Raw genomic sequence first — 178,682 nt, 5'->3', positions numbered from 1 at the left:
GGGCTCGGTCACGAAAGTGCGCCCATAAGTTGCTCCAAGGCTATTCGAGGCTTCGCTACTCCCTCAGGGGCAGCGCGATGCGCTGGAGTCCGCTTTGGGCCACTAGCGGTCCTCGACTGGCCGCGCTCCGTAGGTCAGCTACGGACCAATCGCGTCGATTTGGCGCTGCGGCGCTCAACGCAGGAACGTCCTCGTAGCTGCCAAGTTAAGCCGCCAAAATCACCTGTGAGGGAGACAAAGTCATGGCCCGCGCAACAGCCCACCCGGATCATCACTGCATCTCGAGCGAAGACATTCAGGGAACCGAGGTGTATGGAGCAGATGGAAAGAATATCGGTGAGATTGATCACCTCATCATCGACAAGGTGTCAGGCCGCGTAGCTTATGCAGTCATGAGCTTCGGCGGATTTGTTGGCTTGGGTCAAAGCCACTACCCCATTCCATGGAGCGCTCTGACATATGATGCGTCGATCCAGGGCTTCCGAACCAATATCACAGAGCAACAGCTCAGGGATGCGCCGGAGTTCAGCGATGACTCCTGGCAGGATCGAGATTGGGAAACGCGAACCCACCGGTATTATGGGACACCCACTTACTGGGAAGGGCGAGGTGGCCTATAACGCCAGACGACGCGCCGGAATTTTCCAATCGTGAGTGTCAGCTGAATTGATCGGCCACCCTCGTTGGATGCTGTCGGATCGATCTTCCGACCAATACTAGCATTGAGCTTCGCTGGAAACTGTCCAGCGAAGTTCAGGCGGTTTTGATTGATGAGCCTTGCAGCGAACAACGCCTGCCGCCCGCATCGGAGGCGGAGGATGCCGCTCATTGGTTTTGCTCAGCTTCTCTCTAGAGTCAGCAATGGGCCCAAGCGGCCCCAGCGGGCATTACCGTGAAGGTCCGCTGCGGACCAATTACGGAAGTCCCCAAATTGGGCGCGGCGCTGGGCACTGATCAGGGCGCAGCGGTACCACTCCGTTTGATGATGCCGCGCTCCACGAAGTTCGCTGCATCCTCAGAAGTCATGTTCTGACTATCGAGTCGCCGCACTGCGGGGCTTAGCCGCTCGGCAAAGATAACAACTATCATGTTATCCCCGGTGACCTCCCGTTGGCCCATTTGCTCCGCGTGCGACACAGCACGTTGCTCAACCCGCTGGACGCCCCGCTACGCCGTCCGCAACACGGGCGCCGGCGGCTGCGACGGCCGGATCAGCGCGAATGCAACCTGGATGATGCCGCCGGCCAGCCCCAGCGCGACGCCGATGCGCCAGGCCATGGTGTAGGAGCCGAGCGCGTCGTAGAGCACCCCTCCTCCGTAGGCGCCGAGGAAGCTGCCGATCTGGTGGCTCATGAATGCAAGGCCCTGGATCATCGCCTGCCAGCGCAGGCCGAACATCTCGGCGACCGCGCCCGCGACCAGCGGTCCCACACCCATCCACAGGAAGCCCATGATCGCGCCGAACAGCAAGGTCGAGGCCGGTGTGGCCGGCAGCATGAAGTACCAGGCCAGCGCGAGTGAGCGGAAGATGTAGATTCCGCCGAGCAGCGCGAGCTTGTTCCAGCGCTGGCCGGCCCAGCCGAAGAACAGCGAGCCGAGCACGTTGAAGCCGCCGATCATGCCGAGCGTCTGCGCGCTCAGCATCGGATCGAGGCCGCAGATCGCGAGATAGGACGGCAGATGCGTCGTGAGGAACACGAGCTGCATGCCGCAGACGAGATAGGCGCAGGTCATGACCACGAACGACGCGTTGCCGAACGCGGTCTTCGCCGCGATCAGGGCCGTGGCATCGACGATCTCATCAGTCGCGGGCTTCGGCAGCGGGACCGCGTCGACGCGCCCGGCATACCAGGCCGCCGGGATCATCAGCACCGACATCACCACGAAGCCGGCGAGCCCGACGCGCCAGCCAAAGCCCTCGTTGAGCATCTGCCCGATCGGCGCCGACAGCAGCGCGCCGAGCGAGCCCGCACCGGAGACGATGCCGAGCACGGTGGAGCGCACCGTTGCGGGCACCGCGCGCGCCGCCACCGACATCGCGATCGCCGCCGCGGTGCAGGCCAGCGAGGTGCCGATCAGCACGCCGGCGCCGATCATGATGGCGACGAGACCGTTCGCGGTTGCCATCAGCACCAAGCCCGCGATGTACATGAAGGAGCCAGCGATCATGATGGGACGGAAGCCGTAGCGCGTGGTCATCGCGCCGGCGAGCGGCTGGAGAAAGCCCCAGGCGAGGTTCTGCACGGCCAGCGCCAGCGTGAAATCGGAGATCGACAGATGGATGTCGTGGGTCAGCGGCTGCATGAAGATGCCGAGGCTCTGCCGCAGCCCCATGCTCAGCGTCAGCATGATCGAGGCGCCGATCAGGATGGGCAATGTCGGGCGCAGGACCTGCAACAGGGGCATTTTTGTCTCCCTCGTGGGCGCGGCGCGCGCGCCGTCGTCTGCAATATCGATTGATTTTGGTTACACAGACCTGTGTACTTAGGCTATGAATAGGGTGCACTGTCAAGCGAACAGGACATTCACCGCCGCATGGCTCCCCCGCCCGCCCCACAGACGATGAAAGAGCGGATCCTCGAGACCGCCGACAAGCTGTTCTATCTGCAGGGCATTCGCGCCATCGGCGTCGACACCATCGCGGCCGAGATCGGTATCTCCAAGCGCACGCTCTACAACCACTTCCCCTCCAAGGACGCGCTGATCGCCGCCTATCTGGAGCGCCGCTTCGTGCAGCCCCGCCCCTCCGACAAGCCCCCGGCCGAGCAGATCCTCGCCACCTTCGATTCGCTGGAGCGCCGCTTCGCCGCAAAAGATTTTCGCGGCTGCCCGTTCGTGAATGCCGTCGCCGAACTTGGCCCGGCGGACCGCGCCGTAAAGAAGATTGCCATCGCCTTCAAGGAAAGCCGCCGCACCTGGTTTCGCGATCGCCTCAATGAGCTCGGCGTTGCGAACGCGGAGGCACTCGCAACGCAGCTTGTGCTGCTGGTCGACGGCTCGATCGCGCAGGACCTCGTCCGCGACGACCCCGCAATGGCCCGCGCCGCGAAGGAAGCGGCGACGGTGCTGCTGCGGAATGCGGGGGTGACGGTGGGAGATCAGACTACGGTGAAGCGAGGCAAGCGGCCGGCCCGGCATCCCTGAAGCAGCTGCAACATCAGAACCCGCCGCTCGCCGCAAGAAGTCCGGATCGGAAAGCACGCACCGCAAGGTCCGTTTGCCGTGCTTCACCCTTCGATCTCTTGAAGCGAGTGGACTGAGAGGAACCATCGTCATTTCGGCGTAGTTGACCTTCTTTACACCGGAGAAGGTCATGAATCGAAAATCGCTTCTTCTTACAGCCGCACTGTCCTTCGCTGTTGCCGCTCCCGTCTTCGCACAAGGCGGCGGCGGAGGTGGTGGCGGCGGAGGCGCGGGTGGCGCAGCTGCGAGCGGCGGCGCGTCCGGATCATCCGCCAGCTCAGGCGCAGGCACTGGCACGTCTGGCGCCGCCAATGGAGGCCACTCGGCGCCATCCGGCATGGGCACAAACGGAACCTCAACCGGCGCTCACACCAACAACTCTCCAACCAACCCGAACGTTCAGCCCCCGACGCCGAACGGGAATACCGCGAGCACACCGACCACCACCGGCGCGGGCAACACCGCGTCAGGATCGACACAGGCGGGCACGCCAAACGGGACCGACAGGTCCGGTATCACGTCCACCAACGGCGCCAACAGCGACAACAAGAACCAGATGAGCCCCGCGGAGCAGGCAAGAACGGGGATCAAGACGCTTCCACAGGATCAAACTCCAGGAGCCGTCAGTGCGCCGGGTGTTGGCGTCGGTCATGCGGCGAACGGCTTGCCGATCGGTACGCCCGGTTCAGGGACCAGCAACGTCGATCAGAAGTGACCCGGACTTTCTCCATCTCCACAGGGCCCGCTACGGCGGGCCCTTTCTGTGACGTCCTGAAGGGAGTGGACGAGGCCTAGGGCTGCGAGGGCGAGACATGGAGTAAGCTTGGCATCAGGCGGCCCTGCCGATACACTGGTTTTTTTTGGGGCGTGCCCATGATTAGATTTTCGTCGTTGCTGCCAATTTCATTTCTGATCATCTGCACCCCGGCCTGGGCCGACGAGATGAAGATCCAATTCACGTTTGGACCTCCACGGCCCTGCACCACCGTCTTTCCCAATCCCGAAATCAAGATGAAGAGTGTTCCGCCCGGCACGCGCACGATCGTCGTCAAGTTTCGCAGAGAGAAGAACTACGAGATGGGCGGCCAGGAGATCCCATTTCCCTCAGATAACATCGTGAAGCCGGAGAGCTTGCGAACCTGGGGCCCCTGCAATTCCGGCCTGTACACTTACGAGATCATCGCAAAGTCCAGCACCGGCGCGGCCCTGGCCAAGGCAGAATGGTCGGAACCGTATCCTCCCTGACGCGAAGGTGGACGCCCGCTTGTCCGTCGTGGCGTGCGGATTCCTCGCTTGCGGGATGACAGCAGAGTTTGTGGATATTCGGGATGCTAGCAGGATGCTCCTGTTTTGCCCGACGAGTCAAAGGGCAATGCTGTGCGCATCAGCCGTTTTGCAACCGCGTAAGTCATTGATCCGACTAGTGTCGGCTACTGTGCATGGGGTTGTTTTCGCGTTTTTTTTGCGTCGGCCGGTGCGAGCGGCCTCACGCCGCGTGCGACACCACGCGATTGCGGCCGTCGTGCTTGGCGCGGTAGAGCGCGGTATCGGCGCGCTTGAGCACGTCGCCAACCGCCTCGCCCTTCTGCTCCAGCGTGGTCAGGCCGATCGAGATCGTGACCTCGATGCGCTTGGCGCCCTTGTGGATCGCAAAGGGCTCGCCGGCGATCGAGCGGCGCAGGCGCTCGGCGACCATGCCCGCGACGTGGAGATCGGTCTCCGGCATCACGATGACGAATTCCTCGCCGCCGTAGCGACAGGCAAGGTCAATGCCGCGGATCGACTTGCGGACCCGCACGGCGAATTCGCGCAGCACGTCGTCGCCGGCGTCGTGGCCGTAATTGTCGTTGATCGACTTGAAGTAGTCGATGTCCAGGATCATCAGCGCCAGCGGCTTGCCGCGGGTCGCGGCCTGCTCGGCCAGCGTCGCGAGATGGCTCTCCATGTAGCGGCGATTGTGCAGCCCCGTGAGCGCGTCGGTGATCGCCATCTCGATCGAATTCTGCACGTTGTCGCGCAAATGGTCGGTGTAGCGGCGGCGGCGGATCTGGGTGCGGGCACGTGCCAGCAGCTCGATCTTGTCGATCGGACGCAGCAGATAGTCGTTGACGCCGATCTCGAGCCCGCGCAGCAGCCGCGTCGCGTTCTCGGGGTCGGCGATCGCCAGGATCGGCACATGCCGCGTGCGCTCCAGCGAGCGCGCCTGGCTGCACAGCCGCAGGCCGTCGAAATTGTTGAGGTCGAGCGAGACGATCAGCAGATCGTAATTGCCCTCGGCGGCGTGGAACAGCGCCTCCGTCGGGTTCGGCTCGACGTCGATGGTGTGCTCGGCGGCGAGGATCGTCGCCAGCCGCTCATAGGAGGACTGGCGGTCGTCGACCAGCAGGATACGGCCGCCCTTGCCGGTGTCGGAGATCGCACTGCGCTCGGGCGCCTGCATGCCGATCTCGAGCGAGGTGATGGCGCGCATGCGCAGCTCGTCCGTCATCATCTTCAGCCGGGTCAGCGAGCGCACGCGCGCGATCAGCACGACATCGGAGACGGGTTTTGTCAGGAAATCGTCGGCGCCCGCTTCCAGCCCGCGGTTGCGGTCGGACGGGCTGTCGAGCGCGGTGACCATCACGACGGGAATGTGATGCGTGGCCGGATCGGTCTTGAGCCGGCGGCAGACCTCGAAACCGTCCATGTCCGGCATCATGACGTCGAGCAGGATGATGTCGCATTCGGCGCGGGCGCAGATCGCCAGCGCCTCGGTGCCGTTCGCGGCGGTCATCACGTCGAAATATTCGGCGGACAGGCGGGCTTCGAGCAGCTTGACGTTGGCGGGGACGTCATCGACGACGAGAATACGCGCGGACACTGTGAACTCACTTCCTATCCGATGAAACGTCGGACCGTCTCAATGAATTTGCCGACCGAGATCGGCTTGGACAAATAGGCCTCGCAGCCGCCCTCGCGGATGCGCTCTTCGTCGCCCTTCATCGCGAACGCCGTGACGGCGACGACGGGAATGCTGCGCAGCTCCGGATCGTCCTTGATCCAGCGCGTCACCTCCAGGCCCGAGACCTGCGGCAATTGGATATCCATCAGCACGAGGTCGGGCCGCATCTTGCGAACGAGGTCGAGCGCCTCGTAGCCGTTGCTGGTGCCGGTGGTCTGGTAGCCGTGCGCCTCCAACAGGTCGCGGAAGAGCTTCATGTTGAGCTCGTTGTCTTCCACGATGAGGACGGTCTTAGCCATCCCGCCCTCCTGATTGGTCCGCAGACCGATGCATGTGACGCCTCAGGCGCCGGTCGCCGGCGCTTCGAAAACTGGATTCAAACTAGCCTCGAATTCGCTTGAGTTTCGTTAAACCCGAGGGCCGACTTTCTGCGATGTGGTTTCCAGTTGCTTGTCGGGGGTCGCAAGACTTGGGTAAGAGACTGGGCAAGAGACTTGGAAACGAGACTCGGGCATGGTGGCCCCAAAGTAGACACCGAAAGTTAACGGAAAGGCAAACCGGCCACGTGAAAAAGCCTGTTCACAACCCGCGCGAAGTCGCTGAAATCGTTGCGCTTCAGGCGCTGTCTTTCGTTGCGGGCGAACCCGAGCGGCTGGGCCTGTTCCTGGCCGAGACAGGGGTCGGCCCGGAGATGCTGCGCAATGCCGCCTCGGACCCCAATTTCCTGCTGAGCGTGCTGGATTTCGTGATGCGCGACGACGCCACCGTGAAGGCTTTTGCCAGCACGGCGGAACTGCATCCGACCAACGTTGCCGCAGCGCGGCAGGTTCTCGGCGACGCGCTCGGCGACCCCAATTGGGAGCGCGACGTGCCGTGACCTCCTTGGAGACGGCCGGGCCCCGCTGCTTCTGCCGGGATTGTTCGGCCGATCTGGATATGGGCGTGCGGCGCTGTTCCGCCTGCGGTTCCCCCCGCCTCGCCCGCCACCGCGCGCTCGCAAGCCTGACCATCGCCCATATCGACTGCGACGCCTTCTACGCGACCGTCGAGAAGCGCGACAATCCCGACATCGCCGACAAGCCCGTGATCATCGGCGGGGGCAAGCGCGGCGTGGTGTCGGCCGCCTGCTACATCGCCCGCACCTACGGCGTGCGGTCGGCCATGCCGATGTACAAGGCGTTGGAAGCCTGCCCGCATGCAGCCGTGATCCCGCCGAACATGGCGAAATATGTCCGGGTCGGGCGCGAGGTGCGCCAGGCCATGCAAGCGCTGACGCCGCTGGTCGAGCCGCTTTCGATCGACGAGGCGTTCCTCGATCTCTCCGGCACCGAGCGGGTGCACGGCATGATCCCGGCCAAGGTGCTGGCGCGGTTCGCACGCAACATCGAGCGCGACATCGGCATCAGCGTCTCGGTCGGCCTCTCCTGCAACAAGTTCCTGGCGAAGATCGCCTCCGACCTGGACAAGCCGCGCGGGTTTGCTGCGCTCGACCAGGACGAAGCGCGCCTGATGCTGGCGGAGAAGCCGGTCGGTTTCATTTTCGGCGTTGGACCCGCGACGCAGGAGCGTCTGGTGCAACGCGGCTTCCGCATCATCGCGGACCTGCAGAAGGCCGACGAGATCGAGGTGATGCGGCAGTTTCCGAGTGACGGCCGCAGGCTGTGGCGACTCGCGCGCGGCATCGACGACCGCCGCGTCGAGCCCGATCGGGGCGCCAAGACGATTTCGAGCGAGACGACGTTCGAGACCGACATCCGGGACTTCGCGACGCTGGAGAAGATTTTGTGGCGGCTGTGCGAAAAGACGTCGTCTCGCCTTAAGAGCAGCGAGCTCGCCGGCCTGACCGTCACGTTGAAGCTGAAGACCGCCGATTTCCGCCAGCGCACCCGCTCGCAGTCGATCACGGCCCCGACGCAGCTTGCCGCGAAGATCTTCTCGATCTGCCGCGAGATGCTGGCGAAAGAGATCGACGGCACCGCCTTCCGCCTGATGGGCGCCGGCGTCAGCGCCCTGCGCGAGGGTTCAGTCGCCGACGACACCGACATGCTCGACCGCCGCGCCGCCCATGCCGAGCGCGCGGTGGACAGCTTGCGCAAGAAATTCGGCAGCGCCGCAGTGATCCGCGGCATCGCGTATGAGGGGCCGGAAAAGGCGCAGGAGTGATGACAGGCGAACGCGACCTCCACGCACTGCTGAGACACATGAAGCCGGAGATGCGGCCGGGCATCTTCGTGTTCTGCACGATCCCGACGAACGAGCCAGTTCCCGCAGCGCTCAGTCCACTGCTGACGTTTTGCGAGCAGGAAGGAACGACGCTGGTGCTCCTGCGCGAAGAGGCCGAAGCGGCAGGACTACGCCACGCATTTGCATCGTGCCTGATCACCCTGACGGTTCACTCCGCGCTCGATGCGGTCGGCTTCCTGGCGGCGATCACGGCACGTCTCGCCGCAGCCGGCATCAGCGTGAACGCCGTTTCGGCGTTCCACCACGATCATTTGTTTGTGCCGGCAGACAGGGCTGACGACGCGATGGTTCTTCTGCGAGAGATGTCCAACGCAACACACTTGTAGCGAAAGATCTCAATCCGCGACAGCCACCGCCTCGATCTCGATCATCCATTCCGGCGCGGCGAGCGCCGAGACGCCGACCAGCGTGCTCGCCGGCGGCTCCATGCCTTCGAAGAAGGCCGAGCGGGCCTTGCCGATGATCGGGCGCAGCTCCGGCTTGTAGTTCACGACGAAGGTCGTGATCTTCACGATATTGGCGTAGCTCGCGCCGGCTGCTTTCAGCGCGTGCCCGAGATTCTGCATCACCTGCGTGGTCTGCGCGGCGATGTCGCCCTCGCCGACGATCCGCCCCTCCTCATCCACCGACACCTGGCCGGAGATGTAAATCGTCCGCGCCCCCGTGGCGGTGACGACATGCGAATAGGCGGGATTGTGATGCAGGCCGCTGGGACGGAGATGATCGAGCTTGGGCATGACGAGCCTCCCGGATGTTTGTGGTTGGGAGGAGCGTAGCCAGAGACCGCGTTGCAGGCCAGCCCTCAATTGCAGGGCTTGCTGTCCTTCGCGTCGAACTTGCCCATCGCGCCCGAAATCACAAAATCGTTGTAATCGAGCACAAGCTGGCGCGAGACGCCGTTCTCGTAGAGCTCGAACGCCATCGCATAGACCGGCGTCTGCTCGCCTTCCTTCTGCTGGGCCTCACGATCGAAATAGCTGACGGTGACGGGCCAGCGCTTGAGGGACTTCATGTGCTCGTCGGACGTCGAGGGATCGGGCGAGCCTTCGCGTTCGGCGGGGATCGGCTGGCCGATCACGGTCAGCGTGTTGTAGACCTTTTGGCCATCGTCGGAGCCGTCATAGACGGAGAGTTCGAGCAGCGACTTGCCGTCCTTGGCGGCGGCAATGATGCGCTGGATCTGTTCGGTCGGGAATACGATCTTGCCGTCGAGCGTAAAGCTCTTCGGGGCCGGCAGCTTCAGCTTGACGTTGATGTGGTCGCCGTCGCGCTCAGCCGAGCCGTCGACCCGGCCGGCATCCGCCTCGTTCATCCGCGTCTCGATCTTGAAGCGGTAGCTTTTGCCGCCGGCGTCCTCCCAGGAATTGGAGCGGAGGTCGCTGAGCGTGACCTTGCCCTCGCCGCTGTCGAGCTCGGAAACCTGGCGGAATTCGGAGGTGTAGCCCTCGCACGAACTTCCGGTGAAATTGTAGAGGATGCGGCCGCGCGCGCTGTTGATCGAATTCGAGCGCGATTTCACCAGGCTCAGATCATAGAGCGCCTGATGCGCGAGAAACGGACCGTTCGCGGCCAACGCCCCGCCTCCGGGGCCGAGAGCGGCCGCCGCGAGCGCCGTCACACCGAGCGAAGTCCGGAAAAGGTGCAGCATGTCTGGTTCCTGAGGAAAGCGCAGATTCGACATTTTAATGACCGTTCCATTGCGTCGCAACTGAGGCCGTTTCACGTAAAGTTGCGGCCTTTGCATTGAACCTCCTGCCCTGCCTCAACAAAATGCCACCCCGACGGTTGCTTGCATGTGGCGGCACGATGGGCGAAACAGGGCCCGCCCGGCCTGCAAGGGATGCGCCGGGGCGGATGGATTTTTGGACAACGAGGTCGGACATGGCGGGCACGGTCGAGCAGAAGCTGGCGGAACAGGGCATCAAGCTGCACGAGGCCCCCACCCCCGTGGCAAACTACGTGCCGTTCGTGCGCACCGGTAATCTGCTGTTCGTCTCCGGCCAGGTTTGCTTCGATCCCGCCGGCAAGCTGATCGCCAAGGGCAAGCTCGGCGCCGGCGTGACCATCGAAGACGGCGCCGCGGCCGCCCGCGGCTGCGCCGTCAATCTGCTGGCCCAGGTCAAGGCGGCGCTGGGCGACCTCGACAAGGTCGTGCGCGTGGTGCGCCTCGGCGGCTTCATCAACTCCGCGCCGGACTTCCTGGACGGGCCGAAGGTCCTCAACGGCGCCTCCGACCTGATGGTCGCCGCCTTCGGTGACAAGGGCCGTCATGCCCGCACCACTGTCGGCGTCGCCTCCCTGCCCGCGGATGCGGCGGTCGAGGTCGAAGGCGTGTTTGAGGTCGCCTGAGGCGAATGCGCGCTCCTGATTGGCTGACAGCCCGCCCGGTCGCCCATCGTGGCCTGCACGACATTTCCCGCGGCATCGTCGAGAACATGCCGGGCGCGGTGCAGGCTGCAATTGCGGGCAATTTCTCCATCGAGGTCGACATCCAGCTCTCCGCCGACGGCGAGGCCATGGTGCATCACGACCATGCGCTCGGCCGCCTGACCGAGGCCACCGGCCCGCTGGTCGAGAAAACCGCCACTGAACTGAAGGCGCTCACGTTCAAGGACACGGCCGAGCGGATGATGTCGCTCAGCGACCTCTGCGCCCTTGTTGGCGGCCGCGTGCCGCTGGTGATCGAGGTTAAGAGCCGTTTTGACCGCGACCGCAAGCTGGTGAAGCGGATGGCCGAGGTGCTCGCGTCCTATGATGGCCCAGCGGTCGGCATGTCGTTCGACCCGGACCAGGTGCTGGCGCTGCGCGAGCTGCTGCCATCCCGCCCCCGCGGCATCGTCGCGCAACGGAGCTATCAGGACGACTACTGGGCTCACCTGACGCAGCAGCAGCGCGACAGCATGCTGTACCTGCGCCATGGCTTTCAGACCCAGCCGCAGTTCGTCGCCTTTAGGGTCGACGACCTGCCCGCCCCCGCCCCCTGGATCGCCCGCAATGTGTTCGGCTGCGCTCTACTGGGCTGGACCGTGCGTACGACCGAGCAGCGGACGCGGGTCGCGCAATATGCGGATCAGATGATCTTCGAGGGCTTCGTACCCTAGGCTTGATGTTTCCCACTCTTGAAGTCGCTGCTGCAATGCACGATCTTGGGCACGATGGCACCATCCGAAATCACCCTTGAGGCCGTACCTTCCATTGGCGAAGTATCGCCGGACGACTGGGACGCCTGCGCCAATCCCGGCGGCAAGTCTTGTAATGGGCATGGCAAGGGAACCTCATCCGGACTTCCAGGGGATTCCCTCGGCCTCTCAAAGCCCGGCTATAACCCCTTCGTCTCCCACGCGTTTTTATCGGCCGTTGAGAAATCGGGTTCGGCCACGATCCGCACCGGCTGGGGACCGCGGCATCTCGTGGCCAAGGTCGACGGTCGCGTCGCCGGCGTCGTGCCCTGCTATCTGAAATCGCACTCGCAAGGCGAATATGTCTTCGACCGCGGCTGGGCCGATGCCTATGAGCGCGCCGGCGGGCGGTACTATCCGAAGCTGCAGGTTTCGGTTCCGTTCACGCCGGCGACGGGACCGCGGCTGCTGGTCCGCGACGGCGTTGACCGCGAGCACATCATGGAAGCGCTGGCGAGCGGGCTGGTGGCGCTGTGCGGTGTCAGCAAGGCTTCCTCGGTGCACGTCACTTTCGCCCGCGAGGCGGAGTGGAAGCTGCTCGCCGAGCACGGCTTCCTCCAGCGCACCGACCAGCAGTTCCATTGGCACAACGAAGGCTTTGCGAGTTTCGACGATTTCCTGGCGACGCTGAACTCCCGCCACCGCAAATCGATCAAGCGCGAACGGCGCGATGCGCTGGCTGCCGGGGTAACCATCCACTGCCTCACGGGCAAGGAGATCACCGAAGATGCCTGGGAGGCCTTCTTTCAATTCTACATGGAGACCGGCTCGCGCAAATGGGGCCGGCCTTATCTGACGCGAGAATTCTTCTCGCTGATCGGCGAAACCATGAGCCAGGACGTGCTGCTGGTCATGGCACGCCGCAACGATCGCTGGATCGCGGGCGCGATCAACTTCATCGGCTCGGACACGCTGTTCGGCCGCAACTGGGGTGCGGTCGAGCATCATCCCTTCCTGCATTTCGAGGTCTGCTATTACCAGGCGATCGACTTCGCCATCAAACGCGGTTTGGCGAATGTCGAAGCCGGCGCGCAGGGCGAGCACAAGATCGCACGCGGCTACCTGCCGCGGACCACCCACTCCGCTCACTTCATCGCTGATCCGGGCTTGCGCCGCGCCATCGACGATTACCTCAAGCGCGAGCGCGCCTATGTTGCAGAAGCCGGACGGGAGCTGGCCGAGCTCGGCCCGTTCCGCAAAGGCGCCGACGAGGCGCCTTGACGGTTCGTTGCGGCTGGTGACAGTAAGCGCAAAATTCCAGGGAGCCGCCGCCATGACCGCCTACGACCCCGACAACATCTTCGCGAAGATCCTCCGCGGTGAATTCCCCTGCCACAAGGTTTACGAGGATGAGCACGTGCTCGCCTTTCTCGACATCATGCCGCGGGTACCGGGCCACACGCTGGTGATTCCAAAAGCTCCTGCCCGCAACATCCTCGACATCAAGCCGGACGACTACGCCCACGTCGCCCGCGGCGCACACAAAATCGCTGCCGCAGCGATGACGGCGTTCAAGGCCGACGGCATCACCGTGCAGCAGTTCAACGAGGCGGCCGGCGGACAGGTGGTGTTTCATCTCCACATGCACGTGATGCCGCGCCACGACGGCGTGGCGATGCTTCCGCCCGCCAGCCGCAAGGAAGACGTCAAGGTGCTGGAAGAGAACGCGACCAAGCTGATCGCGGCGTTGAAGGCGGGCTGACGCTCTCCACTGGTCATTCCGAGCGCAGCGAAGCAATCCAGACTGCCTCCGCGGCTACAGTCTGGATTGCTTCGTCGCAAGAGCTCCTCGAAATGACGGAGGAGACACTTCACTCCGTCTGAAAATCTCCAGGCTGCGGGGCGGCCAGCGGCGTGAACTCGCAACGATCTGGTTTGATGTCGATCAGCGGCGTGTTGTCGAGGCAATCGAGCCCGCGCACCAGAATCGCGTTGCCCTCGATGCCGACCAGCTTCACGATCGACGTGCCGATCGGATTAGGGCGCACCGGCGAGCGCAGCGAAAACGTGCCGCGGGTCTTCTCGTTGTTCTTAGGGCTTTGCAGGACGATGTCGCGGCGCGACTTGTCGAGCCAGTAAAGCACTTCGAGATTGCTGTAGAAATCGACGCCCTTGATCGCCGGCACGAATGGCTCGAAGATCTCGAGCCGACATATCGGGCCGTCTGTCCGGCCCTGCCGCGGGGTCTCCATCCGCGAGCTCCAGGGCGTGCGGATGCGGCCGATGAAGACGAGGCCGGCATCTTGCGTCGGCGGCAGCTCGATGGAGACTTCACCCTCGCGGAGCTGGTTTTCGCGAACCATATGTCCAATTCCCTGCTGTTCGCCGGCGGTTTTAGCCCAACCACCACTTGCCGGCCAGCATGAAGACTTCGCCCGCGACCACGCCCGCGAAGATCGAGCGGCGGGCCAGCAGGAAGACGACGAGGCCGGCGCCGACCGCACCGTAGCGCAGGGCGTCCGGCACGCTCGCAAGCGCCCCAGGGGGCTCGACCACGATCTGGGCGATGACGCCGGCCAGGATCGCCGTGGCGACCGCCCGTACCCAGACCAGAAGCTCGGAGCCCTCGTCGATGCCGCCGCCGAACCACAGGCCCAGCATGCGCCATATCTGGTTGGGAACAACGCCGGCGACGAACAGCACCGCCAGGGCGTGCCAGTCGCCAATGAGCTGCGCAAAGCTCATGCGCGCACCTCCCGCCACCAATGCACGCCATAAGCAATCGTGCCAGCCGCGAGGCCGCTGACGAGGATGTCGAGGCCGGAGTTCATCTTCGCGGCCAGCGGATACAGCAATATGCCCAGCGCGAGGGCGACGACATCGGCGACCTCGCGGCTGTTGCGTGCGGTCGAGAACAGGAAGGACAGCGGCGTCAGCAAAAGGATCGCCGCGCCAAGCGTCTGAGTCAGATTGGCGGCAAGGAAATAGCCGACCGCATTGGCGGTGAGACACACCGAGACAAGACCGAAGCCAAGTCCGTTGACGAAGGCGATCCGGCGTTCACGCGGTACCTGCGGCAGGAAGCGATGGCATTCGACCCACAGTGTCACCGCGGTGAGATGCGCCGCGAAAAACAGCTCGCGCCGTTTCGTCGTCGGCGTGCGCATCAACGGCAGCACCGAGACCACCATCGGAAACAGCCGGATCGCACTGACGGTGACCGCGATCGCGGACTGGACGATCGTCGCGCCGGAGCCAAGCGTGGTGATCAGGATGATCTGCGCCGGACCTGCCCAGACGAACAGCGTCGAGCAGAGCGCCCAGAGCAGGCTGAAATGTGTGTCGTGGGCGAGCGCGCCGATGCCGAGATAGGTCACGAACAGCACGAGCGTGAGGATGGTCTGCGTGATCGAGCGCAGCCCCCACGCAAAGGCGCGCCAGGGACTTTGCCATTGAGGTGAATCGAGCGGAGGAAGCGCCACGGGGAGTCTTGGCCGGATGAGGAATCGTGCCCGCATAACGGGCAATGCGGCGCCTCGCGTCAAGAAAGCGCACGGCGGGGCTGGCATGCACGCTGGGACAGATGCCCTACCCGCTCACACCGCGATTCTTCAGCACGAAGCACGCCCCGCCGGCCTTGCGAATGCGACCGCAGAGTTCATCCGCCTCGCTCCGCGTATCGGCGCCGATGCGCACCTGGTAGAAGGCGCGCGTGCCGCGGCTGCGCATCACCGAGCTGAGCAGGCTCGGATCACGTTCGCCGATCACGGCGCTCAGCCGCGTGACCGCGCGGGAGTACATCGCCAGCGCGCGGTTGCGGTCAAAGCCCGCGGCGAGCTGCACGCCCCAGACCTTTGCAGCCGCAAGCTCCACATGCTGCTCGAGCTCGGCGACGAAGGCATTCGGCGCGCGCTTCAAAAGCGCCATCAGATCGCGGCAGCTCGTCGGCGGCACGCTGGGCGGCCCCTTGCCGGTCGCGCCTGCCTTGGCCCACGCATCGACGCTCGTGCCGGTGATCGCAAGAACGTAATTGCGGGTCTGCTCGGGCATGCCGCCGGTGCCGGCGAGCCATTCCTGCACCCGGCGCGGCCCGGCATTGTAGGCGGCCGCCGCCAGCCCGAGATTGCCGAACTGGTTGCGCAGCTCGTTCAGGAATTCCGCCGACTTCGGCAGCGCCTGCACCGGATTGAAGGGATTGAGCAGCCCGCGCTCGCTCGCGGTGCCCGGCATGAATTGCGCGATCCCCTGCGCCCGCTCGCCGCTGCGCGTCACCGGCCCGACCGCATCGGTCTGGAAGCGGCTTTCCTGCCAGATCACGCGGGCGAAGAACTCCAGTGGAAGATTGGCATCGCGCGCCGCGGCCTCGATGATCAGGCAGATCGACTCCCGCGTGTCGCTCTCCCGCGCACCGGGCTTCTCCGGCTGCACAGCGAGTTCTTCGACGCTGGGGATGGCAACGTCGGTCTTGGCGGGCGAACTGTCCCATGCCGCGGCCTGGGTCGACGAGACAAGCAGCGCGGAGATGATGCACATCGCAATCTGCACCCATCGCGCGCAGGCACGGCGGTGGCGCGCCTCGGCGCGGCATGCGACAGTGTGATCAACAATGTTGTGGCATCGTGCCATGGTTCGACGGGTCGCCAATATCATGCTGCCTGACCTGCTTCTCCCAATGCGTTACCCCGCCAAACGGATCCGCGCGATCCTTGTCCTCGCCGCGCTCATCCTGAGCGTCGCGCCAGCCGCCGCGCAGGTGACGTCTCAAGTCGCGTCTCAAGTCAATTGGCGGATGACCACGGAATACCCTGAGAATAACATCTCCGGGATTGGGCTGGCGACTTTCGCCAGCCGCGTCTCCGACCGTACCCACGGCTTCGTGACCGTGACTAACGCCTTCGACAACCAGCTCAAGATCAACTCGGGCGAGATGCCGCGCGCGGCGCTGGACGGCCGGATCGCGGGCGGCGATGCCTTCGCGGGCGCGCTCTCGGGCCTCGACCCTGTGCTCGGATTGTCCACCCTGCCTTTTCTCGTGCAATCGGTGGATCTCGCCCGGGCCACCAATCTGCGGGCGCGACCGCTCTATGAGAAGGCGCTGGCTGCGCGCGGCCTCAAGCTGCTCTATGTGACGATCTGGCCGGCCAGGGGCCTCTGGTCGGAGCAGTCGCTCGACGGTGCTGACGACCTGCCGAAACTGAATCTGCGAACCTACGATGCCAATTCCACCGAGGTCATGCGCGCAGCCGGCGCGAACGCGCAATTCCTGCCGATGGATGCGGCGCTCGCCGGACTGAGGGAACACCGGCTGAATGCCTTCCTCACCTCCGGCGACGGCGGCGCGGGACGCAAATTGTGGGACTTCCTGCCGCATTTCACGGCCATCAACTACGCGATGCCAATCTCGATCGCCTTCGTCCGCAGCGACGCCTTTGCCGAACTGTCCGAACCGATGCAGCGCGAGGTGCTGGCGGCGGCGGCCGAGACTGAGCAGAGCCAGCTGGCGCTATTGAGCCACCGCACCATCGAGAACTATCCGCGCATGCGCGACAATGGCGTCCATATCGCCGAGCCGGCGCCTGCGTCCCTTGTCACGGAGCTGCGGAAGGCAGCAACGGGCGCGATCACCGCCTGGGAAACCCGGGCAGGCGCGGAGGCGACCGCCATCGTTGAATGGGCGAGACAGCAATGAGGGAGCGGTAGCGGCGCTCCGCTGGTCTCGCTGCCTACCGCCTTAGTTTTTGACCGCAACCGGGATTTCGCCCCGGATGGCGCCGTCGAGGGCATCAATCAGCGCCTGGATCTCGATAAACTCGTTGCGCGCTCGCTCGGCCGTGTCGCGCTCAAAGGGGGCGGCCAGCACTTTCGCATGCGCGTCCCTGTCCTCGATCATGCGCTCACGGGCCTTCTTCAGGGTTTCAAGTCGCTCGCTCATCCGGCCTCTCCTGAAAAAATCGTCTCGATCCCTCGTCCGGACTCGTTGATCGACGAGCGCGGCGAACGAGCAACCCTCAACAGCCGCGGCAGATGTTCTTCAGCTTCGCCGCGGTTCTGGCCTCTTCCGCCACGAACGGGTCCTTGTAGGCAGCACGGGACCCATCGCCTTCCGCAGCAGCGGGCTTTTTTTCCTTCGGAGGAAACGCAGCATCGTAGCAGGCGAGACGTCCGCTCGTGCTTTCGATCGCCCGGCAGTCCGGTCCTGCCGCGACAGCGCCTTGCGACAGTGTGCCAAGTATCAATGTGCCAAGCATCAATGCGACGAGAAGCGCTCTCCGGCGGATCCAGTCGACCAGACGAAATCGAGTCATGCACGCTCCTGCTCAGTCGGCGGGAGCGCTGGTGACCCTCAGTCACCGGTCGATGCCAATGGAAAGGCGGTGATGGCGCGACTCTACGCTTCCCTCCCGCGAATAGCGAGCTTTAAGGGATACGCGGTATCGGGAAGGCGATTTTCGGCGTGACAATGGTTGCGCGTTTGCCTTGGCCCCCGGCCTCGTTTAGGTCTGGCAATAGGCGGCGGTATCAACACAGGCGCGACAATATGGTGACCATTTATTTCGATCTCGACGGCACGCTGACCGACCCGAAGCCCGGGATCACGCGCTCGATCCAGTACGCCCTGGAGCGGCTCAACGTTGCGGTTCCGAGCGAGGACGAGCTGACCTGGTGCATCGGGCCGCCGCTGCATGCCAGCCTGCAAAAGCTCACGGGCAGCGCGGAACTCGCCGACCGGGCGCTGCTGCTCTATCGCGAGCGCTTCAGCGACGTCGGCCTGTTCGAGAACGAAGCCTATGCCGGTATCGTGGACACGCTGACAACGCTTGCCGCGACAACACCGCGCATGTTCGTGGCGACCAGCAAGCCCGCGGTCTACGCCACCCGTATCGTCGAGCATTTTGGCCTGAAACCGTATTTCGAGCGGGTGTTCGGCTCCGAACTCGACGGCACGCGCGTCGACAAGCGCGACCTGCTGCGCTACGCGCTCGACGAAGCCAGGGTCGATCCCGCCAGCGCGATCATGATCGGCGACCGCAGCCATGACGTGGTCGGCGCCCGCACCAACGGCATGACCGCGATCGGCGTGCTCTATGGCTACGGCAGCGAGACCGAGCTGCGGGACGCCGGCGCGCATCACATCTGCGCCGCGCATCCCGAGCTGCTCGGCCATTGCGTGATCTAACTCTATCAAGCGGCGACGGTCTCCACCGCCGCCAGCATGCCGGTCTTGGCGTGACAGTTCAGGTACTCGAAGAACTGCTCGTCGGCAGCAGCCACGGTGACCTCGTGGTAGAGCCGCAGTTTTGCCGAGGGGCCGAGCGTCGACAGGTACTTCATCGCGGCGCCGAATATCCTGACGTGGGTCGGATGCGATTCCGCCCACCGCTCCAGCGCCGCCAGGCTCTTCCACCAGCTTTGACCGTAGGACTTTTCACTCGCGTCCCCGCCGGCTGCAAGCACGCGCATGTAACGGTTGGCGTAACAGCCGATGCCAAGGCCGTCATCGCGCAAGAAATCCATGCCCTCGCGCAACACCGGTTCGACGTCGTCGAGATAGAGCTTTCGTTCCGAGGTTTCGGTATCGCTCCAATCCTGGCCTGATCGGATCAGACAGAGATTGTCGTGCGCCTTCACGCGCAGCCGCGCGCCGTCGCGGATCAGCTCGGGATTGCCGCCCGGCGACATCGGATCGGTCTGTGACAGCGGGATGCGGTCGCGCATGCCGCCCCAATAGGCGTGCTCCTGCACCTCGCCGCTCATGCCGCCGGAGATTGCGGCGACGCCCTCGGGCCGGCCGAGCGAGGAAAACAGCGTCTCGTGCCGCGCCACCGTGGGGCGCAGCACCTCGATGAACGTGCCGATGCCCTCGGGCTGCGCTCCGGTCCAGGCCTCGCGCGCCGATGCAAACCATTTGTCGAACCGCGCAATGTCGTCCCAATAGGCCACCGAGACGACGTTCTCGTAGCCTGCCTGATCAACATATTGCGCCCGGTCCCAATGCGAAGGACCGCCTTCCGCGGCAAACCGCGCCGCGATTTCGGCGAGAGCGTCCGTTGCAGCAGCTGCCGCCGTGCCGCGATACTGAAGGCCGAAATAGGCCATCACGACCCGGTTCACGGAAGGCTTATAGCGCGCCACGAAGGACGGGTATGGCGGCTCGTAATCGTCCGGCACGCGCTTGTGGCGCGTGCGCGGCGTCTCGAGATGCAGAGGAATTGCGGATTCCATGATCGTGCCTCCCTCGATTGCGGCGATCAGCTCGCCGCCGCGGCAATGTCCGTGGGCTCGACGGTGTCGACCGGCAGCGCAAACTGCTCGACGCGCTGGTATCGCTTCTTGTTGAGCAGGAGCCGGGTCACGTCGGGGCGCGAATAGTGCCCGGCTGGATCAGCGGCGTTCTTGGCGACGCCGATGGCGCCAAGATCGATCTCGGCGATCAAGAGGCCCTCCTGGTCCGGCGCGAGCTTATCGCCGATCTGGCTGCCATCGGGGCCGTAGATCGCAGCGAAGCCGCCGCCGGCATGCAGCAGCGCGTGCTTGTCCGGCCGATCACAGAGCTCGTCGATCATGGCTTGCGAGACCGTCGCGCAAGGCGCGAGCACGAAGCAGGAGCCCTCGACCGCATAGACGCGCGAGGCGGCGTTGTTCACCTCGGCGCCGAGCGCCGGCGCGAAAGGATCGTAGAGCGAAAAGCTCGGCCAGGCCGCGACATGGACCTGCTCATTCTGGGCATACATGGCGTATTTCGACAGCGGCTGGAGATGCTCCCAGCAGCACAGGGCGCCGATGCGGCCGATGTCGGACCGCGCGTGCACGGCGAGATCGCTGCCGTCGCCCTCGCCATAGACCGTGCGCTCGGCATGGGTCGGCCGCAACTTGCGGCGCTTTGCGATGGTCTCGCCATCGGGCCCGATCAGCCATTGCGCCAGATAGAGACTGCCGCCGTCGCGCTCGGACAGACCGAGCACGGCAGTGAGCTTGGCCTTGCGCACTGCGTCGCGCAGCCGCTCGGCCTGCAGACTGTCATAGGACAGCGAATTGTCGAAATAGCGTTGCACGAAGCCACGACCGATCGCCCAGGCCGGCGAATCCATCCAGATGTGCCAGGGGTAGCCGGGGATGAAGGCTTCCGGAAAAGCGATCAGCTTGGCGCCCTTCTCGGCGGCGTCCCTGATCAGGGCGATTGACTTGTCGATCGAGGCGTCGAGATCGAGCCAGGCGGGCGCCGCCTGCACCACCGCGACCTTGTATTTCGGATGTTCGATGCCCATTCCCGCCTCCTTGCCGGTTGATCGGAAGCCAGGTCCGATGCAGTCTATTTGACCAAGCCGGGCGGCGGGCGCTCGACCGCGGCGGAACAAAAACTCGACCGGACGGGATTCACCGACCCGGTACGGGATTTGCCTTCGTCAGTCGGGACCAGCGCCGACACGCGATTTTGCGGGATGTGAAAGGGAGGCTCTGCAGATGCCAATCCAGTTCACCACGGACGACAGCCCAGGCCACCGCCGGCTTGCGCTCTGGCAGGATATCGTTTGCGACGTCTTCGTCGGGCTCGACTGCAGGTCCGATCTTGGCAGCGCCTTTCGGGGCACGGTCACCCGGGCGCCACTGGGCAAGGCGGAATGCTCCGAGGTCTGCTCCGACCGTCAACACGTGTTGCGCACGCCGTCGCGCATCGCGCGCTCGGATCAGGACTTCATCCTGATCGCGCTCGGCAATCGCGGCGCCGGCGGCGTGGTGCAGGACGGCCGCGAGGCCGTGGTCAGTCCGGGAGAGTTTGCGCTCTATGACACCACCCGTCCCTACGAGCTGAAATTCGACGGCATCTTCACGCAGACCATCTTCAAGGTGCCGCGCGAGATGCTGCAGCGCCGGCTCGGCGCGACCGAAACTCTTACTGCCACCTCTTTCGGGCCGGACTCGCCACTGCAGAGGATCGCCTACGATTTCATCTACCGGCTCTGCCAGAGCGCGGATCAGATCGATCTGCACCACGCCGCCGCTCTGTCGGAACAGGCCGTCGATGTCCTGGCGATGGCGCTGGGCGAGCGGCTGGGCAAGACGCCGCTGCCGTCCTCGACGCATCGCTCCGCCCTGCTCTACCGACTGAAGGCGTATATCCGGGCTCATCTTGCCGATCCCGACCTCTCGCTGTCCGAGACCGCAGCGGCGCTCGGCATCTCGTCCCGCTATGTCAACGATCTCCTGGCTGACGAGGACACCTCGTTCCAGCGCTACGTCCTCGGTGAGCGCCTCGCTCAATGCAGGCGCGACCTCGCCTCCCCCGTGCTCGCTCACCGCCACATCAGCGAGATCGCCTTCGCCTGGGGCTTCAACGACCTCTCGCATTTCGGCCGCGTCTTCCGCGAGCATTTCGGGATGTCACCGCGCGACTTCCGGCAGAGCCAGTCGCGGCATTGACGTCCGGGCAGCCAATGGCCCGAGCCTTCGCTTCAGGCGAAGGCCGTGCTCGTGAATTCCAGATTGTCAGGTGCTGCAGCCGGGATCAGGCTCTGCACATGAGAACCAACGCCACGATAAGCGGATCGGAAGTCTTGCTCGGCGTGATCGCGATCCGGCTCGCGGTGCTTGTTGCGTTGGGCTGGAGCCTGACGCTCCTGCCGCGGCCGGCGCGCGAGAGCGAGGCCACCTGCCTTCAATCACCAGTAACGAGGGGCGCGGCTCGGCTTCCGGCGACGACGGCCAGCCCCGCGCGTGACTGACGCGGCATTCGATGACATGCGTCTGCACGACTAGGCCGTTTCCGAGCAAGGCCGGTATGTGAACGCGAGGTAGGACACGGCGCAGCCTTGCATTACGATCCGGCAGAGGTCGCGGGGATCAATCAGCGGCCAGCCGAGGAGCAAATCGATGGAATACCGACGCTTGGGCCGCTCGGGCCTCATGGTGCCCGCCTTGAGTCTTGGGACCGGCACCTTCGGCGGCGTGGGCCGCCTCGCTGCGTGGGGCACCACCGACGCGACCGAAGCCCGGCGCCTTCTGGATATCTGCCTCGATGCCGGCGTGTCGATGTTCGACACCGCGAACGTCTATTCGCTCGGCGAGTCCGAGCGCGTTCTCGGCGAAGCCATCAAGGGCCGCCGCGACAAGGTTTTGGTTTCGACCAAGGCGACGTTCCGCTTCGGCGACGGCCCCAACGACATCGGGTCGTCGCGGCAGCATCTGCTTACAGCCATCGACGCTTCGCTGAGCCGGCTCGGCACCGATTACATCGACCTGTTCCAGCTTCACGGCTTCGACGCCTTCACCCCGCCTGAAGAGGTGCTCGCGACTCTCGATGTGCTCGTGCGCGCCGGCAAGATCCGCTACGTGGGCGTGTCGAACTTTTCGGGCTGGCACCTGATGAAATCGCTTGGCGTTGCCGACAAGCATGGCTTCCCGCGTTACGTCGCCAACCAGACCTATTATTCACTGATCGGGCGCGACTACGAATGGGAGCTGATGCCGCTCGGCCTCGACCAGGGCCTCGGCGCGGTGGTCTGGTCGCCGCTCGGATGGGGACGCCTCACCGGAAAGATCCGCCGCGGCCAGCCAAAGCCTGACGTAAGCCGCTTGCCCAAGACGGCCGAGTTCGGCCCGCCCGTGCCGGACGAGCACGTCTATCGCGTCGTCGATGCGATCGACGAGGTCGCCAGGGAAACGGGCAAGAGCGTCTCGCAGATCGCGCTGAACTGGCTGCTGCAGCGTCCGACCGTCTCGACGCTGATCATCGGCGCGCGCAACGAGACGCAGCTGCGCGAAAATCTCGGCGCGGTCGGCTGGTCATTGACCAAGGACCAGATCGCCAAGCTCGATGCGGCGAGCAAGGTGACGCTGCCCTATCCTTACTGGCACCAGCGCACAACTTTCACCGACCGCAATCCGCCGGCGGTGTAGAGACCGGCACGCCGGCGCAGTCCGGCTTGAGCTGCATCAAGCCGGCCCGCGCCGACAGTGGCATCGTGCGCTCACGCGAGGCAGCCGATGCGCCGATTTGCCATGAAGGCCCTGTTCACCGCTCTCAATCTCAACCGCGCCGAGCGGAGCGGATCGATTGGGAGCGCACCATCCTGATCGTCTCGACCGCGGTGACGGTTGGGCTCGGCGCGCTCTATGTGTTCGGGAAGTCGACCTCCCGCTGGTGAGCCGCGAGGCCGTGCCGACCCATGCCCGCGGTGCCGGGAGACCCGCTCCCGGCGCAGGAACCGCCCGTATCCTGCCGGGTTGCGATGCATCTCGCAATTTCCTAATCCGGAGACGAACCACGGCTCGAATCAAGCACGCCGCCATCATGTTGCCAGCCTCCATGGAGCACGCCGACGGCCTGCCGCAGCCGCAGCGTGGCCAGGCGGTCCTGACCATTGCGCTCGGCATTATCATGGCAGTGGTCGACAGCGCCATCGCCAACGTCGCGCTGCCGACGATCGCGGCCGACCTCGACGCCAGCCCGGCGTTCTCGATCTGGATCGTCAACGGCTACCAGCTCGCGATCACGATCTCGCTGCTGCCGCTGGCTTCGCTCGGTGAGATCGTCGGCTATCGCCGCGTCTATCTGGTCGGCCTGGTGCTGTTCACATTTGCCTCCGCACTCTGCGCGCTGGCGCACACGCTGCCGCTCCTCACGATTGCACGCATCGTGCAGGGGTTCGGCGCGGCCGGCATCATGAGCGTCAACGCAGCGCTGGTGCGTTTCACTTACCCACGCAGCCAGCTCGGCCGCGGCATCGGGCTCAACGCTCTCGTCGTCGCCTTCTCAGCCGCGGTCGGCCCGACGCTCGCCGCCGGTATCCTGGCGTTCGGCAGCTGGCCCTGGCTGTTCGCCATCAACGTTCCGCTCGGCGTGGTGACATTGGTGCTGGGCCTGCGCAGCCTGCCGCACACCAGGCCTGCGAGCCATTCCTTCGACTGGCAGAGCGCGGGGCTGTCCGCGATCACCTTCGGCGTCGGCATCGCGGCCGTCGATAGCGTCGGTCATGGCGAAGCCGCGATCACCTGCCTCGTGCAGTTCGCCATCGCGCTCGTCGCCGGCGCGCTGCTGATCTACCGCGAGACCCACATGGCCTCGCCGCTGCTGCCGATCGACCTGTTGCGCATCCCCGTGTTCGCATTGTCGATTGCGACTTCGATCGCCTCGTTCTGCGGGCAGATGCTGGCCTTCGTCGCGATCCCCTTCTATCTCCAGAGCCGCTTCGGCTATTCGGCGGTGCATATGGGCCTCTTGATCACGCCGTGGCCGATCGCGTTGGCGTTCGCAGCCCCCCTCGCCGGCCGCCTGGTGGAGCATTATCCGGCCGGCCTGCTCGGCGGCATCGGCCTTACGCTGTTCGCCTGCGGCCTCGCTGCGCTCGCCTTGCTGCCGGCTGCGCCCACGCCGCTCGACGTGGTCTGGCGGATGGCGCTGGCCGGCGCCGGCTTCGGCCTGTTCCAGACCCCCAATAACCGCACCATGATCGCGGCCGCCCCGCGCGAGCGTGCCGGCGGCGCCAGCGGCATGCTGGGGACGGCGCGGCTGCTTGGGCAGACCACCGGCGCAGCGCTGGTGGCACTCTTCCTCGGCCGCTATCCGATCGAGGGAACCAGGATCGCGTTGCTGACCGGCGTCGGCTTCGCGCTCTGCGGCGCAGCGCTGAGCATGTTGCGGCTGTCGTCCGCGGGTGCGCGCGGCGCCGAGCATGTTCGCGTGCAGGACGACCAGCGCCTGCGCGGCGAATAGCGCGCGACCATTTGGGAAGGCCGATTTCGGCTGCGTCCGCCGCGCCTCACATCTTCACCATCTCGGTGCGATATTTCGGCAGCAGTGCTGCGATCAGCTTGCCTTTCTCGGCCATCTCTTCCGGGGTCGGCTTCGGCGGTGGCGATGTGCGGCCTTCGACGGGAAAGCCAACCGCCAGGAAGAATTCGTCCTGTCCCGCTGGCGCGCACATGCAGAGCATACGGGCCGTCTTGCCGGACACGTTCTTGAACGCGTGCGGCGCGTTGGCCGGGACGTTGACGGTCGACCCCGCACTTACGGTATGGGACTTACCGCGAAAGGTGAATTCAAGTTCGCCTTCGAGCAGCGTGAACATCTCCTCGAAGTCGTGGCGGTGCGGCGGGGGCCCGCCGCCGGCGGGCACCAGCATGTCGACCAGGCAATAGCGTCCTGCGGTCTGCGCGCCCGACACCAGAACCGTGTAGGTGCCGCCGGCCACAGAGATATGCGGCACGTCAGCGCCGTCGGGATCGGCGACCGTCAGGGCGCGGCCGGGATCGTCGGCGGGGATCGAGGAAGCTGACGACGAGTTTGCAGAAGGCGTGTTGGTCATACCGGATCTTCTTGCTTATATTTGGCTGCCAACGAGAAAGGCCGGCTTCTCAGCCGGCCTTTTCAATTCATCGCGCGCAGATCAAGCCTTGACCAGCGGGCTCTTGGTCGGCCCCTTCGAGCCGCCGGGGCCACCGGGCTTGGACTTGCCCGGCGGGCGCTTGCGGGCACCCGGGAGCTTCTCCTGCTTCGGCGTGACCGGACCCTCGACGAACTCGAAGCCGATCTTGTCCTTGGTCTCGTCGGCCTCGTCCTTGACCAGAACGACGCGGACATGGCCGCCACCCTTGAGCTTGCCGAACAGCACCTCGTCGGCCAGCGGCTTCTTGATGTGCTCCTGGATCACGCGAGCCATGGGACGTGCGCCCATCTGCTCGTCGTAACCATGCTTCACCAGCCAGGTCTTGGCGGGATCGGACAGCTCGATGGTGACATCGCGATCGCCGAGTTGCGCTTCGAGCTGAAGCACGAACTTCTCGACCACCGTACCGATCACCTCAACGCTGAGATGGCCGAACGACACGACGGCATCGAGACGGTTGCGGAATTCCGGCGCGAACTGCCGGTTGATCGCCTCGTGGTCGTCGCCTTCCCGCTTCGAGCGCGTGAAGCCGAACGCCTGCTTGGCGAGATCGGACGCGCCCGCGTTCGTGGTCATGATCAGGATCACGTTGCGGAAGTTGACCTGCTTGCCGTTGTGGTCGGTGAGCCGGCCGTGATCCATGATCTGGAGCAGCACGTTGTAGAGATCGGGATGCGCCTTCTCGATCTCGTCGAGCAGCACCACGCAATGCGGATGCTGGTCGACACCGTCGGTGAGCAGGCCGCCCTGATCGAAACCGACATAGCCGGGAGGCGCGCCGATCAGGCGCGACACGGTGTGCCGCTCCATGTATTCGGACATGTCGAAGCGCAACAGCTCGACGCCGAGCGACGCCGCGAGCTGTTTCGCGACCTCGGTCTTGCCGACGCCGGTCGGACCCGAGAACAGATAGCAGCCGATCGGCTTCTCCGGCTCGCGCAGGCCGGCACGCGCCAGCTTGATCGAAGCGGCGAGCGACTCGATCGCCTTGTCCTGACCGAACACCGTGCGCTTCAGGGTCTGCTCAAGATGCTTGAGCACCTCGGCATCGTCCTTCGACACGCTCTTCGGCGGGATCCGCGCCATCGAGGCGATCGTCGTCTCGATCTCCTTGATGCCGATGGTCTTCTTGCGCTTGTTCTCGGCGACCAGCATCTGCGCCGCGCCGGATTCGTCGATCACGTCGATCGCCTTGTCCGGCAGCTTGCGGTCGTGGATGTAGCGCGAAGAGAGCTGCACCGCAGCCTCGATCGCCTCATTGGTGTATTTCAGCCGATGGTAGTCTTCGAAGTACGGCTTGAGGCCCTTGAGGATCGCGATCGCGTCCTCGACCGTCGGCTCGTTGACGTCGATCTTCTGGAAGCGCCGCACCAGCGCGCGGTCCTTCTCGAAGTGCTGGCGGTATTCCTTGTAGGTGGTCGAGCCCATGCAGCGGATGGTGCCGGAAGCCAGCGCGGGCTTGAGCAGATTCGAGGCATCCATCGCACCGCCCGAGGTCGCGCCCGCACCGATCACGGTGTGGATCTCGTCGATGAACAGGATGGCGTTGGGATGCGCCTCGAGCTCTTTCAGCACCTGCTTCAGGCGTTCCTCGAAGTCGCCGCGATAGCGCGTACCGGCGAGCAGCGTGCCCATGTCGAGCGAGAACACGGTCGCAGCCGCCAGCACCTCCGGCACCTCGCTGTCGACGATGCGCTTGGCCAGGCCCTCCGCGATCGCGGTCTTGCCGACGCCGGCCTCGCCCACGAACAGCGGATTGTTCTTCTGCCGGCGACACAGCACCTGGATCGCGCGGTTGATCTCGGAATTGCGTCCGATCACCGGATCGATCTTGCCGTCGCGCGCCTTCTTGTTGAGGTTGACGCAATAGGTCTCGAGCGCCTCGCCCTTCTTCTTGGCGTCCTCGCTGCCCTTGGTCTCGGTCTCCTCGTCGACACCGCGCACCGGCCGCGCCTCGGAGACGCCCGGCCGCTTGGCAATGCCGTGGCTGATATAATTGACGGCGTCGTAGCGCGTCATGTCCTGCTCCTGCAGGAAATACGCGGCATGACTCTCGCGCTCGGCAAAGATCGCGATCAGCACGTTGGCGCCGGTCACCTCTTCGCGACCGGACGACTGCACGTGGATCACCGCGCGCTGGATCACGCGCTGGAAGCCTGCGGTCGGCTTGGCGTCATCGGCGCCGTCCGTCACCAGGTTCTCGAATTCGGTCTCAAGATAATTGACGAGGCTCGTACGGAGCTTGTCGAGGTCGACGCTACAGGCGCGCATGACGGCGGCTGCATCGGAGTCGTCGATCAGGGAGAGCAAAAGATGCTCGAGCGTCGCGTATTGGTGATGACGCTCGTTTGCGATCGCCAGTGCACGATGCAGGGATTGTTCAAGGCTTTGGGAAAAAGTCGGCATTCGCGTCCTCTATGGCCCCCACCATCATGATCGCCATCGCCCGGTCAGGCAACAACAACCTTTGTCACATATAGTTATACAAGATCGCGGCGAAAGACCGGTTCCGCGACTCAGGCGGCTGCACAGCTACGGTATTTTTTGATGCAAAACCCGTTCCGGTTTGGGCACGATCAGCACCGGTCCGAAATTCCGTAGTTTTGCCCTCTGCAACGAACATCGCGCGCAGACATCACGCGGCAATCACACTGCGACATGCACAAGAACCGGCTTCGAATGCGCCGTAACGTGTCTTACTTCTTTTCCATCACGCATTGCAGCGGATGCTGGTGCTTGCGAGCGAAATCCATCACCTGCGTCACCTTGGTCTCGGCGATCTCGTAGGTGAACACGCCGCACTCCCCGATCCCGTGATGATGAACGTGCAGCATGATCTTGGTTGCGGCCTCGGCGTCCTTCTGGAAGAATTTCTCCAGCACATGAACGACGAATTCCATCGGCGTGTAATCGTCGTTCAGGATCAGCACACGGTACAGGTTCGGCCGTTTGGTCTTCGGCTTGACCTTGGTGATGACGGACGTGTTTGGCGCGGAAGGACCGCCGGAACGGTTCTCGTCGTTGCTCATCAGGGCAGCGTGGGCGGCGGCGGCCGCGGAGGGATCTGGTCTGGAAGACAGTTGCGGCATGGCTCAGGCGTTCAAATTCCCCACGGAAGCGTATGACGGTTCGCCGCGCAGCCCCGGCCTTCGGAGCTTCGCACAGGCGCACCGCCTTTTTGGATCGCCGCTTCCAGCCGGTCCGGTCCAAACCGGATCGGCCTCACCGAATATGGGCCTGCCCCCGGCTCGCCGCAAGCGTGCGGCAGTTCGGCCGATGCGGCCATGGCGGTCCCGATTCCCGGTCCGGGCGATCCTCACCAAGGTTAATCAATCCGGACTGATTTGACAAAAGCTTCCGCCCCGCCGGTTTAGAAGATGTTCACCAGGAACCCGGCCAGCAACGCGGCTGCGGCGGTTTCGCGCGGGCTATCTCCGGTTATCTACGGACCAATTTACCCTCAATGGCGTGACGCGAAAACGGGCAAAGGCACAGATTTCCGGGGATCGTCACGCCTCGCAGATCGACGCGCGGCAGAAGAAGCTGTGCGATAACGCCAAGGCGGCGAACATCAGGATCCATACGGTGCAGGTGAACACCGGAGCGACCCGACCTCCCGCGTGCTGCAGTATTGCGCGAGCCGCACCGACAAGTTCTATCTGATGACGAAGGCAGATCAGACGTCTCGATGTTCAAGGAAACCGGCACGCTGTGGAAGCTGCGATGGCGCGCTGAGACCTACACTTCGAGACAAACAAAAAAAGCCCGGCTACTGCAGCCGGGCCTTTGATTCCAGGACGTCAGGAAACGTTAGCTGGCGGCCGGGGTGAACTTCGACACGATGGTCTCGACCGGCTTGAACGCCTGCTTGGCGAGGTCGCTGTAAAGGCCGGCGATCTTCTGCGATTCCGCGACGAAGGACTCGTAGGCGGAACGGGCGAATTCGGTCTGCGCTTCGACGGCCTTGTCCAGCGACTTCACGCCGGAAAGCTTCTCGACGAAGGACTTGGTGTCTTCGAACGACTTCTTGGTGTAGTCGCCATAAGCGCTGGCGATCGCCTGAAGGCCGTGCTGCATCGACGTCGCGGAGGCGACGTACTGCTCGAAGTGCTCTTTCCCGTAGCCCTGAAAGTCTTCAACCTTGAACATTCGGAATCCTTTTCCCTAGCCTGTCGGAAGCCCCGGCTCCCTGACTCTGCTCACGATTAGTGCAACGCACAAAAAAGTCAAGAATTTTGTGCGTCGCACAAAATTGCGGGCAAATTTGCCAAGATTCCCGGGGTTTCCCGCAATGGTTCCTTAAGCTTTTGGAAACCGCGGCCCCCTACCTTGATTCCCTGGACGTGTTCAACTTCCACAAGCGGCCAAAAGCCGTTGGAGAACATCAGCTTAGCCAGAACAGCGGCTCAGGTCCAACGTCCCCCGCGGCGAACATCTGCGGAGGACAGCCTGAGCAGGTAATGATCCCGGGTCCCTTGGGCACAATTTCGCCTCACGAGCCGGTGATCAAGTCACAAACGGGGGACGGGGTTTCATGCTTCGTAAAAACTTGTCTTCCTCGCGCTTGGCGCGGGTTGGCGTTTTTGGGCTTCTTGCGGTCACGAGTGCAGTCATCTTCACCACCGATGCTGCCGAGGCGCGGCGCCACCGGCGTCACTACGCGCAACACCGCGTGCAGCGCGATGTGTCCGAGAGTTCCAGCCCGAAATTCGCGTCGATCATCGTCGACGGCAACTCCGGCTCCGTGCTTCAGGCCACGAGTCCCGACGGGATCCGCCATCCGGCCTCGCTGACCAAGATCATGACGCTCTATCTGCTGTTCGAGCGCCTCGAGTCCGGGAAGATGAAGCTCGACACCGAGATGCCGGTGTCGCAGCACGCCGCCGATCAGGATCCCACCAAGCTGAACCTGCGTGCCGGCCAGACCATTCGCGTCGAGGACGCGATCAAAGGTCTCGTCACCCGCTCCGCCAACGACGCAGCCGTTGTGATCGCGGAAGCAATTGGCGGCGACGAGGACGACTTCGCCCAGATGATGACGCGCAAGGCGCGTTCGCTCGGCATGTCCAGGACGGTTTACCGGAACGCCAACGGTCTTCCCAACGACGAGCAGGTCACGACCGCGCGCGACCAGGCCACGCTCGGCCGCGCCATCCAGGAGCGCTTCCCGCGCTACTATCGCTATTTCGCGACCTCGACGTTCAACTGGCGCGGACAGTCGATCCGGAACCACAATCATCTGCTCGGGAATGTCGAGGGCGTGGACGGCATCAAGACCGGCTATACTCGCGCCTCCGGCTTCAATCTCGTGACCTCGATGCGCCGCGGCAACCGCCACCTGATCGGCGTGGTGCTGGGCGGCCGTAGCGGCGGCTCGCGCGACGCCATCATGCGTAACCTGCTCGCGGAGAACCTCGATAAGGCCGCGACCGCCCACACCGTCGCCGCGGTCACCGAACGCAACGGCTCCGACGCCGCTGCCGAAGTCGCCGATACATCGGACACCCCGGCCCGTTCCGCTCCGCAGGTCCAGGCGTCGGCTGCCCCTGCTCCCGAAGCAGCCCCGTCGCGTCTCGCCGCGCGCCTTTCGACGCTTGCGGCTGCGGCTGCCGCGGTGCCGTCGGCTCAGCCCAGATCTGAAGCCAATAGGCCTGAAGTTCGGCCGATAGAATCCAAGATCGAGCCTGCGCCGCTCACCAATGGCGTGATCTCGAGCCAGCCGCTCTCGATCATCCCCGGTTCGTCCGAACCGATGAAGCCGGTCCGGGTCAAGACCGTCCAGGTCAAGGCCGGCGCGGTGAAGGTCGCCTCCGCCGCCCCGGCTCAGATCGCACCGCAGGTCACGAGCACGATCGCATCCCGCTCCGAAGTCGCCGAAACCTCCGGTGCCGTCGTCGCCCGCGCAGACCTCATCAACAAGCCCGAGGCCAGCCAACCGGAAGCTCCGAGGGCCGAGATCACCCGTGCCGAGCTGCCGCGGCAGCCGGCGGGCTTCGGCACCGGCAACGGCACCCTCGGCGTCTTGCCGGCCGCCACCGCCGCCGCACCCGCCCCGGCTGCTGCGAAGCTCGCATCAGCCGACCCGGCGCTGCAGCCGATCCAGATGAGCGCCACCACGAAGCCGGTTGCTACCCACAGCGGCTGGATCGTTCAGGTCGGCGCGCTCGAGAGCGAGAACGAAGCCCAGCAGCGCATCGACGCGGCGCGCAGCTCGGCTCGCGGCCTGCTCAGCAAGGCCGATCCGTTCACCGAGCCGGTCGTCGCGAAAGATAATCGCAAGCTCTACCGCGCCCGCTTCGCCGGGCTCGACCGGGACCAGGCCGAAGCCGTCTGCCGCACCCTGAAGCGCGCCGAGATCTCCTGCATGACCGTCCGCAACTGAACTTTCGCACCGCTCCAATGAAAATGCCCGCGCCTTGCGCGGGCATTTTCATTTTCGGGATGCGGTGACCGACGAGGCTGTTCCACGACAACCTCTCGTCAAGGATTTACGGTTAAAACTTTACGCAAGGGATCGACCAAGCCGACAATGGCGGGCATCGGGGCGACGGCAAACAGAGCAAGCAGAGCTCACGCGGGACGAGCGTTTGTAGCGTGGTGCCGGAGTTAGCCGTTATGCGTGCGAAGCAGAGTATCCTTGGCCTCGTTTACACGGGCAGCGAGATACGTCGAGCCCCCCTGGTCGGGATGCAGTTTCTTCATCAGGGACTTGTGAGCCCGGCTGATGTCGTCACGCCCCGCCCCCGGCTGCAGGCCAAGGATCTGATAGGCCTCCTCCGTCGTCATTTTACCGCTCGCCACCGTGCGGCGCTGCCCCCCTGCCGCGTCGCCCTGCGCGTTCTGACGCCAAGCGGGAAACCGGCGGTCCAGATAGCTTTCAAGTAGGGCCACGCTCTCGGCGTCGAACGCCGGGACCATTGCCAGCAGGGCCGCGAGATCAAACTCATCGAGATCGCGCCCGGCGTGAGGCCCGGCGACGATCTGGCCTCCGAGCTGGCCGGAATCGTGATCGAGCCGCATATCCAGGAATTGCGAGCGCACGCGCGAGGCCTGACCGGCCGGGCGCGTCGCGCCCCCGCCGAACAGCCCGCCGATATTGCCGAAGCCGGCGTTTGCCATCGGTGTCCAGCCCAAGAGCCCGGCGCCGAATATCCCGAGCGGGATCGCCACCACCAGTTCGCCCTTCAAGCCCGTGAACGCTGCGACAGCCAGCGCCACCACGCCGCCACCGAACCTGATCGCGCGTGCCAGCACGGCCGGATTGGCCGAACGGAACATCTGGAGCAGCAAATAAAGGGTGATAATTGCGATAGCGCCGGCGATCAGGGTCATGGCCCGAATATAGTCGGCCTACCGCCAAAAAGCATCGTGTCCTTGCGCCAGCGCTACTTCATCTGGCCGATCAGCCTGGCCGCGCCACTGGCGGTCTTCGCCAATTGCAACAGCGCCTCGCGTCCGCCGGCCGCGTAGGCGGCGGCTGCGCGCAACAGCTCGCGCAACTGCGCCGCCGCGCCCGGATCGAACCGGCACCAAGCGCCGCCGGTCAGGCGCGCGATCTCGCGAAAGGCCTTCTCGGCCACCGCGTCATGGCCTTCCTGAAAGACGAACACAGGCACTTTGAGCATGCCGAGCTCGCCTGCCTTGGCGCAGAGCTGGTCGACGTTCTCCTCCATGGCGTCGCCGACGAAGACGACGGCGCGCACGCCGGATGCGACGGCCTCGCGCCGCGCCTCGCTCAGCACCTTGCCGATCTGGGTGTCGCCGCCACGGCAATCGATCTTGCTCATCAGCGCCGCCAGCCTGGCGCTGTCGGAGATCCATCCCGTGGCGCGGCACTCGTCGAAGCCGCGATAGTAGACGAGCCGGATGTCGAGACTGCCGAGCGCGGCGGTCTCACGGAACATGTCGGCCTGAAGCGCGCAAGCCATGTCCCAGGTCGGCTGCCGGCTCATCGTCGCATCCAGCGCGAAGATCAGCCGCCCTTTTGCACCGGGCGCATGCGGTGACAGCGCGCGCGCGTTGGCGACGAAGGCGGCGATGTCCTCCGAGGTCGAGGTCCCCGCCTGCGGCACAGCGTCGCCTGGTTGCGCCGAGACGGCATCGCGGCCGCGCGGTTTGATGGGTTCGCCGGACATTTCCTTGACCCTTGCGTGAGCGGCTAATGTGGTCAGCACATGCAGCCCGGTCAATGCGCAAAGCCCCCGCAGGCGGCAGCCGGCGGAGGCTTTGAAATCGGTATCGACGACGAGGAAGGCGTCAGCTCTTGGCGGGCGCCATCAAAGCGACCGGCCCGGGCTCGAGAATCTTGGGCGGGGACGATTGCGTGTCGACCGGCGCCACTTCACTGTCGGTCGCGCTCAGGAACTTGTCGAGCATGCCCTGGATCGAGTTCTTGGCAGCATCCGGACCGGTGTCGCGCATGTCGTTGTGCTGGAAGTCGGTCTTCACGACCTGGATGCCGGCCTTCTCGCATTCTTCGTCGGTCGGGATCACACCCGCATCGGCCTTGAACTGCGGATCGGTGGAGCGGAACGACAGGATCTTGAACTTCCCGGCGGTGACGAAGGGCACGCGAAGATTGTCGAGTGTGACGACCTTCTTGACCTCATCCGGATACTGCTTGGCGAAATACATCGTGATGTCGCCGCCCATGGAGTGGCCGACCATCGTCACCTTTTCGTAGTCGGCGTTGGGCTGAACCTTCTTCATCTCCTGCATGGCGAGATGGATGTTGGCGACGCCGCGCAGGATCTGCGGCAGCCGGCCGACATAGATCTCGCCGGGCTTGGTCACCATCGGTGGATCGGTCGGCAAATCATGCTGCGGGCTGACGACGAGGTAGCCGCGCGCGGCGAAAATGTTGGCGAGGAAGCCGTACTCGGTGTTCTTGACGGTGTTGCCGTGGTTGATCACGGCGACCGGCATCGTGATCATGCCGGCATTGGCCTGCATTTCCTTGTCACGACGGATCGCGATATCGACGGGCACCGCACGGTTGTCGCGCGAGGCATCGTAGAAGGTGATGGTCTCGTGCCTGATTGCCCACTTGCTCGCCGTGAAATAGGCGACGCCACAGAGGGCACTGACCGAAACCAGAACGGCAATTCCACGCTTCATTTTCGTCCTCAGCCTCAGGCTCTTGCGGCCTGAATCCCTGTTGAAAATCGTGTTCTTCCGGAGCTCTTCGGCCCCTGGTCGCCTATTCCCTAATATATGTCACAGCCGCGTGACAGGAAGGCCAAATATTGTGAACCGGCAGCCCTTTCATTGTGCGGCGCACACGTTTCTTGGGCATCTCGCTCTCACACGGCTACGTCAGGGTGCACGTCACTATCCGACGCACTGTCTCGATCGGGTTCCGTTTTGCAGTAAACACGGGGTGAAAACGGTTGAGCGCGGGCTCGGTTCCCCGGGGGAGACCGGCCTCTTGATCGACTGGAAGTAGCGATGTACCGCCGCCTCAAGCGCCGAGGATGTCGTGGACCTCGAGCGGCTTGTCGACCTGGTTGAACCACTCGGCGCGATTGGCTGCGCGGCGACGTCCGCGCTCGTCGAGCGGAAGCTTGAGCTGGCGGAGCAGGCTCGTCACCTCCTCCCGTGCGGTGAGATGGCCGAGATTTGGCCGCATGCCGAGCGTGGCCTCGTCGATCTCGTCCAGCGCGGTCAGACCGCGCGGGAAGAACTCGCGATAGACGACCCGTTCGGCGAAGCCGTCGACGTAGCGGAAGCCGAGCCGCAGCGACAAATCCTTCAACCCATCGGCAACGAGCTGCTTGTTGCGGGAGCCGAGCATCGACAGGCGGTTGCGCACCACGATCCAGTCGGTGGTCGCACCGTCGAGCTGGCGGCGCTTGCGCCTGACATCCCGCACCATCTCCGCGTAGTGGCTCTCGCCTGTCACCGCGTAATTGGCGGGATCGACAGTGCCGAGCACATCGAAATCGAGGAAGCTGTCATTGATCGGGGTCACCAGCGTGTCGGCCATCGAGTGCGCAAGCCGCATCAGGTAGCTGTCGGTGCCGGGCGTATCGATGACGATGAAGTCGAAGCTGCTCTCGACCGCCGAGACCGCCTCCATGAACTGAAGGAACTCCGAATTCTCGTTCTCGGCAACCTGCATCGTTTCGCCAAGCTTGATGCAGCGATGCAACGGCAGTTCGAGGTCGAGCTTGGTTCGGCGCGCCCAGGCGGAACGGTTGTCGATGTAGTGAGTAAAGCTCTGCTGACGGCAGTCGAGGTCGATGGTGGCGACGCGCTGGCCGGCTTTGAGAAGCGCGACTGCAATGTGCAGGGCGGTAGTCGACTTGCCGGAGCCGCCTTTCTCGTTGCCGAGCACGACCACATGCGCCGAGCCGGACTGGCCTTGGCTAGCTTGCACAAGCATCGCGATCCTCAACACCCCTAACGAATATCTTCGAGTTGGCCGCGTCTGCGGTCAAGTGAAATGCGTGACAGGCAAGACAAATCGCGGCGCGCTGACCTTCATCATGAATCGCGGCGCCGCTTCGCGTCTGTGATCCAGCCCACAATGCCGCGACGCTTGCGCGGCTTTGCGCGGGATGCTGTGCCGCATCCGGATGCATGGCGTCCATGGTCGCCGCTTGTTAAGGTTAGCCTGCCGGGCGCCGGAACGCGCCCGTCGATTCCCAATCCCGTCGAGTTCTGATGTCACGCAGCCCCTTGATCGCCCGCACGGTCCCCACCTTGCGACGCGCCGTCGACAATCTTCGCAAGCGAAAGGCGACGATCGCGCTGGTCCCGACCATGGGAGCGCTCCATGACGGCCATATGTCGCTGGTGCGCCTGGCCAAGCGGCGCGCGAGCCGCGTCGTGGTGTCGATCTTCGTCAACCCGACCCAGTTCGCTCCGACCGAGGATTTTGGCGCCTATCCGCGAACCTGGAAGGCCGATCTCGCCAAGCTCGCCGCCGAGGACGTCGATATCGTCTGGCATCCCGGCGCCGAGGCCATGTACCCGGAGGGCTTTGCCACCCGCATCGTGCCGGAGGGACCGGCGCTGGCTGGCCTCGAGGACCGCTTCCGCCCGCATTTCTTCGGCGGCGTCGCCACCGTCGTCGGCAAGCTGTTCACCCAGTGCCGGCCGGATGTCGCGATCTTCGGCGAGAAGGATTTTCAGCAGTTGCGGGTGGTGGCGCAGATGGCCCGCGACCTCGAGCTCGGCGTCAAGGTGATCGGCTCCCGCACCGTGCGCGAGCGCGACGGGCTCGCGATGTCCTCGCGCAACGTCTATTTGTCGCCACAGGAGCGGCAGACCGCAACCACGCTATACCGCGCCATGAAGGTGAGCGCCGGGCGCATTCGCGCCGGCGAAGCGGTCGCGCCCGCAATGGCGCGCGGTGCCGCGATGATCACGGCGGCCGGCTTTGAGCTCGACTATTTCGAAGTGCGCCATGCAGCGACCCTGGCACAGGTCAGCTCGCGCAACGACGGACCGTTGCGCATCCTGGTCGCGGCCAAGCTCGGCACCACCCGGCTGATCGACAATATCGCGGTTTAGAGCAGCCCGAGATCGCGCAGTTCGCGCCGCATCGGCTCCGGCATCGCCGCGATCGAGCCGGCGGCGGATTTGCCGAGATCGGGCGGCACCGAATCGTCGGCGAGATAGCGCCAGCCCTGGAACGGGCGCATCGGCCGCGGCGACACCGGAATCACCTTCGGCTGCATCACGATCCGGCAGCGCCCGATGCCGTCCTTGTCGCGGAACGGCTCGATGCCGATGATCTTTTCGCGCGCGGCGACCTCGCCCTTGATCACCCAATAGAGCGACCCGCCCGACAGGATCTCGGCGTCGCGCTTGGGCACCATGCGGGTGATGTGGATGTGATGTTGCGGCAGACCCTTCTTCTTGGCGGTCTGGATCCGTTCGGCGGTCCACTCCTTCAATTCCTTGACGGATTCGCAGCCGACGGCGAGCTTGATCAGATGTAGTGGCATGCCCCAGCATTAGCCGGACAGCCACGCATTTGGAATGCCGATCTACTCGTTATCCGCAGCCGGGGCAGCCGCGGCCGGCGGCGTGAGCGGAACCGGTGCTGCCGCCGGCGCCCGCGCAGCCTTCGGCGCAGGCGGCTTCTTCGCGGCGGGAGCTGCAGCCTGCGCCGAGGCCGCTGCGGGGGCGCGCGGAGCCGCCGCGTTTGCGGTGGGCGCCGCCTGACGCGTCGGCGGCTCGGGATTCATGATGCTGACCGGCGGCGTCGACGAGGCACTCGGGAACTCGGCATTGGTCGGCCTGCCCGTCGGCATCGACGGCGGCAGTCCCGCAAGTGCGGCAGTGGCCGGCAACGATTGCGCTGCTGCAGGCGCATTCCAGGTCGGGGCGTAGCGCGCGACCAGCGTGTCGTAGAGATGGGAATCCATGTTGGCGGCGACCTGCTGCTGGTCGGTCAGCGAGCGGAAGGCCGCACAGTCGAACTGCGTGCAGCCGTCGCGCACGACCAGTACCTGCGCGACCAAGCCATAGCGATCACGCTCCAGCGATTTGCGCAGCACCTTGATGTCGGGCGTCAGGCTCTTCTCGGCGGTCGCGGCATCGCCGAGCGCCGTCAGACGGTCGATCCTGGCCGCGGTCGTGGAGACGGCCGCAGCGGCCACGTCCGGCGCGCCGAACAGCGCCTTCTCGCAGCCCATGGCCACGGCATCGCCGGCGAGATCGTCGAGACAGGACAACGCCGGCAGGCTCGCGGTCATCGCCGCCTGTGCGCGCGCCTCGGTCGGCGTGGTCTGCCCCGCCGGTCCATCGACGCGCACAACAGCAGCCAGCGCGATGGCAATGGCGAGCAGCGCAAGGACGGTCAGCGCGCCGTTGGCGACCGATCGTTCGGCGCGCAGCAGCGTGACCAGGAGGATCAGCCCGAAGAAGCCGGCAGCCGCCAGCATCATCCACATTGGAAAGGCCGGCGAGCGCCAAATTTGGTCGAGCGACGAGGCCCATGCCCAGTTCATGCGCGACGTCCCCTCACGCGAGCAGAGAGCGAATGGTCAAAGCGAGTACCGAGAGTCGGCAACTGCCCCCGGCCCACCTTTTGAAGGTGAAGCGGGCCTTTTGACGGCGGCAGAATACAAATTCCCGGGGACGCGCCAATGCGCGGATAGCGTCGGCCTTCAGGACAGCGCGAGCTGGCTTTCCTTGGCGACACGTTCGAAGGCTTCGGTCGAGCTCTTGATCCGGTACTGACAGTCGTCACCATCGGTCGGCAGGAGGCGGATGACCTCATACGAACCGCTGGCAGCGGGGCGTGCGACATTGCTGGCGGTGAACAATACGCGCGCGCCAATAGGGAATTTGTGCTTCAACACCCTCTCCATCACTCAAACAACGCCTGCCACGCCCATGGTCCCACTGCGTCGGCCGGCCGGAAACCCGGCCGCTGTATAGCATGCGACGAGCGTTTTTGGCCAGCAGTATGCGACATGGCAAACGTGCGAATTTTGCAGTTATTTCAGAGTGATGCCGTCAGCCGACGATACCGCTGGAACCGGTTCTTCCGGGGTATGGGGCAAACGGCCGTCGGGGTTGGCGTGATCCACCACCTTGGGCGGTTCCTGGGCCGTGAGGTCCCTCTCCCTGCCGACCATCCTGGCATGGAGCGCCGCCGGCTTGCTCGACGTCGAGCGAGGCCGATCACCGCAGATTACACGTTCTCGAACTTTTCGATGACAAGCGTTTCGGCGAGCGCGTCCCGGGTCCATTCCTGGAACGCCGGAAGCGCCAGCATCGTGTCCATGTAGGCCTTGGTCTCCGGCGTGACCTCAATCGCGTAGGTGCGAAAGCGGTGCACGACCGGAGCATACATCGCATCCGCCGCGCCGAAGCGCCCGAACAGGAACGGTCCATTGGCGCCATACCGGGCCCGGCATTCGCGCCAGATCTCCTGTACGCGCGCGATATTGGCCTCGGCGTCCGCCGACAGCGTCACGGGGCGCACCGGGCGGTGCAGGTTCATGCCGCATTCGTTGCGAAGGGCCATGAAGCCGGAATGCATCTCGGCGCACACCGAACGGGCATGGGCGCGCGCGGCGGCCTCGTCCGGCCACAACTTCACTTCCGGATAGCGCTCGGCGATGTATTCGATGATGCTGAGCGAATCCCACACCGTGATGTCGCCATCGACCAGCACCGGCACCTTGCCGGCGCGGCTGAACGAGATGATCTGCTCCTTGTCCGCGGGATTGTCGGTGTAGAGCGGGATGAGGGTCTCCACGAACGGAATGTCGTTGGCGCGGAGCGCGAGCCAGGGCCGCATCGACCATGACGAGTAATTCTTGTTGCCGATTGCGAGTTTCAGCGCAGCCATGTCATCAGTCCTTCTCGATACGCCTTGAAGCGAGCCGCTTTTAACGCCATCGCCTGCCGCCAATCAATCGTTGCTGCACTTCGCCATGCGTGGCAAGCGTTGCGATCCTCTCCAGGAGACTGACATGAGCAGGCATTGGGTCGACATCACAGCCGTCGGCTTCTTCATCATCGAATGGCTGGTCTACGCCCTGACGCTGGAGCATTCGGCCTATGGCCGCGACAGCCTGTCGGCGCGCATGAACCGCTACCGCGAGGTGTGGGTGCGCCGGCTGCTCGACCGCGACGCGCGCATGGTCGACATGCAGATCATGGCCTCGTTGCAGAACGGCACCGCCTTCTTCGCCTCCACCAGCCTGATCGCGCTCGGCGGCGCGCTGGCGCTGCTGCACGCGACCAACGACGCGATCACGATCTTGAGCAAGCTGCCGATCGATCTCAGTACCTCGCCGGCGATGTGGGAGCTGAAATGCGTCGGCCTCGTCCTGATCTGCGTCTATGCCTTCTTCAAATTCGCCTGGTCGTACCGCCTGTTCAACTATGTCGCGATCCTGTTCGGCGGCATGCCGGCAGCCGCGCAGCGTGACACGCCGGAGGCCGAAGCTCATGTGATCCGCACCTCGCGCCTGTTCGAATCCGCCGGCCGCCATTTCAACCGCGGCCAGCGCGCCTTCTTCTTCGCACTCGGCTATCTCGGCTGGTTCGTCAGCCCCTGGGTGTTGTTCGTGACCACGGCAACCGTGGTGATCGTGACTTGGCGGCGGCAGTTCGCCTCGAGCGCGTGGGAAGCGATGGCGCCGGAGGTGGTGAATGGCGAGGAGACGCGGCGCGGTCCCTGACGCGCTCGTGTTGCGGCTCTGCAGTGCACCGCTGAGTAGCGGTGCGTCCACAAGAGCGAATGTGGCGCACCCTCTCTCCACATCGTCATTGCGAGCGCAGCGAAGCAATCCAGAATCCCCCCGCGGCGGCAGACTGGATTGCTTCGCTGCGCTCGCAATGACGGAGCATGAGGCGGCAGCGCCACTTTTCCAGCTCGCATCTTGAATTGCGACTATAGCTTCGCACCTTCGCGGCGCATTTTGCCCGAGTCTGGCCACTTCACCCTCTTGTCCCAAGAGGCACAGGGAAGTCTGCGGTCATAGTCCTAAGCCGGCGTCTCGATCTGCTATGTGCAGCGATTGCCGCATGGAACTCCCTAAAGTCGCTTTGATCTATCTCAATTCTCTTACAGACGCGGGCATCAACTTGAGAGAGTCGCGTCATCGCTCCGCCGCGCCGGCCGGGCGGTTGGGCGCTTCCAGGGAGCTCGATATGATCAAGTCGCTCGGAATTGCCACATTCGCCTTCTGCTTCGCAGTATCGGCTCAGGCGATGACACCTGCCCCGATTGCACAGCCCGAAAGCCTCGTTACGGAAGTTGCTGCTGCCTGCGGCGTCGGTAGGACACGTATCAACGGCGTGTGCGTAGCACGGACGACGGTCCGTCATACCCGTCGGGCGGTCCGCAGATGTGTGAGAGGAACAACGTGCTGATTGCTTGTCCTTCAGGACAATACCGCAAAGTGGTCTCGCCATGATTAAAATAGAAGAGTACCGACCCCAACGGTGACATCAACGGCCCCCGGCCTCAGCCCTCCAGACTGAGGCCGTCTTGCGCCTGAAAGGTTGGCCGGACCGGTCACCTTGTCGGATTTATCGACCCGGCAACAGCATGAAACCGCAATGCTGATGCCAGCAGGCCAACAAAATCAAAACTCGAGAGCACGCTTCCATCGTCAATTGGCCAAGCCGATGCTGGAGGTGAATAGCGCAGACACACAAAGCAAATGTTTACGCAATTTACCACTCGACCATCAACGCGATGGTCTTCATTTTCCCATCTGATAATTGCCTTGCGCGCCTTGTTTGGTCGGATGCTCGGAATGGTCCTTTCGCAGCGGAGGTGGCCGGCATGTCCGAAATGGTAGAAGTGCTCGCCGGAACGAGTTTGTTTCTGCTCGCCTTCTCGCTGCTGATATTCGACATACCCCGCTACACCTTATCGCTGGTGTCTCTTGCTCTGTTCAGCTCGAAGCGGCGAAGCGCCAGTGGGACGGTTTGCGAGGCGACGGTAAGCGTGATTATCCCGACCTTCAACGGCGGCTCCGGGCTTGCTCCTTCGATCAGCTCGCTGCGCCGGCAAACCCTGCGACCTGTCGAAATCATCGTCGTCGACGACGGCTCCACCGACCAAACACGCGCGGTCGCGGAGCGGGCGAGAGCGCAGGGGCTAGTTGATATGGTCATCTGCCATGGGACCCGCTGCGGCCGCAGCGCTGCCATCAACGCTGCAGCACGGTTTGCCCGCGGCGATCTTCTTCTGACCGTAGATGCCGACACTGTCTTCGAACCGAACGCGGTTGAGCGCCTCGCGGCTGCGTTCGGCGATCCGCTCGTCGCCGGCGCAAGTTGCAACATCGCGATCAGCAATGAGCGCGATTCGATATGGACAGGACTTCAAAGCGTCGAATACCTGATGTCGATCACTGCGGGGCGGTCGATCCTCGACGTGGTGGATGCGATCGCGTGTCTGTCCGGCGCCTGTTCCATGTATCGGCGGGATATCTTCACGCAGCAGGGCGGGCTCGACGTCGGCCCTGGCGAAGATATGGAGTACACCTTACGGCTCCGCAGGCTCGGCTATGTCATTCGGTTCGTGTCCGACGCCTGGGCGGAAACAGCCGGCCCCGCAAGCGGCATCAGTCTGTTGCGCCAGCGCGCGCGCTGGGATCGCGATGCTCTGCGCATCCGTTTCATGATGTATGGCGAGCTGAGTTTTCGCCATCCGCTAGAGCGTTTACCGGACACGATCCAAAGGCTGGACTTCATCGTCTTCGATCTCGTTCCGACGCTCAGCCTGCCGTTCTACTTGGCCTACATTGTGCTGTTGTTCGGCCCGGATGCCGTGTTGTTTCTCTCGGCGATCTACCTGCTGCTGCTCTGGATCTCGGTATTCAATATGGCACTTGTGTTCGCCCTATTCCAACGATCCGTCGGAAACTTTGGCTGGAAGATGGCGCTGATCTTTCCCTTGTACCAGGGCGTCTATCTGAAGTGCGCGCGGTTTTTTTCCTACTCTTCGGAAATCATCTTTGCCTCGTCGCGGAACGATGATTTCGTGCCACCGCGCGTTCGCCGTGCACTATTCGGAGATCGGACAAAAGAGGTGGCCAAATGACGGTGGCCCTGACGCGACTCGATCCGCATATTCCCGATCCTATCGAGAGCCGTCGGCGCGCGGCCGGACGGACCGTCCGCGCCGCCTATGCGACAATCGTATTCGGCATACTCGCATTCTTTGTCGTCTATTTCGGGAGGCCAATTCTCTATCTCGGCGGCCCGGGCAGCGTGTCCTCGCCAAGATATTTGGTTTCACTGCCCTACATCGTGCAGATCAACAGCATCACCGTGGTGAGAGGTGGATCGGTCAAGGCCGGCGAAGAAATCGGAAGGGTGCGGTCTCCGCAGCACGATGAAATCGTCGCTACTTATATGCGCTCGCTCGCGGACATCGCCGGCCGCAAAGCGGAACTGCGTGTCAAAGCCCGGGTTGCGCGCGAATCTCTCGACGCGGCGCGCTCACATCTGCAGCTTGCTGAGGAAGCTGTCCAACTTATCGCAACCTCATCGGCCGCGAGCCTGAATTACCGCATTGACATGTCGCGGGAGCGCGCCCTGGCGAACAAAGCCGTGGTCTCGCAGGAGGCGGAAGCCGCCGAGGCCAGCACTCAATTGGCCGCTCTCGACGAATTCAGCCGGCAACTTTCTGATCGCCTCGAAAAGGTTGAAAGCAGCTTTGCCGACGGAAGAGTCTTTTCACCCATAGCTGGCATCGTCGCGAACAATCCAGCGCGTGCCGGCCAGTTACTGGTGGCGGGCACTCCGATCGCAGAAATTCTCGACCCCACCGATGTCTTCGTCGACTGGTACGTTCCCAACGAACGCCTGTCCGACCCGAAAGTCGGCAACGAAGTCTTTGTCCTGTTCGGCAACCGGCGAATTCTGGGCGAGATCGTGGAAATTCTGCCGGTGTCAGACGTGTACCCCGGAGCGGGCTCATCGGCGGCGCGCGAGCGTACCGCCTCGCAAATCGCGCGAATTCAGTTCAGCCCAGGCGCGCATCCCCCGGCGCTGAACTCGGCCGTCGACGTTCACATGCACTACACACAACTCAGCGCGCGCATCGCTTCCATGCTGGTGAAACTATTCGGGCTCGACGAGCTGTGAGAGGGAGCGAGGTGCAGCATGCAGATCGAAGCGAACCAAACGGGTTGCCCGGCTTGCGGCTCCTCCGCGCTGATGTTGTTTCCAGTATTCCACCACATGATCTGCGCCTATGTTGGTCCGGAGTATGACTTCACGCCAAACATCGCGGGATATACGTGCCCGAAGTGCTGCCGCGACATTGTATCGGCCGACCCAGCTTGCGAGATCGTGGGCACTAGCGCGCGGTGCACAAGGTGTTGGGTCGAGATGGTGGTGTCCCCAGCGTGTGCTCCGGCTGGCTTGTAAGGATTAGCGGCGATCTCGGCTTATCCGTCGCTCAAGTGCGACTGCGGCGAGCAGAGTTGGACAGAGAATAAGCATAGGGTAGCTTCAGCAGCCAGGTAGAGCTGCCTTGGTCGGTAGCACGATGCCCGACTGTAACTACGATAGTTTCAACGGTCTCGCCTGTCTCCACAGGGCGAGTGAAGTTTGAGACAAATGGTTGCAACTCAACAGCGCATCGGTCAACAATGCCGCGCGAGTTGACGAAGGCCGAATTTTCACCACTTTTCCCAAGCGCGCCCGCGCTCCCACACACGGCGTTCTGGACCCAACGCGGGTGGCCGACATTGTGGCGATGGTCGCCGAGCAGGCACAAACTGCATAGACACCCGGTCGTAGCGGAGGCATCATAGCACCCGGTTGGCGGGTATCGGAGGACACCATGATCAGCTTGATCCGCGTTTTCGATATCGCCGTACTCACGTTGGGCATGTTCAACGTCTTGCTGGTGGCATTGATTATCTTTGCATTTTGATGCTCCCGCCGACGCGGCAATCGCCGTGCACGCGCGGCGGCTGCGCTTCAATTTCGCCGCCCGACTCAGGCTGAGGTTGTATTCGCTGCCGGCGTCTCGTCTGTGGCGGTTTGACAGGCGGCGCCGTGACGAAGCTTTGCAGCGCCGCTCGTCGGCACGAAGCCTTGGGCTCACGGAGAGCAATCCGCCCTGCCCTTGGCCTCAACCCGAACGCTGCCGCGTCCACCGCAAGCCGGCTCGCGAACATGACGACCACAAGATCGCCCCTCAAGGATGAGCCGGGATGGCCAACACATACGCCGTGTCCGAATTTCGGCAAAGTGGGAATATATTTGCGAAGATGGATTGACAGCAGAGCGACAAAGCAAGGCCGTAGCCCAAGCGAGAGTTTAGCCGCCGAAATCCCGCGGGCTGAACGGCAGGTCCATCACCTTCCATTCCCCGTATTTGTCGGCCGGCAACATCTTGTAGGGCTGGCAGGCCTGAAGCGCGCTCATGGCGGACTTCACGAGCGCGACGCCCTTTGCTGACGGCGGGGCTTCGATCAGGATCGGCTCGCGCGCCAGCGTGCCGTCGGTCGCGAGCACGGTGCGCAGCTTGATGTTGACGTTGTCGGTCGGCGCGACCCCAGCCGGCAGCTTGGCGCAGCTTCGCAAATGACGACGCAGCTCGGCGATGATTTCGACCGGCAGCTTCGCCGCGATTGAATCCTTGGCATCGCCGCCATCGTCTTTGGGGGCGTCTTTCGGCAGCTCCGTCGGCAATTCCGGCGGCAGGCCCAGCATGACGCCGTATTTGACAGTGACGTCGGGCTCCGGCGCCTGATAGGACGGCGGCGGCGCGGCCTCCGGGTGCTGCATCGCTTGTGGCAGTAGCTGTGGCGCCGGGGGCTGCGGCGTCGCCTGAGGCGGCGGCGACTGCGATGGCTGAGGCTGTGGCTGTGGAGGCTGCGGTTGCGGCTGCGCATTTGCCTCGCGCTGCTGCGGCGTCTGTGAAGGCTGTGGCTGCGGCTGTTTCTGCTGCGGCGGTTCAGGCGAGGCCTGCTGCTTCGAGGACTGTGCCGCAGCCTGCTGCTTCGCCTCGGGCTTCGGCGCGGCCGCCGCCTTGTCCTTATCGTTCAAATCGAACTTCGGCAGTTTCAGGTCAGGGGTCGGCTCCGGCGGCTTCGCCTTGAGTTTTTCCCCGGTCTTCTCCTCGGCTTTGGCCTCCTCCTGCTTCACCTGCTCCGGCGTCACGATGCTGACGGAAACCGATTCGGGCGGGCTGGCGTGAAACGGATGGACTTCGCTGATCACGATGATCAGCGCGACCAGCGTCAGATGGGCGATCGCCGACGCTGCAATGTCCGTCCGTATGATCTTCCGCAGTTCCATCGCCTGACTTCAGGTTGCCAAGCTGGTCCTAGCATACGGCAGGCCCCTCTCAATCCCATTTTGGCGCGAAGGCGAAATCGGTCAGGCGGCCCCTGGGACTGGCCAGCGCGGCGATCTGGGCCATCTCGTCGTCCGAAAGCTCGAAATCGAAGATCTCGATGTTTTCCGACAGGCGTTCGACGCGCGAGGTGCGCGGGATCGCAGCGACATTCTGTTGCACCAGCCAGCGCAGGCAGACCTGCGCCGGCGTCTTGTGATGCAGACGCCCGATCTCGGCGAGCGTCCGGTCGGTCTTGATCCGCCCCTTGGCGATCGGGCTGTAGGCAACCAGCGCGAGCCCGTGCTGATCGCAGGCCGCCCTCACCTTCGCCTGGTCGAGATAAGGGTGGTATTCGACCTGGTTGCAGGCCAGCGGCTCCGGCGACAACGCCACCGCCTGCTCGATCAGCGCCACGGTGAAATTGGAGACGCCGATGTGGCGGGTCAGGCCCATGCGCTTGGCATGCGACAGCACGCCCAGCGTCTCCTCCAGCGGTACGTGCGAATTGGGCCAGTGCAGCAGCAGGAGATCGACGGAGGGAAGCCGCATGCGCGCCAGGCTCTCCTTGACCGAGCGCTCGAGATCGTGGGGCGCGAAATGATTGGTCCAGACCTTTGTCGTCAGGAAGATATCGTCGCGGCGCACGCCGGAGGCGCGCAAGCCGTCGCCGACCTCGCGCTCATTCTCGTAGACCTGTGCGGTATCGATGTGGCGATAGCCGAGCCGCAGCGCCTGCTCGACCACACGGGTGCACATGCGCCCGCTCAGCTCCCAGGTCCCCAGCCCGATCGCCGGTATCCTTGCGCCATTGGTCTCGACGAACAGCATGAGGAATCCTCTCTGTCGCGGTCGCCCCAAATCATGATCCAGGCGTCATTATGAACCCGGCTGGCAACACTGCCAACGGGCGACACCGGCCGCCGGGTCGGATCTTGCGCGCAATGCTAACGGGAGGTTCGTGCCAGGCCTTGACGTCAGGCCTTGACGTCAGGCCTCAAGCTCAGGCTTTGGCGAGCGCCTGGAATACGGTGTCAGGCGCATGCGCGATCACAGCGAGCAGCGCGCGGGCGGGTCCCCGCGGGGCCCGCTTGCCCTGCTCCCAATTGCGGATGGTCTCGACGGGAACGCCGAGCTTGGCCGCGAACTCCATCTGGGTCAGGCAGGCACGGCGGCGCAAATCGCGCACGGCGAGCGAGCTGGTGTCGGGCGGCGCTGCGTTAGGTACGGGCTGGATTGGAAACGGCTGGACCGGAAACTCCTGCCCATCCCGCAACTCGACGATCCGTCCGTCCGCCTTCAACCGCACACGCATGCTCATTCCCCCAAGCAAGGCGATGATGCGGCAGCTCGCTTAAGTTCGGATTAAAGATGATAGCTGCGTATACGGTCTCGTGCCCCGGACGCAGCGCAGCGCTTCTTCAGCGGTGCGCTGCAGAGCCGGGGCCCATGTCGCTGCAATACTGTGCCGCTTCTGGGTCCCGGTTGCGCAGCAACGCCAAGGGCGTTGCAGCGCGCCGGGGAGACGAGAGTGCGTGTAGCCCTACCTCAACCCGAACCACAACGTCGCGATGCCGAGGAAGGAGAAGAAGCCGACGACGTCAGTGACGGTTGTCACGAACGTGCCGGAGGCCACGGCCGGATCGGCCCTGACACGTTCGAGCGCCATCGGGATCAGGATGCCTCCGAGTGCGCCGGCGAAGAGGTTCACGATGATGGCGAGCCCGATGACCAGGCCGAGGCCCGGGATCCTGAACCAGGCCACCGCAGCGACGCCCGTGATCACGGCAAAGGCGAGACCGTTGACGAGGCCGACCAGGCCCTCGCGCACCACCACGCGCCAGGCATTGGAGGAGCCGAGCTCGCGCGTCGCCAGCGCCCGCACCGCGACCGTCATGGTCTGGGTCGCGGCATTGCCGCCCTGGCTTGCGACGATCGGCGCCAGCACGGCGAGCGCCACCATCTTCTCGAGCTGCCCCTCGAACAGGCCGAGCACGGACGACGCCAGAAAGGCGGTGGCGAGATTGACCAGCAGCCAGTTGAACCGCGCGCGTGCAATGGTGAACACGGTGTCGGACAGCTCTTCGTCGCTGTTGACGCCGCCGAGCGCCTTGAGGTCCTCGTCCGCCTCTTCCTCGATGACGTCGACGACGTCGTCGACGGTGATGACGCCGACGAGGCGGTCCTGGGTGTCGAGCACCGGGGCTGCGACGAGATTGTACTTGCCGAACATGCGCGCCACCTCCTCCTGGTCCTCCAGGACGGAGACGCGGCGGCGATCCTCGTCGGTCAGCTCGGCAAGCGCCACCGGGCGGCGGGCGCGCAGCAGCACGTCAAGCGAGACCGCGCCCTGCCAGTGCTGCTCCTTGTCGACGACGTAGATCTCGTAGAAGCGGTCTGGCAGATCCGGCGTCTCGCGCATGTAGTCGATCGCCTGCCCCACGGTGAAATCCTGCGGCACGGCGATGAACTCGGTCTGCATCCGGCGGCCGGCGGAGTTCTCCGGATAAAGCAGGCTGCGCTCGAGCACGACGCGCTCCTTGAGCGGCAGCTTCTCGAGGATCTCCTCCTGATCGGCCTGATCGAGCGTTTCCAGCAGCTCGACCGCGTCATCGGATTCGAGCTCGCGCACACCTTCCGCGACCGTCTGCGGCGGCAGTTCCTCGAGGATCTCCTCGCGCACGCCCTCGTCGAGCTCGTTCAGCGCGGAGAAGTCGAAATCGCGCCCCGTCAGCTCAACCAGGCGGACCCGATCGTCGGGCTCGAGAGCCCCAATGAGATCGCCGAGATCGGCCTCGTGCAGCTCGGCAACGCAGGCGCGCAGCGCGGCGCTGTCGCCGGCCTCGATCGCATGGGTAATTTCCGCGACGAATTCGTGACGAATTTCGCCGTCTTCATTGCGCATCGGCACGTGGTCGAGTACCGATTCCGCGGCAGATGCGGCACCGTCCAGATGTTCATCCATGGCGCGCCTCGCCGTTCGACAGGTTGGAACGAGTGGTCTGAGCTGACGGTTCAGGCAATACCCACAAGGCAACTCTGAGCGCAATGACAAAGATGCTTCGACTGAGGTGGACCTCGATGTCGGCAGGCGCAGCCCTCGCCGCCCTCACCGGCATCGCCTCGAGTGAAGCCGCCGAGTGCCCGCGCAAGGACGCGCTCGGCACCTCCCGCATTCTGAGCGTCGACGCCAAGACCGCGCCGCGCGTGGGCCTGAAGAGCTTTCCGCAGACGCTGGAGCTTGCCGATCACGAGGTCGTGCTGACCTTCGACGACGGGCCGCATCCGCCGACGACGTCGAAGGTATTGGTGGCACTGGCGCAGGAATGCGTGCGCGCGACCTTCTTCCTCATCGGCCTGCACGCCTCCGAACACCCTGACATGGTCAAGCGCATCGCGCGCGAGGGCCACAGCATCGGTCACCACACCTTCTCGCACCCGTTCATGGCGCGCATTCCGTTCGACAAAGCGAAGAGCGAAATCGACCGCGGCATCGCGGCCGTCGAGCTGGCTCTGCACGGCACCTCGACAACGACGCCCGCGACCCCGTTCTTCCGCTTCCCCTATTTCGAGGCGACGCCAGCCGAGCTTGACCTGCTCCAGTCCCGCGGCATCGTGGTGTTCGGGGCCGACCTGTGGGCCAGCGACTGGAACGAGATGACGCCGGAGCAGGAAATGAAGCTCGTCACCGAGCGGCTCGCCGCCGCCGGCAAGGGTATCATCCTGTTCCACGATCCCAAGGCGCGTACGGCTGCGATCATGCCGGCCTTCCTGCGGTATCTGAGGGAGAACCGCTATCGGGTGGTTCACGTCGTGCCGGCGGGTGCATCACAGAAGAGTGCCGACGCGCATTGATGCCGGAATGTCACGCCGGTGCAAAATGGGGTGATTTGGGCCCTATTAACAGTCCGTTCATGCTACGCCATGCAAGTATCAAGGGGACTTGTCGCGGCAGGGTTCTGGGTCGGGGTTCTTGCGCCTGAACCGTTTGCTGATGTCTCCGACCTACTATGGCGGCAATCGCGTAAGAGGGCAGACCGGGTTCATGATCGGAAGTAGCGTTGTTGCTCGGACGCGATCGTGGATCGTCCTTTGCCTTGGCAGCTTTCTTGGCGGATTCCTTGGTGTCCTGACCATCGGCTCGCCGGCCATTGCGGCCGACTGCCCCGGCCATCCGGACGCGCTCGGGACCTCCCGCACGCTCGTGGTCGATCCGCACGAGCATCCCCGCATCGGCACCGTGCAGTACCGCGAGACGCTGCCGCTGAAGGACCATGAAGTCGTCCTGACCTTCGACGACGGTCCGTTGCCGAAATATTCCAACCAGGTGCTGCAGATCCTCGCCGACGAGTGCATCAAGGCGACCTTCTTCATCATTGGCGAACAGGCCAAGGCGAACCCGGAAGGCGTGCGCAAGCTGGTCGCAGCGGGCCATACCGTCGGCACCCACAGCATGACGCATCCGCTCACAATGGACCGGATGCCGCTCGACAAGGCCGAGGCGCAGATCAATGGCGGCATCGAGTGGACATCGGCCGCAATGACCGATCCGTCCAAGCTCGCGCCGTTCTTCCGCATTCCCGGCCTGATGCGCGCCGACGGCGTCGAGAACGTTCTGATCTCGCGCGGCATCCAGGTCTGGAGCGCCGATTTCCCGGCGGACGACTGGCGCCATGTGTCGCCCGATCGCGTCTATCAGCTCGCAATCCAGCGGCTTGAGGCCAAGGGCAAGGGCATCCTGCTGCTGCACGACATCCAGGCCCGCACGGTGGCGGCGCTGCCGAAGATCATCCGCGACCTCAAGGCGCGCGGCTATCGCATCGTGCACGTGGTGCCCGCGACCGCCGAGCAGCTGGCGACGCCGACAACGCCGGTGGAATGGCTGCTGCATCCGCCGACCGAGACCACACCGATCGCGCGCTGGCCGGCCGTGCCGAACTTCGTGTTCGCGCAGACCAAGACGCTTCCGGCACCCTCGCTGGCCGACCTCAACGCACAGGCCGCGCACCAACCGCTGCTGCCGCGCAAGACCATGGCGCTCGCCAATGTCGCGGCCACCCTGCCCGCGCCTGGCCGCGATCTCTTTGCGATCCCGGAAGGCTCGGTCGAGGTGCTGCTGTCGACGACCTTGTCGCGGCGCGCCGCGACGCGCCTGGCAATGGCGGCCGAGACGCCTCCTGCGGCCAAGGTCAAAGCCGGCAAGTGGCACGCTCGCCGCACCGCGCGCGCTGCTCATGGCACACCGAACCACGCCGCAGAGACCGAGGGCACTGCAGCCAAGAGCACTGCCCCCAAGAGCGCCGCGCCCAAGAGCACAGCGCCGCGCCCGACCCGTGTGGCAAGCCTGAAGAAGCGCGCGCAGTAGAGCTTACTGTCGCATGATGTTGGCGACGCAGAGCAATACGATCAGCGCCAGGAAGAACAGGTCCATATAGGACTTGACCTCGCCGTCGCGCCGCAGCCGGGCGACGTCAACCACGACCTGCTTGCGCACACTCGTTCCGCCAGTGCCGTCATTGAGCGGAGCCTGAAGGCGCTTGGTCTCGGCTTCCAGCTTCTCGATCTTCTGGTAAAAGTAGAACGCCCGCAGCGTCGAAGCTGCGCGCATGCCGGTATAGACCAGCACCAGGATCGCGATAATCGCCCGGTTCTGGTACTTCTCCATGAAATTCAGGCTGAAATAGACCATCGCCATGAATGCGAAGTTGGTCACGAAGCGATAGACGAAGCTTAAAAAGACCATGCGGGCTTAAGCCTTGAAGGGTGGCGCAACCGACCGTGTTGCAAATGCGGGGATCAGGAGCCCAGACCGGAACAGCCGGCCTGAATGCCATGCAGCCCCGTCTACGCCAACTTTGTTTCAACAAAGATACTATTGCCCCGGCGATGCCGCCTTTTAGCCACGCCCGGCCATAATGCAAGCCGGAGCCCCGGCCGTCGAGCCGTCCGCGCGCCTGTTGGCTGCAACGGCTCCTTGGAGATTTGGCGGAAGTCCCGATAGACTGGGGTCGCCACATGTGGGGTCTGCCGATGCCGAAGAAGGGAATCACCGGCCACGACGACTGGGTTCTGACCGAGGCGCTGGCGACTGCGCTGGTCGCGCTGGAGCAGCTCGACACCAAGCACCAGCCGAGCGCGCATATGGACGACATCCGCAAGATGCTCGCGAACGGCAAGGAGCCGGCGGCGGTGACCCTGCATCTCGCCCAGGCCAAATGCCGACTTTTTCCCGACCTCGATCCGCTGGAGATCTACCGGGAATACGGCATCGGCGAGGAATATGGCTGAGGGCGCCGTTGACGGCCGGACCTAAGGCCCGCCGGCGACCGATCCGGCGATCACCATGACCAGCGCGGCCAAGTCGATCTTGCCGTTGACGATCAGCTCCTCCGAGGCTTTCGCGTCGTGCGCCCGTTCGACCTTCAGCGATTGCGGCCGGTTCGCCGCCTGCCGCTTCAGCTCCTCGACGATGGCTTCCGTGAGTTTCTCTTCCAGCATGGGCTTGTCCTCAGGCCGCCATCGCACGGCAGGATTGCGCGCAGGAGCGGCACATGGCGACGCACTCGTCCATGCCGCCGACCCGTTCGCAATCCTCGGCGCATTCGCTGCAAATTTCGGCGCATTCGCCGCATGTGTGCCGGTGATGCGGCGTATTGATCAGCATGAAATGCGCCGCCGTCCGGCACATTTCGGCGCACGCCATCATCAGGCGGAAATGCTTGGGCTCGACGTGCTTGCCGCCGGTCTCGAGGCAATGGTTCATCGCGGTGCCGAGGCAGGTCTGATAGCAGCTCATGCAGAGCGCGATGCAGCGCGTCATGTCTTCGGATTGAGCCATCCGGTGTCTCCATTGCTCGCCCCCTGCACCGGTCAACCAGGGGGATGTTGTGATCGTTCCTGCCGTCGTGCCGATTGTGACGTCCAGGGAACCTCGCAAAGCTAGCCGTAACGCCTGGCGCGCACCGCCCGGTAGCGAGCATCGGTCTGCGGCTTGATGAACAAGGCGGCCACGCTTGGATGGCGTTTGCGTATCTCGGTCTCGATCGAAACGACGCATCGCTCGATATCGTCGGCGCGCTTGTCGTCCGCAAATTCGATGCTGAGGGCCGCAACGATTTCGGCCGGCGACAGCTGCACCGTCAGCAGGCCGTTGGCCCTGAGCACGCCGGGCGACCGCCTTGCGATGTCGAGGACCGATCGCGCAAGTTCCGGATCGGCGGGCTCGCCGATCAGCAGGCTCTTGCTCTCGCGCGCGAGACCGATCGACACGATCGCCAGCAATATCCCGATCATGATCGAACCGATCCCGTCCCAGACCGGCTGGCGCAGCCATACGGCCGCGGCAGTGGCCGCCGCGGCAATGGCGATGCCGACCAGCGCCGCGCTGTCCTCGAGCAGCACCATGAATGCCGGAGGATCCTTGCTGCGAACGAAAGCCTGGTAATACCCGAACCGCTGGCCGTCGGAGCTGAAGCGCCGCAGGGCAACCAGCCAGGAACCGCCTTCAAACAGGAACGACAGCCCGAGCACCACGAAGCTGACGATCGGACTTTCGATCGGCTCGGGTGCGGCGACATGCAGAATGCCCTGATACAGCGAGACACCGGCGCCCAGGGCGAAGATCAGCAGCGCAACGATGAAGCTCCAGAAATACAGCTCGCGCCCATAGCCGAGCGGATGGGATTCGTCGGGCGAGCGGCTCGCGCGCCGGTAGCCGTAGAGCAGCAGGATCTCATTGGTCGTATCGACGAGCGAATGCACCGCTTCGCTCGTCATGGCCGAACTTCCCGTCCACGCGGCGGCGCCGATCTTCGTGACCGCGACCAGGACATTGCCGAAGAGCGCCGCATAGACCGCGGTCTTCGAGGATGATTCTGTTGCCAATGTCCGATACCCCGTTCCTCATGCCAGCCGCCGCGGCAGGCTGTTGTGGATCGTGCAGGCGGCGAGCGCGGCGTGGCCGAACGCGACCGATATCTGGTGCAGGTCGGTGACGACGTCGCCGATGCCGTAGAGCCCGTCGACCGAGCTGCGCTGATGGTCGTCGACTTTCAGATGGCCGTCTGCGGTGTGTTCGGCCCCAAGCGTCATCGCGAGATGCGAGCGCACTTCCGCACCCATCACCGGGTAGACCATCTCGAATTGCGCCGTCCGGCCATCGGCGAAGACGGCTTCAACGCCGTCGTCTCGCCGCCTCAGGCGCAGGCCGGGCGCGACGACGATCTCGACACCGGCTTCATTGAGCTCCGCTGCCGCGGGCTTCCCGTCATCCTCGCCCGTTGCCAGCAGCGTCACGTCGCGCGAGTAGCCGCGCATGAAGAGCGCCTTGCCGGCGGCGCGGTGAAGCGGACCGACGATGCCGATGCGACGGTCGATCGCCTCGAAGGCGTCGCAAACGGGACAGTAGCGCAACAGCCCGTCCGCGACGGCCGCGCGCCATTCGTCGAACGGCGGATGGGCGTCGACGATGCCGCAGGCAAGGATGACGGTGGCGGCCGTATGCGCGCCGCCGTTCCAGATCGCCTGAAAACCGTGATCGTGTCGTCGCAAGCTGGTGACCTCGGCATCAACGCGCGTGACCGCGAGCTCGCCCAGTTGCGCGGACATGCGCGCGAGCAGGTCAGTGCCGGAGAGGCCGTGGACGAAGCCCGGCACATTGTGACTGCGCGGGATCAGCGCCGCCCGGCTCGCGCCTGCGTCCACGACACAGACGCGGCGCCGAAATCGCGCGAGGTAGATCGCAGCCATCAGCCCGGCCGGGCCGCCGCCGACGATCAGGCAATCATACGGCTGATCATTCGCCATCATTTGGGGTTTGGATCCGACAGGCCCGCACCGGGCTCGCGAAGCTGTCCGCTCCGCGCCAGGCGGACCGCGTTGCCGAGTGCGCGCGCGACGTTCTGCACCTCCGTCTGGAATGCCCTGTCGTCATCGAGGTCGCGGTGCGAGGTGGCGTATGGCTCCATGTAGCCGACATAGCCATCGAGCTCGGCGAAGCGGCCCGCCGAGATCAACTGCATATCGGTCAACCAATCCGACAAGGCCCGGCGCACGCCCTCGGCACCGACCGCATCGCCGTGAACGACGAGGCCGAAATGACGGCCGGCGAGATGGCGCGGATAAGGCCAGCCCTTCAGCTCCAGCGCCTTCGCCTCGGCCGCCTTCTTGCCGTGGGTCGAGGTCGGATCGGGATTGCCGCCGTCGGCGCAGACCATGCGGTCCATCATCGCCTTCAGTCCAGCGGGTACGTGATACCAGTTCACCGGCGTCACGATCAGGATGCCGTGGGCCGCGACCCACAGCGGATAGATATCGTTCATCCAGTCGTCGGTCTGCCCCAGCGAATAGTTTGGATAGCAGCTGCACGGCCAGTGGCAGAGCGGCATCGCGGTTCCGACGCAGGATTTGCAGGGATGGATCGTCTTGCCGAACTCCGAGGCCAGGCGCGACAGGTCCAGGATGTCGACGGCAAACCCAAGCTCGGCAAAGACCGGCTCGGCGAGTTCGACCAGACGCCAGGTCTTGGACATCTCGCCGGGACAGGTGTGCTCGCTGCGGGCCGAGCCGTTGATGATGAGGATGCGCGGCGTCTCGTCCGCATCGTCATGGCGTCGCTGCGCCGCCAGGATCTTCGCGCGCGCATCGAGCCAGTCGATGGCGATGTCGTAATCGGGATCGGAGAATCCCGCGCCCGCCTTTCGCGTCAGCGGGGCCTTGCGTGAATCGCTGTAGGCGGCCCAGGCCGCGCCGACGATGGCGTCGAGCTCGCGCTGGAGCGGTGCAAAGGCGGGATCGACGAACCGGCTCCTGTAGCGGCGCTCGAAGGCCTCGCGCGAGAGCTTGACGGGCGGCATCCCCTTGCGAATGTCGGCTTCCGTCATGCTGGCTCCTCGCGAGGTCGGTACAGTTCGACCAACCCGGGGCGCAGCGCGCGGTTCCTTCTCGCTCTCCTCTCGTCGCCCTACTGGCGGACAACTTCCGGCGGCACATCGAACTGCGCGATGCGCTGGTCCAGCCGCCACAGTTCGATGCGGTGCACCAGCACGAGCGAGGCGGCCTCGCGCTTGGCCTGCTCATCATCGTCGCAGACCAGGTTGATGCATCCAAACACATGCCCGTCCGGATCGATCTGGAACGCGCGGTAGTGCTTGATGCTCCGCATCGTCACCCTCCCCGTCTCGGGTAGACAGGTTCGCTCAGCCAGTCCGTCAGGTTCGAGGTCACCTCGTTCTGCTTGGCGCGCTGAAGCAGCATGTCGCGCTCCTTGCCGGGCGGCAGGCTGCGCGCACGCTCGCGAGCGGTTTGGGCGAATGCCGCCAACCGCTCCTGGAGCGATTGGGTCTGTTTCCTGCGGTTGCGTTTCGCGGTCATTGTACTTTCACAAAGCCCTTCAGATGGAAGGATTGGGATGGGAGGAATTGGCCCCGGCGGGAGGTCGGCGCCGGGGCCAGAGTTTCGTGCCGGTTGGGGCGGCCCAGCCCGGCAGTGTTGGCAGCTTCGGCCGCAACCGCAGGTTCCGGCATTTCAATAAGTTAACGGTGCGTGATTTTGCTGGTGCGAAACGAAACGGCCGAGCAGCGACGGATGCGCGCATTCCCTTCGCGCGCCGGCACTGCCTCGAGTGCGCCGGAACCGAAATGCTGATTCGCTTATTGATGAGGGACTTGAAGGAGGATCATCATGGTGAAAGCAGCATGGAAACAACCGGGTTCACCGATCGGCCGCAAGGGCCCGCGCAAGGCAAACCCCGCGTACAAGCGGCGGGCGCGCGAACGATGGACACCTGCGGACGTGAGCAAGCTGAAGCAGCTCGCAAAAGGAAACACGCCCACGGGCGTCATGAGCATCAAGCTGCAGCGTCCGGTCGCGGCCATTCGCAGCAAGGCGCAGCGCGAAGGCATTTCGCTCAAGCCCGTCAACCGCTCGCCTTACAACAGGCGATCCAAAGCAGCGAAGCGGCGCTGAGCGAGGCACCCATCCCGGCGCAGCTAGACGTTTAGTGTCGTCGGCTCCTATTCCGACGGCCCGCGGTGCCGGAGATCCTGTCCTTCCCGGTCGTCGCGGAGGGCCTTGAGCTCCGAGCGCAACATCGCGCTTTCCATCACCACCCGGCGCACCTGGCGCGTGGCGTGATCAAGCTGGTCCGCGACCGCTCTGCGCTGCGCCCGGAGGGCGCGGCTTGCTTCGATCGCGCGCTCAGCGCGGGCAAGCAGGACGTCGTTCATGGAACGACAATACAGGATTCGGGACGAAACTGCCTTTACGTAAGTTACGTCAATTACTCAAAACCAGCCATCCGCTCAAAAAACATTCGCGAACGCTAACCTGGATCAAGTACGACCGTTCCCCAACCGAGCAAACGCTTAGCTCCGTCGATAGAGTTGCAGATAGCTCGGCGAGAACAGCGCCGCGTCCTTGAGCGCATCGAGATCGGTGATGGTCAGCGTGCGATCGCGCAGCACGATCAGACCGGAAGCACGCAACTCCTGAACCGTGCGGTTGAGATGGACCACCGACAGGCCGGTGGCGTCCGCAAGATCCATTTGCGTCACCGGCATCACGCAGGAATTGCCCTCGACCATGCCGACAGGACGCAGCCGCTCGATGATTTCGCAGAACAGATGGGCCACGCGTTCGAAGGCCACCCGGCGGCCGAGATTGATGGCCCATTCGCGCTGGATCGCGTTGTTGACAAGCGTCTCGCACCAGAACGCTTCCGCCAGCGCGCGGTCGCTCGCCACCAGACTCTCGAACCGCGCGCGCTTGATTTCGGTGTAGACGACCGGCGTCATCGCCGCGATGGAATGATCCATCACCGACAACAGGAACGCGTGCGCGTCGCAACTTTCGCCGGGAAAGAGAAAATTGACGATCTGGCGCCGCCCGTCCTCGAGCGTCTTGTAGCGGCAGAGCCAGCCCGACAGCACGAGGCGCACGCTGTCGACCGGATCGCCCTCCGAGATCAGATCCTCGCCCGCTCCTGCGCGCTGGATTCCCTCGAGCATTGCATATTCGAGCGAGGTGCGGGCCTCCGTCGACAGCGGCCTCAGCACGTTCAGCCGGCGAATGACCGGGTCCACCTGGCTGCGATCTAGCGTCGACAAGGGCATCAGCTGGCCACCGCCGGTGTATGAAACGCCCGCTTGCTGAGGGGAATGGTGATCGTGCATTCCAATCCCTTGGGACTGAATGCCAACCTGGTCTGCCCCTTGAACTCGAACGCGAGTGTGCGCTCCAGAAGCTCGGTCCCAAATCCTTTGTGCGGCGGCGGCGCAACCGGCGGCCCACCGCGCTCCCGCCACTCGAACACCAGCTCCGCCGGGTCGGTGCCCTGCTCGAGGCGCCAGGAAATCTCGATGCGACCGGTCGGCCGGCTCAGGGCGCCGTATTTGAGTGCGTTGGTCGCGAGCTCGTGAATGGCAAGGGCAAAGGTTTCCGCTGCCTTCGACTGAAAACGCACCGGGGGACCGCTGACACGTACCTGCTCGCCCTCCCTGGCATTATAGGCCAGCATCTCCTCGACGGCGAGGTATTCGAGATCGACGCCGCCCTCGGGATCGCGGGTCACCAGCGCCTGGGTACGGGCGAAAGCGTTGAGCCGGCCGTCGAGATGAGAGGCAAACTCCTCGACCGTCGAGCTCGTATCGGCCGTGCGACGGGCGATCGAGCGCACCACGCCGAGCGTGTTGCGGACCCGATGCTGGAGCTCGGCCAGCAGCAGGCGCTGCCGCTCCTCGGCGCGGGTCATGGCGGTGATGTCAACGAAGGTGATCACGACCCCGGCGATGAAGTTTTCGATGCTGCGATAGGGCAGGATTCGCACGATGTAGCGCGTGCCGCTGTCCGGCGCCCTCAGCTCGCGCTCGGCGCTGGCAAGCGTCCGCAGCACGCTGCGAACGTCGTCATAGAGGTCCTCGATCGGGACGCGCGCCTTGATGTGCGCGATGGGCCGGCTAATGTCGGTTTCTACGAGATGCAGAATTTGCGTGATCGCCGGCGTGAAGTTCATCACGCGCAACTCGTTGTCGAGGAATACGGTCGCGATCTGCGTGCTCTCCAGGAAATTCCGGAGGTCACTGGTGGCGCGCGTCAATTCCTGGACGCGGTGAGCAAGCTCGCCGTTGACGGTGGTCAGCTCCTCGTTGACCGACTGCAATTCCTCGCGCGAGGTTTCGAGTTCTTCGTTCGCGGACTGGAGCTCCTCGTTGAGGGACTGGTATTCCTCGTTCGAGGACTTCAGCTCCTCATTGGTGCTTTCGAGCTCTTCGATGGTCGCCTGAAGGCGCTCCCGCGTCGCCCGCAGCTCGCCTTCGATACGCTCGACATGCTCGGTCTGCACCAACGCATTGGGCTTGCCTGCGCCGGCATCGATGGCGCGCACCGGGCCGTCCTTGAACAGGACGACAAAATTGCGATCGCCGCTGCCGCTCTCCTGGATCGGCTCCACCGTGATGTCGACGGGAATGTGCTGGCCGTTGGCGCCGAGCTGCACCTGTTCGGCATGGGCGGGCTCGTTGGTCTCCGCCGCGCGGCTGAGCACCGCCCGCAGGTCCAGGCGGAGATCGCGGTGGACGAGTTGGAGCAGATCGAGCGTGGCGGCGCCTGCCGTCGGCTCGATGTAGCGTCCGGTGCGCCCGGAAAAGTGCAGGACCTGAAAGTTGCTGTCGGCGATGACATAGGCGGGCGCATAGCGCTCCGCGATCCGCTGCGCGCGACGCTCCAGCCCGATATCAGGGCGGAAGGAGCGCGCCGGCGCTATCTCGAGGTTTGCCCTCCCCGCGGCGGTCGTGATCGGAAATTCCGGCGGCAGCCGGGTTCCGGTCTCGAGCTTCTTGAAGATGCGGGCGCGGCGGTCGACCGGTACGAACAGTTTTGGATGCCGCGTGACGTTCTCGGAATTGCCGAGGAACAGGAACCGATCCGGCAGAAGGGCGAAGTGGAATAACGGGATCACCCGGTTCTGCAATTCGGCATTGAGGTAGATCAGCAGGTTGCGGCAGGAGACGAGATCGAGCTTGGAGAACGGTGCGTCCTTGATCACGTTGTGCTGCGAGAAGATGCACATCTCGCGCAGCTCCTTGACCACGCAATAGGTGTCACCTTCGCGCACGAACCAGCGCGCCAGGCGCTCGCCGGTCATCTCCGCTTCGATCTTGGTGCGATAGCGGCCGACGCGCGCAGCCGCCAGCGCCCGTCCGTCGATGTCGGTCGCGAAGATCTGAACCTGCGGTGGCGAGTCCATTTTGGCCATGTACTCGCGCAGGAGGATAGCGATCGAATAGGCCTCCTCGCCGGTTGCGCAGCCGAGCACCCAGACGCGAACCTGCTGGCTCGCGTCCTTGCCTTCGAAGAGCTTCGGGACGATCTGGTTCTCCAGCACCTCGAATTCACGCTTGTCGCGGAAGAATTCGGTGACGCCGATCAAGAGGTCGTTGAAGAGGTGCTGCGCCTCGTCCTGGTCGTTGCGCAGGAAATCGACGTAAGCGGAAATGTCGCCGATCTGGACCACCTGCATCCGCCGCTGCACGCGACGCAGGAAGGTGTTCTGCTTGTAGCCGTGGAAATCATTGCCGGTCTTGCTGCGCAGGATGTCGGCGATGCGCGACAGCGAGGTCGCTGCAGCGGCCAGCACCTCATCGAACCCCTGCTTCTCCTCCAGCCGCCGCAGATGACGGGCATAGACCTGGATGTGCTCGGCGATGTCTTCGGCGGTCAGCACGTAGTCGGCGATCGCCGCCGGCGTATCGGCGTCCTTCAGATGATCCGCGTCGTCGCTCGCGCCTTTTTCGGCGATGGCAAGGCCGCCGTGGTCCTTCAGTGTCGCGGTACCCAACGTGCCATCGCCGCCGATGCCGGACAGGATCACGCCGATCGATTGCTCGGCGCGTTCTTCCGCCAGCGACACCAGGAAGCTGTCGATCGTCGCCCGCTCGCCGGGCGCCTGCTCGGCCGGGCGGACGCCGAAGCGACCGTCCTGGATCGTCGTGATCATCGCCGGCGGGCACAGATAAATCGTGCCACCCTCGATGGTCTGGCCGTTGCCGACGTCGGAAATCTTGCCACCGTGGGAATTTCGCACGATCTGGCGCAGCCGCGGCTCGTCGAGGGCCTCATGATGCTGGAATGCGAGCACGACGGCCTGGTCGGCGCTTACGGTCAGCCTGGAAAAGAACCGCTCGACGCTATCCAGAGCTGTCGGCGCGGCGCCCACCCCGATGATCAGCGGAGACCTGGTCTGGCGCTCTCTTTCGACCGACTGGTCGCCGATTTCATGCATGGTCTCGGTAGCTCTCATTCATTGACGGGAACCAGAGGACGCCCGCTCGCCGCAAATAGCAGAATTGATATTATCCCAACAGGTGCAAGGCGGAAACGTCACGCTGCGTTCCGTACAGCGAGCATTGGGCATTAGGCATTGAGCTTGGGTGGCCTGCCAACGCCCCCAGATCACTCCGGACCGACTTGCTGCCGAAGATAGGCGATCCGCTGCTCGATCAGGACGCGATGGCGCAGCCATTCCGTGAGGGTCTGCTTCAGCGCCTCGACCAACCGTTCCGCCTGGCCCGCGTCGTGGCCGCCGGCACTGAGCTCGCGGATGCGCGCCTCCTGATCGAGGATGCGCCGCGAACCCTCCTCGATATCCCGATCGGCCTTGATCAGATGGCGGCGCTCGGTATCGAGCTGCTCGGTCCATTCGGCGAGGGAAATGGCCATCGCGACCCTCAAGCCTCCCGCTTGCGAATGGGAGGATCGAGCGACTTTAGCACAACGCGCCGGATCATGTCGGCATATTCGCGATATTCGGCAGCGCGCGCCTGGTACATCTCGGCCACCGCCGGCCGGCCGTTGCGCCGTCCGTCGGCGGCCATGCGCTGCACCAGCTCGGCCCGCTCCTCGATGATGCGCAGTGCGACCCGCAGGGCTTCATCCACTTGCCCCTCCTGCTCTTTTGCGAGGACGTCGGCGGCGAAGGCGTGACCGACCTGGCAACGGAAGCGCATCGGGTGCGATTCCTTCATCTCGGACAGGACGCCCCCGCAGGCCGGACAGGTCAGCGCAACCGGATCGGCCATCGAGACGAGACGGTCACTGCCGATCCGTTCGCCGGCCGCGATCTCGACCTCGAGCCGGATCTCCGGCGGGATCGGCAGTGCGGCGCCGGCAGCCTCCCTGGCGAGATCAGACAGCACGTCGCCCATTCCGGCGCCGGGAACGCAAAGATCGATGATGGTCGCCTCGAGGGCGCTCCTTGGCATTTCATCGGCGATGGCATCCGAGGGGTCCTGAACCACCGAAATCCCGCCGCAACGCTTGATGGCGTTGAGACCGGCCGAACCGTCCGACAACAGGCCGCTGAGCAGCACACCGATCACACGTGGGCCGTAATTGATGGCGGCCGAGCGAAACAAGGCATCGATGGCCGGCCGGACCATGTTCTCGCGCGGGCCGCGCCCGAGGAATACGCGATCCTCGGACAGCAGCAGATGGTGGTCCGGTGCGGCCAGATAAACCCGGCCTGGCTCGATCTTCATGCCGTTTTCGGCCTGCCGGACCGGGAGCGGACCGGCGCTGCTGGCCACTGTCGAGAGAATGCCGATGCCCTGCGCCGGGATGTGCAGGACGATGAACACCGCCGCGGGCAGATCCGGCGGCAGCCGGCCCAGGATCTGCTTCAGCGGCGCGGTCGCGCCGGCCGAGCCACCTATGACGATGATGTCGCGGTTGCTCATGGAACCCACTATCGGTTGTATTCGTTTGTACCAAGGCGGGTCACCGCCCTATGTTCCTATGAACCGGCAACGAAGGGGTGGAAGGCACCATGGCGATGTCGCCTCGATCGTCAGGTCCAGAGTCGGCGCTCAGCGGGCGACGCATCTTCATTGTCGAAGACGAATATTTTCTCGCCGACGACATTGGCAGAGCATGTCGCGCGCTCGGCGCAGACATCGCGGGCCCGGTGGGCGATCTCAACGACGCACTCAGTATCCTGCACGACGGCAGTGTTCTGGATGCCGCCGTGCTCGACGTGAACATCCGCAGCGAGATGATCTTTCCGGTCGCGCGCGAACTGAAGGCACGGAACGTCCCCTTCCTCTTCACGACCGGATACGACAAGGTCACGATCAGTCCGGAATTCCACGACGTGCCGATCCTGGAGAAACCGATCGATATGCCTGCGATGGCACAGAGGCTGGCGGCGCTGATCGCCGATCCGCACGGCCGAGCCTGACGGCGATCAGAACAGATGCGCGAAAGCGAGCCAGGCGGTCACCGCCAGACACAGAAGCACCGCAGCATAGGGCAACGCGATCCGCAAATCAGCAGCCCTCCCGGTCATCAACCCATCATCATCCAGACGATCGCCGCCATCATGACGAGAAAACCCGTGATTGCCGTTGCGACAAAGGCCTGTTCGACGCGATCCATCGGCATCACAGCCCCCTTTTTCCAGCCGAACCAGTCTGACGGCGCGGGGAGCTTTGCGCATTAGGCTATGTGAATCGGCGTCCTCCTTATCGGTCCGCGCCGCACCGGTTAGCTTAGATTGCGACGGTATCGTTCTACGACTTCGCCGTGCCCGGCTCCGCCATCTTGCGATGCTGCTTGGCCAGCATCTCGTTCGGCGTGACGTTGGCGATCGTGGTCTGGATCTTGTTCTTCATTCCGGTCACGATGTCGGACTCCCCGCGCAACATGGCGTCGAAGCCGGCCGTCGCGACGTCGTAGGCACTGTCCTTCGGCTCGGTGCCGACCTTGGTATCCATCATGTCGGCGCGGCGGAAGAACTCCGTTTCCGTGGCGCCAGGCATCAGGCAGGTGACGGTGACGCCGCTGTCGCGCAACTCCTCGCGGAGCGCGAATGAGAATGAATCAAGAAACGCCTTGCTGGCGTTGTAGACCGCCTGAAAACTGCCCGGCGTGAATCCCGCGATCGAGCCCGTGATCAGGATGCGCCCCGAATTGCGGCGAAGCATCGCGTTGCCGGCGCGATGGATCAGATACAGCGTGCCGGTGATGTTGGTGTCGACGAGGTGCTTGATCCTGGCAAAATCCTGGTCGAGAAAGGCCTTGCCAAGACCAACGCCGGCATTGGCCAGCAGCGCGTCGATCGGCCGGTCGCCGACCGCGGCGCAGAGCTTGTCGACGCCTTCGGTGGTGGCGAGATCGGCCTGCACCGGTTCGACGCTGCTGCCGAGCCTGCGCAGATCGACGGCCACCCTCTCGATCTCGGGCTCGTCCGCCGCAATGACAAGGTTGAAACCTGCTTGGGCACAGCATCTGGCGAGTTCCAGCCCGATGCCGGTGGAGGCGCCGGTGACGACGGCGAGTTGATTGGCGGGCATGAGCGTATCCTTCGCTAATCCTTGAGTGGGATTGATGACGCTCCAATCACCGCAATGGGCGCTCGTTCCTATCGGGGACGCACGCTGGTGCGGCGCAAAGATTTTGCACTGTGCAATAGCAACCATCGTTCGTTGTTCGACTTGGTTGCCTCGTAGCTCGGGAGAAAAGAGATGAAGGCGCTGGTTTGGCACGGCAAGGAAGACATACGCTGCGACACCGTTACCGATCCGGAAATTCAGGACGCGCGGGATGCCATCATCAAAGTCACGAGCTGCGCCATCTGCGGCTCGGACCTGCACCTCTTTCACAATTACATTCCGGGCATGCTGCCCGGGGACATCATGGGCCACGAGACCATGGGCGAAGTGGTCGAGGTCGGCTCGGGCGTCGACGGCAAGCTGAAGAAGGGCGACCGCATCGTCGTGCCCTTCACAATCATTTGCGGCGAATGCGACCAGTGCAAGCGTGGCAATTTCTCGGTCTGCGAGACCACCAATCGCAAGAGTCATCTCGCTGAAAAGGCGTTTGGTCATTCGGGCGCCGGCCTGTTCGGCTATACGCACCTGACCGGCGGCTATCCCGGCGGCCAGGCCGAATATTTGCGCGTGCCGTTCGCTGACGCCACGCACATCAAGGTGCCCGCGGGCATTCCCGACGAGCAGTTGCTGTTTCTCAGCGACATCTTCCCGACCGGCTGGCAGGCCGCCGTGCAATGCGACATCGAGCCGACCGACACGGTCGCGATCTGGGGCTGCGGTCCCGTGGGGCAGATGGCGATCCGCAGCGCCATCCTGCTCGGCGCCAACCAGGTGATCGCGATCGATTGCCTGCCCGAACGGCTCAGCATGGCCGAAGCGGGCGGCGCCACCACCATCAACTTCGAAACCGAAAGCGTCCTCGAGCGACTCGAGGAGCTCACCGACGGCAGAGGCCCTGAGAAGTGTATTGATTGCGTCGGGATGGAGTCGCATGTGATGGCGTCCCTGCCCGACACGCTGCTCGACCGCGCCAAGCAGATGGTCATGGTGGAGAGCGACCGGCCGCATGTGCTGCGCGAGATGATCTATGTCTGCCGGCCCGGCGGCATCATTTCGGTGGCAGGCGTGTACAGCGGATTCTCCGACATGCTGCCGATGGGCGCCTTCATGAACAAGGGCCTGACGATGCGCACCGGCCAGACCCACGTCAACCGCTGGACCGACGACCTGCTCCATCGCATCGAGGAAGGTCAGATCGATCCGTCCTTCGTCATCACCCACACCGTCCCGCTTAGCCAAGGCCCCGAGATGTACCAGGTGTTTCGCGACAAGCGCGACTCCTGCGTCAAGGTCGTGCTGAAGCCCTGAGGAGCAAGACCCATGTTTCATTTCTCCAACATCGTTCGCACCAAGGGCGACCCGAAAATCGTCGAGGGCGGCCCGAGCCTGAAGCGGCCCGAAGACCAGCTCGCCCGTGCGCTCGGCTGGTTCAGCATCGGTCTCGGCGTCGTGGAATTCTTCGCGCCGCGGCGCGTCACGGAAACGCTGGGCATGGAGGGCCATGAGACGCTGGTCCGCACCTTCGGCCTGCGCGAGATCTTGGCCGGGGTCATGACGCTCTCGGTCGAGAAGAACGCCGGCCTGTGGGCCCGCGTCGGCGGCGACGGCCTCGATGCCGCCGCGCTGCTCTCGGGGCTGACCGCGGACAATCCCAAAAAGGGCAATATCGCGCTGGCGCTGCTGATGGTCGGCGGCATCGCGATGCTCGATTACCGCGCCGCGCAGGACACCAAGCCGCAGCGGCCGCAGCGCGACGCACGGCGCAAGCTGTATCCGAACCGCAGCGGCTTTCCCAAGGGCATCGAGAGCGCCCGAACCGCGGCCAAGCAGATCGCAGCGCACGCCGCGACGGAACGGACCTGAGAACGCGCGACGAGGTGATGCAAGACAATGAGCGAAGCGTCCCGTAACGAAGGTGCGTGGTGGGAATCCGCCGTCATCTACGAAATCGCACTGATCTCGTTCCAGGACTCGGACGGCGACGGCAAGGGTGATCTCGCCGGCCTGACATCCCGCATCGACTATCTGAAATGGCTCGGCGTCGACGCGGTGTGGCTGACGCCGGTCTACAAGAGCCCGTTTCGCGACCTCGGCTACGACATCTCCGACTACTGCTCGATCGATCCTGCGTTCGGCAGCCTCGAGGCGTTCGACCGCCTGCTCAAGGCCCTGCACGCGGCGGATATCCGCGTGATCCTCGATCTCGTGCCCAATCATACCGCGAACGATCACGCATGGTTCATCGAGAGCAGCAGCTCACGGAACAGCGCGAAGGCCGATTGGTACATCTGGGCCGACGCAGCCGAGAACGGCGGCCCGCCCAACAACTGGCTGAGCCGCTTCGGCGGCAGCGGCTGGGAATGGTGCGAGGCGCGGCGGCAATATTACTATCACTCCTTCCTGGTCGAGCAGCCCGATCTGAACTGGCGCAACCCGCAACTGCGCGCCGCGATCGCCGACGTCATGCGCTTCTGGCTCGATCGCGGCGTCGACGGCTTTCGCGTCGATGCCAGCGCGGTCCTGATCAAGGACGCGCTGCTGCGCGACAATCCGCATAACCCGCAAGCGAAAGGCAAGCCGCCGCCGCAGCGCCAAACGCCCGTCTTTACCGACGACCGGCCGGAGACGATGGATTGCATCGAATTCATTCGCGAGGTGATCGACGGCTATCCAGGGCGGATGTTGTGCGGTGAAGTCCAAGGCAAGACCGACCGCATCGGCCACTTCTACGGCAACGACCGACCGCGCCTGCATCTGCCCCTCAATTTCGCACTGCTGGACTCGCAATGGGACGCGCTGTCCCTGCAAGCAACGATCGACGCGTATTTCAACGCCATCCCGGATCATGCATGGCCGGTCTGGGTGATCGGTGGTCACGACAAGCAACGGATCGCGAGCCAAATCGGCGAGCCGCAAATGCGCGTGCTGGCGATGCTGCTGATGACGCTGCGGGGAACGCCCTTCTTCTTCATGGGCGACGAGATCGGCCGCAAGCGCGTTCCCATTCCGCCCGACCGCGTCCACGATCCCTTCGAGAAGCTCGTGCCGGGGTATGGCCTTTGCCGCGATCCCGAACGCGCGCCGATGCGATGGGATGACAGCAGCAACGGCGGCTTTACAACCGGCGATCCATGGCTGCCGCTCGAGCCGCGCGACGGCGCGGCCAACGTGGCCGCGCAGCAGCGCGACCCACGTTCGATCCTGGCGCTGTTTCGCGCGCTGATGCGACTGCGGCGCGAGCGCGCGTGCCTGCGCCACGGCGGCTACGAGCCCCTACGCGCGCAGAACGACGTTCTTGCCTACAGGCGGACGGATGGCGGCAAGGAAATTCTGGTCGCGCTCAACATTGCCGCCGAGCCGCGGAAATTGCATTGGCAAGGTCGCGGCCGCCTGCTGATGTCGACGCATCTCGACCTGCCGTCCGAGCCGCTGCCGGACGCCTCCATCCTGCTCCGCGGCAATGAAGGCGTGATCATCGAACTCGAGCCACGGTGACGGCCGAGGAACCATCCGCGCGTCAGAGAGTCTCATCAACGCCTCCGACGTCCCCCCTGCCGGAGGCTGAATAGACGAAACCGCAGCCCCGGCGCTCACCCCCTTCAAGCGCCGGGGTGGCGGCGTGAGCCAGGAGGCGGATCATGAGCAAGACCAAGGGCCTCGGTCAGCGGATCGCCGGCAAGGCGAAACAGGCCGTCGGCGAGATCGTCGGCGATCAGAATCTCCATGAGGAAGGCAAGGAGCAAGCGGAGCGCGGCCGGGACGAACAGAGCAAGCCGAGCGAGCTCAATCCGTTGAAGAAACTCAATCAGCTGACGTGAACGCTGCCGCGCCGTCAGCCATTTCCAAGTCAATTCGCACCGGTGATGAAGGCGCCTCACGGCGACGCTCGCGCTGGGTCGCCGCTGCCGAACTCGGCCTGATCAGCAGCACCTTCTCGACCATCGTCAGCCAGCTCTTCGCCGCGCGCATCGGACGCGATGCCGCGGTCGACTGGATGACGGTCGCCGCCATTCCCGCGCGCGATTGGGCGATCAGCGCAGAGCCGTCGTGGAGCGCGATCCTTGCCGGGATCGCCTTCCACCAATGGGCGGACTTCTCCTGGGCGCTGGTGTTCTTCGGTGTGCTCGGGCGCTGGACCGCCGACCTGCGGCCGCTGACGATCCTGCTGCTCGCGCTGCCCTGGGCCGTGTTCTCGTCAAGCATGGAATGGTTCGTGCTGGTGCCCCTGTTTCCGTTTTGGCAACCGCTGTTCACGCTGCAGCAGCCCTACTGGATCGGCCTGCTCGTCCACGGCTCCTCGGCCGTGATGTACCCCCTGTTTGCCCGGCTGCGCTGGACCGGGGGAGCAGCACCCGCGCGCGATGTTCGCTTCACCAATGCCTGGATCACCGGCGCGCTGGCTTTGATCGCACTGCTCGGCGCGGCTGCCTTGTTCGGCAGCCATGGTTACGAGCCGCAGTGGGCGGGCCGCGACAGGGACGCGGACCAGACTTACATCCGTCACATGACTGCGCATCACGCCCAGGGCATCGCGCTGGCCCGGATCGCCACCGAGCGCGCGCAGGACCCGCATCTGCGAAAGCTGGCGATGCTGATGGTCGCAAGCCAGACCGGCGAGAACCGGATTTTCGAGACGTGGTGGCTGAGCTGGTTCGACACCGAGATGCCCGATTGCAGCTCGGACGAACGTGCCGCCATGCCGGGCTTCCTGACACAGGCCGAGATGCGACAGGTCAAGGCCGCGCCGGCGGACCAATTCGACACGGTGTTCGTCGAGACGATGAGCAAGCATCACGCAGGCGCGGTCAGGATGGCCGACCAGATGTGGCATAGCCGCGGCGATCTGCGCCTGCGTGTGATGGCCCACGCCATCCGCCATGAGCAACAGGGCGAGATCGCGCTGATGCACGGCGCCAGCGGCATTGCCGCCGCCGCCGCCGCCTTCCGCAACATGCTCGGCGACAATGTCAATTGAGCGGGTCGTGCCCTACTCGCGCCAGAACTCCGCCAATTCCTCGGCGGTCATCAGATCGACCTGGCCGTGAAAGCGGGTGCGATACATCGTCATCAGCGCATCATGGCCGACGTCGGACGAGCTGCACAGCGCATCCTCGACGATGACGACCCTGAAGCCGAGATCGACGGCGCTCAGGACCGTCGAGAGCACGCAGACGTCCGTCTCCGCCCCGGTGATGACGACCGTGCCGACGTTCTTGTCGATCAGCAGGCTCGCGAGGCCAGGATTGCTGAACGCGGAATAGGCCGGCTTGTCGATGACGGCAGCCGGCGGAACGAAGCGGCTCAGAGCCGGCACGAGTTCGAGGCCGGATGGCGGCAGATGTTTGCGGGTCGCTTCGCGCCAGCGACGAAAATAGCGCTGCCACTGTCCGGGACGATCTTCCGGATCTTCCGGCGTGATGAATCGCGTGAAGATCGTTCTGGCCTGATGGCGCGAAACGATCGAGGCGATCGTCGGCAACACTCGCGCCATCCATGGCGTCTCCCAAAGGCCACCCGGAGCGAAGATGTTCTGCATGTCGATGCACAAGTGAACGGCGTCGCTGATGTCGGTCACGTCCGACGCGCTGTCTCTCATCGTCCTTCACTCCTGTGGGCGTGATCGACGGCGTTCACGACGCCGAGATCGGAGCCTCTCCGGCCTCGACGATCTCTGGAAGGATGTCCTTGAACAGACGCACCGGAATGGATTTTGCCGCAGGGACCTTGCTGCCCTCCGCGTAATGCCAGAGCGGAATGAGCACGTTGCACTCCGGATAATAAGCCGCAATGCTCCTGCGCGGGATGCCATAGGGGACGATTTGGAGTTCGCTCAGGCTGCGTTCGACACCGTCGCCCGCCTCCGTCACCAGCGTGACGGTATCTCCTGCTTTCAACCCGTCTCCCTCCATGTCGGCGGGATTCATGAACACGACGTAGCGGCCGCCCTCGATGCCGCGAAAGCGATCGCCTTCGGCGTAGATCGTCGTATTGAACTGCCCGTCCGCGCGCAGTGTCATCAGCTCATAGACGCGGTCGGTCTCGCGCGGCGGCGCGAAGGCCGACTTCGGAACGGTGAAGTTGGCCTTGCCGTTCGGGGTCTTCCACTTCCGCTCGCGCGCCGCGAGCGGCCGCGCAAAACCGCCGGGTTCGAACATGCGCGCATTGAAGTCCTTGAACTGGTCGGGATAGGTGCGCTCGATGGCGTCCCGAACCCGCGAATAGTCGGCGACCCAGGCGTCCCAATCGATCTTGGGGTTGGGCTTCAACGTTGCCTTTGCCAGGGCGGCGACGATCGCCGGCTCCGACAGGAGATGGTCGGCCACCGGCTTGCGCTGGCCGCGCGATCCGTGAATGCAGGTGGTGGAATCCTCCATCGACACCGCTTGTGCGCCGCTGGCCTGCCGGTCGATCTCGATCCGGCCGAGGCACGGCAGCAGATAAGTGACCTCGCCCGGCACGAGGTGGGTCCGGTTGAGCTTGGTCGCGATCTGCACCGACAGGCGCAGGCCGGACCAGGCGGGCTCCATCAGGGACCGCTCCGGAACGGCGCGCAGGAAATTGCCGCCGAGGCCGACGAAGCCGCGAACGTCGCCTTTCAGAATACCCTGGCAGGCGTCGACGGTGGACAGTCCCTCCCACCGCGGCGGCTCGAAACCGTAAAGCTCCGCAAGCTTGTCGAGCGGCACCAGCTTGGTCTTCTCGGAGATGCCGACGGTGCGCTGGCCCTGCACGTTGGAGTGGCCCCGGATCGGCAAAATGCCCGCGCCCGGCTTGCCGATATTGCCGCGAAGCAGCAGCAGGTTGACGATCATCTTGTTCGTCTCGACGCCGTGCTTGTGCTGGGTGATGCCCATGCCGTAATTGGCGATCACAGCCTTGGCTTCCATATAGGTGTTCGCGGCTTCGCGCAGCGCACCGCGCGAAAGCCCCGAGGCCCGTTCGATCTCGTCCCAATCCTGTGTACGGCAGAATGCGGCGAACTCCTCGAAGCCGGCCGTGTGCTGCTGGATGAATTCGACATCCACCACGCGCGCAGCTTCATTCTTGCGCGCGAGGTCGTCCGCCTCGATCACCCATTTGCAAATCCCGACGATCGCCGCAGCATCACCGCCGACCCGCACCTGATAATATTGCGAGCTGATGCGCGTGCCGCCGGCGATCATCTGGACCGGATTTTGCGGATTGACGAAACGCTCCAGGCCGCGCTCGCGCAGCGGATTGAAAGATATGATCGGCACGCCGCGCTGCGCCGCCTCCTGGAGCGGATGCAGCATGCGCGGCGCATTGGTGGTCGTGTTGTGGCCGAAGAAGAAGATGCAACCGGTAGTCTCGAAATCCTCCAGCAGAACGGTCCCGACCGGAACTCCGATCACCTCCGGCAGCGCCACCGACGTGGTTTCGTGGCACATGTTCGAGCTGTCGGGGAAATTGTTGGTGCCGTACATGCGGCCGAATAATTGGTACATGTAGCTGGTTTCGAGCGAGGCACGTCCAGACGTGTACATCACGACCGAACGGGGATCGAGCCGGTTCAGCTCGGCGCCGATAGCCGCAAAGGCCTCCTCCCAGTCGACCGGCAGATATTTGTCGCTTGCCCTGTCGTAACGCATCGGCGTCGTCAGGCGCCCCTGCTCCTCCAACTGATGATCGGACCAAGTTCGTAGTTCAGCCAGCGTATGTTGCGCAAAGAACTCCGGTGTCACGGTCTTGCGCGTAATCTCCCAGGCGGTCGCCTTGGCGCCGTTTTCGCAGAACTCGAACGGACGCGGCTTGGCCGGCTTGGCCCAGGAGCAGCTCACGCACATGAATCCGTCCGGCTTGTTCTGCTTGAGCAGGATCTCGCTGCCGAGAATGGCGACCTCTTCCTGTGTCAGGATACTGGCAACGGCTTTGAGCGAGCCCCAGCCGCCTGCCGGCGCATCATAGTTCTCGACCTTTGCCTTTTGCCGCATGGCGTTTCCTTCAATCGCAAGCCCTGCACGCAAAACCCGAGATGGGATGGCAAGTTCCAAGCGTTCGGAACCTTGCTCCGGTTCGTGCGTCGATGAATCGACGTAGGACGAACACCCATGCACGGCTCTCGATCCGGCGCACACGATCGCGCATCCATGCCCACGGCATCCGTGAGAATGCCCCGGCTGACGTCGAGCGGAACGCGGGATGAGCGGATGCTGGCGGAGGAATGTCCCGTGGCACTCGTCTACGACGGAACGACCGTCGCCGTTGTGATGGCAACTCCCGCCGATCTGACCGATCTTGCTGTGGGATTCAGCCTGACCGAAGGGATCATCGGGGACATCGGCGAGATCGAGGAGCTCACGGTCGTTTCCGGTCGCGACGGCATCGAACTGCGGCTATGGCTGCGAACGAACGCCGGGCGCCGCCTGAAGGAGCGCCGGCGACATCTGGTCGGGCCGACGGGTTGCGGCCTGTGCGGCATCGACAGCTTGCGGGAAGCCGGGCGGATCGTTCAGTGCGTCGAGCAGCCAGCGAACCTCACGGCGGAGCAGATCAGCACGGCCGTCGCAACCCTCAGCGAGTCACAGATCCTCAACCACAAGACACGCGCCGCTCACGCCGCGGGTTTTTTCGAGCCAGTCGGCAAGACCATGACGGTGCGCGAGGACGTGGGGCGCCACAACGCCCTCGACAAGCTTGCCGGCGCTCTCGCGACGGAAGGAGCATCCGGCCGCGCTGGCGCCGTCATTCTCACCAGCCGGATTTCGGTCGAGATGGTGCAAAAAACCGCCGCGATCGGCGCCGGCGTCGTCGTTGCCATGTCTGCACCGACCGCGCTCGCAGTCCGAACGGCCGAAGCCAGCGGGATCACGCTTGTCGGCATAGCGCGGGGCGACGAATTCGAGATCTTCAGCCATCCGGCGAGGGTGTTTAAGCCCGCCGCCACGCAGATCGAGCCGGAGTCTCGACCGCAGGCAAACTAAGGGAACCCGGACGTGAGGGCATAGCGAACTTCGCCAGGCAACTTCATGCCCGATCGCGCCGAGGGAGCGAACCCTCGGCCGCGAGATCGAACATCGAAGACTTGGGGAGGCCCCGTTCCAGGGTCCGCAGCGCGAACAGGGCGGGCACCGAAAATCGCGAAACAATCTTTCGCGTGTCTGTTTGCTTGGTGCGCTCGGAGGGACTCGAACCCCCACGATTTTACTCACTGCCACCTCAAGGCAGCGCGTCTACCAATTCCGCCACGAGCGCTTTGGGGATGCCGGCTTGAGGCTTGAAGGCCAACCGGATCAACGGCGCCGATCTAACAAATCCGTCAGAGGGGTACAAGCCTCCAAAGGCCCTGAATTCCACAAGCTTGGCAGGAAAGTTCCGGCTCCTTGCGCCGGGATCGGCCTTTTCCGCCTGCCCGGCCGCTACTGCGTGCCCAGGCCGCGACGCGTGCCCGGGCCGCGACGCCTACCCGGGCCGCGACGCCTGCCCGGGCCGCTACCGTGTGCCCGGGACACGTGGCAGCATCTGCTTGACCTCGACCGCGATGCGGTTGCGGTCGACCAGCACCACCCCGGAGGCGACCGGTAAATTATTGGCCAGAACCTTGACCTCGTCGGCCTCGGTTGCGTCCAGCTCGATGATGGCGCCGCGGGAAAGACGCAATACCTGATGGATCGGCATGGTCGTCGTCCCGAGGACGACCATGAGGTCCACGGTGACTTTGTCGAGAGTAGGCACTTCAGCACCACCGCAACTTGGGACTAGGACTAGGGACTGGTATTTGCTCCTGGGATCATCACCCGGTTATGGTTAGCCAATGGTTAATTCGCCCCAACACCCCCGCCAAGAGCTCGATTTGACGCCGTTTTCCGCTTCCACCGGCGAGCCAGTGGAATGGCGGATTTCGGACGCGCCGGTGCCCTATCCGGAGGCGGTCGCCGAAATGGAGGCGCGCGCCGCGGCGATCGCGGCCGGTGCAGCCCCGGAGCTGGTCTGGCTGCTGGAGCACCCCCCGCTCTACACGTCCGGCACCTCGGGCAAGACCACCGACCTGCTCGATGCCCGATTCCCGACCTTTGCCACCGGGCGCGGCGGCCAGCTCACCTATCACGGGCCCGGCCAGCGCGTGGCCTATGTCATGCTTGACCTGAAGCGCCGCCGGCCGGATGTCCGAGCCTATGTCGCGAGTCTGGAGGAGCTGATTCTGCGGACGCTCGCCGCCTTCAACATCCGTGGCGAGCGGCGCGAGGACCGGGTCGGCGTCTGGGTCAAGCGGCCCGACAAGGGACCTGAGCACGAGGACAAGATCGCCGCGATCGGCGTCCGGCTGAAGCGCTGGGTCTCGTTTCACGGCATTGCCATCAATGTCGAGCCGGAGCTGTCACATTTCGCCGGCATCGTGCCCTGCGGCGTCGCCGATCCCCGCTACGGCGTCACCTCGCTGGTCGATCTCGGCCAGCTCCTGACGATGAGCGATGTCGACGTGGCGCTTCGGCAAGCCTTCGAGGAGCTGTTCGGGCCGACCCAGGCGCTGATGCCGGAAGCAGCGGCCTAACTTCGGTCTCCCTCATTCTCGGCAAACCCGGAATCAGCTACCCTCGATTCCGGTGTCGCCCACGCCTCCCCCCTCCGCCGGGAAAGCAGATGTCATGCCGGGCGAATTGATCATCGGACCGACTGTTCGAGCGCCAAGGCATAAGGAGGGGTTGCGCTTCAGCTTGCAATGGGAGGTTTTTGCGATGAGACTGTCTGCACCCATTTATCATCTGAAACGAAAAGCGAAGCGCTTGTCCCGCGAGGTAGGCATCCCGCTGCACGATGCGCTCGACCGCGTCGCTGCGACGCAAGGCTTTTCCGCATGGAGCCTGCTCGCGGCGAAAGCGGCCACGGCGACGCCGGCCAACCGGCTTTTCCCGCAATTCCAACCGGGTGACCTGGTGCTGGTGGGCGCGCGTCCCGGCCAGGGCAAGACCCTGATGAGCCTCGGGCTTGCCGTAGAGGCGATGCGGTCGGGCCACCGCGCCGCGTTCTTCTCGCTCGAATACACCGAGAAAGACGTTCTGGATCGCTTTCGGGCGATCGGCGTGGATCTGGCGGGGTTCGAAAAACTCTTCGAGGTCGATTGCTCCGACGCCATCAGTGCCGACTACGTCGTCATGCCGCAGCACCGCGCGGCACGGTCGTGGTGATCGACTATCTGCAGTTGCTGGACCAGCGGCGGGAAAATCCCGACCTCACCGTTCAGGTGCGCGCGTTGAAATCATTCGCGCACGACAAGGGATTGATCGTCGTCTTCATCTCGCAGATCGACCGTTCCTATGATTCCTCGCTCAAACCCTGCCCTGACCTGGACGATGTCAGGCTGCCGAACCCGCTCGACCTGAAGCTGTTCGACAAGACCTGTTTCCTGAACAAGGACGAAGTTCAGTTTCGCATAGCGAGCTGACGATCCCTGGCAACGGTTCAGGCCGCGGGTGCGGTTATTCACCCGCGGCCTCCCTCCTCACGCCTTCTCCGGCGAAACCTCGAGCTTGCCGGCGATGTAGCGCCGCTCCTGGGTCAGGCCGCCAAAGCCATAGGCGTCGCCCTTGACCTCGTCGACATGCAGATAGGTCTCGTGATGCAGCGGGCCCAGGATCCCGGCCATGCGCTGGAACATCGCGGCGAGATAGGCGGCCTTCTCGTCCTTGGTGTTGGTGCCTTCGCTGACGTGAATGTCGATCCAGTAGCTCGCGAGCTTTTGCTCTGCGAGCGACTTGCCGCCAGCGAACCAGTCGCTCGCCTCCACCGACTTCACGATAATGGCCGTGACCTCAGGGTCCTTGTGCAGGATTTTTGCGGTGAGCTCGGATACGGCGCTCGCGATGTCGGCCTTCAGCGGCGGCGACTGGCGTGGGGTGGTGTAGGACACGGTGATCAGCGGCATGGTCGTTCTCCTCGGATGTCGCGCAGATGTTGCGCGGCGTTGGTGAGAAGCTAGACCCGCCCTCGACATCTTGGTATCTTATCTCTGTTGATACCAGTGATAAGAAATCGTAATGATAGCAACGCTCGACATCGCCACCGTCCAGGCCTTCCTGCTGGTCGCCGACCTCCAGAGTTTCACGCGGACCGCCGAAGCGCTCGGCACGACCCAGGCGGCTGTCAGCCTCAAGCTGCAACGGCTGGAGACGCTGCTGGGAAAACGTCTCGTCGAGCGCTCGCCGCGCGCGGTCCGGCTCACGGCAGACGGCGCGACGTTCCTGGAGCGCGCCCGCGCGCTGATCGCGGCGCATGACCGCGCGCTATCGGGCGAGGCCTCGGTCGCGCAGTCGCTCTCGCTCGGCATCTCCGACCATGCTGCGGGGCCGGAGCTGGTACCCCTGCTCGAACGCCTGCATGCGATGTCGTCGAACCTCACGCTTGCCGTCATCATCGGCTTCTCGCGCGAGATGCAGGAGGCCTATGATGCGGGCCGACTGGATGCGGTGATCGTGCGCCAGGAAGGCAGCCGGCGCGGCGGAGAGACGCTGGCCGAGGACGAATTCGGCTGGTTCGCGTCACGACGCTTCACCGTGCCAAAGGGGCAGCCTTTGCCGCTCGCGACGCTCGCCCCGCCCTGCGGCGTCCGCGCCATCGCTGTGCGCGCGCTCGACAAGGCCGGCCTGAAATGGCGTGAGCGCTTCGTCGGCGGAGGCGTCACCGCCGTGGTTGCAGCCGCGCTCGCCGGACTTGCAATCGCGCCGCTGGCGCGACGGATCGCGCCGGCAGGCCTGGTCGACGTCGGCCCCGCCCACAAGCTGCCGAAACTCGGCAGCTCAAAGGTGATGCTCCATTCGAAGGTCAGCGATCCCGCAAAGCTGGCGGCGCTGCGTGCGGTGGCGGCGACGTTCCGTAGCGTGGCGGCGGTCTGACGCGCACGGCTTTCCGGCTCGAATGCGGGCGAGCGTCTGCTGGCTTGCGTCCTGCATACGGACGCGCAATGTTGCCTAAAAATGTTCCAACCTCCGGGAACAATCCGCCACCTACTGCGTTTGCCCCCGTTGAGGCTGGGTCCGGGAATGGTCGAGAAGTCTAGTCAGCAGAGGGATTTGTTCGAAAGCGAACGCAGTTTCCGCCTGTTAGTTGAAGGAGTTGCGGACTACGCACTCTACATGCTGGATCCCACCGGGAGAATCACCAGCTGGAACATTGGCGGCGAGCGCATCAAGGGCTATTCACCCGGGGAGATCCTCGGCCAACACTTTTCCCGGTTCTACACCGAGACCGACCGCGCCAACGGCAAGCCCGCCCGTGCGCTCGGCATCGCGCGGGAAAAGGGCCGCTACGAGGAGGAAGGCTGGCGCGTCCGCAAGGACGGCACCTTCTTCTGGGCCAGCGTCGTGATCGATCCGATCTACGAGGCCGGCGAGCTGGTCGGCTTCGCCAAGATCACGCGCGACATCACCGAGCGGCGCAATACCCAGCTCAAGCTCGAGGCGATGCAGAAGCAGCTCGCCGAATCCCAGAAATTCGACGCGCTCGGCCAGCTCACCGGCGGGGTCGCCCACGATTTCAACAACCTCCTGATGATCATCAGCGGCAGCCTCCACATGCTGAAACGAGGGGCCGACGACGAAGCCAAGCTTCAGCGCGCGATCTCGGCCATCGAAACCGCTACCAGGCGCGGCGCCGCGCTAACCAACCAGCTCCTCACCTTCGCGCGGCGGCAGAGCGTCAATCCGCAGGCGATCGACTTCGCCGACCGCATCGCGGCGATCCGCGAGGTACTCGATGCCGGCGTCGGCAGCTCCGTGCGCCTGGCTTTCGACGTCAGCGACGACGTCTGGCCGATCAGGACCGACGTTTCCGAGCTCGAGACCGCGCTGCTCAACCTTGTCATCAATGCCCGCGACGCGATGCCCGACGGAGGCACGGTGACGATCGCAGCGCGCAATCTCGTGCTCGACGAGGACCCCCTCGTGGGCGAATTCATCGCGATCGACGTCACCGATACCGGCCTCGGCATTCCCTCCGACGTTCTCGACAAGATCTTCGAGCCGTTCTTCACTACCAAGGCGATCGGAAAAGGCACTGGCCTCGGTCTCTCCCAGGTGCACGGCTTCGCCCATCAGGCCGGCGGCACGGTCCGGGTCGCGAGCGCGCTCGGCAAGGGCACGACCTTCACCATCCTGCTGCCGCGCGGAGAAGACGAGCCATCGCGTGAGGCGGCGGGAGAACCGGCGTTCCAAGGCAGCGGCACGGTGCTGCTGGTCGAGGACAATCCGGACGTCGCCGCCGTCAGCATCGGCCTTCTGGAGCAGCTCGGCTATCAGGTGCGCCGGGTCGCGGACGCCGAAGCCGCCTTGAGCGAGATCGAGAAGAACGGCGTCGACTTCGTGTTCTCGGATATCGTCATGCCCGGCAAGATGGACGGGCTCAGCCTCGCCCATCACCTCCGCCAGATCCGCCCCGGCCTGCCGATTCTGCTCGCCACCGGCTACAGCGAAGTCGCCGCAGGCGTGCGCGGCGATTTCCCGATCCTGCGCAAGCCCTACGAGATCCACGAATTGAGCGAAGCGATCGCCAAGCTGCCGCGGTGATTCTTTAGCTACACCGTCGGCAACACCGAAAACGCCTCGCCTGCTCGGCGCAAGTTCAGTTCATCGACGTCGGCCGTCTCGCTGGTGACGCTGTCGACGCGCGAGGACGGCGGGCCGTGGCGGCACAGCGCAACCATGTCCGCGACGTGCTTCGGCGGCCCCGCGAACAGCGCTTCGACGCTGCCGTCACGGCGGTTGCGGACCCAGCCTTCGAGACCGCACGTCGTCGCCTGATACTCGAGCCAGGCCCGGTAGCCTACCCCCTGCACGCGGCCGCGGATCATGACCTGGAGGATCGCCCGGCTCATTGTTTCAGTCCGAGGACATCGGCGCTCCGCGCCTTGACGTCGGCCTCCCGCGTGACGCGGCTGGTCAAGTCCGACGATGGGAGACCTTTGAGATTCTTCGGCGCAGTGCCGTCGCGTAGCGCCTTCTGCGTTTCGTAGACGGCCTGCGTTGCGGCCGCGATCGGCGCGTGGCCCTGAAGCGCGATGCGCACGCGCTGGCCAGCGAGGTATTCGAGCACGTTCAACTCCTCCGGCGCGCCGCCGAGCACGATCGGCAGGCGCGTCGCAGACACGATGGCCTCGAGCTCGGCGCGCGACTTGATGCCGGTGAAGAACAGCGCGTCGACGCCGGTAGCCTCATAAGCTCTGGCGCGGCGGATCGCATCCTCGATCGAGGTGATCGAGGCCGCACCGGTGCGGCCCATGATGACGAGCGAGGGGTCGCCGCGGCCGTCGAGTGCCGCCTTCATCTTGCCGACGCCCTCCTCGAGCGAGATCAGCTGCGTCTTCGCTTCGCCGAAGCCAGCCGGCAGCAGCGTGTCCTCGATGGTGAGGCCGGCGGCGCCCGCCGTTTCCAGCTCCTGCACCGTGCGACGCACGTTGAGCGCGTTGCCATAGCCGTGATCGGCATCAACCAACACCGGAAGCGCTGCAGCACGCGACATCCGCCGCATCTGCTCGGCAAGTTCCGTGAGCGTGATCAGCGTGATGTCGGGGTCGCCGAGCACCGCGAGCGAAGCCACCGAGCCGCCGAACATGCCGAGCGGGAAACCGAGATCCTCGGCGATGCGGATCGAGATAGCGTCGTAGACCGAGCCGGGATGGACGCACGTCCCGCCCGACAGGATCGATCGCAGTTTTTCGCGGCGGGAACGAAAGGCCATGGTGATGTCTCGGTTAGGTCACGGAGGCCGCAGCATACTCCGTCATTGCGAGCGAAGCGAAGCAATCCAGAAATGCATCCGCAGAGACAGACTGGATTGCTTCGTCGCGGAGCCTGTCATCGGGCCGCGCTTCGCGCGGACCCGGTGGCTCCTCGCAATGACGTTACGCAAACTCCAAAATCAGCGCATCCACCGCGAGCGTCGCGCCGGCGCTGGCGTGGATCTTCTTCACCGTGCCGTCCTGCTCGGCGCGCAGAACGTTCTGCATCTTCATGGCTTCGACCACCGCGAGCGTCTCGCCGGCCTTGACCTCCTGCCCTTCGGTCACCGCGATCGAGACCACGAGACCGGGCATCGGACAAAGCAGCTTCTTGCCGGTGTCGGCAGCCGTGGTCACCGGCATCAGCCGCGCCGAGGCAGCTTCCGCTTCGGTCCAGACATAGACCGGCACCTCGACGCCCTGATGCGCGAGGCGGATACCGTTCGCGATCGGGCGCACCTGCACCGCGACGACATGCCCGTCGATGCTGCCCTGCCAGACAGGATCGCCCGGCTTCCACGGCGACAGCAACAGATGCGCATTGCCGGTCTTGCCGTCAGCATTGACGAAACGCACCGCGACCGCCTCGCCCTCGCGCGCGATCTCCAGCAGGATCTCCTGGCGGTCGAGCCAGACCGCACGGCGACGCTCGCGCTGCACGATGCGGCCGCCCATCTGCCCCGAGATCTGCCGCTTGCGCTCGCCGAGCACGTGATCGATGGCGGCGCCGACCGCAGCGAGCCGCCGTGCGACCTCGCCTTCAGGCACGCGCACGGCAAAGCCCTTGGGGAATTCCTCGGCGATGAAGCCGGTGGAGAGCCGGCCTTCGCGCCAGCGCGGATAATGCATCAGCGCCGACAGGAACGGGATGTTGTGGCGGATACCGTCCACATAGAACGAGTCCAGCGCAGTGGCCTGCGCCTCGATCGCGGCGGCGCGCGACGGCGCGTGGGTGACGAGCTTGGCGATCATCGGATCGTAATGGATCGAGATCTCGCCGCCCTCCTGCACGCCGGTGTCGTTGCGCACGGTGATACCGTCCTGGCTCGCTTCCGCCGGCGGACGGTATTTCACCAGACGCCCGATCGAGGGCAGGAAGTTGCGGAACGGGTCCTCCGCGTAGAGGCGCGACTCCACTGCCCAGCCGGTCAGCGTGACGTCCTTCTGCGCAATGGCGAGCTTCTCGCCGGCGGCGACGCGGAGCATCTGCTCGACGAGGTCGACGCCCGTGACGAGCTCGGTGACAGGATGCTCGACCTGGAGGCGCGTGTTCATCTCCAGGAAGTAGAAGCTCTTGTCCTGCCCCGCGACGAACTCGACGGTGCCGGCGGAGTCGTAATTCACCGCCTTGGCGAGTGCGACCGCCTGCTCGCCCATCTTGCGGCGGGTGGCTTCGTCGAGCAGCGGCGACGGCGCTTCCTCGATGACCTTCTGGTTGCGGCGCTGGATCGAGCATTCGCGCTCGCCGAGATAGATCACGTTGCCGTGCTTGTCGCCGAGCAGCTGGATCTCGATATGGCGGGGATCTACGATAAACTTCTCGATGAAGACCCGGTCGTCACCGAACGAGGCCTTGGCCTCCGCCTTGGCGAGGTTGAACCCTTCGGCGACCTCGGAGGTCGAATGCGCGATGCGCATGCCCTTGCCGCCGCCGCCGGCGGAGGCCTTGATCATCACGGGATAGCCGATCTCGTCAGCGATCTTGACCGCGTGCGTAGCGTCCTCGATGACGCCGAGATAGCCGGGCACGGTCGAGACTTTTGCCTTCGCGGCAGCCCTTTTGGATTCGATCTTGTCGCCCATCGCCGCGATCGCGCCCGGGTTGGGGCCGATGAAGACGATGCCGGCCGCCTCCAGCGCGCGCGGAAACGCCTCGCGCTCGGACAGGAAGCCGTAACCGGGATGCACGGCCTCGGCGCCGGTCTTGCGGCAGGCCTCCACGATCTTCTCGATCACCAGATAACTCTCGGCCGCAGCCGGCGGGCCGATCAGCACGGCCTCGTCGGCCATCTCGACATGGAGAGCGTCGCGGTCGGCCTCGGAATAGACCGCGACCGTCTGAACTCCCATGCGGCGAGCGGTCTTGATGACCCGGCAGGCGATTTCGCCGCGATTGGCGATCAGAATGCGTTTGAACATGCTTTTCTTGAGTCTCGACCTTGGGCGGGACCCTTCCCTGGCCGTTGGAGCCTATGGGAGGGGCCGTGTGGCTCCCGTGGTACATCAAAATAGGCTGGAGGCAACGGTCAAAATCCGGCCCCTCTGGCGTACCAGCGCAAGACCGAAGCAAGACCGAAACGGGCCTGACAGGCCCCGGACGGCCTACGGCTTCCCGGCCTTGCCCACGTTCCGGACCACGCCGTGAATGAAGCCGAGCTTGTCGACAACGACCGGCGAGAGGATGAACGGATAGAGATCGCGCATGCCCATGGCGCGGTTGACGCTGTTCATGGCGAAGGTGAAGGGCAGCCATGCGTTGACGATGGCCTCGACGTCCCTCGCTTCGTACGGGTTGAAGCGGATGCGCGCCGTCAACTCCCCGTCGCGGTCCACCTTGGGCCGCACCTCCATGCCGAACTCGCTAGCCATCTCCAGAGTGTCGACGATGTGAAGATAGTGCGCCCAGGTCTCGGCGAAATCTTCCCAGGGATGCGTGGTCGCGTAGGCAGAAACGTAGTTCTGCTGCCAGTCCGGCGGGGCGCCTTCGGCATAGTGGCGCTGCAAGGCCTGACCGTAATCGGCGGAATCGTCGCCGAACACGGCGCGGCATTCGTCCAGCATGCCGCCGTCGCGCACCAGCACGTCCCAGAAATAGTGCCCGACCTCGTGGCGGAAATGCCCGAGCAGCGTCCGGTAGGGCTCGCCCATCTCCAGCCTGCGCCGCTCGCGCTCGATGTCGTCGGCCTCGGTCAGCGCGATCGTGATCAGGCCGTTGTCGTGGCCGGTCAGGACCTTCTGCCCGCTCTGCGGATCGTCGGCGAGGAAATTGAAGATCAGGCCATGTTCGGGATTGTCCTGCCGGGTCTGGAGCGGCAGCTTCCAGCGGATCAGGGAATAGAACAGCCGGTGCTTCGCCATCTCCAGCTCGCGCCAGCCGGCGAGTTGCGCCTGATCCGACAGATCCGGCACGACGCCGTTATGCCGGCAGGCGCGGCAATAGCCGGTGGTATCACCTGCATCCGTCAGCCAGTTGCAGGAATCATATTCGGCATTACGGCACGGCATGCGTCCGCTGCCCTTGTCGGCGAGCGTGGCCCAGACCTCTCCGTCGGGCTCGATCGCCGACATCGTCTCCTTCTCCGGCAGGAACGCGACCCGATGGCCGCAGCGTTCACAGGTGCGGTTCTCGAAATAGAGGACGTTGCCGCAGGCCTGGCAGACAAAAAGCTTCAAGATTTAGCCTCTTCGGAAAGGGAGCTTTTGGGAATGACAGTTGTGGCGCCTCGCGGATACGCGCGCGGCGGGCTCATCGTTCCAATGTTCGGAACAAATAGCCAGACTTGGCGTTCGCTCATGCCCACCATACTGCATCCGGCGACGCCTTTCTTTCCATATTCCCTCTGAGCAATGGCCATCGCGCTACGTCTGTGTGAATATCGGTCCGCCACGTGCGCTCTCGCATCACAACGGCCAACGCCTTGAACGATCCTTTGCCCGAGACCATCGCCGCCGAAAAGCTGCGCCAGCACCTGGAAGATGTTGCGCGCGAGCGCGACAACGCCTATCGCGCGCTCCAGGAGCGCGAAGCCGAACTTGCGCGCATCCAGCGCATCGGCAAGGTCGGCGGTCTCGAAGTCGATTTCCGCGAAGGCTTCAAGAACCGCCGTTCGCCGGAATATCTGATGCTTCACGGCCTGCCGCCGGAAGCTGCCGACGAGTCGCACGAGGACTGGATCAATCGCATTCATCCCGGCGACCGGGACGCTACGGTGAAGCACTTCATCGAAGCGCTGTCCGGCACCAGTGAGGACTATACCGCAGAATACCGCATCATCCGCCCCAGCGACGGCGAGACCCGCTGGATCCGCGTCGTCGCCAAGATCGAGCGGGACGGTGGCGGCCGCGCCCTTCGCCTCGTCGGCGCCCATATCGACGTCACCGACCAGATGCTGGTGCGTGAGACCCTGCGCGAGAGCGAAGAGCGCTTCCGGCTGATCGCCGACAGCGCCCCGGTGCCGATCTGGGTCACCAAACTCGACCGCACACGGTCCTTCGCCAACCAGGCCTATGTCGATTTCGTCGGCCTGCCCTACGACCAGGCCATTGCCTTCGACTGGCGCAAGGTGCTGCATCCGGACGACCTGCCCCACGTGCTACAGCAATCCGTTCAGGGCGAAGCATCACTCAAACCGTTCGTGCTGGAAGCCCGCTACAAGAACGCCGCCGGCGAATGGCGCTGGCTGCGTTCGGAATCGCAGCCGCGCTGGGACCCGACCGGCAGGCATATCGGCTTTATCGGCGTTGCCCATGACATCACCGTGGCCAAGCAGGCCGAGATCGAGCTCCGGCAGCTCAACGAGACGCTGGAAGAACGCATCGCCGAGCGCACCGCCGAGCTCGAATCCAACGAGGCGCGGCTGCGCGCGATCCTGGAGACCAGCAACCAATATCAGGGCCTCGTCAATCTCAGGGGCGAGCTGCTTTACGCCAACACGACCGTGCTCGACGCCATCAAGGCGAGCCCTGCGGACGTGATCGGAAAGCCCTTGTGGCAGACGCCCTGGTTCAGCACGACGGACGGCATGAGCGTGCGGGTGCGCGAGGCCTTCGACACCGTGCTCAAGGGCGAAGCCGTGCGGCTGGAGATGCGCCTGCGCCTTCCCATCGGCGAGCGCGATTTCGAGTTCGGCATGCGCCCGGTGCTCGACCGCCACGGCAACATCACCGGCGCGGTGCCCGAGGCTGTCGACATCACCGAGCGCCGCCGCGGCGAGGAAGCGTTGCGGCAATCGCAGAAGATGGAGGCGATCGGCCAGCTCACTGGCGGCGTCGCGCACGACTTCAACAATCTGCTCACCATCATCCGCTCGGCCACCGATTTCCTGCGCCGCCGCGAGCTGCCGGAGGAGCGCCGTCGCCGCTATGTCGATGCTATCTCGGACACCGTCGAGCGTGCCTCCAAGCTGACCGCCCAGCTGCTGGCGTTTGCGCGCCGGCAGCCGCTGAAACCGCAGATCTTCAACGTCGGCAGCCAGGTTGAAGGCGTGGCGCAACTGGTCCGGCCGCTGGTCGGCGGCCGCATCGAAATTGCGGTGGAGGTTCACGATGGCGACTGCTTCACGGTCGCCGATATCGCGCAATTCGAGACCGCGCTAATCAACCTCGCCATCAACGCCCGCGACGCCATGGACGGCGAAGGCCGTCTCACCATAGCGGTCCGGAAAGTTCAGGGAATCCCCGACCTCCGCACGCAACCGGCGCGCGGCGGCGACTATGTCGCGATCTCCGTTGCCGACACCGGCAGCGGCATCGCGCCCGAAAACATCGAAGCCATCTTCGAGCCGTTCTTCACCACCAAGGAGGTCGGCAAGGGCACCGGCCTCGGCCTGAGCCAGGCCTTCGGCTTCGCAAAGCAGTCCGAGGGCGACATTGCCGTGACGAGCACCCATGGTGAAGGCGCGACCTTCACCATCTATCTGCCGCGGGCGCACAGCCCCGCGACAGATCAGGAAGCCGCGGCGCTGACCTATGAGGCCGCGGCCACCGGGCGCGGCTATCGCGTGCTCGTGGTGGAAGACGACGACGAGGTCGGCCGGTTCTCCACCGAGCTGCTGGAAGACCTCGGCTATGTCGTCCGCCGCGCCGCCAACGCCAATGCGGCGCTCGCCATTCTCGGCGAGAACGAGTTCGCCGTCGATCTCGTTTTCTCCGACGTCATCATGCCCGGCATGAACGGCGTCGAGCTCGCCGGCATCATCCGCGAACGCTATCCGGGCCTGCCCGTCGTGCTCACCTCTGGTTACAGCAACGTTCTCGCCGAGAACGCCGATCGCGGTTTCGAGCTGATCCAGAAGCCGTATTCGGTCGAAGCGCTGTCGCGCATCTTGCGCAAGGCAATCACGGCAAAGCCGTCGATGGCGCGATGAGTGTTATGGTCGCACGAAGCTGCCACAAACTCCGTAGTTGCGAGCGCAGCGAAACAATCCAAAATCTTTCCGCGGAAACAGTCTGGATTGCTTCGTCGCTGCGCTCCTCGCAATGACGGCGCTATCGCGCCGCTCCAACCCAACGGGCTTTTGAACAACATTGTGGACTGAAACTCGGGCCGAGACGCGGCAATCGCAGATAGCCGTCCGCGCTCGCGGGGGGGAAGACATCGACATCGGCTTCCGCTATCGCTGCCGAATGAACCGACACATCTCAAGGATCGAACGTGCCGTCTAACGCCATCTGGGCCTGGAGCATCATCGTCGTCGCGACCGCAGGCGTCATCATCCGGCCCTTTCGCCTGCCGGAGGCGATCTGGGCCATCATCGGCGCCAGTGCGCTCGTGCTGTTCGGTCTGCTGCCCTGGCGGGATGCGCTCACCGGCATCGAGAAAGGCGTGGATGTCTATCTTTTCCTGATCGGCATGATGCTGATCGCCGAGCTGGCGCGGCTCGAAGGCCTGTTCGACTATCTCGCAGCGCTCGCCGTGGAACATGCCGGCGGCTCGCCGCAGCGGCTGTTCCTGCTGATCTACATTGTCGGCACGCTCGTCACCGTCCTGCTCTCGAACGACGCCACCGCGATCGTGCTGACCCCCGCCGTCTATGCCGCGACGCGTGCGGCCGGCGCCAAGCCGCTGCCTTATCTCTTCGTCTGCGCCTTCATCGCCAATGCCGCGAGCTTCGTGCTGCCGATCTCCAACCCCGCCAATCTCGTCGTGTTCGGCGCCCACATGCCTGCGCTCACCGAATGGCTGCGGCTGTTCGCCCTGCCCTCGGCGGCCTCGATCCTGCTGACTTATGTCGTGCTGCGCCTGACCCAGCACCGCGCCCTGAAGGAAGAGACGATCGCGCGCAGAGTGCCGCATCCCAAGCTCGGCCGCGGCGGCAAGCTGACGGCGATCGGCATCGTGGCGATCGGCGTCGTGCTGGTCACGGCCTCCGCGTTGGACAAGCAATTGGGCCTGCCGACCTTCGTTTGCGGCGTGGTGACAGCCGCAATCGTGCTGCTGCTCAACCGGCAATCGCCGCTCCCCGTGCTGCGCGGCGTCTCCTGGAGCGTGCTGCCGCTGGTCGGCGGATTGTTCGTGATGGTGGAAGCGCTGATCAAGACCGGCGTGATCGGGCAGCTCAGCGCGCTGCTGCATGAAGCTGTCGGACAATCCGTGACGAAGGCGGCCTGGAGCGTCGGCATCGCCACCGCGGTCGCCGACAACATCGCCAATAATCTTCCCGTCGGTCTCGTTGCCGGCTCGGTCGCCGCCAGCGATCACTTGCCCGCGCCGGTCGTGAGCGCCATCCTGATCGGCGTCGATCTCGGTCCCAATCTGTCGGTGACCGGTTCGCTCGCCACCATCCTGTGGCTGGTGGCGCTGCGGCGGGAGAAGATCGAAGTCGGCGCCTGGCCGTTCCTCAAGCTCGGACTGCTCGTGACGCCGCCGGCCCTGATCGCGGCCTTGGCGGCCGCGATCAGGTAACTTGCGAGATCAGTCGTTCTCGTAGCCGTAGACTTCCGGCAGGATGAAGATTGCGGCAAGCAATCCGATCAGCGGGAAGATCGCGACGAACAGCGTGGCATTCGCCTGCCCAATCGCCGCGAACAACGACGGGAACAGGAAGATCGCGAGGAACGACGGCAGCTTCACGAACATGTAGGCGAAGCCGCTGGCGGTGCCGCGATATTTCGGCTTGGCGACCATGGTCGGGATCGTCATGCAGTTGGAGGCATCCCAATAATGGCCCCACAGCATCGCGGCAGCCGCGAACGGCAGCAGGATCTTGTTGTCGGTGTAGAGCGCGAAGGCCGCGACCAGCAGCGAGACCAGCACGATCGAGAAGCCCGCGATCGAGATGCCGCGGTGGCCGATTTTCGGGGTCAGCAGCGGACCGACCCAGCCCGACACGGCAGCGAAGGAGAACAGCGCCATCGTCACCAGATTGATGCCGAGCACGCTCGACACGCCGACCATCACGAAGAGCACCGGCAGGTAGAACGCGAAGGTCGAGAACTCGCTGGCCTGCGCGAAGCAGGCGATCCAGCCGTAGATCGTGGCGCGCCAGCGGATCGGATCCTTCTTGAGGTCGGCGAGGAAGTCGCGGGTGGACACCTTGGGCACCTCCACGTCATGGTCCGGCAGCATGGCGAGGTCGTCGTTGAACATCTCGCGCGCGACCTGCTTGGCCTCGCGGTAGCGTCCCTTCTGCACCAGCCAGACCGCCGTCTCCGGCACGTCGTGCCGCATGATCAGGATGATCAGCGCCGGCAGCGCGCCGAGGCCGAGCGTCACCCGCCATAGCGTTTCGTGGTTGATGTCGAGCAGCAGGAAGATCACGATGACGCCGATCGTCAGGACCTCACCGACCGCGAACATGAATTGCCAGCGGTTGCCCATGACTTCGCGCTCACCCTTGGCCATGGATTCCATGATGTAGGTGTAGCCGGTCGAGATGTCCGAACCGAGCGGAACGCCGAGCAAGAAGCGGATCACGACGAGCCAGAACACATTGGGCACGAAGGCCTGCGCCAGCGCCAGCACGATGAACAGCACCATCGTCACCAGGAACATGACGCGGCGGCCGATCTTGTCGGAGAGCCAGCCGCCGAGCAGCGCACCGATCAGGGCGCCGCCTTGCGTACCGGCCGCGGCCAGGCCCAGCATCAGCGGATCGGGATTGAACTGCTCCTTGATGAAGATCAGCACGAAGGCGATCGAATAGAGATCCCAGGCTTCGACCAGGATCGAGGCCATCATCAGCCAGCCGACCTTGTTGCCCTTGGGACTGTAGTTCGTGATGAGGTAGCGGACCGCGGCTTCGCTCGCGGTCGGTTGTGGCATCGCCATCGTCGACATCTTTGGTCCTCTCTTCAAAACTTTCTTACGTGCCAAGCAGCGGCTCGATGCTGCAATCGAGCAGGCGCGGGTCGATCCCGACCTCCATGCCGGTGAACATCTCGCCCATGTAGTCGATCAGTGCATCGCTCGCCTTCACCGCGTCCTCGACGCGGCGGCCGGCGACCGCGGCGAGAATGGCGAGGTGACGATCGATCGTGCCTGACAGTTCGGCCTGTCCCGGCATGAACCGGTGGTGGATGTAGCCGATGCGCCGGTACAGCGTGTGTAACGGCCGTAGCGTGTGCACCAGAAACGGCTCGCCTGCCGCCTCCAGCACCAGCGCGTCGATGCGGCGGTCAATACTGTTGAACTCGTCGAGGGTCAGAGTGGCGCGGCGCTCGCGCAAAAGGCGCTCGATATGCAGCGCCTGATTGCGGTGCGAGAGGCTGGCGCGATCGGCCGCAAGCCGGATCACGAAGCGCTCCATGTCGCGGCGCAAGGCCAGCAGCATGCGCTCGCGTGCCAGATCGATCGGCGCAATGCGCAGACCGTGGCGCGGTCGGATGATGATCAACGTATCGGCGGAGAGACGATTGACGGCGTGATGAACCGGCGTACGGCCGAAGCCGGTGATGTGCTGCAATTCCAGCATCGTCATGAACTGGCCTGGCTTGAGCTCGCAATGGACGAGCAGCTCTTCGATCCTCTGGTAGGCGAGCTCGAAGAAGTTGAGACGGTTGCGTCGGAAGGGCTTGCCCTCGCCGTCGTCGTTCCTCACCACCTCGAGCGCGCGCTTGCGCGTTGCCATGCCGTCTCTCCCTCAGCCCGCGCCGTCGTTGCTGGATGGCGCCTTGTTGGTGATATCCCTAAAACATGTTGTGATATATTACAAGCGAGCGTAAGACTTCGCATGCGCCCGCACCATGTTGCGGTGCGGAATGACAACAAGGCGGCGCTGCGCGCGCCTGCGACGGGAGGAGTATTGCCGTGAAGATCACGTCGATAGAGACGCTGCGCACCGAAGAATTCTCCAACGTCATCTGGGTGCGCGTCCACACCGACACGGGCATGATCGGCCTCGGTGAAACCTTTTATGGCGCCGGCGCAGTCGAGGCGCAGATCCACGACACCTTTGCCGGCCGCCTGCTCGGCCGCAATCCGCTGCACATCGAGGCGATCCATCGCGACATGCTGAACCTGCCGATGGCGCAGTCGTCCACCGGCGTCGAATATCGCGCGGCTTCGGCAATCGACATTGCGCTGTGGGACCTGTTCGGCAAGGTCTGCAATCAGCCGGTCCACCAGATGCTCGGCGGCCTCTGCCGCGACAAGCAGCGCATCTACAACACCTGCGCCGGCACCCAATATGTCCGCTCCACCAATATCAGCCCGGTCGCGAACTGGAATCTTGGCGCTGCCAAAAGTCCCTACGAAGACCTCGACGGCTTCATGCACCGCGCCGACGCGCTTGCCGAAAACCTGCTGGAGAGCGGCATCTCCGCGATGAAGATCTGGCCGTTCGATCCGGCGGCGCAGGAGAACAAGGGTCTCTACATCTCCGCCGCGCAGATGAAGCAGGCGATCGAGCCGTTCGAGAAGATCCGAAAGACGGTCGGCGACAAGATGGAGATCATGGTCGAGCTTCACTCGCTGTGGAACCTGCCAACCGCAAAACAGATCGCGCGCGCGCTCGAGCCCTACAAGCCGACCTGGTACGAAGACCCGATCCGTATGAACTCGCCGCAGGCGCTGGCCGAATATGCCCGCTGCACCGACGTCTGGGTCTGCGCCAGCGAGACGCTGGGCTCGCGCTTCCCCTACAAGGACATGCTCGACCGCGACGCTATGCATGTGGTGATGGCGGATCTGTGCTGGACCGGCGGCCTCACCGAGGGCCGCAAGATCGCGGCGATGGCCGAGACCTATCACCGGCCCTTCGCACCGCACGACTGCATCGGCCCGATCGGCTTCATCGCTGCCATCCACATGTCGTTCAGCCAGCCCAACACATTGATCCAGGAATCCGTGCGCGCCTTCTACAAGGGCTGGTACAATGAGCTCGTGACCACCATGCCCACGATCAAGGATGGTTTTGTCTATCCGATGGAAGGCCCCGGCCTCGGCGTCGACCTTCTGCCCGCCGTCTTCGACCGCTCCGATCTGACCGTGCGCCGTTCCAACGTCTGAGGATTCTTGAGATGAGCACCGCCCTCTTCGATCTTTCCGGCCGCACCGCGCTCGTGACCGGCTCCTCCCGCGGCCTCGGCCGCGCCATTGCCGAGGGCATGGCCAAGGCCGGCGCCAAGCTGATCATCAACGGCGTCGATCCCAAGCGTGTCGAGCAGGCCGTCGCCGAGTTTCGCGCCGCCGGCCACCAGGCCGAAGGCGCCGCTTTCAACGTCACCGACGAGCCTGCGATCGTCGCCGCCTTCAACGACTTCGACAAGAGGGGCATCGCGGTCGACATCCTCGTCAACAATGCCGGCATCCAGCACCGCAAGCCGCTGGTGGAGTTCACCACCGACGAGTGGCGCAAGGTGATCGAGACCAACCTCACCAGCGCCTTCGTGATCGGCCGCGAGGCGGCCAAGCGCATGATCCCGCGCAAGTACGGCAAAATCATCAATATCGGCTCGCTCGGCAGCGAGCTCGCGCGTCCCACGATTGCGCCCTACACCGCTGCCAAGGGCGGCATCAAGAACCTGACCCGCTCGATGGCGGTGGAATGGGCCCAGCACGGCATCCAGGCCAACGCGATCGGCCCCGGCTACATGCTGACCGACATGAACGAGGCGCTGGTCAACAACACCGACTTCAACAACTGGCTGATGGGCCGCGTTCCCTCCAAGCGCTGGGGCCGACCGGACGAGCTGGTGGGCGCTGCGATCTTCCTGGCCTCGGATGCCTCGACCTATGTCAACGGCCAGATCATCTATGTCGATGGCGGCATGATCGCTGCGATGTGAGCCGCGAAACGCTGAGGGAGCTAACCATGCGCGCCGTCGTCATTCACGCACCGAAAGATCTGCGGATCGATAGCTACCCCGATGCAGCGCCCGGTCCGGGCGAAGTCCGCGTCAAGATCGCGAACGGCGGCATCTGCGGCTCCGATCTGCACTACTATCATCACGGCGGCTTCGGTGTCGTGCGCATCCAGCAACCGATGGCGCTGGGGCACGAGATCGCCGGCGTGGTCGCAGCCATCGGTGACGGCGTCACGAACGTGAAGCCGGGCACTCGGGTCGCGGTCAATCCGAGCAAGCCGTGCGGCCGGTGCCTGCATTGCCAGGAAGGCATGCGCAACCAGTGCCTCGACATGCGCTTCCTCGGCAGCGCGATGCGCTTTCCCCATGTGCAGGGCGGCTTTCGCGAATTCATCACGGTCGATGCGGCGCAGGCCGTTCCGATCGCCGACAAGCTATCGCTGGCGGAAGCCGCGGTCGCCGAGCCGCTCGCGGTGTGCCTGCATGCCGGCAAGCAGGCCGGGCCCCTGCTCGGCAAGCGCGTGCTGATCACCGGCTGCGGCCCGATCGGCGCGCTGATGATTTTGGTCTCGCGCTTCGGCGGCGCGGCCGAGATCGTGGTCACCGATGTCGCGGAGGCGCCGCTTGCGGTCGCCAAAAAGCTCGGCGCCACTTACGCCATCAATGTCGCGGCTGGCGCGACGGCGCTCGATCCGTGGCGCACCGGCAAGGGTGTGTTCGACACGCTGTTCGAAGCCTCGGGCAACCAGGCCGCACTCCGCACCGCGCTCGACGTGCTCAGGCCCAGGGCCACGTTGGTGCAGCTCGGCCTGGGCGGCGAAATGACGCTGCCGATCAACTCCATCGTCGCCAAGGAATTGCAGCTCCGCGGCACCTTCCGCTTCGATCCCGAATTCGAGCTGGCGGTGCGGCTGATGGGCGAAGGCCTGATCGACGTCAAGCCGCTGATCACGGCGACCATGCCGTTCGAGAACGCGGTCGCAGCGTTCGAGCTCGCCGGCGACCGCTCGCAGTCGATGAAGGTGCAATTGACGTTCTGATCGATGAGCGCTGCTATTGGTTCTCGATCAGCCGGTCGCTGACCAGCCGCACGGCGCCCCGTTTCCAGGAATAGTCCGCGCCCAGGCGCAGGCCGCTGTCGCCGCGTGCCCGCACCGCGCCGGTCCTGGCATCGCGCACCTGGAAGCCGAGCGTGTATTCGGTGCGGCTGACCCGCCGCACCACCCCGATCAGAGACTGATCCGCACCGAGCCCTTGCGCCATCGCCGCTTCGCAGCCGCCGCAGTCGCGTAAAGCGCGTGCCTTTACCGCCTCCTCGTTCGCGCTGCCGACATCGACGAGGCGGTAGCGGCCGGATTGGCCAAGGGCATCGCGCACACTGCCGGTCACTTCGGCCAGATAGGATGCATCTGCGGCCGCGAGACCGGCGGCCGGCGCCGCGGTGTTGTCCTCGAGCTCGAATTCGAACACCGCCAGCGCGATCGGCGCGGGTGCGCCGAGCGCGGCCATGATCTCGCGGGACACGAAGATCTCGGCACGCTCCCATGATTCATCATTGTCGCCGCGGAAGGTGTAGAGCTTGTCCATCACGACCTTCCTGGCGCCAACGTCGATCACGGCGACCTTGGCCCATTGCACCAGTGTGCTCGTCTTCTGGATGCCGCCGATCACCTTGAACGCCGCGCCGTCCTGGGCCGAGGGCACGAGCCGGTAGCGCCGGTCTCCGCCGATATCTTGCCGGAGCGCAGCCATGAAGGCCGCCACCCGTCGCTCGTGTGCGGCGGTCTGGTTGGCAGGCTCCGCTGACGTATCGGTATAACTGAAATCGTCCATGGCGACGCCGACGGCAGTCTCGGCACCGAGCGCATAAGCCGCCGGAAGGACGACAAGGAGACAGACTGAGAGGATCAACCGGCGCAGGCGCATAAATGTGCCTCGTATGACGGAGCGGCGCACAATCTGGACGGCGTAATCAGGGCTCGCAGTAGCGCCGGTCCCGGCGATGACCGGGAAAATTTCACGACGGTGCACCGCACTGGCGCCTAGCGGCGTTCTGCCGTTTAATGCGGGCGCGACAACCCGTTCGCACCAGGTGCCCGCCGATGTGGAACCGCCCGAGGTTCGATCTCAAAGTCCGTCTGACGTTGCGCGTGGCCGCGATATCGGCCGCCTGCTTCGCCGTTATCTCCGCCTATTTCCTGATTACGGCCGACCGCGCGGCGCATGCGCGCCTCGACGACATCGCCGCCATCGTCGCCAAGACGCTGGAGCTACAGCAGGGCAAGATCCAGTGGGTCGCCAGCCCGCGCTCGGACTTTCCCAACCTCGACCCCGTTTCGGCCTATGTGATGACGCCCGGCCTGTGCCTGGCATTCCGCGGCACGAGCGGCGACATCCTCCAGCGCTTCTGCAGCGGCGCGCCCGCCCCGGCAAACCCACCGCCGCAAGCCTTCAGGGCCTTCTATCGCAGCCTGTTCGACCCCGGCCGCGAAGCGGCACGGCCTGTGATCGTGCGCGGAGCGAAGCTTGGCGACGCCGTGGTCTCGGTCGAGCCGGCCGTGCAGACGGCGGAGGCCTGGCACGAGGCCGGCCGCCTGATGCTGGCGCTGGCGATCGCGCTGCCGCTGCTCTGCGCCCTGGTCTACGCCGCGCTGGCACGCGCGCTGCGCCCCACCCGCATGATCCGCACCGGCCTGGAGCGGATTGCCGCCAACGACCTCACCACGCGGCTGCCGCCGTTCGACCTTGCCGAGCTCTCCGCGATCCGCGACGGCTTCAACCATCTCGCCGAAAGCCTCGAGACCGCACTTGCCGAACGCAGCGAGCTGACGCGGAAGCTGATCGCGCTCCAGGACGAGGAGCGCCGCCATCTCGCGCGCGAGCTGCATGACGAGTTCGGCCAGTCGCTCGCCGCCATCCGGGCGCTCGCCTCCTCCGCCCGCCAGACCGCCGCGCAGGACTGCCCTTCCTTGCTTGGCGAATGCGACGGCATCGCGCGGACCGCAACCGGCATGATGGAGACGTTGCGCGGCACACTGTTCCGGCTGCGGCCGCCGGATGTCGAGGAGCTCGGGCTCGTCGCCAGCCTCGAAGGCCTGGTCGCGGGCTGGAACGGGCGCAGCCGCGGCGAGACGCGCTTCTCGATCCGGTTCGACGGCGCATTCGAGACCCTGCCGGCCACGATCAGCGCCAGCCTCTACCGGATCGTGCAGGAGGCGCTCACCAATGCCGCCAAGCATGCCGTCGCCACGCGGGTCAGCCTGGAATTGACGATGGGGGCGAGCGAGATCGCGCTTGCGATCGACGATGACGGACGCGCGACCGATCCCGTCGCGAAATCCGGAATGGGCCTGCTCGGCATGCGCGAGCGCGTCGCGGCCTTGCGCGGCCAATTGAGCTTCGAGGCCAAGCCGAACGGCGGCTCCGCACTGCGCGTCGTCATTCCGCTCGCAGCCGCCGATCGGCCGCCGCTGGAGCACGCCGCATGAGCGCGGCCGGCGCGACCATTCTGCTGGTCGACGACCATTCCGTCGTCCGCGAGGGCTATCGCTCCGTGCTCCAGAAGCAGCCGGGACTTCGCGTCATCGCCGAAGCCGCCGACGGCGCCGAGGCCTATCGTCTCTACAAATCGGAGGCGCCCGACCTCGTCATCATGGATCTGAGCATGCCCGGCATCGGCGGCATCGAGGCGGTCAGGCGCATCAGGCAGTGGGACAAGGGCGCGAGGATCCTCGTCTTCACCATGCACGAGAATGCCGGCTTTGCCGTGCAGGCGATCCGCGCCGGCGCCAGGGGCTACGTCACCAAGACCAGTCCGCCGGAGACGCTGGTGCGCGCCGTGATGGACGTGCTCGCCGGCAAGATCGCAATCAGCCCCGACATCGACCATGAGCTCGCGCTGAGCCGGCTGGCTGGGGAAAGCTCTGCCGCCGACGTCCTCACGCCGCGCGAATTCGAAGTGCTGCGGCTGCTGCTCGCCGAGAATACGACAGAGGAGATCGCCGAGACGCTCCATGTCAGCCCGAAGACGGTGGCGAACCTGCATTCCCTGATCAAGGACAAGCTCGGCGTCGGATCCGACATCGAGCTGGTCCGGCTGGCGCTGCGCCAGGGCATCTTGACGGAGGTCGATCTCGGCGAGGCCTGATTGCTCAAGCCAGATAGCGCGTGAGATAGCCTTCCATCGCGTAGAGCGCACAAAGCGCAAGGCTCGACCACACGGCGGCGGTGAAATACAGGAACATCCAGGTCAGCTCGCCCTTCCAGTGCGCGATGTCGTGGGTCACGACCCAGCGCGTCGAGACGTCATGCAGGCCTTCGAGGAAGCCGAGCAACCGGTTGCCCTCTTCATACCCTGCCCGCCAGCGGCTGAGATACATCGGCACGTCGACGGTGACGAGGAAGGCCAGGAAGCAGGCGATGCCGACGATGCCGGCAATCAGCGCCCAGCGCACCGGCCCCTGGAATTCCGGCATCAGCCGGCACAGCGCGATGCCCGCGAGGAAGAATGTCACCGCCCACAGCGAGTTCTCGATCGCGTTGAAAAGGAAGTTTGTCGTCACCACCGCATACCAGGAGAAGCACTCCGCGATGATGATGATGGGCACGATCACCCACGCGATGTTCACAACCGTCTCGGCGCCCGTCATGGTCCCGAGTTGATGCAGGATGACCGCCCATTGCGCCGCGAAGCACAGTTCGGCCACGGTCGCGACCGTGCGGCCGACGAAGACGCTGGAGAGCCAGGTGTCGAACAGACAGATGCGCTGCACGTCGGCGCGCGGCAGGAACGAGCGGAAGGCGCAGCCGAAGACATAGCCGGCGCAGAGCAGGAACATCAGTCCGATGTCGGAGCCGCCACTGATGCTGCCGGCGGACGTGGGATAGAACGCGCGGTACAGCATGAACCAGGCGAGAATGTTGGCAGCACTGACCAGCGTCAGGGACCCCCACCACCACGCGAGGGGATTTGTCCGCGCCTGCCACTGCAACATGAATCGCTCCGCTGTAATCGATATGACATTCAGCCGTAGTAATCCTGTCACAACAACCCACGGAATCACGACGAGAATCTGTGTGCGGCGGAGCTCGTCGCGCACATTTTATCCGCACGGGCAACGCCGCCGCGTGTCCGGATAGTGGACACAAAATCCTATTTTATGAAATATATTGGACAATCGCCCCGACCGGGTTCATTAATCCTCGATGGCCAAAACCGCGTCCAAACCGATCCGCGCCTCCTCGTCCGCTGCCGCCGTGCTGGCGGACAGCATCGACGACGCCGCGTTCGCGACGACGCTGGCAAAGGGTCTCGTGGTGCTCGAAGCGTTCAAGGCGGGAGCGACGCAGCTCGGCAACATGGAGCTGTCGACGCTGACCGGGATTCCGCGTCCAACGGTGGCGCGGCTGACGCATACGCTCGCCGAGCTCGGCTACCTCCGCTACGATTCCGAACGCGCCAAATATCGCGTCGGCGCGCGCGCCCTTCGCATGGCGCATCCGCTGCTCGCCGACATGCAGTTCCGCCAGGTCGCGCGGCCCATGATGCAGGAGCTCGCGCAAAGCGTGCGCGGCACGGTCTCGATCGGCCTGCTCGATGCGACCTCCATGATCTATGTCGAGACTGCGCGCTCCGGCGACGTCGGCCCGCACGTCCCCGACATCGGCATGCCCATTTCCGTGGTGATGACGGCGATGGGCCGTGCCGCGGCGGCGACCTTGCCGCAGGCCGATGCCGCGCTGCTCGAAGAGCGCATTGCAAGCGAGGATACCGAGCTGTGGTTGGCCTTCCGCGAGACATACCGCGCCGGCCTCGCACAATGCATCAGCCGCGGCTTCTGCACCTGCTTCGGCGAGTACATCGCCTCGATCCATGCCGTCGCCGCGCCGCTGTTTCATGCGCGTGAGGCGAAGCAGGCCTTTTCGATCAATTGCGGCATCCCCGCATTCCGGCTCCAGCCCGGCCAGCTGGAGGGCGAGATCGGCCCGCGCATTGCCGCTCTTGCCGACAGCATCCGCACCATGATTGGGGCGGCACCGGCGACCGAAACACAAAAGCAGAACAAGAAGAGCGCCAGGCGATGAACAAGACAATCGGCGCTCCGCCATCGGGAGGCCACCATGACCATCACACGGCGAACATTTTTGGGCACCCTCGCTCTTTCGATATCCGGACTTCCATTCGCCGCACGCGCTGAGGACGCCTGGCCGTCGCGTATGGTGCGGCTGATCTCGCCTTACGGGCCCGGCGGCTCCAACGACATCTCGCTGCGGCTGCTGGCCGAAGAGTTCGGCCGCAACCTGCACCAGCAATTCATCGTCGAGAACAAGCCGGGCGCCGGCACGCGCATCGCCAACGACACGGTCGCGCATGCGCCGGGCGACGGCTATACCCTCCTCTATGTCGCGGCCCCCTATGCGACCGCCGAAGCGCTGTTCGGCAAGCTGACCTATGAGCGCAAGGATCTGCAGCCCGTCGCGATGACTGTGATCGCGCCGCTGTTCCTGATCATCAGCGCGGACGCGCCGTTCAAGACGCTCCCCGAATTGATCGCCTACGGCAAATCGAAGCCGGATGGCCTGACCTTCGCCTCACCCGGCGCCGGATCGCAGCCGCATCTTGCCGGCGAACTCCTGTTCAGGGATGCCGGTGTCAAGGGGCTCAACATTCCCTTCCGTGGCGATGCGGCGTCCTACACCGAGCTGCTCGCCGGCCGCGTCGATGCCACGCTGACGGCGCTGCCGACCGCACTGCCCTACATCCAGAGCGGCAAGTTCATCGTGCTCGGCGTCGCCTCGGCCGAACGCAGCGCGCTTTACCCGCAGGCGCCGACCCTGCGCGAGCAGGGTTTTCCCAACGTGGCCGCGGCCGGCTGGTACGGCTTCATGGCGCCTTCGACGACGCCGCGGGCGATCGTCGACAAGCTGCAGGCCGAAGTCTTGCGCGCGCTGGCCGAGCCGGCGATCAAGGACAAGCTGACGGCCCAGGGCCTCGAAGTGCGCGCGGGCACCGCGGCCGAATTCGGCCAGTTCATCGACAACGAAACAAGAAAGTGGACCGGGCTGATCCGCGAGGCCGGCCTCAAGGGCGAGTGACAGTCACGAACAGGGAATGGAAATGAAAAACGTACTTCTCAAACGTGTCGCGGCAGTCGCGATCCTTCTCGCGCTATCGATCCCGGCGGCACAGGCCCAGAAGAAATACGATCCCGGCGCATCCGACACCGAGATCAAGGTCGGCCAGACCGTCCCGCTCAGCGGCCGGCCTCGGCCTATGCCGTCATCGGCAAGACCCAGGCCGCCTACATGAAGATGATCAACGACCAGGGCGGCGTCAACGGCCGCAAGGTCAATCTGATCCAGTATGACGATGCCTATTCGCCTCCGAAGACGGTTGAGCAGACCCGCAAGCTTGTCGAAAGCGACGAGGTGCTGCTGACCTTCCAGATCATTGGCACGGCGCCCAATGTCGCCGTGCAAAAATATCTCAACGCCAAGAAGGTCCCGCAGCTCTTCGCGGCAACGGGCGCGGCGCGTTTCACCGATTCGAAGAACTTCCCCTGGACCATGGGCTTCAATCCGTCCTACCTCGTCGAGGGCCGGATCTACGCGCAATATCTTCTGAAGAACCATCCGAACGCCAGGATCGGCGTGCTCTATCAGAACGACGATCTCGGCAAGGATTACCTCGCCGGCTTCAAGGCAGGTCTCGGTGACAAAGCGAAGATGATCGTCGCCGAGACGTCCTACGAGATCACCGAGCCGACCATCGACTCGCAGATCCTGCGGTTGAAGGATGCCGGTGCCGACGTGCTGTTCAGCGCCACCACGCCGAAACAGGCCGCGCAGGCGATCAAGAAGGTGGCCGAGATCGGCTGGAAGCCGCTGCACATCATCGACATCAACGCCTCCTCGGTCAGCGCGGTGCTGAAACCTGCCGGACTCGACAACGCCAAGGGCGTCGTCAGCGTCGGTTATGTCAAGGATTCAGCCGATCCCGAATGGAAGGACGATCCCGGCATGAAGCGATATCTCGCCTTCATGGCCAAGTACTACCCGGAGGGCGACAAGGATTCGAACCTGAACGTCTACGGCTATATCACCGCGCAGCTGCTGGTGCAGGTGCTGAAGCAATGCGGCGACGATCTCACGCGCGAGAACGTGATGCGCCAGGCCGCCAGCCTGAACAACATCGCACTCGACCTGACGCTGCCGGGCATCTCGGTGACGACGACGCCGACGGACTACCGCGTCAACAAGCAGTTCCAGATGGTGCAGTTCGACGGCCAGCGCTGGCAGAAACTCGGCGACATCGTCACGGACGACGCGAAGGAATGAAGCGCCGCTCATCCCGAGGGGCGCGCGCCTTGAAGAATGAAGGCTTCACCAATGGTCCTCGTGCTTCGAGGCGGCCGCTCCGCGGCCTCCTCCGCATGAGAGAGGAAGTGGCTGCTCGCCCTACCTCTTCATCCCACTCACATAGGCCGCGAGCTTGTCGAGTGTCTGGTAGCCGTATTCGACGGCACCGAAGTTGATCATGCCGTCGCGCTGCGCCGCGCTCGACGCCAGCTGCCGCATCATCAGAACCGTCTTGCCGTTGCTCTGCTCGGCGAAGGTGACGGTGAAACGGAACATTCCGGGATCCTCGTCCTGGTCGGTACCGTGATCCATCTCCATCAGCGACGGCCGTTCGATGCGGCGAAAGCGCATGCGGTTCGGGTAGACCGTGCCGTCCGGGCCGATCATGTTGAAGCGCCAGACGCCGCCGACCCGCACGTCGATCTCGAAGGTCTCGAGCTTGAAGCCCTTCGGGCCGAACCATTGCGGCAGATGCTTCGGGTCGGACCACGCTTCGAACACCAGATCGCGCGGCGCGTCGATCACGCGCGACATCACGATCTCACGGTCGAGCGACCATTGCGACAGAGCGGGATTGGCAGAATTCGTCATCGTCAGGAACCTTTCCGTCTGGTTGTCTTGTCGATCGTCTTGTTACTTGTCTTGGTCGGCCGTTTGGCAGCCGCCCGCTCTTTCTTCAGCTTCATCACATAGGTTTCGAAGCGATCGAGCCGCGCCTCCCAGATCGCACGCTGGTGCTGGAACCAGTCCTCCGCAGTGAGGAGCGCGTCAGGACTGAGGCGGCAGGTGCGCACGCGGCCGGATTTCTCCGACAGGACGAGACCGCTCGTCTCCAGCACATGGATGTGCTTCATGAAGCTCGGCAGCGCCATCGCGAAGGGATCGGCGAGTTCGCCGACCGACGCCTCGCCGGCGCAGAGCCGCATCACGATCGCCCGCCGGGTGGGATCGGCAAGGGCCGCGAAAACCTGATCGAGCCGGGATAGTTGGTTAGCCATGGGGCTAACTATAGGGCTGCCATGATCTCGCGTCAACAATTGTTAGCCAATTAGCTAAGTTAATTTTACCGGCTGGTAGCCTGGATGAAGGGAAGCGTAATCGGGGCCGCTCGCTCGGCTGCGGCACTTTCCGGGTTGCGCTTCGCTCCATCCGGGCTACGGACCATTCGCGCGGAACCCACCACGCGCAATCGTGAATAGGGAGGATCGGCCCTTCCCACTACAAGAGACTGGGGGCGCATCGAATCTTGCGCCAGAGCCGTGTCGTCTGTTGTCACCTCATCGTATCTCACCCGACGGGCGCTCGCCCGGGCCGCGCTCGTTCCCCTTGCGCTTGCATGGCCGCGCGGGGCCGCCGCGGATTCCGACATGATCGCGCAGATGCGCGACATTGTTGCGAACGAACTGACGCCGACCGCGACGCCGGACCAGCCGGGCGGTCTCGCCGCTGCACTTTATGCCGGCAGCCATGTCGAGTTCTTCAATTACGGCTTTGCCGACAGCGCCACGCGAAGGCCGGTCACGCCGGACACGCTGTTCAACCTCGGTTCCCTGCGCAAGCCGTTTGAGGCGACGCTGGTTGCGCTCGGCGCCCTCCGCGGCGAACTGCGGCTCGACGATGGTCTGGCGAAATATCTGCCGGAGCTCACCGGCGACTATGTTCGCCGCATCACTGTCGGCGAACTCGTCACGCACACCTCAGGCATGCTGCTGCCGACCGATCATCCGCCGTGGCCGAGCGACACGTTTTCCCGCGCGCAGCTCATCGACATGTTCAACAGCTGGAGACCGCAAGGCGGCGAAGCGCCCGGCAAGCAGCGCGTCTACAGCCACGCCGGCTACGTGCTGCTTCAACTCGTGCTCGAGCGCTGTTACGGCGCTCCGATCGCAACCCTGTTTGAACAACACATCCTCAAGCCGATCGGCATGAATGCGACCTCCGTGCCCGAACGCGGCGAGGACAGCCGTGCCGTCATGGACGACGCCTGGATGCAGTTCGCGGTCCAGGGCTACTCGGATCAGGGCATGGCAATCGGCCCCATCGGCAACCAGCAGAGTTATTTTGATTTCCCCGGCACCGGCCAGATGTTTTCTTCGCCGCGGGATCTCGCCGCATTCGTTGCGGCCTGCGTCGATGGGCGGTCGACCGAGCCTCACTTGCGCGAGGCCCTGCGGATGACGCAGCACGAGATTTTCCGCGTCGACGACAAGTTCGGACAGGGAATGGCCTGGGAGACGGTGCGTCTGCCGGGCGTCACTGTCGTCGACAAGCCGGGTGGGCTCAACAACGCCTCCGGCTATATCGGCCTGGTGCCGGCGCAGCGGATCGGGATCGTCCTGCTCGCCAATCGGGGCGAATATCCGCACGAGATCGCGCGCTACAGGATCCTGCCAGCATTGGCGCATCTGGTGGCATCGCACTGAATCCGCCTAGCGAAAAACGGAAAGCCCCGGCTAAGCCGGGGCTTTCCACGCCAGGTCGGAACGGGAATGCTCAGTACCTGGCAACGACGGGTCCGCCGAACTTATAGTTCACGCCGACGCGCACGATGTTCGATTTGAGATCGACCGAGTGGGTGAAGACGTTGGTCGGAAACGCGCCGCCAAGCAGATTGGTGCTGGTCACGGTGCTGCGTCCGAGGTCGACGTAGAGATATTCCGCCTTGAGCGACCAGCCGCCGCCGAAGGCATATTCGGTGCCGACACCTGCGGTCCAGCCGAGGCGTGTGTCGCGGAACGCGGCCGACTCCGTCGCCGCAGCGAACGTGTCCACGAAGTTGAAATTGCCCTTCACCTCGGCGATCGCCGCACCGCCGGTGGCGTAGAGCAGCCAGGTCGGAGCCGCGAGGAAGCCGATGCGGCCGCGGATGGTGGCGAGCCAGTCGGCCGAGACCTGCGAGGACACGGTGAAGCCGGTCGGGGCGCAGCAGGGATAGAGCGCCGAGCCGGATGCACTGCCCTTCAAGCCGAAATAGTTGATATCGCCTTCCAGGCCGAGCACGGCGTTGTTGAGTTGCCAGTTATAGCCGGCGGTAAGACCGCCGGTGACGCTGGAGCTGTTGACACGCTGGGCGCCGACTGCAGCAATCGCGGTAACACTGGTGTCCGCGAAATAGCCGGCAGGATCGAACGCGGTCGAGGTGGCCGGATCGGCGCTGCCCCATTGCCCGCCGACATTGCCGCCGACGTAAAAGCCGGTCCAGCTGTAGGCCGTCGCCATCATCGGCGCCTTGGTGTAGTGCGCCGCGAGGTCGGCCGCCTGCACGGATGCGGAGCTCAAAACAACCGCGGCAACCGCCAGCAAAAACTTCTTCATTCCAGTCTCCTTGCCCCGCGCGATTGATCTCGCGTTTCGAATGCGCGGGCGGAAGTTGTCCGGCGCAGATTGGGCATAGGCTGCCGGTCCCTCGCCGTCTTGGGCTGCGGCGAAGTTCATAGGGACTGTGACGTAGCGTGAGCCGTGCGGCACGCGAACGCGTGACGGGTGTGACTGGAGGGCCACGCGTCATCCCTCCTCCGTGACGCGCGACGCACACCACTGTCGCATCGCGACAACCCGCGCGCGATCCGACGCTCCGCGTCTCAGACCGAACGCGTCAGTCCGCCGTCGACGCGGATGTTCTGTCCCGTGATATAGGCCGCGCCGTCGGACGCCAGGAACGAGATCGTCGCGGCGATCTCCTCGACCTTGCCGTAGCGCCGCATCGGCACGCTGTCGCGGCGTGCATCCAGCTGCGGCAGGCTGTCGATCCAGCCCGGCAGCACATTGTTCATCCGGATGTTGTCGGCGGCATGGGTGTCGGTGAAGATCTTCGTGAAGGCGGCGAGGCCAGCGCGGAACACCGCAGAGGTCGGAAACATCGCGCTCGGCTCGAACGCCCAGGCGGTCGAGATGTTGATGATGGCGCCGCCCTTCTGCGTCTGCATGATCGGCATCACCAGCCGGGTCGGACGGATCACGTTGAGCAGATAGGTGTCGAGGCCGGTGTGCCACTGCTCGTCGGTGATCTCGGTGATCGCCGCCCGGGGCCCATGGCCCGCGCTGTTGACGAGCACGTCGATGCGTCCCCATCGGGCAAGCGCCCCGTCCACAAGCCGCTTCAGATCGTCGTTCGACTTGTTGGAACCGGTGATCCCTAACCCACCGAGCTCGGCTGCCAGCGCCTCGCCCTTGCCGGAAGAAGACAGGATGGCGATGCGAAAGCCGTCGGCTGCGAGCCGGCGCGCAGCCCCTGCCCCCATGCCGCTGCCGCCGGCGGTCACGAGTGCGACCTTCTCTGCTGCCATCTCTGCTGCCATGAGCGATCATCCTTTGTGATATCGTGGAGGCGAGCCGTGGGCCCGGCCTATCATGAGGCCTTCTACCGCCGGACCGGCCGGAAGGTCCACCGTCGAAGGCGACTTGAAAGATGAGCGATTTGGAGATCCGCAATTTGCGCCCCGAGGAGATCGCCATCGCCGTCGACTGGGCCGCGGCCGAGGGCTGGAATCCGGGCCTCTCCGACGCCGCCTGTTTCGCGATCCCGGACGCGAAGGGCTTCTTCGTCGGCGAGATCGACGGCGAGCCGGTCGCGACCGTCTCCTGCGTCAACTACGACGATCGCTTCGCGTTTCTCGGCTTCTACATCGTGCGATCGGGTTTTCGCGACAGAGGCCACGGCCTGCGCATGTGGAACGCGGCGATCGCGCATGCGGGCGCTCGCGTGATCGGCCTCGACGGCGTCGTGGCACAGCAGGACAATTACAGAAAGTCCGGCTTCCAGCTTGCTCACGCCAATGTCCGCTATGGCGGCTTCGTCGCCGCGCCATCGAGGCCGCCCGCCGATGTCGTTGCGCTCGACACGATCCCGTTTGCATTCGTTGAAGCCGATGATGAAACGGTGTTCCCGGCTCCGCGCAGCGCTTTCCTGCGTGCCTGGATCGGTACCTCAGGACATGTCGGTCGCGCGCTGCTGCGCGACGGCAAGCTCGCCGCATGGGGCGTGATCCGGCCGTGCCGGACCGGCCGCAAGATCGGCCCGCTCGTCGCCGACGACCGCACGGCGGCGGACGCGATCGTGCAGGCCTTGCTGGCGAGCGCAAACGGCGGCGAAATCGTCCTCGACGTTCCCGCCGTCAATCGCGAGGCGATTGCACTCGCGGAATCGCTCGGGCTGAAGCCGGTGTTTGAGACGGCGCGGATGTACACGGGGCCGATCGCGCCGCTGCGGATCGACCGCGTATTCGGCGTGACCAGTTTTGAGCTGGGCTAGCTGAGCCGAACGCGCTGCTCAGTAGCAGCGCATGATGTTGACGGTGTGCTCGCCGCCGCCGCGGCCGGGCACAGTCACCTGCTCCGTCGGACAGCTCGGCACGTAGGGCCGGTCGGACGGCACCACGTTCGGCGGGAAGCGATGCGTCCAATCCCAGGGAACGTCGTACGTATAGGTGTAGCGCACGTCGTTGGAGACGGGTTGTGGGGTCTCGGCGAAAGGCTGGCCGTAGCCTGCATTGTCATAGTAGAACCCGCCGCCGCCCGGCCAGTACACCCAAGGCGTGTTGCGGCCACGGAACCTGGCGCCCGGCGCAATGGGCGGACGCGCCGCCGGACCGGAAGGCGTGGCGGCATGTGCGACGGTGCCGCCGGGCCTGGCAAAACCGGCGCTGGGGGCAAGGAGCAGCGCGGCTGCGCTGAGCGAGGCGAGCAACGCCCCAAATGATCTCGACTTCATGATACGCACCAACTCGTTTGGCTTCGCGAATAGCGGCTCCCCACCGCACGCTAGGCCGGGCTGTCGCCCACCCGCAAACGTATAATTAATTATTGGTTAAGGCACGGGATGAACAGGGAACAAGCTGCGGCAAGACGCCCGGGATTCCGGCTGATGTCGCTCGTGTTCCCGGGAAACGGACTTCATAACCAGTTGATCGGAGTTGATCGCTTCGGCCGACAACACCCGGAACGCTCCCGCACTGCGGTCGTTGGCTCCCGACACCAGCAAGGAGCATCTCCAATGCAGAACAAATCGAAACTCCTCTGCCTGATCACGGCTTCCCTCGTCGCGGGCACGACGGCCGCCTCGGCCCAGGGCTATGATTGGAACGGATCCCGCGCGGGTTGGGATCGCACCGCCCCCGCTTACCAACCGGTTCAGCCACGCGCGTACTATCCTGATGTGGCCGGACCTTACAGTGCGCTCAACGGCACCAACCATCCCGCGCCGAGCTCGACGCAGGGCGATGTCGGCCCGGAGGGCAACAACAACGGCACCCTGACCGGCGTCTATCGCAGCTGGTAACGCCCGCTCACGATGAGGCCCATCGTCCATCACGGACGATGGGCCTTCGTGCGTCAGCGGCCCTGCTGCTTGCGTAGCCAGTCCAGCATGTCCTGTGGATTTCCGGTGCCCTGCGTCACAATGGCGGTGTTGCCGCCGCTGCGACGATAGACCGTCGTGCGCCCAGGCTCCTTCTCGATCTTGACCTCAGCCTGCGCCGGATCGCCGCTCTGGGTGATGACGGATGTGCCATTCTCGTCCTGAACCATTGTGGTATGGCCGTCACCTGACTCGCCGGCTCCGGCCGGCCCGGCTGTCATCGCCGTCATGATGCTCATTCCTGCTGCAAGTACGATGAACCTCATGTTGCACCTCACCTTCTGATCACCGGCTGAACTGAAATATCGACAGCCAGTTGAAGCGCCCGAATTGTCGCACCGTTCCCGTGTTCATATCGCCGATCTGGAGCAGGAGGGCATTGGTGGAATTGCCGACCTGAGTGATATCGGCGATGTTGCTCACGCCCGACTGACCGATCGCCAAATTGGTGGTGCCACCCACCTGGATCACATCGACATAATTTCGCGTGCCGTTCTGGATGATCGTCGCATCGACCGTTCCCGTGCCACCGATCTGGATGACACGCGCAATATTGATGCTGCTGTTCTCCTCGATCGTGACCGGCTGGACGTCGTTGCCGAATTGCACGATCGTTTCGATGCTCACGTTGCGGTTCGTCACGCCGCGCTGGACGGATCCGGCGGAGGCCTCGGACGCGACGCTGACGGCGGCGAGCAATGCCGCCATTGCCACGAGCAGTCTACCGCATTTCATTGCCTTGCCCCCATTGCATTTCTGACGGCGGTGAGGTCGCGCCCGGCTCAATGGCTATTCTGGACAACAGTCGCCGAGTTGAACGCACCGAACTGGGACAGGAAACTGCTGGCCGACTGGCCGGCCTGGCCGACAAACGCGACATTGTTCACGCCCGCCTGCCCGACCGATGCCGACGTCGTCCCGCCGAATTGCAGGATTCCGGTCGCGTTGTTCGTGCCGTTTTGAGTGACGGTCGCGCTGGTGCTGCCGCCTATCATGAACACGCCGGCCATGTTGAGTTGACTGTTCTGGTTCAGCACGACCGGCGGGCCGCCGAGCGACACGATGGTCTTGATGTCGGCGGTCTGGGCACCGGCCGATCCGGCGCCTATGCAACACAAGGTGAGAAACGCGCCGCAGGCGGCGCCGGAACAATGTCTCATGACATGCCTCGCGACTGGAAAATGGATTTGCGATCAAGGAGTCTGCTGCAAAATCGTCGAGCCGTTCAGGATTCCGAGCTGTCCGACGGCCGCCGCGTTGTTCGCGCCGATCTGGCCGATCAGGCTCGAATTGGAGCCACCGGCCTGGCCGAGTAACGCGGTGTTGGTCGCCGTCGCGGTGGTGCCGCCCTGCCCCATCACCGAGGTGTTGACGGTCAGGAGCGAGCCCGTCTGCAGGGTGGTCGCAGTATTGGTGGCGCCGAATTGCATCGTGGTGGCGCTGTTGTTGGTGCCGCCACTCTGCGAGATGAAGGAGTTGTTGGTGGTGCCGAATTGCAGCACGCTGGCCGAGTTGCCGGCCTGGGCATCGACAGCGGTCAGCAAGCCGAACGCGACGATCGTGGCAACGAGATATTTTTGATGCATGACATTTCCTCCGCGAAAGTCGGCGGACAAGCTCTCACCGAGTCGTCCCGCCCGAGGCGGTGCTTTCCAGGATGGCGCGGACGCGCCGCAGATGACGCGTCCGGCCAAACGGGGCTGGCTTAGTGCGCCGTCTGCGAGACGGTGCTGCTGTTGACGCCGAACACGCTGAGCTGTCCGACGGCGGCGGCGTTGTTCTGAAGCGCGGCAGGCCCGAACGAGTTCTGGGTAATCGCGCTGCCGTTGTTGCCGAACGCCACTTGGCCGGTCGTCGCCGAGTTCTGCACGCCAACCTGGTTGACCGTGCTGCCGTTGTTGAGCGAGGCCGCGCTGGTCCCCTGCATCGTGGTCGCGCTGTTGATGATGCCGAGCTGGCTGGTCGACGAGCTGTCGTTGGTGAGGCCCTGCTGCGAGACGCTGGAACCGTTCACGACGCCCACTTGCACCGTGGTCGCAGTGTTGGCGGCCTGCGCGGCGGAGGAGAGGGCGAGCACGGCAACGGAAGCAAAAAACAATTTGCGCATGGAATATCCTTTCTGGCTAAGATCTCTGACTGGGTTCGGATGCCGTCTTGGAGGAGGCCGACATCGCAGGACCGACTTTGAACCGATCGTGCTGCGTGCGACAGACTGCAGTTCATGCTAATCGGTACGGACTAGACGTTGCGCGGCGCCTTGGTGCCTGCGGCACTAGCTGTACGGTTGTCCCGTGTCGGTTCGTGTCGTCTCTTCTTCGCGTCCCATGCTGTCGACCAACCGCACCACCTCGATCGGCGAGCGAAGCTCCAGCTTTCGCATCATCCTGGTGCGATGGACCTTGGCCGTCACTTCGCTCACCCCGAGCCTCGCCGCGATCTGCTTGGCGACGAGACCTTCGGCCATCAACAGCATGATCTCCCGCTCCCTCGCCGTCAGCGTCTCGACGCGCTGGCGCGCTTCGCGCACGCTATCTTCGCGTTCGAGCCGCCTGCGGTCGCGCTCGATGCCGTGCCTGATCGCGTCGAGGATCTCCTGTTCGCGAAAGGGTTTTGGAAGAAACTCGACTGCGCCGCGCTTCATGGCCTCGACCGAGACGCGGACGTCGGAATGGCCGCTGATGAAGACGATCGGGATAAGCACGCCCGTCTCGGCGAGCCGGCGCTGAAGCTCGAGGCCGGTCGGCGCCGTGCCGGGAAAGCGGACGTCGAGCACAAGGCATGAAGGCCCGCCGGAAATAGTCTCCCCGAGAAACTCGTCGGTCGACGCAAACAATTTCACCTGATGCCCGGTCTCCTCACAGAGACTTCCTATCGCGGTTCGAATCTGGATCTCGTCGTCAATGACATAAACTGTGGCTTGACCTGAACTCATGGAAACGGGCTCCCCGGATTGGGGCTCGATGAACAAGCAACGAGCCATCCATTCTTCTTGCAAGCGAGATCAAGGTGCTTGGATGAATTCGCGGGGATCGAGCGAGTCGCTCCGATCCGCCGCTTCGACGTCTTAGGCCCAACACCCGTTCAAGACGAGTGAAGGTGTTCACACATCGGGTTTCGTGATTGCGGGGATGCGCCCTCGCGACCTGCGGCATCATGGCGAGGCGCGATATCGGCAATGCTGCGATTGGGAATGCGACGACCGGAAACGCGACGATCTGGCGTGGGAACTTCGGTCGCCAAGTGCGTCATGGCGTCGCCACCCACGTGCCGACTTGAACGCCGGGCGCTGGCCGCTTCGGCCAGAGCAGACGAGACGTTCAGTCAACTTGTCGAGTTCGATACGGCGCGCGTCATATCGATACGCTCCGTATGCATTTCGGGCAAGTCGTGAAAAATAGCACCCGCGGACTTTACTTCTGGATCATCAAGCGCACCCGACCGTCGCCCCGGCAGCGGCGACACACTGACGATCGCCTGCGTTTTTCGAGATTTACAACCATAGCGGGTTTACAACCATAGCGCGATCTCTGGCCTTTGCCGCCAACGATGCCATTTCAAGAGGCGGGTTTTTGATATGCGATTTGTGCCAGTTATTGCCTTGCTCGGAACTGCATGTGGCCTCGCCGCGGTCTACGCCGCGGGGCCGGCCGTCATCACCGACGCGGCCGGGGCCGCGGCGCAGAAGGCGGCCCTCGCCTACGCATCGAGCCAACGGCTGCTCAGACCCGTGGGGCTGGAAGCACGGAGCTTCGGATCGGACGCCCCCGTATTCCGCTTTGCCTCAATCCAGCGCGGCAGCATCGAGCAGACCATTACCGTCACCGGAGCCCTGCAGCCGGTCAAGACGATCGAGGTGGGTTCCCAGCTGTCCGGGCAGCTCGCCCGGGTCTATGTCGATTTCAACGACACGGTCAGCAAGGATCAGCCGCTCGCCCTGATCGATCCGCGCAGCTTTGCGGCCAAGGTCGACGAAGCCCGGGCGGCGGTGGCGGTGGCGAACTCCTTTGTCGACATCGAGCGGGCCAAGCTCGACCGCGCCAGGATCGATCTGCAAAACGCCAGGGGCAGCAGAGACGTCCTCGTGGCCAAGCTCGACAGCGCGCAGGCGGTCAAGGCGTCGGCGCAGAAGACCTTGCAGCGCAAGCTGGCTCTACAGTCACAAAACGTCGTGGCGGTAACGGCGGTGGATGACGCCCAGACGGAGTTCACCGCGAGGCTTGCCCAAGAGCGCGAAGCCGAAGTCCTCATGTCCCTGAACGCCTACTCAGTCGACGGCGCGCAGGCCGATATCCGCCGGATCGAGGCGGAATTGCAGCAGGCACGCATGGCCGTGCCGGAAAAGGCGGCCGTTCTCGCTGCGGCCCAGGCGGATCTCGACCGCACCGTGATCCGCTCGCCGATCGATGGCGTCGTCGTCGGCAGGTTCGTCAACGAGGGCCAGACGCTCGCGGTCGGACTGGAATCGCGCACCACGTTCGTGGTCGCGCATCGACTGGAGGACATGGAAATCCACGCGCAGGTCGACGAAGCCGATATCGGACGCATCGCTCCCGACCAGCGCGCGCATTTCACGGTGGATGCCTACCCGGACTGTCGCTTCGAGGCGGTGGTGCGGCAGGTGCGCAAGGCACCGCAGAACCAGCAGCACGTCGTGACCTACACCGTCGTCCTGGCCACCTCCAATCTCGACGGCGCGTTGCTGCCCGGCATGACCGCCCTGGTAAAGATCGTGATCGAGCGGCAGGACGACGTGCTGAAAGTGCCGCTTGCTGCATTGCGCTTCCAGCCCTCGGGCACGCAGCCGGATGCCGCGGCACGCAGCGGGGTGTGGGCGCGCACCGCCAGCGGCTCACTCCGGCGTATTCCGGTGACCGTCGGCGCGGCCGGCACCGAACAGGTCGCACTCAGGAGCGGAGACCTCGTCGAGGGCAGCCAGGTCGCCGTGGGTCAGGCCATCCGGCCGGCCGGCATGGAGTTTCTCGGCATCAGGTTCGGATCATGACGGCCCTCCCGCCCCTCATCAGCCTGCAGTCGGTCTCCAGGACCTATCGCGCCGACGGAGTGGCGGTGACTGCGGTGCGCAATGTCAGTTTCGACATCGAACGAGGCGAGATCGTCGCCGTGAGGGGACCGTCGGGCTCAGGAAAATCGACGCTGATGAACATAATCGGGCTGCTCGACCTGCCGAGCGAGGGCGCGCTCTATCTCGAGGGAGCCGACGTCGCCGATCTCTCGGAAGACCACCGGTCGTCCCTCCGCGCCCGCAGCATCGGCTTCGTATTCCAGTCCTACAATCTGCTCGCTCGCCACAATGCGATTGAGAACGTCGCGCTGCCGCTGGTCTATTGCGGCATCAGCCGCAAGGAACGTCTGGTCCGCGCCGAGCAGAGCCTGGAGGCCGTCGGCATGGTGCACCGGGCCCACCACTTCCCGCGGCAGCTCTCGGGCGGTGAGCAGCAGCGCGTCGCGATCGCGCGCGCACTGATCGCCTCCCCGCTGATCGTGCTCGCCGACGAGCCGACTGGCGCGCTCGACAGCCGTACCGGCGCCGAGATACTGGCCCTGTTCGCCGCTCTCAACCGGACCGGCCAGACCATCGTGATGATCACGCATGATCCCGGTATCGCGACCCAGTGCCGGCGCACGATCCGCCTGCACGACGGCGAGCTCGTCGCTGACGAAACGTTGGTCCCGATCCTGCCGAAACGGAACGCTGCGCCATGACGATGCTCCAGGGCTTTCAAATCGCTTTGCACGCCTTGCGCCTCAATCCGTTGCGCAGCATCCTCACCATGCTCGGCATCGTGATCGGCGTCGCCTCGATCGTGACCGTGTTTGCGATCGGATCCGGCGCGCAGCTTCGCTTGCAGGAGCAGATCCGTTCGATCGGCGCCAACGTGCTGATGATCAACCCCGGCGCGGTCTACCAGGGCGGCGTGCGCCTCAAGGATGGCAGCAAGCTGACCATGACCGAGAGCGACGTGCAGGCGATCCTCGAGCAGATCCCCGAGATCCAGGCCGCGGCCGGCTCGATTGCAGGAACGGCCCAGGTCATTCACGAGAGCAAGAACTGGAACACGACGATCAACGGGACGACGACCGGGCACTTCATGGTGCGCGACTGGCAGCTTGCGAGCGGGCGCTATTTTTCCGGTAGCGAGGAGGCAGGCGCCGGCAAGGTCGTGATCCTCGGCAGCACGGTCGCGCATGAGCTGTTCGCGCCCGGCGAGGACCCGATCGGCGCACAGATCAGGATCATGAAGGTGCCGCTCGAAGTGGTCGGCGTTCTCGATCGCAAGGGACCGGCGCAGGACGACGTCGCCTTCGTGCCGCTCACCACGGCCAAGCTGCGCTTCCTCGGCAGCGCAAGCAACATCAACCGGGATTCGGTCGCCTATATTATCGCCAAGGTGGCCGCCGACGGACAGATGGCGGGGGCGCGAACGGAGATCGAAAACCTGCTGCGGCAGCGCCACCGTATTCCCGCTGGGCAGGAGGACGACTTCAAGGTTCAGGATCCGGCCGCCGCCATGGAAGCGCAGCAGGGAGCGATCCGCACCGTCGCGCTCCTGCTCGTCGCTATCGCCTCGGTCTCGCTGCTCGTTGGCGGCATCAGCATCATGAATGTCATGATCGTTTCGGTCACCGAGCGCACACGCGAGATCGGAATCCGCCGCGCGCTTGGCGGGCGGATGCGGGACATCCGTCTTCAGTTTCTCTGCGAGGCCCTCGTGCTCTGCCTGCTCGGCGGCGCGATCGGCGTCGGTGCCGGCGTCACGCTCTCGATGACGGTCGCTCGCATGGCAGGATGGATCACCTCGATCGACGGTCAGGCGATCGGCCTTGCCCTCGCCTTCTCGATCGCGACCGGCCTGATCTTTGGTTTTTATCCCGCCCACAAGGCATCCAAGCTCAGCCCGATCGAGGCACTCAAGACGGAGTGAGAACATGCTGGAGTGTTCGCATCGACCAATGGCCACGGAGGAGCAGTTATGAGTCCAGATCCGAAACATTCGATCACACCAACGCCACGCGAGCGGGACCTGATGATGCTGATCGCACGCGGAATGCAGAACAAGAACATCGCGTACGAGCTCAAGATCTCGGAGAACACGGTGCGGGCGCATATCGGCAATATCATGCGCAAATACCGTCTCCAGAACCGGACCCAGATCGCGATCATCTTTGCCCTGCAGGCGGCGCCGCCATCGCTTCGCCGCAACCTGGCCAATGGCGGCCGCAATTTCACGACGGCCGCGCCGGCCAAGGCGGTCGCTGAGAATACGCCGGTGCCGACGGCACCGGATTGACCGCTCGGCCACAATCCCTTGCGTCATTTCGAGCGAAACACCCAAGTCCGGGGTCAACGCAACGGCGACAAAATATTTCTCTTTATTAGAATTCGGATTTTTGTTAGATATTTTCTCAACCCGGCAAGGAAGAGGGGCGTATCGCGATCGTCACGAACGCGGGCCGGACGGCGGTGGACGTTGGTCACATCGGCGCGATCGGCTTCGCAGGGCGGGCAACCGTGAGTGAAGGCCTCGCGCACACGACCGGTGCGATCGGCGTACGGCAAAATCGTGTGGTCCTGACGCCCGGGGTCTGTGCGTCAAGCGTTGCGGTGATGTGGGTTGCCCAACCGGGCACACGCATCAGCCATCCGCAAGGCGACGGGGGCAATAGTGCATCGCTCCCCGGGGAGAGCACGACATAAGCCGTAAAGCCACTGCGCAGGGAAGGCCGGATGTTGGGCTTCACCTGTATGCCGCTGTGCATTGTTCTTACGACAATCTCGCACAGTGGACCGCGGGTGCCAGCCGGCACCCGGTCTTCCCTGCGCCCTCATTCATTTTGAGGCGACGAAGCAAAGCTCGGGCGAAATGCGCCGCGAGAGGGCGAAGGTGTGTCTGCCACTCGGAATGCGAATCGAAGCGCGACGCTGCCAGCCACTCACTCCGTCATTGCGAGCGCAGCGAAGCAATCCAGTCTGCCGCCGGGGAAAGATTCTGGATTGCTTCGCTGCGTTCGCAATGACAATGCTGAAGCAGTTGCGTGCCGACACCGCGATTTCGTGCCGCCGGACGCCGCGCAGAGCGGGGTCCTTCTTTACATGCCGCTCCGCTCTTGTAACAAAACCGTCATGCAGCGAAACTAAACGAAGCCGGGGGCCGCGGTTGGCGGCCAAGCCGCCTCGCAGGGAGAGATTTTGATGCGCCGTTCACTGGTGTTGCTGTCAGCCGGACTGACAGTGTTGTCCGCCGGACTTTCGACCGGACCTGCCTCCGCAGAGAACAACACGCCCCGCAACCTGATCCTGTTCATTCCGGACGGTCTGCGGGCGCTGAAGGTCACGCCTGAGACCGCCCCCGCAATGGCCGAAATCCGCGACAAGGGCGTCAACTTCAAGAATTCGCACTCGCTGTTCCCGACCTTCACCATGGCCAACGGCTCGGCGATGTCGACCGGCCATTATCTCGGCGATACCGGCGTGTTCTCCAATACGATCTGGACCAACTACACCTCGGTACCCGCCGGCGACACCGTGGTCCCCTTCATTGAGAACGACGCCGTGCTCGGCGACATCGACGAGCATTTCAAAGGCGACTACCTCAACGAGGACACGATCCTGAAATTGGCCCGCGACAAGGGCTACAGCACCGCCGCGCTCGGCAAGCATGGTCCGACCTATCAGTTCGACCACACCGACAAGCCCGAAAAGGCCGGCCTGCATTCGGTCGTGTTCGACGACGCGACCGGCGGCAAGAACGGCGTGGCGCTGTCGGACGAAGTCAAGGCCGCTCTCACCAAGGCTGGCCTGCCCCTCGCCACGCCGCCGCGCGGCGACAACTCCAAGGCGGGCGATGCCAAGACGCCCGGCACCACGGCGGCCAACGTCGCGCAGCAGGCCTATTTCGCCGACGTCGCGGCCAAGGTCGTGCTGCCGATGTTCAAGGCGCGCAACAAGCCGTTCGTGCTGGTGTTTTGGTCGCGCGACCCCGACGGCAGTCAGCACAACACCGGCGACAGCCTCAACCAGATCATGCCCGGCATCAACGGGCCGACCTCGATGGCCGGCATCAAGAATGCCGACAACAACCTCGCCCAGCTCCGCAAGGCGCTGGACGAGCTCGGCCTTGCTGCCACCACCAACATCATGGTCCAGGCCGACCACGGCTTCTCGACCATCTCGAAAGCAAGACCAGCCCCTCGGCCAAGGTCAGCTATGACGACACGCCGAAGGACTTTTTGCCGATGGGCTTTCTGGCGCTCGACCTTGCCAAGGCGCTCGACCTGCCGCTGTTCGATCCCAACGACAAGAACGCCAGGGTCGAGGGCAACAAGCACCCCAAGGCCGGCAACGGCGTGCTCGGCAAGGATCCGGAAAAACCAGATCTCATCGTCGCGACGAATGGCGGCTCCGACCTGATCTATTTGCCGAACAAGGACAAGAAGCTGGCGGCCAGGACCGTCAAGGTGCTGCTCGAGCAGGACTACGTCTCCGGCCTGTTCGTCGACGACTCGCTCGGCCGCCTCCCCGGTACGCTGCCGCTGTCGAGCGTCAACCTGCGCGGCAAGGCGGCGACGCCGACGCCGGCGATCGTTGTCAACTTCCGCTCCTATGCCAGCGATTGCGGCGAGGCGCCGACCAACTGCTCGGTGCACGTCGCCGACACCGTGCTGCGCCAGGGTCAGGGCATGCATGGCAGCTTCAGCCGCGGCGACACCATGAACTTCATGGCCGCGATCGGTCCGGACTTCAAAGCCGGCTATGTCAGCGAGATCCCGGTCAGCAATGCCGACGTCGGCATGACGGCAGCCCAGCTCCTCGGACTGCGCGCTTCGCAGAACGGCGGCCTAGTCGGCCGCGTGATGTCGGAGGCCCTGCCCAACGGCGCCGTGCCGAAGGCGTACAAGGGGGTCGAGAAGTCGAAGAAGTCCGAGAACGGCCTGCAGACCGTGCTGAACTTCCAGCGCGTCGGCAGCCAACGCTATTTCGACGCCGCCGGTTTCCCGGGTCGCACCCTCGGGCTGGAGCCGGACGCCGGCAAACAAAAAACGGCGGGGAAGTAACCCCGCCGTTCAAATGCGTCCTTCGTGAAGGGCGCAGAATTTTACATGCCCAAAATCTTACATGCCGATGTCGAACACGTTCGGCAATTGGCCTGCCAGGGGCAGCGCGGTGGCGCCCAGGAAGGTCGCCACCATCGCCATCAGGCGACGGTTGTTGTGGCGCTTGCCGCGCATCTGGCCGGCGATCCACTCCAGCATTTCGCTGTTGACATTGGAGGCATAGGACGGCGCCCAGCCCTCGATATCGGATTCGGCCGACAGCGCGACGCTGCGCGGCGGCACCTTCAGGCCGGAGGCGCTCGCCGCATAATGGGCCACCGCCTTGGCGAGCAGGTCGTCGAACCGGCCGCCATCGGTGCGTTCGGTCGCGGCTTCGTTGATCTCGAACAGCACTTCGGCCTCGGCGCGGCTGACGGGCTGGTCGTTGACGGCCGTGGCGGTCAGAATGCGGGCGCACCAGGCGGTGTCATCGGCATCGAGCGAGCGGGAGAAGTGCACCCTTCCCTTGGTGGTCGGGCCTTCGCCCGTGATCACGCCGTCGCGCACGATGGTCAGTGCATGGGCCGCGGTATCACGGCAGGACGGTTCGAGGGACGGCGACTCAACAGACTTATGCGCAGCGGCAGACATAGTTCACTTCCAGATTTCTTCTGATCGGCCAGCATTTTCATGCCGGCGTAAAGGGGTGGTTAATGATTCGGTACCGGGATCGCGACTTTTCGAGATAGTTGCCAATTGGTCGCTGTCAGGACCATTTTGGTTCTGGGAAGCGACGGGCGAGCGTGATGGGAGTCATAAAAGGCTTTCTCGGGGCAATCACGCCCGTATAGCCCCGGTGGAGATGTTTCGCCGCAGGCGCGGCTGTAACAAAAAGGTGCTAGGAAATCAGGCCTTCAAAGAAGGAATTCACATTTTACTTGAAGCGGTTCAGTTTGCGTTCACTTGGGATCGCGGAGACCCTATAATGGTCGCGACGGTCAAAGATGAATTCGCAAGTAGATTCAATGAGATGAGGTAGAACCATGACACTTCCGATCGGCGCCACCGCACCCGACTTCGAAGCCGAGACCACCGAAGGGAAGATCAAGTTCCACGACTGGATCGGCAACAGCTGGGCGCTGTTGTTCTCGCACCCGAAGGACTTCACGCCGGTTTGTACGACCGAGCTCGGTGCGCTCGCCAAGCTGAAGCCGGAATTCGACAAGCGCGGCGTCAAGCTGATGGGCCTCTCGGTTGATCCGGTCGACCGCCACGCCAAATGGTCGGAGGACATCAAGGAGACGCAAGGCGCGGCCCCGAACTATCCGATGATCGGCGACACCGATTACAACGTCTCCAAGCTGTACGGCATGCTGCCGGCCGCGATCTCGGGCGATCCCCTCTCCCGCACCGCCGCTGACAATCAGACGGTCCGCAACGTCTTCGTCATCGGGCCGGACAAGAAGATCAAGCTGGTGCTGGTCTATCCGATGACGACGGGCCGGAACTTCCAGGAGATTTTGCGCGTGATCGACTCGCTCCAGCTCACCGCCAAGCACCGCGTCGCGACCCCGGCCGACTGGTCGCAGGGTGAGGACGTCATCATCGCGGGCTCGGTCTCCAATGACGAGGCCAAGACGATCTACCCGCAGGGCTGGAAGGAGCCGAAGCCCTACATCCGGATCGTGCCGCAGCCGAAATAACCCAATCGTCATCCGGGGCGATGCGTCAGCATCGCCCGGGAACGACGACGTTAGCTCTTACGCCGCGCGCACGCGTTCGAGGAAGCCCTCGACCTCGGCCTTCAGATGCAGGCTCTCGCCCGACAACGCCTGAGCGGAGGCAAACATCCGGCTGGACGTCTCACCGGTCTCGTTCGCACCCTCGGCGGCCTGACGGACGTTGACGGCGACATCGGCCGTGCCCGATACCGCCGCGCGAACGCTGGCGACGATGTTTTGGGTCGCGCTCTTCTGCTGCTCGACCGCCGCCGAGATCGAGCCCGCGATGCCGCTGATGCGCTCGATGGTCTGGCTGATCGCCTTGATGGCGACCACCGATTCCTCGGTCGCAAGCTGCATGCTGGCGATCTGGTTCGAGATCTCGTCGGTTGCCTTGGCAGTCTGGCCGGCGAGCGTCTTGACCTCCTGGGCCACCACCGCAAAACCGCGGCCGGCATCGCCCGCGCGCGCGGCTTCGATGGTCGCGTTCAGCGCCAGCAGGTTGGTCTGCTCGGCGATCGAGGTGATCAGCTTGACGACATCGCCGATGCGCGCGCCCGCCTCGGAGAGCTGCGCGATGCGCTGATCGGTCGCCTCGGCCTGCCGCACGGCCTCAGCGGAAATGACGTTCGATTCCTGCACCCGCCGGGTGATTTCGGAGATCGATTGCGACAGCTCGTCCGAGGCCGACGCCGCCGAACGCACGTGCTCGGAGGCGTTTTCGGAAGCTCCGGCCGACCGCGCCGACAGATCGGCGGTGGAGCGCGCGGTGTCGGTGAGCTGCCGCGCCGCCCGCTCGAATTCGCCTGATGATGTCAGCACCTTGTCGAGAATGCCGCCAACACCGCCACGGAACTCCTCGACGAAATTGCGCAGCTCGGATTTGCGCTGCTCGGCGGCCGCAGCCGAAGCGGCCGCCTGCTCGCTGCGCATCCGCGCCCGCTCCTGCGAATTGCTCCTGAACACCGCGACCGTGCGGGCGATCTCGCCGATCTCGTCGGCGCGATTCTCGCAATCGATCTCGACGTCGCTCTGGCCTTCGGCGAGCGCGGTCAGCGAGCGCGTCACTGAGGTGAGCGGCTTGGTGACGCGGCGGACGACCAGCAAGGTCAGAACCAGCACCAGCAGCGCCGCGAGCCCGGCGGCGATCGCCATGCTTTCGATGGTGTGGGCCAGCATGCTCTCGAACTGAGCCATCGGGATGCCGACATAGAGGATGCCGGCGACCTTGCCGCTGGCGTCGGCGATCGGGAAATAGGCGGTCATGAAGGACTTGCCGAACAGGGTGGCCGGGCCCTTGTAGGCCTCGCCACGACGCAGCAGCGCCTGCGCCGGATGATCGGCGGCAAGCTGGGTCCCGACGGCGCGGTCGCCGTTTTCCTTCTTCACGTTGGTCGACCGCCGCACGAACTGCCCGCTCGCATCGTCGAACACGAACAGGGTCGCGTTGCCGCCGACATAGGACACCGCGCGATCGACGATGGCGTGATCCCTAAAGTCCGGCATCTTGGGAATCTCGGCGCGCGCCACCGTGCCATCCCGCATCGTGATCTTCGCATCGGGAACGATTTCGGCAAAGGCCAGGGCCAGCGTCCGCAGGCTAACCTCGATGTCGCGGAGCGCGCGATCGTTGAAAGCGGAGCTGAGCGACCAATAGCCGGCGCCAACCACGAGCGCCGTATTCATGGCGATCAGCAACACCGCGCACAGGAGCGCCTTGGTGCCAAGTTTGAATTGCGGCAGAAACTTCGCCGTTGCTCGTCCGTACATGAATGGAATGACTCCTGTAATTCCTGCATGTTCGTGCAATCGGCTTACGGTCGCATTAACGGCGGTTCCAATCGCCGGACGCCAATGCTTTCCAAATGGTAAACGAGGACACCCTGACCACGCCAAGCGCTCCGCCTATCATCGTCTGGCTTCGCGACGACCTCCGCCTGTCCGACCACCCCGCCCTCCACGCTGCCGCCAAGGCGGCTGCGAAGACCGGCGCGCCGGTGATCTGCCTCTATGTGCTGGACGATTCGGCCGGGCGAGCGCCGGGCGCCGCGGCGCGCTGGTGGCTGGCGCAGTCGCTGCGGGCGCTCGGCGCCGACATTGCCACGCGCGGCGGATCGCTGATCCTGCGCAAGGGGCCGGCAGCCAGGGTGATCGCGGAGGTGGCGCGTGAGAGCGGAGCCCGCACGGTCCACTGGAACGGGATCGCACAGGCGCCGCATCAGGCGGTTGAGCGGCAGCTCGAATCCGCGCTGGCAAAGATCGGCGTGGAGTCGCAATGTTTCCCCGGCGACCTGCTCGTTCCGCCAGCGGTAATCCGCAACAAGGAAGGCCACGGCTTGCGCGTGTTCACGCCATTCTGGCGGCGCGTGCTGGCGCTCGGCGATCCGCCAAAGCCCCTGCCGGCGCCGAAGGACCTGCGTCCTGCGCCGACGGTCACCAGTGACACGCTGGAGACCTGGAAGCTCGAGCCTGGCAAGCCAGATTGGGCCGGCGGCCTGCGCGAGACATGGACCCCGGGCGAAGCTTCCGCCCGCGCTCGCCTGCGCGACTTCCTCAAGCACACCGCACAAGGCTATGTCGGCGATCGCGACCGCCCGGACCGCGAGGGCACCTCACATCTGTCACCGCATTTGAGATTCGGCGAGCTCAGCCCGCGCCAGGTCTGGCACGCCGCGCGGTTCGCCGCGGCGGAAAATCCCGCGATCGGACCCGGCGTCGACAAGTTCCTGAGCGAGCTCGGCTGGCGTGAGTTCTGCCGGCACCTGCTGCACGACCATCCCAACCTTGCCTCCGAAAACCTGCAAGCGAATTTCGACGGCTTCCCATGGAAGCCCGACGCCAAGGCGCTCGCCGCCTGGCAGCGCGGCCGCACCGGCTATCCCATCGTCGACGCCGGCCTGCGCGAACTCTGGCACACTGGCGTGATGCACAACCGGGTCCGAATGGTGGTCGCCTCGTTCCTAGTCAAGCACCTCCTGATCGACTGGCGCGCCGGCGAAAGCTGGTTCTGGGACACGCTGGTCGATGCGGATGCCGGCAGCAATCCCGCCAACTGGCAGTGGGTCGCGGGCTGCGGCGCCGACGCGGCGCCCTATTTCCGCGTGTTCAATCCGGTGCTCCAGGGCGAGAAGTTCGACCCGGATGGAGCCTATGTGCGACGCTGGGTGCCCGAGTTGAAGGATGTGCCACCCGAGCTGATCCATCAGCCCTGGCAGGCGACACCGATCGAGCTTGCGAGCGCCGGCGTCACTCTGGGCAAGAGCTATCCGCATCCGATCGTCGATCATGCCAAGGGACGAGAGCGCGCGCTCGCCGCCTACGCAAAGATCCGCAAAGGTTGAGCGTTGCTTTGACACAATCATGAAACGCGCTATCGTCGCCGCTCCGTGCAAACCGTGGGGGACGATATGGACGACGACAAGCCGATCACCGAACAGGCGATGGACACGATCACCACCGCCGTGGAAGCGACCAAGGACGCCGCTGTCACTGCGGTGAAGCAGGTCAGGAAAGCCGCCAAGAAGGCTGCGAAGAAGGTAGCGCCGAAGAAGGCTTCCAAGAAGAAAGCCAAGAAAGCTCCGAAGAAAACTTCGAAGGCCACCAAGAAGACTTCGAAGAAAGCTGCAAAGAAGTCGTCGAAGAAGGCGGCCAAGAAAACAGCAAAGAAGGCCACCAAGAAAGCTGGCGAGTCGAAAAAGAAGGCCACGAAGGCCAAGCGCTGATCGCAACGCTCAGGTCTCCGGGGGCGGACGCGCCCGGAGACGGCTCCAGCGATACTCTACCCTCGCCGCTTGGCTGCGCGACGGCCCGGGTGATGCTCGCCTTGCGGATCGCGAAATTCGCTGCGATGGCCGCGCCGGTCCTCGGCGTTGAAGCGCCGGCGCTTCTCGGGCGAGCCGAACTGCTTGATCAATCTCCTGCCGTTCACCTTTTTTATGACGTAGCCGCCCTCGGTCATCGAGAACGGCTCCTTGAGCAATCCCATGTGGTCGAACTTCGTGCCGCGGGGATGCTTGAAGGGTTCGAACCAGGACGGATAAACGAAGTTCGACATCGGGAGATCGTTGACGACGAAGGCGTCCTCTTCCACTGCATCGCAGACCTCGTAGGCATATTGGGTGTGCCGGGTCTTGTCGGCCCACAGATTGGCCATAGGGTCGAGCACCATCTCGAACAACTCATGCGAGGCTGCCAGACTGACCGGATCGTCGTTGGACAGCGCCTTGAGGAAGATCTTCGAGATCGGTTGACCCCGATGCGTCAATTCATGCCGCCCGAGAAAATTCTTGTGGGTCGCATCGTCGAAATAGACCAACTGCCAGTCGGTGGGCTTCGGCTTGCGGGTAACGTCGAGATCGACGGGGTAGCCCCAGACCGGCAGGAAGTGCTCGTCATAGCATTTCTGCAGCGCGGCAGTGAGCCGCGCCATCATCTGCTCGCTCATCATCTCCTCTGCATAATTAATGCAGGCAATCCGGACTGGCTTCAGGGACCTGCCAAGCAATGCGCGTCTCGCCTTCTTCATGCAAAATCACCTGTGAAAGAGGCACTGAAATGCGCGGACCGTAGCACGATCTTGCCGCGCACGTCAGGGATGTATTCGAGCGGCTTGGCCCGCCAACCCTAGAAGCGTCGGTTGACGACGAACACCGCGGCCGCGCACATCACCATGCCCGCGATCGCCAGCGCATCGAGCTTTTCTCCGAACAGCAGATAAGCCATCAGCGCCGTCACGGCGGGCACTAGATAGAACAGGCTTGCAACCGACGTGGCGGCGGCGTGGCGGATCAGCCAGTACAGCAGTCCGATCGAACCGATCGAAAGCGCCACGGCGAGCCAGGCCAGCGCGAGCATGAACTCGCGCGTCCAGTGCACCACGCGGTCCTCGAACAGGAACGCACCAATCGCGAAGAAGATCGTGACGGACACGTACTGCACGAGATTGCCGGCGCGCCAGTCGATGTGATTGCAGTAGCGGCGCTGATAGAGCGTGCCGAGCGTGATGCTGATCAGCGAGACGACGGAGGCGAGCCAGCCGAGCCCGGCTTCGCCGGTCATGGGGCGGCCGTGCAGGATCAGCACGACGCCACCGAGGCCAAGGACGAGCCCCGCCCATTGCACCGGCGTCACCTTCTCCCCGAGCCAGCGGTTGGCGATGGTCGAGGTCAGGATCGGCTGAAGGCCCGGAATGAGCGCGGAGAGCCCGGCCGGAATCGAGTGCGCGATCGCGATTGCGGTGCCGCCGAGATAGAAGCCATGGACGAGAATGCCGGCGACGGCGCTGTGCGCGATGCCGATCCGGTCCGGCCATTTCGGTCGCGCGATCGCGACGATGATCGCCATCAGACCGACCACGAACGCCATGCGGATGGCGAGGTAGGTCAAAGGATCGGCATTGTTGACGACGTATTTGGTGCCGATGAAGCCCGTGCTCCAAAGCAGGACGAACAGGATCGGCGCGGCGCGGGCGGTCAGGGCTTCTTGATTATGATTCATTGCCGCCTCATTGCCCCACCGGGGGCCAATGCGGCAATGCGAATTTCGGCCAAATTCGTCCGGACGATGCTGCGCTGCGACGGACCGGACGGCTCAGCCGCTCACCATTCGTCCGGACAGGGATCGATGATCTTCCAGAGCTCGACGCCGTTCTTGATCTTTTTCATGTCGGTGGTGAGCCCGCCATTGCGGCGAATCCAGTCCTTCACCGTGTCGGGGTAGTAGGCCATCAGGTCGGACGTCCCCTCCGCGCTGGTGACCTTGATGCCGAAAGTGAAGGCCTTGTCGTAGTAAGCCTGGTGGAAGCCGAGGCTGGCGCGCGGCGTCACGCAGATCTTGTTCATTGGCACGATGCCGAGCACCAGGGTGCAGGCCGAGTTGCAGATGCCGTCGATGATGACGCGTTCGCCCTTCTCGCGGACGCGCTTGTACTTGGCCTTGTATTCCTCGACATAGCCGCCGTGGTCGCGGGTAATATGCAGTTCGGCCCGCGCCGGCGTGGCGGCGACGACCGAGAGCAACAGCAGGCTCAGAAGCGTGATGCGCATGGCGAGGTGACGGCGAAAGCCTTCAGGAATGGACCGGTCTATGAACCCCGAGAAGCCGGCAACAGGAGTCTTGAGCTAATTCCCTTTTGGTCATACTTGTGTGGGGAATTCGTTAAGCATCTCGAAAAGGCCAAATATGGGCAAGTCCGGACCACAGAACCGGCAATTCTGTCACACCCACCCGGGAATCTGCGGGATTGGCGTCGATTTCCGGGCTGCAGACGGGTGTTCCGGCCGCCCGAACTGGCTATAAACAGCCGACCTATTCGTGCGGGTTCCGGAGATTCGAGATGAGCAAGTTGAAGCTTGTAGCCGCGATTGCAGCCCTGTCGGCCGCAATCCTTGCCCCTGGCCTCGCAGAGGCGCGGGGATACCACCGGTACCATCGCCACTACCCGAACCCGCTGCCCTACCCGATCAGCTATCTGCACAATTACGGGCCCGGCATCACGCCCGGGACGTTCGCCTTTTACGACGGCCCGTCGACCAACCATTGCTACCAGAGCGCAGCCGCCTATGTCGGCCAGGACCGCCGTCGGCACCCCTGCTTCTGAGGGGTGCAGGCGCGTCCTCTGCGGGGGCCGCTATTTGGCGGCGCCGGACAGCAGCAATTGCTTCTCGATCTCGTAGACCGGCAGTTTGACGAGGTCCTTGCCGACCTCGCCCTGGAGTGCCTTGCGCACCAAATCCGAATAATCGGCGCGAATCATCCCAAGCGCACGCGGCGAGGCCACCATGGTCAAGGCCGAGGTCTCGCCTGAGCTGACGGCGGCATCGAGCCGTCCGGCCAGGCCGCGCAGGAAGGCGCGCTCGGCCTCGTCGTGCCAATCAGTCTGCTCCACCGAGCTGCGCGTGCTACCGGCCGCGCCGTGAAGCCTGCCCGGCGCGTCGGTCCCTTGCGCACCGGTCGAGGGATTGGGCTGTTCGTGCACCTCCCTGGTGTGGAGGTTCGGAAACATCTCGTCGCCGAGGTTTTCCAGAATAAGCGCCTTGCGCCCGTCGCACACGACCAGCCAGTCACCCTTGTCGATTCTCATTTTGTCCATTGCACAGCTCCAAAGCGACCTCGCGAGCCAGCTCATCGAAATGCTCGAAAGCTGGCCACGACGCCAAAATTAGGGACGAAGCTGCACCAACGAATTGCGCGGGATCAAGGATGGCGGCGATGTCCTGCGGAGCGCAAAGCAAGCGCGCCATTGGTCAAGAGCGCGAACCTGGGATAGTCTGGCGGAGCTAAAGGTCAGGCCTGCGGCGGGCTGGGCTGAAGACCTGTTCATCAGCATTACATTTCGGTCCCGCCACAATTTGATCAGAACAAACTTCGATATCCCTGTATTGCGTAAGCGGAGAAAGACATCATGAAGCTTAGAATTGGCCTCGTCGCCGCGTCCCTGTTGGGTGCGTTGGTCGCATCATCGGCGGCGTCCGCCATGCCCATCGCGCCTGCTCCTGCGACGCCGCAGGTTTCCGACGTCGAGCAGGTCCGCATGGTCTGTGACGCCTGGGGACGCTGCTTCTGGCGCCCGAACTACTATGGATACTACGCCCCGCGGCCCTATTACGGTCCCCGATATGCACCGCGCTTTTACGGTGGCCCTCGCTATTACGGACCACGCTATCGCCGCTGGTGATTCTAAAGGGGCCCTTCGGGGCCCCTTCGCTTTTGCGAGATCAAGGATGTTGGTCTGGAGTCATTCCAAAACTGATCTAGATCAAAGACGCAATCCGCCACGCCGTCATTCTCCGACGATGGTCGATTTGATCGTTTTTCGATGTCCCCAGACGGGCATGAATGTGCAGACACATTTTGAGAAGCAACAGACACAGGAGGCGCAGAGCTTTGCCTCCATCGCCTGTCCCGCCTGCACGCGGCTGCATTTCATCGACCTCGCCTCCAGCCGGCCGATGACTCGAGATCGTTGAGACGACATCGATCCGCCGGGCTTCATGCCATGATGTCCGCAATACTACGGCCCGGAATCCGGTTTACTGAAGCGCGATGTTTCGCCATTGATGGCGATGTTCCGACGTTCATTTGATTGTCATATTGCAGCAGCCGGTCGCACGCATGTTGTTCGACGCCCTCGCCCCATCCTCGGCGCTTCAATTGATCGGCTTTGCCGACGTCGATGCGTTTCGGCCGATCGAGTCGATGGAGGATGCGAGAAGCATTCCGCTCGACGTCCGGAATTTCGCGGCGGCCCGCGCTGTCGTCTCTCTGCCCGGCTGCCGCATCGTCATGATGCGCTCGTTCGCGCGCATCCTCGACGGCGCCTATCGTATGCCCGGGGGGATGGTGATCCTGCCCATGACGGACGACCTTCAGGTCAATTCCAAGGGCATGGATCTGGACGCGCGTTTCTTCATCGCGCTCCGCGGCAGCGATGAATGCCATTTCGTCGAGCGGCGGACCAATCATCATGCGATGATCATCTTCTCACCCGGCCTGAGTGACCGGGGCTGGTTTGATCAGGCGGACGATTTGCGGACCTATGGCGCGAACCGCCCCGCTTTGCTCCACGCACGGCAGCTCCTGCTCGACATTCTGCGAACCGCGTCGGTGCAGCCGGCCTTGTTCGAAACGACCGAGGTCGCCGCCCATCTCCAGGAAGGCCTGCTGCTCGCGCTCGACGATCTGTTTCGCATCGATTCGCTCTCAGACCGGAGTGCCTCCGTCCAGGGCGAGCGGTCGATCAAGCTCGTGCAGCGGATCGACGATTATGTCGCAGCACATCCGACTGCCCCGATCTATACCGCCGAGCTCGCCGGCGAGTTTGGCGTCTCGATCCGGACGCTTGGCGGCGCCGTCAGCAAGGTGCGTGGCATGAGCCTGCACCAGTACATTCGCCTGAAAAAATTGTGGGCGACCCGGTCTCGCCTTCTCAAAGGCGGCGGCGCCACCGTCACCACATGCGCGCGCGCCCAAGGCTTTCACCATTTGGGGGAGTTTTCCGCAGCTTACCGCGCGACCTTCCACGAAGCGCCGTCCGACACGCTGGCACGGGGCCGGCAAGCCGGCCCGACGGCACGCTGACCAGATAGGCTCCGGCCTTTCCGACGCGGCGAGCCTCAAGGGAACCAGTTCCTTCGAACCGCATTATCCAAGCAGTGCGCCGGCGGCGCACTGAAGGCACCCCGCGTTCACACGCGGGGTTTTTCTCGCCGTCAACCAAGTGGTTCAGAAAAAAATGTCTATCAGCCGCAACCTATTGTTTCTGGTCATCGGTGCTTTGGTCGTCACGGCAGCCGTGCTCGGCTACAATCTTTACCAGACGAAGAAGCAGCCCGACGGCCTGCAAATCAATGTCGGTCCCAACGGGCTGAAGATCCAGGGCAAATAGAGGCGGCTCACGGCCTCCCGCCAGATCCGAATATTCTGGCCTGACTATTGGCGCGCTCGGAGAGATTCGAACTCCCGACCCTCGGAATCGAAATCCGATGCTCTATCCAGCTGAGCTACGAGCGCCCTGGCCGCACGCCCCAGATCGCTGCTGGCGAGCCAGCAGGCCGGGCGACGTTCGGATGGGTTGAATTAGCAGAGAGGCCGGCCAATAAAAAGCCCTTCCACCCCGCTTCGAGACGGGTCAGACCCGCCCTTACCAGGTGCTGTTGAAGAAGCCGAAATGCGGCTGCTGCGCCATCACCATCATCGGCCCACCTTGCTGCGGCATCGGATGAGTTCTGGCGACCTTGCGCTTGGGCTGCTGCGCCGGGGTCCGAGCGGGCTGGGCCTGAGAAAGCTGGGCCTGCGCCTGAACCTGCGGCTGAACTTGCGTCTTGGTTTCGGTCTTCTTGGCCGCAGCGGCGTCGGCCTTTGCGGCCGGCGTGAATTGGGCGAACGTCTCGCGGACCCGCGCCTTGGCTGATATCTCGGCCATAGCGGGTGACATGCCCTCCACGGGCGGCTGGGGAGCCGCGACGGCGGCGATGTTCACCGCAGGGACGGCAAGCGTCGGCTGACTGGTGTCAAGCACCACGCGCTCTGGCAGGTGGCGATCGGACCGGATCCGGATCAACGGCTGTTCGTTGCTTGCGGTTGCGATGGCCTGTGTCACGGGCGAAGTCGGCAGAACGTAGTCCGCTGCGAACAGCAGTGCGAGCAAGGCTCCACCGACAAAGATGAAATACCGAAAGATGGGCATTGGCCACGCTCCGCCCGCCGCATCCCCGCGTGGGCTCTCCGCCTTAACAGGCGATCATTTAATTAGTTCCTGGCCCAGCCGTTCGGTTCAAATGGCGACGCCAAGTTTTTCGGCCAACCCCCAGGACAGTAACTTTTCCGCTACCCGGCACTGCCGGCCTTAGGTCCGGCGTGCTGCCACAAGCGAACACTTCGCCTGATCGGCATTCACGTTGACGAAGCCGACAGGAATGCGCGCAAAAGTCTTGCGGCTCTTCATGCTGACCGGATCCGCCAGAACGCGGGTGCGGTCGGTGAGATGACTGCCATCACGCCGCGCAAAAGCGCAGACGATCTCGACATCCTTTACGGCATAGTCGTTGTCGTTGCGCAGCGTGAGCGTCACCAGCGCCTTCGATCCAAGGCCGCCGCGGCGCCAGGTCTGAGATGAAATCCTGATCCGGCCGAGTTCTGCCATTGTCGGAATCTGAGCTTCGGAGGCCGGCGACACGGCGACCGCATCGCGCGAAGGCGCCGTCTCGACGGCTGCCACGTCAGACCTCACCGGTTCGGCACTGTTGCCTCTGGAGACGGGGAGCAGCATCCAGATGCCGCAACCGACGATGATGGCCGCCAACAGCCACAGCAGGCCTCGCCCAAATGAAACGCTCGCGATCGTCACCGCCCGCGCCAGTCGTTCGCCGGTCCCGGCGAATCGCCCTAACCCGATGCGGTCAAACCCAGCGTTCATGGTTGCCTCACCGCCCGCGGCCGGAGCACGTTCGACAACGGATTCCGCCACTGCTTACCTTAATCCGGAAGACGAACTAAGGTTCCCGCGCACTGTCGAGTCGGGAAGAGCGGTGGCGGTCGGCGGCCCAGGCCGCTAACATGCGCTGCAACATCAAGACCCGTCGGGAGACCATGAAATGCCAGTCGTCACTTGGGATCACGTCCATCTGCGCAGCCCTGATCCGGAGGCCACGGCGGCCTGGCTGCGGGACATCCTTGGTGGCGAGATCGTGCAAGCGCCCGGACGGATCGACGTGAATCTTGGAGGCGCAAGGATCTTCATTGCTCCACTCGAGGGCGACAACGTGGTTAACCCGCCGCCGCCGCACCCGCATCAGGGCCTCGACCATTTCGGTCTCACGGTGAAGGACATCGACGCCGTCGCCGCCGAGATCAAGGCCAAGGGCGTCACATTCACACGCGAACCGACCACGATCCGCCCCGGCGTGCGCATCTGCTTCATCCGCGGACCCGAAGGCATCTCCATCGAGCTGCTCGAGCGCGACAAGAAATACACCTGATAAGGCGCGCGTCGCATCGGCTCACCGGTCGTCGTGCCGCCCGGTGCGCCTAAGTCATGCTACCGGGCATGAATCAGCGGACGGCGACGCCCATGTAGCCGTAGATCGGCCAGACCATGGTGCGTCCCAGTCGGTATCCGAGAGCGCCGAGTCGTCTGCATCGGAGCAGCAAGACCCCTTGCCGCTTCGCAGTCCATCGAACCAGGCCTTCAATTCGGGGCATGGGTGTTGACGAACTGGCCGCGGTCGCGCGCCTGCCCGAAGGGGGCTGCGAGTGCGATCAGGGCCAGGGCGCAAGCGAGGCTCGCCACGCTTCGCCAGCGTGCCGCGCCGCCGATCCGCCGTTGTCGTGTTTCGCAAATCGTGGGACGCACACGGTACAGACGCGGCTTCTCGCCGCCGGAATCGATCCAGTTGCTCACGTTTGTCTTGCTCCAGCACCCCGCGGCCAGTGCAACAATGTTATGCATTTCGCGGGCCAACTTGATTCCCAACGACTGGCCTCGCTTCATGATCAGACCGTCATGGCGGTGTCATAGACAAGCCGGGACAACTACGGCTCACGGCAGGCTCACAAGGCCGGCGGCCAAACTCCCGCGTTGCGTGGGCACATCCGCTTTGGCATAAATGCTCTACCGGTTACGCCATTGGGCGATGGCGGCCGGCCTCGGGACGTTATGAAGAACGGCCTCTATTCGATTCACGTGAACCTGCTCGATGGTCGGGTCGGCAAGGGCAGCGGCGTGATTCTTTTTCGCGACGGCAAGATTCTTGGCGGCGATGCGTACCTCTATTACACCGGCAGCTACACGGTGAAGGACAACACCTTCAAGGGTGAGGTGCTGGTCCAGCGTCACACCTCGCCGCGGGGCGACGACAATCCGCTGTTCGGCGGGCCTGCCGCGGTCGGCATCGGCGTCAGCGGCACGTTCACGGAGACGCGCGGGGACATGACGGGCACCGCGCTGGTCGGCAAGGCCAGCCAGATTTTCGGCGCGACGCTGCACAAGCTTGCGGAGGTCGACTAGGACTTCGGTTCTGATTGAATCAACCAAAGCTCTCAATTGTTGATTCGACGCGTTTTCATCACGCGAACGGCATCCACTTCGCTCGAAAACCGCAAGCTATTCGGCGGCCTGCTCGAGCGGCGCCACGCGCGGCAGGATGATCTGGATACGTGTGCCGCTGCCCGGTTCGGAATCCAGATCGAGCCGTCCGCCGAGCCTGTTCGTGACGATGCTGTAGACGATGTGCAGCCCGAGGCCGGTGCCGCCCTGATCGCGCCGCGTCGTGAAGAACGGATCGAAGGCACGGCGGCGGACGTCGAGCGACATGCCGCAGCCATTGTCGGAGAAGATGATCTCGACATTGTCCTTGCCGGACTCGCGCACCTGGATGTCGATGGTCCCCGGCCGGCCGTCCGGGAAGGCGTGCGCCACCGCGTTGAGAAACAGATTGGTCAGCACCTGGCCGTAGGGTCCGGGATAGCTGTTCATGGTCAGATCAGGCTGGCACTCGACGTTGAGCGTCAGATTGTGCTTGCGAAGGCCGGGCCGCAGACTCATCACCACCTGCTCGGTGAGGTCACCGAGATCGAAGCTGCGCTGGTCCGAATAGTTGCGGTCGGCGGCGACCTGCTTGAACGACTGGATCAGCTCGGCGGCGCGATTGAGATTGGCGACGAGCTGCGAGGAAGCGTCGCGGCTGGTATGGAGAAAGTCGTTGAGCGTGGAGCGGCGCAGCTCGCCGCGTTCGACTTCGGCGGTGAACATCGCGGTCTTGCGCTCCAGCGCGGAGGCGACCGTGAGGCTGATGCCGACGGGATTGTTGACCTCGTGCGCGACGCCGGCGACGAGGCGCCCGAGCGCCGCCAGCTTCTCCGCCTCGATCAGCGAGGCCTGGGTCTCGCGCAGATTGCGCAGCGCGGTCTCGGCGGATTCCTTGGCTTTCCGCATCTCCTGCTCGCCGCGCTTGCGCTCGCCGATGTCGAGCGCCACGGTGACGATCCGCTCGATCTCGCCTTCGGCATCGAGCAACGGCAGCTTGTTGACGAGCCATTGCCGCATGTGGCCGGAAGAATCAATGTACTCCTCTTCGTAGAAGCCGAGGCCCTTTCGCAGCGTCAGCACGCGCTTGTCGCTCTCGTCGGACTTGGCCGCGCCGTAGCGCGACATCAGGTCGGCCGTGGTGCGGCCGAGCGCATCGCCGGGCTCGATTCCGAAGATGCCGGCCATGTAACGGTTCATCAGCACGTAGCGCAGGTCGCGGTCCTTGACGTTGATGACCGCTGGCACGGTGTCGATGACCTGCTGGAGCAGGCGCCGTCCTTCGGCAATGGCGTCTTCCGCGCGCTTCTGGTCGGTAATGTCGCGCAGCGTGCCCTCATAGCGGACGATGTTGCCCGCCTCGTCGCGGACGCCGGTGGCACTGTCGGACAGCCACAGGATGTCGCCGCCGCGCTGGCGCACCTGGTATTCGAACTCGCGCACCATGCCGTCGCGTGCCATCAGCCGCTGATATTCGACGCGCGCCTCGGGATTGACGTAGATGGTGTGGGCGATGTCGTTGATGCTGTCGATGAGGTCTTTGGGGCTGTCATAGCCCATCATCCGCGCCAGCGCCGGATTGGCGTTGAGGAGGTCGCCGGCCGGCGTCGTGACATAGATGCCGTCGACCGAGCCCTCGAACAGTTTCCGGTAGCTCTCTTCGGCGAGCCGCTGCTCGGTCAGTGCGCGCACCGCCGCCTCGCGTGCCGTGTCGGCCTCCTCCAGCGCACGGCGGAACACTTCGGCCGCCCGCGCGATGTCGCCGATCTCGTTGTCGAGATCGGCGGACGGGATCGAGGTGTTCTTCTCGCCAGCTGCGAGCGCGCGGATCGACCGCGCGATCTGGGCGAGCGGACGGACCGTCCGCCGCACCACGAAGCCGGCCGCGAGAATGCCGATCAGCACACCGATGGTACCGAGCACGATGCTCTGCCAGCGCGCCTCCGTCAACGTGCGGGCAAAGTCGCGCGACAGCACGTGACCGCGCCGGGCGCTGACCTCGCGCAGCAATTCGGTGACGCGGCCGATCAGCCGACCCTCGGTTCCCAGCACCTCGCGGTCGATGTCGGCGATCTGCCGTTCACGGACCGCGACCGCGATGATCGCCTCGGCGTACTCGTTGACCGCCGATCTGAGCTTGGGATCAGTGACGCCCATCGCCCGCATGCTCTGCGCCGCCTGCTCGGCCGCGGACGGGTTGCGGGCAAGCAACCCAAGCGCGATCCGGCTCTGCGCTTCCGACAGGCGGGACGCCAGCTCTCGGTCCGCAGTGCCGGAGACAGCTGCGTCGAACTGGTCGCGGAGCGGCGGCAGCCCGGCAAGCAGCTGGGCGCGGCGGTCGATCAAGGTCGAGATCCGCTCCAGGCCGCTGCGATAGGTCGCAAGCCGCTCGCTGACGCCGTCGATCATATCCTGCTGCTCGGGCACGAGCTCGATGCGGGTCTTCTTCAGGATGTCACTGAGCGTCGAAGCCGCCTCGCCCACCTGCTTGAACTGGATGCCGGCGCCAGGGTCGGTGACGAAGTCGCGCGCGGCGAGCCGCAGCTCGTTCATGCGGCGGTCGATGTCCTCGGCGAGGTCGCCGACGCTCTGCAGCCGCTGCAGCTCGGCGAAGGTCGTGTCGATGTGCCGGATCGCGATCACGCTCGCGGTCGAGGTGACGATGATCACCGCCAGCACCAGAAGGAAGCTGCCGAACGTGAGCTGGCCGATGGAGAGCGAGAATGTTCGCTTTTTCTCAGGGGTCGGCGTCAATTCGGCGGACATTGGTGATGTGGGGACCGGGCCATTGGAGCTCCAATATACGACGTATTGCAGTCCCGGGGGAACATGCGTCTGGCCGCCGAATATCCTTAATGTTGAAGCCCTGCCGGCCTCCTTGGCCCCGGTTTTATGACGTTTTGACGCCGGCCGGCCGCCGCGCCGGGATGGTCATGGCGGCGACGCCGAGGACGACGCAGGCAAGGCCGATCCAGGCGGTCCGGCTCAGGCTCTCGCCGAGGAAGGCGACGCTGATGGCAACCCCGATCGGCACGCGGAGATAGGCCTGCGCGGTGGTGCCGACCGAGCCCAGGGTCTGGATTAGGCGGAAATAGATCACGAAGGCCGCGGCGGTCGAGAAGGTCGCCAGCGCGAGCAGCGCCAGCACGGAACTCAGCGAGGGCGACAGCGTCCAGGGCTGCTCGACGATGAGCGAGGCCGGGATCAGCGCCGCCGCCCCCGCCAGCAACGAGCCGGCCGCGGGCGCCATGGGATCGAGGCCCTTGAAGCCGCGACCGAAGATCGCGGCGCAGGCGTAGCAGATGGTGGCGGCAACGATAGCGGCCTCCGCGACGAGGCCGCTTCCGACATCGTGGAAGGCATCGACGCCGACGATCAGCAGGATGCCGGCCATGCCGGCAACCACCCCGACCAGCTTTCGCGGTGTCGTCGCCTCGTGACGCGTCACAACGGCCGTGAGCAGGAAGGTGAAGATCGGGCCGGCCGAGTTGAGGATGGTCGCAAGCGCGGCATCGACGTGGCGCTCGCCCCAGGCGATCAATGTCCAGGGGATCACGCTATTGAGCACGGCCTGGAAGGCGAAGCGTCGCCAGGTCGCGGCATCCGTCGGCAGCCTGATGCCCCGCGCCCACATGATCGCGAGCAGCAGCAGGCCCGCAATCGTGGTGCGCGCCGCGATCAGCGTAATCGGCGGAATGGTGGCGACGCCGAGCTTGATGAAGGTGTAGGAGCCGCCCCAGAGCGTTGCGAGCGCCAGCAGCAGCGCCAGCTCGACGGCGATGTTGTTGTCCTGCCGATTGCCCTGTCGGTTGTCCATGTCGCGCGCTCGATCCCGTTGTCAGGGACGGAACCTAGCGCGTCTGCCCTCGCCGATACTTCGCTTTGTATCGAAGTGTCCTAGCCGATGGCCCCGACCTCGAACACCTCACCGTCATAGCCGGCCTCGCGGGGAATGCGGAGCTGACGGCCGGTTTCGGTCTTGGTCATGACAGGCATCACCGTCACGACGGACATGCCGCGGGCGTGCTCGAGCGCGGCGCTCACGCTGCCCTGCTTGGCGAGCCGGATCAGATTGCGCGTGGTCGGGAACGGCAGCTTGAAGCGGCCGCTCTCGCCGCCCTCCACCGCCTCGCGTGGCGAGACCCAGATCGAGTCGGTCGATTCCCGGCCATCATGCGCGCCGAGCTGGTCGGGCGGTGCCGCCGCAAGGAAGAACCAAGTGTCGAAACGTTTTGGCATCCCCTCGGGCGTGATCCAGTGTGCGTAAGGCACCAGCGTATCGAGCGCGAGCTGGAGGCCGTTGTCGGCCAGAATGCTCAGGAAGGTGATCATGTGCTCGTTGAGCGCGACGCGATGCGCATCGGCGATTTCGCCGGCGCGCTTGGCGTCAACAGGCGTGCCCGAGTCCTTCGAGCGCGCCAGCAGGATGCCGCTTTCCTCAAAGGTCTCACGGATCGCGGCGATCCGAAAGCCGCGGTCCGCTTCGCTCAGGCCCTCGCCGCCTGAATACAAGTCGGAGCGCTTGACGATCTCCTGATCGCCGGCATCGACGCTGCCACCCGGAAACACCAGCGCGCCCGAATTGAACTCGATCTGATGATGGCGGACCATCATGAAGACTTCGATTTCGTCGCGGCTCTTGCCGTCGACCTTCGCGCCGTCGCGCAGCAGGAGGATCGTCGACGCAGGGCGTGATGCTGATGCCTCGGCCATTCGATTAACCTGCGGCGCTGGATTGCGGGCCGAGATTGGCGCGCTTGTCGACGCGGGCGACGCGCGACAGCAGGTACTCGACCTCTGCCTTCGCCGCCGGCGTGATGGTGGCGCCGGGCTTGCGCTGGGCGCTGGAGGCGATGATGCCGCGCTTCTGCAGCACGTATTTGCGCACGGCGAGGCCCGCGCCGGGCTGCTGCTCGTAGCGGATCAGCGGCAGATGTGCGTCGAACAGATCATGGGCGGCGTCGCGCTTGCCTTCCTTCGAAAGCCGCACGATGTCGATCAGGAGTTCGGGGAAGGCATAGCCGGTCATGGCGCCGTCGGCGCCGCGCTCCATCTCGAAGTCCAGAAAGAACCCGCCATTGCCGCAGAGGATCGAGAGCGGCCGCAGCGAGCCGTCCTTCTGGAAACTGCGCAGTGTCGAGATCTTTTCCAGCCCCGGCCAGTCCTCGTGCTTGAGCATCACGCAGTTCGGATTGTCGGTGACGACCTTGCGGATCACGGCCGGGGTGAACACCACCGACAAGGTCAGCGGATAGTCCTGGAGCACCCAGGGCACGTCGGGGCCGATGGCCTCGGCCGCCTGCTTGTAATAGCCGATGATCTGGTCGTCGGTCCGCAACGACGGCGGCGGCGCGATCATGACGCCGGCCGCGCCCGCATCCATCGAGGCCTTCGCCAGCGACCGCATGGTGGCAAAGCCCGGCGCGGAGACGCCGACGATCACCTGCATCTTCTTGGCGCGCTTGACGAAGCGTACCGCCACCTGTTCGGCCTCGGCGGCATCGAGCTTCGGGGCCTCACCGAGGATGCCCAGCACAGTGACGCCATCGCAGCCGACCTCCTCGTAGAAATCGGTCAGGCGGTCGATCGAGCGCTCGTCGATCCGGCCGTCATCGTGGAACGGCGTCGGCGCGATTGCGAAGGTGCCCTTGGCGTCGGCGGTAAGTTTCATCGTTGTCCTTGTTTCTCTCTGTCGATGGCTAAAACCGCCGCGCCCCCATCTTGATCTGCTCTTCGGAGAAGAAGATCTCCTTGGCATGATCGGCGATGTCCTGGGCCTTCCAGCCCGTGTGCGGCGGCTTCCAGCCGTCCATTTCCATCATCCGCATTTCGCGCACGCCGCGGGGCCCGGACACGCCCAGCACCTTGCCGGTCTGGTCGCCGGACAAGTCGCTGACCATGTATAGCACGGCCGGCGCGATGCCGTCCGGCCCCAGCGCCGCGCCGGGGTTCTCCTTATAGCGGGGCAGGTCTGCGGTCATGCGAGTCAGCGCGCCTGGCGCAAGCGTCCAGATCCGGATGTTGTATTTGCGTCCCTCGATCGCCAGCACGTTGGACAGGCCCCAGATGCCGCCCTTGGCCGCGCCGTAATTGCTCTGGCCGAAATTGCCGATCAGGCCCGAGGTCGAGGAGGTGTTGACGATGACGCCGCCGCCGTTTTCCCGCATCCAGCGAAACACCGGCATGGTGCAACAAAAGGTGCCCTTCAGATGCACCTTGATGACCTTGTCCCAGTCGGACTCAGACGCCTTGGCGAAGGTCTGGTCGCGCAGAATGCCGGCATTGTTGACGAGGATGTCGGCGCGGCCGAAATGCTTGATGGCGTCGTCGAACACCGACTGGCCGCCTTCCATGGTGGAGATGTCGGCGCCGTTGGCGACCGCCTTGCCGCCTTCGGCCTTGATCGCATCCACCACGAGCTGCGCCATCGATGTGTCGGCGCCGGAGCCGTCACGGGGCCCACCGAGGTCGTTGACGACGACGGAGGCCCCTTCCCGCGCGAACAGCTTTGCGTAGGCCTCACCGAGCCCCCCGCCCGCGCCGGTGATCAGCGCAACCTTGCCGTCGAGTAGTCCCATGGTGGCTCTCCCTGTTTTGTTCTTTTGCTCCGTCATGGCCGGGCTTGTCCCGGCCATCCACGAACTTGATCGCCAACCGCGCGAAGAACGTGGATGCCCGGGACAAGCCCGGGCATGACGAAATAACTCAGAGCGCGTCGAGCGGCATCATCACCCCAGCACCGTCTTGCCGTTCTTGATCACAGTGACGCCGCGCGACTTTACCTTGGCTTCGAACGAGATCACGCTGCCGTCCTTCCAGAGGTCCATGGTCACGGTCTCGCCGGGATAGACCGGCGAGGAGAACCGCGCGACGTGCTGGCGGAAGGCGGAAGCGTCGTAATCGGCATAGGTCTGGAGCACGCCGCGGCAGGTGATGCCGTACGTGCACATGCCGTGCAGGATCGGACGTGGGAAGCCGGCCTTCTTCGCGAACTCAGGGTCGGAGTGCAGCGGGTTGCGATCGCCGCAGAGACGATAGACCAGCGCCTGGTCGGGACGCGTCACGATGTCGATGGTCGTGTCGGGTGCGCGGGACGGGCTCTTGTGCGGATCCGGCTGGGTCAGGTTCGGCCCGCCAAAGCCGCCGTCGCCGCGGGCGAAGCGGGAGGCGACCAGAGTTGCCAGCTTCTCGCCCTTCTCGTTCTTGAGCACGGTCTGATGGCTGATGACCACGCCCTTGTCCTTGCCCTTGTCGTAGACTTCGACCACGGAGGAATCGGCGGTGATATGCGCGGCGACCGGTAGTGGCTGGTGGAAGGTGATGTCGCGCTCGCCGTCCACCACCATCACGCGGTTGAGGTTCATCTCGCCAGGCCCCGCGCCCCACGCGGCGACGGATGCAAAAGTCGGCACCACCTTGAGCGGTCGCGGCGTCAGCGTGCCCTCGTTGACGAAGGCGAGCTCGTTTTCGTCCATCGGATCGGCGCCAAGCCCAATGCCGTAGGCATAGAGCATCACTTCGCGGTCGGTGTAGGCATATTTCTGACCGAGGTTTTTGAGGCCTTTGAGTTCTTCGTATCTGGCGGACATTTTTGTTAATTCCTCCCGGCAGTTTCAGCGGTGGCGGCGCCCATTGATGCGCCCTCTCCCCTTGCGGGAGAGGGCTCCAAGGTGCTCGCAACAAACTCGTTTGGGTGAGGGGTTCGCTCCGCATCGAACAATCTCTCGGTGGAGAGAGACCCCTCATCCGGCGCTTCGCGCCACCTTCTCCCGCAAGGGGAGAAGGGAAGAAAGCGACTACGCCGGCGTAAAAAACGGCAGCGGCGCGCCGTCGGTCGGCTTGAACACCACCTTCACCTTCTGGCCGATCTTCAACGTCGTCAGATCGCAATCGACGAAATTGGTCTGGAGCGATGGGCCTTCCTTCAGCGTGACGTAGCCGATCGCGTAAGGGCCGGTCGGCGACTTCCGCATCAAGCTGTAGGTGTAGATCGTACCCTCGCCCGAAGACTGCTCCCACACCGTCTTGTCGGAGTAGCAGAACGGGCAGATCGCACGCGGGAAATAGTGCGCCTCGCCGCACGCGGTGCAGCGCTTGATCATGAACCTGCCCTCTTTGGCCGCATCCCAGAACGCGGCTGTCTCAGGGTTCGTCACCGGGGCCGGATATTTCTTGGCTTCGCTCATCACACGCGCTCCAGAATGGCCGTCGAGGCGGCGTGGCGAACACCCAAAAGGCCGCCGGTGCCGTGGGCGATGGCGAGATCGCAATTCTTGACCTGCACCTTCGGATGCGCCTCGCCGCGCAGTTGCCGCACGGCCTCGAGGATCTTGGTCATGCCGCCGCGATTGACGGGATGGTTGCTGCAGAGGCCACCGCCATCGGTGTTGAACGGTAGCTTGCCGACGCCCGAGATCAGATTGCCGTCGGCGACGAACTTGCCGCCCTCACCTTTCTTGCAGAAGCCGAGGTCTTCGAGCTGCATCAGGACGGTGATGGTGAAGCTGTCGTAGATCGAGGCGTATTTGATGTCCTTCGGCGTGATGCCGGCTTCCTCGAAGGCACGCGGGCCGGACCAGATGCCGGCGGAGTATGTGAGGTCGAGATCCTTGCCGCCGCGCGGGCCCTTCATCGCCTCGCCATGTCCGATCAGCTTGACCAAAGGCTTCTTCAGGCTCTTGGCGATTTCAGGCGTGGTCACGATCAGCGCGCCGCCGCCGTCGGAGACCACGCAGCAATCCATGCGATGCAAGGGATCAGAGATCATCGGCGAGTTCAGGACGTCCTCGACGGTCACGACGTCCTTGAGCATCGCATGCGGATTGTATTGCGCATGGTGCGAGGCCGCGACCTTGATCCAGGCGAGCTGCTCGCTGGTGGTGTCATAGTCGTGCATGTGGCGCATGGCACACATGCCGTAGGCATTGTGCGTGGTCGCGCCGTAAGCCGTCTCGAAATCGGCCTCGGCGCCGGCCGCGCGCGGCGGCATCGCCCCGGTGCGCGGCTTGCCGGCCAGCGTGATCAGCGCGATCGAGCACTTGCCCGCGGCAATCGCTTCAGCGGCGTGGCCGAGATGGATGATGTAGGAGCAGCCGCCGGTCTCGGTTGAATCGACATGGCGCAGTTTCTTGGTATTGAGGCCGAGATAATCGACCATCGGCCAGGCGCCGCCCGGGGCGTCGCCCGCGCAGAAATAGCCGTCGACGTCGTCCTTGCTGAGCCCGGCATCCTCGATCGCGCCCTTGGCGACCTCGGCATGGAGCTGCGCGGTGGATTTGTCCGGCGCGTGCCGGGTCGGGTGTTCGTAGATCCCGGCAATGTAGGCCTTGCCCTTGATGGTCAAATAAGGTCTCCGCTGGCGTTTCTCACTTCCGGTTTTTTCTGAACCGCTGCCGCCCTGTTGGCAAGCGCGGAAATATTCCGTCGGGCGAGAGGGCAGCGGGCTGGCGCAAATGGCCGCCGCATCATCCGAGGTGCGGTGGAAGGCCCTGCTGCCGCAGTCGTCGTTGCGAGCGCAGCGAAGCAATCCAGGAATCTTTCCGCGGACGCACTCTGGAATTGCTTCGCTGCGCTCGCAATGATGGGAACGACGGGCAGAACCCTAAAGCTGTTTTGCCCGACGGCACAAGTGATTTCGTTTTATCGAAAAATGTTTTTTCGCGAAAACAACCCCATGCACAGTAGAACGGTGGTTGATTTCAAACAGGAATTTGCAGGGTGGATTAGCGAGTCCACCCCACGAAAATTCTACTCCGCCGCGATCTGCCTCGGCGCCGGCGGCGGGTTCGCGAGGTCGGCGGCGAGCTGGGCGTAGCGGGCCTTGGCGTCTGCTACGGCCTTCTCCTTCACCGGGCCGTAGCCGCGGATGCGGTCGGGCAGCGAGAGCAGCTCCACCGCGGTATCGATCGTCAGCGGCGACAGCAGGCCGAGCACGGTGGCGACGTCCTTCTCGTAGCCGGCGATCAGATCGCGCTCGAGCTTGCGGTCGGCACTGCGACCGAAGATGTCGAGCGGCGTGCCGCGCAGGAACTTAAATTTTGCCAGCACGCGGAACACCGGAAGCATCCACGGGCCGAAGGCGCGCTTCTTCGGGCGGCCGAGCGCATCGACGCCCCTGCTCAGAATGGGCGGGGCCAGGTTGAAGTTGAACTTGAAGTCGCCTTCGAACTGGTCGCGGAGCTGCTTTTCGAAGGCGCTATCGGTGTAGAGGCGCGCGACCTCGTATTCGTCCTTGTAGGCCAGCAGCTTGGCGTAGTTGACCGCAACGGCGCGGGTCAGCGCCTCGTCATAGCCGCCCTGCCTGGCGACGTCGCTGACCTGATCGACCAGCTTGCGGTAGCGTTTCGCGAGGCGGCCGTTCTGGTACGCCGTGAGATGCCTGGTGCGATGCTCGATGACCTCGTCGAGCGTCATTGCGTCCAGGGACTTGGGCGCAACGACCTCATCCGTTCCCTTCAGCATGCCGGCAAGCCGTGCGGGATCGGCGACCGCGAGGCGGCCGAGGCGGAAGGCTTCCTTGTTCATCTTGATCGAGACGCCGTTGACCTCGATCGCCTGCTCGATCGACTCCGCTGACAACGGCAAGAGGCCCTTCTGATAGGCGTAGCCCATCATCATCATGTTGGTGGCGATGCTGTCGCCGAGCAGCTGTTCGGCCGGCTTGGTGAAGTCGAAGAATACCGAGTCCTTGTGCAGCGCGGTTTCCAGCAGCCCGTTCAGCTTGCGGGTCTGGAAGTTGAAATCGCGGTTGAGAACGAAGTCGGCGGTGGGAATGACGTGGCTGTTGATGATGCCGCGGGTGCGGCTGGTGTCGCAGAGTGAGATGGTGTCCTTGGCAACCGCGACCACCTCATCGGCGGCGAGCACGACATCGGCCGTGCCCGTGACGATGCGCGAGCAGGTCACCTCTGCCGGATGATCGGACAGGCGGACGTGGCTCAGCACCGCCCCACCCTTTTGCGCCAGGCCCGACATATCGAGGATCATCGAGGCCTTGCCCTCGATATGGGCGGCCATGCCGAGCAGCGCGCCGATGGTCAGCACGCCGGTCCCGCCGACGCCGCCGACAGCGATGTTGTAGGGCTTGTCCAGGTTGGGGCGCGATGCCGGCTCGGGCAGATCGCCGATATCGCCGACGCCCGCCGGCGCGCGCTTGCGCATCTTGCCGCCGTCGACGGTGACGAAGGACGGACAAAAGCCTTTGACGCAGGAATAATCCTTGTTGCAGGTCGACTGGTTGATGGCGCGCTTGCGGCCGAACTCGGTCTCGAGCGGCTCGACCGAAATGCAGTTCGATTGCACCGAGCAATCGCCGCAGCCTTCACACACGGCAGGATTGATCAGCACACGGCGCGCCGGATCCTCCATCGTGCCGCGCTTGCGGCGGCGCCGCTTCTCGGCGGCGCAAGTCTGCACGAACACGATCGCGGACGCGCCCTTGACCTTCCGCAGGGTCTTCTGGACCGCGTCGAGTTCGTCACGATGCGCGGTCTTGACGCCGGGCGCGATCTCGTTCGCCGGATAGGCGTCGGGATTTTCTGAGACCAGATAGATCTCGCGGATGCCTTCGCTGTGTAGCTGAAAGGTGATCTGCTGCGGCGACAATTCCCCGTCGACATGCTGGCCGCCGGTCATCGCGGTCGCGTCGTTGTAGAGGATCTTATAGGTGATGTTGGCGCCGGAGGCGATCGCCTGGCGGATCGCGAGGCTGCCGGAGTGGAAATACGTGCCGTCGCCGAGATTGGCGAAGACGTGCTCTTCCTTTGTGAAGGGGGCAACGCCGACCCACGGCACACCCTCGCCGCCCATGTGGGTGAAGGTCTCGGTGGAGCGATCCATCCACAGTGCCATGAAGTGGCACCCGATGCCGGCAAAGGCGCGACTGCCTTCGGGCACCTTGGTCGAGGTGTTGTGCGGGCAGCCGGAGCAGAAATAGGGGGTGCGGGCGACAGGCGCGGTCGCCTGCATTTGCGACGCCTGGCGGCCGTTGAACCAATCGGCCTTGGCGCGCAGCATCGTTGCAATTTCGGGATTGAGATCAAGTCGAAGCAGCCGCTCGGTGAGCGAGCTGGCCAGTGAGGCGACGCTGAGTTCTTCGGCAAAGGGGAGGAAGCGCTTGTCGTGGTCGTCCATCTTGCCGATGATGCGGGGACGGACATCGTCGCGCCAGTTGAACAGCTCCTGCTTCACTTGGTTCTCGACGATCTCGCGGCGCTCTTCGATGATGAAGATTTCCTCGAGGCCCACGGCGAATTGCCTGACGCCTTCCGGCTCCAGAGGCCAGGGCATGCCGATCTTGTACAATCGAAGCCCGATCTTGGCGGCGACCTCGGGCGTAATCCCGAGCTCGCGCAGCGCCTGCCGGATATCCTCGTAGCTCTTGCCGGACGCCATGATGCCGTAGCGGGCGTTGGGCGAATCCATGGTGATGCGATTGACCTTGTTGGCGCGTGCAAAGGCGATCGCGGCAAAGCCCTTGTAGTCCTGCAGGCGGCGGTCCTGGGCGAAGCGGTCGTCGGGCCAGCGCAGATTGAGGCCGCCTTCGGGCATCTCGAAATCGGTCGGGATCACGAACGGCGTCATCTCGTCGGTGAGGTCGATCTCGGCGGTGGTCTCCACCGTCTCCGTGATCACCTTCATGCCGACCCAGCAGCCCGAGTAGCGCGACATCGCGATACCCAGAAGACCCATCTCGATCATCTCGTGTACGCTCGACGGGTAGAGATAGGGCATCAGCGCCGACATGAAGGCGTGGTCGGATTGATGCGGGACCGTCGAGGATTTTGCGCCGTGGTCGTCGCCGGCGAGACACAAGACGCCGCCGTTCTTGGCGGAGCCCGCGGCATTGCCGTGGCGGAAGACGTCGCCGCAGCGATCGACGCCGGGGCCCTTGCCGTACCAGATGCCGACCACGCCGTCATACTTGGCGCCGGGCGAGAGGTTGAGCTGCTGCGAGCCCCAGACCGCGGTCGCGGCTAGATCCTCGTTCACGCCGGGTTGGAATTTGATGTTGTACTGCTCGAGATGGTTGCGCGCGGCGAAGAGCTGCTGGTCATAGCCGCCGAGCGGCGAGCCGCGATAGCCGGAGATGAAGCCGGCGGTGTTCAATCCCGCGGCACGGTCGCGCCGGATCTGGGCCATCGGCAGGCGGACCAGAGCCTGAATGCCGGTCGTGAAAATATGTCCGGTGTCCTGGGTGTATTTCTGATCGAGACTGATCGGACCCTGGTTGATGCCCATTATGTCCTCTTCCGCCCTTTTGAGCGTTGGCTGCTTAAGCCGTTGCCTGCCCGTTGTTTTTAGCTAGGGCGCGCCGACCATTTCCGCCACTCTATGTCGGATATTTCACGCTCCGCATCACAATTCTGGACCAAAGGGAGCGCCGGGTAAAAATCGCAATTTCGTGGCTGCATTGGCATCCGCGATTTTCATTTTGTGTCACCATACCCCCGCCGTCGCGCAACGAATTGACGCCCCGTCATCCGGGACGGCGTCGATGGGTCGCAGGAGAGGCTTTCGATGCGGACGATTCTCACTGGCCTGGCTCTCGTGGGCCTGGCGTTGTGCAGTGCGGTTGCGAGCGCGGCCGGCGCCGCCGAGCCGTCACCGGAGCTGATCGCCTACGGCAAGTCGCTGGTGGAGGCCGGCGACTGTGCCGGCTGCCACACCGCCGATCCCGCCAAACCGTTCGCGGGCGGAAAGCGCATCGACACACCATTCGGCGCGATCTATGCCCCGAACCTGACGCCGGACCGCGACACCGGCATCGGCGCCTGGACCGACACCGATTTCACTCGCGCCGTGCGCACCGGTGTCGCCCCAGACGGCTCCAACTATTACCCGGCGTTCCCCTACCCCTATTTCACGCGGATGACGAAGGACGACACGCTGGCGATCCGGGCCTATCTCGGAACGCTCGCGGCCGTCACCAGCCGCAACAAGCCGCCGGAACTACGCTGGCCGTTTGGCTATCGCGGCCTGATGCGGATCTGGAACATGGTCTATTTCAAACCCGGCCTGTTCGAACCGGACCAGAGCCAGAGCGCGGCGTGGAATCGGGGCGGCTATCTCGTCACCGGGCTCGGTCATTGCGGCGCCTGCCATACGCCGAAGAACTATTTTGGCGCGGACAAGCAGGCGCAGGCCCTCGCGGGCAACGAGGTGGGCGGCTGGTACGCGCCACGGCTCGATGGCGCCGCCCGCACCGGGCTGAAATCGTGGAGTGTCGAAGACATCACGGAATATCTTCAGAGCGGGCGCAACGCCAGGAGCCATGCCAGCGGGCTGATGGCGGAGGTGGTCGTCAATTCGACTTCGAAGATGAGCGATGCCGACGTGCGCGCGATCGCGGTTTACCTGAAGAACCTGCCGCCGGCACGGCGTGAGACGATCGTGACGCCGCCTGACGATGCCGAGATGAAGGCCGGCAAGGCCATCTACGCCAAGTTCTGCATCGCCTGCCACGAGGCCGACGGATCCGGCGCACCGCGCATCTATCCGCCGCTGCCCGCCAACGCGCTGCTGCAATCGGTCAATCCGTCCTCGACCTTGCGCATCATCCTCGACGGCGCCCACACCGTGACGACCCCGCGCGCGCCCAACACCGGGGAGATGCCGGCCTATTCCAACCAGCTGTCCGACGCAGAGGTCGCGGCGGTGACGAACTACATCCGCAATTCCTGGGGCAACGCCGCGCCGCTGGTGACGCCGGCGCAGGTGGCGAGGGCGCGGAAGCAGGAGCCGTAGCTCAAGGCTCCCGCTCCTCCTCTTCCGTGAAGACGAATTTCGGCATTTCCCATTTGTAGCGCACCGCGAGCAGGCGGAAGCTGATGCCGAGGGCGAATGTCAAAATGGTCCAGAGCTCGGCGTTCGGCTTGAGACCGAACGCGGTGGCATAGAACAGTCCCGTCACCACCGAGACGCTGGCATAGAGCTCGGAGCGAAACAGCAGCGGCACGTCGTTGCAGAGCACGTCCCGCAAGACGCCGCCGGCACAACCGGTCACCATCCCGGAAACGATGACGATCGGCAGCGTGGCATCCATCTGCCAGGCGATGTCGCAGCCGGTCATGGTGAAGACGACGAGGCCGATGGCATCGAGCACGATGAAGGCCAATTTCAACCGGTGCACCAGCCGCGCTATCAGAATGGTGAGGAAGGCAGCTCCCCCGGCGAGTGCGAGGTAGATGGGATTTTGCACCCAGGCCAGCGGATAATGCCCCAGGAAGAGATCGCGCAAGGTGCCGCCGCCGAGCGCGGTGATGCAGCCGAGGAAGCAGACGCCGAGCCAATCCATGCTGCGGCGGCCTGCAGCGAGCGCGGCGGTCATGCCTTGCGCCGCGACCGCAACCAGCGACAACAGATGCAGCACGCTATCGCTCGGCGGCAAGCCCCACATCGTTTTATTCCCTTCCGTCAGCGGAGCTTACGCTTCAGGTTCCCCAGCGAACAGGTTCCCGATTTCCCCGCGGGCGCAACATGCGACGAAAGCACTAACGAGGGCGGAACAGAATCTCGCATCCACGGGTTGTCCCGCCGCAATAATCGAGGAGAACCAATCGATGGCTGACGACCGTTTTATCAACGATCCGTACCGCCCGAATCTCGCCGATGATGAGTATCGCAATGCGGCGCGACGGGATGCCCAGCTTCAGGTCGACCCGGAGCTTGGCGAAGGCCCCGCCTCCAGCGGCAAGGTAGCCCTGTTCGCAGTGGCAATCGCCTTGGTGCTGGGTGCCGTATTCTACGGCCTGAACAACACTGGCACCAGCAACCAGGCCAGCACCACGCCGGCGACGCAGACCGCCCAGCAGGCACCGGCTACCAATCCGGCCGCACCTCCCGGCATGCGCGACGTGACGCCGCGCACCAATACCGGGCCGGGCGTAACCACGGGCGCCGCGCCGAGCAAGCCGGCCCCAGATACGCCGGCACCGGCTGACGGCGCGAAGTAACGAATTGCAACAATATGCGACAGCGGCGGGATTCACATCCCGCCGCTTTCGTTTGTCTTAGCTGAACATCTTGTTGAGCTCGCCGCCGGGATAGCCGCTCGCCAGCTCCGCGAAGGTCCCCTTCTCCGCCATTTCCTTCGCGGCCCGCATGAAGCCGCCCCAAGCGGCGCGAGCGAGTGAACCGCCGACGCTGATCCGGCGCACGCCAAGATCGGCAGCTTCCTGCAATGACAGCCCGGAGCCGCCGATCAACAGGTTGAACGGTTTGGGTGCGACAGCCTTCACCACCGCCGCGATGTCTTCGCGCGTTTTCAGGCCCGGCGCGTAAAGGCAGTCGGCACCGGCATCGGCGTAAGCGGTGAGCCGGTCGATGACGAGCTTGAGGTCGGTCACGCCCCACAGATAAGCCTCGCAGCGACCAACCAGCAGAGCGCCGCTATCGCCGATCGCCTTACGCGACGCCTTGATGCGCTCGACTGCGAGTGCGCGCTCGTAGATCGGCTTGTCCTTGTCCCCAGTGGAGTCCTCGATCGACAAGCCGGCAACCCCGGTGCGCACACAGCGCTCGACATTGTGCGCGACCTTGTCCGGCTCGACCGCAAAGCCGCCCTCGAAATCCGCGTTCACGGGGATATCGACGGAGGAGCTCAATGCTGCCAGATGCTGACAGACATCCTCGACAGAGACCTTGTTGTCGGCCTTGCCGATGGTCCAGGCAAAGCCCGCACTCGACGACGCCAGCGCCTTGAAACCGAGATGCTGCAACGCTTTCGCGCTGCCGACGTCGACCGGATTGGGCAGGATGAAGCAGCCGCTCTCGTGCATCTTTCTGAAGGTCGCGCGCTTGTCAGCAGTTGTCACATGCATGTTTCTCTCCCTTGTTGGCCGCGCAGAGATGGGGACGTGCCGCCGCGAGCGCTAGTGCGCGTCGTGCACCGCGCGGCTGTCCTTCGGCGCCTGCTCGCGATCATTCATGCTGTAGTCACGGATGACGCTGGCGATACGCAAATGATAGTCGGCGAAGATCTTTGCGCGGCCCTTGGCCTGAGTGCGGCGATGCTCCATCGTGTTGCGCCAGGCTTGCACGGCCGCCTCGTCCCGCCAGAACGACACCGACAAGATCTTGCCCTTGTCGGTCAGGCTCTCGAAACGCTCGACCGAGATGAAGCCGTCGATGGTTTGCAGGATCGGCTTGAGGTCGGCCGCGAGGTCGAAATAATCCTGGCGGTGTTCCGGCTTCGGCCAGACCTCGAAGATCACGGCGATCATGGGCGTCTCTCCTTGAGTTGATGGCCTACGATACCACTTACAAAACCACTTGGCGCAGAAACGTGCGCTCTTCCGCGAGGATGAATTTGTGCTCCTCGGCGAAGTGGAAGTTGGCCATACCTTCCGTATCCTGACGCAGCCGGGCGCGATAGGCCTCATACGCAGCCAGACTCTCGAAGGTGATCAGCGCGAACGCGATATTGTTGGTGCCCTCGTGCGGCATGAAATAGCCGATCAGATCGCCGCCGCATTTCGGGATGATGGTGAGCCAGCGCTTCGAATACTCCTCGAACTGCGCGCGCTTGAAGGGATCGAGCTGGTAGCGGATGAAGACGGTGACGGACATGATGGGCTCCTCTGGTTCCACACCGCCATTGCGAGCGCAGCGAAGCAATCCAGGAATCCCTCTGCGGAGGCAGCCTGGATTGCTTCGTCGCCAGTGCAAAATTGCTTCGCAATTTTGTCACGGGCTCCTCGCAATAACGAGCAACCCACGCTACGCGCTTGCCCGACCGCAATGCTTCGGCTACCATCGAAGCATGAAATCAGGTCCTGACATCGCCATGATCGCCTCGCTCGTCGGAGATCCCGCACGCGCCAATATGCTCACGGCGCTGATGAACGGCCGCGCGCTCACCGCGAGCGAGCTGGCGCAGGAGGCCGGCATCACGCCGCAGACCGCGAGCTCGCATCTTTCCAAGCTCGAGGCCGGTGGCCTGATCGAGCCGGAGAAGCAGGGCCGCCACCGCTACTACCGCCTCACCGACGACGATGTCGCCGGGGTGCTGGAGGGGCTTGCGGGCCTCGCCGCGCGGACCGGCCATATGCGCGTGCGCACCGGGCCGAAGGATCCGGCGCTGCGGCGTGCCCGGATCTGCTACGACCATCTCGCCGGCGATCTCGGCGTGCAGATGCTGGACACCCTCCGCGCGCAAAACCTGGTCAGGCAGAAGAAGCAGGAGATCGAGCTGACGGCCGAGGGCGAGCGCTTCCTGGCGAAGCATTTGCAGATCTCGCCCGACATGCTCGCCCATCCGCGCCGGCCGGTCTGCAAGGCCTGCCTCGACTGGAGCGAGCGGCGTCACCATCTCGCCGGCACGCTGGGCGCCGCCATGATGCAGCGTTTCGCCGAGCTGAAATGGGCCGCTCGCGACGCCACGCCCGGCAGCCGCGTGGTAAATTTTACGCGCACCGGCGAGAAGCAGTTTGCCGCCTTGTTCGGGACTGCGAAGGACTGAACACAAGCGCGTGTAAGCGTCTCTCGTCGTCATGGCCGGGCTTGACCCGGCCATCCCAATCTTTAGTGCAGTTTGCGCGGCACCACGTGGATGCCCTGGCATTCGCCTCGCCGAAGCGGCTTCGGCCGCGCAGGCGGGTCAAGCCCGGGGCATGACGGAGAATGTGTCTCCTAGCGCTAACATGACTCAGAGCCTTCAATGATCCGCCTCCTCCCGGCCGTGCTTTGCACGGCTCTTCTCGCCGCTCCTCTTACATCCCACGCCGCCAACACCGCCCCGCGCGAACCCTACGGCATCGCGCTCGAAGGCTTTGCCTATCCCTATCCCGTGCACCTGCTGCCTCTGATCAATGACAGCGAGCAGCTCAGCATGGCCTATATGGACGTGCCGCCTGCGCAGCCGAACGGCCGCACCGTCGTGCTGCTGCACGGGCGCAATTTCCCGTCGAGCTACTGGGCGCCTGTTATCAAGATGCTGAGCGAGGCCGGTTACCGCGTCGTGGTGCCGGACCAGATCGGCTTCGGCAAATCCTCCAAGCCGACGGGCGAGCTCCATTTCGACACTCTGGCGCGCAACACCATCGCGCTGCTCGATCATCTGAAGATCGACAAGGCCGAGATCGTGGCCCATTCGCTCGGCGGCATGCTGGGCGTCCGCATCGCCCGCGCCTTTCCCGACCGCGTCGCCCACCTTGTTCTGACGGCCCCGATCGGACTGGAAGATTACCGCCTCTATGTGCCGCCGACGCCGACCGAGAAGATGATCGAGACCGAAGACAAGCTCACGGCCGATGGCTATCGCAAGCAGCTTCAGACCAATTATGCCATCAAGCTGCCGGCTGAGGCGATCACGCCGTTCATCGACGCCCGCTTCAACATCAAGGGCAGCCCGGACTATCCACGCTGGCTGCGCGCCTTCGTCAGTTCCGGCCAGATGATCTATCGCGAGCCCGTGGCGCACGAGATCGCACTGATCACCGAGCCGACGCTATTCATCATGGGCGCCGACGACCACAACGCTCCGGGCCGGCCGAACGCGCCGGAGGCGCTGCGCGCGAAAATGGGAGAGAACGCCGAGCTGGCGAAGGCACTCGCGGCGAAGATGCCGAATGCGCAGGCCGAGGTGATCCCGGACACTGGCCATCTCGTCTTCCTGGAGGCGCCTGAGAAGTACAGGGAGCTGGTGCTAGGTTTTCTCGGCCGCTAGCGTCATTGCTGTCGTCCGGAGCCGCGTGCGGGGAATGTTCATGCCGCATTCAGGTCATGATTGGCAGATTTGGCTGGCGTCGTGTCGGCATGTTGGGATTTTAACGTGTCGAATCGTGTCTTTTAATTCATGGTGCGCCGAAAAGCGCCAAGCCCCCCTACCTGCCCCCAAAACCTACACCCAAGGACGAGAAGGAAGATCAAATGAAATACCTGTTTGCCGCCGTGATGCTCGCCAGCGCGGTCGTTGGTTTCAGCGAGGCGGCCAGCGCCGCCGGCGGTTGCGGCCCCGGCTGGTATCGCGGCGCCTATGGCGGCTGCCGCCCGATGCGCGGTCCGGTCGTTGTCCGCCCGGGTCCGATCATGGTTGCGCCGGCCCCCGTCGTCGTCGTGCCGCGCGCGCGTGTGTGCCCCTACGGCTTCCGCTGGTACGCCGGCCGCTGCCGCCCGTTCTGATCTCGTTTTTTTCGCATTGCGAAATGGCCGCGCGGCGAAAGCCTGCGCGGCCATTTTCTTTTTGAACGCCTGACGTCGCACCGGGATGTTTCGAATCAGAACGGGGACCGCCGATCGCGGTCCCCGTTCAAGCCTGGTGCGCGAAGCTTACCAATGGCGGCGGTGCCATCGCCGGCGATGCCAGCCCCAGTGACGGCGGCGCCAACCCCAATGGCGATGGCGGCCGTGCCAGTGCACCTGCTCCGGCTTCAACTGCGCGGCCTCTTCGCTGCTGGTGACTGCGGGATGAGCGTCGGGATTGCCTTGCGGCATGCGGGGGTCACCGAGCGGCTGCGGCGCCAGCGGCGCAGCCTTTGCGGCGGTCGTGAACGCGGCAGCTCCGGCCGCGACACCGATTGCAAATTTTAAAAAGTTCCGGCGCTCCATGACTTCTTTCCTCCTGGATGGTCGTGCCAGTGATGCAGAGGCGAGTGTCGTGGTGACGACATGAACCGAAGCTGAATCGCGCGTTCAGCTTCGCTGCGAGTCCGACGGTGACAGCCCGCCGCCCGGGCGCTACTTGCCAAACTCCTGCGCCAGCACCAGCAACTCGCGCGTGCGCGTCACGTCGGGCCAATCGCGGTTGAAATCGGCTACCAGCTGCGTCAGCGCATCGCCCTTCAACATGGCATGCAGCGCAGCCTCGCTCTCGAACTGATACATCGCCTGATGCAGTGACGGATCGTCGAGGCTCCAGAACCGCCAGGCCTTGCTCACACCGAACGCCTTCATCGCGTCGGGCAGATGTTCGGTCTCGTACCATCTGTCGAAGGCGGCGCGCTTGCCGGCATCGGTGACGACGGCGCGGACGACGAAGAAGGCTGACGGCATCGGATTTCCTCCTGTTGTTTGGGGTGAGACTAGCCGGTTACGTCGGCGACGACAAAAAAGGACGGCACCGGTGTCGGAACGCGCATCTCTCACCCGTCCTATGCCTGAACAGCAGACGGAGACACCACATGCCCGACCTCACGCTCACCACCTTCGACTGGGTTCCCCCGCCCCCGCGCGGTTTCGTGCGCGACCTTCGGGTGCGCTGGGCGCTCGAAGAAGCCGCATTGCCCTATCGCGTCGCGAGCGCGCCGTTCGACGGGCGCGGCGCCGAGCATCTTGCGCACCAGCCGTTCGGGCAGGTGCCGTGGCTGACCGACGGCGATCTCTCGATCTTCGAGAGCGGCGCGATCCTGCTGCATCTCGGCGGCCTCAGCGCGAAGCTGATGCCATCAGATCCGCGCGGCCGCAACGAAGCCACGGAATGGCTGTTCGCCGCGCTCAATTCGGTGGAGATGGCGAGCCTGCCCTGGACGATGTCGAAGTTCATGGGTCATCCGAGCGATACGGCCGCGTGGAAATTCGTCGACGACTTCCTAAAACTCCGCCTCAAGCACATGGAGGCGGTGCTGGCCAACCGCGAATGGTTGGCAGGCACGTTCTCCGTCGCCGACATCCTGATGTCAGACGTGCTGCGCATCGTCCATCAGTTCGATGGCCTCGCAGACAGTCCCGCCTGCCGCGCCTACGTCGCGCGCGCCACCGCCCGCCCGGCCTTCGCCAAGGCCCACGCCGACCAGATGGCGCATTTTGCGGCGGCGGACGCGACCCGCTGACGCCGCGCCCGCGTGAGATGTGACGTGCCTCACATAATGAATCCGGCGATGGCCGTAGGGTTACGGCGATCAAATCATCCCTGCGGAAGGTGACACATGGCCCGCATCGCATATCTCAGAGACCAGCTTGCCCGCGCCGAACGGCTGGCAAAGGCGATCCTCGACCGGCAAACTGCGGAGCAGCTTCAGGCGTTTGCAGCCGAATGCCGCGAGGAGCTGCAGGTGCTGTCGCGCAGGGCTGCGGCGTAAGGCTGCTCGGTTACACGAGCTTCATCGGCGTATCGGCGACCACGCGAAGGTCAATGCGGCTGATCAGTTGAGACCGAAGCGCCTCCGCATCCCCAATCGCGCTCTCCGTCTGCCGCAGCGTGCTGACGTTCGAACCGAGCGAGACAATCCCGCCGAGCACCAGAGCGATCGATCCGAGCGCGGCGGTCTGACCCATCCCAAGCAAACCGAAGATCGTGATCAACAACAGCGCGCCGCCGCCCCCGATCGCGAGCTTGGACGCCAGGATGTACTTGCGGCATCGCTCGGCGATCTCGGCCAAAGCCTCGATCCGCGCTTCGATGTCTGAAATCTCGTCGGTCGGATCGTCTTCGGTCATTGGATTTGGATCGAGGATGCCAACTCAGAAACAGAATCGGTAGCCCGCATGAGCAAAGCGACATGCGGGACTTGGATAGACAAACCCGGATGCCGCTACGCTCATCCGGGCTACAAGTTCGCCCTCACAACGGCAAATTGTCGTGCTTCTTCGCCGGCGTTTCCACCTTCTTGTCCTTCAGCATCGACAGCGCCCGCGCGATCCGCTTGCGGGTCGAGTGCGGCATGATGACGTCGTCGATGTAGCCGCGCTCGGCGGCGATGAAGGGGGAGAGGAAGCGGTCTTCGTATTCCTTGGTTCTTGCGGCGATCTTGTCGGGGTCGCCGATGTCGGCGCGGAAGATGATCTCGACCGCGCCCTTGGCGCCCATCACCGCGATCTGGGCGGTCGGCCAGGCGTAGTTCATGTCGGCGCCGATCTCCTTGGAGGCCATGACGTCGAAGGCGCCGCCATACGCCTTGCGGGTGATGATGGTGACCAGCGGCACGGTGCACTGCGAATAGGCGAACAAGAGCTTGGCGCCGTGCTTGATCAGGCCGCCATATTCCTGCGCGGTACCCGGCAGGAAGCCCGGCACGTCGACGAAGGTGACGATCGGGATGTTGAAGGCATCGCAGAAACGCACGAAGCGCGCCGCCTTGCGCGAAGCGTCGGAGTCGAGCACGCCGGCCAGCACCATGGGCTGGTTGGCGACGAAGCCCACCGTGCGGCCCGCGATGCGGCCGAAGCCGGTGACGATGTTCTTGGCAAAAGCGTCCGCGATCTCGAAGAAGTCGCCCTCGTCCACGACCTTCAGGATCAGCTCCTTCATGTCGTAGGGCTTGTTCGGATTGTCGGGGATCAGCGTGTCGAGCGACATGTCGACGCGGCCGATGTCGTCGAAGCTCGGCCATTCCGGCACACCGTCAGTGTTGTTGGACGGCAGGAAGTCGATCAGGCGCCGCATCTGCAAGAGCGTCTCGACGTCGTTCTCGAAGGCACCGTCGGCGATCGAGGAGCGCGTGGCATGCACGGAAGCGCCGCCAAGCTCTTCCGCGGTGACGACCTCGTTGGTGACGGTCTTCACCACGTCGGGGCCCGTGACGAACATGTAGCTGGTGTTCTTCACCATGAAGATGAAGTCGGTCATCGCAGGCGAATAGACGTCGCCGCCGGCGCAGGGGCCCATGATGACGGAGATCTGCGGGATTACGCCGGAGGCGAGCACGTTGCGGCGGAACACGTAGGAATAGCCGGCCAAGGCAGCGACGCCTTCCTGGATGCGAGCGCCGCCCGCATCGTAGAGGCCGATGATGGGCGCCCTCGCCTTCATCGCCATGTCCTGCAACTTGGTGATCTTCAGTGCGTGGGTCTCGGACAGCGAGCCGCCGAACACTGTGAAGTCCTTGGCGAAGACAAACGTCTTGCGGCCGTTGACGGTGCCCCAGCCGGTGACGACGCCGTCGCCGGGCACCTTGTTCTTCTCCATGCCGAATTCGGTGGAGCGGTGCTCGACGAACATGTCGAATTCCTCGAACGATCCCTTGTCGAGCAAGAGCTCGATGCGCTCACGCGCGGTCAGCTTGCCGCGGGCGTGCTGCGCCTCGATGCGCTTCTCCCCGCCGCCGAGCTTTGCGCCGGCACGACGGTCTTCAAGGGCGTCCAGGATATTCTTCATTTGCTCCCGCCAGTTCTTAGCCTAAATGCGATTGCCGGGGGTTCTAACACGGCATTTTGCGGGCCGGGAAGCGGCTTTCGGCCCAGCAGGGCTGCCTTGCCGCAGCGGGAAAGCGCAAGGAATTTCAAAGTTTTGCGTAGGAGGCGAGCATGACCGAAGGAACGGCGGAGACCGGCGCGGCGACGGGCGGCGTCAACATCCTGCTGCGGCTGGAGGGCCTGACCCTGTTTGTGGGGATGGTGATGCTCTACTGGACCTGGGACGGCTCCTGGCTGGTCTTTGCCCTGCTCTTCCTTGTCCCCGATCTGAGCTTTCTCGCCTATCTTGCCGACGCCAAACTCGGCGCGATGGTCTACAACGCCGCCCACAGCTACATGGCGCCGTTCGCGCTGCTGACGCTCGGCTTCGGCCTCGCCTCGCCGCTCACACTGTCCATCGCCTTGATCTGGCTCGCCCATATCGGCATCGACCGGGCACTGGGCTATGGCCTCAAATACTCGGCCGGGTTCGGCTTCACCCATCTCGGGCGGATCGGCCAGCAGAAGAGCGGCTGACGCAATTGCAAATCTGGTCCCGCCCGGTTGACCGGGCGCGGCGATTCAGGCTTGCTCAAGGCTTACGATCAGGCGCCGAATGTTGCGTGAGCTCAGTCGGTACGGCGGCGGTCATCATTTCCGGCTGCAAGCATCACCTCATGTCCGCGACGGTCGTTCCCCTGCCGCCGAACTCGTCGTCCGAAACCACCGACTTCCTGCGGCGCATGGCCAGCATGGTGTCGGGGCGGAACGGCGAAATGCTGCTGCGCGCCGCCGCGCTGATCGAGTCGCTGACGCAGCGGGCGATGTCGGCGGAACGCCTCTATCACCGGGAGCACGAAGAGAACACGCGCAACAGCAAATTGCGCGAGGCCGGAGAGATGGCGTCCGACGCCATGGTCAAGCAAATCGACGGGCTGCGCAGCCAGCTTGCCGAAGTCACCGCGGCCGCGGCGGCCGAGCGCGCGGCATTCGATGCCGAGCGCGGCAAGCTGCTCGGCCTGATGCAGCATGCGGAAAGCCATATCGGCCAAGTCACAAGCGAGCTGGAGACGCTGCACGCCTCGATCGACCATTTCAACGAGACCGTCATCTCCGTGCCAATCGAGGTGCTGCGGCTGGCGCGCACCCAGTTCGATTTCCTCTCCGCCGGCTTTGCCCGCAAGGGCGACGTGATCTCGCAGGCGATGAGCGAGATTGGCGGTTTTGCGATCGACCAGGCACTGACGGTGAAGAAGCCTGACACCGCCTGAGGCGAACCGCCGGCCTGCGTCAAATTGACAGCGCGCGGGCCTGTTGTTTTACTCACTGAAAATCACGGGGGAGGATCCGATGCCGTTGGCATACCGCGTCGCCATGGCGCTCTGCATTTCAACGCTGTTCGTCGACATGGGCGCCCACGCACAATCGCTTCCCAGGGAAGTCGCCACCCGCGCCGAGATCTATCCGATCCCCTCGCTCACCCTCTCCGATCAGCAATTCCTCAGCGGTGACGCCGCGGCCGGCAAGCCGGTGACGGTCGCCGGCGAACTGCGTGTGGCGCAAGGCAGCGGAAAACTCGCCGTCGTGGTGCTGATGCACGGCTCGAGCGGCGTCGGCGCAACGACCGAAGCCTGGGTGCACGCGTTCAACGCCATGGGCATCTCGACCTTCGTGATCGACGGCTTTACGGGCCGCGGGCTGACGGTGGTGGGTCCGAACCAGGCCCTCCTCGGCCGGCTCAACCTCGTCATCGACATCTACCGCTCGCTCGAGATCCTCGCAAAACATCCGCGCGTCGATCCTGATCGCATCGTGCTGATGGGCTTTTCACGTGACGGACAGGCGACGCTCTATGCGAGCCTCGACCGCTTCCACAAGCTCTGGAACAAGTCAGGCATCCAGTTCGCCGCTTACATTCCCTTCTACCCCGACTGCTCGACCACCTATCAGAACGACACGGAGATCGCCGCGCGCCCGATCCGCATCTTCCACGGCACGCCCGACGACTACAATCCCGTCAAGAGCTGCAAGGCCTTCGTCGAGCGGCTCAAGACGGCCGGCCGCGACGTGGTGCTGACCGAATATCCTGATAGTGCGCATGGTTTTGACAGTGGGCTGCTCGGCGTCAATACGATTGCCGTGTCCACGGGCGCGCAGACGGTGCGCAACTGCCAGATCCGCGAAGGCGATGGCGGCGTCCTGATGAACGGCGATACGAAAGCGCCGTTCACCTACCAGGATTCCTGTGTCGAGCTCAATCCGCATGTCGGCGGCAATCCATCGACTGCCGCCGAGTCACGTAAAGCCCTGGAGGAGTTTTTGCAGGCGCTGTTCAAGCTGGGTTGAGAAGCATCTCGGCCTGCATGGTTCGAGACGCCCGCTTTGCGGGCTCCCCACAATGAGGGTCTGTCTTCTTACCGCAAACAAGTCCTCATCCTGAGGAGCCTGCGAAGCGGGCGTCTCGATGGATGGCCGCAACAAAACTGCCTCCGCTACGGCTCGCCCGGCTTGAACGGCTCCTGCTTGTCCGGCGGCACGGTCTCTTCGGCCATTGCGAGCAACATCGCGACCATCACGTAATTGCCGGCGAGCGCGGTGAGGTCGACGATCTGCTGGTCGTTGAAGACCTTCTTCGCGCGCGCATAGGTTTCGTCGCCGACCTTCTTCGTCGTGGTGAGCTCGGTGACGAAGTCGTAGACGACGGCCTCCTCCTCGGCCATGTTCGCAGGCCGCTTATTGGCCTTCAGCTCCGCGATGATGTCGGGCGACAGGCCCGCCTTCGCCGCGAGCGGCGCATGGGCGTACCACTCGACCTGCGAGCGCCATTGCCGCCCGATGATCAGGATGGCGAACTCGTTGAGTTTTGTCGGGACCGAGGTTTCCCAGCGCAGATAATGGAACAGGTCGAACAGGCGCTGGCCGAGCACCGGGCTGCGGATCATCGGGTTGTAGGGACCGCCGATGCCGACGCTCGAGACCTTCATGATCTGCTCGCCGAGCGGCTTCTGCTTGGCGTCGAGCTGGTCCATGGTGAGCTGAGGAAAGCGCGGCTCCCTGCTGGTGACGGGACCGGCAAACATCGTGGCGGCGAGCCAGCCGCCTGCGGCGGCAAGCGTGAGCGACGGCAGCCAGAGTGGCGTTGAGTTCATGTTCTCCTCCCGGTTTTTCTTGACCCGGGGATGCTAGTCGAGCGGCGCCAGCGCGGTATCGCTAGATAGCGCCGATCTCGGCAAGGCAGGCTTGCGTCAGCGGCATGCGCTCTCCGACCAGGCGCGGCTCCTTGCAGTCCATGTTGAGCGCGAACACGGTGTGCGCTTCGCCCTTCTCGGCCCAGCCCACCATCCAGCCAAGCGATGGCTCGCCGCGCTCGGCGCCAAGCAGCCCGGACTTGGCGCGAATGACGCTATCGCCGACCTTGGTCACCGGCAGGATGTCAGCGACGAGATCCTGGCTGCGTTTCGAGATCGGCAATGCGCGGCGGCGCAGCCGGTCGATGAAATCGACCTGCTCGACCGGATCGATGCGCAAGGCGCCGGTGAGCCAGAACTGGTCGATGCCGCCGCCGATGTCGCGATTGCCATAGTCGAACAGATCGACGTACTTTTGCATGCGTTCTTGCCCGATCCGGCGCGCGACCTCCTGATAGACCGGCACCGCGCTGACGAGAATCGCGCTGCGCAGCGTGTGGTCCTTGTTCCAGGCCTCGATCGGACGCTTCACGCCGTCCCAGGGAAATACGTCCTTGTCGGGGTCAGTGACCACGCCGGTTTCGAGCGCAATCAACGAGTTCGGAATCTTGAAGGTCGAAGCCGGCAGCTTCGCCTCGCCCGAACGTTCCTTGTCGCTGGCGACGACCAGATAGTCCTCGACCTTGTAGCCGACGAACGTCCCCGCCGTGCCGAGGTCAGTGAAGCGCTTTGCGAGGCTGTCACGGATTTCATTTCGCGGTGGCGCGACGTGAGCGAATGCACGCGATGGCAGGATCGCGGTTGCGGCGAGAAGGCCGAGAGTGGAACGGCGGGTGAGCACTGGCGGTGTCCGTTACGCGATGAAGATGGCCGCGACCATGCAGCCGCTAACGTGGTGAAACGATGACAGCTACCGCCTGCCCGACAGCCGCAGCACGAACACCAGCACTTCGGCGACGGCCTTGTAGAGGTCCGGCGGGATCTCCTCGCCGAGTTCGACCTTGGAGAGCGCACCGGCCAGGATCTCGTTCTCCTCGATCGGGATGTCGTTGGCTTTGGCGATCTCGACGATTTTTTCGCCGATCGTGCCCTTGCCCTTGGCGACGACGACCGGCGCGTTGCTGCCCCTCTCGTAATGCAGCGCAATCGCAAGCTTCGACGGGTCGCTCATGTAGCGCGATCCAGAAAGTGGCCGGCGCGGGCCGGTGCGGGCTGTGGCGGCGTGCCATCGCGGACCAGGATGTCGCCGGGCTTGAGCTCGGCCCTGGTCAGTGCCTGGTTGAGCTCGCCGATTCCGGCGCGAAGCTGCTGTGCGGTCGTCGGCCGCTCCGCCCACATCCGCACGAAGGTCTTGTCACCGTTGAGCGTAATCAAAGCGTGCACGGGGCCGGCGGGCTCGACATTGAGTGTAAAGCGCGCACGCCAGGTGCGCCTGGCGGGATCGGCGGATTCATTGCCGCCGTCGCGCGAGATCTCGAACTGCGCCATTGCAGTGCCCTGCGGCGTTGCGAACGGAATCTCGAAATTCCACTGCGGCACGCTCGGATCGATCCTGTGACCGCTGGCGTCGGTGCGATCGGGGAGCGAAGCAACCTGGAGCAAGGTCTGGCGCGCGATCGCGGCATCGGTGTCGTCGAGCAGGCGATGCACGGTCGCGGCAAGAGGCGTATCCGGTACGAGTGACGGCGAGGCAATGAATTGCGGCGACGGCAGCGCGCCGCGAACCGGTGGTGGCGTCGCGCGCGCGGCGGCTTCGAAAATATGTCCCTCGGGTACGGCCTTGTTCGAGCCCGGCACGTTTCCCGTCATTCGCGGCAGGCTTTGCGTGATCTCTTGCAGGAGGCTGGCGGCAAGGCCTGCGGTCATGCCCCGCGGCACCGCGGCCTGCGGAGCACCGCCAGCGATGTCCGCCAACACAGAGGCTGCGAGATTGACGCTGCGCGGCATTTGCGGTGATTGGGCGATCTCGGGTTCGGTTGCGGGCAATGCGGCTTGCGTCTCCGCGGCAGCGAGCTGCGGTGTCGCCACGGTACCAGCCGGAAGGGCGGCACCTTGCGCCTGTGGCGCGATCGCCTCGAGCGTCGTCAGCGTTTGGCGCAGCACCAGCAATGCCGCCTTCAGGTCTGGCATCGTGCCGGAGGACGGCGTCGCGCCCTCGGCGAGCGAGGCTTCGAGGAATAGGCCGGATTTTTGGAATGCGGATTCAATGTCGCCGCCATCGAGGCCGGTGTTGAGCGGCGTCTGCTGCGCCAGCACGCCTAGCATCGCCTGCTTCAGCCCCGCCGGAAGATCGCTGCCGGTGACGACCGCGGCCAGATTGGCGAACAGCGGCGCCTGGCTGCCCTGCTTTGTGACCGCCTCGGCCGAAGCTGCGGTAACGGCGACCTGCTCCGATGGCGTCAGCACGTTGCGTCCCGCACTCGCCGACGGAGCAATCGGCGGGCTGTCAACCAGCGAGGCCACAGCCGGCGTCAGCGTGACCTGATCGGCGCTCGCCTCGCCTGCCCCGCCCATGACGGCGAGCCGGATGGTGCCGCCGTTCTGCGACACCGCAAGCTGGAGATTTTGGCCTGGTGCCAGCGCCACCTCGGACATCACATCCATCGACAGGTTGGCGATCGCGATCCGCACCAGATTATCGGCGAGCACGCTGACGACTCTTGCGTCGACGACGCTGCCGGCCTGCAGCACAAGATCGGGAGTCACCGCGTCAGCAACAGGGCTGGCGGCACTGACGGGAACGATCGAGCTTATCGGCGTCGGCATGGCGAGGGGCCCGGGGAGCGTAGGCCCTACCCTAAGGCCGCCCTCGTAAACCTCTCGTTAAGGACCTTTGGCCGCCGGCGGGTTCACAGCGGCCAAAACCGTCACGGCGGCCTGAAAGTCCCTGAGGCGGGCGGCGCGGCGGCCGACCGCTTCCTCGTCCACGCCCCATTTCTCGTCATTCCAGTCCTCATCGACATAAGCCGCCGCCCAGACCTGGCCGGCATCGCGCACGCCATGGGCCAGCGCCAGCGCCAGCAGGGCCGAGCCGGTCAGGGTGGTGATCACGTGGAGGGCGGCGACCGACCAGGCATCCCTCGGCAGCGCCGCACGCGCGGCCTGGACGGCCGCCTCCGGCTGCGTCACAGGCATGACGCCTTCGGACAGGATGAAATGCCCTCCCAGCGTCTCCGCGGCCCAGAACAACACGGGGTCCCAATGCGCGGCCTCGCGGGCGACGAGCCCCTCGGGATGGCCGGCGCGATAGAACAGCAGATCGGACTGGAGATACTTTGCGAGGTCGTCGCTGACGAGATCGACGCGGTCGACGACGCCCTCGACCACGCTATTGGCGATCCGCGTCAGCGGCATCGTCATGGGATTGATCGTCTCTTTCTGATCCGCCCACTCGGCAGCCACTGCGTCGGCTAGCACGCGCGCAGGGATGATCACCTGGCGGCCGGACGGCGTGCGGATCGCCTTGCCGTCAAGCGTGATGGCAAAGCCGCCCTCAGCCTCAGCGACCCCCACCTCCTTGTAGAAGCGCTTGCGCAGCGGCACGCGCGAGGCCTGGCGGACCAACTCCTGCGGATCAAGCGGGGATCGCCCCGCAGCTTCATCGAACAATTCGCGCATCTGGTTTTCGGCCCTGATCACTCAATGCTAGGCTTGTAAGGTAAGAGCGACGACCGATAAAGCGAGCGGCAGGTATGAGGGAACTTGCAGGCATTGCGGCTCTCCTTGCCGGGTTTTGGCCGGCCGCGGCGCAGGCCGGCTTTCGGGCTCCGGAATCGGTGGTCCGCAACGTCTACGCTCATTACGGCCAGGGCGCGCCGGAGCTCTCAAAAGGCCTGCCGCGGGATGGCGCCACCGCCCGGCAATTCTTCGACCCCTCCTTGTGCAAGGTGTGGTCCGCGCCGCGGGTCGAGCCCTACGATTTCCTAGTGCAGAGCCCGAGCTGGAAGCTCGGCCCCGTCGCGATCGCGGTCGTTCGCAGGCAATACGACAAGACCTATGTCGCGGCGAGTTTCGACAATCGCGGCCGGCCGATGACTCTGAACTTCATCCTGGTCAGCGGACCCGAGGGCTGGTTGATCACGGATGTCCAGAGCCCGCACGATAGCCTGCGGATGTTTCTGGAGCAGTTTCGGAATTGAGCGGGTTTCATGATTCGGGGCGCAGCGAAGCAACCCAATAGCAAACTCAACTACTCCTCCGGCGCGTTCTCGATCGGATCAAACCGGCTCGCATCGAGCCCGAGCAGGTTCCATGACTGCTGCATGTGCTGCGGCAGCGGCGCGGTGGCATCAATGAAGCCGCCGCGGGGATGCGGGATGACGATGCGGCGCGCCAACAGGTGCAGCCGGTTTTGCAGGCCGCCCGGCAGTTGCCAGTTCTCGATGTTGAAATATTTGGGATCACCGACGATGGGGTGGCCGATATGTTCCATGTGGGCGCGCAGCTGGTGGGTGCGCCCCGTCACCGGCTTCAGCGACACCCAGGTCAGCTTGTTGCCGGCGGTCTCGACCACCGCATAATATGTCACCGCGTGGCTTGCGCCCTCATCGCCATGCTGGGCGATGCGCATGATGGTGTCGTCCTCGCTCTCCTCCTTGGCAAGGAAGGTCGAGATGCGGCCCTGCTTTGGCTTCGGCAGCCCCGGCACCAGCGCCCAATAGGTCTTTCGCGCCGACCGCGAACGGAAGGCGCCGGTCAGATGCGAGGCGGCAAAGCGGGTCTTGGCGACTAGGAGACAGCCCGACGTCTCCCTGTCGATGCGGTGTACGAGGCGCGGCTTCTGGCCCTTGGAATCGCGCATCACCTCCAGCATCTGGTCAATGTGTCGCGTCATGCCAGAGCCGCCCTGCACGGCAAGTCCGGCCGGCTTGTTCAGCACGAGAACGTCGTCGTCCTCGTAGATTGTCATCTCCTTCAGCGCGGCAAGCGTCTTTTGCGCCGCCTCCGACTGCGGGTTGGGTGCCTTTGGCGTGTCGAGCTTCAGCGGCGGAATGCGGACGCTCTGGCCCTCCTCCAGGCGGTCCTTGCTGTCGACGCGCTTGCCGTCGACGCGCAGCTCGCCTTTACGAACCACGCGCTGGATGTGGGAGAACGACAGGCCGGGAAAGTGCGCTTCAAGGAAGCGATCGACGCGCATGTTGTTCTCGTCGGCCGTCACCTTGACGGTCTGCACCTTGGTCGGCAGCAATGCCTCGACGGGCTTTGCCGGTGCAGCCTTTTCCGGTTCGGCTTTGGGCGCGCGCCGGTCAACGCGCTCGCTCGCAAAGCGCGGCGGCTTCGTGCCCGGCTTGCCGCCAGGCCGCAGCCCAGCAGGCTTCGCGCTGCGCGCCTTGAACGGACGCGCCTCCTTGCGCTCATCGCGCTCGCGAGGTTTCGGGTTCATTCTCTTGATGCGGCGGCTCATGCGGTGTTTCCAAGCTTTGGTGTCAACTGTGTATCGGCGCGCCGAGGCAGTGACGCGACTTCCGCGCCCATCTCGTTCTCCGCCAGCCGCAGGTCATATTGCTGTTGCAGGTTCATCAGGACGGCGCCTGGCACGAGCGAAGTCATACCAATTCGACTCGTAGAGTACGGCCAACCGCACTTGCGGCGCGTTGCAGTGTATCCAGCGTCACCGAGGGGGTCGCGGGATCAAGGAGCCGATCGAGCTGACGACGACTGGTCCTCATGCGTGCGGCCATCGCCGTCTTCGTGATTCCCTGCGTCTTCATCGCCTCCGTCAATTGCTCAGCGATAAGCTCCTTGAGAGCACGCTCCTCACAAGTCCCAAGTATACCTTGCTCGGTAAGAAACTCGTCGAACGTTTCTTTGCTCACGTGCGCTTTGCTTTTCGTCATCACGTCACCTCTCGCCTGCGCTTCAGCGCAAGGTCAATATCCCGCTTTGGCGCTTTCTGCGTTTTTCTTGATAAAGCCGTGGAGCAGGATCATCTGACCGTCTTCCAAACAGAAGATCACTCGCGCAATCCGGTTGCTCGTCGAGATCACTTCGAACCTCCCACAATCCATCCCCCAGCGGGGCACAATGCGGGCGTCCGATCGGCCAACCGAATTCGACTTTCTGAATATCCTTCCCGACAGTTTTTCGATCTTCAGAAGGCAAATCCAATATCCACTCGCGAACAGGATTTCGACCTGTCGAGCTGACGTAGAATCTCGCGGGAAGCTTCTTCGTGCGATCGATCATTCGGCTGCGCTTATGTGTCATTTTTGACACGTAAACGCAAGCGCCTTCTCAGCGACGCAGAACCTACTTCCCACCCCGCTCCTTCCGCAACTTCGCCCAATAATCCAGCCGCTTGCGGATCTCCCGCTCGAACCCCCGCTCGGGCGGGTCGTAGAAGGTCTGGCGGCCCAGGGCTTCCGGGAAATAATCCTGGCCGGAGAAGGCGTCGGGCGTGTCGTGGTCGTATTCGTAAGATGCGCCGTAGCCTTCCGACTTCATCAGCTTGGTCGGCGAGTTGAGGATGTGTTTCGGCGGCAGCAGCGAGCCGGCCTGCTTTGCGACCTGCATCGCCTTGCCGAAGGCGGTGTAGACGGCGTTCGATTTCGGTGCGGTGGCGAGATAGACCACCGCCTGCGCGATCGCGAGCTCGCCCTCGGGATGACCGAGGAAGTCGAAAGCGTCCTTGGCCGCGTTGGCGATGACCAGCGCCTGCGGATCGGCAAGCCCGATATCCTCGACTGCCATGCGCACGACGCGGCGGGCCAGGAACAGAGGGTCCTCGCCGGCATCGAGCATGCGCGCGAGATAATACAGCGCGGCATCGGGATCGGAGCCCCGTACCGACTTATGCAGCGCCGAGATCAAATTGTAATGGCCGTCGGCCGACTTGTCGTAGATCGGCGCCCGGCGCTGCAATATCTCCTGCAACTGCGCGGCGTCGAAAATCTCGTCCTTGCGCGCGGCGCGCCAGACTTCCTCGACGAGCGTCAGCGACGCGCGGCCGTCGCCATCGGCCATGCGCACCAGCACGGCGCGCGCTTCCTCGTCGAGCGGCAGCTTGCGGCCCTCGACCTCCTCGGCATGCGCAAACAGCTTTTCGATCGCGGCCGCGTCGAGCGAGCGAAACACCAGCACGCGCGCCCGTGACAAAAGCGCCGCGTTGAGTTCGAAGGACGGGTTTTCGGTGGTGGCGCCGACCATCACCACCGTGCCGTCTTCCATGACCGGCAGAAACGAATCCTGCTGGGCGCGGTTGAAGCGATGGACCTCGTCGACGAACAGCAGCGTGCCCTTGCCCATCTCGCGGCGTGCACGCGCGGCCTCAAAGGCCTTCTTCAAATCGGCGACCCCGGAGAACACCGCAGAGATCTGCTCGAAATGCAGATCGGTGGCGTCCGCGAGCAGCCGCGCCACCGTGGTCTTGCCGGTGCCGGGCGGGCCCCAGAACACCAGTGAGCCCAGCGTACGCGTTTCCAGCATGCGCGTCAGCGCGCCGTCGGGACCCAGAATGTGATCCTGGCCGACGACCTCCGAGAGCGCGCGCGGCCGCAGCCGATCCGGCAGCGGATGCGGAGCCTCGTGATCGAGCCCCGCCGCGGCGAAGAGAGTTGGCGTCTCCTGTGGTCGCTTCGGACTCATCCGCCCAGCGTGACGTTGATCTGCTGGCCGCCACGCACCAGCGTGATGCGCCAGATGCGCTGGCGCTCGGCCGCCGCCTTCTCGAGATCGCTGGTCTTGCTGATCTTTTGGTTGTTGACCGCCAGGATGACGTCGCCCTTCTGGAAGCCGACATTCGCGGCCGCACTGTCGCCGCCGAGATCGGTGACCACGACGCCTTCGGTGTCGGCATCCAGATGCAGCTCGTCGGCCAACGCCGGGGTGATGGTCGAGACCTTCGCACCTTGGAGAGGCGAGCGCGCGGTGATGACGAGCTCGTTGCGGGCGGCATCGGGCGCGGCGTCCAGCGCCACCGTCAGCTTGATCGGCTTGCCACCGCGCTGCACGTCGATCTGCGCGGTGCCGCCAAGCGGCCGTGTGGCGAAACGATAGTCGAAGGCGTTGGGATCATCCACGGTCTGGCCGTCGATCGAGACGATCAGGTCGGAGGATTTCAGCCCGGCCTTGGCCGCCGGTCCGTTCGGAACGACGCTTGCGACCAGCGCACCGGTCGGCGAACGCAGGCCGAGACTCTCGGCGATCTCCGGCGTCACCGCCTGCAATTTCGCCCCTAACCAGGGCCGCTTCACCGCCTTGCCGCCGCCCTTGGCGGAGGCGACGACGACGCGCACCATGTTGGCGGGGATCGCGAAGCCGATGCCCTGCGAGCCGCCGGAGCGCGAATAGATCGCGGTGTTGATGCCCGCGAGCCTGCCGTTCATGTCGACCAACGCGCCGCCGGAATTGCCAGGATTGATCGCCGCGTCGGTCTGGATGAAGAACTGGTAGTCGGTGATACCGACCTGCGTGCGCGCCAAGGCCGAGATGATGCCGTGGGTCACGGTCTGGCCGACGCCGAAGGGATTGCCGATCGCCATCACGACGTCGCCTACCATCAGCTCGTCCGAATTGGTGAATTCGAGAGCCGGAAACTTCTCCTTGGTGTCCTTCAGACGCAGCACCGCGAGATCGCTGCGAGAGTCCTTCAGCACGATCTCGGCCTCGAACTCACGCTTGTCCGACAGGGACACCTTGACCTGGTCGGCGCCTTCGATGACGTGGACGTTGGTGACAACGAGCCCCGACGCATCGACGATCACGCCCGAACCGAGCGAGCGCTGCACCTGCTCCTGCTGTTGGCCGGGCACGCCGAAGAACCGGCGGAAGATCGGGTCGTCGAGCAGCGGGTTGCGGTTCTGCACCACCTTGGCGGCGTAGACGTTGACAACCGCCGGCTGCACCCGCTGCACGATCGGCGCATAGGACAGCCGCAGTTCGGCGGGCGAGGACGGCACTCGGCGGTCCTGCGCAGCGGCCGGATTGAAGTTGGCCGAAAAGGCTATGCACAGTGCCGTGGCGACGGCGCTCCAGGTCGATCGAAACATTCCTACCTCTTGGAAAAGACGCCGGAATATAGGCGCGTTCGCCCCCCATTAGAAGGGCGCCCGGCGGCATATTCGACCCCCTTTGGCGTGTCCGGCCTGCAAGCTGTGCGTGCGAAATAGCAATTTGCCGGGGCTGTGGATTGGCATGATGTGCGTCATCTTGCATGGTGGTGCAAGGCGGATTCGGTTGCGGCGAATTTACACCAGTGGGAACCGCGCAACCGGCCGCAGCGTCGCGGGGTAGTCATCGATCAAACCTAGGCTCTCCGCCAGCGACTTGGGGAAGTTCGTCAAACGATGGAGTCATGACGTGAGCAGGACAAGAATTGCAGCCACGGCGATGGGTCTCGCCGCCGCACTGGCAGCCTCGCAGGCCCAGGCCCAATCGGCGAGCAGCAGCGACCAGGAGATCGCGCTCCTGAAGCAGCAGCTGAAGATGCTGGAGCAGAAGCTCGACAAGCTCCAGAGCCAGACCGCCGCGAATACCGCGGCCACAGCGAAGGCCAGGCTTGAGGCGAAGGCGGAGGCGAAAGCTGAAGCGCGTTCCGAAGCGAAGGCCGCCGTCGCCAACGCCAACGCGGCGATCCCGCTCAAGGGACCGGCGCCCGCATCCGGCGTCGTCGTGACAATGCCGAACAACCGACCGACCATCTGCACTGCCGATGGGGCTAACTGCGTCGGGATCACAAGCCGTGTGCATTGGGATGTCGGCGGCTACGACTATCGGCCCAACACGGCGGCGACCGTGCCGCAAAAGCTCGACAGCGGCGAGAACGTCCGCCGCGCCCGCATCGGTGTCGCCGGCAAGTTCTTCCACGACTGGAATTTCGCGCTGGTCTACGACTTCGGCGGCTCCTCCGACGGTTTTGGCGGCGCAGCTCCAGGTTCGCTGCCCGGCGGCGGCGTCTCCGGCATCGAGAACGCCTATCTCAGCTATACCGGCCTGAAACCGTTCGGCGGCAAGATGGCCATCGAAGGCGGCATCATGGACCTGCCCTACACCCTCGATGAGGCCACGAGCTCCAACGACATCATGTTCATGGAACGCGCCTCGGCGGGGATCGTCGCCACGAGCATCGCTGCGGGCGACTTCCGTTCGGCGGTCGGCACGCGCTGGTACAACGACGTGTTCTGGGCTGGCGCCTATGTCACCGGTCCCGCCACCGGTGCGATCCACTCAGCGTCGAGCGTTGCGCCGAACGGCACCACGGAACAATACGGCGCGGTCGCGCGTGTCGCCGGCCAAGTCGTCAGCGGCAAAGACTACTCGGTCCATCTCGGCGGCAATGCCGAATGGCTGATCCAGCCGACGCGCAATCTGGTGACGGGTGCACAGACGGTGACGCTGAACGATCGTCCGGAACTGCGCATCGATCCCACGGCGCTGGCTACGACCGGCGCAATCGCCAATGCCTCCGGCGCGCAGGTCTACAGCGTCGAAGCGGCCGCCACCTATGGACCGCTGATCCTGCAAGGCGAGTATTTCTGGTACAACATCGATCGCAGCGCCAATACCGGCCTGCCGCCGCTGGGTGCGCCAAGCCTCAAATTCCAGGGCGGCTATGCGCAAGCCGGCTACGTGCTGACGGGCGAGGGTCGCAGCTATAATGCGGCCAATGCGGCCTATGGCGGCGTCAAGCCGGCACACCCGTTCTCCCTCGAGGGCGGCGGCTGGGGCGCGTGGGAGGTCGCGGGACGCTTCTCCACGATCGACCTCAACGATCAACTCGGGACCGCAACCGGCATCGCAGGCGGCCGGCAGACCGTCTACACGGCAGCGCTGAACTGGTATGTCAACGGCAACGTCCGTTTCATGCTGGACTATCTGCATGGCACGGTATCGAGGCAGGCCACGCCGATCTCGACCGCTGATGTCGGTTCGAAGTTCGATGCGGTCGCGATGCGGACGCAGTTCGCGTTCTAGGTCTCGCTTGTCATCCCGGGGGCGCGCGAAAACGCGAACCCGGGACCCGGCATCTGCAACACTATCTGAAGGAGACAAGCCATGAAGGCCGTCGGCTACAGGAAGTCGCTTCCGATCGAGGATCAGGACGCGCTGTTCGATTTCGAGACCGCCAAGCCCGAACCCAAGGGCCGTGATATCCGCGTGGCTGTGAAGGCGATCTCGGCCAATCCGGTCGATTACAAGGTGCGCAAGCGCGCAGCCCCGCCCGAGGGCGAGACCAAGATTCTGGGCTATGACGCGGCCGGCGTTGTCGACGCCGTCGGTCCCGACGTCACGCTGTTCAAGCCAGGCGACGAGGTATTTTACGCCGGCTCGATCCTGCGCCAGGGTACCAATTCTGAATTCCACCTCGTCGACGAGCGCATCGTTGGCAACAAGCCGAAGAGCCTGTCGTTCGTGCAGGCCGCCGCCCTCCCGCTCACCTCCATCACCGCCTGGGAATTGCTGTTCGATCGGCTCGGTGCGGTGCCCGGCAAGAGTGTCGATCCGCGCACGCTCTTGATCACGGGCGGCGCTGGCGGCGTTGGCTCGATCCTGATCCAGCTCGCCCGCCGCCTCACCGGGCTGACGGTGCTCGCGACCGCGACGCGGCCGGAGTCGCAAAAATGGTGCCTCGGTCTCGGCGCGCATGCGGTGATCGACCACGGCCAACCGATGAAAGAGCAGGTCGAGAAGCTCAAGCTGCCGCCCGTCGCGCTGGTGGCGAGCCTCACATTCACCGACCAGCACTACAAGAGCATCGCCGAGTTCATGGCGCCGCAGGGCAGATTCGGCCTGATCGACGATCCCCCGGAATTCACTGTGAGCGCGTTCAAGGGCAAGGCCATCTCGGTGCATTGGGAATCGATGTTCACGCGCTCCTCCTTTCAAACCGCCGACATGATCGCGCAGCATCATCTGCTCAACGACGTCGCCGACCTCATCGACAAGGGCGTCTTGCGCACGACGCTCGACCAGACCTTCGGCACCATCAACGCGGCCAACCTCAAGCGCGCGCATGCACTGCTCGAGAGTGGCAAGTCGCGCGGCAAGATCGTGCTGGAGGGGTGGTAGCGGCCACTCACTCCGTCATGCCCGGGCTTGTCTACGGTGCCACGCCCTCGACAAACAGCAGCCGACGCTCCAGCGCCGTGTGCCGCAGCTTCAGCGCCTCGGCGTACTCGGCCGAGGCATACCATTCCTGCGCCCGCGCCATCGATGGGAACTCCACGATGATGATGGTCTTGGGCGGCGGGCCGCCCTCCACCAATTCGGCGGCGCCGCCGCGCACGAGATAGCGGCCGCCATATTGCGCGATGGTTGCTGCGGCCAGCTCGCGATAGGCTTCCATCGCGGCTCTGTCGCGTACCTCGACCTCGGAGATCACATAGGCCGGCATCCGCAGGCCTCAGGCAATCGTATTGATGATGCCGCCCTCCGCACGCAACGCCGCGCCGTTGGTCGCCGAGGCTTCCTTCGAAGCCGCATACACCACCATGTTGGCGATCTCATCGACGCTGGCGAAGCGCTGGAGCAGCGAGCTTGGGCGATGTTGTTTGACGAAATTGGCCGCGGCCTCATCGACCGACTGGCCGTTCTGCTTGGCAAGATCCTTCACGAACGTCTCGACGCCCTCCGACATTGTCGGGCCCGGCAGCACGGAATTGACGGTGACGCCGGTGCCCCGTGTGAGCTGCGCCAGGCCCCGCGCGACCGAGAGCTGCGCCGTCTTGCTCATGCCGTAGTGGATCATCTCGACGGGAATGTTGAGCCCGGACTCCGAGGAGATGAAGACGATTCGGCCCCAGTTGCGCTTGAGCATGCCTTTCATATACGCACGCGAGAGACGCACGCCGCTCATCACGTTGACCTCGAAAAAGCGGCTCCAGTCCTCGTCCGGAATGTCGAAAAAGTCCCTCGGCTCGAAGATGCCGGCATTGTTGATGAGGATGTCGACGTCAGCGCCGCGGCCAGCGCCTTGCAGCCCGCCGCGGTCGAGACGTCGGCGGCGATGCCGCGGACCTTTCCGCCCGCCCCTTCCAGCTTGCGCACGGCCGCATCGACCTTGTCCTGGCCGCGTCCGTTGATCACGACGCTCGCACCCGAGCCGGCAAGGCCCTTGGCGATGGCGTGGCCGATGCCGGCAGTCGAGCCGGTGACGAGGGCGGTCTTTCCGGATAGGTCGATGTTCATGCGTGATCTCCGTTGATGCTTGCGGAGATATTGGGCGCTGCCGGCACGATAGCAATCGGCACTCACCGACGCGTGAGGAGCGGGACGTAACCAACAGGACGGCCAATAAAAAAGCGGCGCCCGAAGGCGCCGCTTTCTGAAAACTCTCTGCCGGTCGGCTTATGCCGCCTCGGCTTCCTTTTCCCGCACCGGACCGGAATCCAGGCCCTTGGCATCGACATCACGATCGACAAACTCGATCACGGCCATCGGGGCGTTGTCGCCGTAGCGGAAGCCGGCCTTGATGATGCGGGTGTAGCCACCCTGGCGATCCTTGTAGCGGGGCGCGAGCGTGTCGAACAGCTTCCTGACCTGATCCTTGTCACGCATCTCCGAGATGGCCTGACGGCGCATGGCCAGCCCGCCCTTCTTGCCGAGGGTAATCAGCTTCTCGACGATCGGACGCAATTCCTTCGCCTTCGGCAGCGTGGTGACGATCTGCTCGTGCTTGATCAGCGCGGCGCACATGTTGGCGAACATCGCGCGGCGATGCTCAGCGGTGCGGTTGAGCTTGCGATGAACCTTGCCGTGACGCATTTATCTATTCCTTGAATTTCATTCGTCGCGACGGTTCGTCGGACCAGTTGCTCAGGTGGGCTGCCTGCGTTCGCCCGCTAAGGCGCGATGAATTCGCGCCTCAGCCTGTTGTCGTTCAGCCTGTCGTCGTTCGGATCAGTAGTGATCCTCGAAGCGCTTGGCGAGCTCGTCGATGTTCTCCGGCGGCCAGCCCGGCACTTCCATGCCGAGGTGCAGACCCATCTGGGCCAGCACTTCCTTGATCTCGTTCAGAGACTTGCGGCCGAAGTTCGGAGTGCGGAGCATTTCCGCTTCGCTCTTCTGCACGAGGTCGCCGATGTAGACGATGTTGTCGTTCTTCAAGCAATTGGCCGAGCGCACCGACAGCTCGAGCTCGTCCACCTTCTTGAGGAAGGCCGGGTTGAAGGCGAGGTCCGGGATGATCTCCTGGGCGACTTCCTTGCGCGGCTCTTCGAAGTTGACGAACACGTTGAGCTGATCCTGCAGGATGCGCGCCGCGTAGGCCACGGAATCATCCGGCGTCAGTGCGCCGTTGGTCTCGATCGTCATGGTCAGCTTGTCGTAGTCGAGGATCTGGCCCTCGCGGGTGTTCTCGACCTTGTAGGAGACCTTGCGGACCGGCGAGTACAGGCTGTCGACCGGGATCAGGCCGATCGGTGCGTCCTCGGGGCGGTTGCGCTCGGCGGGAACGTAGCCCTTGCCGGTTGCGACCGTGAACTCCATACGGATCTCGGCGCCCTCATCGAGCGTGCAGATCTGCAGGTCGGGATTGAGCACGACGACGTCGCCCACGGTCTGGATGTCGCCGGCGGTGACGACGCCCGGTCCGGACTTCTTGACGACCATGCGCTTGGGGCCTTCGCCCTGCATCTTGATCGAGATGTCCTTGATGTTGAGCACGATGTCGGTGACGTCCTCACGGACGCCCGCGATCGAGGAGAACTCGTGCAGCACGCCGTCGATGTGCACCGACTGCACTGCCGCGCCCTGGAGCGAGGACAGCAGGATGCGGCGTAGCGCGTTGCCGAGCGTCTGGCCGAAGCCGCGCTCGAGCGGTTCGGCGACGATGGTCGCGAAACGGGTCGGATCGCTGCCGGGCTGTACCTGCAGCTTGTTCGGCCGAATCAGTTCTTGCCAATTTTTCTGGATCGTCACTGTTTCACCCATACAGGCCAGTCAGACTGCTGTTGCAGGCACTGGCGTTGGAGAAAGGCCGCAGATCATTTCCACGGCTTTGCAAAAAATCATCGCGGGCGCCAATGCGCCCGCAATCTGGTATCAAACGCGCCGACGCTTACGGGGACGGCAACCGTTGTGCGGGATCGTGGTCACGTCGCGGATCGAGGTGACGGTGAAGCCCGCGGCCTGCAGCGCCCGGAGCGCCGATTCGCGGCCCGAACCGGGACCGGCGACTTCGACTTCCAGCGTGCGCATGCCGTGCTCCTGCGCCTTCTTCGACACGTCCTCGGCGGCAACCTGTGCGGCATACGGGGTCGACTTGCGCGAGCCCTTGAAGCCCATCGTGCCGGCGGAGGACCAGGCAATCGTGTTGCCCTGCGCGTCGGTGATGGTGATGGTCGTGTTGTTGAACGACGAGTTCACGTGCGCGACGCCGGAGGCGATGTTCTTGCGCTCACGACGACGAACGCGGGTGGCTTCCTTGCCCATAGACTACCTTTCCTGAAGATCTCAACGCCGCCGTAATGCCAGCGGCTACACCTGTGGAACGAAAGGCGCGTGGCGAACGGGTCATCCCCGGGTCGCCACACGCCGTGATTGGATGCGAAAACTTACTTCTTCTTGCCGGCAATGGCCTTGGCCGGACCCTTGCGCGTACGCGCGTTGGTGTGGGTACGCTGGCCACGCACCGGCAGACCGCGACGATGGCGCAGGCCGCGATAGCAGCCGAGGTCCATCAGACGCTTGATGTTGATGCCGACCTCACGACGCAAATCGCCCTCGACCATATAGTCGCGGTCGATCACTTCGCGGATCTGGAGCACTTCGGCGTCGCTGAGCTGATTGACGCGACGATCCACCGGGATCTTCACCTTCTCCAGAATCTCACCGGCGATCTTCTGACCGATGCCATGGATGTACTGGAGCGCGATCAGCACGCGCTTGTTGGTCGGGATGTTCACGCCGGCAATACGGGCCACGGCCTTCTCTCCTGTCGCCAATCCCTCGTCAGGAATCGGGCTTTAAGTGCTTGGTTTCTCGGGCAGGTGTTCACAAACGCGAACACGACGCCCACCCCTGGTCTTCCTGGGGCCCGGCATCGTTTGAAACTATCCGACTTGGATGCGGGCTTATTAGGGGATTCAGGGGGCTTTCGTCAACCGCTGCTAGCGCTTAGCTCGCCTTTTCGTGACCTTTTTTGCGGCCTTTTTGGCACCTTTCTTGACAGCCTTCCTGGCGGTCTTCTTGGCTGCCATCTTCTTTCCTGCCTTCTTGGCGGCTTTCTTGACGATTCTCTTGCCCGCCTTCGTAGCCTTCTTGGCCGCCTTCTCGGATTTGGCAGCCTTTTTGGCCGCTTTCGCAGACTTTTTGGCCGATTTCTTCGCCGCCTTGGCCTTTCTGGCCGGGGCCGCCTTTGTCGCACTCCGGGCGCGCGTCTTGCCATGTGCCTTGCCATGCGTCTTGGGCTCGACCGCCCCGAGCGCCAGGAGCTGGCGATGGATGGCGCGGGTGACCTCATCGATGGCCATCATGCCGTCGATGGTCGAGAGCTTGCGCCGCTCGGAATAGTAGTGAATCAGCGGTTCCGTCTGGCTGCGGTAGCTGGCGAGTCGCTTGGTCAGCACCTCCGGGGTGTCATCAAGCCGGACCTCTTCCCCGCGCTCGCGCATCTGGGCGACGCGAGTCTCGACGCGATTCAGGAGCGCGCTTTCGTTGACGCGGAGCTCGATCACGGCATCGAGCTTGAGGTGCTTGTGCTTGAGCAGCTCATCCAGCGCCTCGGCCTGCGGCACGGTCCGCGGGAAACCGTCAAGGATGAAACCGTTTTTGGCATCCGGCTGATCGATCCGATCGGAGATGATCCCCACCACGACATCGTCTGGCACGAGACCGCCGCTGGCCATGATCTCCTTAGCCTTGAGCCCGACCGGCGTTCCGGCCGCCACCGCTGCACGCAACATCTCGCCGGTCGAGAGCTGGACGATGCCATAGCGCTGCACCAGCAGCTGCGCCTGGGTGCCCTTGCCCGATCCCGGTGGCCCCAGAAGTATAATTCTCATCGGCGTACGCCCCCCGATTGGTGCGCGATACGTCGCGCGCCCGTGTTTTGAAGTCCAGTTACAGTGCAAATCATAATCAGCGCCGCACCGCTACCCATATCATAGGGGAGCAAATGGCCAGACGCCAAGAAGCCTTTGAGATCAATGCTTGCACGACAGGAAGAGCGACTCTGCCGAGGCGACCGAATGGCCGGCTCGCCGTCCGCGCGCATTGCACGCGCGGCGAATCGGCGGCGCAATCGCGCCGCCCGAGGGACGCCGCGCTTAACGGCGGCGGCCGCGCAGCTTCGACTTCCGGATCAGGCCTTCGTACTGATGCGCCAGGAGATAGCCCTGCACCTGCGCCACCGTGTCCATGGTGACGCTGACGACGATCAACAGCGAAGTGCCGCCAAAGTAGAACGGCACCGACGCGTAGGAGATCAGGATTTCCGGAATCAAGCAGACGATCGCCAGATACACCGCGCCGAGCACGGTGATCCGCGACAGCACGTAGTCGATATATTCCGCGGTACGCTCGCCCGGGCGGATACCCGGAATGAAGCCGCCGTGCTTCTTCAGATTGTCCGCGGTCTCGGTCGGATTGAACACGATCGCGGTGTAGAAGAAGGCGAAGAACACGATCAGCGCCAGATACATGATCAGGAACAGCGGACGGCCGTGGCCGAGCTGGGTGTTGATCCACTGGAACCATTCCGGCCCACTGCCCGCGTTGAAGTTCGCGACCGTGGTCGGCAGCAGCAGCAGCGAGGACGCGAAGATCGGCGGGATCACGCCCGAGGTGTTGAGCTTGAGCGGCAGATGCGAGGACTGCCCCTCGAACATCTTGTTGCCGACCTGGCGCTTCGGATACTGGATCAAGAGCCGGCGCTGGGCGCGCTCCACGAACACGATGAAGGCGATCACGGCCACCGCCATGATGATGACGACCAGAATCAGGCCGGTCGACATCGCACCCTGACGGCCGAGCTCGAGCATGTTGGCGAGCGCCGCGGGCAGCTCGGCGACGATGCCGGAGAGAATGATCAGGGAAATGCCGTTGCCGATGCCGCGCGACGTGATCTGCTCGCCCAGCCACATCAGGAACATGGTGCCGCCGGTCAGCGTGATCGCCGTCGACAGGCGGAAGAACATGCCGGGGTCGCTGACGACGTTGCCAGCGCCTTCGAGGCCCACCGCAATGCCGTAGGACTGGAACGCGGCCAGGATCACCGTGAGATAACGGGTGTACTGGTTCAGCAGCTTGCGGCCGGACTCGCCTTCCTTCTTCAGCGCCTCGAGCTGCGGCGAGACGGTGGTCAGGAGCTGGATGATGATGGAGGCGGAGATGTACGGCATGATGTTCAGCGCAAAGATCGCCATGCGGTGAATGCCGCCGCCAGCGAACATATTGAACATGCCGAGGATGCCGCCCGCCTGGGAGCGGAACACCTGCTCCCAGATGTTGGGATCGATGCCGGGCAACGGGATGTAGGTCCCGAGCCGATAAACGAGCAGCGCGCCCAGGGTGAACCAGATGCGCTTCTTCAGTTCGTCGGCCTTGGCAAACGCACCGAAATTGAGATTGGCTGCCAGTTGTTCCGCTGCAGAGGCCATCTTGGACTTTCTCCCGCCGCTTATTGCGCCGTTATGCCCGCGGCCGGGCTACATTATACCGGACACCGGACATTATCTGGGGCTACGGCTTCGATAAGTCCATCGTCCCGCGTGCGTAAAGGCCCGCGAGCCGCGGGCCGATGACGCAGTTGTTACGCCGCCTCGCCTTCTTCCTTGGCAGGCGCGAGGATCTTCACCGAGCCGCCGGCCTTCTCGACTGCCGCGATCGCGGTCTTCGAGGCGCCGTGCACTTCGATGTTGAGCTTGGCCTTGAACTCGCCGCGGCCGAGCAGCCGCAGGCCACCCTTGGCGCGGCGCAGCACGCCGGCCTTGACCAGGGATTCGACGTTCACGACGCTGCCGGCGTCGATCTTCTTGGCATCGACCGCATCCTGGAGCCGGTCGAGATTGATCTCGGCGAACTCCACGCGGAAGATGTTGTTGAAGCCGCGCTTGGGCAGACGGCGATGCAAGGGCATCTGGCCGCCTTCGAAACCCTTGATGCGCACGCCCGAACGCGCGGTCTGGCCCTTGCCACCGCGGCCGGCCTGCTTGCCCTTGCCCGAACCAATGCCGCGGCCGACGCGCATACGCTTCTTGCGCGAGCCGGCATTGTCGGCGATATCGCTGAGCTTCATCGCCCTGCTCCTTGTTTCTTGCGCATGACCTTCACCGAAAACGGGTCCCGCTTCGGGATCGTGCGCCTTTGCTTACTTCTCGTCGACAATGCGAACGAGATGGTGAACTTTCAAGATCATGCCGCGGACCGCCGGGGTGTCCGGCAGTTCGCTGATGCGGCCGATCTTGTTGAGCTTGAGCCCGATCAGCGTCGAACGCTGCGAGTGATGGCGGCGGATCGCGCTGCCGGTCTGCTCGAGCTTGATCGTCTTTGCGGTCGTAACGGCACTCTTGGCCATAGGCGTCTACTCCGAAAAGCTTCCGTTATTCGGCAACCGCCTCGGCGTCACCACCGATACGGCGGGACTGGAGGGTGGACACCTTGATGTTGCGGCGGGCAGCGACCGAGCGCGGCGAATCCTGATGCTTCAGCGCATCGAAGGTCGCGCGAACCATGTTGTACGGGTTCGACGAGCCGATCGACTTCGCAACCACGTCCTGGACGCCGAGCGTCTCGAACACGGCGCGCATCGGACCGCCGGCGATGATGCC

Annotated in this window: 187 protein-coding genes, 2 tRNA genes and 5 pseudogenes (1 of these 194 running past the window's edge); 78 read left to right on the top strand and 116 right to left on the bottom strand. The window is 64.3% G+C overall.

Features of this window, described 5'->3' with window-relative positions:
* The first annotated feature begins 242 nt into the window (after positions 1 to 242).
* On the top strand, positions 243 to 620 hold the full coding sequence (locus tag IVB42_RS11225) for a PRC-barrel domain-containing protein (protein WP_085395624.1): 378 nt from the start codon (positions 243 to 245) through the stop codon (positions 618 to 620).
* A 547-nt stretch (positions 621 to 1,167) separates the two neighbouring features.
* On the opposite strand, the gene IVB42_RS11220 is transcribed toward IVB42_RS11225, so the two are convergent.
* Positions 1,168 to 2,406 (bottom strand): MFS transporter, encoded by a 1,239-nt coding sequence (locus IVB42_RS11220; protein ID WP_247399069.1) that lies wholly within the window; start codon positions 2,404 to 2,406, stop codon positions 1,168 to 1,170.
* A 129-nt stretch (positions 2,407 to 2,535) separates the two neighbouring features.
* Here IVB42_RS11220 and IVB42_RS11215 point away from each other — a divergent pair, with 129 nt between their 5' ends.
* Positions 2,536 to 3,144: a TetR/AcrR family transcriptional regulator gene (locus IVB42_RS11215; RefSeq protein ID WP_085384428.1), complete on the top strand. Its 609-nt coding sequence runs from the start codon at positions 2,536 to 2,538 to the stop codon at positions 3,142 to 3,144.
* Between the two features lie 438 nt (positions 3,145 to 3,582).
* Here IVB42_RS11215 and IVB42_RS11210 read toward each other — a convergent pair whose 3' ends face one another.
* Positions 3,583 to 3,774, bottom strand: coding sequence for a hypothetical protein (locus tag IVB42_RS11210; protein WP_085386298.1), 192 nt, complete (start codon positions 3,772 to 3,774; stop codon positions 3,583 to 3,585).
* Between the two features lie 282 nt (positions 3,775 to 4,056).
* On the opposite strand from IVB42_RS11210, the gene IVB42_RS11205 reads away from it, so the two are divergent.
* Positions 4,057 to 4,428 carry a hypothetical protein gene (locus IVB42_RS11205; protein WP_039799351.1) on the top strand — a complete coding sequence of 124 codons (372 nt, stop codon included), beginning with the start codon at positions 4,057 to 4,059 and terminating at the stop codon, positions 4,426 to 4,428.
* Positions 4,429 to 4,669: 241 nt separating this feature from the next.
* Here IVB42_RS11205 and IVB42_RS11200 read toward each other — a convergent pair whose 3' ends face one another.
* Both IVB42_RS11200 and IVB42_RS11195 read right to left on the bottom strand, forming a co-directional pair.
* Positions 4,670 to 6,043, bottom strand: coding sequence for a PleD family two-component system response regulator (locus IVB42_RS11200; protein ID WP_247399070.1), 1,374 nt, complete (start codon positions 6,041 to 6,043; stop codon positions 4,670 to 4,672).
* A 14-nt stretch (positions 6,044 to 6,057) separates the two neighbouring features.
* Positions 6,058 to 6,423, bottom strand: a complete 366-nt coding sequence (locus IVB42_RS11195) for a response regulator (protein WP_007603272.1) — start codon at positions 6,421 to 6,423, stop codon at positions 6,058 to 6,060.
* Positions 6,424 to 6,689: 266 nt separating this feature from the next.
* Here IVB42_RS11195 and IVB42_RS11190 point away from each other — a divergent pair, with 266 nt between their 5' ends.
* The 3 genes from IVB42_RS11190 to IVB42_RS11180 are packed head-to-tail and all read left to right on the top strand — an operon-like array spanning position 6,690 to position 8,694.
* Positions 6,690 to 7,001 carry a DUF3572 domain-containing protein gene (locus tag IVB42_RS11190; protein ID WP_027518410.1) on the top strand — a complete coding sequence of 104 codons (312 nt, stop codon included), beginning with the start codon at positions 6,690 to 6,692 and terminating at the stop codon, positions 6,999 to 7,001.
* The gene (locus tag IVB42_RS11185; protein WP_085395620.1) at positions 6,998 to 8,287 is read left to right on the top strand and encodes a DNA polymerase IV; all 1,290 of its coding nucleotides are present in this window, start codon (positions 6,998 to 7,000) and stop codon (positions 8,285 to 8,287) included. Before IVB42_RS11190 ends, IVB42_RS11185 begins: the two co-directional genes overlap by 4 nt.
* Positions 8,287 to 8,694, top strand: coding sequence for an ACT domain-containing protein (locus tag IVB42_RS11180; protein WP_085351383.1), 408 nt, complete (start codon positions 8,287 to 8,289; stop codon positions 8,692 to 8,694). Before IVB42_RS11185 ends, IVB42_RS11180 begins: the two co-directional genes overlap by 1 nt.
* A gap of 9 nt (positions 8,695 to 8,703) precedes the next feature.
* Here the strand turns inward: IVB42_RS11180 and IVB42_RS11175 are convergent, their stop codons facing one another.
* Both IVB42_RS11175 and IVB42_RS11170 read right to left on the bottom strand, forming a co-directional pair.
* The gene (locus tag IVB42_RS11175) at positions 8,704 to 9,105 is read right to left on the bottom strand and encodes a RidA family protein (RefSeq protein WP_085351382.1); all 402 of its coding nucleotides are present in this window, start codon (positions 9,103 to 9,105) and stop codon (positions 8,704 to 8,706) included.
* Positions 9,106 to 9,170: 65 nt separating this feature from the next.
* Positions 9,171 to 10,016: a cell envelope integrity EipB family protein gene (locus IVB42_RS11170; protein ID WP_007611285.1), complete on the bottom strand. Its 846-nt coding sequence runs from the start codon at positions 10,014 to 10,016 to the stop codon at positions 9,171 to 9,173.
* 233 nt (positions 10,017 to 10,249) lie between these two features.
* On the opposite strand from IVB42_RS11170, the gene IVB42_RS11165 reads away from it, so the two are divergent.
* From IVB42_RS11165 to IVB42_RS11150, 4 genes are read left to right on the top strand one after another with little or no spacing between them, the layout of a single operon-like run.
* A complete protein-coding gene (locus tag IVB42_RS11165) occupies positions 10,250 to 10,717 on the top strand; it encodes a RidA family protein (protein ID WP_007611287.1) in 468 nt (155 codons plus the stop codon).
* 5 nt (positions 10,718 to 10,722) lie between these two features.
* On the top strand, positions 10,723 to 11,469 hold the full coding sequence (locus tag IVB42_RS11160; protein ID WP_085386300.1) for a glycerophosphodiester phosphodiesterase: 747 nt from the start codon (positions 10,723 to 10,725) through the stop codon (positions 11,467 to 11,469).
* 54 nt (positions 11,470 to 11,523) lie between these two features.
* On the top strand, positions 11,524 to 12,768 hold the full coding sequence (locus tag IVB42_RS11155; RefSeq protein WP_247399073.1) for a GNAT family N-acetyltransferase: 1,245 nt from the start codon (positions 11,524 to 11,526) through the stop codon (positions 12,766 to 12,768).
* Positions 12,769 to 12,820: 52 nt separating this feature from the next.
* Positions 12,821 to 13,249, top strand: a complete 429-nt coding sequence (locus IVB42_RS11150; protein ID WP_018455165.1) for an HIT family protein — start codon at positions 12,821 to 12,823, stop codon at positions 13,247 to 13,249.
* Between the two features lie 109 nt (positions 13,250 to 13,358).
* Here the strand turns inward: IVB42_RS11150 and tsaA are convergent, their stop codons facing one another.
* The 4 genes from tsaA to IVB42_RS11130 all read right to left on the bottom strand — a co-directional run bounded on the left by tsaA (position 13,359) and on the right by IVB42_RS11130 (position 16,020).
* On the bottom strand, positions 13,359 to 13,850 hold the full coding sequence (tsaA, locus tag IVB42_RS11145; RefSeq protein ID WP_018455166.1) for a tRNA (N6-threonylcarbamoyladenosine(37)-N6)-methyltransferase TrmO: 492 nt from the start codon (positions 13,848 to 13,850) through the stop codon (positions 13,359 to 13,361).
* A 31-nt stretch (positions 13,851 to 13,881) separates the two neighbouring features.
* A complete protein-coding gene (locus IVB42_RS11140; protein ID WP_085395617.1) occupies positions 13,882 to 14,232 on the bottom strand; it encodes an AzlD domain-containing protein in 351 nt (116 codons plus the stop codon).
* Positions 14,229 to 14,969 (bottom strand): AzlC family ABC transporter permease, encoded by a 741-nt coding sequence (locus IVB42_RS11135; protein WP_247399075.1) that lies wholly within the window; start codon positions 14,967 to 14,969, stop codon positions 14,229 to 14,231. The genes IVB42_RS11140 and IVB42_RS11135 overlap by 4 nt, the downstream gene beginning before the upstream one ends.
* 106 nt (positions 14,970 to 15,075) lie before the next feature.
* On the bottom strand, positions 15,076 to 16,020 hold the full coding sequence (locus tag IVB42_RS11130) for a lytic transglycosylase domain-containing protein (protein ID WP_162496378.1): 945 nt from the start codon (positions 16,018 to 16,020) through the stop codon (positions 15,076 to 15,078).
* 115 nt (positions 16,021 to 16,135) lie between these two features.
* On the opposite strand from IVB42_RS11130, the gene IVB42_RS11125 reads away from it, so the two are divergent.
* Positions 16,136 to 17,176 (top strand): TRAP transporter substrate-binding protein, encoded by a 1,041-nt coding sequence (locus tag IVB42_RS11125; protein ID WP_346659067.1) that lies wholly within the window; start codon positions 16,136 to 16,138, stop codon positions 17,174 to 17,176.
* Between the two features lie 42 nt (positions 17,177 to 17,218).
* On the opposite strand, the gene IVB42_RS11120 is transcribed toward IVB42_RS11125, so the two are convergent.
* Both IVB42_RS11120 and IVB42_RS11115 read right to left on the bottom strand, forming a co-directional pair.
* Positions 17,219 to 17,419, bottom strand: a complete 201-nt coding sequence (locus IVB42_RS11120) for a hypothetical protein (RefSeq protein ID WP_247399079.1) — start codon at positions 17,417 to 17,419, stop codon at positions 17,219 to 17,221.
* A 76-nt stretch (positions 17,420 to 17,495) separates the two neighbouring features.
* Positions 17,496 to 17,792 carry a hypothetical protein gene (locus IVB42_RS11115; protein ID WP_085351377.1) on the bottom strand — a complete coding sequence of 99 codons (297 nt, stop codon included), beginning with the start codon at positions 17,790 to 17,792 and terminating at the stop codon, positions 17,496 to 17,498.
* A gap of 233 nt (positions 17,793 to 18,025) precedes the next feature.
* Here IVB42_RS11115 and IVB42_RS11110 point away from each other — a divergent pair, with 233 nt between their 5' ends.
* Positions 18,026 to 18,664 (top strand): HAD family hydrolase, encoded by a 639-nt coding sequence (locus IVB42_RS11110; RefSeq protein WP_085351376.1) that lies wholly within the window; start codon positions 18,026 to 18,028, stop codon positions 18,662 to 18,664.
* Between the two features lie 5 nt (positions 18,665 to 18,669).
* Here the strand turns inward: IVB42_RS11110 and IVB42_RS11105 are convergent, their stop codons facing one another.
* Positions 18,670 to 19,710: a phenylacetaldoxime dehydratase family protein gene (locus tag IVB42_RS11105; RefSeq protein WP_247399080.1), complete on the bottom strand. Its 1,041-nt coding sequence runs from the start codon at positions 19,708 to 19,710 to the stop codon at positions 18,670 to 18,672.
* Positions 19,711 to 19,736: 26 nt separating this feature from the next.
* The gene (locus IVB42_RS11100) at positions 19,737 to 20,753 is read right to left on the bottom strand and encodes a carbon-nitrogen hydrolase family protein (RefSeq protein ID WP_018455175.1); all 1,017 of its coding nucleotides are present in this window, start codon (positions 20,751 to 20,753) and stop codon (positions 19,737 to 19,739) included.
* A 196-nt stretch (positions 20,754 to 20,949) separates the two neighbouring features.
* On the opposite strand from IVB42_RS11100, the gene IVB42_RS11095 reads away from it, so the two are divergent.
* From IVB42_RS11095 to IVB42_RS11075, 5 genes are all read left to right on the top strand, one after another.
* Positions 20,950 to 21,906 (top strand): helix-turn-helix domain-containing protein, encoded by a 957-nt coding sequence (locus IVB42_RS11095; protein ID WP_247399082.1) that lies wholly within the window; start codon positions 20,950 to 20,952, stop codon positions 21,904 to 21,906.
* Positions 21,907 to 22,004: 98 nt separating this feature from the next.
* Positions 22,005 to 22,208 carry a hypothetical protein gene (locus tag IVB42_RS11090; protein WP_247399084.1) on the top strand — a complete coding sequence of 68 codons (204 nt, stop codon included), beginning with the start codon at positions 22,005 to 22,007 and terminating at the stop codon, positions 22,206 to 22,208.
* Between the two features lie 148 nt (positions 22,209 to 22,356).
* Positions 22,357 to 23,382 carry an aldo/keto reductase gene (locus tag IVB42_RS11085; protein WP_085351373.1) on the top strand — a complete coding sequence of 342 codons (1,026 nt, stop codon included), beginning with the start codon at positions 22,357 to 22,359 and terminating at the stop codon, positions 23,380 to 23,382.
* Between the two features lie 26 nt (positions 23,383 to 23,408).
* Positions 23,409 to 23,630, top strand: coding sequence for a hypothetical protein (locus tag IVB42_RS11080; RefSeq protein ID WP_162496372.1), 222 nt, complete (start codon positions 23,409 to 23,411; stop codon positions 23,628 to 23,630).
* Positions 23,631 to 23,776: 146 nt separating this feature from the next.
* A complete protein-coding gene (locus tag IVB42_RS11075) occupies positions 23,777 to 25,198 on the top strand; it encodes an MFS transporter (protein ID WP_247399086.1) in 1,422 nt (473 codons plus the stop codon).
* 46 nt (positions 25,199 to 25,244) lie between these two features.
* On the opposite strand, the gene IVB42_RS11070 is transcribed toward IVB42_RS11075, so the two are convergent.
* The 4 genes from IVB42_RS11070 to IVB42_RS11055 form a co-directional block, all read right to left on the bottom strand.
* A complete protein-coding gene (locus IVB42_RS11070) occupies positions 25,245 to 25,790 on the bottom strand; it encodes a cupin domain-containing protein (protein WP_204511403.1) in 546 nt (181 codons plus the stop codon).
* 81 nt (positions 25,791 to 25,871) lie between these two features.
* A complete protein-coding gene (gene clpA / locus IVB42_RS11065) occupies positions 25,872 to 28,277 on the bottom strand; it encodes an ATP-dependent Clp protease ATP-binding subunit ClpA (protein WP_018455181.1) in 2,406 nt (801 codons plus the stop codon).
* 290 nt (positions 28,278 to 28,567) lie between these two features.
* Entirely contained in the window at positions 28,568 to 28,900 is a 333-nt protein-coding gene (gene clpS / locus IVB42_RS11060) for an ATP-dependent Clp protease adapter ClpS (RefSeq protein ID WP_018455182.1), read from the bottom strand.
* Positions 28,901 to 29,681: 781 nt separating this feature from the next.
* Complete coding sequence (locus tag IVB42_RS11055) at positions 29,682 to 30,020, bottom strand: phasin family protein (RefSeq protein WP_007603238.1); 339 nt, start codon at positions 30,018 to 30,020, stop codon at positions 29,682 to 29,684.
* A 385-nt stretch (positions 30,021 to 30,405) separates the two neighbouring features.
* Here IVB42_RS11055 and IVB42_RS11050 point away from each other — a divergent pair, with 385 nt between their 5' ends.
* On the top strand, positions 30,406 to 32,253 hold the full coding sequence (locus tag IVB42_RS11050; RefSeq protein ID WP_026232897.1) for a D-alanyl-D-alanine carboxypeptidase: 1,848 nt from the start codon (positions 30,406 to 30,408) through the stop codon (positions 32,251 to 32,253).
* A gap of 224 nt (positions 32,254 to 32,477) precedes the next feature.
* On the opposite strand, the gene IVB42_RS11045 is transcribed toward IVB42_RS11050, so the two are convergent.
* From IVB42_RS11045 to IVB42_RS11030, 4 genes are all read right to left on the bottom strand, one after another.
* Entirely contained in the window at positions 32,478 to 33,203 is a 726-nt protein-coding gene (locus IVB42_RS11045) for a DnaJ domain-containing protein (RefSeq protein WP_018455184.1), read from the bottom strand.
* Between the two features lie 53 nt (positions 33,204 to 33,256).
* Positions 33,257 to 34,006: a hypothetical protein gene (locus IVB42_RS11040; protein ID WP_018455185.1), complete on the bottom strand. Its 750-nt coding sequence runs from the start codon at positions 34,004 to 34,006 to the stop codon at positions 33,257 to 33,259.
* A 121-nt stretch (positions 34,007 to 34,127) separates the two neighbouring features.
* On the bottom strand, positions 34,128 to 34,988 hold the full coding sequence (locus IVB42_RS11035; RefSeq protein WP_247399089.1) for an alpha/beta fold hydrolase: 861 nt from the start codon (positions 34,986 to 34,988) through the stop codon (positions 34,128 to 34,130).
* A gap of 343 nt (positions 34,989 to 35,331) precedes the next feature.
* Positions 35,332 to 36,255: a division plane positioning ATPase MipZ gene (locus tag IVB42_RS11030; protein WP_247399092.1), complete on the bottom strand. Its 924-nt coding sequence runs from the start codon at positions 36,253 to 36,255 to the stop codon at positions 35,332 to 35,334.
* Positions 36,256 to 36,536: 281 nt separating this feature from the next.
* On the opposite strand from IVB42_RS11030, the gene panC reads away from it, so the two are divergent.
* Positions 36,537 to 37,388 carry a pantoate--beta-alanine ligase gene (gene panC, locus IVB42_RS11025; protein WP_247399096.1) on the top strand — a complete coding sequence of 284 codons (852 nt, stop codon included), beginning with the start codon at positions 36,537 to 36,539 and terminating at the stop codon, positions 37,386 to 37,388.
* On the opposite strand, the gene IVB42_RS11020 is transcribed toward panC, so the two are convergent.
* The 4 genes from IVB42_RS11020 to IVB42_RS11005 all read right to left on the bottom strand — a co-directional run bounded on the left by IVB42_RS11020 (position 37,385) and on the right by IVB42_RS11005 (position 40,185).
* A complete protein-coding gene (locus IVB42_RS11020) occupies positions 37,385 to 37,825 on the bottom strand; it encodes a DUF1489 domain-containing protein (protein WP_085395609.1) in 441 nt (146 codons plus the stop codon). The two genes, panC and IVB42_RS11020, sit on opposite strands and share 4 nt — an antisense overlap.
* Before the next feature lie 42 nt (positions 37,826 to 37,867).
* The gene (locus IVB42_RS11015) at positions 37,868 to 38,833 is read right to left on the bottom strand and encodes a hypothetical protein (RefSeq protein WP_247399098.1); all 966 of its coding nucleotides are present in this window, start codon (positions 38,831 to 38,833) and stop codon (positions 37,868 to 37,870) included.
* A gap of 159 nt (positions 38,834 to 38,992) precedes the next feature.
* Positions 38,993 to 39,196: a hypothetical protein gene (locus tag IVB42_RS11010; protein WP_007611353.1), complete on the bottom strand. Its 204-nt coding sequence runs from the start codon at positions 39,194 to 39,196 to the stop codon at positions 38,993 to 38,995.
* 326 nt (positions 39,197 to 39,522) lie between these two features.
* On the bottom strand, positions 39,523 to 40,185 hold the full coding sequence (locus IVB42_RS11005; RefSeq protein WP_018455191.1) for a glutathione S-transferase family protein: 663 nt from the start codon (positions 40,183 to 40,185) through the stop codon (positions 39,523 to 39,525).
* A 124-nt stretch (positions 40,186 to 40,309) separates the two neighbouring features.
* On the opposite strand from IVB42_RS11005, the gene IVB42_RS11000 reads away from it, so the two are divergent.
* The 4 genes from IVB42_RS11000 to IVB42_RS10985 all read left to right on the top strand — a co-directional run bounded on the left by IVB42_RS11000 (position 40,310) and on the right by IVB42_RS10985 (position 45,096).
* Positions 40,310 to 41,023 carry a DUF599 domain-containing protein gene (locus tag IVB42_RS11000; protein ID WP_247399101.1) on the top strand — a complete coding sequence of 238 codons (714 nt, stop codon included), beginning with the start codon at positions 40,310 to 40,312 and terminating at the stop codon, positions 41,021 to 41,023.
* 1,112 nt (positions 41,024 to 42,135) lie between these two features.
* Positions 42,136 to 43,401 carry a glycosyltransferase family 2 protein gene (locus IVB42_RS10995; protein ID WP_085395652.1) on the top strand — a complete coding sequence of 422 codons (1,266 nt, stop codon included), beginning with the start codon at positions 42,136 to 42,138 and terminating at the stop codon, positions 43,399 to 43,401.
* Positions 43,398 to 44,450 (top strand): HlyD family efflux transporter periplasmic adaptor subunit, encoded by a 1,053-nt coding sequence (locus IVB42_RS10990; protein WP_247399104.1) that lies wholly within the window; start codon positions 43,398 to 43,400, stop codon positions 44,448 to 44,450. The genes IVB42_RS10995 and IVB42_RS10990 overlap by 4 nt, the downstream gene beginning before the upstream one ends.
* A 481-nt stretch (positions 44,451 to 44,931) precedes the next feature.
* A complete protein-coding gene (locus IVB42_RS10985) occupies positions 44,932 to 45,096 on the top strand; it encodes a hypothetical protein (protein WP_158091705.1) in 165 nt (54 codons plus the stop codon).
* A gap of 539 nt (positions 45,097 to 45,635) precedes the next feature.
* Here IVB42_RS10985 and IVB42_RS10980 read toward each other — a convergent pair.
* The 4 genes from IVB42_RS10980 to mgtE all read right to left on the bottom strand — a co-directional run bounded on the left by IVB42_RS10980 (position 45,636) and on the right by mgtE (position 49,621).
* On the bottom strand, positions 45,636 to 46,619 hold the full coding sequence (locus IVB42_RS10980; protein WP_085384444.1) for a hypothetical protein: 984 nt from the start codon (positions 46,617 to 46,619) through the stop codon (positions 45,636 to 45,638).
* A gap of 49 nt (positions 46,620 to 46,668) precedes the next feature.
* Positions 46,669 to 47,487, bottom strand: coding sequence for an aldo/keto reductase (locus IVB42_RS10975; protein ID WP_247399107.1), 819 nt, complete (start codon positions 47,485 to 47,487; stop codon positions 46,669 to 46,671).
* Between the two features lie 172 nt (positions 47,488 to 47,659).
* Entirely contained in the window at positions 47,660 to 47,977 is a 318-nt protein-coding gene (locus tag IVB42_RS10970; protein ID WP_018455197.1) for a helix-turn-helix domain-containing protein, read from the bottom strand.
* Positions 47,978 to 48,199: 222 nt separating this feature from the next.
* Positions 48,200 to 49,621 carry a magnesium transporter gene (gene mgtE, locus IVB42_RS10965; protein ID WP_018455198.1) on the bottom strand — a complete coding sequence of 474 codons (1,422 nt, stop codon included), beginning with the start codon at positions 49,619 to 49,621 and terminating at the stop codon, positions 48,200 to 48,202.
* 116 nt (positions 49,622 to 49,737) lie between these two features.
* Here mgtE and IVB42_RS10960 point away from each other — a divergent pair, with 116 nt between their 5' ends.
* Both IVB42_RS10960 and IVB42_RS10955 read left to right on the top strand, forming a co-directional pair.
* Positions 49,738 to 50,511, top strand: a complete 774-nt coding sequence (locus IVB42_RS10960; protein WP_162496377.1) for a polysaccharide deacetylase family protein — start codon at positions 49,738 to 49,740, stop codon at positions 50,509 to 50,511.
* A gap of 190 nt (positions 50,512 to 50,701) precedes the next feature.
* On the top strand, positions 50,702 to 52,021 hold the full coding sequence (locus IVB42_RS10955; RefSeq protein WP_247470125.1) for a polysaccharide deacetylase family protein: 1,320 nt from the start codon (positions 50,702 to 50,704) through the stop codon (positions 52,019 to 52,021).
* A gap of 3 nt (positions 52,022 to 52,024) precedes the next feature.
* Here IVB42_RS10955 and IVB42_RS10950 read toward each other — a convergent pair whose 3' ends face one another.
* Positions 52,025 to 52,399: a hypothetical protein gene (locus IVB42_RS10950; protein ID WP_018455201.1), complete on the bottom strand. Its 375-nt coding sequence runs from the start codon at positions 52,397 to 52,399 to the stop codon at positions 52,025 to 52,027.
* Positions 52,400 to 52,686: 287 nt separating this feature from the next.
* Here IVB42_RS10950 and IVB42_RS10945 point away from each other — a divergent pair, with 287 nt between their 5' ends.
* A complete protein-coding gene (locus IVB42_RS10945; RefSeq protein ID WP_240543306.1) occupies positions 52,687 to 52,944 on the top strand; it encodes a hypothetical protein in 258 nt (85 codons plus the stop codon).
* A gap of 21 nt (positions 52,945 to 52,965) precedes the next feature.
* Here the strand turns inward: IVB42_RS10945 and IVB42_RS10940 are convergent, their stop codons facing one another.
* The 7 genes from IVB42_RS10940 to IVB42_RS10910 all read right to left on the bottom strand — a co-directional run bounded on the left by IVB42_RS10940 (position 52,966) and on the right by IVB42_RS10910 (position 57,027).
* Positions 52,966 to 53,154 carry a hypothetical protein gene (locus IVB42_RS10940; RefSeq protein ID WP_018455203.1) on the bottom strand — a complete coding sequence of 63 codons (189 nt, stop codon included), beginning with the start codon at positions 53,152 to 53,154 and terminating at the stop codon, positions 52,966 to 52,968.
* 10 nt (positions 53,155 to 53,164) lie between these two features.
* Complete coding sequence (locus tag IVB42_RS10935) at positions 53,165 to 53,494, bottom strand: four-helix bundle copper-binding protein (protein ID WP_007611368.1); 330 nt, start codon at positions 53,492 to 53,494, stop codon at positions 53,165 to 53,167.
* 101 nt (positions 53,495 to 53,595) lie between these two features.
* On the bottom strand, positions 53,596 to 54,540 hold the full coding sequence (locus IVB42_RS10930; RefSeq protein ID WP_018455204.1) for a cation diffusion facilitator family transporter: 945 nt from the start codon (positions 54,538 to 54,540) through the stop codon (positions 53,596 to 53,598).
* An 18-nt stretch (positions 54,541 to 54,558) separates the two neighbouring features.
* On the bottom strand, positions 54,559 to 55,464 hold the full coding sequence (locus IVB42_RS10925; protein WP_247336174.1) for an NAD(P)/FAD-dependent oxidoreductase: 906 nt from the start codon (positions 55,462 to 55,464) through the stop codon (positions 54,559 to 54,561).
* Positions 55,461 to 56,537, bottom strand: a complete 1,077-nt coding sequence (locus IVB42_RS10920; RefSeq protein ID WP_247470118.1) for a flavodoxin family protein — start codon at positions 56,535 to 56,537, stop codon at positions 55,461 to 55,463. Before IVB42_RS10920 ends, IVB42_RS10925 begins: the two co-directional genes overlap by 4 nt.
* 80 nt (positions 56,538 to 56,617) lie before the next feature.
* On the bottom strand, positions 56,618 to 56,818 hold the full coding sequence (locus IVB42_RS10915) for a hypothetical protein (RefSeq protein WP_026232903.1): 201 nt from the start codon (positions 56,816 to 56,818) through the stop codon (positions 56,618 to 56,620).
* A 2-nt stretch (positions 56,819 to 56,820) separates the two neighbouring features.
* Positions 56,821 to 57,027: a hypothetical protein gene (locus IVB42_RS10910; protein WP_018455208.1), complete on the bottom strand. Its 207-nt coding sequence runs from the start codon at positions 57,025 to 57,027 to the stop codon at positions 56,821 to 56,823.
* Between the two features lie 309 nt (positions 57,028 to 57,336).
* Between IVB42_RS10910 and IVB42_RS10905 the strand changes: the two genes are divergently transcribed.
* Positions 57,337 to 57,621 (top strand): hypothetical protein, encoded by a 285-nt coding sequence (locus IVB42_RS10905; RefSeq protein WP_018455209.1) that lies wholly within the window; start codon positions 57,337 to 57,339, stop codon positions 57,619 to 57,621.
* 47 nt (positions 57,622 to 57,668) lie between these two features.
* Here the strand turns inward: IVB42_RS10905 and IVB42_RS10900 are convergent, their stop codons facing one another.
* From IVB42_RS10900 to IVB42_RS10880, 5 genes are all read right to left on the bottom strand, one after another.
* Complete coding sequence (locus IVB42_RS10900; protein ID WP_247399113.1) at positions 57,669 to 57,881, bottom strand: hypothetical protein; 213 nt, start codon at positions 57,879 to 57,881, stop codon at positions 57,669 to 57,671.
* Positions 57,882 to 58,019: 138 nt separating this feature from the next.
* Positions 58,020 to 58,766, bottom strand: coding sequence for a Crp/Fnr family transcriptional regulator (locus IVB42_RS10895; protein ID WP_018455211.1), 747 nt, complete (start codon positions 58,764 to 58,766; stop codon positions 58,020 to 58,022).
* On the bottom strand, positions 58,766 to 61,933 hold the full coding sequence (locus tag IVB42_RS10890) for a CheR family methyltransferase (protein WP_247392984.1): 3,168 nt from the start codon (positions 61,931 to 61,933) through the stop codon (positions 58,766 to 58,768). Before IVB42_RS10890 ends, IVB42_RS10895 begins: the two co-directional genes overlap by 1 nt.
* Positions 61,934 to 62,103: 170 nt before the next feature.
* Complete coding sequence (locus IVB42_RS10885; protein ID WP_018455213.1) at positions 62,104 to 62,370, bottom strand: hypothetical protein; 267 nt, start codon at positions 62,368 to 62,370, stop codon at positions 62,104 to 62,106.
* A gap of 8 nt (positions 62,371 to 62,378) precedes the next feature.
* Positions 62,379 to 63,386, bottom strand: coding sequence for a chemotaxis protein CheB (locus tag IVB42_RS10880; RefSeq protein WP_018455214.1), 1,008 nt, complete (start codon positions 63,384 to 63,386; stop codon positions 62,379 to 62,381).
* Positions 63,387 to 63,475: 89 nt separating this feature from the next.
* Here IVB42_RS10880 and IVB42_RS10875 point away from each other — a divergent pair, with 89 nt between their 5' ends.
* The gene (locus IVB42_RS10875; protein ID WP_085384485.1) at positions 63,476 to 63,886 is read left to right on the top strand and encodes a response regulator; all 411 of its coding nucleotides are present in this window, start codon (positions 63,476 to 63,478) and stop codon (positions 63,884 to 63,886) included.
* A 331-nt stretch (positions 63,887 to 64,217) separates the two neighbouring features.
* Here the strand turns inward: IVB42_RS10875 and IVB42_RS10870 are convergent, their stop codons facing one another.
* On the bottom strand, positions 64,218 to 65,000 hold the full coding sequence (locus tag IVB42_RS10870) for an SDR family NAD(P)-dependent oxidoreductase (RefSeq protein ID WP_247336162.1): 783 nt from the start codon (positions 64,998 to 65,000) through the stop codon (positions 64,218 to 64,220).
* Positions 65,001 to 65,171: 171 nt separating this feature from the next.
* Between IVB42_RS10870 and IVB42_RS10865 the strand changes: the two genes are divergently transcribed.
* The 5 genes from IVB42_RS10865 (at position 65,172) to IVB42_RS10845 (ending at position 70,014) form a co-directional block, all read left to right on the top strand.
* Positions 65,172 to 66,347 (top strand): zinc-dependent alcohol dehydrogenase, encoded by a 1,176-nt coding sequence (locus IVB42_RS10865; RefSeq protein ID WP_018455218.1) that lies wholly within the window; start codon positions 65,172 to 65,174, stop codon positions 66,345 to 66,347.
* Positions 66,348 to 66,359: 12 nt separating this feature from the next.
* Positions 66,360 to 66,902: a hypothetical protein gene (locus tag IVB42_RS10860; protein WP_018455219.1), complete on the top strand. Its 543-nt coding sequence runs from the start codon at positions 66,360 to 66,362 to the stop codon at positions 66,900 to 66,902.
* Between the two features lie 27 nt (positions 66,903 to 66,929).
* On the top strand, positions 66,930 to 68,534 hold the full coding sequence (locus IVB42_RS10855; RefSeq protein WP_085351351.1) for an alpha-amylase family glycosyl hydrolase: 1,605 nt from the start codon (positions 66,930 to 66,932) through the stop codon (positions 68,532 to 68,534).
* A 143-nt stretch (positions 68,535 to 68,677) separates the two neighbouring features.
* Positions 68,678 to 68,857, top strand: a complete 180-nt coding sequence (locus tag IVB42_RS10850) for a CsbD family protein (protein WP_085351350.1) — start codon at positions 68,678 to 68,680, stop codon at positions 68,855 to 68,857.
* Positions 68,854 to 70,014 (top strand): DUF305 domain-containing protein, encoded by a 1,161-nt coding sequence (locus IVB42_RS10845; RefSeq protein ID WP_247399116.1) that lies wholly within the window; start codon positions 68,854 to 68,856, stop codon positions 70,012 to 70,014. The genes IVB42_RS10850 and IVB42_RS10845 overlap by 4 nt, the downstream gene beginning before the upstream one ends.
* Before the next feature lie 12 nt (positions 70,015 to 70,026).
* Here IVB42_RS10845 and IVB42_RS10840 read toward each other — a convergent pair whose 3' ends face one another.
* Together IVB42_RS10840 and IVB42_RS10835 are read right to left on the bottom strand one after the other, a co-directional pair.
* Positions 70,027 to 70,635 carry an isochorismatase family cysteine hydrolase gene (locus IVB42_RS10840; protein ID WP_018455224.1) on the bottom strand — a complete coding sequence of 203 codons (609 nt, stop codon included), beginning with the start codon at positions 70,633 to 70,635 and terminating at the stop codon, positions 70,027 to 70,029.
* 34 nt (positions 70,636 to 70,669) lie between these two features.
* Complete coding sequence (locus IVB42_RS10835; protein ID WP_018455225.1) at positions 70,670 to 72,991, bottom strand: FdhF/YdeP family oxidoreductase; 2,322 nt, start codon at positions 72,989 to 72,991, stop codon at positions 70,670 to 70,672.
* A 117-nt stretch (positions 72,992 to 73,108) separates the two neighbouring features.
* On the opposite strand from IVB42_RS10835, the gene fdhD reads away from it, so the two are divergent.
* Positions 73,109 to 73,981 (top strand): formate dehydrogenase accessory sulfurtransferase FdhD, encoded by an 873-nt coding sequence (gene fdhD / locus IVB42_RS10830; RefSeq protein ID WP_249808079.1) that lies wholly within the window; start codon positions 73,109 to 73,111, stop codon positions 73,979 to 73,981.
* 186 nt (positions 73,982 to 74,167) lie between these two features.
* Here fdhD and IVB42_RS10825 read toward each other — a convergent pair.
* Together IVB42_RS10825 and IVB42_RS10820 are read right to left on the bottom strand one after the other, a co-directional pair.
* Positions 74,168 to 74,252: transfer RNA gene (locus IVB42_RS10825), tRNA-Leu, on the bottom strand.
* A gap of 237 nt (positions 74,253 to 74,489) precedes the next feature.
* Positions 74,490 to 74,732 (bottom strand): FliM/FliN family flagellar motor switch protein, encoded by a 243-nt coding sequence (locus IVB42_RS10820; RefSeq protein WP_085351347.1) that lies wholly within the window; start codon positions 74,730 to 74,732, stop codon positions 74,490 to 74,492.
* Between the two features lie 79 nt (positions 74,733 to 74,811).
* Between IVB42_RS10820 and lipB the strand changes: the two genes are divergently transcribed.
* Positions 74,812 to 75,549 carry a lipoyl(octanoyl) transferase LipB gene (gene lipB, locus IVB42_RS10815; protein WP_247399122.1) on the top strand — a complete coding sequence of 246 codons (738 nt, stop codon included), beginning with the start codon at positions 74,812 to 74,814 and terminating at the stop codon, positions 75,547 to 75,549.
* A gap of 184 nt (positions 75,550 to 75,733) precedes the next feature.
* A pseudogene (locus IVB42_RS10810) lies at positions 75,734 to 76,440 on the top strand (DNA helicase).
* 57 nt (positions 76,441 to 76,497) lie between these two features.
* On the opposite strand, the gene IVB42_RS10805 reads toward IVB42_RS10810, so the two are convergent.
* The gene (locus tag IVB42_RS10805) at positions 76,498 to 76,920 is read right to left on the bottom strand and encodes a 4-oxalocrotonate tautomerase family protein (protein WP_018455230.1); all 423 of its coding nucleotides are present in this window, start codon (positions 76,918 to 76,920) and stop codon (positions 76,498 to 76,500) included.
* A 112-nt stretch (positions 76,921 to 77,032) separates the two neighbouring features.
* Here IVB42_RS10805 and IVB42_RS10800 point away from each other — a divergent pair, with 112 nt between their 5' ends.
* Positions 77,033 to 77,887, top strand: a complete 855-nt coding sequence (locus IVB42_RS10800) for a LysR substrate-binding domain-containing protein (protein WP_247336146.1) — start codon at positions 77,033 to 77,035, stop codon at positions 77,885 to 77,887.
* 147 nt (positions 77,888 to 78,034) lie between these two features.
* The gene (locus IVB42_RS10795) at positions 78,035 to 79,555 is read left to right on the top strand and encodes a PAS domain-containing sensor histidine kinase (protein WP_085351344.1); all 1,521 of its coding nucleotides are present in this window, start codon (positions 78,035 to 78,037) and stop codon (positions 79,553 to 79,555) included.
* An 8-nt stretch (positions 79,556 to 79,563) separates the two neighbouring features.
* On the opposite strand, the gene IVB42_RS10790 is transcribed toward IVB42_RS10795, so the two are convergent.
* From IVB42_RS10790 to IVB42_RS10775, 4 genes are all read right to left on the bottom strand, one after another.
* Entirely contained in the window at positions 79,564 to 79,863 is a 300-nt protein-coding gene (locus IVB42_RS10790; protein WP_007603158.1) for an acylphosphatase, read from the bottom strand.
* Positions 79,860 to 80,726: an isocitrate lyase/PEP mutase family protein gene (locus tag IVB42_RS10785; RefSeq protein WP_018455234.1), complete on the bottom strand. Its 867-nt coding sequence runs from the start codon at positions 80,724 to 80,726 to the stop codon at positions 79,860 to 79,862. The genes IVB42_RS10790 and IVB42_RS10785 overlap by 4 nt, the downstream gene beginning before the upstream one ends.
* A gap of 163 nt (positions 80,727 to 80,889) precedes the next feature.
* A complete protein-coding gene (locus IVB42_RS10780) occupies positions 80,890 to 82,905 on the bottom strand; it encodes an acetyl/propionyl/methylcrotonyl-CoA carboxylase subunit alpha (RefSeq protein WP_247470117.1) in 2,016 nt (671 codons plus the stop codon).
* 183 nt (positions 82,906 to 83,088) lie between these two features.
* The gene (locus IVB42_RS10775; protein ID WP_085384458.1) at positions 83,089 to 84,159 is read right to left on the bottom strand and encodes a putative zinc-binding peptidase; all 1,071 of its coding nucleotides are present in this window, start codon (positions 84,157 to 84,159) and stop codon (positions 83,089 to 83,091) included.
* Between the two features lie 215 nt (positions 84,160 to 84,374).
* Between IVB42_RS10775 and IVB42_RS10770 the strand changes: the two genes are divergently transcribed.
* A complete protein-coding gene (locus tag IVB42_RS10770) occupies positions 84,375 to 86,852 on the top strand; it encodes a PAS domain S-box protein (protein ID WP_085384459.1) in 2,478 nt (825 codons plus the stop codon).
* Between the two features lie 287 nt (positions 86,853 to 87,139).
* On the top strand, positions 87,140 to 88,390 hold the full coding sequence (locus tag IVB42_RS10765; RefSeq protein WP_018455238.1) for an arsenic transporter: 1,251 nt from the start codon (positions 87,140 to 87,142) through the stop codon (positions 88,388 to 88,390).
* Positions 88,391 to 88,399: 9 nt separating this feature from the next.
* Here the strand turns inward: IVB42_RS10765 and IVB42_RS10760 are convergent, their stop codons facing one another.
* Positions 88,400 to 89,764 (bottom strand): MFS transporter, encoded by a 1,365-nt coding sequence (locus IVB42_RS10760; protein ID WP_085351341.1) that lies wholly within the window; start codon positions 89,762 to 89,764, stop codon positions 88,400 to 88,402.
* Positions 89,765 to 89,789: 25 nt separating this feature from the next.
* Positions 89,790 to 90,554, bottom strand: a complete 765-nt coding sequence (locus IVB42_RS10755; RefSeq protein ID WP_018455240.1) for a GntR family transcriptional regulator — start codon at positions 90,552 to 90,554, stop codon at positions 89,790 to 89,792.
* A gap of 179 nt (positions 90,555 to 90,733) precedes the next feature.
* Here IVB42_RS10755 and IVB42_RS10750 point away from each other — a divergent pair, with 179 nt between their 5' ends.
* The 3 genes from IVB42_RS10750 to IVB42_RS10740 are packed head-to-tail and all read left to right on the top strand — an operon-like array spanning position 90,734 to position 93,770.
* Positions 90,734 to 91,933 carry a mandelate racemase/muconate lactonizing enzyme family protein gene (locus IVB42_RS10750; protein WP_085351339.1) on the top strand — a complete coding sequence of 400 codons (1,200 nt, stop codon included), beginning with the start codon at positions 90,734 to 90,736 and terminating at the stop codon, positions 91,931 to 91,933.
* Between the two features lie 11 nt (positions 91,934 to 91,944).
* Positions 91,945 to 92,712: an SDR family oxidoreductase gene (locus IVB42_RS10745; RefSeq protein ID WP_085384460.1), complete on the top strand. Its 768-nt coding sequence runs from the start codon at positions 91,945 to 91,947 to the stop codon at positions 92,710 to 92,712.
* 26 nt (positions 92,713 to 92,738) lie between these two features.
* Positions 92,739 to 93,770 (top strand): L-idonate 5-dehydrogenase, encoded by a 1,032-nt coding sequence (locus tag IVB42_RS10740; protein ID WP_085384461.1) that lies wholly within the window; start codon positions 92,739 to 92,741, stop codon positions 93,768 to 93,770.
* 13 nt (positions 93,771 to 93,783) lie between these two features.
* On the opposite strand, the gene IVB42_RS10735 is transcribed toward IVB42_RS10740, so the two are convergent.
* Positions 93,784 to 94,656: a DUF3280 domain-containing protein gene (locus tag IVB42_RS10735; RefSeq protein WP_247394851.1), complete on the bottom strand. Its 873-nt coding sequence runs from the start codon at positions 94,654 to 94,656 to the stop codon at positions 93,784 to 93,786.
* Between the two features lie 176 nt (positions 94,657 to 94,832).
* Between IVB42_RS10735 and IVB42_RS10730 the strand changes: the two genes are divergently transcribed.
* Both IVB42_RS10730 and IVB42_RS10725 read left to right on the top strand, forming a co-directional pair.
* Entirely contained in the window at positions 94,833 to 96,218 is a 1,386-nt protein-coding gene (locus tag IVB42_RS10730) for a HAMP domain-containing sensor histidine kinase (protein ID WP_247336138.1), read from the top strand.
* The gene (locus IVB42_RS10725; RefSeq protein WP_018455246.1) at positions 96,215 to 96,877 is read left to right on the top strand and encodes a response regulator transcription factor; all 663 of its coding nucleotides are present in this window, start codon (positions 96,215 to 96,217) and stop codon (positions 96,875 to 96,877) included. The genes IVB42_RS10730 and IVB42_RS10725 overlap by 4 nt, the downstream gene beginning before the upstream one ends.
* Before the next feature lie 4 nt (positions 96,878 to 96,881).
* Here the strand turns inward: IVB42_RS10725 and IVB42_RS10720 are convergent, their stop codons facing one another.
* Positions 96,882 to 97,724, bottom strand: a complete 843-nt coding sequence (locus IVB42_RS10720) for a hypothetical protein (RefSeq protein WP_018455247.1) — start codon at positions 97,722 to 97,724, stop codon at positions 96,882 to 96,884.
* Between the two features lie 211 nt (positions 97,725 to 97,935).
* On the opposite strand from IVB42_RS10720, the gene IVB42_RS10715 reads away from it, so the two are divergent.
* The 3 genes and pseudogenes from IVB42_RS10715 (at position 97,936) to IVB42_RS10705 (ending at position 101,067) form a co-directional block, all read left to right on the top strand.
* A complete protein-coding gene (locus tag IVB42_RS10715) occupies positions 97,936 to 98,814 on the top strand; it encodes an IclR family transcriptional regulator (protein ID WP_085351335.1) in 879 nt (292 codons plus the stop codon).
* 36 nt (positions 98,815 to 98,850) lie between these two features.
* Positions 98,851 to 99,825, top strand: a complete 975-nt coding sequence (locus IVB42_RS10710) for a tripartite tricarboxylate transporter substrate binding protein (protein ID WP_247394848.1) — start codon at positions 98,851 to 98,853, stop codon at positions 99,823 to 99,825.
* 22 nt (positions 99,826 to 99,847) lie between these two features.
* Positions 99,848 to 101,067: pseudogene (locus IVB42_RS10705) on the top strand (ABC transporter substrate-binding protein).
* A 120-nt stretch (positions 101,068 to 101,187) separates the two neighbouring features.
* Here IVB42_RS10705 and IVB42_RS10700 read toward each other — a convergent pair.
* Positions 101,188 to 101,679, bottom strand: coding sequence for an SRPBCC family protein (locus IVB42_RS10700; RefSeq protein WP_018455251.1), 492 nt, complete (start codon positions 101,677 to 101,679; stop codon positions 101,188 to 101,190).
* Positions 101,680 to 101,681: 2 nt separating this feature from the next.
* Positions 101,682 to 102,086, bottom strand: coding sequence for a metalloregulator ArsR/SmtB family transcription factor (locus IVB42_RS10695; protein ID WP_247377527.1), 405 nt, complete (start codon positions 102,084 to 102,086; stop codon positions 101,682 to 101,684).
* Positions 102,087 to 102,455: 369 nt separating this feature from the next.
* On the opposite strand from IVB42_RS10695, the gene IVB42_RS10690 reads away from it, so the two are divergent.
* A complete protein-coding gene (locus tag IVB42_RS10690; protein ID WP_247470116.1) occupies positions 102,456 to 103,511 on the top strand; it encodes a serine hydrolase in 1,056 nt (351 codons plus the stop codon).
* A 70-nt stretch (positions 103,512 to 103,581) separates the two neighbouring features.
* Here IVB42_RS10690 and IVB42_RS10685 read toward each other — a convergent pair whose 3' ends face one another.
* Positions 103,582 to 104,403, bottom strand: coding sequence for an outer membrane protein (locus IVB42_RS10685; protein ID WP_247394842.1), 822 nt, complete (start codon positions 104,401 to 104,403; stop codon positions 103,582 to 103,584).
* 266 nt (positions 104,404 to 104,669) lie between these two features.
* Positions 104,670 to 105,374 carry an SDR family oxidoreductase gene (locus tag IVB42_RS10680; RefSeq protein ID WP_085384467.1) on the bottom strand — a complete coding sequence of 235 codons (705 nt, stop codon included), beginning with the start codon at positions 105,372 to 105,374 and terminating at the stop codon, positions 104,670 to 104,672.
* Between the two features lie 122 nt (positions 105,375 to 105,496).
* Here IVB42_RS10680 and IVB42_RS10675 point away from each other — a divergent pair, with 122 nt between their 5' ends.
* Positions 105,497 to 106,339: a GNAT family N-acetyltransferase gene (locus IVB42_RS10675; protein WP_247394839.1), complete on the top strand. Its 843-nt coding sequence runs from the start codon at positions 105,497 to 105,499 to the stop codon at positions 106,337 to 106,339.
* A gap of 18 nt (positions 106,340 to 106,357) precedes the next feature.
* On the opposite strand, the gene IVB42_RS10670 is transcribed toward IVB42_RS10675, so the two are convergent.
* On the bottom strand, positions 106,358 to 106,798 hold the full coding sequence (locus IVB42_RS10670; protein ID WP_247394821.1) for a hypothetical protein: 441 nt from the start codon (positions 106,796 to 106,798) through the stop codon (positions 106,358 to 106,360).
* 282 nt (positions 106,799 to 107,080) lie between these two features.
* Between IVB42_RS10670 and IVB42_RS10665 the strand changes: the two genes are divergently transcribed.
* The gene (locus IVB42_RS10665) at positions 107,081 to 107,365 is read left to right on the top strand and encodes a hypothetical protein (RefSeq protein WP_018455258.1); all 285 of its coding nucleotides are present in this window, start codon (positions 107,081 to 107,083) and stop codon (positions 107,363 to 107,365) included.
* 53 nt (positions 107,366 to 107,418) lie between these two features.
* Here the strand turns inward: IVB42_RS10665 and IVB42_RS10660 are convergent, their stop codons facing one another.
* The 6 genes from IVB42_RS10660 to IVB42_RS10635 all read right to left on the bottom strand — a co-directional run bounded on the left by IVB42_RS10660 (position 107,419) and on the right by IVB42_RS10635 (position 110,375).
* Complete coding sequence (locus IVB42_RS10660) at positions 107,419 to 107,709, bottom strand: hypothetical protein (protein WP_085384470.1); 291 nt, start codon at positions 107,707 to 107,709, stop codon at positions 107,419 to 107,421.
* A gap of 19 nt (positions 107,710 to 107,728) precedes the next feature.
* A complete protein-coding gene (locus IVB42_RS10655) occupies positions 107,729 to 108,178 on the bottom strand; it encodes a curlin (RefSeq protein ID WP_247394818.1) in 450 nt (149 codons plus the stop codon).
* A gap of 47 nt (positions 108,179 to 108,225) precedes the next feature.
* A complete protein-coding gene (locus IVB42_RS10650; RefSeq protein ID WP_247394815.1) occupies positions 108,226 to 108,603 on the bottom strand; it encodes a curlin in 378 nt (125 codons plus the stop codon).
* Between the two features lie 33 nt (positions 108,604 to 108,636).
* The gene (locus IVB42_RS10645; protein WP_247394813.1) at positions 108,637 to 109,029 is read right to left on the bottom strand and encodes a curlin; all 393 of its coding nucleotides are present in this window, start codon (positions 109,027 to 109,029) and stop codon (positions 108,637 to 108,639) included.
* Between the two features lie 119 nt (positions 109,030 to 109,148).
* Positions 109,149 to 109,550, bottom strand: a complete 402-nt coding sequence (locus IVB42_RS10640; RefSeq protein ID WP_018455265.1) for a hypothetical protein — start codon at positions 109,548 to 109,550, stop codon at positions 109,149 to 109,151.
* A gap of 165 nt (positions 109,551 to 109,715) precedes the next feature.
* The gene (locus IVB42_RS10635) at positions 109,716 to 110,375 is read right to left on the bottom strand and encodes a response regulator (RefSeq protein ID WP_247394810.1); all 660 of its coding nucleotides are present in this window, start codon (positions 110,373 to 110,375) and stop codon (positions 109,716 to 109,718) included.
* Positions 110,376 to 111,017: 642 nt separating this feature from the next.
* Between IVB42_RS10635 and IVB42_RS10630 the strand changes: the two genes are divergently transcribed.
* From IVB42_RS10630 to IVB42_RS10610, 5 genes and pseudogenes are all read left to right on the top strand, one after another.
* On the top strand, positions 111,018 to 112,445 hold the full coding sequence (locus IVB42_RS10630) for an efflux RND transporter periplasmic adaptor subunit (protein WP_247454322.1): 1,428 nt from the start codon (positions 111,018 to 111,020) through the stop codon (positions 112,443 to 112,445).
* Entirely contained in the window at positions 112,442 to 113,167 is a 726-nt protein-coding gene (locus IVB42_RS10625; protein WP_247470114.1) for an ABC transporter ATP-binding protein, read from the top strand. The genes IVB42_RS10630 and IVB42_RS10625 overlap by 4 nt, the downstream gene beginning before the upstream one ends.
* A complete protein-coding gene (locus IVB42_RS10620) occupies positions 113,164 to 114,387 on the top strand; it encodes an ABC transporter permease (RefSeq protein WP_085384476.1) in 1,224 nt (407 codons plus the stop codon). The genes IVB42_RS10625 and IVB42_RS10620 overlap by 4 nt, the downstream gene beginning before the upstream one ends.
* A gap of 48 nt (positions 114,388 to 114,435) precedes the next feature.
* Positions 114,436 to 114,753: a LuxR C-terminal-related transcriptional regulator gene (locus IVB42_RS10615; RefSeq protein WP_247371806.1), complete on the top strand. Its 318-nt coding sequence runs from the start codon at positions 114,436 to 114,438 to the stop codon at positions 114,751 to 114,753.
* 902 nt (positions 114,754 to 115,655) lie between these two features.
* Positions 115,656 to 117,517, top strand: a pseudogene (locus IVB42_RS10610) (alkaline phosphatase family protein).
* 57 nt (positions 117,518 to 117,574) lie between these two features.
* Here IVB42_RS10610 and IVB42_RS10605 read toward each other — a convergent pair.
* Positions 117,575 to 118,147 (bottom strand): hypothetical protein, encoded by a 573-nt coding sequence (locus IVB42_RS10605; protein ID WP_247394799.1) that lies wholly within the window; start codon positions 118,145 to 118,147, stop codon positions 117,575 to 117,577.
* A gap of 392 nt (positions 118,148 to 118,539) precedes the next feature.
* Between IVB42_RS10605 and IVB42_RS10600 the strand changes: the two genes are divergently transcribed.
* Positions 118,540 to 119,199, top strand: coding sequence for a peroxiredoxin (locus IVB42_RS10600; protein WP_247394796.1), 660 nt, complete (start codon positions 118,540 to 118,542; stop codon positions 119,197 to 119,199).
* Between the two features lie 57 nt (positions 119,200 to 119,256).
* Here IVB42_RS10600 and IVB42_RS10595 read toward each other — a convergent pair whose 3' ends face one another.
* A complete protein-coding gene (locus IVB42_RS10595) occupies positions 119,257 to 120,987 on the bottom strand; it encodes a Cache 3/Cache 2 fusion domain-containing protein (protein ID WP_247394793.1) in 1,731 nt (576 codons plus the stop codon).
* 95 nt (positions 120,988 to 121,082) lie between these two features.
* Here IVB42_RS10595 and IVB42_RS10590 point away from each other — a divergent pair, with 95 nt between their 5' ends.
* Together IVB42_RS10590 and IVB42_RS10585 are read left to right on the top strand one after the other, a co-directional pair.
* Positions 121,083 to 122,558 carry a deoxyribodipyrimidine photo-lyase gene (locus tag IVB42_RS10590; protein WP_247394790.1) on the top strand — a complete coding sequence of 492 codons (1,476 nt, stop codon included), beginning with the start codon at positions 121,083 to 121,085 and terminating at the stop codon, positions 122,556 to 122,558.
* Between the two features lie 66 nt (positions 122,559 to 122,624).
* A complete protein-coding gene (locus tag IVB42_RS10585) occupies positions 122,625 to 122,939 on the top strand; it encodes a histone (RefSeq protein ID WP_247362436.1) in 315 nt (104 codons plus the stop codon).
* A 56-nt stretch (positions 122,940 to 122,995) separates the two neighbouring features.
* Here IVB42_RS10585 and IVB42_RS10580 read toward each other — a convergent pair whose 3' ends face one another.
* The 3 genes from IVB42_RS10580 to IVB42_RS10570 all read right to left on the bottom strand — a co-directional run bounded on the left by IVB42_RS10580 (position 122,996) and on the right by IVB42_RS10570 (position 125,261).
* Positions 122,996 to 123,742, bottom strand: coding sequence for a hypothetical protein (locus IVB42_RS10580; RefSeq protein ID WP_247394787.1), 747 nt, complete (start codon positions 123,740 to 123,742; stop codon positions 122,996 to 122,998).
* Positions 123,743 to 123,840: 98 nt separating this feature from the next.
* Positions 123,841 to 124,713 carry a DMT family transporter gene (locus IVB42_RS10575; RefSeq protein ID WP_247361829.1) on the bottom strand — a complete coding sequence of 291 codons (873 nt, stop codon included), beginning with the start codon at positions 124,711 to 124,713 and terminating at the stop codon, positions 123,841 to 123,843.
* Positions 124,714 to 124,814: 101 nt separating this feature from the next.
* Positions 124,815 to 125,261: a hypothetical protein gene (locus tag IVB42_RS10570; protein ID WP_007603109.1), complete on the bottom strand. Its 447-nt coding sequence runs from the start codon at positions 125,259 to 125,261 to the stop codon at positions 124,815 to 124,817.
* A gap of 290 nt (positions 125,262 to 125,551) precedes the next feature.
* On the opposite strand from IVB42_RS10570, the gene IVB42_RS10565 reads away from it, so the two are divergent.
* Positions 125,552 to 125,815: a hypothetical protein gene (locus tag IVB42_RS10565; protein ID WP_247362432.1), complete on the top strand. Its 264-nt coding sequence runs from the start codon at positions 125,552 to 125,554 to the stop codon at positions 125,813 to 125,815.
* 30 nt (positions 125,816 to 125,845) lie between these two features.
* Here IVB42_RS10565 and IVB42_RS10560 read toward each other — a convergent pair whose 3' ends face one another.
* On the bottom strand, positions 125,846 to 126,307 hold the full coding sequence (locus tag IVB42_RS10560) for a host attachment protein (protein ID WP_247392975.1): 462 nt from the start codon (positions 126,305 to 126,307) through the stop codon (positions 125,846 to 125,848).
* Positions 126,308 to 126,619: 312 nt separating this feature from the next.
* Here IVB42_RS10560 and IVB42_RS10555 point away from each other — a divergent pair, with 312 nt between their 5' ends.
* From IVB42_RS10555 to IVB42_RS10545, 3 genes are all read left to right on the top strand, one after another.
* Positions 126,620 to 126,892: a hypothetical protein gene (locus tag IVB42_RS10555; RefSeq protein ID WP_247362426.1), complete on the top strand. Its 273-nt coding sequence runs from the start codon at positions 126,620 to 126,622 to the stop codon at positions 126,890 to 126,892.
* Positions 126,893 to 127,329: 437 nt separating this feature from the next.
* Positions 127,330 to 128,295 (top strand): AraC family transcriptional regulator, encoded by a 966-nt coding sequence (locus IVB42_RS10550; protein WP_247362424.1) that lies wholly within the window; start codon positions 127,330 to 127,332, stop codon positions 128,293 to 128,295.
* 154 nt (positions 128,296 to 128,449) lie between these two features.
* Entirely contained in the window at positions 128,450 to 128,602 is a 153-nt protein-coding gene (locus tag IVB42_RS10545; protein ID WP_247362422.1) for a hypothetical protein, read from the top strand.
* Between the two features lie 48 nt (positions 128,603 to 128,650).
* Here the strand turns inward: IVB42_RS10545 and IVB42_RS10540 are convergent.
* The 3 genes from IVB42_RS10540 to IVB42_RS10530 form a co-directional block, all read right to left on the bottom strand.
* A tRNA-Arg gene (locus tag IVB42_RS10540) sits at positions 128,651 to 128,727 on the bottom strand.
* A 130-nt stretch (positions 128,728 to 128,857) separates the two neighbouring features.
* A complete protein-coding gene (locus tag IVB42_RS10535; protein ID WP_247394784.1) occupies positions 128,858 to 129,403 on the bottom strand; it encodes a hypothetical protein in 546 nt (181 codons plus the stop codon).
* Positions 129,404 to 129,562: 159 nt separating this feature from the next.
* Complete coding sequence (locus tag IVB42_RS10530; protein ID WP_247394782.1) at positions 129,563 to 130,132, bottom strand: hypothetical protein; 570 nt, start codon at positions 130,130 to 130,132, stop codon at positions 129,563 to 129,565.
* Positions 130,133 to 130,310: 178 nt separating this feature from the next.
* On the opposite strand from IVB42_RS10530, the gene IVB42_RS10525 reads away from it, so the two are divergent.
* The gene (locus tag IVB42_RS10525) at positions 130,311 to 130,694 is read left to right on the top strand and encodes a VOC family protein (RefSeq protein WP_085351313.1); all 384 of its coding nucleotides are present in this window, start codon (positions 130,311 to 130,313) and stop codon (positions 130,692 to 130,694) included.
* A 73-nt stretch (positions 130,695 to 130,767) separates the two neighbouring features.
* Here IVB42_RS10525 and IVB42_RS10520 read toward each other — a convergent pair.
* Positions 130,768 to 131,116 (bottom strand): annotated as a pseudogene (locus tag IVB42_RS10520) (hypothetical protein).
* Between the two features lie 255 nt (positions 131,117 to 131,371).
* Here IVB42_RS10520 and IVB42_RS10515 point away from each other — a divergent pair.
* Entirely contained in the window at positions 131,372 to 131,722 is a 351-nt protein-coding gene (locus IVB42_RS10515) for a GrlR family regulatory protein (RefSeq protein ID WP_018455289.1), read from the top strand.
* 96 nt (positions 131,723 to 131,818) lie between these two features.
* Here the strand turns inward: IVB42_RS10515 and IVB42_RS10510 are convergent, their stop codons facing one another.
* The 9 genes from IVB42_RS10510 to IVB42_RS10470 form a co-directional block, all read right to left on the bottom strand.
* A complete protein-coding gene (locus IVB42_RS10510) occupies positions 131,819 to 134,506 on the bottom strand; it encodes a PAS domain S-box protein (RefSeq protein ID WP_018455290.1) in 2,688 nt (895 codons plus the stop codon).
* Positions 134,507 to 134,630: 124 nt separating this feature from the next.
* On the bottom strand, positions 134,631 to 135,557 hold the full coding sequence (locus tag IVB42_RS10505; protein ID WP_247392952.1) for a DMT family transporter: 927 nt from the start codon (positions 135,555 to 135,557) through the stop codon (positions 134,631 to 134,633).
* An 80-nt stretch (positions 135,558 to 135,637) separates the two neighbouring features.
* Positions 135,638 to 136,453, bottom strand: coding sequence for an NUDIX hydrolase (locus IVB42_RS10500; RefSeq protein WP_247392951.1), 816 nt, complete (start codon positions 136,451 to 136,453; stop codon positions 135,638 to 135,640).
* A 4-nt stretch (positions 136,454 to 136,457) separates the two neighbouring features.
* On the bottom strand, positions 136,458 to 137,411 hold the full coding sequence (locus IVB42_RS10495) for a dihydrodipicolinate synthase family protein (RefSeq protein WP_247394779.1): 954 nt from the start codon (positions 137,409 to 137,411) through the stop codon (positions 136,458 to 136,460).
* A gap of 28 nt (positions 137,412 to 137,439) precedes the next feature.
* A complete protein-coding gene (locus IVB42_RS10490; RefSeq protein ID WP_018455294.1) occupies positions 137,440 to 138,318 on the bottom strand; it encodes an SDR family oxidoreductase in 879 nt (292 codons plus the stop codon).
* Between the two features lie 150 nt (positions 138,319 to 138,468).
* Complete coding sequence (locus tag IVB42_RS10485; protein ID WP_247362408.1) at positions 138,469 to 139,329, bottom strand: MaoC family dehydratase; 861 nt, start codon at positions 139,327 to 139,329, stop codon at positions 138,469 to 138,471.
* 207 nt (positions 139,330 to 139,536) lie between these two features.
* On the bottom strand, positions 139,537 to 139,926 hold the full coding sequence (locus IVB42_RS10480; protein ID WP_018456495.1) for an OB-fold domain-containing protein: 390 nt from the start codon (positions 139,924 to 139,926) through the stop codon (positions 139,537 to 139,539).
* Positions 139,926 to 141,083, bottom strand: a complete 1,158-nt coding sequence (locus IVB42_RS10475; protein ID WP_247392949.1) for a thiolase domain-containing protein — start codon at positions 141,081 to 141,083, stop codon at positions 139,926 to 139,928. The genes IVB42_RS10480 and IVB42_RS10475 overlap by 1 nt, the downstream gene beginning before the upstream one ends.
* A 404-nt stretch (positions 141,084 to 141,487) precedes the next feature.
* Positions 141,488 to 144,979: an indolepyruvate ferredoxin oxidoreductase family protein gene (locus tag IVB42_RS10470; protein WP_247362406.1), complete on the bottom strand. Its 3,492-nt coding sequence runs from the start codon at positions 144,977 to 144,979 to the stop codon at positions 141,488 to 141,490.
* 279 nt (positions 144,980 to 145,258) lie between these two features.
* Between IVB42_RS10470 and IVB42_RS10465 the strand changes: the two genes are divergently transcribed.
* Positions 145,259 to 146,485, top strand: coding sequence for a c-type cytochrome (locus IVB42_RS10465; protein WP_247362403.1), 1,227 nt, complete (start codon positions 145,259 to 145,261; stop codon positions 146,483 to 146,485).
* A 1-nt stretch (position 146,486) separates the two neighbouring features.
* Here the strand turns inward: IVB42_RS10465 and IVB42_RS10460 are convergent, their stop codons facing one another.
* Positions 146,487 to 147,137 (bottom strand): trimeric intracellular cation channel family protein, encoded by a 651-nt coding sequence (locus tag IVB42_RS10460; RefSeq protein WP_247362400.1) that lies wholly within the window; start codon positions 147,135 to 147,137, stop codon positions 146,487 to 146,489.
* A 163-nt stretch (positions 147,138 to 147,300) separates the two neighbouring features.
* On the opposite strand from IVB42_RS10460, the gene IVB42_RS10455 reads away from it, so the two are divergent.
* The gene (locus IVB42_RS10455; protein ID WP_027567464.1) at positions 147,301 to 147,693 is read left to right on the top strand and encodes a hypothetical protein; all 393 of its coding nucleotides are present in this window, start codon (positions 147,301 to 147,303) and stop codon (positions 147,691 to 147,693) included.
* A gap of 57 nt (positions 147,694 to 147,750) precedes the next feature.
* Here the strand turns inward: IVB42_RS10455 and IVB42_RS10450 are convergent, their stop codons facing one another.
* The 3 genes from IVB42_RS10450 to IVB42_RS10440 are packed head-to-tail and all read right to left on the bottom strand — an operon-like array spanning position 147,751 to position 149,308.
* Positions 147,751 to 148,560 (bottom strand): isocitrate lyase/phosphoenolpyruvate mutase family protein, encoded by an 810-nt coding sequence (locus IVB42_RS10450; RefSeq protein WP_247362399.1) that lies wholly within the window; start codon positions 148,558 to 148,560, stop codon positions 147,751 to 147,753.
* Between the two features lie 51 nt (positions 148,561 to 148,611).
* Positions 148,612 to 148,962, bottom strand: coding sequence for an antibiotic biosynthesis monooxygenase (locus IVB42_RS10445; protein WP_007603077.1), 351 nt, complete (start codon positions 148,960 to 148,962; stop codon positions 148,612 to 148,614).
* Between the two features lie 37 nt (positions 148,963 to 148,999).
* Positions 149,000 to 149,308: an NIPSNAP family protein gene (locus IVB42_RS10440; protein ID WP_007603076.1), complete on the bottom strand. Its 309-nt coding sequence runs from the start codon at positions 149,306 to 149,308 to the stop codon at positions 149,000 to 149,002.
* Between the two features lie 193 nt (positions 149,309 to 149,501).
* Between IVB42_RS10440 and IVB42_RS10435 the strand changes: the two genes are divergently transcribed.
* From IVB42_RS10435 to IVB42_RS10425, 3 genes are all read left to right on the top strand, one after another.
* Positions 149,502 to 150,200: a winged helix-turn-helix domain-containing protein gene (locus IVB42_RS10435; RefSeq protein WP_018456488.1), complete on the top strand. Its 699-nt coding sequence runs from the start codon at positions 149,502 to 149,504 to the stop codon at positions 150,198 to 150,200.
* A 198-nt stretch (positions 150,201 to 150,398) separates the two neighbouring features.
* Positions 150,399 to 151,406 (top strand): alpha/beta hydrolase, encoded by a 1,008-nt coding sequence (locus IVB42_RS10430; RefSeq protein WP_275995258.1) that lies wholly within the window; start codon positions 150,399 to 150,401, stop codon positions 151,404 to 151,406.
* A 203-nt stretch (positions 151,407 to 151,609) separates the two neighbouring features.
* Positions 151,610 to 151,861, top strand: a complete 252-nt coding sequence (locus IVB42_RS10425) for a hypothetical protein (protein ID WP_247362394.1) — start codon at positions 151,610 to 151,612, stop codon at positions 151,859 to 151,861.
* 147 nt (positions 151,862 to 152,008) lie between these two features.
* Here IVB42_RS10425 and IVB42_RS10420 read toward each other — a convergent pair whose 3' ends face one another.
* Together IVB42_RS10420 and IVB42_RS10415 are read right to left on the bottom strand one after the other, a co-directional pair.
* Entirely contained in the window at positions 152,009 to 152,287 is a 279-nt protein-coding gene (locus IVB42_RS10420) for a twin-arginine translocation signal domain-containing protein (RefSeq protein WP_018456486.1), read from the bottom strand.
* Positions 152,288 to 152,416: 129 nt separating this feature from the next.
* Positions 152,417 to 152,731: a hypothetical protein gene (locus IVB42_RS10415; RefSeq protein WP_247362390.1), complete on the bottom strand. Its 315-nt coding sequence runs from the start codon at positions 152,729 to 152,731 to the stop codon at positions 152,417 to 152,419.
* 128 nt (positions 152,732 to 152,859) lie between these two features.
* Here IVB42_RS10415 and IVB42_RS10410 point away from each other — a divergent pair, with 128 nt between their 5' ends.
* Positions 152,860 to 153,507: a glutathione S-transferase family protein gene (locus IVB42_RS10410; protein ID WP_247362387.1), complete on the top strand. Its 648-nt coding sequence runs from the start codon at positions 152,860 to 152,862 to the stop codon at positions 153,505 to 153,507.
* A 96-nt stretch (positions 153,508 to 153,603) separates the two neighbouring features.
* Positions 153,604 to 153,756: a hypothetical protein gene (locus IVB42_RS10405; protein WP_018456483.1), complete on the top strand. Its 153-nt coding sequence runs from the start codon at positions 153,604 to 153,606 to the stop codon at positions 153,754 to 153,756.
* A gap of 10 nt (positions 153,757 to 153,766) precedes the next feature.
* Here the strand turns inward: IVB42_RS10405 and IVB42_RS10400 are convergent, their stop codons facing one another.
* Both IVB42_RS10400 and IVB42_RS10395 read right to left on the bottom strand, forming a co-directional pair.
* Positions 153,767 to 154,114 carry a hypothetical protein gene (locus tag IVB42_RS10400; protein WP_247336092.1) on the bottom strand — a complete coding sequence of 116 codons (348 nt, stop codon included), beginning with the start codon at positions 154,112 to 154,114 and terminating at the stop codon, positions 153,767 to 153,769.
* A 124-nt stretch (positions 154,115 to 154,238) separates the two neighbouring features.
* Positions 154,239 to 155,771, bottom strand: coding sequence for an acyl-CoA carboxylase subunit beta (locus tag IVB42_RS10395; RefSeq protein WP_007603066.1), 1,533 nt, complete (start codon positions 155,769 to 155,771; stop codon positions 154,239 to 154,241).
* A 149-nt stretch (positions 155,772 to 155,920) separates the two neighbouring features.
* Here IVB42_RS10395 and IVB42_RS10390 point away from each other — a divergent pair, with 149 nt between their 5' ends.
* The 3 genes from IVB42_RS10390 (at position 155,921) to IVB42_RS10380 (ending at position 158,134) form a co-directional block, all read left to right on the top strand.
* Positions 155,921 to 156,325, top strand: coding sequence for a DUF4260 domain-containing protein (locus tag IVB42_RS10390; RefSeq protein ID WP_247470110.1), 405 nt, complete (start codon positions 155,921 to 155,923; stop codon positions 156,323 to 156,325).
* Positions 156,326 to 156,465: 140 nt separating this feature from the next.
* A complete protein-coding gene (locus tag IVB42_RS10385) occupies positions 156,466 to 157,059 on the top strand; it encodes a hypothetical protein (RefSeq protein ID WP_247392992.1) in 594 nt (197 codons plus the stop codon).
* A gap of 79 nt (positions 157,060 to 157,138) precedes the next feature.
* Entirely contained in the window at positions 157,139 to 158,134 is a 996-nt protein-coding gene (locus IVB42_RS10380; protein ID WP_247392945.1) for a dienelactone hydrolase family protein, read from the top strand.
* A 146-nt stretch (positions 158,135 to 158,280) separates the two neighbouring features.
* Here IVB42_RS10380 and IVB42_RS10375 read toward each other — a convergent pair whose 3' ends face one another.
* From IVB42_RS10375 to IVB42_RS10355, 5 genes are all read right to left on the bottom strand, one after another.
* Positions 158,281 to 158,937, bottom strand: coding sequence for a carboxymuconolactone decarboxylase family protein (locus IVB42_RS10375; RefSeq protein ID WP_247362381.1), 657 nt, complete (start codon positions 158,935 to 158,937; stop codon positions 158,281 to 158,283).
* 61 nt (positions 158,938 to 158,998) lie between these two features.
* Positions 158,999 to 159,817 carry a penicillin-binding transpeptidase domain-containing protein gene (locus tag IVB42_RS10370; RefSeq protein ID WP_247394775.1) on the bottom strand — a complete coding sequence of 273 codons (819 nt, stop codon included), beginning with the start codon at positions 159,815 to 159,817 and terminating at the stop codon, positions 158,999 to 159,001.
* 69 nt (positions 159,818 to 159,886) lie between these two features.
* Positions 159,887 to 160,147: an EscU/YscU/HrcU family type III secretion system export apparatus switch protein gene (locus tag IVB42_RS10365; RefSeq protein WP_085351295.1), complete on the bottom strand. Its 261-nt coding sequence runs from the start codon at positions 160,145 to 160,147 to the stop codon at positions 159,887 to 159,889.
* Positions 160,144 to 161,742: a flagellar hook-length control protein FliK gene (locus tag IVB42_RS10360; protein ID WP_247394772.1), complete on the bottom strand. Its 1,599-nt coding sequence runs from the start codon at positions 161,740 to 161,742 to the stop codon at positions 160,144 to 160,146. The genes IVB42_RS10365 and IVB42_RS10360 overlap by 4 nt, the downstream gene beginning before the upstream one ends.
* A 57-nt stretch (positions 161,743 to 161,799) precedes the next feature.
* Positions 161,800 to 162,594, bottom strand: a complete 795-nt coding sequence (locus tag IVB42_RS10355) for an ATP12 family protein (RefSeq protein WP_247362379.1) — start codon at positions 162,592 to 162,594, stop codon at positions 161,800 to 161,802.
* A 74-nt stretch (positions 162,595 to 162,668) separates the two neighbouring features.
* On the opposite strand from IVB42_RS10355, the gene IVB42_RS10350 reads away from it, so the two are divergent.
* Positions 162,669 to 163,115: a hypothetical protein gene (locus tag IVB42_RS10350; RefSeq protein WP_247394769.1), complete on the top strand. Its 447-nt coding sequence runs from the start codon at positions 162,669 to 162,671 to the stop codon at positions 163,113 to 163,115.
* 50 nt (positions 163,116 to 163,165) lie between these two features.
* Here IVB42_RS10350 and IVB42_RS10345 read toward each other — a convergent pair whose 3' ends face one another.
* From IVB42_RS10345 to IVB42_RS10325, 5 genes are all read right to left on the bottom strand, one after another.
* Positions 163,166 to 164,380, bottom strand: coding sequence for an RluA family pseudouridine synthase (locus IVB42_RS10345; RefSeq protein WP_247362374.1), 1,215 nt, complete (start codon positions 164,378 to 164,380; stop codon positions 163,166 to 163,168).
* Between the two features lie 142 nt (positions 164,381 to 164,522).
* Entirely contained in the window at positions 164,523 to 164,813 is a 291-nt protein-coding gene (locus IVB42_RS10340) for a helix-turn-helix domain-containing protein (RefSeq protein WP_018456469.1), read from the bottom strand.
* Positions 164,814 to 164,835: 22 nt separating this feature from the next.
* The gene (locus IVB42_RS10335) at positions 164,836 to 165,162 is read right to left on the bottom strand and encodes a type II toxin-antitoxin system RelE/ParE family toxin (protein ID WP_346659077.1); all 327 of its coding nucleotides are present in this window, start codon (positions 165,160 to 165,162) and stop codon (positions 164,836 to 164,838) included.
* Positions 165,163 to 165,225: 63 nt separating this feature from the next.
* On the bottom strand, positions 165,226 to 166,560 hold the full coding sequence (locus tag IVB42_RS10330; RefSeq protein WP_247362371.1) for a replication-associated recombination protein A: 1,335 nt from the start codon (positions 166,558 to 166,560) through the stop codon (positions 165,226 to 165,228).
* Complete coding sequence (locus IVB42_RS10325; protein WP_247470107.1) at positions 166,557 to 167,963, bottom strand: DegQ family serine endoprotease; 1,407 nt, start codon at positions 167,961 to 167,963, stop codon at positions 166,557 to 166,559. The genes IVB42_RS10330 and IVB42_RS10325 overlap by 4 nt, the downstream gene beginning before the upstream one ends.
* Before the next feature lie 310 nt (positions 167,964 to 168,273).
* Here IVB42_RS10325 and IVB42_RS10320 point away from each other — a divergent pair, with 310 nt between their 5' ends.
* A complete protein-coding gene (locus IVB42_RS10320; RefSeq protein ID WP_247377506.1) occupies positions 168,274 to 169,887 on the top strand; it encodes an OprO/OprP family phosphate-selective porin in 1,614 nt (537 codons plus the stop codon).
* 81 nt (positions 169,888 to 169,968) lie between these two features.
* Entirely contained in the window at positions 169,969 to 170,982 is a 1,014-nt protein-coding gene (locus IVB42_RS10315) for a zinc-binding alcohol dehydrogenase family protein (RefSeq protein WP_247377504.1), read from the top strand.
* Positions 170,983 to 171,013: 31 nt separating this feature from the next.
* Here the strand turns inward: IVB42_RS10315 and IVB42_RS10310 are convergent, their stop codons facing one another.
* The 11 genes and pseudogenes from IVB42_RS10310 to rpsE form a co-directional block, all read right to left on the bottom strand.
* Complete coding sequence (locus tag IVB42_RS10310; RefSeq protein ID WP_204511511.1) at positions 171,014 to 171,307, bottom strand: DUF1330 domain-containing protein; 294 nt, start codon at positions 171,305 to 171,307, stop codon at positions 171,014 to 171,016.
* Positions 171,308 to 171,316: 9 nt separating this feature from the next.
* Positions 171,317 to 172,101, bottom strand: a pseudogene (locus IVB42_RS10305) (SDR family oxidoreductase).
* 159 nt (positions 172,102 to 172,260) lie between these two features.
* Entirely contained in the window at positions 172,261 to 172,677 is a 417-nt protein-coding gene (rplQ, locus tag IVB42_RS10300) for a 50S ribosomal protein L17 (RefSeq protein WP_247362361.1), read from the bottom strand.
* A gap of 135 nt (positions 172,678 to 172,812) precedes the next feature.
* Positions 172,813 to 173,844 (bottom strand): DNA-directed RNA polymerase subunit alpha, encoded by a 1,032-nt coding sequence (locus tag IVB42_RS10295; RefSeq protein WP_007603046.1) that lies wholly within the window; start codon positions 173,842 to 173,844, stop codon positions 172,813 to 172,815.
* 111 nt (positions 173,845 to 173,955) lie between these two features.
* Positions 173,956 to 174,345, bottom strand: coding sequence for a 30S ribosomal protein S11 (gene rpsK, locus IVB42_RS10290; protein WP_007603045.1), 390 nt, complete (start codon positions 174,343 to 174,345; stop codon positions 173,956 to 173,958).
* Between the two features lie 122 nt (positions 174,346 to 174,467).
* Positions 174,468 to 174,836, bottom strand: a complete 369-nt coding sequence (gene rpsM, locus IVB42_RS10285; RefSeq protein WP_018456460.1) for a 30S ribosomal protein S13 — start codon at positions 174,834 to 174,836, stop codon at positions 174,468 to 174,470.
* Positions 174,837 to 175,022: 186 nt separating this feature from the next.
* Entirely contained in the window at positions 175,023 to 175,916 is an 894-nt protein-coding gene (locus tag IVB42_RS10280; protein ID WP_204511513.1) for an adenylate kinase, read from the bottom strand.
* A gap of 264 nt (positions 175,917 to 176,180) precedes the next feature.
* Positions 176,181 to 177,512: a preprotein translocase subunit SecY gene (secY, locus tag IVB42_RS10275; RefSeq protein WP_007611601.1), complete on the bottom strand. Its 1,332-nt coding sequence runs from the start codon at positions 177,510 to 177,512 to the stop codon at positions 176,181 to 176,183.
* Positions 177,513 to 177,664: 152 nt separating this feature from the next.
* The gene (rplO, locus tag IVB42_RS10270) at positions 177,665 to 178,150 is read right to left on the bottom strand and encodes a 50S ribosomal protein L15 (RefSeq protein WP_027518586.1); all 486 of its coding nucleotides are present in this window, start codon (positions 178,148 to 178,150) and stop codon (positions 177,665 to 177,667) included.
* Between the two features lie 72 nt (positions 178,151 to 178,222).
* Positions 178,223 to 178,429 (bottom strand): 50S ribosomal protein L30, encoded by a 207-nt coding sequence (gene rpmD, locus IVB42_RS10265; protein ID WP_018456457.1) that lies wholly within the window; start codon positions 178,427 to 178,429, stop codon positions 178,223 to 178,225.
* 25 nt (positions 178,430 to 178,454) lie between these two features.
* On the bottom strand, positions 178,455 to 178,682 hold the 3' end of the coding sequence (gene rpsE / locus IVB42_RS10260; RefSeq protein WP_007603037.1) for a 30S ribosomal protein S5. The gene runs 360 nt beyond the window's last position; only the last 228 of its 588 coding nucleotides appear in the window; its start codon lies beyond the right edge, outside the window — the gene reads right to left on this strand; the stop codon is at positions 178,455 to 178,457.

The organism is Bradyrhizobium sp. 45, assembly GCF_023073155.1.
Lineage (GTDB): Bacteria > Pseudomonadota > Alphaproteobacteria > Rhizobiales > Xanthobacteraceae > Bradyrhizobium > Bradyrhizobium canariense_D.
Note: the sequence above shows the minus strand (reverse complement) of the source record. Positions and strands in the feature narration are given on the sequence as shown.

Bases quoted from the DNA above. Each gene is read 5' to 3' on its own strand.
- IVB42_RS11040 (WP_018455185.1), bottom strand. From the start codon at position 34,006: ATGTCCGGCGAACCCATCAAACCGCGCGGCCGCGATGCCGTCTCGGCG.
- IVB42_RS10980 (WP_085384444.1), bottom strand. From the start codon at position 46,619: ATGGAACTGCGGAAGATCATACGGACGGACATTGCAGCGTCGGCGATC.
- IVB42_RS10645 (WP_247394813.1), bottom strand. From the start codon at position 109,029: ATGCATCAAAAATATCTCGTTGCCACGATCGTCGCGTTCGGCTTGCTG.
- IVB42_RS10325 (WP_247470107.1), bottom strand. From the start codon at position 167,963: ATGTTTCGATCGACCTGGAGCGCCGTCGCCACGGCACTGTGCATAGCC.
- IVB42_RS11130 (WP_162496378.1), bottom strand. From the start codon at position 16,020: ATGTGCATCATCTCCGCGCTGCTTGTCTCGTCGACCCAGGCCGCGGCA.
- IVB42_RS11125 (WP_346659067.1), top strand. From the start codon at position 16,136: ATGCTGCCTGACCTGCTTCTCCCAATGCGTTACCCCGCCAAACGGATC.
- IVB42_RS10605 (WP_247394799.1), bottom strand. From the start codon at position 118,147: ATGTCTGCCGCTGCGCATAAGTCTGTTGAGTCGCCGTCCCTCGAACCG.
- IVB42_RS11170 (WP_007611285.1), bottom strand. From the start codon at position 10,016: ATGCTGCACCTTTTCCGGACTTCGCTCGGTGTGACGGCGCTCGCGGCG.
- IVB42_RS11215 (WP_085384428.1), top strand. From the start codon at position 2,536: ATGGCTCCCCCGCCCGCCCCACAGACGATGAAAGAGCGGATCCTCGAG.
- IVB42_RS10405 (WP_018456483.1), top strand. From the start codon at position 153,604: ATGGCCCGCATCGCATATCTCAGAGACCAGCTTGCCCGCGCCGAACGG.
- IVB42_RS10970 (WP_018455197.1), bottom strand. From the start codon at position 47,977: ATGAGCATGCGTGTGCGGTTGAAGGCGGACGGACGGATCGTCGAGTTG.
- IVB42_RS11225 (WP_085395624.1), top strand. From the start codon at position 243: ATGGCCCGCGCAACAGCCCACCCGGATCATCACTGCATCTCGAGCGAA.
- IVB42_RS10595 (WP_247394793.1), bottom strand. From the start codon at position 120,987: ATGTACGGACGAGCAACGGCGAAGTTTCTGCCGCAATTCAAACTTGGC.
- IVB42_RS10670 (WP_247394821.1), bottom strand. From the start codon at position 106,798: ATGAAGTCGAGATCATTTGGGGCGTTGCTCGCCTCGCTCAGCGCAGCC.
- IVB42_RS10430 (WP_275995258.1), top strand. From the start codon at position 150,399: ATGATCCGCCTCCTCCCGGCCGTGCTTTGCACGGCTCTTCTCGCCGCT.
- IVB42_RS10415 (WP_247362390.1), bottom strand. From the start codon at position 152,731: ATGCCGTCAGCCTTCTTCGTCGTCCGCGCCGTCGTCACCGATGCCGGC.
- IVB42_RS10495 (WP_247394779.1), bottom strand. From the start codon at position 137,411: ATGAAACTTACCGCCGACGCCAAGGGCACCTTCGCAATCGCGCCGACG.
- IVB42_RS11165 (WP_007611287.1), top strand. From the start codon at position 10,250: ATGGCGGGCACGGTCGAGCAGAAGCTGGCGGAACAGGGCATCAAGCTG.
- IVB42_RS10455 (WP_027567464.1), top strand. From the start codon at position 147,301: ATGGCTGACGACCGTTTTATCAACGATCCGTACCGCCCGAATCTCGCC.
- IVB42_RS10780 (WP_247470117.1), bottom strand. From the start codon at position 82,905: ATGTTCAAACGCATTCTGATCGCCAATCGCGGCGAAATCGCCTGCCGG.
- IVB42_RS10565 (WP_247362432.1), top strand. From the start codon at position 125,552: ATGAGCAAGTTGAAGCTTGTAGCCGCGATTGCAGCCCTGTCGGCCGCA.
- IVB42_RS11035 (WP_247399089.1), bottom strand. From the start codon at position 34,988: ATGAAGCGTGGAATTGCCGTTCTGGTTTCGGTCAGTGCCCTCTGTGGC.
- IVB42_RS10330 (WP_247362371.1), bottom strand. From the start codon at position 166,560: ATGAGTCCGAAGCGACCACAGGAGACGCCAACTCTCTTCGCCGCGGCG.
- IVB42_RS10710 (WP_247394848.1), top strand. From the start codon at position 98,851: ATGACCATCACACGGCGAACATTTTTGGGCACCCTCGCTCTTTCGATA.
- IVB42_RS10800 (WP_247336146.1), top strand. From the start codon at position 77,033: ATGATAGCAACGCTCGACATCGCCACCGTCCAGGCCTTCCTGCTGGTC.
- IVB42_RS10785 (WP_018455234.1), bottom strand. From the start codon at position 80,726: ATGGCCTTTCGTTCCCGCCGCGAAAAACTGCGATCGATCCTGTCGGGC.
- IVB42_RS10375 (WP_247362381.1), bottom strand. From the start codon at position 158,937: ATGAACTCAACGCCACTCTGGCTGCCGTCGCTCACGCTTGCCGCCGCA.
- IVB42_RS11140 (WP_085395617.1), bottom strand. From the start codon at position 14,232: ATGAGCTTTGCGCAGCTCATTGGCGACTGGCACGCCCTGGCGGTGCTG.
- IVB42_RS10310 (WP_204511511.1), bottom strand. From the start codon at position 171,307: ATGCCGGCCTATGTGATCTCCGAGGTCGAGGTACGCGACAGAGCCGCG.
- clpA (WP_018455181.1), bottom strand. From the start codon at position 28,277: ATGCCGACTTTTTCCCAAAGCCTTGAACAATCCCTGCATCGTGCACTG.
- IVB42_RS10735 (WP_247394851.1), bottom strand. From the start codon at position 94,656: ATGCGCCTGCGCCGGTTGATCCTCTCAGTCTGTCTCCTTGTCGTCCTT.
- IVB42_RS10445 (WP_007603077.1), bottom strand. From the start codon at position 148,962: ATGATCGCCGTGATCTTCGAGGTCTGGCCGAAGCCGGAACACCGCCAG.
- IVB42_RS10420 (WP_018456486.1), bottom strand. From the start codon at position 152,287: ATGGAGCGCCGGAACTTTTTAAAATTTGCAATCGGTGTCGCGGCCGGA.
- IVB42_RS11105 (WP_247399080.1), bottom strand. From the start codon at position 19,710: ATGGAATCCGCAATTCCTCTGCATCTCGAGACGCCGCGCACGCGCCAC.
- IVB42_RS10680 (WP_085384467.1), bottom strand. From the start codon at position 105,374: ATGGCAGCAGAGAAGGTCGCACTCGTGACCGCCGGCGGCAGCGGCATG.
- IVB42_RS10315 (WP_247377504.1), top strand. From the start codon at position 169,969: ATGAAGGCCGTCGGCTACAGGAAGTCGCTTCCGATCGAGGATCAGGAC.
- IVB42_RS10400 (WP_247336092.1), bottom strand. From the start codon at position 154,114: ATGACCGAAGACGATCCGACCGACGAGATTTCAGACATCGAAGCGCGG.
- IVB42_RS10515 (WP_018455289.1), top strand. From the start codon at position 131,372: ATGAAGAACGGCCTCTATTCGATTCACGTGAACCTGCTCGATGGTCGG.
- IVB42_RS11050 (WP_026232897.1), top strand. From the start codon at position 30,406: ATGCTTCGTAAAAACTTGTCTTCCTCGCGCTTGGCGCGGGTTGGCGTT.
- rplQ (WP_247362361.1), bottom strand. From the start codon at position 172,677: ATGCGTCACGGCAAGGTTCATCGCAAGCTCAACCGCACCGCTGAGCAT.
- IVB42_RS10575 (WP_247361829.1), bottom strand. From the start codon at position 124,713: ATGAATCATAATCAAGAAGCCCTGACCGCCCGCGCCGCGCCGATCCTG.
- IVB42_RS11020 (WP_085395609.1), bottom strand. From the start codon at position 37,825: ATGCCACTACATCTGATCAAGCTCGCCGTCGGCTGCGAATCCGTCAAG.
- IVB42_RS10925 (WP_247336174.1), bottom strand. From the start codon at position 55,464: ATGATGGCGAATGATCAGCCGTATGATTGCCTGATCGTCGGCGGCGGC.
- IVB42_RS10570 (WP_007603109.1), bottom strand. From the start codon at position 125,261: ATGCGCATCACGCTTCTGAGCCTGCTGTTGCTCTCGGTCGTCGCCGCC.
- IVB42_RS10505 (WP_247392952.1), bottom strand. From the start codon at position 135,557: ATGGACAACCGACAGGGCAATCGGCAGGACAACAACATCGCCGTCGAG.
- IVB42_RS10945 (WP_240543306.1), top strand. From the start codon at position 52,687: ATGCCGAAGAAGGGAATCACCGGCCACGACGACTGGGTTCTGACCGAG.
- IVB42_RS10545 (WP_247362422.1), top strand. From the start codon at position 128,450: ATGTCTATCAGCCGCAACCTATTGTTTCTGGTCATCGGTGCTTTGGTC.
- IVB42_RS11160 (WP_085386300.1), top strand. From the start codon at position 10,723: ATGCGCGCTCCTGATTGGCTGACAGCCCGCCCGGTCGCCCATCGTGGC.
- IVB42_RS10295 (WP_007603046.1), bottom strand. From the start codon at position 173,844: ATGGGTGAAACAGTGACGATCCAGAAAAATTGGCAAGAACTGATTCGG.
- IVB42_RS11030 (WP_247399092.1), bottom strand. From the start codon at position 36,255: ATGCTTGTGCAAGCTAGCCAAGGCCAGTCCGGCTCGGCGCATGTGGTC.
- IVB42_RS11015 (WP_247399098.1), bottom strand. From the start codon at position 38,833: ATGAACTGGGCATGGGCCTCGTCGCTCGACCAAATTTGGCGCTCGCCG.
- rpmD (WP_018456457.1), bottom strand. From the start codon at position 178,429: ATGGCCAAGAGTGCCGTTACGACCGCAAAGACGATCAAGCTCGAGCAG.
- IVB42_RS10665 (WP_018455258.1), top strand. From the start codon at position 107,081: ATGCAGAACAAATCGAAACTCCTCTGCCTGATCACGGCTTCCCTCGTC.
- IVB42_RS11180 (WP_085351383.1), top strand. From the start codon at position 8,287: ATGACAGGCGAACGCGACCTCCACGCACTGCTGAGACACATGAAGCCG.
- IVB42_RS10360 (WP_247394772.1), bottom strand. From the start codon at position 161,742: ATGCCGACGCCGATAAGCTCGATCGTTCCCGTCAGTGCCGCCAGCCCT.
- mgtE (WP_018455198.1), bottom strand. From the start codon at position 49,621: ATGGATGAACATCTGGACGGTGCCGCATCTGCCGCGGAATCGGTACTC.
- IVB42_RS11100 (WP_018455175.1), bottom strand. From the start codon at position 20,753: ATGGGCATCGAACATCCGAAATACAAGGTCGCGGTGGTGCAGGCGGCG.
- IVB42_RS10850 (WP_085351350.1), top strand. From the start codon at position 68,678: ATGAGCAAGACCAAGGGCCTCGGTCAGCGGATCGCCGGCAAGGCGAAA.
- IVB42_RS10740 (WP_085384461.1), top strand. From the start codon at position 92,739: ATGCGCGCCGTCGTCATTCACGCACCGAAAGATCTGCGGATCGATAGC.
- secY (WP_007611601.1), bottom strand. From the start codon at position 177,512: ATGGCCTCTGCAGCGGAACAACTGGCAGCCAATCTCAATTTCGGTGCG.
- IVB42_RS11070 (WP_204511403.1), bottom strand. From the start codon at position 25,790: ATGACCAACACGCCTTCTGCAAACTCGTCGTCAGCTTCCTCGATCCCC.
- IVB42_RS10790 (WP_007603158.1), bottom strand. From the start codon at position 79,863: ATGAGCCGGGCGATCCTCCAGGTCATGATCCGCGGCCGCGTGCAGGGG.
- IVB42_RS10590 (WP_247394790.1), top strand. From the start codon at position 121,083: ATGGTAAACGAGGACACCCTGACCACGCCAAGCGCTCCGCCTATCATC.
- IVB42_RS10525 (WP_085351313.1), top strand. From the start codon at position 130,311: ATGCCAGTCGTCACTTGGGATCACGTCCATCTGCGCAGCCCTGATCCG.
- IVB42_RS10425 (WP_247362394.1), top strand. From the start codon at position 151,610: ATGAAATACCTGTTTGCCGCCGTGATGCTCGCCAGCGCGGTCGTTGGT.
- IVB42_RS10485 (WP_247362408.1), bottom strand. From the start codon at position 139,329: ATGTCCGCCAGATACGAAGAACTCAAAGGCCTCAAAAACCTCGGTCAG.
- IVB42_RS10585 (WP_247362436.1), top strand. From the start codon at position 122,625: ATGGACGACGACAAGCCGATCACCGAACAGGCGATGGACACGATCACC.
- IVB42_RS10390 (WP_247470110.1), top strand. From the start codon at position 155,921: ATGACCGAAGGAACGGCGGAGACCGGCGCGGCGACGGGCGGCGTCAAC.
- rpsK (WP_007603045.1), bottom strand. From the start codon at position 174,345: ATGGGCAAGGAAGCCACCCGCGTTCGTCGTCGTGAGCGCAAGAACATC.
- IVB42_RS10365 (WP_085351295.1), bottom strand. From the start codon at position 160,147: ATGAGCGACCCGTCGAAGCTTGCGATTGCGCTGCATTACGAGAGGGGC.
- IVB42_RS10855 (WP_085351351.1), top strand. From the start codon at position 66,930: ATGAGCGAAGCGTCCCGTAACGAAGGTGCGTGGTGGGAATCCGCCGTC.
- IVB42_RS10465 (WP_247362403.1), top strand. From the start codon at position 145,259: ATGCGGACGATTCTCACTGGCCTGGCTCTCGTGGGCCTGGCGTTGTGC.
- IVB42_RS10620 (WP_085384476.1), top strand. From the start codon at position 113,164: ATGACGATGCTCCAGGGCTTTCAAATCGCTTTGCACGCCTTGCGCCTC.
- IVB42_RS10650 (WP_247394815.1), bottom strand. From the start codon at position 108,603: ATGAGACATTGTTCCGGCGCCGCCTGCGGCGCGTTTCTCACCTTGTGT.
- IVB42_RS10350 (WP_247394769.1), top strand. From the start codon at position 162,669: ATGAGGGAACTTGCAGGCATTGCGGCTCTCCTTGCCGGGTTTTGGCCG.
- IVB42_RS10840 (WP_018455224.1), bottom strand. From the start codon at position 70,635: ATGAGAGACAGCGCGTCGGACGTGACCGACATCAGCGACGCCGTTCAC.
- panC (WP_247399096.1), top strand. From the start codon at position 36,537: ATGTCACGCAGCCCCTTGATCGCCCGCACGGTCCCCACCTTGCGACGC.
- IVB42_RS10955 (WP_247470125.1), top strand. From the start codon at position 50,702: ATGATCGGAAGTAGCGTTGTTGCTCGGACGCGATCGTGGATCGTCCTT.
- IVB42_RS10885 (WP_018455213.1), bottom strand. From the start codon at position 62,370: ATGGCCATTTCCCTCGCCGAATGGACCGAGCAGCTCGATACCGAGCGC.
- IVB42_RS10960 (WP_162496377.1), top strand. From the start codon at position 49,738: ATGTCGGCAGGCGCAGCCCTCGCCGCCCTCACCGGCATCGCCTCGAGT.
- IVB42_RS11095 (WP_247399082.1), top strand. From the start codon at position 20,950: ATGCCAATCCAGTTCACCACGGACGACAGCCCAGGCCACCGCCGGCTT.
- IVB42_RS10950 (WP_018455201.1), bottom strand. From the start codon at position 52,399: ATGGTCTTTTTAAGCTTCGTCTATCGCTTCGTGACCAACTTCGCATTC.
- IVB42_RS10395 (WP_007603066.1), bottom strand. From the start codon at position 155,771: ATGAAGAATATCCTGGACGCCCTTGAAGACCGTCGTGCCGGCGCAAAG.
- IVB42_RS10755 (WP_018455240.1), bottom strand. From the start codon at position 90,554: ATGGCAACGCGCAAGCGCGCGCTCGAGGTGGTGAGGAACGACGACGGC.
- IVB42_RS10910 (WP_018455208.1), bottom strand. From the start codon at position 57,027: ATGACCGCGAAACGCAACCGCAGGAAACAGACCCAATCGCTCCAGGAG.
- IVB42_RS10460 (WP_247362400.1), bottom strand. From the start codon at position 147,137: ATGTGGGGCTTGCCGCCGAGCGATAGCGTGCTGCATCTGTTGTCGCTG.
- IVB42_RS10480 (WP_018456495.1), bottom strand. From the start codon at position 139,926: ATGAGCGAAGCCAAGAAATATCCGGCCCCGGTGACGAACCCTGAGACA.
- IVB42_RS10510 (WP_018455290.1), bottom strand. From the start codon at position 134,506: ATGTCCGCCGAATTGACGCCGACCCCTGAGAAAAAGCGAACATTCTCG.
- IVB42_RS10640 (WP_018455265.1), bottom strand. From the start codon at position 109,550: ATGCGCAAATTGTTTTTTGCTTCCGTTGCCGTGCTCGCCCTCTCCTCC.
- IVB42_RS10895 (WP_018455211.1), bottom strand. From the start codon at position 58,766: ATGCCCTTGTCGACGCTAGATCGCAGCCAGGTGGACCCGGTCATTCGC.
- IVB42_RS11000 (WP_247399101.1), top strand. From the start codon at position 40,310: ATGAGCAGGCATTGGGTCGACATCACAGCCGTCGGCTTCTTCATCATC.
- IVB42_RS10685 (WP_247394842.1), bottom strand. From the start codon at position 104,403: ATGAAGAAGTTTTTGCTGGCGGTTGCCGCGGTTGTTTTGAGCTCCGCA.
- IVB42_RS10975 (WP_247399107.1), bottom strand. From the start codon at position 47,487: ATGCTGTTCGTCGAGACCAATGGCGCAAGGATACCGGCGATCGGGCTG.
- IVB42_RS10805 (WP_018455230.1), bottom strand. From the start codon at position 76,920: ATGCCGCTGATCACCGTGTCCTACACCACCCCACGCCAGTCGCCGCCG.
- IVB42_RS10580 (WP_247394787.1), bottom strand. From the start codon at position 123,742: ATGAAGAAGGCGAGACGCGCATTGCTTGGCAGGTCCCTGAAGCCAGTC.
- IVB42_RS10345 (WP_247362374.1), bottom strand. From the start codon at position 164,380: ATGAGCCGCCGCATCAAGAGAATGAACCCGAAACCTCGCGAGCGCGAT.
- IVB42_RS11055 (WP_007603238.1), bottom strand. From the start codon at position 30,020: ATGTTCAAGGTTGAAGACTTTCAGGGCTACGGGAAAGAGCACTTCGAG.
- lipB (WP_247399122.1), top strand. From the start codon at position 74,812: ATGGTTAATTCGCCCCAACACCCCCGCCAAGAGCTCGATTTGACGCCG.
- IVB42_RS10410 (WP_247362387.1), top strand. From the start codon at position 152,860: ATGCCCGACCTCACGCTCACCACCTTCGACTGGGTTCCCCCGCCCCCG.
- fdhD (WP_249808079.1), top strand. From the start codon at position 73,109: ATGCACGGCTCTCGATCCGGCGCACACGATCGCGCATCCATGCCCACG.
- IVB42_RS10695 (WP_247377527.1), bottom strand. From the start codon at position 102,086: ATGGCTAACCAACTATCCCGGCTCGATCAGGTTTTCGCGGCCCTTGCC.
- IVB42_RS10900 (WP_247399113.1), bottom strand. From the start codon at position 57,881: ATGAACGACGTCCTGCTTGCCCGCGCTGAGCGCGCGATCGAAGCAAGC.
- IVB42_RS10690 (WP_247470116.1), top strand. From the start codon at position 102,456: ATGATCGCGCAGATGCGCGACATTGTTGCGAACGAACTGACGCCGACC.
- IVB42_RS10835 (WP_018455225.1), bottom strand. From the start codon at position 72,991: ATGCGGCAAAAGGCAAAGGTCGAGAACTATGATGCGCCGGCAGGCGGC.
- IVB42_RS10500 (WP_247392951.1), bottom strand. From the start codon at position 136,453: ATGGCCGAGGCATCAGCATCACGCCCTGCGTCGACGATCCTCCTGCTG.
- IVB42_RS10280 (WP_204511513.1), bottom strand. From the start codon at position 175,916: ATGAGAATTATACTTCTGGGGCCACCGGGATCGGGCAAGGGCACCCAG.
- IVB42_RS10530 (WP_247394782.1), bottom strand. From the start codon at position 130,132: ATGAACGCTGGGTTTGACCGCATCGGGTTAGGGCGATTCGCCGGGACC.
- IVB42_RS11155 (WP_247399073.1), top strand. From the start codon at position 11,524: ATGGCACCATCCGAAATCACCCTTGAGGCCGTACCTTCCATTGGCGAA.
- IVB42_RS10725 (WP_018455246.1), top strand. From the start codon at position 96,215: ATGAGCGCGGCCGGCGCGACCATTCTGCTGGTCGACGACCATTCCGTC.
- IVB42_RS10655 (WP_247394818.1), bottom strand. From the start codon at position 108,178: ATGAAATGCGGTAGACTGCTCGTGGCAATGGCGGCATTGCTCGCCGCC.
- IVB42_RS10745 (WP_085384460.1), top strand. From the start codon at position 91,945: ATGAGCACCGCCCTCTTCGATCTTTCCGGCCGCACCGCGCTCGTGACC.
- IVB42_RS10550 (WP_247362424.1), top strand. From the start codon at position 127,330: ATGTTGTTCGACGCCCTCGCCCCATCCTCGGCGCTTCAATTGATCGGC.
- IVB42_RS10905 (WP_018455209.1), top strand. From the start codon at position 57,337: ATGGTGAAAGCAGCATGGAAACAACCGGGTTCACCGATCGGCCGCAAG.
- IVB42_RS10920 (WP_247470118.1), bottom strand. From the start codon at position 56,537: ATGACGGAAGCCGACATTCGCAAGGGGATGCCGCCCGTCAAGCTCTCG.
- IVB42_RS11010 (WP_007611353.1), bottom strand. From the start codon at position 39,196: ATGGAGAGGGTGTTGAAGCACAAATTCCCTATTGGCGCGCGCGTATTG.
- IVB42_RS10340 (WP_018456469.1), bottom strand. From the start codon at position 164,813: ATGACGAAAAGCAAAGCGCACGTGAGCAAAGAAACGTTCGACGAGTTT.
- IVB42_RS10940 (WP_018455203.1), bottom strand. From the start codon at position 53,154: ATGCTGGAAGAGAAACTCACGGAAGCCATCGTCGAGGAGCTGAAGCGG.
- IVB42_RS10795 (WP_085351344.1), top strand. From the start codon at position 78,035: ATGGTCGAGAAGTCTAGTCAGCAGAGGGATTTGTTCGAAAGCGAACGC.
- clpS (WP_018455182.1), bottom strand. From the start codon at position 28,900: ATGAGCAACGACGAGAACCGTTCCGGCGGTCCTTCCGCGCCAAACACG.
- IVB42_RS10440 (WP_007603076.1), bottom strand. From the start codon at position 149,308: ATGTCCGTCACCGTCTTCATCCGCTACCAGCTCGATCCCTTCAAGCGC.
- IVB42_RS10720 (WP_018455247.1), bottom strand. From the start codon at position 97,724: ATGTTGCAGTGGCAGGCGCGGACAAATCCCCTCGCGTGGTGGTGGGGG.
- IVB42_RS10600 (WP_247394796.1), top strand. From the start codon at position 118,540: ATGACACTTCCGATCGGCGCCACCGCACCCGACTTCGAAGCCGAGACC.
- IVB42_RS11150 (WP_018455165.1), top strand. From the start codon at position 12,821: ATGACCGCCTACGACCCCGACAACATCTTCGCGAAGATCCTCCGCGGT.
- IVB42_RS10380 (WP_247392945.1), top strand. From the start codon at position 157,139: ATGCCGTTGGCATACCGCGTCGCCATGGCGCTCTGCATTTCAACGCTG.
- IVB42_RS10660 (WP_085384470.1), bottom strand. From the start codon at position 107,709: ATGAGGTTCATCGTACTTGCAGCAGGAATGAGCATCATGACGGCGATG.
- IVB42_RS10915 (WP_026232903.1), bottom strand. From the start codon at position 56,818: ATGCGGAGCATCAAGCACTACCGCGCGTTCCAGATCGATCCGGACGGG.
- IVB42_RS11220 (WP_247399069.1), bottom strand. From the start codon at position 2,406: ATGCCCCTGTTGCAGGTCCTGCGCCCGACATTGCCCATCCTGATCGGC.
- IVB42_RS10625 (WP_247470114.1), top strand. From the start codon at position 112,442: ATGACGGCCCTCCCGCCCCTCATCAGCCTGCAGTCGGTCTCCAGGACC.
- IVB42_RS10880 (WP_018455214.1), bottom strand. From the start codon at position 63,386: ATGAGCAACCGCGACATCATCGTCATAGGTGGCTCGGCCGGCGCGACC.
- IVB42_RS10995 (WP_085395652.1), top strand. From the start codon at position 42,136: ATGTCCGAAATGGTAGAAGTGCTCGCCGGAACGAGTTTGTTTCTGCTC.
- IVB42_RS10700 (WP_018455251.1), bottom strand. From the start codon at position 101,679: ATGACGAATTCTGCCAATCCCGCTCTGTCGCAATGGTCGCTCGACCGT.
- rplO (WP_027518586.1), bottom strand. From the start codon at position 178,150: ATGAAGCTCAGCGATATCGCCGACAATGCCGGCTCGCGCAAGAAGCGT.
- IVB42_RS10865 (WP_018455218.1), top strand. From the start codon at position 65,172: ATGAAGGCGCTGGTTTGGCACGGCAAGGAAGACATACGCTGCGACACC.
- IVB42_RS10535 (WP_247394784.1), bottom strand. From the start codon at position 129,403: ATGCCCATCTTTCGGTATTTCATCTTTGTCGGTGGAGCCTTGCTCGCA.
- IVB42_RS11205 (WP_039799351.1), top strand. From the start codon at position 4,057: ATGATTAGATTTTCGTCGTTGCTGCCAATTTCATTTCTGATCATCTGC.
- IVB42_RS10730 (WP_247336138.1), top strand. From the start codon at position 94,833: ATGTGGAACCGCCCGAGGTTCGATCTCAAAGTCCGTCTGACGTTGCGC.
- IVB42_RS10615 (WP_247371806.1), top strand. From the start codon at position 114,436: ATGAGTCCAGATCCGAAACATTCGATCACACCAACGCCACGCGAGCGG.
- IVB42_RS11005 (WP_018455191.1), bottom strand. From the start codon at position 40,185: ATGGCTGCGCTGAAACTCGCAATCGGCAACAAGAATTACTCGTCATGG.
- IVB42_RS10990 (WP_247399104.1), top strand. From the start codon at position 43,398: ATGACGGTGGCCCTGACGCGACTCGATCCGCATATTCCCGATCCTATC.
- IVB42_RS10335 (WP_346659077.1), bottom strand. From the start codon at position 165,162: ATGATCGATCGCACGAAGAAGCTTCCCGCGAGATTCTACGTCAGCTCG.
- IVB42_RS10630 (WP_247454322.1), top strand. From the start codon at position 111,018: ATGCGATTTGTGCCAGTTATTGCCTTGCTCGGAACTGCATGTGGCCTC.
- IVB42_RS11110 (WP_085351376.1), top strand. From the start codon at position 18,026: ATGGTGACCATTTATTTCGATCTCGACGGCACGCTGACCGACCCGAAG.
- IVB42_RS10490 (WP_018455294.1), bottom strand. From the start codon at position 138,318: ATGGGACTACTCGACGGCAAGGTTGCGCTGATCACCGGCGCGGGCGGG.
- IVB42_RS11175 (WP_085351382.1), bottom strand. From the start codon at position 9,105: ATGCCCAAGCTCGATCATCTCCGTCCCAGCGGCCTGCATCACAATCCC.
- IVB42_RS10760 (WP_085351341.1), bottom strand. From the start codon at position 89,764: ATGTCGACGATGGCGATGCCACAACCGACCGCGAGCGAAGCCGCGGTC.
- IVB42_RS10435 (WP_018456488.1), top strand. From the start codon at position 149,502: ATGAAATCAGGTCCTGACATCGCCATGATCGCCTCGCTCGTCGGAGAT.
- tsaA (WP_018455166.1), bottom strand. From the start codon at position 13,850: ATGGTTCGCGAAAACCAGCTCCGCGAGGGTGAAGTCTCCATCGAGCTG.
- IVB42_RS10715 (WP_085351335.1), top strand. From the start codon at position 97,936: ATGGCCAAAACCGCGTCCAAACCGATCCGCGCCTCCTCGTCCGCTGCC.
- IVB42_RS10450 (WP_247362399.1), bottom strand. From the start codon at position 148,560: ATGCATGTGACAACTGCTGACAAGCGCGCGACCTTCAGAAAGATGCAC.
- IVB42_RS10675 (WP_247394839.1), top strand. From the start codon at position 105,497: ATGAGCGATTTGGAGATCCGCAATTTGCGCCCCGAGGAGATCGCCATC.
- IVB42_RS11090 (WP_247399084.1), top strand. From the start codon at position 22,005: ATGAGAACCAACGCCACGATAAGCGGATCGGAAGTCTTGCTCGGCGTG.
- IVB42_RS11085 (WP_085351373.1), top strand. From the start codon at position 22,357: ATGGAATACCGACGCTTGGGCCGCTCGGGCCTCATGGTGCCCGCCTTG.
- IVB42_RS10860 (WP_018455219.1), top strand. From the start codon at position 66,360: ATGTTTCATTTCTCCAACATCGTTCGCACCAAGGGCGACCCGAAAATC.
- IVB42_RS10875 (WP_085384485.1), top strand. From the start codon at position 63,476: ATGGCGATGTCGCCTCGATCGTCAGGTCCAGAGTCGGCGCTCAGCGGG.
- IVB42_RS11120 (WP_247399079.1), bottom strand. From the start codon at position 17,419: ATGAGCGAGCGACTTGAAACCCTGAAGAAGGCCCGTGAGCGCATGATC.
- IVB42_RS10870 (WP_247336162.1), bottom strand. From the start codon at position 65,000: ATGCCCGCCAATCAACTCGCCGTCGTCACCGGCGCCTCCACCGGCATC.
- IVB42_RS10635 (WP_247394810.1), bottom strand. From the start codon at position 110,375: ATGAGTTCAGGTCAAGCCACAGTTTATGTCATTGACGACGAGATCCAG.
- IVB42_RS10385 (WP_247392992.1), top strand. From the start codon at position 156,466: ATGTCCGCGACGGTCGTTCCCCTGCCGCCGAACTCGTCGTCCGAAACC.
- IVB42_RS11075 (WP_247399086.1), top strand. From the start codon at position 23,777: ATGTTGCCAGCCTCCATGGAGCACGCCGACGGCCTGCCGCAGCCGCAG.
- IVB42_RS10560 (WP_247392975.1), bottom strand. From the start codon at position 126,307: ATGGACAAAATGAGAATCGACAAGGGTGACTGGCTGGTCGTGTGCGAC.
- IVB42_RS11115 (WP_085351377.1), bottom strand. From the start codon at position 17,792: ATGACTCGATTTCGTCTGGTCGACTGGATCCGCCGGAGAGCGCTTCTC.
- IVB42_RS10355 (WP_247362379.1), bottom strand. From the start codon at position 162,594: ATGCGCGAATTGTTCGATGAAGCTGCGGGGCGATCCCCGCTTGATCCG.
- IVB42_RS10470 (WP_247362406.1), bottom strand. From the start codon at position 144,979: ATGGGCATCAACCAGGGTCCGATCAGTCTCGATCAGAAATACACCCAG.
- IVB42_RS10555 (WP_247362426.1), top strand. From the start codon at position 126,620: ATGAAGCTTAGAATTGGCCTCGTCGCCGCGTCCCTGTTGGGTGCGTTG.
- IVB42_RS11045 (WP_018455184.1), bottom strand. From the start codon at position 33,203: ATGACCCTGATCGCCGGCGCTATCGCAATTATCACCCTTTATTTGCTG.
- IVB42_RS11195 (WP_007603272.1), bottom strand. From the start codon at position 6,423: ATGGCTAAGACCGTCCTCATCGTGGAAGACAACGAGCTCAACATGAAG.
- IVB42_RS10890 (WP_247392984.1), bottom strand. From the start codon at position 61,933: ATGCATGAAATCGGCGACCAGTCGGTCGAAAGAGAGCGCCAGACCAGG.
- IVB42_RS10935 (WP_007611368.1), bottom strand. From the start codon at position 53,494: ATGGCTCAATCCGAAGACATGACGCGCTGCATCGCGCTCTGCATGAGC.